Source organism: Haloferax sp. Q22, assembly GCF_001482285.1.
Classification (GTDB): Archaea; Halobacteriota; Halobacteria; order Halobacteriales; family Haloferacaceae; genus Haloferax.
Map to the genome: position 1 here is coordinate 1 of NZ_LOEP01000027.1, position 218,390 is coordinate 218,390.

Genomic DNA, 218,390 nt, shown 5'->3' on the forward strand with positions numbered 1-218,390 from the left:
CGAAGGATCATCTTGCAGGGTCGCTGAGCTCATTCCACCTCAGCATTCACCCTGCTCTTTGGTGTGCTAATCGTTCTATGACACCCTCAGTGCCAATAACAGCAATCACCCCGACCTATCTGGTCAGGTTCTCGTAGCCGTCTTCCGTGACGATGATGGTGTCTTCGGCCTGTCCGACCATCGCGCCCTCTTCTTCTTTCAGGACGGGGTAGCCGCGGAGGATGCCCTGCTGTTCGAGCCGACGGATGGCCATCTCGGAGCGGCCGCCCTCGAACCAGCGGGCCGCGAAGGGGAGCAGTTTGTACTTCTCGCGCACCTCGTCGAGCAGTTTGCGCGACATGCGGTCGCGGACCGAGCGGTCGTTGACGAGGCTGTAAATCTCGTTTTTCGAGCCCTCGGTGACCTTGCCGGAGCCGTCGGTTGCGAACGGTTCGATGGCGATTACGTCGCCGACTTCGAGTTCGACGCCGCGGTCCGCGCCGCGGTTCGGGATCGTCGGGTCGGTGTGGGCGTCCCACTGCTCGACGCCGTGGCCCGAGAGGTTGAGGACGGGCGTGTAGCCGTAGCCGCGAATCACGTCCTCGATTTCCGCGCCGATTTTCCCGGTGTGCGCGCCCGCTTCGACCATGTCGAGGGCGGCGTCGAGCGCCTCCTCCGCGGACTCGACGAGTTCGTCGTTGCCCGAGAGGTCGACGGTCACGGCGGAGTCGGCGATGTAGCCGTCGACGTGGACGCCGACGTCGAGACAGACCATGTCCTCGCCGAACACGGTGTCGTCGTCGCGGCCGGGGCTGGCGTGCGACGCCTCCTCGTTGACGCTGATGTTGACCGGGAAGGCACAGCCGTCGGCGAGTTCGCGGATGCGTTCTTCGGCGTGTTCGGCGACTTCGAGGTGGGTGACGCCCGGTTCGACCATCTCGGCCGACTCGTCTAACACCGTGCGGAGGACCTCCCCTGCCTCTCGATACTTCTCGACCGTCTCGTCGTCGAGGGGTCCGATGCTCATGGCCGCGACTTCGCGGCCGCGCCGGAAAGCGATTGCGGGATGGCTGGCGACCGACGGCGAGTCGCCGTTCCCTGCTCGCGCGGTGTGGGTGATAACCACTACCGTGTCTATATAGCACAACATTCCGAAACTAGCAACCCTTTCTTAGGCCGGGATGCTCTGCAACAGGAGAGAACGTTTCCAATGAGTGTCCCATCCTTCCACCCCGACGTCGCCGAGCAACACCTTCGAGTCGACATCGACGACTGGGACGACGTGTACGTCGTCGGCGACGTACACGGGTGTCTGCCGGCGCTCGAACGCCTCGTCGACCGGCTCGACCCCTCCGAGGACGACCTCGTCGTCTTCGTCGGCGACCTCGTGCGGAAGGGCCCCGACAGCAAGGGCGTCGTGGACTACGTCCGCGAGCGCGACAACTTCCTGACCGTCCGCGGCAACAACGAGGAGAAGCTCATCCGCGGCACGAAGGAGATAGACGCGCTGACCGACGACGACCTCGAATGGATATCGAACCTCCCGGTCGCCATTACGTGGGACGGGGCCATCGTCGTCCACGGCGGCGTCCACCCCGAAAAGCCGCTCGACGAACACGATATCGACGACCTCGAGAACACCCGGGCGATGAACCCCGGCGACAGCTACGACGGCCCGTTCTGGTTCGAGTACTACGAGGGCCCCGAGCGCGTCTTCTTCGGTCACACGGTCATGGCTCACCCCGCCGTGTTCAAGCACGCGATGGGCCTTGACACGGGCGCAGTTTACGGCGGCGCGCTCACGGCCTACGACCTCCACGCCGACGAACTCGTCGCCGTCGAGGCCGAGGTCACCCACGAGTCGCGGAAGGACTCGAAGATTCTCGAACCCCGCCAGCCCGCGTTGGTCTGAGCCCCGCCGAGGCGAAGGTGGGAGCGACGGCGGAGGCGGCGAACTAAAGGTCGCCGCCGAACCATTTCCTCTCAGCACATGTCCGACGACGAGGCTCGCGGCGGCGACTCGCAGGCCCGACACGCCAGTCAGCGGACTGCGCCGGTCCGCGCCCGCGAGCGCGGTGACGACGAGTCCCTCCCGGCCGACGCCGACCTTTCCGACCCCGCGCTGTACCTCAACCGCGAACTCAGCGAACTCGCCTTCCACGAGCGCGTCCTCAACGAGGCGATAGGCGACCGCAACCCGCTTTTCGAGCGCGTCAAGTTCCTCTCGATTCTCACCTCGAACCTCGACGAGTTCTTCATGAAGCGCGTCGGCGGGCTGAAACAGCAGATGGCCGCGGGCGTGAGCGAACTCTCGCCCGACGGTCGGACCCCGAACCAGCAGTGGTCGCTCGTCCTCGACCGCGCCCGCGACCTACTCGGCCGGCAGTCCGACTGCTTCCACGACCTCGTCCGGCCCGCGCTCGCCGACGCGGGCATCGAAATCGTCGGCTACGACGACCTCGCGGCCGACGAGCGGGCGGCTCTGCGCGACTACTTCGAGGCGTCGGTCCTGCCGACGCTCACGCCCCTGACGTTCGAGCCGGCCCATCCGTTCCCGTTCATTTCGAACCTCTCGCTGTCGCTCGCGGTCCGAACGACCGAGGGCGACGACGAGCCGACGAAGTTCTCGCGGGTCAAAGTCCCCGGCAACCGCCCGCGACTCGTCAACGTGGCCGAGCGCGTCGGCGGCGCGGGCGGGAAAGAGGAGTCCGCTGACTCGTCCGTGTCCGCCGCCGCCCCCGTCAGGTTCGTTCCGCTCGTGGCCGTCATCGAGCGCAACATCGACCTCCTGTTCCCGAACGTTGAGGTCATCGACACCTCCGCGTTCAGGGTGACGCGGAACGCCGAGGTCCGCCGCAACGAGGAGGTCGCCGAGGGCCTCATCGCCACGATAGAGGACGTGCTCCGCCAGCGCCGGTTCGCCACGGTCGTTCGGCTGGAGGTCCAGTCGGACACGCCCGAGGCGGTCCGCGACCTCCTCGCGGAACAACTCGGCGTGGACGACCCCGAGGTGTTCGAGCGCGACATGCCCCTCGACTACGGGAGCCTCACGTCGCTTTTCGACCTCGACCGCCCGGAACTCGAAGTCGCGCCGTGGACGCCCCAACCCCACCCGCGGTTCGCCGGCCGCTCGGCCGACGACCCCGAGTCGGTGTTCGCCGAAATCGCCCGCAAGGACGTACTCGTCCACCACCCGTACCACTCGTTTACGGGCACCGTCGGAACGTTCCTCGCGGCCGCCGCGGCCGACCCCGACGTGCTCGCCATCAAGGCCTCCATCTACCGGACTGCGCCGGACTCCGAGGTCATCGAGACGCTCATCGAGGCCGCGAAGAACGGCAAGCAGGTCGCGGTGATGGTCGAACTCAAAGCGCGGTTCGACGAGGAGAACAACCTCCGGTGGGTTCGCCGCCTCGAAGAGGAGGGCATCCACGTCGCCTACGGCACCATCGGGCTGAAGACTCACTCGAAGACGGCGCTCGTCGTCCGCGAGGAGGACGACGAGGTGCGGCTGTACTCCCACGTCGCCACCGGCAACTACCACTCCCAGACGGCGAAGCTCTACACCGACCTCGGACTGTTCACGGCCGACCCCGACATCGGCCAGGACCTCGTGCGCCTGTTCAACTTCTTCACCGGCCACTCGCGACAGAAGGCGTACCGGAAACTGCTGGTCGCGCCGACGAACCTCCGGGAGAAGATGACCCGACTCGTTCGTCGGGAGGCCGACCACGCCCGCGCCGGCCGCGACGCCCGCATCGTCGCCAAGATGAACGCCCTCGAAGACCCCGCGATGGTCCGCGAACTCTACGAGGCGTCGATGGCCGGCGTCGATATCGACCTCGTGGTCCGCGGCATCTGCCGGCTCAGGCCCGGAATCGAAGGGCTCTCGGAGAACGTCTCGGTGTCGAGCGTCGTCGGTCGGTTCCTCGAACACTCGCGTATCTTCTACTTCGAAAACGCGGGCGACCCGGACTACTACGTCGGCTCCGCCGACTGGATGACCCGCAACCTCGACCGCCGGGTCGAGGCCGTCGCGCCCGTCGACGACCCCGAACACCGCGCGGAACTCGACGCCGTCCTCGACGCGCTCCTGTCGGACAACCGCCGGCGCTGGGTGATGGACGCCGACGGTCGGTACCAGCAACTCCGCCCGGCAGACGACGCACAGGAAGTCGAGGCGCATACTGTCCTGATGAACCGGGCGCTGGCGGAGACCCACCGGTCGAAGAACGGCGACCGCGAGTCGTAGCGTGCCCGACACGACTGGCCCGCACATTTAGTTGGACAGAAGACATATTCTGCCCCACGTCGCAGACGAGCCTATGAACTCTCCTCACCACCGAAGACGTATCCTCCAGCGTACCGGCATCGTTCTCGTCTTCGGAATCGGTCTCGCAGGATGTCTCGCCGACACACCGACTGGTGATGGCTCACCCACCACGACTCACCCCGAGACGACCGATGACCAGACGGCAACACCGGAATCTGAAACTGCAGTTCCACTCACCGAAGTTTCAGACGAGGACGCCAAAGCCCGAGCGCTCGCCGCCGAAGAAGCCTATCTCGAAACCCGTTTGCAGAACGCCACCTGTCTCCTGAGTTGGGGAACGACGCCGACGACGGCGAGCAAAGAAGCGATGGTCGTCGAACGCTCTGCCGACGGCGTCGTCGACGTGACACATCCGTACTGGTACGGCAAAGAAGGCGAAGAAGCGGACTCGTCCTCGGAGGCGTTCTATCTCGTGACTGAGACGGACGTCGAACGCACCAGCGGTGACGACGTCTCTCCCTGTTGACCCGAACAGCGTACCGCCGAAAAATAGCCGTCGTCAGGCGCTCGGTTGCACCCGCGCGAGCACGTCGCCGCGGTCGAAGTCGCCGCCCTCGGCGACGAGTATCTCCGTGACCGCCCCCGTCGCCGGCGCGGCCACGTCGATGCTCACCTTCTCGACCTGTATCTCGCAGAGCGTCTCGCCCTCGTCGACCGCCGACCCCTCGCGGACGAACCAGTTGGCGAGGTAGCCCTCGGCCACGTCGTCGGCGTCGTCGGGCCACGAATCGGTCGAGTTCACGTCGACCGCGTCACTCATCGGCCGCCTCCGTTTGGTTCCGATGCTCCCTTCATTCGTGGAGTTCGCGGACGGCCGCCGCGATGTCGTCGGTGCCGGGATTGACCTCGTCTTCGAGCGAGCGGGCGTAGGGAATCGGCACGTCGGGGATGGCGAGGCGCTTGACGGCCGAGAGGTCGTCCAGTGCGCCCTCGGCGGCCCGCGCGATGATTTCGCCCGTCACGCCGAACGACTGGTAGTCCTCGTCTACGACGAGGAGTTTCCCGGTCTTGCGGACCGAGTCGAGCACCGTCTCAGTGTCGAGGGGGACGAGCGTTCGGAGGTCGATGACCTCGGCGTCGATGCCGTCGTCGTCGAGCTGTTCCGCGGCCTCCATCGCCCGGTGGACGTGCAGGCCGAGAGTGACGACGGTCACGTCGTCGCCGGGGCGCTTTACGTCGGCCTCGCCGAACGGAATCGTGTAGTCGTCCTTGGGAACCCCGGTCTTCGGGCCCGAGGGCGAGGGCATCCAGCCGAGGCCCATGAGGCGCTTGTGGAACATGTAGACGACCGGGTCGTCGTCGCGGATGGCGCTGTGCATCAGGCCCTTGGCGTCGTAGGCCGTCGAGGGGACGACGACTTTCATCCCCGGCAGGTGGGCGAAGGTTCCGTAGAGCGTCTGGGAGTGCTGGCCGGCGTCGTTGTAAGTCCCGCCGACGGCCGTGGTCAGCACCATCGGGACCGAAAAGGACCCGCCGCTCATGTAGGTGTTCTTCGCCATGTTGTTGTAGATCTGGTCCATGGCGACGCCGAAGAAGTCGACGAACATCAGTTCGGCAATCGGGCGCATGCCGGCCTGTGCGGCCCCGACGGCCGCGCCGAGGTAGGCCGTCTCGCTGATGGGTACGTCCATCACGCGGTCGCGGCCGAACTCGTCCAAGAGGCCGGTCGTACTGGAGAAGATGCCGCCGTAGTCGGCCACGTCCTCGCCCATGTAGAACACCTCCTCGTTCTCGCGCATCTCCCACGCGATGGCCTCGACCATCGCCCTGCTCATGGTCAGTTCGCGGTCCGTCTCTGTCGCTTCCGTGTAGTCTCGTGATTCGGTCGCCATCAGTTGTCACCTCCCGTCTCGTCGGCGTCACCCGACGCGTCCGCCGCGCTCCCGCCGTCCGTTGCCGCCTGCGCCGGCGGGTTCGTAAACACGTTCTCGTACGCCTCCTCCGGGTCTGGTTCGGGCTGTTCTTTCGCCCACGAAATCGCCTCTTCGACCCGCTCGTGGGCGCGCTCTCGAATCTCGTCGAGTTCGTCGTCGGTCACGCCGTGCGAGCGGAGGTCCTCGGCGAGTCGCTCGATGGAGTCACGCTGTTTCGCGCGGTCGATGTCGGCCTCCGGGCGATAGGCCTCGGCGTCACCCATGAAATGACCCATCCGGCGGTGGACCTGTACCTCGATGAGCGTCGGCCCGTTGCCGTCGCGGGCGCGCATCACGGCCTCGCCGGCGGCCTCGTAGACCGCCGTGGCGTCATCGGAGTCGATGCGGACGCCCGGAAGGTCGAAGCCGGCGGCGCGCTGTGCGCCGTTCTGCACGTCGGTCACGCGGTCTTTCGGCATGCTGATGGCCCAATCGTTGTCCTCGACGACGAAGACGACCGGGAGGTCGTGGACCGCCGCGAGGTTCAGCGATTCGAGGAAGCCGCCCTGGTCGATAGCGCCCTCGCCGAGGAAGGCGACGGCGACCGAGTCGGTGTTCCGCTTTTTCGCCGCCATCGCCGCGCCGACCGCCGGCGGACAGCCCTGCGCGATGATGCCCGAACACGCGAAGTTCACGTCGGGGTCGAACAGGTGCATGTGGCCGCCCTTCCCGCGGCACAGCCCCGTCTTCCGACCGAAAATCTCGGCCGTCATGCGCTTGAGGTCGACGCCCTTCGCGATGGCGATGTGGTGCGGTCGGTGCGGCGCGGTCACCGTGTCGTCGTCTCGGAGATGCATGCAGACGCCCGCTCCGGACGCCTCGTGGCCGGCCGCGAGGTGGAGTTCGCCGGGAATCGGCCCTGCCGAGATGTCGAACGCCGGCTGCTTGCCGACGAGATACTCGTCCACCAGTCGCTCCTCGTAGTGCCGAGCAGTCACCATCTGCTCGTACATCGTCTGTAGGTCGGTAACACTCACCATGGTTGGCGTTCGGGTGTACTCCCGATTGTATATCAACATTAATTGTGTAAGTCATGACCATCAGAACGAGCGGACTACGAATTCAGGAGGGTCGACGGGTCGAGACAGGCCTAAGCCGCAGTCCGCCGTATCGTCTCGTATGAACGACACGACGCCGAACCTCGTCTCGATACCCGTCGGTGACGCGGTGCTGGAGGGCGACCTCCGCATTCCGCCCGAGGCGTCGGGACTCGTGGTGTTCGCCCACGGCAGCGGCAGCAGTCGGGAAAGCCCGCGAAACAACTTCGTCGCCGAGGTCATCCGCGACCGCGGGGTCGGGACGCTCCTTTTCGACCTGCTCACGGAGGCGGAGGACGAGCAGTACGAAACGAGGTTCGACATCCCGCTTTTGACCGACCGATTGCTCGGCGCGACCGAGTGGCTCCGCGGCCGCGACGACACCGCCGACCTCGACTACGGCTATTTCGGGTCGAGCACTGGCGCGGCGGCGGCGCTCCTCGCGGCCGCCGACCTCGGCGACGACACCGGTGCGGTCGTCTCTCGCGGCGGGCGCGTCGACCTCGCGGAGTCCCGACTCGGCGACGTGACGGCACCGACGCTGTTCGTCGTCGGCGGTGCCGACGAACCAGTTCTGGGGCTGAACCGCGACGCGTTCGCGGAACTCGACTGCGAGAAGTCGCTGGAAGTCGTCAAGGGCGCGGGCCACCTGTTCGAGGGGCCGGGCGAGCTGGACGAGGTGGCCGACCTCGCCGCCGACTGGTTCGAAGCAAACCTCGGCTGAGCGCATCGCTCGCGGAGTCGAGTACGGGGCGACCGGGGCGGCTGGGGGGTCGGGACGGTCAGCGCGAGAACTTGAGGTCTTTCGCGGGGTCTTCGACGACGACCCACCAGCGGACGTCCTCCTTGGGGTGGCGGCGCTCGACGTGTTCGTCGAGCCGGTCGCCGGAGTCGAAATCGCGGCCGCAGAGGTTGCAACGGTGGTGTCTGTTGGCCATGGCTACGGATACACCATAGATGATAATCAACATAGATGGCTAACCACCTCCGACGCGGCCGAGTTGTTGCAGACGGCCTGAACCGGTACGTTTAGGACGGTTTATTCGAAAACCACCGCATCAATGACAGAACCCGAGTCGACGGAGCTCGACGAATCCGTTCGCGAGGCCGTTGAACGGTCACGAAGCGGTGCGCCGGCGGTCGGTTCGGTGGTTCGCGACCGGTTTTCGTCCGACGAGGTGTTCCAGCGCATCGTCGCGGCCGCGGACGAGGAGATAACCTCCGGCGCGCGGGAACTGTTCTTCAGCGCCCTCGCCGCGGGCTTCGCGATTACGATCACGTTCCTCCTCTACGTCTCGATGAAAGCGTCCACCGGCGGCGACCCGGTGTTAAGTGCGATGCTCTATCCGCTCGGGTTCATCTACATCATTATCGGGGGCTATCAGCTCTACACCGAGAACACGCTCCCGCCGGTCGCGTTGACGCTGGAGCGATTGGCCAGTATCCCCGCGCTCTTGCGTAACTGGGTCGTCGTCCTCGCGGGGAACCTCTTCGGCGGGACGCTCGGTGCGGCCGCCCTCGCCTTCGGCGGCGTCCTCTCGCCGGAAGCCGCGAACGCGGCGCTCGAACTCGCTCAGAAGGGCGTCGAGACGCCATGGTGGAGTCTCTTCTTCAAGGCCGCGTTCGCCGGCCTCATCGTCGCCGGCGTCGTCTGGGTCACCTTCGCCGCCCGCGACACTATCTCTCGTCTCGCCGTCGTCTATCTCGCGTTCCTCGCGGTTCCGCTGGGTGGCCTCTTCCACGTCGTCGTCTCCTACACCGAGATGGTCTACCTCGTGATGAACGGCCAGCTGGCGTTCCTCGTCGGACTGACCCAGTTCGTCGTCCCCGTGCTGTTGGGCAACACCTTCGGCGGCGTCGTCCTCGTCACCGTCGTCAACTACTTCCAGACGACGGAAAACCGGTTAGAATCCGCTCGTTTCGAGGGCGCGAAACGGCAGCTCTCGATTCGTGAGTGGGTACTGGGTGGACTCGCCGGTCGGTCGTACGTTCCGCTTATCGAGACCGAAGAGGGAACCGACGACCACCCGGACTCCTACCGGGTCGTCGTCCCCATCGCGAACCCGCGGACCGAGTCGCACGTCGTCGAACTCGCCTGCACGCTCGCGAAGTCGAAAGAAGACGCCATCGTCGATATCGTCCACGTGGTGCAAGTCCCCTCGCGCGTCTCACAACGCTACGGCGCCGCACAGAACCAACGGATTATCTCACACTCCAACGAGCAGCTCGAAGACGCCCGCGAACGCGCCGCCGGCTATGACATCGAAGCCCGGACGTCGACCGTCGTCTCACACCGCTCGTTCGAGGAGATTTTCACCGTCGCCCGCCGCAAAGACGCGGACCTCGTCATCATGGGCTGGAGCAACGACCGAATCTGGGCGGGAGGACGCGCAGAGCGGACGATGAGCGAGTTGACGAGCCGCCTGCCCTGTGATTTCCTCGTCCTCAACGACCGGAACTACGACACCAGTCGACTCCTCTTGCCGACGGTCGATAGCCCCCACTCGGCGCTCAGCGCCGAGGTCGCGAAGTCCCTCCAGTCGGCCGTCGGGTCGGAGGTGACGCTCCTCCACGTCGTCGACGGTCCGGACGACCGCGAACGGGGCGAGGCGTTCCTCTCCGACTGGGCGACCGAACACGACCTACAGGACGCGGCGCGAATCGTCGACGACTCCGGCGACATCGAACGAGCCATCGCCGAACGGGCCGACAGCCACTCGATGGTGCTGATGGGCGCGACCGAACAGGGCCTTCTCACTCGACTCCTGACCGACTCGCTGCACCTCGACGTGGTCAACGACACCGACCACGCGGTTCTCTTGGTGGAACGCGCCACCGACCGAAGCCTCAGACAGCGTCTGTTCGGACGCTGAGGCGGTCGGCTCCTCTTCTCGCGGTCGCTTCCGCCTCGCTCTCAGTCGCGACGACGTTCGAACTGGTCGCCACCGACCGCGCCGTTTTTGTAACCGTAGGGAAGACGAATACACATGAGCTCAGACGCCGACCAGGCGATAACGGTCTACTCGGACTACGTGTGTCCCTTCTGTTACCTCGGGAGGCAGTCCCTGTCGCAGTATCAAGAGACGAGAGACGAGGAACTCGACATCGACTGGCATCCGTTCGACCTGCGGAGTCAGAAGCGCCGCCCCGATGGAAGCATCGACTTCTCGGTCGACGACGGAAAAGACGAAGACTACTACGAGCAAGCGAAGCAGGGAGTCCGACGGTTACAAGAGCGGTACGGCGTCGAGATGAATCTGGACCTCGGGACCGACGTGGACTCGCTCCCGGCGCAAATCGTCTCGTACTACCTGAAGGGACACGCCGACTACGAGACGTGGCTCGCGTTCGACGAGGCGGTTTTCGAGGCGCTCTGGCAGGACGGTAGAGACATCGGCGACGAGGCGGTGCTCGTCGAACTCGCCGAAGCGGTGGGCGTCGACGGCGAGGAAGTCACGTCCGCGCTCGACGACGAGACGCTTCGGACCGAAGTGCGCGAACGATTCAGTGAGGCTCAGCAACACGGCGTCACGGGTGTTCCGACCTTCGCATACGAGGGGTACGCCGCCCGAGGAGCGGTTCCGCCGGAGCAACTAGAGCGACTCGTCGAGGGAACGTAGACACCGGACGACCGAGAAACGAGACCGACGGCGCTCGAAGAGTCGTCACGCCCGCCGGCGAGTCGGTTCACCCGGCGGTGTTCGTTTCGAGCATCCGACGAAGCGCGACTTCCATCTCCTCGAACTCCGAGAGTTCGAGTTCGTCGGTCGTGACGATGACGCCGCGGTCGCCGCTGACGACGCGGCCGACGAAACCGTCCGAGAAGACGCGGAGCGTGAACTCGTACTCGCCGAAGTCGGGACCCGTGTCGCCCCCGCCAACGTTGTAGGTCTCTTGCGGGCCGAACCCGATGCGCTCGCTCTCGACGAGTTCGAATTTGGCGGCGCGCGCCGCGATCTCGTCGCCGTCGTAGAGGTCCCGTCGGACGTACAGCACGTCGAAGTCGTCGCGGGTGAAGTAGACGACGCTCCGCAGGGAGTCTCCGAGCGTCGCTCGGCAGGTAGAGACGAGAGCGTCGGCGACGCTCCCAGTGATTGTCGGCGTTGATTCAGTCACGGAAATAGATAGCACGCCGCAGTATTTGGCCGTCTCGCCTCTCCGACCACTCGGTCTCCGCACCGCTCGGTCCGGCGCGGTTCAGGCCAGTCGGAACCGCGTATCGGTGAGTTCCTCCGAAACGTCCCAGAGCCGTGCGGCGGTTTCGGGGTCTCTAGCGCGGTCGCTCGGCTCCGCGATGCCGGGGTTGCCGCGCATGCCGAACACCCCCTGCGGGCCGACGTACTCCCCGCTTTCGACGGCCGGCGACGTGGCGGCGTACAGAAGCGGGAGCGCGCCCATCTCGGCCGACTGGGCGAATATCACGTTCCCGAGCTTGCTCATCCAGTACCGGAGCGTTGACCCGGATGCCTCGGGGCCGCGGAACTGGAGGTTGGTGGCGGCGTAGCCGGGATGTGCGCCCACGCTCAGCACGTCGTCGATACCCGCGACGGTCAGCCGGCGGTCGAGCTCGAACGCGAAAAGCAGGTTCGAGAGCTTGCTCTGGGCGTAGGCGTCCCACTCATCGTAGTCGCGTTCGCCCTGCAGGTCGTCGAACTCCATCCGACCGCGCTCGTGGAGGCCGCTCGACATCGTGACGAGCCGCGTCTCGCCGGGCGTGTCGCGGAGCGTCGGGAACAGGTGGGCGCTCAGGGCGAAGTGGCCGAGGTGGTTCACGCCGAACTGCGTCTCGAAGCCCTGTGCGGTCTCCCGCCGGGGGATGGCCATCACACCGGCGTTGTTGCAGAGGACGTGCAGCGACCCGTGTTCGGCGGCGAACTCGTCAGCGAACCGGCGGACTGAGTCGAGGTCGGCGAGGTCGAGTTCCGAGAGGGTCAGCGAGGCCGCCGGCACCGAGTCGCGGATGTCGGCCATCGCGTCCTCGCCGCGGTCGAGGCTCCGGCAGGCCATGACGACGTGCGCGCCCTTCTCGGCGAACATGCGCGTCGCTTCGAAGCCGAGGCCGCTGTTCGCGCCGGTGACGACGACGGTCTTCCCCGAGAGGTCGGGGGCGTCGGCCGCGGTCCAATCGCTCATGGGGACCTCCAAGGACCGAACCGAGTAAACCGTGGCGGCGACGGTCAGCGCGACTGAAGACGGCTGAGCGACCGCCGCGACGACCTCACTTCGACGCGGTGCTGGTCTGCATCCCGTCGGAGTTGTACGCCGAGCCGAAGCCCTCGTCGTCGAGGAGGATGATGCCCGCGGACGACCCGGTGAGTTCGCCGAACTCCTCGATAGCGAGGTCGGCCGCGGTCTGGGCGTCGCAGCCGCGTTCGAGATGTCCGACGGCGCGACGCGCGAGTGTCACGCGTGCGATGTCTTCACCTGCTCCCGTGGTCGACGCGCCGCCCGCGGGAGAGGCGTAGAAGCCCGAGCCGATCTGCGGCACGTCGCCGACGCGGCCGGCGAGGGCGAACCAGCGGCCGCCGGTCGAGGTCGCGGAGGCGAACGTCTCGCCGTCGGTGGCGACCGCCCCGACCGTGTCGTGGCCGGGAAGGCGAGTATCGCGAGCCGAGCGGCCACTGCCTGCCGAGGTTCCCTCGTTCGTCGGCAGATTGCCGTCACTCGCTTCGGCCGTCGGGTCGCTCGTACTCCCACCGAACCGGTCGGCGAGCCACGCGAGGTGTTCGCTGGGTGAGCCATCGGGAGCGTCCGCGTTCTCCCAGCGCTCGCGGGTCTCGTCGGTGAAGAGGTCGACGCCGGTCTCGACGCCCGCGTCGGCGGCGAACTCGACCGCCGGTTTCCCCGTCAGGAGGACGTGCGGGGTGTCTTCGAGGACCGCCCGCGCGACGGAGACGGCGTGTTCGACGCCTTCCATGCCGGAGGCCGCGCCGGCGCGGCGGTCGCTGAGCATGACGCCCGCGTCAGTGCGGACGACGCCGTCGGACTGGACCGCGCCGCCGACGCCCGCGTTGAATCGGTGGTCCGATTCGAGGACGCGGACCGCAGTCTCGACCGCCGAAAGCGGGTCGGCTTCGCTCGCGCCCGCGTCGGCCGCGTCATCCAAGACGGCCTGTCTGGGCTCCGGTTCGCCGGGGATACCGCCAGCACCGCCGTGGAGGATAATTCGCATACGAGGGTGTCTTCGGAGCGTGGTCCTAAACGTATCGACCGATGAATGGAGCGATACTTGCACTTCGCCGTCGATAACGGCAGGACTTTTACACCGCACTGGAAAACCCAAATTGTTCATGAGCTACGACCAGATTGAGGTTCCGGACGACGGCGAGAAGATCACGGTCGACGAGGAGACGGGTAAGCTCTCCGTCCCCGACAATCCGATTATTCCGATCATCCACGGCGACGGAATCGGAACGGACGTCGGCCCCGCCGCGCAGAAGGTCCTCGACGCCGCCGCCGAGGCGACCGGCCGCTCTGTCTCTTGGATGCGCGTCTACGCCGGTTCGTCCGCCCGCGACAAGTACGACGAAAACCTCCCGGAGGACACGGTAAGCGCTATCCGCAACCACCGCGTCGCAATCAAGGGCCCGCTCACGACGCCCGTCGGCGCCGGCTTCCGCTCGCTCAACGTCGCGCTCCGTAAGAAGCTCGACCTGTACGCGAACGTCCGCCCGACCTACCACCTCGACGGCGTCCCGTCGCCCGTGAAGAACCCCTCGGCGATGGACATGGTCACGTTCCGCGAGAACACCGAAGACGTGTACGCCGGCATCGAGTGGGAAGCCGGCACCGACGAGGTCCAGCAGGTCAAGGAGTTCGTCGAAGAGGAGATGGGCGCGACGGGCGTCATCCACGACGGCCCCGTCGGCATCGGCATCAAGCCCATCACCGAGTTCGGGACGAAGCGCCTCGTCCGCGAGGCCATCGAGTACGCCCTCGAAAACGACCGCGACTCCGTCACCCTCGTCCACAAGGGTAACATCATGAAGTTCACCGAGGGCGCGTTCCGCGACTGGGGCTACGAACTCGCAGAAGAGGAGTTCGGCGACGTCACCATCACGGAAGACGAGCTCTGGGAGGAGTACGACGGCGAGAAGCCCGAGGACAAGGTCGTCGTCAAGGACCGCATCGCGGACAACATGCTCCAGCAGCTTCTCACCCGCACCGCCGACTACGACGTCATCGCCACGATGAACCTCAACGGCGACTACATGTCCGACGCCGCCGGCGCGCAGATCGGTGGCCTCGGCATCGCCCCCGGCGCGAACTTCGGCGAAGGTCTCTGTCTCGCAGAGCCCGTCCACGGCTCCGCGCCCAAGTACGCCGGCGAGGACAAGGTCAACCCGACCGCGATGATTCTCTCCGGCCGCCTCATGTTCGAGTACATGGGCTGGAAGGACGCCGGTAAGCTCATCCGCGACGCCGTCGAGAAGACCATCTCGGACGGCGACGTGACCTACGACCTCGAACGCCAGATCGAGGGCGGCAACAAGCTCGCCACGAGCGAGTACGCCGACAAGGTCGTCGAGAACATCAACGAACTGGCCTAAGCCAGTTCGTTGAGCAGCCAGAAATCTTCGATTTCTGGATACATTCACGAATTGGCGTAAGCGAACACACCACTTCTCTCTCGCGGCACCGACGCCGCACTCTTTCGCGCCGACTACAGTCGATTCGGGTCTCGCCAGCGCTGAATCCGGTTCCACAGGGGACGAACGACGCCGAAGACGACCGCGCCAGCGGTGTCGGCGACGATATCGACGCCCGTGTCTTCCAAGTAGACCGAACGCGGCCACTCGACCCAGAAGCTAGTGAAGAGCCGCTCGTACACCTCGAACCACGTGCCGATGGCGGCGACGGCCATCGGGAGGACGACGAGGAGCGCGACCCGCGAGTGGAGCAGGCGGGGGTTGAGGACGTAGAGGACCGCCGCGACGCCGAACCCCGAGGCGGCGTGGACGAGGATGTCCCACCACCAGATGCGGGTGTAGAGAAACAGCGCCATGCTCGTGAAGTGCGTCGCGGTGACGACGCCCCCGAACACCGCGACGGCGGCCATCTCTCGGGGTCGCTCTTCCCACCCGGCAAGTACCATCTCGTCCCAGGTGCGCCTCAGCATGCGCGGGGAGATGTGCGGGTCGCGCCGAGTACGGTGAGGAGGGTCGGTGCCGGGGCTGCTGCGAGCGGAAGCATAGACGAGAGATAGGACATCATCGATATGTACGTTATCCCGACGGAGCAACACGTTTGGGGTTAAATTAACCCCGCCGACGGGGGCATCACGTTCGGGGTCAGCGGTTCGACGGGGAGTCGTTGTCCGCCTTCTCGCCGCCGTCGGAGCGGAGGTGACCGGAGGAGGGCGGCGAGTCACTGCGGGGGCTGTCCGCCCGCGCCCGCGACCTGAGGACGCCCTCGACGAGGGCGAAAAAGCCGAGGCCGCCGACCACGTCGACCACGAGGTCTATCGCGGTGTCCTCGGCGTAGTAGGCCATCGACCAGCCCCACCAGAAGTCCTTGAACAGGTACTCGTACACCTCGAACCCCGCGCCGATGGCGAGGATGATGCCACCGACGACGACTGGAGCGCGAGCGCCCCGGAAGGTCCGCGGGAACACGAGGAACAACACGCCTGCGACGCCGAAGCCCGAAAGCGAGTGAGTGAGCACGTCCCACCACCAGATTCTCGTGTAGATGTCGTACGCGAGCCCACCGAAGTGGAGCGCGCTGACGACCGCCGCCCAGACGCCGACGAACACCCACAGCCACGGCTCGCGTGCGAGCTTCGAGTGACTCATGGTCGCCCGCCGCTCGGCGGGGTATCCGGGGTGTTCGACGCGCCGGGCGCTATCCATGGAGGAAGTACGCGGGGGAAGGGCATAGTTAGGGACTACCGTCTACCGAATGGTGACACTGGACTGATAAATGCTTTCTCCTCATATGTTTTGACTGAACTATCCGGAGAACGCATTCGAGAGGCACTCAACCCCGTCAGAATCATCGGAACGGTGTCTCTAACGGGGGCAGTTCGACCGCGACGTCAGTCCAGCCACGGCGGGTTCTCCCGCGGCGGCGAGAACACGTCGATGCCGACGACGGTCTCGTCGCCGCGGTTCTCCGCGCCGTGTGGTTCCCCGCCCGCGAGCGAGTAGGCGTCGCCGGGACCGACGACGACTTCCTCGCCCTCGTCGCCGACGAGGAACGTCAGTTCGCCGGCGACGATGTAGCCGACCTGCTCGTGGGGGTGGTCGTGCACCGGGACGGTCGCGCCGGGTTCGATGCGGAAGTGCTGGACGTTCATCTTATCCCCGCCCGCGAGGAGCGAGAGGGAGACGCCGTCGGCCGCCTCGGCGGACGGCGCGTCGTCGAGTGAAACTCGGTCCATGGTGGCAAGCCACAGGGAACGGAGATAAATCCGCCGGGGAGACGCCGCGAGGGGCGTCATCGCGGGGAGTCCGCGTTCGCTCGCGCTCCCGAACGTTCAAATCCGACGCCGCGGAACATCGGCGCATGTACGCGGTCGTGGGGTGTACGGACTGCGCGAACATGTGGCTGCTTTCGGACCCCGACGGGTCGAAGACGGCGACGTGTCCGCGGTGCGGCAGGCGACACCAGACGAAGAAGCTCCGGCGCTTCTTCGAGTCCGACGACAGGGACGCGGCGCGGCAGGCGCGCTCGGCGCTGTTGGCGAAGAAACACGGCGACAGCGAGGCGTTCGCGCAGGTCGAACACGTCTCGGAACTCGACCGGCAAGTCGAGGAGTCGGGCATCGACGACCGCGAGTATCTCGAAGGCTCGGGGCTCGACGCCGACGAGGTGTTCGAGGCGGGCGAGTCCGCCTCGCGCGGTCGGAACTCGTCGACGGGGTCGCCCGACCGCCTGACGGTCGTCCGCGAGGCGATACGCGATGGCGACCGGCCGACCGAGGAGGAAATCGTCGCGGCCGCGGTCGAACGCGGCGTCCCGGAGGACCGCGCCCGCGACCTGCTCGACAAACTCCGGCGGCGCGGCGAGGTGTCGGAGTCGCGGGGCCGGCACCGGTTGGTCTGAGATTCGGGCGGCGAACGGACGCTCGGCGGGCGGGCCGCGAGCGCGGGCACCTCAGAGCGCGCCGAGCAACTTCGCCACCGTCAGCGCGGAGGCGACGACGCCGAGCGCCAACTTCACCAACCTGAGCGCGAGCGCTAACCGCCGCGCGTCGTCGTACTCGTCGGGCGATTCGGGGTCGGTACCGCGTGTGAAGAGTGGCATGGGAGGGGATGGGTTGTGGACACGCCCGCGGGTACTCCCCGACGGACGCGTTTTCATCGTTTCCCCGGAAACGGAATAAACGCGAGCCACGGGTGCAGGGTGAAAGTGAAAGTAGTCGGAGAGGTGCGAATACGCTGGTATAGTCCGGGAACGCGCCGAGAAAAGCAATTCAGCTGTGTCCGGTGCCGGCGAAACTGAAACCGGTCGAGTTACCGGCCGAGTTCGGCGTGCGCGCTGGAGAGGTGCCGCGAGGCGAGCGCCGAAAGGAGCGAGAGTTCGCCCGCGAGCGAGCCGACGGCGATGCACTCGGCGAGGGCGTCGGCGTTGGAGCCGGCGGGGTCGCCGCCGCCGCTGACGCCGAGGATATCGAGACCTTCGGACTGTGTCGGGAGCTTCGTGCCGCCGCCGACGGTGCCGACTTCGAGGGAGGCGATGGAGACCGAGACGTAGAGGTCGCCGTCCTGCACCTCGGCGGTCGTGATGGCGTTCGCGCCCTCGACGACCTGCGCCTCGTCCTGTCCGGTGGCGAGGAACATCGCGGCGACGACGTTGGCGACGTGGGCGTTGAAGCCGAGGCTCGCGGCCTTCGCGGAGCCGACGAGATTCTTACGGGTGTTGAGTTCGGCGACCGCTTCGGGCGTGGTGTGCAGGCGCTCTTCGACGACGTCGCGCGGGATGCGCACGTCGGCGGTGACGCTCCGGCCGCGGCCCTCGACGGCGTTGATTGCGGCGGGCTTCTTGTCGGTACAGAGGTTGCCCGAGAGGGCGACGAGCGAGGCGGTCGTCTCCGCTTCGACGACGCCGCAGGCCGCCTCGGTGGCGATGGTGGCCATGTTCATCCCCATCGCGTCCTTGGTGTCGTAGCGGAACCGCAGGTAGACCGAGTTACCGACGACGTACGGCGTCACGTCGAGGAGTTCGCCGTGGTTCGTCGTCTCCTCGGCGGCCTCCTTCAGCGCCGCGAAGTTGTCGCGGGTCCACGAGACGAGCGCCTCGGCCTCGGCCACGTCGGCGACGCGGAACACCGGCGCGCGGGTCATCCCGGACTTGAGGACGCGAGCGGTCGCGCCGCCGGCGCTGTTGATGACCGAGCAGCCGCGGTTGACCGACGCGAGGAGCGCGCCCTCAGTGGTCGCGAGCGGGAGATACTTCTCACCAGCGACGGAGCCGCCGTCGACGCTGACGGGGCCGGCGACGCCCATCGGCACCTGAATCGCGCCAACCATGTTCTCGATGGCCGACTCGGCGGCCTCGGCGGGGAAGCCGTAGTTTCCGACCGCGTCGAGCGACGCGCCGGACTGCGATTCGACGAGCAACCGGCGCGCCTCGGCGGCGGTGTCGGCGTCGGCGTGTGCTTCGAGTTCGTGAAGGCGGAGTTCGCCCTCCCGAACGCGGTCGGCGAGGGACGCGGCGTCTGTCATGCCCCGACGTTTCCCGCGCCGGCCCTAACGCGTTCCGGTTCTTTCAACGGCCACGGTCTCCCCCCGTCCGAGGCCACCCAGGGACCGTCCGGCCACCCCGCCGCCTCCCGAACCGTTTTGCCCTCCCGCGTCGGGGTCGAACGTATGACCGCGGCAGCGGACCTCGTACTGACGAACGCGGAGGTACACACGCTCGGCTCGCCCGACGAGACGCACGAAGCCGTCGCCGTCCGCGACGGCGAGGTCGTCCGCGTGGGCCGCGCGTTCGACGTGGAACTGCTCGTCGGCGTCGAGACGCGGGTCGTCGACTGCGAGGGGCGGGTCGTCCTCCCCGGCTTCATCGACGCCCACACGCACCTCCCGATGGTCGGCCGGTCGCTCGTCCACGCCGACCTCTCCGCCGCCGACTCCGCGGCGGAGGCGGTCGAACTGCTCCGCGAGCGAGCCGCCGAGGTCGAACGCGGAAACGGGGGTGACGGCGATGGAACCGGCGGCGGGACCGGCGACGACGAGACTGCCGACGGGGCCGACTGGGTGCTCGGCTACGGCTATGACGAGAGCACGTGGGACGAATCAAGATATCTCACCCGCGACGACCTCGATGCCGTCTCCGAGTCGCTTCCCGTGGTCGCCTTCCGCGAGGACCTCCACACCGCCGGTGTCAACTCGGTCGTCCTCGACCGCTACGCCGACGAGATGCCCGACTCGGGCGTGCAGACTGCCGGCGGCGTCGACCTCTCCGAAGGCGACGGTGATGGCGAACCCGCCGCCGAGCCGACCGGCGTCGTGGTCGAGGGCGCGGTCGACGTGCTCCGCGAGGCGACCGAGCCGGGCCGTGAGGAGATGACGGAACTCGTCCGCGCGGCGCAGGCGTACGCGACCGCCCGCGGCGTCACCGGGGTCCACGACATGGTCCGCGGCTCCCGCGCGCCCGAGGTCTACCGCGACCTCGCCGACGCCGACGAACTGGCCCTCCGCGTCCGAATCAACTACTGGTCCGACCACCTCGACGCGCTCCGCGAGGTCGGCTTGCGGACGAACCACGGGGGCGAGAGCCGCGGCGATCTCGTCGCCGTCGGCGCGGTAAAGACGTTCACCGACGGGAGCTTCGGCGGGCGGACCGCGAAACTCACCGAGCCCTACGCCGACGCCGCGGCGGACCCCGACGCGGCCGACGACGAGACGGGCCAGTGGGTCGTCGACCCCGAAGAGCTCCGCGAACTCGTCGCCGACGCGGACGGGTCGGGGTACCAACTCACCGCGCACGCCATCGGCGACGCGGCCATCGACGCGGTGCTCGACGCGTACGAGGAGACTGACGACCCCGGCGCGTCCCGCCACCGGGTCGAACACGTCGAACTCGCCTCCGACGAGGCCATCGAGCGCTTCGCTGAGGCCGGCGTCGTCGCCTCCGTCCAGCCGAATTTCCTGAAGTGGGCCGACGAGGGCGGCCTCTACGACGCCCGCCTCGGCGAGCGACGCCTGCGGACCAACCGCTTCCGCGACCTGCTCGACGCCGGGGTCCCCCTCGCGTTTGGGAGCGACTGCATGCCGCTTGGTCCGCTTCTCGGCGTCGACCTCGCCACCGACCATCCGAACCCCGACCAGTCGCTCACTGTCACCGAAGCGCTTCGGGCGTACACCTCCGGCGCGGCCTACGCCGGGTTCGACGAGGACCGACTGGGAACCGTCGCGGTCGGCACCGCCGCGGACCTCGTCGTCCTCGACGAGTCGCCGTGGGAAACCGACTCGATTCGCGACGTCGCGGTCTCGATGACCGTCGTGGACGGTCGCGTCGTCTTCGAACGCGACTGAACGAGTAATCGCCATCGACGGGGGAGTACATTCGAAGAAAATTATTCTTCAACCGAGTAGACGGCGTTCGCGGGTTCTGAATCCAATCAGACGAAAGTACCACCGACCAATCGGGGCTGTAGAGAATCTTTACGGATGGGTGACGAGTATTGAAGAAAAATATTTTTCAATAATGGCCGATGATTGGACTTCCACCGTGGTGATCAATCGTGGTTGAATTACAGTCGGTCGGGTTCGAGTCGGAGCTCAGTCTGTTCAAATACGACACGCTCGAACAGCTTCCGGAGAGCCACCGCGACCTCGACGAGGCCGCCCGCTCCCGGCGAATCGCCGCCGCCCGCGAGGAGCTCGGCGACCGAGTCATCGTGCTCGGACACAACTACCAGCGACGCGAAATCGTCGAGTACGCCGACTTCATCGGCGACTCCTACGAACTCTCGAAGCGCGCCGCCGAGTCGGACGCCGACTACGTCGTCTTCGCCGGCGTGACGTTCATGGCCGAGAGCGCGGACATCATCACCGACGACGACCAGACGGTGATTCTCCCGTCGATGGAGGCGTCGTGCCCGATGGCGGGGATGGCCGAGGCCGTGCAGGTCGACTCCGCGTGGGAGACGCTCGTCGAGGAGTCCGGCGGCAAGGACATCATCCCCGTGACGTACATGAACTCCTACGCGGACCTGAAGGCCTTTTGCGCCTCCCACGGCGGGCTCATCTGCACCTCCTCGAACGCCGCCGACGCCTTCGAGTGGGCCTTCGAGCGCGGCGACGCCGTGCTGTTCCTGCCCGACAAGCACCTCGGGCGCAACACGGCCGATGACCTCGGCATCGACGAGGTCGTCGAGTGGGACCCGTGGGCCGGCGACGTGGCCGAGTCGATGGGCGCTACCGACGAGGTGGAACCCGATGTCCCGGAACTCGGCGACGCCGAAGTCATCCTCTGGGACGGCTACTGTCAGGTCCACGAGCGCTTCCGCGTCGACCACGTCGAGGAGGCGCAGGCCGACGGCGCGAAGGTCGTCGCCCACCCCGAGTGCCGCCCGAGCGTCGTCGCGGCCGCGGACGAGGTCGGCTCCACGAGCCACATCTGCGACGTCATCGAGAACGCCGACGCCGGCGAGACGTGGGCCATCGGCACCGAGGTCCACCTCGCGCGACACCTCGCGCGCTGGCACCCCGAGGTCGACGTGCGACCCCTCTGCGGCGACGCCTGCATGGACTGCAACGCCATGCGGCAGGTCGACCCCAACTACCTGACGTGGGTGCTCGAAGAGCTCGCTGCGGGCCGCGAACCCAACGTGGTCGAGGTCGCGCCCGAGGAGAAAGAACTCGCCGCGGTCGCGCTCGACCGCATGCTCGAACTATGAAGGCCGACGTGCTCGTCGTCGGCTCCGGCATCGCCGGCTGTGCCGCGGCCCTCGCCGCCGCCCGCGAGGGGGCCGACGTGCTCGTCATCACGAAGGCGACCGAACCCGAGGACGCCGCGTCCGACTGGGCGCAGGGTGGCATCGCCGTCACCCAGTCCGCGCCCGAGGAGTTCGCCGCCGACATCCGCCGGGCGAGCGACGGCACCGCCGACCCCGAGGCCGTCGAGACGCTCGTCTCCGAGTCCCGAGCCGTCGTCGAGGACGTGCTCTTGGACACGCTCGAAGTCGAGTTCGACGCGGTGGGAGACGGTACTGACGCTGACGCCGACGCAGACACCTTCGACCTCGCCCGCGAGGCGGGCCACTCCAGCCGCCGCATCCTCCACGTCGACGCCAGCACCGGCGCGCACGTCCTCCGGCCGTTTCTCCAGCACCTCTCGGCCCGCGACGGCGTGCGAATCGTCGAGGACGCGATGGCTCTCGATCTCCTGACCGAGGAGGGGACCGTCCGCGGCGCGACCGTCCTCGCCGACGGCGAAGTCGAACCCGTGTTCGCCGGGGCGACCGTCCTCGCCACCGGCGGCATCGGCGACTGTTACGCCCGGTCGACCAACCCCACGGGCGCGACCGGCGACGGCGTGGCGATGGCCGCGCTCGCCGGCGCGACCGTCTCGGATATGCAGTACGTCCAGTTCCACCCGACGGCGTACGACCCCCGGACTGACCCACGGGCGGACGACGGCGCGCAACCGTTCCTCGTCAGCGAGGCCGTTCGCGGCGAGGGCGCGGTACTGCGCGACGCCGACGGCCGCCGCTTCATGCCTGACGTGCACGAAGACGCCGAACTCGCCCCCCGAGACGTGGTCGCCCGCGCCGTCTCCCGCGCCCGCGACCGGACCGGCCGCGTCGTCCTCGACGTGTCCGACCTCGACTTCCGCGAGGAGTTCCCCGACCTCGCGGCGCTGTGCGACGACTGCGGCGTCGACCTCGACGCCGGCATCCCGGTCGCGCCGAGCGAGCACTTCCTCTGCGGTGGCGTCGCCGTCGACGACCGCGGTAGGACCTCGCTGTCCCGCCTGTTCGCCGCCGGCGAGTGCGCCCGCACCGGCGTCCACGGCGCGAACCGACTCGCCTCGACCAGCCTGCTCGAAGGCCTCGTCTGGGGCGTCCGGGCCGGCGAGACCGCGGCCGACCGCGGCCGCGGCGAGGCTGAGACCGTCGAGTACGCGCCGCCGCGCGACTCCGACCCGGCGCTCCCCGACGCCTTCGCCGACACGAAGTTCGACCGCCTCGGGCGGACGATGGACGAGTTCGTCGGCATCGAGCGCGCGCCCGACGGCCTCGACACCGCGCGGGCGCGGCTTCGCCGCCTGAAAGGCGAGGTCGACGCCTACGCCCGCACCCGCGTCTCGCGGTCCATCTACGAACTCCGGAACGCCTGCGTCTCGTCGCTCCTCGTCGCCCGCGCGGCCGCCGACGCGCCGTCGGCCGGCTGTCACTCGCTCGTCGACCCGGACGAACGCGAGGGAGGCGAGAGAGACGAGGGAGGCGAGGACAGCGACGACCCCGGACAGGGGGTGACCCCGAGTGCTGACGACTGAGACCGTCGAGCGCTGGCTGGCCGAGGACGTCGGACACCGCGACGTGACGAACGACGTGCCCGGCGACACCACCGGGCGACTCGTTGCGAAGGAGCCGGCGGTCGCCGCCGGTCTCGACGCCGCCGTCGCCGTCTTCGACTACCTCGGCGTCGAGGCCGAGCGAGCGGTCGAGGTCGGCGACGCGGTCGAACCGGGTGACGAGGTTCTGCGGGTCGAAGGCGACGCCCGGAACGTCCTCCGTGGCGAGCGCGTCGCCGCCAACGTCGTCGGCCACGCCTCCGGGGTCGCCACCACGACTCGCGAGGCGGTCGACGCCGCCCGCGAAGTGTCGGACTCGGTTCGGGTCGCCGCGACCCGCAAGACCACACCCGGCCTCCGCGGCGTCGAAAAGCGCGCCGTCGTCGCCGGCGGCGGCGACACCCACCGCCTCACACTCTCTGGGATGGTGATGGTCAAGGACAACCACGTCGCCGAACTCGGGCTGGAGGAGGCGGTCCGCCGCTTCGCCGAGCGAAAGTCGTTCGCGACGAAGCTCGAAGTCGAAGTCGAGACGCCCGAGATGGGCGAGCGCGCCGCGGCCGCCGGGGCCGACATCGTCCTGTTCGATAACCTCCCGCCCGAGGCGGTCCGCGAGGGCGTCTCTCGGCTCCCCGAGGGAGTGCTCTCGGAGGCCAGCGGCGGTATCACGCTGGAGACGCTCCCCGACTACGCCGACACCGGCGTCGACGTGGTCTCGATGGGGTGGCTCACCCACAGCGCGCCGAGTTCCGACTTCTCCTTCCGGACCGGGTGAGCGGCGGGCGTCGGCTCCGACTCGGGCACCGTCGCGGGCGGCCGAATCCACACGTTCTTTGGGCCGTGTCGAGACCGTGGGACGATGACTTCGTGGCCAGCCGCCCGCCTGCGCTCTCCGGTCGCGAAGTACTACGCCTACAAGACGACCGAGTTCGTCTCCTTCACGGCGGCCATCTGGATTCTGTTCGTCCGCTCGCGCGACCTCTCGTTCGCCGAGGTCGGCGCGCTCAACAGCGTCTGGTGGCTCGCGCTCGTCGCGGCTGAGATACCGACCGGCTACCTCGGTGACCGACTGGGTCGCCGGAGCGCGATGGCCCTCGGCACGGCCATCATCGCCGTCTCGACGGCGGCGATGGGGCTGTCCGAGACGTTCCTCCAACTCGCGGTCGTCTACGGCGCGTGGGCCGTCGGCCAGACGTTTCGGTCCGGGAGCGACGACGCGTGGCTCTACGACCTCTTGGCCGAGACTGACGAGACCCACGAGTTCGCCGCCATCCGCGGGCGCGCCACCGGCGTCGGCCTCGCAATCGGCGCGGTGACGACCCTCGCTGGGGGCCTCCTCGCCGACGCGACGAACTACACGGTCCCCTTCTTCGCCACCGCCGCGGTGACGGCGCTGGGCGTTCCGATTCTGCTGTCGGTCCCAGAGACCGGAGCTAACGGCGGTGAATTCACACCGCGGACGGCGCTCCGGGTCATCCGCGAGAAGCTCTCGCGCCCGCCGCTCCGCGGCTTCGTCGCCTACTTCGCGCTCCTGTTCGGCGTCGCCAACATGGTGTACATCTTCGACCAGCCGATTCTCCGCGACGTGGCGCTCGACCTCGGCGTCCCCGCGACGGCGACGAACACCGCCGTCAGCGCCTCCTACGCGCTGTTCTCGCTGGTCGCGGCCGCGGCGACGTTCCGCGCCGGCTGGGTCGAAGCCCGCGTCGGCGTCCGACGGTGGTTCCTCGCCTCACCAGTCGTGCTCGCGGTCGCCTACGCGTCGGTCCCGCTTTTCGGGCCGCTGGCCTTCCCCGCCTTCGCGGTCGCCCGCGGGGTCACGAACGTCTCGTCCGTCCTCGGGAACCAGTACGTCAACGACCGGGTGGACTCGGTCGGTCGCGCGACCGTCCTCTCGGCCGCCGGGATGCTCTACTCGCTCGCGGTCGTCCCGTTCGAACTCGCGGGCGGGGTCGTCGCCGACGCCCTCTCGCCGGCCGGCGCGCTCGCGCTCTTCGGTGGGGTTCTCGTCGTCGGCTCGGGCCTCTTGTGGACGGTCGAACGCCCCGTTTGAGGGCCGTTCGGGGTGTGGACAGCGCTTCGGTGCCCGCCCGCTCCGAAGGGAAAACCCCTTAGTTTCGGTCGTCGCACTCGCGGGCAATGGGCTTCTTCGACGACCTCCGCGACCGCATCGAGGCGACAGACAGCGTCGTCTCGGTCGGCCTCGACGCCGACATCGACCGCATTCCCGAACACCTGCTCGACAAGGACCTCCCGCGCTGGGCGTTCAACCGCCGTATCATCGACGCGACCCACGAGCACGCGGCGGCGTACAAGCCGAACGCGGCGTTCTACGAGGACGAAGATGGCTGGCGCTCTCTGCGCGAGACAATCGCCTACGCTCACGGGAAGGGCGTGCCGGTCCTGTTGGACGCCAAGCGCGCCGACATCGGTAACACGACCCGCAAGTACGCCGACCTGCTCGACGACGCCGACGCCATCACGGTCAACCCCTACATGGGCCGCGACTCCATCCAGCCGTTCCTCTCGCGGGCGGACAAGGGCGTGTTCGTCCTCTGCCGCACCTCGAACCCCGGCGGCTCGGACCTCCAGTCGCTCGAACTCGATTCGGGCGAACCCCTCTACGAGCGCGTCGCCGCACTCTGCGACCTCTGGAACGAACACGGGAACGTCGGCCTCGTCGTCGGCGCGACCGGCCCTGACGAACTGGAACACCTCCGCGAGCAGGTGCCCGATCTGCCGTTTCTCGTCCCCGGCGTGGGAGCGCAGGGCGGCGACGCCGAGGCCGCCGTCGAGTTCGGCCTCGCGGACGGCGTCGGCCTCGTGAACTCCTCGCGCGGCATCATCTTCGCCGGCGAGGACGATGGCGAGGACTTCGACAAGGCCGCCGGACAGGCCGCAAAGCGCCTCAAAAAGCGGCTGAATCAGTACCGCTGAGTCGGCGCAGACGCTCGATTGTTCCGGCCGCTCCGTCCGGCTGTCGCTGCCCGGCGAGACGTTTACCACCGTGCGACCCTAACTGCGCCCGTGGACCGAGACCGACTTGTCATGGGGCTCGCGGCGGTGTTCGCGGGAATTACCATGCTCCTCGTCGTGTTGGCGTTCGCCTACCGACAGCTTCTGTTGCTGTTCGTCGCCGTCCCCTTCGGCGCGACGACGTACTTCATGTACGCCCACGTCAGCGGACGCCTCGAAGAGCGGTTCCGCAGGACGCGCGTCCGCGCCGACGCCGGCCGCGGCGGGTTCGGTTTCCGGTCGGAGCGACGGCGAGGCGACCGCCGGGAGACCGGTGGCTTCGGTGCGGGTCCCCGCGGCGACCCCCAAGAAGGACCGCGAGCCGGACGATTCGGCCCTAACGACGGTCCCGACGGCGGATTCGACGGTGGTCGGCGGAGACGGCGCGCCCGCGACGGAAGCGGGACGCGAGTCCGCCCGCCGCGGCGCGGTATGAGTCGGCAGAAAGCCCTCGAAACGCTCGACCTCGACGACGACGCCTCCGAGGACGAGGTGAAAGCGGCCTACCGGAAGCGAGTCAAGGAGACCCACCCGGACTCGAAGACCGGCGACGAAGAGGCGTTCAAGCGCGTCAACCGCGCCTACGAGCGCCTGACCGAGTAACGCGTGTTCTTTTTCATCCGCATTCGACCGCCACGAGCCCCGACGAGCGCCCCTGCGTCGGTTCCGTCTCGATTGCGGTACGTTCTCATGGCAATCGCTACCGCGGAAAGCGTTTTCACGGTCGGTTTCCTACCCGCTTCCATGAGCGCGGATCGGGCTCTCTTGGACGAGGCCCTCGAGCGCGGTGAGGAAGAAGGCGGAAACGTCGAGTTCAAAGAACGCCTCACCCGCGCCGTTCACCTGTCCGACGGCCGGATGGAGTCGCTCGCGGCGCAACTCAGACACCGAGTGCTCTCCGGCGACGGCGTGGCGACCTACGTGGTCGGCGTCACCGACGACGGCGGCATCGCCGGCATCCCGCCGGACGACTTCTCCGAGACCATGGACGTGCTGTCGCTTCTGGCCGAGGAGGCCGGGGCGCACATCGAAGACGTAGAGACGTGGGGCGTCGGCGATTCGGCCGAACGCGGCCTCGTCGGCGTCGCGACCATCCGCGAGGGGGCGATGCTCGACGTGGACGACGACCACATCGTCGTCGGCACCGCGGGCCACGTCGACCACGGCAAGTCCACCCTCGTCGGCTCGCTCGTGACTGGACAGGCCGACAACGGCAACGGCGGCACGCGGTCGTTCCTCGACGTACAGCCCCACGAGGTCGAACGCGGCCTGTCGGCGGACCTCTCGTACGCCGTCTACGGCTTTTCCGACGACGGCCCGGTCCACATGCGAAACCCCCACCGGAAGTCCGACCGGGCGCAAATCGTCCAAGAGGCCGACCGGCTGGTCTCGTTCGTCGACACCGTCGGCCACGAGCCGTGGCTCCGGACGACGATTCGCGGCCTCGTCGGTCAGCGCCTCGACTACGGCCTGCTCGTCGTCGCCGCCGACGACGGTCCGACGCGGACGACCCGCGAACACCTCGGCATCCTGCTCGCGATGGAGCTACCGACGGTCGTCGCCATCACGAAGGTCGACGCCGTCTCCGAGGAGCGCGCCGCCGAGGTGGAACGCGAGGTCGAACGGCTCCTCCGCGACGTGGGTCGGACGCCCCTGAGCGTCGAGCGCCACGGCGTCGATGCCGCGGTCGACGAGATAAGCGAGTCGGTCGTCCCGCTGTTCCTGACGAGCGCGGTCACGATGGACGGCCTCGGCGACCTCGACCGGCTGTTCGAGGCGCTCCCGAAGCGCAGCGCCGCCGAGGGCGACTTCAAGATGTACATCGACCGGACTTACTCGGTCACGGGCGTCGGCGCGGTCGCCTCAGGCACGGTCAACTCCGGGGCGGTCGAGGCCGGCGACAAACTGCTCTTGGGGCCGATGTCCGACGGCGAGTTCCGCGAGGTCGAGGTCCGCTCCATCGAGATGCACTACCACCGGGTCGACCGGGCCAACGCCGGCCGCATCGTCGGCATCGCCCTCAAGGGCGTCCGCGAGTCCGAAATCGAACGCGGGATGGTGCTTCTCCCGGCCGACTCGGAGCCGACGGCGGTCCGCGAGTTCGAAGCCGACGTGATGGTGCTCAACCACCCGACGCGGATTCAGGAGGGCTACGAGCCGGTCGTCCACCTCGAAACCATCTCCGAGGCGGCCGTCTTCCACCCCGACGGCGGGCGACTCCTGCCCGGCGACACCGGGACGACCCGCGTGGAGTTCAAGTTCCGGCCGTACTTCGTCGAGGAGGGCCAGCGATTCGTCTTCCGCGAGGGCCGGTCGAAGGGCGTCGGGACCGTGACGAAGGTCGACTAAAACAGCACGGGCGGCGACTTCGGTTCGTCTCCGCCGACGGTCAGGCCGAGTCCTCGACCGCGACGTAGCCGTCCGGTTTTCTCGCCGCCGCGCCGAACAGCACCGCCCAGTCGAGCAGCCGGGCGACTCTGTCGCGCCAGCGCGACTCCCACCCGTCAGGGTCGCGGTGTCGCTCCCAGTTCGGGACGGTCGGCTCGAACGCGTCGAACACCGCGTCCGCAGGCGTCGGTTCGTCGCCGAGGACGTCGAGCGCCTCGCGCGCGCCGAAGACGTTCGCCTCGAAGGCGGCCCGCAGTTCGGCTGCGTCGGGGTCGTCGCGGACGCGCTCGAAACCGCGGCTCACCTCGCGGGCGAGCCCGAGCGACTGGCAGAACACGAGCCAGTCGCGGCCCTCGTCGGGCGTCACGTCGAGTCGCTCGGCGACGCGCCCGCAACAGTCGTCTTCGGAGCCGGGAATCAGCGGGACGGCGCGGTGGGCGTCCCACAATCGGTCGAGGGAGTCCGGCGCGGGCGGGACCGGCTTGCGCCTCACAGTCCGAATGAGTCGGCGAGCACGTCCTCGTCGGTCTCGCCGAGGGTGTACGTCGGGCCGTTGACCACGTCGACCGTGACCTGCGCGGGGCCGAACACGTCGGGGTCAACCTCGCCGAAGTCCCAGTCGGCGTCCTCGAACAGCTGCTCGAACGGGACGCCGTAGTCGGGTCCGGCCGTGGAAATCGCGCGGTCGAAGTCGTCGAAGTCCTCGCTGACGGTGACGTGGACGCGCCCGCCGTAGGCGACGGCGTCGTTCGTCCGACCCATGGCGACGCTCTCGTCGTAGCTGACGGGCGCGAGCGGGGCGGAGCCGTTGATAGAGAGGATATTCGTCGGGTCGTAGCCCGCCTCGAAAAGGTTGAACACGGCGAGTTCGGCGGCGCGGGCCGCGCCCGTGACGCTCCCGACGAGCGAGCCGGTCGCGTAGGTCGGCAGGAAGACGGCGCTCGGTTCGAGGCCGGTCGTCTCCGCGACGTGTTCCGCGACTTCGTCGGTCGGGAGGTCGATGCTCTCGACCGAGAGGACCGTCAGGTCGAACTCGTCGTAGTAGCCGAGGTGGTGGAACTCCTCTTCCTCGCCGACCAGCGCGCGTGCGGGGCCGGAACCGAGGCCGTCGAAGTCGTCGAAGGTGAGCTCCCAGCCGGCCTTCTGCGAGCAGAGGAGGGCCAGCGCGGGGCGGTCGGTGGAGAGTTCGACGTGCGGGCGGGGCGTGCCGGCGACCTCGCCCATCCGCGTCTGTACCGTGGCGAGACCCGCGGTCTGAATCTCCGCGAGGAGCATCCCCGCTTCGACACCGCCGTCGGCGTCGACGCCGAAGTCGATGACCGTCGCACCTGAGTCGAGTTCGTAGGCCTCGATGCCGAGTTCCCCGGCGAAGTCGAGCGCCTCGTCGACCAGTTCGATGGCCATCCGATTGATGCTGTCCATGCGAGGCGATTGCGCGCCTTCGGCTAAAGGGTTTGTCAGTCACCCACCGCTACGGGTCGCGTGGACGTGTCTCGTGGCTCGCATGGTGGAAACGCACGCGGATCACCGCGGCCCGCGAATCTACTCGCGGTCGCTTCTGGCTTCTCGCCCGAGGTGGGCTTCGACGGCGTCGACCTTGTCGGCGGCCGTCTGGTCTTTCGTGCGCTTGTCGTCTATCTTCAGGAACGTGCTCACGCGGTCGCCGTCGACCGCCTTGTGGGCCGCGCCGACCGCCGCGAGCAGTTCGTCGATGTCGTCGGCCTCGATGACCGTCCCCATCGGGTTCGTCTCGTAGGACACCTCGAAGTCGTCGAGGGCCGCGACCGCCTTGGCGACCTCACCCGACATGCTGCCTTCGACGACCGGTGCGACGCTCAGCATCGCGATGACTGTCATGGTCGAACCAACGCGCCACGCGGTAGTAAAACGGAGTGGACCGAGACGGTCGATTCGATACCGGAACCGACGAGGCTATCTCCTCGAACAGCCACAGATTCCGATATGTTCCAGAGCGAACTCACTCGGATGGCACTCGTCGCAGGGGCGAACGTCGTCGGTGGGGTGACCCTCGGCTCGGCCATCGGCGGCACGGTCGGTTACGCGGCGGAGTGGACCGCGACAGGAGCCATCTTGGGGCTGGCAGTCGCCGTCTTCGCCGCCCGGAGATAGCCGCCTCCGCATCCCCGACTTGGCAACGCATCGCGCTTTTCTCGTCGGCCGACGTATCAGCATCCATGAATCCGCGTGTCACGAGAGCGCTCACGCTCGGCCGGGCCATCGTCTACGAGGTGCGAACCGAGCGGCTCACCTTCATGGCGGGAAGCATCGCCTACGGGGCGTTCGTCTCGCTGCTACCGCTGTTTCTGCTCGTCCTCGCGGCCGTCTCCGCCACCGGCGACAGCGGTCTCCGCGAGGGCGTCATCGCCGTCATCCAGTCCGTGTTGACCCCCGGTGCGGGCGACGTTATCATCGCCGAACTGGAGTCGTCGACCCAGTTGGCGAGCCTCTCTGTCGTCGGGGTGCTCGTGTTGGTGTGGGGGACGCTCCGCATCTTCCGCGGCCTCGACACCGCCTTCTCGGACATCTACGAGTCGGAGGCGGCCAACACCTTCGCCGACCAACTCTCCGACGGCATCGTCGTGCTCGTCACCGTCGCCGTCGCCGTCGTCGCCGGCGCGCTCATCGAGTCCGCGCTCCCGGCGCTCGACGGTGCGCTCGGGTGGGCCGTCTACCGCGGGCTCCTCGTGGTCGTCCTGTTCGTGACGTTCTACCCGATGTACTACATCTTCCCCGACGAGGACGTGACCTACCTCGAAGTCGTCCCCGGCACCCTCGTCGCCGCCGTCGGGCTGACGACCTTCGAGTCGCTGTTCCGGCTCTACGTCGAGTTCAGCAGTCGCGCCCCCGAGTCGAGCGTCGTCGCCGGCATCCTCGTCCTCCTGACGTGGCTCTACTTCAGCGGGCTCGTCATCCTCCTCGGCGCGGCCGTCAACGCGGTGCTGTCGAACCGCTCGCGCGACGTGAACGTCCGCCCGTTGTTCGGCGGCGTCCCCCTCGACTCGCAGGCCGACGCGGTGACTCGCGGCGAGGTGACCGCGGCCATCGAACGACTCGACCACCTCGTGGCGGCCGCTCCGCACGAGGACCTGACAGTTCGCGTCGGCGACGAGTCCGTCACGCTCCCCCGGCCCGAACGGGTCGTCGCCGACACCGACACCGAAACCAGTCGGTTCCTCCCGGAGGGCCCAGTCAGACTGGAACTCCGATGGTCCTCGTGGCCTGATAGTCAGGAGGAGTGACGGCGGGCGTTATGGGGCTGGCGTGCGTATGGTACACTATGGCAATAAAGACTCCCGCACGACCGACCCAGCCGGCGCGACCGCTCGAACAGGACCGAACGAGGTGGGAGGCCGTCGAGACGACCGCCGAGACGGCCTCGCGTGCGGTTCGACCCCCGACCGTCGTCGAACACCGGCGACTGCCCGAGAAGGACTTCGGCGAGGCGCGCCTCGTCTGGCGCTGCGACGACTGCGGCGAACTCGGCTCGCTGACCGCGTTCCCGTCGGCGTGTCCCGACTGCGGCGCAGGTCGCGAGGCGCTGTTTTACTTCACCGAGGACTGACGCCTCGGTCGAGCGCGGTCCGCCACCGGCCGACCGCGACCGTTTTCCCGCCGGCCGACGACCCCCGGATATGTATCTCTCTCACCCCGTCCGTCGCATGCGCGACGACCCCCTCGCCGACGAGGTCGCGGAACTCCGCGTCGAACCCGCGGACGACGACGCCCGCGCCGCGCTCGAAACCCGCGTCAAGTCGCTCGGCGGCAGCCTCGAACGCGAACTTCGATTCGGTGGCGTCGTGGTCTCGCTCGCGGAATCGGCCGTCTCCGACCTCTGCGAACTCGACGGTATCGAGCGAATCGAGACGGTCGACACGCTCGGTTACTGATTCTTCGCCCACGCGTGCGAGGACGGGACGGCCGTTCCGGCGATTGATGTCAACTATTTAGTGTATCGTCCAGGGATGTAGCGTATGGTCTCCCGCCACTCCCCCGTCGGGCGAACGCTCGGTGTCGCCGCTGCCGTCAGCGTGTCTGTCATCGCCGTCGTGAGGTTCCTCACCAGACCATGAGCGTGCTCGCCGACCTCGGGGGTATTCCCCTGCTCGTCGCGTACCTGTTGCTCCTCGCGGGAACGACCGTACAGTATCGGCGCGGAAAGCTCTCCGCTACGCGGGCGGTTCTCCTCGTCGGGATGTGTCTCACGTGGCTCTCGTACGCTCTCTTACAGGTGACGCAGTCCGGGACCGTGCCGACGGGGACGCCGCTCAACTACGTCCTCGACGCGCTCGCCGTCGTCGTCCTCGTCGTCGGCGTGGCCGCGATGGTCTGGTGGTGGCGGGCGCGGGACGAACCGTGAGTTCTCAAGGACGCGTCGCTGACCGAGTTGCGTTCAGAGAACTGCGTCGGCTGGGAGTTCACCGAACACTGTGAGGTGAACGCAGGAGCACCGGCGAGGCCAGCGGCCGAGTCGGTGAGACGGGATTTGAACTCCACTCGCTCACTCGCGTTCGCTCGCTAGTTCAGAATCCCAGCGTCGCGCACGCAGCCTCACAAGACCGAGAGACACAGAGGTCTCTCGGAGGTTTGTGTTCGGCAGAAGTGCGTCGGCTGGGATTTGAACCCAGGTTGTGACCATGGCAAGGTCACGTGATACCACTACACTACCGACGCATGTGGTGGAAGTGCGCTGGCTGGGATTTGAACCCAGGTTGTGACCATGGCAAGGTCACGTGATACCACTACACTACCAGCGCATTCCGCGTGTATCGTGGCGTGCTGCTGCGTTACTCGATAGTGTCGGGTTGATAAATAAGACTTGCGAAACGGGGGAGAAATCGGGCGACGGCGCGCCACCTGCTACCACGTGAGATTTGGCTTCGGCGACCTGTCGGTGACCGTGTAATTATGTACCACGCGACGTTCGCCAATCCCCCGCAAACTGGGTCGTGGGACGCTCTATCACCCCAGAATGGATTCGCTACTCTTTTAGGTAGGCCCCCGGTACAAACGCCACAGTCTAGACGAGACGAGGATGAACCCGGCATGAAACTCAGCGTACTCGTGCCGTCCTCACTCGTCCGGGAAGCCGAAGATCAACGCGAGGCAACTCGCAAACTCGGCTACGTCGCCCGCGCGGCGGCGGTCTTCCGGGCGAACGAACTCGTCGTCTTCCCCGACGAAGACGGCGAGAACAAGTGGGGCGGCGAGTTCGTCGAAACCGTACTTCGGTACGCCGCGACGCCCCCTTACCTCCGCAAGGAGGTCTGGGGCAAGCGCGACGAACTCCGCTACGCTGGTATCTTGCCGCCCGTTCTCGTGGCGTCTACGACCGCGGACGACTCCGACGAGTCGCCCGCGTTGCGAGAAGGAATCGTGACCGAGGTCGGACCTGACGACCGCGTTCGGGTCAATTGCGGAATGCAACACCCGATCTCCCTGTTCGTCCCTCCCGGGATGAACCTCACAGAGGGAGAGCGCGTCGCTGTCAGGATCTCTTCGCGAGAACCGGTCCGTGCGCGGATCGTCGACGAGCCCCTCCCGGGCTTCGACGTATCCCGCATGGACCTCACGGAAGCACTCGGCAGGCCAGATGCGGGCGTGCGAATCGCCACGTCTCGCTATGGCGAACCGCTGTCGGTCCCCACATTGGGCGACTTGACGGCCCGCATCACCGATGCCGGCGGCATGACCGTCGTCTTCGGGTCGCCGGGCCGTGGGCTTCCGGACATGCTCGGGATGTCTCCCGAGGATGTTGCAGACGTCGAACCTTCCGTTGGTCCGGGGTTCGACCTCTGGCTCAATACGATTCCGCGACAGGGCAGCGAGGTCGTGCGAACAGAAGAAGCGATGTTCGCCTCCCTCGCCTCCCTGACACTCACGGAGTGAATCCATGCCACAACCAAGCAGACCACGAAAAGGCTCGATGGGCTTCAGCCCGCGCAAGCGAGCAGTCAAGGAGGTTCCACGCATCAAGTCGTGGCCGTCCGACGACGGCTCTCCCGCGCTGCAGGGCTTCGCCGGTTACAAGGCCGGTATGACCCACGTGATGATGGTCAACGACGAGGCAGACTCCCCCCGCGAAGGAATGGAGGAGTCCGTCCCGGTGACCGTCGTCGAGACGCCGCCGATGCGCGCCGTCGCCCTTCGCGCCTACGAGCAGACGCCGTACGGTATGAAGCCGCAGACCGAGGTCTGGGCGGGCGAGTTCCACGACGAACTCGACCGCGTCCTCGACCTGCCGGCAGAAGACACGTTCGACTCGGACGCCGACGCGCTTCGCGAGGCCGTCGAGGCCGGCGAAGTCGATGACCTCCGCGTCATCACGCACACGGTGCCCTCCGAGCTCGCGAACGTGCCCAAGAAGAAGCCCGACGTGATGGAGACTCGCGTCGGCGGCGGCTCCATGGTGGAGCGCGCCGACTTCGCCCTCGACCTCGTTGCCGAGGGCGGCGAACACGAGATGTCCGACGTGTTCCGCGCCGGCGAGTACCTCGACGCCGCGGGTGTCACGAAGGGTAAGGGTACGCAGGGCCCCGTCAAGCGATGGGGCGTCCAGAAGCGTAAGGGCAAGCACGCCCGCCAGGGCTGGAGACGCCGTATTGGCAACCTCGGCCCCTGGAACCCGTCCCGTGTCCGCTCTACGGTTCCGCAGCTCGGTCAGACTGGTTACCACCAGCGCACTGAGCTCAACAAGCGCCTCATCGACCTCGGTGAGGGTGACGAGGCCTCCGTCGACGGTGGCTTCGTCAACTACGGCGAGGTCGACGGCTCCTACGCGCTCATCAAGGGCTCGCTGCCGGGCCCCAACAAGCGCCTTCTGCGGTTCCGCCCGGCCATCCGGCCGAACGACCAGCCGCGCCTCGACCCCGAGGTGCGCTACGTCTCTACCGCATCGAACCAGGGTTAAACCATGCAGGCAACTATCCGAGACCTGAACGGCGACGACGCGGGCAGCATCGACCTGCCCGAGGTCTTCGAGACGGCTTACCGTCCGGACCTCATCAAGCGTGCCGTCATCGCCGCGCAGGCAAACCGAAAACAGCCGTACGGTGCCGACCCCTACGCCGGACTTCGAACCCCGGCAGAGTCCATGGGCAGCGGCCGTGGGATGTCCCACGACCCACGCCAGAACGGCGTCGCCCGACGCGTCCCGCACGCCGTCTCCGGCCGTCGCGCTCACCCGCCGAAGGCCGAGAAGGACCAAGGGAAGGAGATCAACACGAAGGAGCGTAAGCTCGCCGTCCGCTCGGCGCTCGCCGCCACGGCGGACCCCGAGCTGGTCGCCGAGCGCGGTCACCGCTTCGACGACGACCTCGAGCTCCCCCTCGTCGTCTCCGACGACTTCGAGGACCTCGTCAAGACGAAGGAGGTCGTCGACCTCCTGCAGTCGCTCGGCGTCTACGACGACATCGAGCGCTCCGAGGAGAACAAGAAGGTCAAGAGCGGCCAGGGCAAGCTCCGCGGTCGCAAGTACACCCGTCCGAAGTCCATCCTCTTCGTGACGGCCGACGAGCCCTCGAAAGCGGCTCGCAACCTCGCCGGCGTCGACGTCGCCACCGCGGCGAACGTCTCCGCCGAAGACCTCGCGCCCGGCACCCACGCCGGTCGCCTCACGCTGTTCACCGAGAGCGCGCTTGAGGAGGTCGCAGAACGATGAGCATCATCGAACACCCGCTGGTCACGGAGAAGGCGATGAACCAGATGGACTTCGACAACAAGCTCCAGTTCATCGTCCACATCGACTCGACGAAGTCCGACGTGAAAGACGAAGTCGAGTCGCGCTACGACGTGGCCGTCGAGAAGGTCAACACGCAGGTCACGATGAAAGGCAAAAAGAAAGCAACAGTTCGTCTCTCTGAAGACGACGACGCGCAGGAAGTCGCGTCGCGTATCGGGGTGTTCTAACCATGGGACGCCGAATTCAGGGCCAGCGTCGTGGTCGCGGTACGTCCACGTTCCGGGCGCCGTCGCACCGCTACAAGGCCGAACTGTCGCACAAGAAGTCCGAGGAGAAAGACACCATCACGGGCACGGTCGTCGGCATCGAGCACGACCCCGCACGCAGCGCGCCCATCGCCCTCGTCGAGTTCGAGGACGAACAGCGCATGATTCTCGCGCCCGAGGGTGTCACCGTCGGCGAAGAGCTTCAGATCGGCGTTTCCGCCGAAATCAAGCCCGGCAACACGCTGCCGCTCGCCGAGATTCCCGAGGGTGTCCCCGTCTGTAACGTCGAGCACCAGCCCGGCGACGGCGGGAAGTTCGCCCGCGCCTCCGGCGTGAGTGCGCAGCTTCTCTCGCACGACCGCAAGGTCGCCATCGTGAAGCTCCCGTCGGGCGAGGTCAAGCGCCTCAACCCCAACTGCCGCGCCACCATCGGCGTCGTCGCCGGTGGCGGCCGCACGGAGAAGCCCTTCGTCAAGGCAGGCAAGAAGTACCACAAGATGAAAGCGCGCGGTATCAAGTGGCCGCGCGTGCGTGGTGTTGCTATGAACGCCGTCGACCACCCGTTCGGTGGCGGCGGCCGGCAGCACCCCGGTCAGCCGAAGTCCGTCTCGCGGAACGCTCCGCCGGGCCGGAAGGTCGGTGACATCGCCTCCAAACGCACCGGTCGCGGTGGCAAGGGAGGTAAGTAACCATGAGTACGCAATACCGCACCGGCCGCGAAGGTGAGTTCACCTACCGCGGCTACACGCTCGACGAGCTGCAGGATATGGAGCTCGACGAGGTCGCGGAACTGCTCCCCGCTCGTCAGCGGCGAACCATCACCCGAGGCCTGTCGGCCGAGCACGAGAAGCTGCTCGCGAAGGCTCAGGACAAGACGGAAGAGGAGACGGCTAACGCACCGATTCGAACGCACCTGCGTGACATGCCGATTCTCCCCGAATTCGTCGGTCTCACCTTCGCCGTCTACACCGGCCAGGAGTTCGAACGCACCCAGATTCAGCCCGAGATGATCGGCCACTACCTGGGCGAGTTCCAGCTGACCCGTAGCTCGGTCGAGCACGGTCAGGCCGGTATCGGCGCGACCCGGTCTTCGAAGTTCGTGCCCCTCAAGTAAACCATGGGAATCAACTACAGCGTCGAGGCCGACCCGGACACCACGGCCAAGGGTATGCTCCGGGACCGGCCCATCAGCATCAAGCACAGCAAGGCCATCTCCCGAGCCATCAAGGGGATGCCCGTCGCCGACGCAGAGGAGTACCTCGAAGCCGTCATCGACGGCGAGCGGTCGGTTCCGTTCAAGCAGCACAACTCCGGTGTCGGTCACCGAAGCGACATCGACGGCTGGGACGCGGGACGGTACCCCGAGAAGGCGTCCAAGGCGTTCCTCGAACTCCTCGAAAACGTTCGCAACAACGCGACCGAACAGGGGTTCGACGGACCGGCCATGGAGATCAAGCACGTCGCCGCCCACAAGGTCGGCGAACGTCAGGGTCGCAAGCCCCGCGCCTTCGGTCGGGCGGACCCGTGGAACACCCCAATCTGTGATGTCGAACTCATCATCGAAGAGGTCGAGGAATAATGGCTGACGAACACCAATTCATCGAGAACGGACTGCAGCGGTCCCAGATCGACGAGTTCTTCGCAGAAGAGCTCGGCCGAGCGGGCTACGGCGGCATGGATGTCGCCAAGACGCCGATGGGCACCCAGATCGTGCTCAAGGCCGAAAAGCCCGGGATGGTCATCGGGAAAGGCGGGAAGAACATCCGTAAGGTCACCCGCGAACTCGAAGAGCGATTCAACCTCGACGACCCACAGATCGACGTGCAGGAAGTCGACGAGCCGGACCTCAACGCCCGGATCGTCGCCGACCGCCTCGCCAACGCGCTCGAGCGCGGTTGGTACTTCCGTAAGGCGGGCCACACGACCATCGACCGCATCATGGACGCCGGCGCCCTCGGTGCCGAAATCGTCCTCTCCGGGAAGGTCACGGGCGCTCGCTCCCGCGTCGAGAAGTTCAACCGCGGCTACATCAAGCACAACGGCGAGCCCGCACAGGAGATCGTCGACGAGGGTCAGGGCGTCGCAGTCATGAAGCTCGGTACCATCGGCGTGACGGTCAAGATCATCCCGCCGGGTGCGAAGCTCCCCGACGACTTCGAAGTCGAGGAAGACGCGAACCCCGAAGCAGTCGAACAGATCGAAGAGACCGAGAGCGTCGAGGACCTCCTCGAAGAGGAGCCGGAAGAAGTTCCGGACGTCTCCGAGGAGGCCGACGACGAGACGGACGCAGTCGACGAAGACGTCGTCGAGGAAGCGGCCGTCGAAGCGGTCGAAGAAGAAGTCGTCGACGAAGCCGACGACGACGAGGACGAAGCGGTCGAGGAAGTCGTCGACGACGACGAAGAACTCGACGAAGACGTCGCCGAAGAGGCGGCCGACCTCGTCGCGGAGATGGAAGACGACGACGAAGAAACGGAGGAAGAATAAATGGCGATCCTCTACACCGAAGAGATTCGCGACATGACGCCCGCAGAGCGCACCGCCGAGCTCGAAGAGCTCGAAACGGAGCTGCTCAACGCGAAGGCCGTGCAGGCCGCGGGTGGCGCGCCGGAGAACCCCGGCCGCGTCTCTGAACTGAAGAAGACCATCGCCCGAATCAAGACGATTCAGGGCGAAGAAGGCGACCTCGACGAAGAATAAAATGCCACTTACACCCGAGACCCTCACGCGACACGAGCTCAACGGCCTCCACGTGGAGGTCGTCGACGCGGCGAACCCCGACCTCGTCGGGATAGCCGGTCGCATCGTCGTCGAGACGATGCACACGCTCATGGTCGACGACGGGTCTCGGGTGCGGCAGGTGCCGAAACGAGGGGCGACCTTCGAATTCGAGATTCCGCGTACAGATGAAGCCGCCGGCGCCGCGAAGGCGTCGGGGACCGCGTCCAAACTTCGGTCGGATACTACTGGCGGATTTGATGCCAGTCAGTCTGATCGGCTCGCCGACTCATCATCGGCGGCTTCCCGTTCCGGGAATTGCGAGGGCGTGGCCTACGTTACGGTGGATGGCGCACAACTGCTCTCACGACCCGCCCTGCGCACCGAAACTACAGGTGACTCGAAATGGCGATAGGACTTGACGTTCCAATGCCTCCGGAACCTGACGATTCCGAGGCTTACGACTACGAAAAATGTCCGTTCTACGGCTCGCTCTCCGTCCGGGGTCAGACCCTGGAGGGGACAGTCGTCTCGACGGACATGGCAAAGACCGTCATCGTCGAGCGGGAGTACGACGTATTCGTTCCGAAGTACGACCGCTACATGAAGCGACGTTCCCGCATCCCGGCACACGTGCCGGGCGTGCTCGACGACGTCGCTGTCGGTGACGAAGTAACGATTGCGGAGACCCGACCTCTCTCGAAGACGAAATCCCACGTCGTCGTCGAGATTATCGGAGGTGACGAGTGATGGAAGCGCTCAAAGCGGACATCACCAAGGGTGTCGCCCGTGGCTCGCTGGTCACGTGCGCCGACAACACCGGCGCTCGTGAACTGAAGATTATCAGCGTCGCGGGTTACTCCGGCACGAAGAACCGCCACCCCAAGGCAGGCATCGGGAACAAGGTGACTGTTTCAGTCACCAAGGGTACCCCCGAGATGCGCCGCCAGGTGCTCGAAGCGGTCATCGTCCGCCAGCGGAAATCCATCCGCCGGCCCGATGGCACGCGTGTGAAGTTCGAGGACAACGCCGCCGTCATCATCGACGAGATGGAAGAGCCTCGCGGGACCGAGATCAAGGGTCCCGTCGCACGCGAAGTCGCCGAGCGCTTCGGGAGTATCGCATCGACGGCTACGATGATTGTATAGTATGACTCGACAACCGCGCAAACAGCGAACCCAGATTCGCGACGCGCCGCTCCACGAGCGGCAAAAGCAGGTCCGCGCACCGCTGTCGGCCGACCTCCGCGAGGAGTACGGCAGCCGCAACGTCCGCGTCAACGCGGGCGACACGGTCGAGGTGCTCCGCGGCGACTTCGCCGGCGAAGAAAGCGAAGTCACCGAGGTCGACCTCACCGACGCCGTCATCTACGTCGACGGCGTCACCGTTGAGAAAGCCGACGGCGAGGAGGTCCCACGCCCCCTTCAGGCCAGTAACGTCCGCGTGACGGAACTGGACCTCGAAGACGACGTGCGCGAGGCCCGACTCAAGGAGGATAACGAATGACTCGACACCAGAAGCGACTGTCCGTACCGAAGTCCTGGCCGGTCGAGCGCAAGACAGGCACGTTCACGGTCAAGGCCGGAGCGGGTCCGCACGGCGAAGAGGGGGTTCCCCTCCTCATCGTCCTGCGCGACGTGCTCGGCTACGTGGACTCGAAGAAGGAGGCCCAGTACGCCCTTAACCACCAGAGCATTCTGGTCAACGGCGACGTGGCCTCCGACGTCCGCCGTCCCATCGGGATGTTCGACATCCTGGCGTTCGTCCAGCGAGAGGAGTACTACCGCGTCTTCCCCGACGAGGGAGGCCGCCTGGCGCTGACCCCCATCGACGCCGACTCGGCATCCAGCCGTCTCGGTAAGATCGTGAACAAGACGCAGGTCGGCGGTGGCGACTTCCAGCTGACGCTCCACGACGGGGCGACCCTCATCGTCGAGGACGCGTCGGAATACAGCGGCAAGGACTCCATCGTCGTCGACAACGAGACGAAGGACGTCGTCGCGCACTTCCCCTACGAGGAAGGCGCGCTCGTCACGGCCGTCAACGGACGGCACTCCGGCGAGATCGGCGAGATCACCGAGATCATCGTCACGCCCGGCAGCGGGAACAACTCCGTTGTCGTCGAGACCGAAGACGGCGAGTTCGAGACGGTCGAACAGTACGTCGTCGTCATCGACGAGAACTTCACGGGTTCGGACGACGAGTCCGAAGCACGTCAGGCTACTGACGGCGGTGATGACGAATGAGCGAGGCTGACTTCCACGCGATGCGCGACCCGCGCATCGAGAAGGTCGTCGTCCACATGGGCGTCGGCGAAGGTGGTCGCGAACTCGCGAAGGCCGAGGACATCCTCGAGGAGATCACCGGTCAGGAGAGCGTTCGCACGATCTCCGGCCGCGCCTCGCAGGACTTCGGCGTCCGCCGCGGCGAACCCGTCGGCGCGAAGGTCACCCTCCGTGGTGACACCGCCGTCGAGTTCCTCGAAACCGCACTCCCCATCGCGGACCTCTCCGTCTCGTCGTTCGACCAGACGGGCAACTTCGGCTTCGGCGTCGAAGAGCACACGGAGTTCCCGAGCCAGGAGTACGACCCGCAGATCGGTATCTACGGGCTGGACGTGACGGTCAACCTCGTCCGCCCCGGCTACCGAGTGAAAAAGCGCGACAAGCGTTCCCGTCAGATTCCGTCGTCCCACCGGATGACCGTCGAGGACGCCGTCGCGTTCATCGAGTCCACGTTCGACGTGGAGGTTGAAGAATGAGCGATAGCGAAACAGAACAGACGGGCGAGCACGCATCCCGCCGCACCGGCCAGGAGAACGAGTGCCGGCGCTGCGGTCGAAAGCAGGGACTTGTCAGCAAGTACGACATCAACCTGTGCCGCCAGTGCTTCCGAGAGATCGCCCGCGAGATGGGATTCAAGAAGTACCGATAAGCAATGGCTGACAACGACCCACTCAGTAGCGCTCTCTCCGGTGTGGACAACGCCGAGAGCGTCGGACACCTGTCCCACGAGATCCAGCCCGCCTCCAACATCATCGGCTCCGTCCTCGAGGTCTTCTACGACCGCGGGTACATCGACGGCTTCGAGTTCGTCGACGACGGCAAGGCCGGTCTGTTCGAGGTCGAACTGAAAGGCGCAATCAACGATTGTGGCGTCGTCAAGCCCCGGTATTCTGCCGGAGCCGACGACTTCGAGAAATGGGAGAAGCGATTCCTCCCCGCCCGTGACTACGGCGCGCTCATCGTCACGACGAGCCACGGCGTCATGAGCCATTACGAGGCCCGCGAGAAGGGCATCGGTGGCCAGATCATCGCCTACGTCTACTAGAACAATGAGCCGAATAGAAATCGAAATCCCGGACGAGGTATCCGCCGAGGTCAAAAACCTCGAGCTCACCATCGAGGGCCCCAACGGAAGCGTCACCAAGCGCCTCTGGTACCCGAACGTCTCGGTCTCCGCCGAAGACGACGCTATCGTCATCGAGAGCGACGTCGAGAACGCGAAGACCAACGCGACCATCGGTACCTTCGAGAGCCACGTGAACAACATGCTTCACGGCGCGACCGAGGGGTGGGAGTACAAGATGGAAGTCCACTACGCTCACTTCCCGATGCAGGTTAGCGTCGAAGGCAGCGACGTGGTCATCAAGAACTTCCTCGGCGAGAAGTCCCCGCGACGAGCGCAGATTCGCGGCGACACGGACGTACAGGTCGACGGCGAAGAACTCACCCTGACGGGCTCCAACAAGGAGGACGTCGGGCAGACCGCCGCCGACATCGAACAACTCACCCGCGTCAAGGACAAGGACACTCGCGTGTTCACCGACGGCGTGTACATCACCCAGAAACCGCAGACTGGTGATGCCTAATGTCGGAAGAAATCACCGAACTCGAAGACATCAGCGGCGTCGGCCCGTCGAAGGCCGACGCACTCCGCGAAGCCGGCTTCGAGAGCGTCGACGACGTACAGGCCGCGAGCCAGTCCGAACTGGCCGAGGTCGACGGCATCGGTAACGCGCTCGCCGCGCGTATCAAAGCCGACGTCGGTGGCCTCGAGGTCTCCGACGAGGCCGAGGCCGAAGTCGAAGACGAGTCTGAAGCCGAGCCTGAGGAAGAGGAAGCCGAAGACGTCGAGACGGAGCTCCAGCCCCGCGGTCACGCGGACAAGAAGCCCCAGCTCGACGACGAAACCGCGGAAGCCCTGGCGCAGAAGCGCCGCGAGGGCAAGCCGCAGTTCAACCGGCAGGACCACCACAAGAAGAAGCGCACGCCCACGTCGTGGCGTCGCCCCCGTGGTGGTCTCTCCAAACAGCGTATCGGTATCAAGGGCAAGGGCCCCAAGGTCGAGGCGGGCTACCGCACGCCGAAGGCCGCCCGCGGCCTTCACCCGTCGGGCTTCGAGGAGGTCCGCGTGTTCAACACGGACGACCTCGAAGGCATCGACGGCGATACGCAGGCAGTTCGCATCGCCTCCTCGGTCGGCTCGCGCAAGCGCGAGCGCATCGAGGAAGCGTGTGAGGACCGCGAGATTCGCGTCCTCAACCCCACCTACGTCGAAGTAGAGGTGGATAACTGATGACGGACCTCAAAGCGCAGAAGCGAATGGCGGCCGACGTCCTCGACGTCGGCAAGGGTCGAGTTTGGTTCGACCCCGAGGAACAGGCCGAAATCGCGGAGGCCATCACGCGCGAAGACATCCGTGAACTCGTCGACGAGGGCACGATTCGCGCCAAGGACGCCAAGGGCAACTCGAAAGGTCGCGCACGCGAGCGCGCCGCCAAGCGTTCCTACGGTCACCGCAAGGGTGCCGGCTCCCGCAAGGGCCGTTCCGGCGCTCGACAGAACAAGAAAGACGCATGGGTCAGCCGAATCCGCGCCCAGCGCCGTCGCCTGAAAGAGCTTCGCGAGGACGGAACGCTCGACCGTTCCCAGTACCGCTCGCTCTACAACAAGGCGTCCGGTGGCGAATTCGATAGCGTGGACCGGCTTGAAGCGTACATTCAGAACAATTACCAGGTGGAGATTCAATAATGGCGACCGGACCACGATACAAGGTTCCGATGCGGCGTCGCCGCGAAGTCCGGACCGATTACCATCAAAGGTTGCGCCTGCTGAAATCGGGCAAGCCCCGCCTCGTTGCTCGCGTGAGCAACAAGCACGTCAGGGCGCAGCTGGTCACTCCGGGCCCGCAGGGCGACGAGACCCACGCTGCAGCGACCTCTGCTGACCTCGACGAGTACGGCTGGGAAGCCCCCACGGGCAACCTCCCGAGCGCGTACCTCACGGGGTATCTGGCAGGTAAGCGGGCGCTGGCCGCCGGCGTCGAGGAAGCGGTCCTCGACATCGGCCTCAACACGGCCACGCCCGGAAACAAGGTCTTCGCGGTGCAGGAGGGTGCTATCGACGCTGGCCTCGAAATCCCCCACAACGACGCAGTGCTCGCTGACTGGGACCGCAACCGCGGTGTCCACATCGCCGAGTACGCAGAGCTGCTCGACGAGCCGCTCTACAGTGGAGACTTCGATGCCACGAACCTCCCCGACCACTTCGACGAAGTGCTCGGGAACCTTCAGGAGGACGAATGAGCAGAAATAACAACGGCTGGGAGCCGCGAACGCGGCTCGGCCGCATGGTGCAGAACGGCGACGTCACGTCGATGGACCAGGCGCTCGAGACGGGACTTCCGCTTAAGGAACCCCAGCTCGTCGACCAGCTCCTTCCCGGACTGGACGACGAGGTGCTCGACATCAACATGGTCCAGCGCATGACCGACTCCGGCCGCCGGGTGAAGTTCCGGTGTGTCGTCGCAGTCGGGAACCGTGACGGCTACCTCGGCTACGCTGAGGCCCGCGACGACCAGGTCGGCGGTGCCATCCAGAAAGCCATCGAGGTGGCGAAACTGAACATCATCAAGGTAGACCGCGGCTCGGGGTCGTGGGAAGACCGCGCAGGCGGCCTCAACTCCCTCTCGCGCAAGGCAGAGGGCAAGGCCGGCTCCGTGACGGTCCGTATCATTCCCGCCCCGCAGGGTCTCGGCCTCGCGGCCGCAGAGACCGTCCGGAACATCCTCGAACTCGCCGGTATCCAGGACGCCTGGACCAAGAGCGACGGGAACACCCGGACCACGGTCAACCTCGCGAAGGCGACCTACAACGCGCTCAAGAACGCGTCGCAGTCCCGTACGCCCCAGCGCGCTCGTGAAGTGCGTCAGGAGGTGCGCGAATAATGCAGGCTATCGTTCAGCTTCGCGGTGAGGTCAACATCGCACAGGACGTCCGCGATACGCTCACGATGCTCAACATCCACCGCGTGAACCACGCGACGTTCGTGCCGGAAACGGACGCCTACCGCGGGATGATCTCGAAGGTCAACGACTTCGTCGCGCACGGCGAGCCGAGCGTCGACGTCGTCGAGACCCTCATCAGCACGCGCGCCGAGCCCGAGCAGGGCGACGGCGACATCACTGACGAGTGGGTCTCCGAGAACACCGACTACGACGACGTGGCCGCGCTCGCGCAGGCCATCGTCGACGAGGAAACGACGCTGCGAGAGCAGGGCGTCTCCCCCGTGCTCCGTCTGCACCCGCCGCGTGGCGGTCACCGCGGACAGAAGCACGTTACCAAGGAAGGCGGTCAGCTCGGTAAGCACAGCACCGAACAGATCGACGAGCTCCTGGAGGACATGCGATGACGTCCAAGAAGCGACGCCAACGCGGTTCCCGCACGCACAGCGGCGGTACGCACAAGAACCGACGCGGTGCCGGTCACCGCGGCGGTCGCGGCCGCGCCGGACGCGACAAACACGAGTTCCACAACTACGAGCCGCTCGGCAAGCACGGCTTCAAGCGACCTGACGTCCTGCAGGACGACGTCGCCGAAGTCAAGATCCAGAAGCTCGACGAGGACGCGGCGCTCCTCGCGGCCGACGGAGTCGCCGAGAAGGACGGCGACACCTACACCATCGACGCCCGCGACGTGGCCGAGGACGGCTGGGAAGCGGACGTCGTGAAGGTGCTCGGTGGCGGGCAGGTTCGTAACGAACTGCACGTCGTCGCCGACGCCTTCACCGCCGGTGCCGTCGAACTCATCGAGGAGGCTGGCGGCAACGCCGAACTCTCCGAACGCGCCGAAGAAGCGGCGGAAGCCGAGGAATCGGCCGACGCCGACGAGGACGACGAGGAATAAATCATGGGATGGAAGGACGCCGCCGAACCAGTGCTGGCGCGGATGCCCGCAGTCGCCCGACCGGAGGGACACGTACCGTTCCGCCGGAAGCTCGGGTGGACTGGTGGCATCCTCGTTCTGTACTTCTTCCTGACGAACGTGACGCTGTTCGGCGTCGACGCCGCGACCGCGAACGACCTGTTCGGTCAGTTCCGGTCGATCTTGGCCGGCCAGCAGGGCTCGGTGCTCCAACTGGGTATCGGTCCAATCGTCACGGCGAGCATCGTCCTACAACTGCTTGGCGGTGCTGACCTGCTCGGGCTCGACACGGACAACAATCCGCGCGACCAGATCCTCTATCAGGGTCTGCAGAAGCTGCTCGTCGGGGTCATGATCGTCCTGACGGGTCTGCCGATGGTGTTTGCCGGCAACTTCCTGCCGGCCGACCAAGCCGTAGCGGCGTCGCTCGGCATCGGTACGCTCGGCGTGAAGGGACTTATCTTCGCGCAGATCGCCGTCGGTGGTGTCCTCATCCTGTTCATGGACGAGATCGTCAGCAAGTGGGGCGTCGGCTCCGGGGTCGGCCTGTTCATTATCGCCGGCGTCAGCCAGCAGCTCGTCGGTGGGCTGTTCAGCTGGGAGGGCCTCGGTGGCGCGTCCGGGTTCTTCCCGACGTGGATCGGCATCGTCACCGGTGCCATCGAACTGCCGGCCTCGCCGACCGACCTGCTGTCGACGGTTTTCCTCGGTCAGGGACAGCTGCTCGCACTCATCACGACGGTGCTCATCTTCGGCATCGTCGTCTACGCCGAGAGCGTTCGCGTCGAGATTCCCCTCTCGCACGCCCGCGTGAAGGGTGCCCGCGGTCGCTTCCCGGTCAAGCTCATCTACGCGAGCGTCCTGCCGATGATCCTCGTCCGCGCCCTGCAGGCGAACATCCAGTTCCTCGGGCGCATCCTCAACAACTCGTGGACCGCCATGCCAGCGTGGCTCGGCCAGTACACGAGTGGACAGGTCACCGGTGGCCTGTTCTACTACCTCGCGCCCATCCAGTCGCGGTCCGACTGGATGTGGTTCCTCGGGCTCACGTCGGCCGACCCGCTCGACATCGCCATCCGCGTGCTCATCGACCTGGTCTTCATGATCGTCGGTGGCGCGGTGTTCGCGATATTCTGGGTCGAGACGACGGGCATGGGTCCGGAATCGACCGCGCAACAGATTCAGAACTCCGGGATGCAGATTCCCGGGTTCCGACGCAACCCGCAGGTCATCGAGAAGGTCATGGAGCGGTACATCCCGCAAGTGACCGTCATCGGTGGCGCGCTCGTCGGCCTGCTCGCCGTCATGGCGAACATGCTCGGCACCATCGGCGCAGTCTCCGGGACGGGGCTGCTCCTTACGGTCTCCATCACGTACAAGCTGTACGAGGAGATCGCGGAGGAACAGCTCATGGAGATGCACCCGATGATGCGCAACATGTTCGGCTCCGAATAGCGAGCACCGACGCGCTCGACTGCCGCCGCACGCTCGCGGCGAACGTCACTTCCACTTCACTTCATTTCTGACCCGCTTGCACCGAGAGCGGCGCGACCGCCTCGGACCGCCCGTACCGCCGGACAATCCGGTCACTTTTGACTGCCGCCGCCGGAACAGCGGGGTATGCACGAGGGGCGACTCGCAGTCGACATCGAGACGGCCAGCCCGAACGGCCCGCCGAGCGACTTCCGGAACACCGACGACTTCGAGTTGGTCGCCGTCGGCCTCGGCTACCGTGGCGACGGCGACGACTCCGAGGTCGAAGTCGAAGTGCTCCTCCGCGATGGCGACTGGTCGCTTGAACACACGGCCGACCTCCTCCGGCGGGTCGTCGAGTGGTGCGAGGCCCGCGACGAGGGCGTCGTCACCTACAACGGCGAGTACTTCGACGAACACCACCTCCGCACGTGGGCCGACCGAGTCGCCGACGCCGGCGTCTGGGCGGACGCGCCGCGCCGAATCGACGCGTTGTTCGCCGACCACGTCGACCTCGGAACCCTCGCCGCCGAGGCGTACCCGGGAGCAGTCCGCCCGAACCGCGACATCCCCGCGCTGTGGAAGGCGTGCAAGGAAGCCGGCGTCGACCAGCCGACCGTCTGGTACGACGACTACGACCTCCCGGCGGGCTACCTCGAACGCCTCGGCATCGAGGACGGCCACGTTAAGGGGGCGCACGTCGGCGAGGCGCTGGGCGAGGCGTACGTCGACGGCGTGGTCGCGGGACTCGACCACACCCGGACGCACGCCGAACTCACCCGGCTCCTCGTCGACTACGCCGCCGGCGACATCGAACCGCTGTTTTCGCTCCACGACACGCTCCGCCGGGCCGACGCGAGCGCGGACTGACGGCGTGTCGGGGAACGACCCGGCCCGAGCCAGACGAGCGGCCCGTGACTCGTCCTGTCTCGCGGCAAACGTTTAGCCGCCGGCAGTCGTATCGCGTGGTATGAACGACCTCGAACCGGCGGCCGCCGTCGAGGAGGCGCTCCGCGGCAACGGCATCAGCGTCGAGTCAGTCTCGCTCGACGAGTCCGTCTCGCTGACCTATCTCACGGCGTTCCCGGACGTCGAACCCGACCACGGCGAAGTCGGCCGCGCCGTCACGGCCTTCCTCGACCTCGCTCGCGACGACGAGTTCAACCCGAGGACCGTCGAGGCGACAGTGCTCCGAAGCGAGGGCGACGTGCAGGCGACGTGGACGCTCGAAGCCGACTGGATTCGCGCGTACAACGACTACTCGCTGGACGACGAGGAACTGTCCCAGCGCGTTCTCGACAGCCTCTACGAGGAGGGAGACGCGTGAGCGCGTGGCGTCACCGCGGCGAGCCGCCCGCCGCGCGCGGTCCGCGTCGGCCCTCGCACTTCGAGTACTCGCGCGTCTCGCTGACGTTCGAGAGCGAGGGGGCGAACTGTGCGGGCTGGCTCTACCGCCCCGACGGCGTCGAGTCGCCGCCGGTGGTCGTCATGGCCGGCGAACTCGCCGCGGAGCGCCGTTTCGGTCTCCGCACCTACGCGGAGCGACTGGCCGAGGCGGGCTACGCCGCGTTCCTCTTCGACTACCGGAACACCGGTGACTCCGACGGGGAGCCCCGGAATCTCGTGGAGCCCGACTCGCAGGTCGCCGACTGGCACGCCGCGCTCGACGGACTCCGCGGGCGCGACGAAATCGACTCGCGCTCGCTCGTCCTCTGGGGGGCTGGACTCTCCGGCGGCTACGCGCTCCGCGCAGCGGCCGAAGACGGTCGGGTCGCCGCGGTCGTCGCCCAGAACCCCATGCTCGACGGAAAGGCGGTCACGCGGGGCCGAGGCGTCAAAGGGACGCTCGCGGCGGTCGCCGCCGGCGTCCGCGACAAACTCCAGTCGCGGCTCCTCGGCCCGTATCGCGTCCCCGTCGTCGGTGACGGCTCGTCGATGGCCGTCTTCGAGGACCCCGGCGTGCGCGCCGCCTACCGCGACCTCGTGCCCCCGGGGAGCGCGTGGCGCGACGAGACGCCCGCTCGGTTGTTCCTCTCGCTGCTCCGCTATCGGGCGATCTCCGACCCGGAGGCCCTCACCTGCCCGACGCTCCTCGTCTCCGGGACGCGCGACGACCTCGCGCCCGCCGACGCGGTGGCTGACCTCGCCGACGAGCTACCGGAGTCGACGCTAGTCGAACTCCCAGTCGGTCACTTCGACCACTACGACCGGGCGTTCGAACAGACGTTCGGCCACCTCCTGTCGTTCCTCAAGTCGGTTCGATGACAGGAGACGAGTCATCCCGTTGAACGCTCGCGCGAACCATTATGTCCTCGCCCGGCCTATACCACACAGAAATGTCCACATCCACACGTTTCGTCTCGTTGTTCCTCGCCGTCGCGCTCGTCGCGGTGGCCGCGTCCGCCCCGGTGTTCGCACAGGAGTCGGAGGCACCGAGCGACGAGGAGATGCAACAGCTCCTCGAAGAGGGCGTCGCGCTGTACAATGACAACGTCGAACAGCTCGACGTCTCGTTCGCCCGAAGCCTCATCGCCGGGAAGACGGTGAACGTCTACATCGAAGACGGCGACGAGACGCACGTGTTCTCGGCGTCGGTGCAAGACGACATGCGCATCGACGACATCTCGACCGGCCCCAACGACGAGGCGTCGACCCGAATCACGACGGACCGGCAGACCCTCGAAACCATCGCCGACTCGTCTGACCCGCTCGCCGAGGTTCAAGACGCCCTCGCCGACGACCGCATCCGCGTCTCCGGCGAGAAGGGCCACCCCGTCGACCAGGTCGTCTGGACCGTCGCCAACACGTTCAAGAGCTTCTTCCTCTGAACCCGGGCCGAACTGAACGCCGTCCGACTCCGTCTTTTCTTCGCGTTATCGCGTCCGTAACCCACTTTGCCGCCTCTCCCGTCTCTCCGTCGATGACGTTTACGCGCACGGTCGAACTCGAGGGCCACATCATCGACTCGGGGATGATGCAACAGGCCATGGGTATCGTGATGGACCTCGGCGGCGACTTCGACGTCGAGCAGTTCGACGTCGGCCGGCAGAAAGACGAGACCTCGTACTGCCGGATGTCGGTGACCGCGGACGACCGCGAGACGCTGCAGGAGATACTGCACGAACTCCACCAGATCGGCGCGAACCTCACGGACCCCGTCGACGCCCGTGTCGAGGCCTCACCGGCCGACCGGGTCGTCCCCGTGGGCTTTTACTCGACGACGAACCACCCGACCGACGTTCGGTATCAAGGCGAGTGGCTCCCGGTCGAGGACATCGAGATGGACTGCGCGATAGTCATCGAGGAGACCGAAAACGGCCCGCGCGCCTACACGAAGGTCCTCAACGGCATCGAGGAGGGCGACCTCGTCGTCACCGACGAGGCGGGGATTCGCGTCAAGCCGCCGGAACGCCCCCGCGACGCCTCCGGCCCCTTCGGGTTCATGCAGGGCGGCGTCTCCTCGGAGCGACCGTCGGAGTCGCTCATCGGCGAGGTGGCCGACGCGCTCCGCGAGACCAAGGCAGACGGCGGGAACGTCCTCGTCGTCGCCGGCCCGGCGCTCATCCACTCGGGCGGCGGCGACGCCCTCGCCGAACTCGTCCGCGAGGGCTACGTGGACATGATTTCCGCCGGGAACGGCTTTGCCACCCACGACATCGAACGCGGGCTGTACGGGACCTCCCTCGGGATGGACATGGAGACGATGGAACACCCCCGAAAGGGCCACAAACACCACATCTACACCATCAGCGAGGTCATCCGCGCCGGCGGCATCGCCGAGGCGGTCGAGGAGGGACTCATCAAAGAGGGCGTGATGTACGAGTGCGTGAAAAACGACGTGCCGTACGTCCTCGCGGGGTCGATTCGAGACGACGGTCCGCTTCCCGACACCATCACCGACACCATCGAGGCGCAGAACGCCATCCGCGAGCAGGCCCACTGCGCCGACATGGTGCTCATGCTCTCGACGCTCCTGCACTCGGTCGCCGTCGGCAACTGCCTGCCCTCGACGGCGAAGACCGTCTGCGTGGACATCAACCCCGCGACCGTCACGCAACTGCTCGACCGCGGCTCCTCGCAGGCCATCGGTATGGTCACGGACATCGGGACGTTCGTGCCGACGCTCGCCGAGAAGGTCCTCGAAGCCGACCGCGAGGACTGACCGGGTCGCTCGGGGGTCACACCGCGCCACCGCCCCGTCTGACGTGTCTATTATGACCCCGGGTGGCCTCTCGTGTGCTGTATGCAACCCACAGCAGCGCGAGTGCTTCTCGCAGCACTCATGGTTCTCCTCGCCGGATGCGGGGGTGGCGTCGGCGGCGACGCCACGACCGCGACCGACGCATCGACGGGTGCGACAGACGCAACCGGGACCGCCGTCGACGGCGAGTCGGCCGGCCAGAGCGGCGACGGCGACGCCGAACGAACGTCCTTCACGTTCAACGGGACGTGGGACCAGCGGTACCGGACTGGGCAGTACTACCGCTACGACATCACGAGTCCGAGCATCGACGGCACCGCCACCTACGAGTGGGAGGTCGTCTCTGCGACCGACGACGAGGTGACGATTCGGACGAAGCTGGTCACGCCCAACACGACGAGCGAGCAGACCGTGAGCGCGCCGCCGGACGAGATTTACGGCGAACTCGCTGGAAGCCCGTCGGGGTCGGTCGCCACCATCGGCTTCGACTCGCCGTACTACAGCGGCGTTGACGGCGAGACGCTCCGCGTCGGCGACGGCTGGGAGGCCTCCGGCGAAAACGGCAACGTGAGCTTCAAAGTCGAGGAGATATCCACCTCCGCCGGCCTGGAGTGTGCGAATTTCGTCGTTCGGACCAACGGGAGCGTCTTCTGGGAGAGCTGCGTCACGCCGGAGAGCCCGCTGCCGGGCTACATGGCGTTCTACGAGGAGGAAGGTGACGACGAGCCCGCGTTCGAGATGGTGCTCGTCGAGTACCGATCCGGAGACTAACGCGGCCGCGGGCGACTTCGGACGCGACGATTAGACTTTTTCCAGCGGGACGACCGCCATCGGGATGTTCGAGTTCAACAGCACGTCCTGTGCCGTACTGCCGAAGACGATTTTCGAGGTCGGATTGCGCTTTCGGACGCCGATGACGATTTCGTCGGCGTCGTGTTCGTCGGCGCACTGAAGGATGTCGTCGGCGGCGTCGTTACCGCGGATGTACTGGTGGGTCTCCACGTCCACGAGGTCGCCGAGACGGGAGACGACGACGTTCAGAGCGTCCTCGCCGTCGCGAACGTCCTCGCTGTCGGTCTCGTCGCCGCCGCGATGGGAGTTGACGACGTGGAGCACGTCACCGGCGTCGATTCGCCGCGAGAGATAGTCGCAGACTTCGGCGCTGGTGTGGACCGAGTTCGTCCCGATAACGTATGTTGCCATGTCACATATCGCTACGCCGTCCTATAAAAATCCACGCCCGACCACGCTCGTCAGGCCTGCTTCATCATCGCCAGCACGTCGTCTCTCGTCATCTTCTTTCCGTGCTCGTCGTGGGCGTGTTCCTGAATCACTTTCACGACCTCGTTTCTGTTCTCGGATGTTACACTGAACCCGCACGAACACGTCGCCTGTTGCATCGCTTTCGACATGGCAGTAGAGATACGCGCCCCGAGGCCAAAGCGTGTGTTCATAGTTACCATGATACTCCCGCTGACGGGCGGGTTCCCACGGCCGCGGTGTCTCTGCGGCCCCGGTGCCTCCGTTGTGTCGCCTGCTCCGCCAATCCGTCGGGGACAAAACATATACCCGACCGTAAATGTCAGTCGGGTATGGAAAGAAACGCCCTCCTCACCTCCGGGGCGGTCGGCGTCGTCGTCGTGGCGCTCGTCGCCGCCGCCGTGGTTCCGGGGGTCGTCGCGGACCCGACCGACGACGGGCCCGTCCGACCCGGACCGGTGGACGTCGCCGGCGTCTCCATCGCGGCCGGACAGGCGACGGGGGAGACGGTCACGCTCGAAATCGAGACACGAATCGACCACCGAGGCAACCCCACGAAGAACGTGAGCGTCCTCGTCCGCGCCGTCGACGCCGAGTCGGGGCTGTTGACGACGACGCGGGAACTCGACGTGGGGACGCTCTCGAAGGACGGTGAGGTGGCGACGACGACCAACCTCACGGTCCCCCGCGAGGGCGGCTACGACATCGAGGTCGTCCTCTACAGCGACGACGAGCGGGTCGACCAAGCGCGAAAGAGCGTCCGCGGCGTCTCGGCCATCAAGCCGCCGTACCTCCGATCGACCACCTCGTTCACCGACAGCGAGGCGCTCCCGCCCGTGTCGTTCGCCATCGCCGACGCCGGCGAGGACCGGACGACGCTCGACCTGACGGCGACGCTGACGAACGCCGGCGACGACCCGGCCGAGGACCTCTCGGTGCTGTTCGTCCTCCGGCAGGCCGAATCGAACATCGTGGCCTCCCGGACGACGGTCGACGCGGGGACCATCGCGGCCGGCCGGACCGAGACGGTGGACGCGTCGGCGAGCGTCCCGAACGACTACAACTACTACATCGACACCGTGTTGCTCCGCGACGGGGTCGTCATCGACACCGCCCGCGGCGCGGCGAACCTGAACCCAACGAGGACGATTAGCGTGAACCAGACCAGAGAGGACGTGGAACTCCGCGTCGAAGACTTCGAGAACGGCGACGGCGACGTACCGCGAGAAACCGACTACGAACCGACCGAGACCTCCTCGCAGGCACCCGGATTCGGCCCGGTAGTGGCGGTCGTGGGACTGCTCGCGGCCGTCTTCGTCGCCCGGAGGTGGTCGAAATGAGCGACGAATCGACGACTGCCGAGAGTGCCGACATCGAGACGACGGTCCCGAGCGACATGACGTCGGAGCCAACCGAGAGTGCCGACGACGCGGGAGATGACGAAGAAATCGAGAACCGCGAGTTCGCGGACCGAATGCGCCGCTACCTCGACTACGCGGTCCTCGCGGGACTGCTGTTGCTCGCGCTCATCGCGGCGCTGCAGTTCTATCTCAACGCCAGCCAGACCATCACGACGTGGGTGAACCCCGAGTACCGCGCGCCGTTCCAAGCGGCGTTCAACCTCGTGTTGCTCCTCGGGGCGGCGCTCGGCGTCTCCATCCAGCTTCGCCGGCTGACGAGCGACTGAGTCGCCGCCGAGTCACCACTCACCACACACAGTTTTCAGGTCGCCGGCCGAGTCGTGGGGTATGAACTTCCTCTTCGTGTCGGCGGACGCTGCGCTCATCACCGACCTCGCGTGGCAGGTCCACAGGGAGGGCCACGACGTTCGGTACTACATCGAAGCCGAGCGCGACAAGGAAATCGGCGACGGCTTCGTTCCGAAGACCGACGACTGGCGCGCGGAGGTCGAGTGGGCCGACGTCATCGTCTTCGACGACATCTGGGTCGGCTCCGATATCGGGACCGGGGCGCTGGCGCAAGGACTCCGCGAGGAGGGGCACGCCGTCGTCGGCGGGACGCCCAACACCGACCGCCTCGAAGAGGACCGCGGCTACGCCATGGACGTGCTCGAAGAACACGGCGTCAACACCATCGAACAGCGCGTCTTCCGGGACTTCGACGAGGGAATCGAGTACGTCCGGCGGAACCGCGCCCCCTACGTCATCAAACCGCTCGGCGAGGTGCAGAACGTCAAGCGACTCCTCTACGTCGGCAACGAGGACGACGGGAGCGACGTGGTCGAGGTGCTCCGCGCGTACAAGCAGGCGTGGGGCCACCGGATGAAGGGCTTTCAGCTCCAGCGGAAGGTCGAAGGCGTCGAAATCGCCGTCTGCGGCTTCTTCAACGGGGAGACGTTCGTCGACCCAGTGAACTTCAACTTCGAGCACAAGAAGCTCTTCCCGGGCAACATCGGCCCTTCGACCGGCGAGATGGGTACCTCGATGTTCTGGGCCGGTCGGAACCGATTGTTCGAGGAGACGCTGGGCCGGCTCGAACCGTGGCTCGCCGAGGAGGGCTACGTCGGGAGCATCGACATCAACTGCATCGTCAACGAACACGGCATCTACCCGCTGGAGTTCACCCCGCGGTTCGGCTACCCGACGATTACGCTCCAAGAGGAGTCCTTCGAGTCGTCGACCGCGCAGTTCTTCTACGACCTCGCCCACGGCAACGACCCCAAGCTATCGGTGCACGGCGGCTACCAAATCGCGGTCCGCATCGTTCTGCCGCCGTTTCCCTTCACCGACGAGAAGACCTACGACGAGAACTCCCGCAACGCGGCGGTCGTCTTCGAGACTGACAGCCGCGAGGGCGTCCACATCGAGGACGCGAAGCTCGTCGATGGGCAGTGGCGCGCGGCCGGCGAAAGCGGCATCCCGCTCGTCGTCACCGGCAAGGGCGAGACGATGCAGGTGGCGAGAAAACAGGCGTACGACCGCGTCGACAACATCGTCATTCCGAACCTGTACTACCGCGACGACATCGGCGAGCGCTGGATAGACGGTGACGGCGACCGACTGCTCGCGTGGGGCTACCTCGGACCGGCCGGCGAGTAGTCGATTCGTCGGGAGTCGATTAGTTGAGCAGCAGCCACGCGGCGAAGACGGCGAGGCCGCCGACGCCGGTGCTCAGCGCGGCGTGAACCCGGAGGCGGTCGAGAATCGCGTGGGCGTGGTCGTCTTCGACCGACAGCAGTTCGTGAATCTCGCTCCCGATTTCACAGCGCGGGAGGAAGTCCATGGCGACGTGGAGGAAGACGCCTGAAGCGAAACCGAAGACGAGTCCGCGGAAGGCGCCGGTCGCCGGGAGCGACACGGCGCTGGAGACGATGGCGGCGATACCGAGGCCCGCCGCGGGGAGGAGCAGCGGAGCGACCGACTCGCCTCGTCCCGAGAGCCGGCGGGCGGCGGCGTAGCCGGCCGGTCCTTTGTGGGAGACGATGGCGAGGCCGAGACCGACGCCCACGTCGATGTTCCCGTAGACGATGCCGATAATCGCGCCCGCGGACACCGCGTGCGCCGAGAGTTCGGCCACGGTGCGGTCGATGGGCAAGTCCATGTGTGCGAAGCGGTGGCCGACGGTGTGGGCGGCGAAGCCGACGAGGATACCGAACGCGATGCCGAAACCGCCGAACTGGGGGTGGTGACCAATCGCCTGTGGGACCAGAAACACCGCGGCACTCGTCACCATCGCGCCGCTAGCGAGGCCGTAGCCCCACACGAGCCCCTCGGCGTGTTCGGCCCGACTCCACGCGCCGAACGGTGCGGCGAAGGCCATCGCGCCGAAAGCGGCCCACGAGACGATAAGGAGGTTCCACGCCTCGGCGCTCGCGGCGTACCCGGAGAGCGCGACGAGTGCCACGACGCTCCCCGCGCCGATGGCCGTCGAACGGTTCATATTGTGAACGAACTGGTTCGGATTAATAAGGGGTGCGGTTCCGGCGGGATGGGGGGAGTCGAAACGACGAGAGACGTCACCGCGTTGCCTGTCTCCACGCCTTGAGGTCCGCGATGTCGCCGTCGAACTCGGCGGGGTCGGCGTCGGTCGCCGCCCAGACGAACAGGTCGGCCACGTCGTCGGGGTCGCGGCCCTGCCCGCCGGTGAGGTCGGTGGCGACGAGGCCGGGGTCGACGACCGTCACGGTCTGGTCGCAGTCGGCGGCGAGCTGCCGGCCGAGTGCCTCGGCGGCCGCCTTGGAGACGGCGTACGCGCCCATCCCCGGCTTCGCCTCACGAGCGATTGAGCCGGAGGGAACGAGGATACGCCCGTCGTCGGCCATGTGCGGGAGCGCCTCTTTGACCGCCGCGAAGACGCCGCGGACGTTGGTCCGGAGGGTGTCGTCGAACGCCGCGTAGGACTCCTCGGGCGCGGGCATCTCGCCGGGCGTGCCGTGGGCGACGGCCGCGTTGGCGATGAGCACGTCGATGCGCCCGCCGGCGCGGGCCGCCGTCTCCATCAGGCGCTCCATGTCGAGTTCGTCGCGCACGTCGGCGCGGACGGCGCTGGCGGTCCCACCGCCGGCCTCGATGTCGTCCACGACCGACTGGAGGGCGTCGCCGTCGCGGGCGCAGACGACGACGGTCGCACCGGCGCGACCGAGGGCGCGCGCGACCGCCGCGCCGATTCCGGAACTCGCGCCTGTGACCACCGCGGTGGTGTCGTTCATGCGGGGCCGTAAGGAGGGACCGAGCCTAAAGCTACCCCCCGACGGCGGTCGATTCGGTCAGTCGATTTATGTCCTCTACGTCCTTACGAACGGACATGAATTCTGTCTCGGCTCTCGACTCTCTCGCCGGCGAGTCAGTCGTCGTCGTCGGCGGTGGCTTCGGCGGCCTCTCCACGGCGTGCTACCTCGCGGACGCCGGTGCCGACGTGACGCTGTTGGAGAAGAACGAACAGCTCGGCGGCCGAGCCAGCACGCTCGAACGCGACGGCTTCCGGTTCGACATGGGGCCGTCGTGGTACCTCATGCCCGACGTGTTCGAGCGCTTCTTCGCCTACTTCGGCAAGCAACCGGAAGACTACTACGGGCTGACCCGGCTCGACCCGCACTACCGCATCTTCTTCAAGGACGGCGACCGGGTTGACATGCTCCCCGACGTCGCGGCCAACAAGGCCACCTTCGAGTCGTACGAACCCGGCGCGGGCGACAGGCTCGACGACTACCTCCGGAAGGCCGAGCGGAACTACCGCATCGGGATGGAGCACTTCGTCTACACCGACCGCCCGGACCTCACCGACTACATCGACCTCGACGTGTTCCGGTACTCGTGGGGGCTCTCGCTCGTCGGTTCGATGCAGGACCACGTCGAGAACTACTTCGACCACCCGAAGCTCCAGCAGATAATGCAGTACACGCTGGTGTTCCTCGGCGGCGCGCCGAACAACACGCCGGCGCTCTACAACCTCATGAGCCACGTGGACTTCAACATGGGCGTCTACTACCCCGACGGCGGCCTTGCGGGCGTCGTCGACGCCATCGTCGACCTCGCCGAGGAGTTGGGCGTCGAGTTCCACACCGACGCTCCCGTGGCCGAAATCGCCGGTCGCCGCGGCGGGTTCGCCGTCCGCACCGAGGACGGCCGCGAGTTCCTCTGCGACCAGGTCGTCTCCGACGCCGACTACGCCCACACCGAACAGGAGCTCCTCCCGGAGAAGAAGCGACAGTACGACGCCGACTACTGGGACTCCCGAACGTACGCCCCCTCGGCATTCCTGCTCTATCTCGGCGTCGAGGGCGACGTGGACGAACTCGCCCACCACACGCTCGTGTTACCCACCGACTGGGACGACCACTTCGAGACGATATTCGAAGACCCGGCGTGGCCCGACGACCCCGCGTACTACCTCTGTGTGCCGTCGAAGACCGATGACTCGGTCGCGCCGGAGGGCCACAGCAACCTGTTCGCGCTCGTCCCCATCGCCGCCGGGTTGGAGGACACGCCGGAACTCCGCGAGCGCTACCGCGACCTCGTCCTCGCCGACATCGCCGACAACACCGGCGTCGACCTCCGCGACAGAATCGTCGTCGAGGAGTCGTTCTGCGTGAACGACTTCAAGGAGCGCTACAACAGCACGCAGGGCACGGCGCTCGGTCTCGCGCACACGCTGTTCCAGACGGCGCTGCTCCGGCCGCCCCACGGCTCCGACGCGGTCGACGGCCTCTACTTCACCGGCTCGTTTACCACGCCGGGCATCGGCGTCCCGATGTGTCTCATCAGCGGTCAACTCACCGCCGAGGAGATGGCCGACGACGCGAGGTGACTGCTGACATGGCCGCACAGACCGAGTCCGGCGAGGGCGGTGACGACGGGGGGCGAGCGGGCGACGCCCGGGCAGACGGCGGTCTTCGGGACCGACTCGTCTACCTCGCGGTCCTCTCGCGCCCCCGATTCTGGCTCTACCTCGCCGGGCCCGTCGTCGTCGGCGTCGCGGCCGCCGCGAGCGCCCCGACCGACCTGTTCGGCCTCGAATCGGTCGCCCTGTTCGCGTACTTCCTCGTCCCCGCGAACGTCTTCCTCTACGGCGTCAACGACGTGTTCGACGCCGATGTGGACGAGGCGAACCCGAAGAAAGACGACCGCGAGGCCCGCTGGCGCGGCGACCCAGTAAATACCGCCGTCGTCGCCGGGAGTGGCCTGTTCGGACTCGGCCTGTTCGCCCTCGTTCCCCGGGTGGCGTGGCCGTGGCTCGCCGCGCACTTCTTCCTCGCCGTCGAGTACAGTGCCCCGCCGTTTCGGTTCAAGACGACGCCGCTTCTCGACTCGGTCTCGAACGGCCTGTACGTTCTGCCGGGCGTTGCCGCCTACGCGGCCGTTTCGGGGTCGAATCCCCCGATGCTCGCCGTCGCGGGCGCGTGGCTCTGGACGATGGGGATGCACACGTTCTCCGCGATTCCGGACATCGAACCCGACCGCGAGGCCGGTATTCGGACGACTGCGACGGCCCTCGGCGAGCGCCGGACCTACTGGTACTGCGCCGCGACGTGGGGCCTCGCCGCCGTCGCATTCGCCGCGGTCGACCTCCGACTCGGCGCGCTCTTGGCGGCCTATCCGGTCGTCGTCCTCGGCATCGCCACCTCCGGCGTCGACGTGGACCGGGCGTACTGGTGGTACCCCGTCATCAACACCGTCGTCGGCATGCTCATCACCCTCGGGGCACTCTGGAGGCTCGTCAATGGGTAAAGGCGAGTCCCCGGAGGTACGTCCGTGAGCGCGAGCGACCTGCGGGCGCGGCTGCCGTCCACCCGCGGTGAGGCAGAGGCGGCGCTCGACCGACTGGTGCGCGACAACCGCTTTACCATCTCGGTGTTCTTCCCGCTGAACGGCGCGGTGCTCCTCGTCGCCAGCGCGATGGGCTGGCTCCCCGACCCGCTCGCGTTCAACGCGTTTCTCATCCTCCTCGGGACGCTCGTGATGCGCTCGCCGCTCATCGTGGGTGTCCTCCCGCTCGTGACCCGGCGGGCCGCCCTCGGCGTCGGCGCGCTCACCGCGTACGCCTACGCCATCGAGTACACCGGCGTCACCACGGGCTGGCCGTACGGCTGGTTCCACTACGGCGTCGACCTCGGGCCGACGGTCGCCGGCGTTCCGGTCGGGCTGCCGGTGTTTTTCATCCCGCTCGTGATGAACGCCTACCTGCTGTGTCTGCTCCTGTTGGGCGACCGCGCCCGCAACGGGGTCGTCCGCCTCGGCGTCGTCATCGCGGCCGTCCTCGCCATGGACGTGGTGCTTGACCCCGGCGCGGTCGCGCTCGGCTTCTGGGAGTACTACCGCCTCGCCGACGACGCAGTGCTGTTCTACGGCGTCCCGCTTTCGAACTACGCCGGCTGGGTCGTCAGCGCGACCGTCGCCGTCGTCGCGCTCGACTGGTCGTTCGACCGCGAGGCGCTCCTCGCGCGACTCGACCGCACGGAGTTCATGCTCGACGACCTCGTGAGCTTCGTCATCCTCTGGGGCGGCATCAACGCGTGGTTCGGCAACTGGATTCCCGTCGCGGTCGCGGCGCTGTTCGGTGTCGGACTGCTCAAGACGGACCGGTTCGACTCGCGGCTCCTGCGGCTCCCGCGGCGGTTGCCGTGGCGCTCCTGAGCGTCGGTGTTCTCCGGCGGCTGTTCTGTTCTCAGTCCGACTCGACACCGCGACGACGGCCTCGATAGGCGGCCCCGAGCCGTTTCCACTTGAGCAGGCCGAAGCCGAGGAGGACGATGCCGAAGCCGAGGAGCGTGGTCGCGGTCACGGGCTCCGTGAACAGGAGCCAACTGTACACCGCCCCGAAGCCGGCGGTGGCGTAAGTGACGAGGTTGAGTTCGACCGAGCCGAGGCGGGGGAGAAGCGAGAAGTACAGCAGGTAGCTGACCGCGCTCGCGAAGACGCCGAGATAGACGAGCCCCGCGAGGCCCGCGAGCGATACGTCGACCTGCGCCAGCGACTCCGTCGGACTCGCGGCGCTGGCGAGGTGGGTCACGGCGGCCCCGACGACCATCGCCCACGCGGTCTGGCCGGCGAACGGCATCTCGGCCTCGATTCGTTGGGTGAGCACGCCGCCGAGCGCGAAGGACGCCGCGGCGAGCACGAGTATCGCCTGCCCCGCGGCGTTCGCGCCGAGGAGGTTCGACGGGTCAGGGTCGGTGATGACGACCAACCCGAGGAAGCCGACGGCGACGCCGAGGAGTTCGACCGGGCCGAACCGCTCGTCCGGGAGAAACAGCTTCGCGAATCCGACGGTCAGTATCGGAATCAGCCCCGCGAGCACCGACGCGACCGCGCTCGGGACGGTCTGCTGGCCGACGTTCTGGAGGACGCTGTAGCCCGCGAGCGACAGGAGTCCGGCCAGGGCGACGACCGTCCAATAGCGGCCCGTTCGGGGTCGCCAGTAGTCGGTTCGCCACGCCGCGTACAGCAACAGGAGCGCCGCCCCGAGGTCGAGCCGGAGCGCGGCGTACAGAATCGGCGGGAACGACCCCAGACCGAACGTCACCGCGGGGTAGGTTCCGCCCCACATCGCGGCCAAGAGGACGAACAGGGCGGCGTTCCGATACCGACCGGCGAGGAACGACTCACCGACCATGGTGGAGCGTCAGCCCGCGAGACGGAGGCCTGGCGGCGTCGATTGCGATAGTTCGGGTCGATTCCGCGGATACGAGTCTCGGCCGGTCGCCGGTCGAACGCGATGCGTCTGCGCGTACGCTCATCACCGAAACCGACGCCTGCGATCTCGGAGAACTTACGGGTTAGTATGCTAACGTCCGTCGCCGCCCCCTGCGTTCGGCCGGTCGGTGTCGAGGCCGGCGAGAGCCGAGACGGCCGCCCCGAGGAGCTTTCGCTCCGCGCGACGGAGCGTCTTCGAGATAGCCACGTCGGAGACGCCGCACCGCTCGCCGAGGGAGGCGAGCGACTCGCTCCGGGGCGTCTCGTAGTAGCCGTGTTCGACCGCGGTTCGAAGCACCCGGGCCTCCGTCTCGGTGAGTCGCTCACAGCCGTCGAGGAGCGTCGCGGCCTCGTGGAAGTGGCGGAAGACGTCGGGCGCGACCGAGTCGTCGAGCGGCGTCTGCTCGACGACGGCGAGTTCGTAGCGACGGTCGAGCGAGTCGAGGGTCGCGGCCGCGGCGTGGGGGTCTGCGAACCCGAGGTGCCACCGCTCCCAGCCGTCTCTGTCGCGGAAAGGTGCGATGACCGCGCCGCCGTTGGCGAGGACCGTTTCGATGGCGACGGTCTCTTCGAGCACCACGTGAGCGGTCGCGTGCGAGCCGCGCTTCCGCTTCAGTTCGAAATAGCTGACGCCGTCGGCGTCTCTGAGCGCGCGAATACCGGCTTCCAACTGCGAGCGCCCCGGCGACGAGGCCTCGACCCAGAGGTCGCACCGGCCCGTCTCGGGCGAGAGATTCCAGTACGGCGTGGTCAGCGTCACGTCGTGCGCGGCGGTCACCCGTCCCAGCGGACAGTTTAACCGGGTGTCGAGGGTGACGCGATGCATGCGGTAGACTCAGTCGGCAACCCAGTAAATGGTTTCGCGGAGAAATCGCCCGTTCTCAGTCCGAGCCCCATCGGTTCAGCGACCGGAGCCACCCGGAGACGCGCCCGCTGCGCCGCGACCGACCGACCGGCGTCGAACCGGGGCCGAACTCCGCGTCGAGTTCGTCGTCCTCGGGGTACGGGACGACGCTGACGGCTTTGAACACGGCCACGGGGTCGCGCCAGACGGCCCAGTACGCCGCGGTCTTCGCGAGGAGCGTCACCTTTCGCCCGAAGCTGAGTTCGGGCGTCGTCGTGAGGGTGTCGTAGCCGAGCTTTCGAATCGACCGATGGTGGTCGGCGTACAGCACCGCCGAGAGGAGCACCGGGAACTGGCAGTCCGCCGGGAGGTACTCGATGCCGGCGACGCCGTCGCGGTACAGCGACTCCGTTCGGCGGAGTTCGTCGCGCATCACGTCGGCGACGCGCTCGTCGAACTCGAGGGCGAGTATCTGTTCGGCGTCGACGCCGTGGCGGTCCAGCGTCGTCTGCGGGAGGTACACCCGGTCGCGCTCGACCACGTCTTCGCCCACGTCGCGCAGGAAGTTCGACATCTGGAACGCCTGTCCCAGCGCCGTCGCGTGCGGGAGCGCCGCCTCGGGGTCGTCGGGACGCATGACGTCGGTCATCATTCGACCGACCGCGGAGGCCGACCCGTCCATGTACGTCTCAAGTTCGTCGTAGGTCTCGTAGCGGTCCTTCTCGATGTCCGACTCCATCGCGTCGATGAAGACGTTCACGTCGGCGGGGTCGATACCGTAGCGCTCTCTGAGTTCGGCGAACGCCGACAGGACGGGGTCGTCGGTCTCGACTTCGCCGAGCGCCTCGGCGCGGAGGCGTTCGAGACGCTCGCGCTGTTGTGCCGGCGGCGCGGTCTCCTCGGCGTCGACGACCTCGTCGGCGACCCGAAAGAACGCGTACAACACGTACGTGGCGTGCCTGACACGCTCAGGGAGGAGCCGCGTGGCGAAGTAAAACGTCTTTCCCGTCCGCTGTTGGATGTCTTTTCCCGCCTCGACCTGTGATTCGTTAAGCATCGTTTCGTGTGCGTGACCGCGTCCGTCATCGGGACCAACTGAGCTGACCGGGGAGGACGGTCATTCGTTAGGTCTCTGCCGACATAACGCTTCGTACCATCGTGAAATCGACCCGGGAACCCGCCGACTTCGTGGTGGTACCAGTGCGGGCGTCTCCTGTCAGGTTTCGTTACCAGAACGTGTCGCTGCAGTCGTAGACGACCCCGTGTTCCGGGCAGACGTACTTGCAGTGGCGGTGGTCCATCGACGTGCCACAGAAGGGACAGGGTCGCCCCTTCGGGGACTCGATGGCACACGCGTTCCGTCCGGTGTCGTCGTCCATACGAGTTTTCGTAGGACGCGACCGACATATCCCTTACTGCCGCCGGGGGTCCTGCCGGTTCGAGTCGGTCCGCCGGCGAGGCCGAGTCTGCTCCGCCTCGGACACCGGCGAACGCTGTCGGTGCGGCGGCATCGACCAACCCGACGCGCCCGGAGACTCCACCCGAATTTGGTACGGAACTGGAACAACGCTCATGTGCGGTCGTCGCCGAGTCGAACTCGTCGCGTCGAACGGCACCCGCGAGAATAATACCGCGCTCGACCAATCAACCAAACGAACAGTCGATGGAGAAGGCGCTCTGGTATCTGCTCACGGCGACCCGCGGCGGCGAGAACCGCGTCCGCATCATTCGCGTCCTCTCGGAGCGCCCGCAGAACGCGAACCGCCTCGCCGACGAACTCGACGTGGGCTACAAGACCATCAGACACCACCTCGACGCCCTCGAATCACACGGGGTCGTCGAGGCCGGCGGCGACAAGTACGGACGGCTGTACTTCCTCACCGACCAGTTCGAACGGTACCGCGACACCTTCGAAGAGATCGCGACACACCTCGATTGACCATGGCAATGGACACCCAAATCATGGCGGCCAGCGCCCTCTCGGGCGCGAACATCGTCTTCCTCGCGGCGCTGACCGCCGTGTGGATTCGCAACTACCGGACGTTCCGCACCTCGCTCGTCCTCGGCCTGCTCGCGTTCGCCGTGGTCATGCTCGTGGAGAACGCCGTCGCGCTCTACTTCTTTTTCACCATGCAGAGCTTCTACTCCGGGGACCCCCACGTCCAGCAGGCTGTGTTGGTCCTCCGCGGCCTCCAACTCGTCGCGCTGGCGTTTCTGACCTACGTGACGGTCCGGTGACGACCGACCTCATCGACAGACTCCCGCCCTTCGCTCATCGTCCCAGCCGAATTTGGTACAGACTCGACCCCGGTTCATCACGGAGTCACCCCGAATCTCGAAAAATCGCCTTTAGCCGGTCTCGCGTCTTCGTCGTCGTGGCACCGACCACACGTGAGACCAATGAGAGACACGACGAAAACGACGACGCGACGAACCGTACTCGGACTGACCGGCGCGGGCGCGCTGGCCGCCCTCGCCGGCTGTCTGGGTAGCGCGAGCCTTCCGGGCCAGTCAGCCGGAAACGGGACTAATGGGAACGGACAGTCCGCGCGGACCTACCGCGTGACGGTGGCGAACCTCACGACCGGCCAGCCGTTCACCCCACCCGCGGTGGTCGCCCACCGCGCTAGCGTGGAACTGTTCGCCGTCGGCGACCCGGCAAGCGACGCCATCAGGGAGGTCGCCGAGAACGGGAACCTCGGCCCGCTCGGCGAGTTGGCCGAGGAGACCGACGACGTTCGCGGCGTCGCGGTCGGCGACACGCCGCTCGTTCCTGACGAACTCCCGGCGAGCGAGATGTTCCCCGCGGCCGCGACGCTCGAACTGGAGACCGACGCCAGCGGCGCGTACCTCTCGTTTGTCAGCATGCTCATCGGCACGAACGACGGCTTCGCCGGCCTCGACACCGTCCCGCTCCCGGAGCGGGTCAACGAGTCGCGGTCGTACTTCGCGGCCAGCTACGACGCCGGAACCGAGGTCAACACCGAGGCGTACGGCGATATGGTCCCCCCTGCACAGGCTCTCTACGGCATCGACTCCGGAATCGAGGGAACCGGCGCGAGCGACCCTGACCTCGCCGAAGACGGCGTCGTCACGCCGCACGCGGGCATCGTCGGCGACGGCGACCTCGACCCCGCCGTCTACGGCTGGGACGACCCCGTCGCGCTGGTTCAGGTCGAGCGACTCGACTGAGTCAACCCCGACCCGAGCGCTCGCCTTCGGTGGTCCCGTCGCTCACGGGTCACGGGCGGCGGAGAACGAAAAACCGAGGCGTGGACGCCGTCGGAAGCGAACGACCGGGAGAGGTCGTCCGATGAAACCACGTAGCGTACCACGCGGGAGTGCGGGGGACTCGACCGCGCGATGCTGTCGCAACTGCGTCTACCCGTTGTCGGAGCGCGTTGAACCGCTCTGGTGGTGATGGTGGTGTGGTGGTGGGGGGCGTCCGGTCGGCGAGAGACCGACGCGAACGGGAGGGTCTCTGACAACGGCGATTACCAGTTCGTTATCACCTGTCAAAGCTGTACCGGTGGTTCGAGAACTGGGCCATCGGGCATCGGTGAGATCGAATTCGGTACTGAGACGGCGTGTCGCGCCCCGTACACTCATTTTGTCCACTTAAACGCCAACCAGTACCGGACCCGAGCGGCGGCGCTTCGCGCGTCGGCTCACGGCGCGTTCACTCGCCACCCCCGTCCCCGAACTTCGCGTACGGCCGGCGGTGAGTGTTCCGAATCAGGTCCTCGTCGGAGACGCGAAGCCCCAGTTCGTCTAACTCCTCGCCGATTCGGCTGAGGTCGTCGCCGTCGACGCCGATGGCCCGGACCATGACGTTCCGCTCGCCGGTCATCACCTCCTGTACCTCGACGACGCCGGGGACCGCAGCGGCGGCCTCAGCTAACTCCTCGCGCTCCGGAATCGGGGCTGTACAGACGATGAGCGTGTACAGTTGGTAGCCCGCGCGCTCGTAGTCAACGTCGGCGTGATAGCCGCGGAGCACCCCGTCGGCTTCGAGCCGCCGGATACGGTTTCGGACGGTGCTGGCCGAGGCGTCGAGTTCGTCGGCGATATCGGTCGACGACGTGCGGCGCGCCTCCGACTGCAACGTGTACAGTATCTTCCTGTCCAGCGCGTCGAGTTCTCGACCCGTCATCGTCCGGCCGTCTGTCGCCTGCGACATTAACTTTCCCGGCACCGTTGTCAGAACCTCAGCTCAAAGTAAATAATACGCAACTCTCGATAATCTGCTACATATACGTCCGGACGGCCGATGCTTTCTAACGGGTCGAACGCGAACGAACCGGACACCGACACAGATGACCCCAACAGAGATCGGTATACGCCTCGTCGCGGGGATACTTCTCATCCTCGCGAACGGTTTCTTCGTGGCTATCGAGTTCGCGCTGACCCGCGCGCGCCAGTTCACCGAGTCCGAGTTCGTCGGCGGCGACTCCCGACTCGAACGGGCCTGGGAGATGACCCAGGAGCCCGAACTGTATCTCACGACCTGCCAAGTCGGAATCACGGCGTCGAGCATCGCCGTCGGTATCGTCGCCGAACCCGCGCTAGCGGCGCTGTTCAAGCCGCTGTTCGAGCCGCTGTTCGCCGGCACGACGCTCGCAACCATCGGATTCAGTGCGCTCATCGCGTACATGATTATCAATCTCCTCCACCTCACCCACGGCGAGCAGACGCCGACGTACCTCGGCGTCGAGCGCTCTCGGATGGTCTGTCGCTACGGCGCGACGCCGCTGCACTGGTTTTACGTCGCCATCTCGCCCATCATCAAGTTCGGCGACTGGGTCGCCAAGTGGACGCTCAAGCTCTTCGGTATCGAGATGACGGGCGCGTGGCTCGAAACCGAGACCGACGTCATCGAGTCCCGCGGCCAACTCCGCGAGCGTCTGGACTCGCTCCTCCAAGAGGGCGAACTCCCCGAAGAGCGCCGCGACGAGGTGCTCAACGCGCTCGACGTGGACGAACTCTCCATCAGCGAAATCATGATTCCGACAGACGACATCGTCTCGCTCTCGACGGCGGCGACGCCCGGCGAGAACTTCGACCGGATTCGGAACACGCCGCACACCCGCTTTCCGCTCGTCGGCGAGTCGCTGACGGACTTCCACGGCGTCGTCTACGCGCCCTCCATTATCGACAACTTCGAGGCGCTCCGCGCCGGCGAGCGCTCGTTCGAAGAAATCGCCACGCCGACGATGACGCTCGCCGCCGACACGAACGTCAGCGACGCGTTCGACCAGTTCCAGGCGGAAGACCAGGAACTCGCGCTCGTCCTGCGGGACGGCGAGGTCGTCGGCCTCCTCACCGCGACCGACGCCCTCGAAGCGGTCATGGGCGAACTCGACGACCCGCTCGACTAGCGTCACCGACTCCTCTTCGGTTTTTTTCGACGTGTGGCCGCGGCTCACAGCGATAGCTCTCGGGAACACAAGCGTCGTCGTGACTCACAGACGACTCTCGGCGTGTGACGAATCGAAGAATGCCCGGGGTGGGCTCCGAACCCACGATCTCCGCATGTCCCAGGTGCGAAGCCGGCATGACTTCGCGAGGGGCGGAGGCTTCCAAGGCGTTCCGCACCGATTGTGAAACCCTATGAGTGCGGCGCTATGTCCAGCTAAGCCACCCGGGCTCAACTTCCCGTTGTGTGCTGGTTGTATTTAAGCTTCTCATCTCCGACGACCGCGGGGCGAGTCACCACGCCACTCGATTCGCGTCGTCACCCGCGGATTTATGTCCCAACACCGGGTGCACACACGCATGAGCCAACCGGAGATCGTCCAGTCCGTCCTCGGAGAGGAAGACGTGGTGACGCGCGTCCACCTCGGGGGCGAGGACGAACTGTTTGTAACTCCGACGCGGACGCTCGTCTATCGGGCCGAAGGCCTCCTCTCTGACGAGTCCGTCGACGAATTCTCGCACGCCGCCGAGCGACTGTCCGTCAAGGAAGGGCGACGAAAAGCGAAGCTCTCGTTTGACTACGGTCTCGACGGGAGCGAGACGTTCTCGATGTCCTCGAAGCGGCTCGACGACGCGCTCCAGCCCATCGTCGAGGGCGTGCTCGCGGCCGCCGGCGTGACCGACGAAGACGGCGAGCGCGTCGTCCAGACGTTCCGTTTCAGCGAACTCACGTTCGTCGTCACCGACGCCCGCGTCGTCCGGCACATCGGCAGCGCGGTCTGGGACGAAGACTACGAGTCGTACCGCTACGCCGACGTGACCGACCTCGAATTCGAGTCGGGGAGCGTCGCCACGACGGTCGTGCTCACCGTCGACGGTCGGCAAGAGCGGTTCAAGATACCCAACGAGGAAGCGCGGCTCGTCCGCGAGAAACTCGCGCGGGCGCTGTGCGACTACCACGGCGTCGGCAGTCTCGAGGAGTTCCGCGTCCAGATGGAAAAAGCGCGGGCGAACGACGAGTCCGCCGACGCCGACCGCGACAACACCGACTTCGGCGCGGGCCCCGACCCGCTGAGCGCGAATCCCGGTGAACTGTCCGACGAACCGGCGAACGCCACCCGTGCCGAGGGCGACGCGTCCGCCGAGCCGAGCCAACAGACTGCTCGCAAGCAGTCAGTCGAAGCCCCGTCCGCGACCGGTGCGGTTGCGGAGGCGAAGCAGGCCGCCGAGGCGGCGTCGACCGAATCGTCGTCGGGCAACGTCGCCGACGCCGCGGACCTCGGGTTCGAGGGCTCTGGATTCGAATCGGCCGCCGACTCCGAGTCGGCCGACGCCGGTGCTGTCGATGCCGACTACGCCGAACTCGCCGACGAAATCGAGTCGCTCCGCGAGGTCGTCGAGGCCCAAAGCGAGCAGATTCGCTACCAGCAGGAGCTGGTCGAACAGCTCATCGAAGAACTCCGCCGCGGGCGGTAAACGCGGCAGTTCGCCCGCCGACGACCGTCCGGACACCTATTCCCGCCCGAGCACTTTCCTGATACACGACGAGCCGAACGGCCCGAGTTCACCGGATTCGAACGTCACGAAGTGGCCGGTGGAGATTGACGCGCCGCAGCGGCGGCAGTCGAAGTCGCCCTCCCGCTGGACGACCTGACTCTCGAACCTGACGAACGTGCCGCCGCGGTTGTGACGGACGCGGCCGCCGTCCCGCTCGATGATACCCCGAAGCTCCGCCGTGTCGAGGATGTCGCGCGTGAGCGTCGGGTCCGTGGTGACCGTCTCGATGCGGTCGACGACCTCGGCGAGGGAGAGTTCATCGGCTTCGAGATGCGCGAGGAGGTCGAGCGCGAGTTCGACGCGCTCGTCGCGTGTGGGCTCGGTCACGGTTCGGGAGCCAATCGAACCGGGTCGGGCTAAAGCCCTCCGAAGCACAAAGCGTTTGGTCGCGGCGCGACGACCGACTCCAGAGCTTCCGTGCCCCGTCCGCGCCTCGCCGCCGGCCTCGCGCTCGCGGCCGTCGTCGCCGGTCTTCTGCTCGCGTCACCAGACACCGTCATCGAGCGCGCGGCGTGGGTCGCCGCCGACCCCGTGCGACTCGTCGTCGTCGTGAGCGCGCTGGCGCTCGTCCGCCCGCTTCTCGCGTGGCCGACGACGCTCCTCGCGCTCGTCGTCGGCTACGGCCTCGGCCCGGTCGGCGTCCCGTTCGCGCTGGCGCTCATCGTCCTCACGAGCGTCCCGCCGTTCCTCTTCGCACGGCGCTACCGCGGGACGACCAGACTGGCCGAGGTCGGCGAGCGAACCGTCGAGCAGACCGGCTCCGTCAGGGGCGTCGCCGCGAGTCGCCTGCTGCCGATTCCCTCCGACGTGGTGTCGGTGGCGGCGGGCGTCGCCAACGTCCGACTCGGCGCGTTCGCGCTCGGAACCGCCGTCGGCGAACTCCCGTGGGCCGTCGCGGGCGTCATCGCCGGCGCGTCGGTCGAGACGCTCACGACCGAGTCGCTCGCCGCGGCCGTCCGTCCGGAGTTCGTCGTGCTCGCGGCGGTCGCGGGCGTGTCGATGCTCGTGCCGACCGCGTACCGCCGCTACCGGGGCGAGTCTGGGGCGTAGGAAAACAGAGACGGAAAAGGAACGCGAGGGCCGGTGCGCGAGCGTCGACGGCTTATTCTAACAGCGACTCGCCGGTCATCGCGGATGGCTGGTCGACGCCGACGAGTTCGAGGATGGTCGGCGCGATGTCGCACAGCGACCCGCCCTCGCGGACGGTCCGGCCGCCCGAAAGCGGATGCTCGGGGTCGACCTCGGCGGCTTCGTCCTCGGCGTCGTTCTCCGCGGCCGCCTCGTCGTCGCGGTCGGCCGCGAGGTAAACGAACGGGACGGGGTTGAACGTGTGCGCCGTGTGCGGGTCGTCTTCGGTACCCATGTCGTCGGCGTTGCCGTGGTCTGCGGTGATACAGACGTGACCACCGTGGGCGCGGACGCTCTCGACGAGCCGCCCGAGCTGTTCGTCGACGGCCTCGACCGCCTCGATGGCGGCCTCGTAGTCGCCGGTGTGGCCGACCATGTCGGGGTTGGCGTAGTTGAGCACCATCACGTTCGGGTCGTCGGACTCGATGATACCGATGGCTGTGTCGGTGAGTTCCACCGCAGACATCTCGGGCTGGAGGTCGTAGGTCGGCACGTCGGGGCTCTCGACGATGTTCCGAATCTCGCCGTCGAACTCGACCTCGCGGCCGCCGTTGAGGAAGTAGGTGACGTGGGGGTACTTCTCGGACTCGGCCATGCGCAGTTGCGTCATGTCCGCCTCAGCGAGTACCTCGCCGAGCGTGTCTTCGGGCTGTTCCGGCGGGTAGGCGACCGAGACGTCGAACGTCTTGTCGTACTGCGTCATCGTCGTCATGAGAATCTCCGGCGGCGTCGTCTCGAACTCCCAGACGGGCTCGATGTCGCAGAGCATCCGAACGAGCTGTCGCGCGCGGTCCGCGCGGAAGTTGAAGAAGACGACCGAGTCGCCGTCTTCGAGGGCGGGCGCGTCGTCGACGACGGTGGGCTCGACGAACTCATCGGTGTCGCCGCGGTCGTACGACTCGGTGACGGCGTCGCCGGCGGTGTCGGCGGTCCACTCCGCCTCGCGCTCGACGATGGCGTCGTAGGCGCGCTTGGTGCGCTCCCAGTTTTGGTCGCGGTCCATCGCGTAGTAGCGCCCGGAGACGGTGGCGACGCCGCCGGTTCCCTGCTCCTCGGCGACGGCTTCGAGGTCCGAGAGATATTCCTCGCCGCCGGTGGGACTGGTGTCGCGGCCGTCGGTAAAGGCGTGGGTGACGGCCTCGACGCCGCGGTCGGCGGCGAGTCCGATGAGCGCGTGGAGATGCTGTTGGTCGGAGTGGACGCCGCCGTCGGAGACGAGGCCCATGAGGTGCACGCGGCCGTCGTGTTCGTCGGCGTGGTCATAGGCGGCCGTGATGGCCTCGTTCTCGAAGAACGAGCCGTCGTCGATGCTGTCGCCGATGCGGGTGTACGCCTGCTTGACGACGCGGCCGGCCCCGATGTTGAGGTGGCCGACCTCGCTGTTGCCCATCTGGCCGTCCGGGAGGCCGACGCGCCGGCCGTCGACGATGAGCGTTCCGAACGCGCCCGCGTCGCGGTAGCGGTCGAAGTTCGGCGTGTCCGCCGCCTTGATAGCGTCGCGGCGGTCGTGGTCACCGAGGCCCCACCCGTCGAGGATGATGAGTGCTGCGTCCATGCGTCGCCGTTCGGCGCGCCGGGCTAACTGTCCTTTGCTCCCGACATGGGTTGACAACGTGTCGCGTACGGAAATGAGAGAGCGGCGTTTGCGCCCCGACGGTCTTTTCTTTCGGCGCGCCGTCCGACTCGGCGATGGGTCTGCGCGACTTCGACCTCGACGCGGCGGTCGACGACTGGACGGAGTACTACCTCGGAAACGGCCCGAGTCTCGTCGTCTTCCTCGTCCTCAACGCCGCCGCGTTCCTCGTCGGTGTGAGCTTCTACGTCCACTCCGACCCCGCGCTTTCTGACCTGCCGACGTTTCTCTACCCGCTTTTCGGTGACTCGCCGACCGCCCTCGCGCTGATGACGCTGTCGGCCGCGACGCTGCTTCCGAACCTCGGTCGCCGCGTCGCCGACGCCCCGGTCAACCGGCCGCTCGCGTACCTCCACACGCTCGCGTTCGTCTGGCTCGTCAAGTACGGCGTCTGGACGGTCGTCGCGCTCAACCTCCGGCCCGACCTCTACGTCGGCTTCTCCGGGGCCGCGCTCTGGGACTACTGGGGCATCATGCTCACTCACGCGGGCTTTCTCGCGCTCGCCCTCGTCGTCCCGCGCTACGGCGCGACCACGAAGGGCGCACTCGGGTTCGCCCTCACCCTCGCGCTCGTCAACGACGTGTTCGACTACGGTTTCGGCTACTACCCGCCGCTGAAGTACGAGGCGGGGACGCTCCTCGCGGGCATCACGGTTGCCCTCTCGTTCCTCGCAGTGTTCCTCGCGTCGCGGGCGTTCGACCGCCTCTCAGAGACGCCGGAGCCGGCCACCTGAGCGCCCCGGTACCGCCCCGACAGCGCCCCGTGAGTCACAATCGCTAATCGCACGACAGCGCGGAGTATCACATGAGTCAGGCTTTTCCCCGCCCGCAGTCTATGACCTCGTAATGGACTCCGCGGTACTGCTTGACCTACTCGGGAACGAAAACCGCCGGCGCATCCTGCGGTTGCTCTCGCACAAACCGTGCTACGTCACCGAGATCAGCGAGTACCTCGGCGTCAGCCCCAAGGCCGTCATCGACCACCTCCGAAAGCTGGAGGACGCGGGGCTCATCGAGTCCCGCACCGACGACCAGCGGCGCAAGTACTTCCACATCTCGCGGAACCTCAGGTTGGAGGTGAACGTCTCGCCGTACGGGTTCGGCGCGAAGAGCGCCTATCCGCCGAGTCCGAGCCTCGATATGGCCGGGCGCTGCCCGCACGTGACGCTCGAAGTCGAGAACGCCGGCACCGACGACGTCTCCGAGTTGGCGCGCGAACTCGGGAAACTGGAGGAACTCGACAACGAACTCTCCTTGGCCCAGCGATGGGTGCAGGGCCGCATCACCGACGTGCTCGACCGCCTCAACGACCGCCTCGGCGTCGACGCCGACAGCCGGTTCTACGCGGAGATTCTCGCCGCGCTCGCAAACGGGTCGAACACCGTCCGCGGCATCGCGAAGGACCTCAACGCGGACCCCGCGGTCGTCGACAGCGCGCTGCACCACCTCGCCGACGGTGGCCTCGTCGCCCACAATGGCGACCGCTGGCGAATCGACTGACGGCTACAGTTCCTCTGTCAGGCCCGCTCGGAGGTCGCGGCCGAAGTAGTGACCGACGAGCCCCGCGAGCCCGCCGCTCGCCGCGCCGACGCCCGCGATGGCGACGCCGTAGTCCGCGAGCAGTTGGACCGCGAAGGGCGCGAACACGGCGAACAGCGTCGAGAGGACGAACGCGAGACCGGCGGCGATTGCGCCGGCGAGCACGACTTCCGTGTAGCGTCGCTTCGACCCGACGAGGCCGAGAACGAAGCCGGCGGCGGCGATGCCGACGAACCGCCCGATGAAGCCGACGATGGGAATCGCGCCGCCGACGAGCAGTCCGCCGATGGAGAGCAGGAGCGCCGCGAGGAACACGCGCGGGGAGAACAGCCCGCTGAGGCGACCGCCGCCGGACGAGGCGGCACGCTCCGCCTGTGTCGCCTCGTCGCTCTCGCGGTTCACTCCGGAGAGCAGGTCGTCGACGGACTGCTCAGACTCCCGTTGGTCCGACCGTTGCATGTGTAGAGGGTCGCGGGCGAGCCTGATGGCTCTTGTGCCGGTGCGACAGGTTCCCGTCGAAAAGAAGGCGCGACGCGGTCGTTATGAACCTCGACCTAAGATGAGGTACAGGAGGATGCCGAGCAGCGGGGCGAGGAAGACGACGACGGCCCAGAGGAACGCCGGGTGACTGCTGTTTCGCTTCGCGTCGCTGTACGTCCACGCGGCCATCCCGATGGTGATGAGAAACACTAGGACGAACACGCCGGCCGCGCCGCCCGACTGGAGGAGTATCGTGGGGACCATACGCTGGCCGACGGACGGTCGGATAAAATGTCTTGTGTCCGTTATGTCTGCAGAGCTAACATCATCTGCGTCGGGCCCGTGACTTGGGTCTGAATCTGTGATACTCGTGCCCAGCAGTCGCACCGAACGGTGAGCGTAGCGAGCCGTTCGGCGTTTTTGGTCCAGATTTTTGCCGTGAGCGGGTCGCCGGAGGCGACCCCGAACGGTAAAAAGGTGGGTTTGAAGTCTGCCCCCACGGTATCCCGCGATATGAACGCAGGGGACCGCGTTCGCGTCACCCGCGCGGACGTCACGAACGAAGGCGTGCTCATGCCGTCTTCCACTGAGGACCACCTTGTCGTCAAACTCGACGGCGGGTACAACGTCGGCATCGCCCGCGAGGGAGCCGACGTGGACGTGCTCGAAACCGACGTGTACGACATCGAAGACGCACAGTCAGAGGGCGACGGCACCTCCGAAATCGAGTTCGACGACGACCTCCCGACCATCTCGCTCATCTCGACCGGCGGGACCATCGCCTCGACGGTCGACTACCGAACGGGCGCGGTGACCGCGCAGTTCGACGCCGAGGACGTGCTCCGGGCCGTCCCCGATCTCGCGGGCCGAGCGAACTACCGCGGCCGCGTCGTCGCCAACATCCTCTCGGAGAACATGACGACCGACGTGTGGGTCGACCTCGCCGAGGCCATCGCCGAGGAAATCGAGGCCGGTGCCGACGGCGTCGTCGTCATGCACGGCACCGACACGATGCAGTTCTCCGCGTCGGCGATGTCGTTCATGCTCGACACGCCCGTTCCCATCGTCTTCACGGGCAGTCAGCGCTCGGCCGACCGCCCCTCCTCGGACAACGTCATGAACGCCGTCTGCGCCGTCGAGGCCGCCAAGGCCGACGCCGCCGAGGTCATGGTCTGCATGCACGCCTCGGAGTCTGACGACGTCTGCGCGCTCCACGAGGGGACGCGCGTCCGCAAGAACCACACCTCCCGGCGCGACGCCTTCGAGACCGTCGGCGCGAAGCCGCTCGGCGAGGTCGACTACGAGGCCGAGGAGGTCACGTTCCGCCGCGACTACGCCCCCCGCGGCGAGGCCGACCTCGCGCTCCACGCCGACATCGAGTCCGAGGTGGAACTCGTGAAGTTCACGCCCGGGATGGACCCCGCGGCGCTCGACTACCTCGACGGGAAGGCCGGCGTCGTCATCGAGGGGACGGGCCTCGGCCACGTCCACACCGACCACATCCCGCGGTTCGAGGAACTCGTGGAAGACGGAACGGTCGTCGCCATGACCTCGCAGTGTCTCGACGGCCGCGTCTGCGACCGCGTCTACGACACCGGCCGCGATCTGCTCGACGCCGGCGTCGTCGAGGCGGGCGACACGCTCCCCGGCACGGCGAAGGTGAAGCTCATGTGGTCGCTCGCCAACCTCTCGGACCCGACCGACGCGATGGGCCGGAGCCTCGAAGGCGAACTGACCCAGCGCTCCGTCCCGTGGGAGTGAACTGATGGAGATTCGACCCGCGCGACCCGATGACTACGACGCGGTCGCCGCGTTCACCCGCGACACGTGGGCCGACCGCGGCGGGTCGGACTACATCCCCGACATCTACCACGATTGGATTTCCCCCGGCGAGTTAGCGCAGGCGACGCTCCTCGTGGACATGGGCGAGGAGACGCCCTCCGACGACGTGGCCGCCATCGCGCAGGTCGTCATGCTCTCGGAGTACGAGGGCTGGGCGCAGGGAATGCGCGTCGCGCCCGACTACCGCGAGCAGGGTCTTGCGACCCAGCTGTCGCACGCGCTTCTCGACTGGGCACGCGAGCAGGGGGCGCGCCGCGTCCGCAACATGATTCACTCGTGGAACGTCCCGAGCCTCGCCAACGCCCGTACCGTCGGGTTCGACCCCGGCATCGAGTTCCGCTGGGCGACGCCCGAACCGGACGCGACCGCCGAACCGGACGCGGTGGTCAGCGACGACGCCGACGCCGCGTGGTCCTACTGGACCGGGAGCGAGGCGCGAACCGCGTTGTCGGGGCTCGCGCTCGACCCCGTCGAGTCGTGGGCGCTCTCCGAACTCACCCGCCCCCGACTCCACGACGCCGCGGCGGACGGTCGCCTGTTCGTCGTCGGCGACGACCGCACAACAGGCTTCACCTATCGGAACCGGACCTACTCGCGCGAACGCGACGACGAGGGCGAGGTGACGTGGGCCGAGTACGCGGTCGCCGCGTGGGACGACGCGTCGGCCTGCGAGTCGCTTTTGGACGCGGTTCGACGTGACGCCGCCTCGGTCGGCGCGGACCGGACGCGCGTCCTGTTCCCCGAGCGAATCGAGTGGATTTCGGACGCGTCGCTCGCCCGGAGCGACCTCGCGGAGGAGCCGACGTTCGTCATGGAAGCGGACCTCTCCTGACGAGCGCGCCGCGTTCGACCCACGGCCGACCGCCGGTCAGTTCCACTCGACGCCGCGGACCTCGAAGCGCGCGCCGCCGAGCTCCGAGTCGGTCACGTCGAACTGCCAGCCGTGCAGGTCGGCGATTCGCCGCGCCGTCGAGAGATGTGGGGAGTCGTAATCGACGCCGAGCAACTGGTTCGGACTCGCGGTCGTCGCCGCGCGCTCTGCCGGCGACGGACCGGGACCGTCGTCGTCGACGTAGAACCCGTCGGCGGTCGTCCCCACGACGGTACTAACGGGCGGCCCGCGAGAGTCGGTCCGCTCGAAACAGTTCGTGAGCACCGCGACCAGAAACAGTCCGAACAGATGGGTGTCGGCCGAGAGCGTCCCGTCGCCGACGACCCGGAGCGAGGCGTCGTCACCGTCGTCGAGCGACGCGACCGCCCACGCCTCCGCGACGTGCGCACGGAAGTCCACCGGCGCGAGATCGAGCGTACTCGGTTGCTCGGCGGCGTCGATACCCCATTCGACGAGCGACTCGATTCGAGAGAGACTCTCGGAGAGCGCGACGGCGGCGTCGCCGTCGGCCGAGGCGAGTCGCTCGGCCGACTCGGCGGCCGACGCAAGGTGAGTCTTGAGCTCCGACGCGAGCGAGCCGACGAGCGCCGCGAGGTGTTCGTTCTTCTCGTTGACCTGCAGTTCCGCGAGCCGTCTGTCGGTGATGTCGTAGTGGACGACGAGCGCGAAGCCCCCATGTCTCGGCGTGTCTATCGGGACGACGCGGAGCGAGAACCACCGGTACACCGCGGGCGAGTGACACGGGTACTCGGCGGTGAAACAGTCGCGGTCGCCGCGGAGCACCGCGCGGATGCCGTCGGCGACGACGCCGGCGATTTCGTCGGTCTCGCGGGCCGCGTCGCACACGTCGAGGTAGTTGACGCCCGTCGAATCGGGGTCGCCGACGTAGTCGTTCGCGTCGGCGAACGTCCGCCACGCCCGGTTCGTGTAGACGATGTCTCCGTGTCTGTCGAGGAGGGCAATCGTCGCCGGGAACTCCTCGAACCCGCGTTCGATGAGCGAGACGTCGTCCATCACGGAGCGTACGTCGGGAAACCGTTTGACAGTTTCTACCACAGTAGGTCCGAAATACGAGCCGCGTCGCTCGCTGGAAAACGTATCAGAAAAATCAACGTTCGTCCGGCTGCGGCCGGGTGCAATCGGCCGCGGATTCGAGTTCGGTCGCGGTCGCGGTGGTCAGTCCGAGGCGACGGCTCGGGGCTTATGCTCGTTTCCCTCTGTACCCGCCATGGCGAGCACGTCGTCGAAGAACCCGAGCGAGTCGTGGGGACCGGGGTGGGCTTCGGGGTGGTACTGGCGCGTGATGACGCTCAGTTCCTCGCTGGCGAGGCCCTCGGCGGTGTCGTCGTTGACGTTGACCTGCGTCACGTCGAGTTGGTCGCCGGGGTCGGCGACGGTGTAGCCGTGGTTCTGGGTCGTCATGACGACCTTTCCGCTCTGAAGGTCGCGGACGGGCTGGTTGACGCCGCGGTGGCCGAAGGCCATCTTCTCGGTGGTGCCGCCGAGCGCGCTGGCGACGATCTGCTGGCCGAGGCAGATGCCCGCCAGCGGGACCTCGCCGGCGAACTCCTCGACGAGTTCGCGCGTCGCGGTGTAGTTCTCGGGGTCGCCGGGGCCGTTCGAGATGAACAGCACGTCGGGGTCGAGCGCGGTCACGTCCTCGGCGTCCGCATCGTAGGGGAGCACGTGGACCGTCGCACCGCGGTCGACGAGTGAGTCCACGATGGAGCCCTTCGCGCCGCAGTCGACGAGCGCGACGGTGGTGTCGCCGTCGCCCTCGAACGTCGTCAGCTCGGTCGTGGTGACCTGCGCACCGATGTCGACGTGCTCGCTCATGCCCTTACACTGCGCGAGTTCTTCCTTCGCGTCCTCGGGGGTCACGTCCTCGCCGACGGCGATTCCGACCTTCATCGCGCCCTCCTCGCGGATGGACGTGACGAGGTCGCGCGTGTCGAGATGGTCGACCGCTGGGACGCCCTCGTCGGCGAGCCACTCGACGACCTCCTCGGTGAACTCGCGTGCGACGGCCGCCCGAGGGTGGACCCGGTCGGACTCGAATCGCTCGGCTCGGACGCCGTAGTTCCCGATGAGGGGGTACGAGAAGGTGAGCACTTGTTCTTCGTACGAAGGGTCGGTCAGACTCTCTTCGTATCCCGTATATGCGGTTGTGAACACCAGTTCACCGCGTGTGCGCCCCGGAACACGGCCACGCGCTTCGACCACGCGACCGTCTTCCAGCGCCAGATAGGCGTCCGACATTACGAGAAACGAACGGAACACGGGTGCATAAGTGTTACTTTCGAAGTCGAGTTACGAAATTCGTAATCGGTAAGTCGCTGGGGACGGCACGTGAGATATGGACGAGCTTGACCGACGCATCCTCGATATCCTTCGACGGGACGCTCGGACCCCAAACACGGAGATTGCGGCCGAAGTCGGGACCTCCGAGGGGACCGTCAGAAACCGCGTCGAGCGGTTGGTCGAGGAAGGCGTCATCGAGCGCTTTACGATTTCGACCCGCACGGGGAACCTGAAGGCGATGATAGAGGTGACCGTCGCGGTCGACGTGGACACCAACGACGTGTCCGAGTTGATGGCCGACTGGAAGGACGTCGACTTCGTCTGGCAGGTCTCCGGCGAGGAGGACATCGTCCTCGTCGTCGACGCCGCCGACACCCGCGCCGTCAACGACCTCATCACCCGCGCCCGCGAGCACGACGACGTGAAGAGCACGAAGACCCGCCTGATTCTCGACGAGCGCCTCGGCTAATTGCGCGCCGCCGCCGCGTGGTCCGCGGTTCGCATCGAAGCTTAGTTGACCCCCGACTCCGACGGAAGGCACATGAGCAACGCAGCGGCCGACGAGGCTACTGAACTCCACAAGAACGCAGCGCAGGACGTCATCGCCGTCGACTCCGACGACAACGCCGAGGGGACGGTCAACCGACTCGACGCCCACACGGGCGACGGTATCCGCCACCGCGCCTTCACCTGCCTCGTGTTCAACGAGGAGGGACAGATACTCCTCGCCCAGCGCGCGCCCAACAAGCGCCTGTGGGACACCTCCTGGGACGGCACCGTCGCGTCTCACCCCGTCGAGGGACAGACCCAAGAGGAAGCCACCGAAGAGCGCCTCGAAGAGGAACTCGGCATCTCGCCCGATCAGTACTCCGACCTCCGGGTCACGGACAAGTTCGAGTACAAGCGCTACTACGAGAACGCCGGCCTCGAATGGGAGGTCTGTGCCGTCCTGAAGGTCACGCTCGAAGACACCACGCTCGACCCCGACGAAGAGGAAATCGCGGGCATGCTCTGGGTTGACTACGAGCACCTCCACGACCACCCCGAGTGGTACCGTCAACTGCGTCTCTGCCCGTGGTTCGAAATCGCCATGCGCCGTGACTTCGAGTAGGCTCTCGATCGAACGAGACGCGCAGGATTCGGTTCTCTCGCACGCCCGCAAGGGTGCCGCCAGCGACCCGCCCGCGGAGGTCTGCGGCGTCCTCGCCGGTGACAGCGACGCGCGCACCGTCACCGCCGCTCACCCCGTTTCGAACGTCGCCGACGAGCCGCGGGTCGCTTACGAACTCGACCCCGAAGAGACCGTTTCGATTATCGAAGCCGTCGAGTCCGCGGGCGACGACGCGGTCGGCTTCTACCACTCGCACCCCGAGTCCGCCCCCGTCCCGAGCGCGGCCGACCGGGAACAGGCGTCGTGGCCGGGCTACGTCTATCTCATCTGCTCGCCCGACGGCCGGATGACGGCCCACGAGTGGACCGGAAACGAGTTCAGCGAACTCGCTATCGCGGTCGAGTAACTCGTCGGCCTCCCGAACCTTCGCCGGTGCGCCGCGACCGCCGGCACGCTTCGGTGAGAATATCCTTACTCAGTTCACAGACGCAGCCATGGAACCCGACCGCTACGACGACCTCGACGGACAGGTCGCGCTCGTCACCGGCGCGAACCGAGGCATCGGCCGCCAGATAGCCGAGAACCTCCGCGACCGCGGCGCGACGGTGTACGCGGGGTCGCGCAGCGTCACGAACGAGACGCCAGAGGGGACGGAGCGAGTCCTCCTCGACGTGACCCAAGAAGGCGACATCGAGGAGGTCGTCGACGGCATCTTCGCCGACCAGAACCGCCTCGACATCCTCGTCAACAACGCCGGCATCGCCGAGGATGGTGATGACATCGTCGCCGAACCGACCGAGCGAATCGACCGCACCCTCGGCGTCAACCTCCGCGGGCCGATGCTCCTGTGCAAGCACGCGGTTCCCCTCCTCCTCCAGTCCGACGGCGGCCGCGTCGTCAACGTCTCGTCGGGCATGGGCGCGCTCGGCGAGGAGCAGTCCGGCGGGTCGCCCGCGTATCGAATCTCGAAGACCGGCCTCAACGGCCTCACGGTCTACCTCGACGGCCAGTACGGCGACGACGGCCTCATCGCCAACTCGGTGTGTCCCGGCTGGGTCCGCACCGACATGGGTGGCGAGGAGGCCAACCGGCCGGTCGAGAAGGGCGCGGAGACGCCGACGTGGCTCGCGACGTTCAAGCCCGGCGCGCCCGCGGGGAAGTTCTGGCGCGACAAGGAAGTCATCGACTGGTAAGCGACCGACGCCCCGCCGCCGCGGCCCTCACGTCACGCCGCCGCTCTGCTTCTCGAACGCCTCGTATTCGTCTTCGTCCAGAATCTCGCGGTAGTGCTCGACCGCCCGGTACACGTCCTCGAAGCCGACGTACGCCGGCGCGGGCGCCATGCGAACGACGTTGGGTTGGCGGAAGTCCACGACGACGCCGCGCTCCTTGAGCGCGAGGCTGACGCGGTAGGCCTCTGGATGTTCGACCGCGACGTGGCCGCCGCGGGCCGCGGGGTCACGCGGCGTGCCGACCTCGCACTCGGGCAGTCGCTCGTCCACGAGGTCGATGAGGTAGTCCGTGAGCGCCAGCGACTTCTCGCGGAGGGCGGCCACGCCGCCCGCGTCCTCGACGATGTCGAGCGCGCCGTCGAGTGGGGCCGCGGACAGCACCGGGACCGTCCCCGACTGGAACGCGCCGGCCGACTGCGCCGGCTCGTAGGTCATCGCCATGTCGAACTGCGTCTCCTTGTCGTTGCCCCACCAGCCGGCGAGCGCGGGCGTGACGCCGAAGTGGCGCTCGTTGACGTAGAGGCCGGCGATGGAGCCGGGGCCGGCGTTGAGATACTTGTAGTGACACCAGACGGCGAAGTCCGCGCCGACCTCGGAGAGCCGGTGCGGGACCGCGCCGACCGAGTGCGCGAGGTCGAAGCCGGCCAGCGCGCCGGCGTCGTGCGCCGCCTCGGTGATGGTCTCGATGTCGAACAGTTGGCCGCTCCGGTAGAGGACCGAGGGGAGAAACACCATTCCCACGTCGTCGTCGATGGCGTCGAGTACGTCCTCGGTCTTGATGGTCCGCCCGTCGCGGGTCTCGACCACGCGGAGCGCCTCGTCGGGGTCGCGGCCGGCCGCTCGGAGTTGCGCGCGAATCGCGTAGTGGTCCGTCGGGAAGTCGAGGTCGTCGACGACGATGTTCTCGCCGCGGGCGGGGTCGTAGAACGTGCCGACGAGTGCGTGGATGTTGACGGTGGTGGAGTTGGCGACGACGACCTCGTCGGGGTTCGCGCCGACGAGCGGGGCGAGTCGCTCGCCCAGTCGCTCGCCGTAGGTGAACCACTCCGGGTCGGCGTCGGTCCATCCGCGGATGGCGAGGTCGCGCCACTCGTCGATGACGCGTTCGAGCGCCGCTTCGGCGTCGACGGAGAGCGGGCCGAGCGAGTTACCGTCCATGTACAGTTCGCCCTCGGGGACGTAGAACCGGTCGCGGAGGTCCGAAAGCGGGTCCGCCGCGTCCATCTCGCGGGCGGCGTCGACGGTGAAGTCGTCGGCAATGTCGGTAATGTCGGAGTCGTCGAAGTCAGTCATACGTCGACCCGAAGCGCTCGCGCGACAAGTAGGTACGCGGCCGCGCTGGAAAAAGAGGGCTGAGTCCGCTTATTCGGCGTCGGTCGCTGCCGCCTCGGCCTCGCGGGCGAGTCGGTCGTAGGCGGCCCACGAGGGGTCAACGTCGGGGTGCTCGATTCGTTCGCCGTCCACGACGACGCCCTCGCCCGCGACGACGGTGCCGGCGACGCCGACGGGGGTACCGCGGGCGTCGAGCGCGGCGACCACGTCGTCCGTGACCGAGGGGTCCGTGGCGACGACGAGCGACCCGGCGGTGGTCGAGCGCCACGGGTCGATGCCGAGGAAGTCGCAGGTCTCGCGGACGCCGGGGCGAATCGGGATGCTCGACTCGTCGATTTCGAGTTGGACGCCCGCGCTCTCGGCGATTTCGTTGAGTGCGCCGTGGACGCCGCACTCGGTGGCGTCGTGCATGGCGTGGACGCCGCGGCCGCCGGCGGCCGAGACGGTCATCGCGTCGCGGACGGCGTCGGTCTCGTCGAGCCGTGCCTGTGCGGCCGCAAGCACGTCGTCGTCGAGGTCGGCGAACGCGTCCGGAAAGAGCGTCGTCAGAAGGCCGGTCGCCTCGACGCCCGGCCCCTTCGTCACGAGCACGTCGTCGCCGGGTCTCGCGCCGTCCGGACGGACCACGTCGTCGTGGTCGCCGACGGCGAGAGCGGTTGCGCCACCGACCCACGGGTACGAACAGCCGGCGTAGCGGGCGGTGTGGCCCGTGACGATGCTGACGCCGAGGTCGTCGGCCTCGTCGTGCATCGCTTCCCAGAGTTCGGCGAACTGCGCGTCGGTCATCTCGGGTGGGAGCGTAAAGGAGACGGCGAGGTGCGAGGGGTCCAGCCCCGAGACGGCGATGTCCGAGAGGACGATGTCGATGGCGAACCGGCCCGCACGCTCGAAGCCGAGCGCGGGGAGCACGGAGACGGGGTCGGTCGCGATGGCGACGGCGGTGCCGTCGATGTCGAGGAGGCCGAAGTCGACGCCGTGGGTCGGGCCGAGCGCCACGTCGTCGCGGGCCGCGCCCAACCGCGGGTAGATGTACTCGTCGAAGAACTCGCGGTCGACCTTTCCGAGGTCGGTCATACGCGTCCTGCGAGGGCCGCGAGTAAGAACGTACTCATCCGGCGACGACGGGCGTCCCGGTGGGGTCGAGGCCCGGTCGTCGGCGCGGCCGCTCACCGGTCAAAAGGTGGGACGGTCCCCCGTCCCTGCTCATGAAGAGACGCGGAGACGGTTCGAAGGGGCATGGAAAGTCCCACCACCGGACTGCCCGCGTCGCTTCAACCTGAACGCCGGACGTACAAGAACCTCGCTAAGTTCCCTCGATGGACCTATATAGCTCCAGTGAGGTTGCGGAGAATACTGCCGCCACACCGGAATCGACCGACGGCGGTCAGACCGGTCGGTGGCCCGCCTCGTCGGGGGTGTTGTTCGGGGTCCGCCACGCGTCGTCGAGGTGTTCGACGAGCGCGCGGGCGACCGCCACCGGCTCCTCGTGGTGGACCCAGTGGGTCGCCTCGTCGAACGTCTTGAGGTGACCGTCCTCGCAGAACGCGAGGCTCTCGCGCGCCATCTTCGGTCGGAGGAACCGGTCGCGGCTCCCCCAGACGACGAGCGTCGGATGTTCGACCGCCTCGGCGCGGGGCCGCGGGCGCTCGCGGGCGACCGCCCGGTACCAGTCGACCATCGAGCCGTAGGCTCCGGAGACAGACCACGCGGCGCGATAGCAGTCGAGGTCGGTCGCCGAGAACGTGCCGGGGAGCGCGGAGCCGGTCATCGTCCGTTCCAGGACGGCCTAGTCGCCGACAGGGGCGAGGAGTTCGGGGAGTTTCGGCAGCTGGAAGAACAGGACATACCAGCTTCGGAGCTGTTGGGCCGGGTCGCGTCTGAGGTGGCGGGAGAGCACCGCCGGGTGTGGGAGGTTCATCGCGGTGAGCGACCGCACCCGGTCGCGGTGGTGGAGCGCGGTCCACCACGCCACTGCGCCACCCCAGTCGTGACCGACGACGTGGGCCTTCTCGTGGCCGAGCGCGTCCGCGACGCCGACCACGTCACCGGCGAGTTCGTCGATACTGTACCACTCGACACCCGAGGGGCGGTCGCTCAGGTTGTAGCCGCGCTGGTCGAGCGCGACGACCCGGTAGCCCGCTTCGGTCAACGGGCGGAGGTAGTCCGTCCACGCGTACCAACACTCCGGAAAGCCGTGGAGGAGGACAACGAGTTCGCCGTCTTCCGGTCCGGCTTCGACCGCATGGAGCGTGACCTCACCCGCGTCGATGCGGCGGCTCGTCGCCTCGACGGACAGCTCCACGTCGTCGCGCGACAGCCCCGATTGCTTCGCCATACCCCTCGCTACGGCGGCGAAGGACAAATGTGCCGCGGCGGCGCGAGAGGCCGTCGACGGCGAAAAAACGGGTCGGTTCCGCGGCCGGTTCGGCTACCCGAACAGGCGCTCTCTGATGCTCCGAGAGCGACTCCGTTCGGCTAAGAGGACCGAACACTCCACGTCGTCGACGACGTCCATGACGACGGTGCCGCTGACGAGCCGCGAGAGCAGGCCGCGCTCCGTCGCACCGACGACGAGCAGTGACGCGTCGGTCGCGTGCGACTCGATAGCCCTCTCGACGTCGCCGGTCTCGACGGTGAGCGTGGCGTCGCCGAGCCCGCGCTCGTCGGCCCACTCGCGGAGGAAGCGCTCACCCGCGTCCCTGTCGTCGGCGACGTGGAGGAGCTCTATCTCCGCATCGCAGAACTCGCGTAAGACCGAGGCGATGGACGCCGAAAGGTCGGAGTCCGGGCCGCCGGCGGTCGGGACGAGCACGTGCGAGGGGTCGAAGCCGCGGTCCTTCAGCACCAACACGTCGTAGGGGAGCGCGTGCGTTATCTCCTCGTACGCGCTCTCGGCGCGGCCGGGCGACCCGTGGCTGTCGGGGCCCCAGCCCATGACGACGAGGTCGGCGTTGTAGGTCTCCGCCGCGTCGAACACTTCCTCGAACGACCGGTGGGAGAGAACGGTGTGGGTCTCCATGTCCACGCCGAGTTCGTCGGCGTCGACGCGGGCCTGTTCGAGCAGGCGGTCGGCCTCGGCGAAGTCGTACTCCTCGCGGGCCGATTCGAGAGCGGTCTGGTCCGGCACCTTCACGATGTGGACGCCGACGAGCGTCCCGTCGTTGGCCTTGGTGACGGCCCCGGCCAGCGAGATGAGGTCGCGCTCGCTTTCGGGGTTCGAAAGCGGGACCATGACGCGGTAGCCCCCGTCGGGCTGGACCGAGGTGGCGGCCGAGACTGCGGCGTCCGGGAGCTGCTCCGACTGCTGGAGCAGGTACTTTCCGAGGATCCCCTGCTTCGTCGCCTTCGTGCGGGCGTAGGCGGCGTACCACAGCATGGCGAACACCACGAAGCCGGCCGCGAGGAGGACGATAGTGTCGGCGAAGAACGCGATGAGCGCGAACGACGTAATCGCCCCGAGGATGGGAACAAGGGGGTACAGCGGAACCCGGTAGTCCGGCTGGTAATCCTCGGGGTCGGACACGCGCATCACGATGAGCGAGACGTTGAGCAGCCCGTAGATGATGAGGTGGAGAACGCTCCCGGCGTTCGCGAGGGTGTTGACGTCAGCCAGCAGGATAAACAGGAGGATAAACCCGCCGGTGATGGCGATAGAGCGGTACGGCGTGCCGAACCGGGGGTGAATCTCGTTGAGTTCCGAGGAGACGATTCGGTCGCGCCCCATGGCGAAGTTAATCCGCGAGGAAGCGAGAATCGAGGCGTTCGCGGACGAGGCGGTGGCGAGGAGGCCGCCGAACAGCATCGCGCCCGCACCGACCGGACCGATGAGGAGCCGGGCGACGTCGACGACGGCGGTCTCGTTCCCGGCGACGAGGCTGTTGTCCACGGCGGCCAGCACGGTCAGGAGGACGAGCGCGTACACCAGCGTCACGATGACGACGCTGCCGAGGACGGCCCGCGGGAGATTCTTTCCGGGGTCCTTGATCTCCTCCGCGACGGAGGTGATCTGGACGAATCCGAGGTACGAGACGAAGATGAGGCCGGTCACGGGCAGGAGCGGCGACACGCCCTTGTCCGGCGGGACGAACGGCCGGAGTTTCGCGAGGTCCGCGTTCAGGAGTCCGAAGACCGTGAACACGGCGAGGATGGCCAGCAAAATGAGGACGATGGCGTTCTGTAGCTTCCCCGTCTCCTTCGCGCCGACGTAGTTGATGAACACGAAGAGCAGACCGCCCGCGAGGGCGACGAGCTTCACGGCGGAAACCGTGATACCGCCGAGGACGAGGCTCGGAATGGGGAGGAACGTCACCACGTACTGACCGAAGCCGGTCATGTAGAACGCGGAGGCGAACGCGAGTCCCATCCAGTTGCCCCACCCGGCGACACTGCCGAACAGCGGTCCGAGGGCGTGGTTGATGTAGTAGTACGCACCGCCGGATTTCGGCATCGCGGTGCCCAGTTCGCTGGCGGACATGGCGGTCAAGAGCGCGATGACGCCGCCGAGGACGAACGCGGCGGCCGCGAGCGGCCCGGCCTGTTGGACCGCGGCCCCCGGAAGCACGAAGATGCCCGCGCCGATCATCGTCCCGATACCGATGGTCAACGCCGCGAGCGGGCCGAGGTCTTTCGCGAGTTCCTCGTCTGTCATGTTTCACCGTCTTCGTCGGCGCCGTCCGCCGGCAGCACGACCACGGGGCGGTCGCTGTGCCGAATCAACTCCTCGCGGACCGCGCCGGAAAAGAGGTCCCACCACGAGCGGCCGCCGCGCGGGGTGAAGACGATAGCCGTCGCGTCGGCCTCGCGAGCCGCCTCGAGAATGGCGTCGCCGACGTCGGTCGCGAACCGGAGATCGGTCTTGAGTTCGATGCCGGCGTCGTTCGCGGCGCGGCGAGCGATATCGAACAGCTCGTCTGCGACCTCCTCGCGCTGTTCGACGCCGGCTTTGTCCGGCGCGCCGCCCGCCTTCTCGATGACGTGGACGACGGAGGCCCGACCGTCGGCCGCTGCGATGCGCGGGAACGCGGTGGCACAGGTGAGTTCGGCGTCGTCCGCGTTCGCGAGCGGGAGCAGAGGGTGAGAGAACAGCGATTCGACGTGTTCAGTCATGTGTCGAACCTGTGGGTGTGGTGTAAGAGAGGCGATTCCACCCGGCGGAACGGGATTGTGCCGGGGCGAGCGAGCCCAATTCACAACGTGACCGTCGGGAATTCATGCGCGGAGGTTGTGCGGCAATAGATTTAGAAGTTCGCAAACCGGGGCACCGCGTCGAAGCGAATCGAACGCGGAGAGAACGCGTTCTCAGACGGCGGTGACCCACGCCCGGTACGCCTCGTCGCGGCCGTAGACCGCCTGAAAGACCCGGTCAGCGAAGCCGGCGAGGCGGTTCGCGTCCGAGCGGGCGGTGATGCGGACGTTCGTTCCCTCGGCCTCTTCGGGGCTCTCCAACTGATCGATTCGGAACTCGGGGAACTCCGCGAGCAGCCCCTTGAGCCGGTCGAGTTCCTCGTCGGTCACGTCCATGTTGAACGTCTGGTCGGCGAACTGAACCCACGGGCCGGGGCCCTCGCCGTCAACGTCGGCGAGGCGCTCGGCCTCGATGGTGAGAAAGGCGCTGCCGCGGTCGCGGTGCGCCGACACGGCGTCGGCGAAGAGCTTCCGGCGCTCGCGGGCGGTGTCGGCCTCGAATCGAGTCATGTGGGTTGCTACACCCGGGCGGTACAAAAGCGGCCCGCGTCGGCGCGGTGTGCCTCCGACGGCGACGGCCGAGACGGCCGTCAGCGCGTCAGAACAGCGCGAGAACCGCGGCGAGCGCGAGCGCGCTGATGGTGAGTAGCTGCAGTCCGAGGACGGCGAGCGGAGCCGCGCCCGTCTGTCGCATCGCGTCGAGCCGAACGTCGAGACCGAGCCCGACGAACGCGAGCGCGAACAGGGCGTCGCTGGCGGTGCCGACGGTCGCGAGCGTTGCATCCGAGAGCAGGCCGAGGTTAGCGACGGCGGCGACGGCGACGAAGCCGACGAGGAACCGCGGGACCCCGTCAAAGACGGCGCGCAGACCGGTCGCGGCTTCCTCGGCCCGGCCGGCGTAGCGAACCGCGTAGGCGACGGCGACGAAGCCGAGCATGGAGTTGCGCGCGAGTTTGGTCACGGTCGCCCAGCGGCCCGCCACTTCGGAGTGGGCGAAGCCGGCCGCGGTGACGGGACCGGTGCTGAACATGCTCAGACCGGCCCAGATACCGAACTGACGGCCGGACAGCGGAAGCAGGTCACCGGCGATGGGGAACGCGGCGAGCGTGAGCGCGTCGAACAGGAGGACCGCGGCGACGACGTGGGTGAGGGACTCGCCGTCGGCGTCGATGGTGCCGGCGATGGCGGTGGCCGCGGAGACGCCGCAGACGCTCGCGCCGGCCGCGAGAAGCGACCCGGTCTTGTCGTCGAGGCCGAACACCTGTCCGGCGACGGCCTCGACGAGGAGGACGCCCGCGGCGACGGTGACGACGACGAGCGCGACCAGCACGGGGCCGGAGGCGACGAGTTCGTCGATTGCGATGCGAGCGCCGAGCAGGACAATACCCGTCTCGAGGAGGAGCTTCTGCGTGTCGACGCCGGGTCGCGCCCAGTCGGGGACGCCGACCGTGTTGGCGACGACGGCCCCGAAGAGGACGCCGAGCAAGAGCGCGTTGACGCCGGGAACGAAGCCGGCGACGAGCGCCGCCGCCCCCGCGAGGGCGACGAGGAGGGTGACGCCCGGGGCGAGTCGTGCGAGCCGGCCGACGCCGGCGTCCGAGTTCTCCCCGGCGCTCACGGCCCAAGCGCCACGAGGACAGTCACGACGACGAGTCCGAGGGCAGTCGCGCGCCAGCCGCGTTCGAGCGTACACCACAGACCGTACGCGCGCTCGACGGCTGTCGCGCCGAGCGCGTCGCGCATGAGGGACGAATCGCGCATTTACTGGTGCCACGAGAGCCGCGCCGTTGAACGTGTCGCTTCCGTCTGCGAAACCGGCAACAAAAACCTCGAACACCGCGGTGGGACGACCGTGAGAGCTGTAGAACGACGAACAAAGAGCAATATTTTCTTGTTCCTCTGACCATCGATGTCGCAGAACTCAGTACGTATCTTCAACACTATATGCTCTCGCCGGATGGGGTCAGATATGGCAAAGCGCATCCTCTTGCTCGGAGCGCCGGGCGCAGGTAAGGGCACACAGTCGAAGCGACTCGCCGAGACCTACGGCGTCGAACACGTCACCACGGGCGACGCGCTGCGCGCGAACAAGGACATGGAGACCGAGTACGGGACGCCCCGTTCGTTCATGGAGAAGGGCGAACTCGTCCCCGACGCGGTCGTCAACGAAATCGTCGAGGCCGCGCTGAAGGACGCCGACGGCTACGTCCTCGACGGCTACCCGCGGAACCTCTCGCAGGCGGAGTACCTCACCGAAATCACCGACCTCGACGCGGTCATCTACCTGAAGGTCGCCGAATCCGAACTCGTCGAGCGCCTCACCGGCCGCCGCGTCTGCGACGACTGCGGCACGAACTTCCACGTGAAGTTCAACCAGCCCGAGGAGGAGGGCGTCTGCGACGACTGCGGCGGCGAACTCGTCCAGCGCGACGACGACACCGAAGAGACGGTCCGCGAGCGCCTGTCGGTGTTCAAGGAGAACACCGAGCCGGTCATCGAACACTACCGCGACGAGGGCGTCCTCGTCGAGGTCGACGGCGAACAGACCCCGGACGAGGTCTTCGAGGACGTTCAGGCCGTCATCGACGACGCGTAAGCGCGCACTCGGAACGACGTTTTTCACCGACTATACTCGGAGCGCCGGCGCTGTCGCCGGCGCGCTCGCTCTCGTCTCCAGAGTAAAACCTTGATAACAGCCGGTTGCTAAAGGGGCGGTAATGGCACGAATCGAATCTCGGGTGCGCGACCTCGTCGGCTCCGACGCCGACATGCGCGCCGCCGTCGAAACCGTCCTCGACCGGGCGGACGACGGAGAAGTCGAGTGGGCCGACGTTCGCGACGAGCTCACGAGCGGCCAGTGGGGCCGCCTCATCGAGAAAGGTATCCTCGTCGATGGCGACGAGGGGTTCCGGCTCGCCGACGCGGCGGAGACCCGCGCCGGCCTCGAAGACGACACGTCCGACTCCGGCGACTCGTCGTCGTCCTCGTCGGCCGACATCGACACCGGCGACTCCTCGTGGTCGAAGTACGACAAGGGCGCGGCCGTCGTCACCGTCGGCCTGTTCCTCGGCTACTCGGTCGCCGAGGTTCGGAACGTCATCGGCGGCGTGATGGACGTGGCGCTCGGCCCGCTGGCCGACATGCTCCCGTTCTACGCCGTCGTGATGGTCCTCGCGCTCGCGACCGGCCTCTACTCCACGCTCCTGCAGGCGAACCTCATGGACATGGAGAAGATGGGCATGTATCAAGAGCGGATGAAGGACATCCAACAGCGACAGAAAGACGCCAAGGAGCGCGGCGACGACGCGGCGCTCGAGAAGATTCAAGAAGAGCAGATGGAGGCGATGGGCGACCAGATGGGCATGTTCAAAGAGCAGTTCCGCCCGATGGTCTGGATCATGTTCCTCACCATCCCGGTGTTCCTCTGGATGTATTGGGCCATCGGCGTCGGCGGGGGCTCCGACCCGCACATCGTCACCGAGAATATCGTGCTCCCGCTCGTCGGGTCCGTCGAGTGGAAGCAGGGAGTCATCGGTCCCATGCAGGCGTGGATTGTCTGGTACTTCCTCTGCTCGATGGGCTTCACCCAGATCATCCGCAAGAGCCTGAACATCGACATGTCGCCGTCGGCGTCGTAAGCCGACCCGAGCGACTCGAACCGACTCCGTTTCTCTCTCCGTTTCCGCGTCTCACCAGCCTCGGTTCTCTCGCACTCACCCCGTGAGAAGCTTCCGCAGGGGTCGTCGGCAACGATAACACCTTTTAGCCGACCGCACACAGCATGGATATGTTACTGACCGTCTCCGGACCACCGGGCAGCGGGAAAAGCACGACCGCCGCCGCGCTCGCCGAGGCGTTCGACCTCGAACACATAAGCGGCGGGGACATCTTCCGCGAGCTCGCCGCCGAGCGCGACATGACCGCCGTCGAGTTCAACAAACTCGCCGAGGAGGACGACCAGATCGACCGCGACCTCGACCGCCGCCTCCGCGACATCGCCCTCGACCGCGACGACGTGCTCCTCGAATCTCGCCTCGCCGGCTGGCTCGCCGGCGACGCCGCCGACCTCCGTTTTTGGCTCGACGCCCCCGTCGACGTTCGCGCCGAGCGCATCGCCGACCGCGAGGACAAAGCGCCCGACATCGCCCGCGAGGAGACGACGACCCGCGAGGCGAGCGAGGCCAAGCGGTACGACGCGTACTACGACATCAACATCACGGACCTCTCTATCTACGATATCGCGCTCAACACTGCCCGCTGGGGCCCTGACGAGGTGACCGCCATCTGCATCGCTGCGGTCGACTCCTACGACCCCGAGGCCGACGAGGGCAAGTACCCCGTCGACGGCGTCCGTTACGACTTCTGACTATGCTCCGAGACCCGCCCGAACACCGGAGCGTCGACGACCTGCTTTCGTTCGGCGTCGTCAACCTCGACAAGCCGCCGGGGCCGTCGGCCCACCAAGTCACCGGCTGGGTCCGCGACATGGCCGACGTCGACCGTGCCGCCCACTCTGGAACGCTGGACCCGAAGGTGACCGGCTGTCTGCCGACTCTCCTCGGCGACGCGACCCGCATGGCGCAGGTGTTCCTCGAAGGCTCGAAAGAGTACGTCTCCGTGCTCGAACTCCACGGGCCCGCGCCGGCCGACATCGACTCGACCGTCGCCGAGTTCGAATCGAAGCTCTACCAGAAGCCCCCGCGGAAGTCCGCCGTCTCGCGCCGCCTCCGCGTCCGCGAGGTGTACGACCTCGACCTCCTCGAAGTGAAAGACAGACAGGCGCTCCTGCGCATCCGCTGCGAGTCGGGGACGTACATCCGAAAGCTGTGTCACGACCTCGGCCTCGCGCTCGGCACCGGCGGCCACATGGGCCACCTGCGCCGGACCGCGACCGACCCCTTCGACGACGCGGACCTCGTGACGCTCCACGACCTCACAGACGCCCTCGCGTTCGCCGAGGAGGGCGACGAGTCGTGGCTCCGCGACGTGGTCTCACCCGCCGAGCGGGCGCTATCGCACCTCCCGTCCGTGACCATCGCCAACAGCGCGGCCCGCGAGGTCGCCAACGGCGCGCCCGTCTACGCGCCCGGGGTCTTCGACGTTGATACCGACGCCTCCCGCGGCGACCTCGTCGCCTGCTTCACCGACGACGGCTCGGCCGTCTGTCTGGGCGAACTCGTCGGCGACGCCGACGCCGACTCGGGGACGGTCGTCTCGCTGGAAGCCGTGTTGGTCTGAGGCCGCTTCGCGCTACTTTCTCCGACGTTTTTTCTCCGCGTCCGCGAGCGTCTCCGCCTGTTCGTTGACCGACGCGACCTCTCGTTTCGCGTCCGATTTGTCGAGGTCGTAGACGTAGCGCCACGACGCCAGTGGGTAACCGTGCGACTCCTCGGGGCGGTCCGCCGCCGGTTCGGACTCGCCACCGCGGCGAATCGACCACCACCGGGCGCCCGCGACGCCCAACGCGAGGAGGACGAGGAGCATCGCGACGAACGGGAGGAGTCCGATCGGGACGCTCTGGAGGGACGTGAGCATACGTTGTCATTACTTCCGAGGTGGCAAAAGCGTACTCGTGGAGTGGAATCGGTTTCGTGGCACCGTTCGAACCGCACGACGACGGTGCGATACCGTGGCACGGCAGCCCTTCGCGTCGCCGCGACGAAACGAAGGGCTTAACCGCGAGACACGCGTCGCTTTGAATGCACCCCGGGACCGTGGGGTAGTGGTATCCTCTGCCGATGGGGTCGGTAGGACCTGAGTTCGACTCTCAGCGGTCCCATACCACCTTTTTACTTCGTTGACTGTCGCTCGGAGAGCGACAGTCTCCTCGCAAAAATCTGGACCAAAAACGTCCCACGAGGGCTCGCTTCGCTCGCCTCGCGGTGCAGTAGCCAAACGGCGGCTGACAAAAATTTCGTGGTGACTCCGAGCGTGACACGGTGTGACTTTCCGTCACACCCAGCAACAACCACCAAAAAATCGGCCGAGAACCGCTACTCAGGTCGAGACGGCATCGCAGGTCCAGCCGGGGTCGCTCCCCGTCCGCCGGATGAGGTCCGCGCGGCACGCCGGACAGTAGTCGGGGACCGTCGTTTCGCCCCGCGGGACATAGACGCCACCGCCGCATTCCACGCACGCATCGGCGACGACTGTGGTGCAGTCCGCACACAGGTTGAAGTCGTCAACCGTGAGGTCGCGCAGCACTTCGAGCTTTTTGTCCAGGATGTACTCGTCGATAACCGCCTGACAGCTGTGGCACGGCTTCATAGCGATACAGCGTGTCAATTGAGACCATGGAACATATACCTGTCGTCGTCGGTGTCTCTTGTCGGAGAATATCAGTCGGGCCGGAGGCTCACCGATGCCGGATATGCCACGTTTGCACGCGAGCGGCGCTAGCGCGGCCGGTGCGAACGTGTTTCACAGAAATCATAAATAACTCGGTGACGAGTTAGTATTTGCTGCTGTCAGAGGCACATCAGGGCGACAAGCGAAATCACCCGCCCTCTACCCACCATTCATTCTCTCTCGGCTATCGATTCGAGCCGACGGGACGGAGAATCGACTGTCCGAGCGACTACCGGGGCGGACCGGACCTCAACTCCGCGTTCCCGTGTCGGGGAGACGATCTCCGTACATCTCAGCGAGCAGCGCCTCCGTCGCCCGGTGGGCCCCCACGAGAACGACTACACTCGCGACGATAGTCGCGATCGACTGGGGCGTCGAAAGCAGTCCGAGCGAGACGATGAGCGTCGTCGCACAGGCCGGCGGGTGGACCGCGTCGAGTTCGACCATTCCCCAGCCCGTCGCGGCGACCGAGACCGCCCCGCTCGTGACGAGTCGCAGCGTGTCCGTCGACGCGGCCGAGAGCGACGGGGCCAGCGTCACGCCGGGGGCGACGAGCGCGTAGGCCGCGAAGCCGACGACGGCACCGACGGCGTGGCCGCCGACGATGCGAGACGGGCGGGAGTGCCCGCCCCGACGGCGGAACGCGAGGACGAACGCCGTGGGTCCGAGGCTCGGAAAGACGAACGGCTCGCCGGTCGCCCACGCGACGCCGCCGAGTGCGGCGACGAGCAGGCCGGCGGAGAGCCCCGTTTCGAGACCGCGTCGAGACATGTGACACGCTCTGTCGACGCGGCGTGAAAACGGTGTCTAACTCTGACCGAATCGAACCGGTACCGTGGGACTCGTCGACAGATACCGCGTGCTCCGCACGCCCACGTTGAAGTGCGGCCGCGACGACGGACGGGGTATGTCCGGAGCCGCGTTTCTCGAAGGCGACCGCGTCGAACTCAGAACCGTCGAGTCGGAGCACGTCGAGTTCCTCCACGAGACGGTCAACGACCCGCGGGTTCGACGGGGAATCGCCGCCGCCGACCCCGTGACGCGCGCGGCAGAGCGCGAGTGGGCCGAGTCGCGCGGCGACGGCGACGACATCAGTTTCGTCGTCTCGGTCGGCGGCGACCCGGTCGGGACTATCGGCCTCAAGCCGCCGAACGTCGTCACCGGGGCGGCCGAGGTCGGCTATCTCGTCGCGCCCGACCACTGGGGCAACGGCTACGCGACGGACGCGCTGCGGACGCTCTGCGGCTACGCCTTCGGCGAGCGTCGGCTCAACAAACTGTACGCGAACGCCTACGAGACGAACCCGGCGTCGACCCGCGTGCTGGAGAAAGCCGGCTTCGAACGCGAGGGCGTCCACCGAGAACAGGGGTTCGTCGACGGGGAACACGTCGACGTGCTTCGATACGGTCGGCTCGCCGACGAGTGGCGAGACGAAGAGAAAGCCCGTGGCGCCGAAAGCGAGGTCGGAGGCGACGCCGACGGGTGGATATAGCCTAAATCCAGCCCTCTTGGGCGAGGAGTTCGCCGTTGAGGACCGACGCGCCGGCCGCGCCGCGAATCGTGTTGTGCGCGAGGCAGTTGTACTTCACGCCGTGCTCGGTGGCCTGGATGCCGCCGGCGGAGATCTGCATGCCGTCGCCGCGCTCGCGGTCGAGGCGGGGCTGCGGCCGGAAGTTGTCCTCGAAGACGTGGATGAGCTGTTCGGGTGCGCTCGGGAGGTCGACGCCGGGGTACTCGCGCATCGCGGCCGCGACGTCCTCGGGGGAGGCGTCGTCGGCGAGGTCGGCGAAGACGCTCTCGAGGTGGCCGTCGAGCGTCGGGATGCGGTTACACGAGGCGTTGACCTCCGCGCCGTGGAGCGCGACTTCCGCGCCGTCGAACGAGCCCAGAAGCTTGCGGGACTCCGTCTCCATCTTCTCTTCTTCGCCGCCGATGTGCGGGATGGCGTTATCGATGATTTCCATCGAGGTAACGCCGTCGTAGCCCGCGCCGGAGACGGCCTGCAGGGTCGTGACGTCGACGCGTTCGAGGCCGAACTGGTCGAGCGCGGCGAGCGTCGGGACCATCGTGATGGTCGAGCAGTTCGGGTTCTTCACGAGCGCGCCGTCCCAGCCGCGCTCGTCGCGCTGGACCTCGATGAGGTCGAGGTGCTCCGGATTAATCTCCGGAATCGTGAGCGGCACGTCGGGTGCCATGCGGTCGTTCGAGGAGTTCGAGGAGACGACGTAGCCCGCCTCGAGGAACTCGGGTTCGACCTCGGCGGCGACCGACGACGGGAGCGACGAAAACAGGAGGTCGATGTCGTCGGGCACGTCCGCGGGGTCGGTGCTGCCGACTTCCATCGCGGCCACGTCGTCCGGGATGGGGGTGTTGACGCGCCACTTCGCGGCCTCGTCGTATCGCTTGCCCGCGCTCGACTCGCTCGCGGTCAGCGCCGCGAGTTCGAACGTCGGGTGGTCTTCGAGGAGCTGGATGAATCGCTGTCCGACTGCGCCGGTTGCACCGAGGATGCCGACTCGTACTGCCATTACCCGTGTCGTAGTGTGGCACACGCATAAGGCCGTTTGGATTTGAACCAGTATTCGCGGCGTATAGTGCCAGAGAAGTGTAAGCTCGGCCGTTCTATCACGGTCGAACACGTAAATCGTCGTCTGTCGAATCGGCCACCGACGTGCGTTGGTAAAATCGATAGAATAACGTGCGGTTCCCTGAAAGACTACCGCAAATGTTCAGCAAGGTTCTCGTCGCCAACCGAGGCGAGATCGCGGTGCGCGTCATGCGCGCCTGCGAGGAGCTCGGAGTCCGAACCGTCGCCGTCTACAGCGAGGCGGACAAACACGGCGGGCACGTGCGGTACGCCGACGAGGCGTACAACATCGGTCCCGCCCGTGCGGCCGATTCCTACCTCGACCACGAGTCGGTCATCGAGGCCGCGCGGAAGGCCGACGCCGACGCTATCCACCCCGGCTACGGCTTCCTCGCGGAGAACGCCGCGTTCGCCCGGAAGGTCGAGGAGTCCGAGTTCAAGTGGGTCGGCCCGTCGGCCGACGCCATGGAGCGCCTCGGCGAGAAGACGAAGGCCCGCGCGCTCATGCAGGACGCCGACGTACCGGTCGTCCCCGGCACGACCGAACCCGCCGACTCCGCCGAGGACGTGAAGGCCGTCGCCGACGAGTTCGGCTACCCGGTCGCCATCAAGGCCGAGGGCGGCGGCGGCGGCCGCGGCTTGAAGGTCGTCCACTCCGAGGACGAGGTCGACGAGCAGTTCGAGACGGCAAAGCGCGAGGGCGAGGCGTACTTCGACAACGCCTCGGTCTACGTCGAGAAGTACCTCGAAGCGCCGCGCCACATCGAGGTGCAGATTCTCGCCGACGAGCACGGCAACGTCCGCCATCTCGGCGAGCGCGACTGCTCGCTCCAGCGCCGTCACCAGAAGGTCATCGAGGAGGCCCCGTCGCCGGCGCTGTCCGACGACCTCCGCGAGCGCATCGGTGAGGCCGCCCGCCGCGGCGTCCGCGCCGCCGACTACACCAACGCCGGCACCGTGGAGTTCCTCGTCGAGGACGGCGAGTTCTACTTCATGGAGGTCAACACGCGCATCCAGGTCGAACACACCGTCACCGAGGAAGTGACGGGCCTCGACGTGGTGAAGTGGCAACTGCGCGTCGCCGCCGGCGAGGAACTCGACTTCTCGCAGGACGACGTGGAAATCGAGGGCCACTCGATGGAGTTCCGAATCAACGCCGAGGCCCCCGAAAAGGAGTTCGCGCCCGCGACGGGCACGCTCGCGACCTACGACCCGCCGGGCGGCATCGGCGTCCGCATGGACGACGCCGTCCGCCAGGGCGACGAAATCGGCGGCGACTACGACTCGATGATAGCCAAACTCATCGTCACCGCCTCGGACCGCGAGGAGGTCCTCGCCCGGGCCGAGCGCGCGCTCGCCGAGTTCGACATCGAGGGGCTCCGCACGGTCATCCCGTTCCACCGCCTCATGCTCACCGACGAGGCGTTCCGCGAAGGGAGCCACACGACGAAGTACCTCGACGAGGTGCTCGACCGCGACCGCATCCAGGCCGCCGTCGAGCGCTGGTCGCCCGAGGCCGTCGCCGACGATGACGACGACGACGAGGTCACGGAACGCACCTTCACCGTCGAGGTCAACGGCAAGCGCTTCGAGGTCAGCCTCGAAGAGCGCGGCGCGCCCGCCATCCCGGTCGGGAACGCGTCCGCGGGCAAATCTAACTCCGCCGGCCCGCGCAAGCGCCGCGACGACGGCGGAAACGACGACTCCCAGCAGATTATCGAGGGCGACGGCGAGTCCGTCACCGCCGAGATGCAGGGGACTATCCTCTCTGTCGAAGTCGAGGAGGGCGACGAGGTCGAACCCGGCGACACCGTCTGCATCCTCGAAGCCATGAAGATGGAAAACGACGTGGTCGCCGAGCGCGGCGGCACCGTCTCGCAGGTCCTCGTCTCCGAGGGCGACAGCGTCGACATGGGCGACGTGCTGCTCGTCCTCGAATAGTCCTGCGGCCCGAAGCGACGCTCGAACCGCGAACCTCTTTTCCCGTGCGCTGGTACCGACCTCCATGAGCGACACGCGACGCGCCCTCCTGGACGCACTCGCCGAGGGCCCCGTCTCCGGGCCCGACCTCGCCGACCGACTGGGCGTCTCCCGCGCCGCGGTCTGGAAGCACGTCGAGTCACTCCGCGACGAGGGGTTCGGCGTCGAGAGCGCCGGCGACGGCTACGTCGTCACCGACGTACCGGAGTACGGCGGCCCGGCAATCGAGTACGGTCTCGACGCCGACTACGACGTGGAGTTCCACGAGACGCTCGACTCCTCGAACGACCGCGCCCGCGCCCTCGCCGCCGAGGGCGCGAGCGACGTGGTCATCGTCGCCCGCCAGCAGACCGCCAGTCGAGGCAGGAAAAATCGGGAATGGTCCGCGCCCGACGGCGGCGTCTGGATGAGCCTGCTCGTCCGCCCGGACGAACCGCCGGCGTACGTCCCGCTGTACACGCTGGCGATGGCCGTCGCCGTCTGCGACGCGGCGCGCGAGGCCGGGGTGGACGCGAGCATCAAGTGGCCGAACGACGTTATCGTGAGCGAAGCGAACGATAACTCGTCGGGCGCGTCAGCGTCCGACGGTGTCTCCGCGAGCGAAGCGAGTGGCGGTTCGTCTACGAATGCAGACGATGTTTCCGCGAACGAAGTGAGCGGAGGTTCACCGGCTCACGCCGGTGGCAGTTCGAAAAACTCCGACACGCCCGTAGACACCGACACGCCCGCCGACCGCGGCTACCGGAAGCTCTGCGGCATCCTCACCGAGATGGAAGGCGAGGCCGACCGGGTCTCGTGGCTCGTCATCGGCCCCGGAATCAACGTCAACCTCGACCCCGCGGCCCTCCCCGAGGGCGCGACGAGCGTCGCCGCCGAGGCCGGTCCCGTCGAGCGCCGCGTGTTCGTCCAGCGGGTGCTCGAACGATTCGACGAACTGCGCGGCGACCTCGACGCGGTCCTCCCCGCGTGGCGCGAGCGGGCGGACACGCTCGGCAGACGGGTCCGCGTCCACACCGCGAGCGGCGTCATCGAGGGGGACGCAATCGACGTCGAACACCCCGGCACGCTCGTCGTCCGAACCGACGAGGGCGAAAAACGAGTCCACGCCGGCGACTGCGAACACCTGCGCCCGGCCGACGGCGGGCGCTGAGACCGCGATCGAACCCGCACCAGCGTTCGGCTAGTTCACTAGTCCGCTATTCCCCGCCGTCCGCCGTCGCCGTCGAGTCGGCGGCCGCGTCGGCCTCAGCGGGCGGCTCGGGCGCGGCGTCGTCCGGTACCCCGACGGCGAACTCGTCCGCGTCGTCGCCGCCGCCCTCGATGCGGACGGTCAGGACGGGAACTTTCGACGCCCGAACGACCTTTTCCGCGACCGACCCGAGGAGGAGGCGGTCGATACCGCCGCGGCCGTGAGTCCCCATCACGATGAGGTCGCACCCGCCCCGCTCGGCGAACTCGACGATTTCCCGGCTCGGCGTCCCTTCGAGGACGTGCGTCTCGACGGGGACACCCTGTGACTCGGCCGCGCGCTCGACTTGGTCGAGCGCCGACTCGGCGTCGGCCCGCAACATGTCGTCGAGCCCCTCCCACGACGATTCCATCGGGAGCCCCGCGAAGCTCCCCGCGTTCACCACGTACACCCCGTGGAGTTCCGCATCGTGGACGGCCGCTAAGGCCGCCGCATGGACTGCGACGCGCTCGGAACCGGCGGAGCCGTCGATGGGAACGATGATTCGGTCGTACAACACCATGACACTTGATAACATTTTCTCGGGGTCGGTAATAACCCTTTGCTACGGGAGGAGTACTGCGAGAATAGGTCAGCGTCCGTGAGCGTTCTGCGGCCCGTTGGGAGCGAATTCTGGAGGAGAGGGCGTCGCCCGCTCTCAGAGATACACGTCTTTCACGTCCGCCTGCCCGGCGCGGCGGACGACGGCGCGGACCACGTTCTCGACGCCCGCGAGGTTGTCCGTGTCGCCGTCGAGGACCAGAAGCTTGGCGTCGCGGCCCTCCTCGACGAGGCCGTAGTTCAGCCCGGCGATGTCGGCCCCGTTGACGGTCGCCATACGGAGGACCTCGGCGGCGGAAACGTCCGCCAGCTTGGAGGTGAACTCCATCTCGCGGAACATCGAGGGGCTGTTGAGCATCACGTTGTCCGTGCCGAGCGCGACGGTGGTGCGGTCGACCAGTTCGCGAATGGGCGCGACGCCCGCGTCGGTGACGAGGTTCGACCGCGGGCAGATGACGATGGGTATCTCGCTGTCCTCGACGCGTTCGAGGTGGAGCGCCTCGGGGTGGACCATGTGGACGAGGAAGTCCGGTTCGAGGTCCAACGCGGCGTTGATGTCGTGGGCGTCGCGCTCGCCCGCGTGGATGCCGAACAGTTTTCCGGCGGCCTCGGTCGCGTTCCGGAGCGCGCCGAACTCGCCGTCCCGCGCGCCCGACGCGCCGAAGCCATCGGCGATTTCCATCGCGTCCGCCGTCTCGCGTCCGAAGACGACCGCCTCGATGTCGCGCCCGTCGAGCGCCTGCCGGATGACGTCGACGCCCTCGACGCCGCCCTCGCGGAACTCCAGACACGCGGCCGTGCCGCCGGCCTCCATCATCCGGAGCGACCGGTGCATCGCGGCGGCTTTCTCCTCGGTGCTGGCCGCGCGGAGGAGCCGGTGTTTCAGCCCGTCCGGCGGCGCGACGAGGTCGTCGAGCGACAGCCCCTCGCCGGCCTCCTTGGCGATGGAGTCGCCGAGGTGGGTGTGGGCGTTGACGAACGCCGGGAGGATGATATCCGTCGAATCGGTCGCCGTCTCCTCGATTGCGGTTATCGTGCCGTCCTCGACGACGACCCGCCCCTCGACCGGGTCGAAGTCGCGGCCGCGGAGTATCGTACCCTCGAGTTGCATCGCTCTCGAATGCGTCTCGGCGGTGCTTGAACCTCCCGTCTCGGGACAGCGGCTACTCGAACTCGTCGAGCGTCGCGTTGAGGCCGCTTCTGACCTCGGCGACGAGCGCGCCGTCCACGTCGAGGCCGAGCACGTCGGCGGCCGCGCGGCCGACCCGCTCTGTCTCCTCGCGCGGGGCGTAGACGCCGAGTCGCCACTGCTGTTCCTGTGCGGTCCGGAGCGCCTGCACGAGCGGCGACTCGCGCTCCAACTGCCGAATCTCGCCGTTGACCATCACCCGCGACGACGACTCGGTCATCGACGGGCGCGAGGGAACGTCGAGGATGACCGACTCGGGCGACACGTCGGCGGCGTCGGCGATGTCCCGCTCGAACGCCGCGAGCGCGTCGTGTTCGGCGTCGATAATCGAGTCGGGGACGTTCGGCAACTCCGCCCAGACGGCACGCTTGTAGAGGTCGCGGGTGGCCAGCCGCTCGGCGAAGGCGCTCGTCGAGTCGGTGAGTTTGAGCGCGACGAGCAGGTCGGGGTCGTCCATTCGACGGAGTTCCTCGGCGTCGATGTCGGGTTCCTCGAGCAGTCGCTCCGACGCGCGCCGGAGCATCGCCTTCGAGATGCGTGCGACGTGGTGCTGGTAGACTGTCGGGTTCATGAGCGCGCGGGCGAGCAGGAGCGATTCGGCGGTCTGGACGTTCCCCTCCGCGAGGACCAGCTCGCCGTCGACGAACGTCAGTTCCCGAATCAGGCGCTCGTGGTCGATGGTGCCGTAGGGGACGCCGGTGTGGTGGGCGTCGCGGACGAGGTAGTCCATCCGGTCTACGTCCAACTCCCCGGAGACGAGTTGGCCGAACTCGCCGTCCCCCTCGACCAAGGCGGCCACGCGCTCGGGGTCTAACCCTTCGGCCTCCAGCGTCTCGCCGACGGTTCCGCGGGCGACGAGTCCCTCCACGTCGTCGTGGTACTTGCCGGTGTGACGGTGGGTCACGTCCTCGATATTGTGGCTATAGGGACCGTGGCCCACGTCGTGGAGGAGCGCCGCGGCCTCGACGTGAGCGGCGGCGTCGCCTTCGATGCCGAGATGCGAGAGGGCGCGAGAGGCGAGGTGGTAGACGCCGAGGCTGTGTTCGAACCGCGTGTGGTTCGCCGAAGGGTAGACCAGTTGGACGGTTCCCAACTGCTTGATGCGCCGGAGTCGCTGCATCTCCGGCGTATCGAGGAGGGCTTCGGCCGCGCCCTCGACCTCGATGTGGTCGTGGACGCTGTCCTTGATGGTCGTCATTGTGGGTGAATCGGCCGCCATCGGTGAAAAAGGGTCGGACGGTGGTGTGTCTCCGGCGCTCCCCGCGCCTCAGACCGGGGTCGTCACGCGCACCGGAAGCCCGAGCACGTCCACGGCGGCCGCGGCCACCTCGTCGCGGACGGCCTCGGGCGCGTAGACGCCGAGTCGCCACTGCGTCCGCTCGGCCGACCGGAGTGCGCCAACGAGTTCGGAGGCGTCTTCGAGCCGTCGGACGACGCCGTTGACGACGACGCGCGACCGCGACTCCTTGATTCGCGGCCGCGACGGCGCGTCCACGATGACTGACTCGGCTGACACGTCGGCGGCGCCGGCGATGTCCCGCTCGGCCGCCCGCGTCGCCTCGGGGTCGAGTTCGACCACGTCGGTCGGCACGGCGTCGATGGGGGCCCAGACGGCCCGCTTGTAGAGGTCGCGGCGCTCGATTCGGCGGCCGAGGTCGGGCACGCGCTCGCCGAGGGCGACGAGCAGGTCGTGGTCGGCCATCCGGACGAACTCCTCGATTGGCACGCCGTCGTCGACGAGGCGCTCGGAGGCACGTTCGAGCATCGCGCCCGCGATGCGGGAGACGTGGTGGCGGTAGACGGTCGCGTTCATCAGCGCCCGGGCGAGAAGCAGAGATTCGGCGGTCTGGACGTTCCCCTCGGCCAATACGAGTTCGCCGTCCCGATACCGGAGTTCGCGGACGAGGCGGCCGTGGTCGATGGTGCCGTAAGGGACGCCGGTGTGGTGGGCGTCGCGGACGAGGTAGTCCATCCGGTCCACGTCCAACTCGCCCGAAACCAACTGCCCGAGGCCGCCTGCACCGTCGACCATGTCGGCGACGCGGTCGGGGTCGAGCCCGTGATCGGTCAGGACTTCGCCGACCTCGGTCCCGTCGAGTAAGTGGTGAATCTCGTCGTGGTCGCGGCCGGTGCGCCGGCGGATGAGGTCCTCGGTCTGATGGCCGTAGGGTCCGTGGCCGATGTCGTGGAGGAGCGCGGCGGCGCGGACGTGAGCGGCGCGGTCGCCGTCGACGCCGAGATGCGAGAGGGCGCGGGAGGCGAGGTGGTAGACGCCGAGGCTGTGTTCGAACCGCGTGTGGCTCGCGGAGGGGTAGACGAGCCGGACCGTCGAGAGCTGTTTGATGTGTCGAAGCCGCTGGAAGGCGGGCGTATCGACGAGTTCGGCGGCCACGGGGTCGAGCGAGATGTAGTCGTGGACGCTGTCCTTGACGGCGGTCATAGCGGGTGTTGCACGAGAGGAGTCAAATAGCCGAGCATTCGGGTCGTCGTGGGGGCGAGGTGGCCGGCCGCACGACCGCGGGTCCCTCTCTGCCGCCCCGCTTCACCGCTGGGAGAACTGTCCGACGACCTGCTCTGCGGTCGCGTCGGCGACGACGCCGACGAGGTGGGCGCGGTAGGCGGGTCGGCTGACGACCCCGGTTCCGGCGCTCTCGACCGACGCTTCGACCGAGCCGGCGAGGTCAGGACCGTCGGTGGACTCGAAGACGAGTGGGTCACCCGACAGCGCCGCATCGACGTGTCTCTCGTGACCGCCCGCGTCGAACGCCGCGCGCCACGTCACCGACCCGGAGGGGGCGACCGGATTCCAGCGCGAGTCCCACTCGTCAACGACGACGACCACGACCGGGCCCTCGGCGTCCCCCTCGCGGGCGTCGGCCGGTTCGAGGGCCACGCCCCGTTCCGCGAACGACGCGACGAGGGCGGCCGTGAGGTCGTCGCGGACGGCCTCCGGCGCGTCGACCACGAGGACACCCTCGGTAATCGGCGGGAGCGAATCGAGGTTCGACCCGCCCGACGCGGCGGTCGCGGAGGCCGTCGTCTCGTAGCTCGCCGCCTCGAAATCGAGGGCGAGCAGGCCGCCGGAGACGGCCACGACGACGAGCACGAGTGCGACCACGACCGCGGTTCGAGGGGACAAGTCCATGGGGCATATTCGTCTCGCGGCGGCGATAGCCGTTCTGTGACGCGTGTTGTCGGTGGTCCGTCTCGTCGGACTCTGTTGAAAACCTCAGCTGGTGATAGCTTGTCGAGACTGTGCTGAATCCAGAGAGCAAGTCGGTCCGGTTGAATGCTACCTAACAAAGTCCAAGTTCCGCTCTTCTCTGTGGTTTGGCTCTACCGGGCACTCAGGGTGGAAGATTATGGCAGCGAGTTGCGAAGATTTATATGACAACTAATTATCATTTGATTAATGCCCTCTAAGCAATTCTTCACCCCTTCTCGACGGATGGTCCTAATCGGAGTGGTTGTACTCATGATGGTGGGTGGTCCGTTGTGGTCGTCACTATTCCATATCGGCGAACGGAACCATCAATACGAGAGCTACGAGGTCGTCATCGACAACGAGACGGGGCTTGCGTACGTGGACGACTCTTTTCCAGCAATGAATCATCGACTCAGCGAAGACCTTGGGTGTGGTCCGTTTAGCATGAGTCGAATCTGTGCACTAGAACGCGTCACACTAAACTCAACAGTCCCCACGAAGCGATATACGACTAACCCCGACTGGGAACCGCCACATTTTGGTCACGAGCGGTATCACTATGTTCTCATCGACGGCCAAACATACGAAACAAGATATGTCCCAAACCGGTCTGTCACGGAGAACGGAAAATATCCATACCGGCTTGACCTCGGACTCAGACCAGTTCCTCGTGAGGACGTGCTCCGATCTATCTCACTAAATGTGGCCCACGTTTCACCGACCGTTCGTGCAGCGGCAGAATCGGGCACACACTCTACGCACGCTCGTGTCGACGTTCCGAACACGCCGGTTCGACTTGCTGACGGTACCTATCACCGGGTCGTATACGATGGTTACACGCAGTCAACAAGGGCCGAAGGACTGCTTGAACTGATTTTAGAGTTCTTCGCTCCGTTTTTCGGTGTCATACTGCTTCCCCGTGTTGTGTCACATTTCGAAGTGAATTACGTCGACTGATAGATGGGTGATTCTCGAAGAGGCTGTTCTTGAGTTCAGGTGGGGTTGAGCGGGGTGGTTCTGACCAGCAGCGGTGGAACGAGGATAGCGTCGTGCTGACCACATCCTCTCTATTCAGCACGCCGGTTCTGTCGGGTTCTGGGGAGTTCAACGAAGTTCCTGTCGCACGATGGTGGCGGTGGTTCGACCGCCCACAAACCGTTTCACGCGGGGGCGACGAGACGCCGATATGAGTCTCCGGTCAGTCCTCGGAAACGCCGTCGGCTACGCGCTCCTCGGCTTCGCCTGTCTCTCCGTGGCTTTCGCGGGCTACTGGGTCGTGAGGAGCGTCTTGACCGGCGCGACCGCCGGGCGCGTGATGTTCGTCATGTCCGGCCTCGGGGCGGCGCTGATAACCGGCTTCTCGGGCTATTTCGTCAGGAAGGCGGTCGCCGGACAGGTGATGCCCTCGGAGTTCGACGTGTCGGTGGCCTATCGCGGCGGTCCCTGACGAGGGCTTCGTCGGTCTACGCGGCTGTCTCGCCCTCGCGACCCGCGACCGGCCGGCGTCTCCGGTGAAGGAACTTTCAAACGGACACTCGTCCTACGGCGCATCATGGTCACCTTCCTCGCCGGGGGCACGGGCACCCCCAAACTCCTCGACGGGGCCGCCGGGGTGTTCGACCCCGCCGAGACGACCGTCGTCGCCAACACCGGCGACGACGTGGAACTCGGCGGCCACCTCGTCTGTCCCGACGTGGACACCGTCCTCTTCGCCGGCGGCGGCGTCCTCGACACCGACCGCTGGTGGGGAATCGCCGACGACACTACCGCGACCGACGACGAACTCCACCGCCTCGCTGACGCGGCCGGCCTCGAATCCGGTCCGCGCTACCTCCCCGAGTCGGCCCAGACCGCCGGCCGCGACATCGCCCGCTGGCGGCGCTTCTCCGGCGTCGCGGAGTTCATGGAAATCGGCGACCGCGACCGCGCGGTCCACATCACCCGCACCTCGTTGCTCGACGAGGGGAACTCGCTCACCGAAGTCACTCGGACCCTCGCCGACGCCTTCGACCTCGACGTGTCGCTCCTCCCGATGAGCGACGACCCCGTGGCGACCCTGATTCACACCGACGAAGGGACGATGCACTTCCAGGAGTACTGGGTCCACCGCCGCGCCGACCCCGCCGTCCGCGACGTGGAGTTCCGCGGCGCTGACGACGCCGCCATCACCGACGAAGTCGCCGACGCACTCGCAGAACCGGTCGTCGTCGGCCCCTCGAACCCCGTCACGAGCATCGGCCCGATGCTCGCCGTCGACGGCTTCGCGGACGCCCTCGCCGACACGCCGGTTGTCGCCGTCTCGCCGTTCGTGGAGGACACCGTGTTCTCCGGCCCCGCCGCGGACCTCATGGCGGGCGTCGGCTACGACCCCTCGACCGCGGGCGTCGCCGAGGCCTACCCCTTCGCCGACGCGTTCGTCCTCGATACGGCCGACAGCACCGACCTCGACCGGCCGGTCGTCCGAACCGACACCCGAATCGACGGCCCGGAAGACGCCGAGCGCGTCGCCCGCGCCGTTTCCGAGGCGCTCGCGGAGGTGTCGTGATGTTCGCCCCGCGGGTCGCCGTTGCGAGCCTCAGCGGCGAGTCCGACGCCGCGTGGGCGGACGCCGCGGCACCCCACGTCGGCGCGGCGTTCATCGGCGGCGTCGCCCTCGACGACGCCTCGCAGGCGGCGGCCCGCGAGCTCGTCGCCCGCGGGCGCTCGGAGTTCCTCGCCGACGACCCGGTCGCCTTCGTCTCCGACCAACTCGACTCACTCGCCGGATTCGACGGCAAAGACCGCTTCGTCGCCGTCAACGTCCGGGCAACCTCGCCCGACCCGATTCGGGAGGTCGCGGCCGTCTGCGCCGACCGCGGCGCAGGCGTGGAGATAAACGCCCACTGCCGACAGGACGAACTCTGCGCCGTCGGTTGCGGCGAGACGCTCCTGCGCGACACCGACCGACTGGCCGCGTACGTCGCGGCGGCCGCCGAATCCGACGCGCCGGTCGGCGCGAAAGTCCGCGCCGAAATCGACGGCGTGGACCTCCCGAACCTCGCGGTCGCGCTCGCCGACGCGGGAGCCGACTGGCTCCACGTCGACGCGATGGACTCCGAGGCCGCGATTGCCGACGTGGCCGCCGCCGCGCCCGACCTCTTTCTCGTCGCCAACAACGGCGTTCGCGACCGCGAGACGGCGACCGAGTACCTCGACTACGGGGCCGACGCGGTGAGCGTCGGGCGGCCGAGCGACAACCCGACGGTCCTCCGCCGGGTCAGAACCGCCGTTGACGACTGGTTCGCCGGGCGCGAGAGCGACGCCGAGTTGGGCGACGAGAGCGGGGTGTCCGCCTGATGGTCGCGCCCGTCTCCGACCGGGGGTTCGACCCTGCGCGGCACGCCGAACTCGCGCTCCTGCTCGAAGTCGCCGGCACGCCCAAGCCGGGGAACGTCGACCGCCGCCGCGACCTCTCGGACCTGCACTTCGAACACTTCCTGACCGGCGCTGTCGGCTCCGCGGCCGGTCTCGAACTGGCGGCGTCGGGCGCGCCGGTCGGCGAGGCGTTCGAGGAGGCGGTCGCCGGCATGAGCCGACAGGGCGGCGGGAACACGCAGTTCGGCTGTCTCCTGCTTCTCGTCCCGCTCGTCCGGGCGGCGGCCGAAGACGACCGCGACCTCTCGCCCGCCGGCGCGACCGCCGTGGTCGAATCGACCACCGTCGCCGACGCGGTCGGGTTCTACCGCGCGTTCGAACACGTCGAGGTGGCCGTCGGCGACGTGCCCGAGGACGCGCCGGACCTCGACGTTCGGCGCGGCGGCGACGCTGCCGACGCGCTCCGAGAGCGCGGGTTCACGCTGTACGACGTGATGGACCTGAGCGCCGAGCGCGACGCCAACGCCCGCGAGTGGACCGGCGGCTTCACCCGGACCTTCCGCGCGGCTGAGGCCATCCTCGCCGACGACGGCCCCGTCACCGACCGCGTCGCTCGCGCGTTTCTCGACCTCCTCGCGGAGGAACCGGACACGCTCGTCGCGACGAACCACGGCGAGGCCGTCGCCCGCGACGTGATGGACCGCGCGGCCGCGGTCTCCGACCTCGACGAAGCCGAGGAACTGGCCGACGAGTTCGTCGCTGAGGGAATCAACCCCGGCACGACCGCCGACATCGTCTGCGCGGCGACGTTCGTCGCGCTGGAGCGGGGGGTCCCGCTGTGAGCGACGACGAGACGATGGACGCGGGGCGTCGCGCCGGCGACCGCGACGGCTGGCCCGTCGAACTCCGCGGCGTCACCGAGACAGTCGTCGCCACGCTCGGGCCGAACGACCGGTGGAACTTCGCTGCGCTCGGGGTCCACGCGCCGGAGGCTGACGACGCTCCCGCCGACGTGTCTTCCGGTTCGCCACCGCCGTCGACCGCGACGACGTGGGGAAACACCCGAACCCGCCGGAACTTCCATCGACAGGGCGGCGGCGTCATTCAGTTCGTCTCCGACCCGCGGGCGTTCGTCGAGGCCGCGATGACCATCTACGAACGGGACTCGCCGGTCCTCGATTCGGCCGACGCGTGGGCCGAAGTCGAGGCGACGCCGGTCAGTTCCGGCGAGGATGGCGGGACTGAGTGGGAGACGTGGGAACTCCGGCCCGTCGACGCCGCGGTCGAGCGGACCCGGCCGTTCACTATCAATCGCGGCTTCGGCGCGGTCATCGACGCGACGGTGGCCGCCTCGCGCCTCGACGTGCCCTCCTTCGACACCGACGACCTGCTGGATCGACTCGACTACTTCGCCGAGACGGTCGAGAAATGCGGCGGGGAAAGAGAGCGCGAGGCGTTCGCGCGAATCGACGAGTTGACGGGCTGGCGCGAGCGGGCGGCCGCGAGACGGAACGAATCGTTTTAGTGTTCGTCCGGGGAATCTTCCGACATGGCAATCAAGCCCAAGTACGTCAAGCAGCTTGGTAACATCCTGCTGGAGCGATACCCGCAGGCGTTCAACACGGACTTCGAGACGAACAAGGACAGCGTCGAGGAACTGACCACGGTCGAGTCGAAGGGCGTCCGCAACCGCATCGCCGGCTACATCACGCGCAAGAAGGGCGGTCAGGGCGCGTAAGTTCGAGTCAGTCGATTCTCTCTGCGAACACATCTTCTCCAGCCCGCGCGGAGCGGCCGCGCCGGGCCGCGCGCGACGCACGCATGCGACGCCCGCAGTTTCGGTCCCCAGTAAACCATACCCGTACAGACCGCTTTCCACCGCTTCCGACCGGTCCGGAGGAAGCGTTTAGTCCGCGCTCCCGCGATGCTCCGACATGCGCGTCATCGGTCACCGCGGCTGTCCCGCCCTCGCCCCCGAAAACACGCTCGCAGCCTTCGAGGCGGCCGCGACGCGACTCGACTGGGTCGAACTCGACGTCCGACGCTGTGGCTCCGGCGAACTCGTCGTCTTCCACGACGAGACGCTCGACCGCCTGACCGACGCGGCCGGCCGTGTCGCCGAGACGAGCCTCGCGGACCTCCAGGAACTCACAATCGGCGACTCCGACGAGTCGGTTCCGACGCTCGCGGCGGTGTTCGACGCCCTGCCGGACCGCGTCGCGGTCAACGTCGAACTGAAAGAGGCCGGCCTCGCCGCCGACCTCGCGGCCGTCGTCGCCGACGCGGGAAACGAAGTACTCGTCTCGTCGTTCGACGCCGAGGCGCTCCGCGAGGTGCGCGAGACGACCGCGCTCCCGGTCGCCTTCCTCTTCGCGACCGACTGGGCGGCGTCGCTGTCGGTCGCCGCCGACCTCGACTGTGCGGCCGTCCACCCGCACTACGACCTGCTCTCGTCGGCGCGGGTCGAGGAGGCGCACGACCGCGGCTTCGAGGTCAACGCGTGGACGGTTCCCGACCGCGAGGTCGCGCGGCGACTCCGAGAGTACGGCGTCGACGGCGTGGTCGTCGACGACCCAGCACTCGCGGAGTGAACTACCGAGTCCGAGCGCCGCCGCGGAACGCCTGAAACGCCGTCTGGTCCCGTTGTACGCCGAACGCGAGCGAAATGAGCGCGACGACGATGCAGACCCCGACAACGGCGGTCGGAAGAACGCCGTCAGGGAGGTAGCCGTTCGCCATCCCGAGTTCGACGCAGGCCCCGGCGAAGACGGCGGCGAGCGCCGCGGAGACTAAGTCCGGTTCGCCCTCGTCGGCGTAGTGTGCCGCGACAGCGACGGCGGCAAAGCCGGCGAAAACGGCGTTGAAAAACAGCCAGACGAGCGCGGAGTGGACCATGTTGGACCGACTGACGTCGGACGAGAGTGTAACTGTTCTGTCGTGAACCCGCAGGCCCCCGACTCAGAACCGGTCGACGCGGCCCGAGGCGGCCCACGCGTCGGTCGGCGCGCCGGAGGGGACGCGACGGCCACAGCCGGTGACCGATTCGAGGCGGCCGGCGTACCGCCAGCGGTTTTCGTTCCACGTCTCCTCGCCGTCGGCGGCGGCTGCGGCGGCCGCGGCGACCGACTGGTCGTGGAGGTGCGCGCCGACGGCGGCGGCGATGGCCGCGGCCTCCTCGGCGTCGGCGTCGTCCGGAATCGACAGCCCCGACAGCAGCTCCCCGCTCATAGCGGGATGTTGCCGTGTTTCTTGTCGGGTTGCGACTTGCGCTTGGAGTTCAGCATCCGGAGGTCGGAGATGAGTCGTTCGCGGGTCTCGCCGGGTTCGATGACGTCGTCGATGAAGCCGCGGTCCGCGGCGGTGTAGGGGTTGGCGAACTCCTCGCGGTACTCCTCGATGAGCTCGTCGCGGCGGGCGTCGGGGTCGTCCGCGGCGTCGAGTTCGTCGCGGTAGAGGATATTGACCGCGCCCTGCGGGCCCATCACGGCGATTTCGGCGGTCGGCCACGCGTAGTTCACGTCCGCGCCGAGGTGCTTCGAGGCCATCACGTCGTACGCGCCGCCGTAGGCCTTGCGCGTGATGACGGTCATGAGGGGGACCGTCGCCTCGGAGTAGGCATAGAGGAGCTTCGCGCCGTGGCGGATGATGCCGTTGTGCTCTTGGTCCGTGCCGGGCAGGAAGCCGGGCACGTCCACGAACGAGAGGATAGGAATGTTGAACGAGTCGCAAAAGCGGATGAAGCGCGCGCCCTTCTCGGAGGCCTCGATGTCGAGGGTGCCGGCGTTCACGCGGGGCTGGTTGGCGACGATGCCGACCGAACGGCCGTCGAGGCGACCGAAGCCGACGACGATGTTCTTCGCGAAGTCCTCCTGGACGCCGAAGAAGGAGCCCTCGTCGAGAACGCCGTCGAGCACGTCGTGGATGTCGTAGGGCTTTCGCGGCTGGTCGGGCACGACCTCGGCGAGGTCGTCGTCGACGCGCTCGGGGTCGTCCCACGGCTCGACGCGCGGGGGGTCTTCGACGTTGTTCTGCGGGAGGTACGAAAGCAGGTGTCGGATGTCGTCGAGCGCCTGTTCTTCGGTGTCGGTGGCGAAGTGGGCGACCCCGCTCGTCGAGGTGTGGGTCGTCGCGCCGCCGAGTTCGTCGAAAGTGACCTCCTCGCCCGTGACCGTCTTAATGACGTCCGGGCCGGTGATGAACATGTGGCTCGTGTCGCGGACCATGAAGGTGAAGTCCGTCAGCGCGGGGGAGTACACCGCGCCGCCCGCGCAGGGGCCCATGATGGCCGAAATCTGCGGGATGACGCCGGACGCCTCGGTGTTGCGGCGGAAGATTTCGCCGAAGCCGCCGAGCGACTGGACGCCCTCTTGAATCCGCGCGCCGGCGGAGTCGTTGAGACCGACGACGGGTGCACCGACCTCCATCGCCTTGTCCATCACCTTGCAGACCTTCTCGGCGAACACCTCGCCGAGCGAGCCGCCGAAGACGGTGAAGTCGTGGGCGAAGACGAAGACGGTCCGGCCGTCGACCTCGCCGTAGCCGGTGATGACGCCGTCGCCGGGGAGCTTCGTCTCCTCCATCCCGAACTTGTGGTTGCGGTGGGTCCGGAACTGGTCGAACTCGCGGAAGGTGCCGTCGTCGAGGAAGTAGTCGATGCGCTCGCGGGCGGTCATCTTGCCCTTGTCGTGCTGGGAGGCGATTCGGTCCTCACCGCCGCCTTTCAGGGCTTCCTCGCGCTTCTCGCGGAGTTCGTCGATCCGGTCTTCCATCGTCATGCCAGACCACCTTCGCTCATTGGAGCAACGGTCCGCAGTCCTCGGTCAAAGGAGTTCCGCAATCCGGCAACCCTTACTTCGACAGTTGTCGAAGAATAGGTGGAACAATCATCATGGTTGTTGGCGGGGGCGCGGGCCGCGTCTCGCGGTCGAGTCGGCCCAAAACGGAGGACGAAGTCGAGTCAGTGCGTCGAACGCGGCGGGATGGTCGCCGCTCAGACGACTGAGTTGGGCTGCCGAAGACCGAAGAACGCCGCGGCAGACGCGACGACGGCGACGCCGACGGTCGGCCAGAAGCCGATGGTCGTGTCCACGCCGAAGTGCGTGAGGAGCGTGAAGACGAGGAACAGCGGGAGGACGACCCCGACGGCGAAGAGCCACGGCGTACCGAGGGACTTCGAGAACTCACCCGCGCCGGCGGCGAACTCCTCGAGCGCCTCGCGGCCCATGACCCAGCCGACGAACAGGAGGAATGCGGCGAGGCCGGCGGTCAGGAGGACGTTCACGAGCGGGCCGGCGACGAAGCCGAAGATGCCCGGGTTGAACGCGCAGACGGTGCCGGTGACGGCGACGAGCGCGGTCATCCCGACGACGGCGCGCCTGCGTGAGACGCCGTACTCGTCGACGAGGAACGCGACGGGGATTTCGAGCATGCTGATGGAACTCGACAGCGCCGCGAGCGTCACGACGGCGAAGAACGCGGTGGCGATGAGCGTCCCCGCGGGGAGTTGCGAGAACGCCCCAGCGAGGCCGACGAACAGCGCGCCCGGCCCGGTGCCGGTCTCAGTCGGATTGATTCCCTGCGAGAACAGAAGCGGGAAGACGACGAGACCGGTGATGACGCCGACGCTCGTGTTGAGGACGGCGATGGCGCTCCCGTCGAAGGGAAGCGAGCGGTCCTCGTCGAGGTACGAGGAGTAGGTGATCATCGTGCCCGCGCCGAGCGAGAGGGTAAACAGCGCCTGTCCGGCGGCGGGGCCGAGGATGGCGAAGAAGTTCTCGGTGATGACCGAGGGGTCGAACCGGAGGAAGAAGGTGTAGCCGGCGGCCGCGTTCGGCTGGGTCGCGGCCCAGGCGGCGAGACCGGCGAGCAGGATGAGCACGGCGGGCATCATGACCTTCGTGCCGAGTTCGATGCCCTTGCGGACGCCCGCGAAGACGATGAGCGCAGTCAGTCCGAGAAACAGGAGGTGGTAGAGCGCGGCGTCGACGCCGGCGGAAACGCCGCCGAAGTACTGGCCCGGATTCGTGAAGTACGCGGGGTTTCCGCCGACGACCGCGGCCCCGCTTTCGAGGAGATACCGGATAATCCACCCGCCGACGACGCTGTAGAACGAGAGCAGCGAGATGCCGGTGACGACCGAGAACGCGCCGACGACACCCCACGTTTTCGACCCCGAGAGGTCCCGGAGCGCGCCGACCGGCGACTTCTTCGCCCGGCGACCGATGACGAACTCGCCGAGCAGACCGGGGACGCCGACGAGGAGAACGATACCGAGATATACGACGAGGAACGCGCTGCCGCCGTTTTCGGCGGTCTGCCACGGGAACCGCCAGATGTTCCCGAGGCCGACCGCGCTGCCGACGGCCGCGAGGATGAACCCGAGCCGTGTTGCCCATGTTTCTCGTGTCATTGACACCCATTGCCAGTCCACCGGTAAAAGGGCTTTCGGACCGACGATACGTCATCGGAGAAATTTAACGGTTTTGAGTGGTCTACGCGTGAAAATTGCTGTCGAATAGTCGGAGGAAATGCGTCGCTACCGATGATTCCTAACCGCTCGAAAAGCGGGGCCGGTCGCCGCCTCAGAGGGGCGGAACGATAGCCGGGCTCTCGCCGAGGAACAACGTCTGGAGCCCGAGGGCGAGCGTCGCCACGACGGCGACGATGACGAGCGTGCGGACCAACCAGAGCCACGTCAGGCCGACGCCGTCACCGAGTCCGCTGCCCTTCATCAACTCCTCGATGGCGGGCGCGCCGTAGACCCACGCCGCGAAGACGAGGATGCCGAGGACCGAAAGCGGAAGGAGCAGTTTGTAGGCGAGCGTGTCGAACCAGCCGAGCCACGCGGTGTCGATTGCCGACGGGACGCCGAGCAGGAAGATGACGCCGCCGAGACCGACCGCCATCTGCGGGCGGGAGACGTCGTAGTTGTCGATGGACCACGAGACGACGACTTCGAGGAGGCTAATCGCAGACGAGAGCGCCGCGATGAGCACGACCACGAAGAAGACGAGGCCGATTATCTGGCCACCGGGGATGTCGGCGAACGCGCCGGCGACGCTGATGAACACCGCACCCGCGCCGCTCGTGTTGGGGTCGATTCCCTGGGCGAACAGGAGCGGGAGGACGACGAGACCGGCGAGGATGCCGACGAAACTGTTCAGGAAGACGATGGTGATACCGTCGCCGAACAGGCTCTGGTCGCCGTCGATGTAGGAGGCGTAGGTTATCATCGCGCCCATACCGAGCGACAGCGAGAAGAACGCCTGTCCGACTGCGAAGGGGACGATGTCGGCGAAGTTCTCCGTGAGCGCGTTGAAGTCGGGCGAGAGGAAGTACGCGTAACCCTCCGACGCGCCGGGGAGCGTGAAGGCAAAGGCCGCGAGCACGCCGAGGATGACGACGATGCTCGGAACCATCAGTTTCGTCGCCTTCTCGATGCCGTCTTCGATGCCGGCGGCGACGATGCCGACGACGAGCGCCATGAACACGGCGTGGAGCGCGAGCGCGTCCATCCCGGCGGACACCTGTCCGAAGTACTCTGCCGGGGCGGCGAAGTACGCGCCGGTCAGGCTGCCGCCGATGTACCGGAGGACCCAGCCGCCGACGACGCTGTAGTACGACAGAATCCAGAACCCGGTGAACAGGCCGATAGCGCCGACGATGCGCCACTCCTTGTAGCCGAGTTTCTCGAAGGCGTTGATGGTGTTCAGGTTGGTCTTGCGTCCGATGACGAACTCGGCGAGGATGGCCGGGAGGCCGATGCCGAGCGCCGCGATGATGTAGACGATCAGGAAGGAGGCACCGCCGAACTGAGCGGTCTTGAACGGGAACTGCCAGATGTTCCCGAGGCCGACCGCGCTGCCGACGGCCGCGAGGATGAACCCTGCCCTGGTTGCCCACGTTTCACGTTCGGTCATGTCTATCACCCTGTTGCCGATGTGGGTGTGATAAATGACGCGGTATGCCGTCGCATATCGGAGCGAAAATCGACATAATTCTCCAACCAACTGTAGGATGTGGCACGTTCGTCCGAATTCAGACCTCGATTAGCCTCATTTTTCTAACGATTGTCGTGTTCGTGAATCCCTTGCGCACCGCGTAAAAATTCGTGCGCACCACAACGAATGTCATACCTTCTCGTGGCGAATGTTGCCACGAAACAGGGTACTCAGGCCTCGCCGTACACCGGGACGGCCGCGCCGCTCGTCACGGGGGTCGCGTCCGAACAGAGCGCGAGCACGGTCCGGGCGATTTCCTCGGGTTTCACCCACGTGTCGAAGTCGGCGTCGGCCATCATCTCCCGGTTCATCGGGGTGTCGATGACGCTCGGCATGACCGCGTTCGCGCGCACGACGCCGCGGTTCTCCTCGGCGATGGTCTCCGTGAGTAGGCGGACGCCCGCCTTCGACGCCCGGTAGACGCCGTCGCCCTCGCCGCCCTCCAGCGACGAGCGAGCCGAGACGCTCACGACGGACCCCTCGGTCTCTCGGAGGTGCGGAATCGCGTGTTTCGACGCCAAGAACATCGTCTTGAGGTTCACGTCGAACAGGAAGTCGAAGGTGTCCGCCTCCGTCTCGTCGACGGGCGTCCCGCCGCGCCACGTCCCGGCGATGTTGGCGAGGTGGTCGAGGCGGCCGAAATCGGAGGCGACCTCGTCGACGACGCGCACCACGTCGTCCTCGTCGGTGAAGTCTCCCTCGTAGAATCGGACTCCCTCGGCCTCGAAAAAGCCGTCCTCGTCGTCGGGTTCGACCACGTCCGCGGCCGCGACCGATGCGCCAGCCTCGTGAAACGCGCGGGCGATTGCGCCGCCGAGCGCGCCGCTCGCACCAGTCACGAGAGCCACGGTCCCGTCAAAATCGAATGTCACGTCCATGTCCGTGCAATACGTGCGCACTGGACATAATTCGGTCGCGGCTGTGCGACCGTCGGCGACCGGCCGCGTCGTCACCCTTCCGCGTCGGTGACCGCCTTCCCGGATTGCGGCGGGTACGACGAGGTGGTCCGGTCAGGGCGTGATGACCAGTTTGCCGAGGAAGCTGTCTTCCATGACCGCGCGGTGGGCCTCGGCGGCCTCGTCAAGGTCGTAGGTCCGCGCCACGTCGATTTCGAACTCACCCGCGCCCATCTGGCCGGCGAGTTCCCGCAGGGGTGCGGAGAGATCGGGTGTGTTGAACATGCTCATCATCGTGAGCGAGAGGTCCTTGCCGCGGGCCGACGACGACAGGTCGAAGCCAACTTCCGGGTCGTTCTCTCCGATGCCGACGACGCGACCGCCGTGGGCGGCCACGTCGGCGTCGAACTGGAGGTAGTCGTCGAGTCGGTGGTCGAGCGTCAGGTCCACGCCGTCGCCCGTCGCGGCGCCCACGACGGCGTCGGCGAGGTCGTCGCGGGCGTAGTCGAGAACCACGTCCGCGCCGAGTTCGGCCACCCGGTCGTGGTAGTCGGGCGCGGCGGTGGCGATGACGCGGGCCCCGGACGCGGCGGCGAGCTGGACCGCGGCGTGACCGACGCCGCCGGACCCGCCGTGAATCAGCACCGTGTCGCCGAGTTGCATCCCGCCGTGGTCGACGAGGGCGCGCCACGCGGTGACGCCGGCGACGCCCGCGCCGCCGGCCGCGACGAGGTCCACGTCGTCCGAGAGGACCGCGAGCCGGTCGGTCGGCACGGCCGCGAACTCGGCGTAGCCACCGTAGTGGTCCTTGCCGATGCCGGTGCCGACGACGTGGTCGCCTTCGGCGAAGCCGGTGACGTCGGCCCCGACCGCCGCGACCGTCCCGGCCACGTCGACGCCGGGAATCATCGGCATCGCGAAGGGTTGGTACGAGCCCTCGCGGAAGTACGTGTCGACGGGGTTGACGCCCGCGGCCGCGACTTCAACGAGTACCTCATCCGCCGCCGGGTCGGGCGTGTCGATGTCGTCTACTTGGAGCACGTCGCGTCCGCCGTGGTCGTGGAATCTGACAGCGCGCATGCCGAACGATGGGGTCGGACGGGTGATAAATTCGGACGACTCGGAGCGAATCGCGGCGACACCGACGGCGGCTTGCTCGGCGCGTTCAACCTCCAAATACGTACGTGCAGGCGTACGTCTGCGTATCCTGTATACCTATTCGATTTTATCCCGGATAAATTATGAAATCTGAGATTAATTCGGTTATGAGTGATCCTCTCCGGCGATTTTTACCTGTCGGCTCTGAACGGAGATGAATGGGATTTAAGCGCGTGCCTTTCCCTCCCACGCATGGTAATGAAGCTTCACGAATACCAGGCGAAGGATATCTTCGCAGAGGCTGGGATTCCGGTGCCAGAGTCCCGTCTCGCGTCGTCGGTAGAGGAGGTCATGGAGGCGGTCGAGGAGATCGGATACCCCGCCGCCATCAAGGCGCAGGTACACGTCGGTGGGCGTGGCAAGGCCGGTGGCATCAAAATCGCCATGGACGAGGACGAGGCTCGACAGGCCGCAGAGGACATCCTCGGGATGGACCTCAAGGGCTACACGGTCGACCGAGTGCTCGTCGAGGCCGGCGTCGACTTCGAAAACGAGCTGTACGTCGGCATCACGATGGACCGCAGCGAGGGCAAGCCCGTCGCGATGGTCTCGACGGAGGGTGGCGTCAACATCGAGGAAGTCGCAGAGGAGAACCCGGACGCAATCGCCCGCGAGCACATCGACCCTGCGTTCGGCCTGCACCCGTATCAGGCCCGCAAGGTCGTCTTCGAGGCGGGCATCCCCCGTGACGTCGCATTCGACGTCGCCTCGTTCCTCACGACGCTGTACGACCTCTACGAGTCGAACGACGCGTCGGACATCGAAATCAACCCCGTCATGATCACGTCCGACCGCGACATCATCGCCGCGGACGCCGTCATGAACATCGACGACGACGCCCTGTTCCGTCACGACGACCTCGCGGCGATGGAAGAGGACGCCTACGAGAACGACCTCGAAGCCAAGGCCGGCGAGTACGGCTTCGACTACGTCCGCCTGTCGGGTAACGTCGGTATCATCGGCAACGGTGCCGGGCTCGTCATGACGACGCTCGACCTCGTGGACTACTTCGGCGGCGAACCCGCCAACTTCCTCGACATCGGCGGCGGCGCGAAGGCCGAGCGCGTGGCGAACGCGCTGGACATGGTCTTCTCCGACGAGAACGTCGACTCCGTCGTGTTCAACATCTTCGGCGGCATCACCCGCGGCGACGAGGTCGCCAAGGGTATCAACGAGGCGCTGGAGAGCTTCGACGAGATTCCCAAGCCGGTCGTCGTCCGCCTCGCGGGCACGAACGCCGAGGAGGGCATGGAGATTCTGAACACGGACCTCGTACAGGTCGAGGGGACGCTGGAGGACGCCGTCCAGCGTGCCGTCAAGAACGCACAGGAGGTGTCCCAATGAGTATTTTCGTCGACGACGACACGCGGGTAGTTGTACAGGGTATCACGGGTGGCGAAGGCAAGTTCCACACCCGCCAGATGGTTGAGTACGGCACGAACGTCGTCGCCGGGACCTCCCCCGGAAAGGGCGGTCAGGACGTCGACGGCATCCCCGTCTACGACACCGTCGAAGAGGCGGTCGACGAGGAAGACGCCAACGCCTCGGTCGTGTTCGTCCCGCCGGCGTTCGCCGGCGACGCCATCTTCGAGGCGCTCGACACGGACCTCGACCTCGTCGTCGCCATCACCGAGGGCGTCCCGACGCAGGACATGGCCAAGGTCAACAAGCGCCTGTCGGAGACCGACACGCGTCTCATCGGACCCAACTGCCCGGGCATCATCACCCCCGGCGAGTCCAAGCTCGGCATCCTCCCCGGCAACATCTTCGAGGAGGGTAACGTCGGTCTCGTCTCCCGCTCCGGCACCCTCACCTACCAGGTCGTCTCGAACCTGACCGAGCGCGGCATCGGCCAGACCACCGCCATCGGCATCGGCGGCGACCCCATCATCGGCACGTCGTTCGTCGACGCCCTCGAAGCGTTCGAGAACGACCCCGACACGCACGCTGTCGTCATGTGCGGCGAAATCGGCGGCGAGGACGAAGAGCAGGCCGCGAAGTTCATCGCGGAGAACATGGACACGCCCGTCGCCGGCTTCATCGCCGGCCGCACGGCACCGCCGGGTAAGCGCATGGGTCACGCCGGCGCTATCGTCTCCGGTTCGGGAACGGGCACCGCGGAGTCCAAGATTTCCGCCCTCAACGACGCGGGTGTCCCCGTCGGTGACACCCCCAACGAGGTCGCCGACCACATCGAAGACTTCCTCTAAGCCCGCTCGAACGCGGTTTTCAACTCGGTTCGGTTCTTTTTCGCACCCTATCGCAACGTCGCGCCGCACAACCCACAGCGTCCGCCGTCGGCCGCGTTCGGCGCGCCGCACTCCCGGCAAACCGCCGTCCGCCGGCGCGACTTCTCCCGCGCGGACCGCAGGAACGTCGTCGGGTCGAGCGCCGTCCCGGTCGGCCCGCCGCCCTCGTCAACTCTGTCGAGGACGCGCTCGACGAGGCCGTCCTCGCGCATGGCGTCGAGCAGCCTGACGAATCCGACGAACAGGAGCGACGGCGCGACGATACAGAAGCCCGCCACGAGCAGGCGGAACTCGGTTTCCATGTGGCTTGCTAGCGTTCGACAGATGTATCGTTGGCGCTCGCATCGCCCGCAGGCACTCGCGCACGTCGACGGCCCGAACGCCGTCGCCTCCGACTCGATTATCTTGTTTGATACTCAAGTGCGCGGATTTATGCACCACATTCCGGTCGATACAGTAATGGCCGAGAATCTCGTTTTGGAGGCCGAATCACGGCTTCCTGATGCGATTACGGAGAGCTACACGCGGCGGCTCGTCGCCGCGATGCTGCTCGTTTCAGTTGTCGTCGCTGGGGTCGGAGTCGTCCAGTATCAACAGACGGCATCCACGATAGACGAGGACGCCCGCGCCGACCTGCTCACCGAGGCCGAACGCGAGGCCCTGCAGGTGAACACGTGGTTCGACGAGCGGACCCGCCTCGCGACCATCGTCGCCGACGACCCCTCCGCCGGGAGCACCCTCGACGGGCGGTCCTCGGCGACCCTGACGGCCGCCAAAGAGGACATGCCCGCCGACGTGGCCGCGCTCCACTTCGTCGACACCGAGACGACGGCCGTTCTCGGCTCGTCCGAGGAGGGAGCGGTCGGGACGACGCTGTTCGAAGACGGGTCGCTTCCGCTCCCCGCGAGCGCCGACCTCTCGGACGACGGCGTCGAGCGGACCACCGTCTACGTCGAAGACGGCGTCGCCTACATGGGTTTCGTCGCGCCGCTTCCGTCCATCGAGCCCCGTGCAATCGTCCTCGTCGCCGAGGCGTCCTCACTCGGGGCCGCGCTCGACGGCAACCACATCGACGGCGGCTTCACCCAACTCGTCACGAGCGACGGACGCGTCCTCTACGACGGCGGTGGCGGCCAATCCAACGTCGCCTATCCCGCCGCTGAGGCGTCCGAACTCGACGCCGCCTTCGCCGGCGAGACGGGCGTCAGCCGCCTCGCCCCCGTCGAGGGCTTCGTCTCCTCGCCGCACGTCGTCGCGCACGTTCCCGTCTCCGGTGGCGTGCTCCTCCTGCACGCCCCCGCGAGCAGCGTCTTCGCGCTCTCCCGGAGCGTCGGTCTCCAGATTGCGACGTTGCTCGCGCTTTCGATGCTCGGCTTCGTCGCCTTCGCGCTCATCGTTCGCGGGAACACCGCGCTCCCGCTCGTCGACCTTGCGTCGACCGTCTCCGCGCTCCGCGACGGCGACCTCGACGTGGAGGTCGAAACCGACCGGCGAGACGAGTTCGGGCAGGTCGTCCGCGGCGTCGACAACCTTCGCGACGACCTCCGCGACCAGCGCGCCGACGCCCGCGCCTACAGCGAGGCGATGACCCGCGCGGCCGACGGTGACCTCCGTGTGCGCCTCTCGACCGACTCCGAGAGCCGCGACATGGCGACGGTCGCCGTCGCGTACAACGAGATGATGGACGACATCGAACAGACCGTCAGTACGGTCAAGACCTTCGGCGAGGACGTGGCGACGCTCGCCGACCGCGTGGCCGACCGCGCCGACGACGTTTCGGCCGCGAGCGAGGAGGTGTCGGCCTCGGTCCAGCAGATTTCCGAGGGCGCGAGCGAGCAGACGGACAGCCTCGTCGCCGCCGCCGACGAGATAAACGACCTCTCGGCGTCCATCCAGCAGATTGCCTCGTCGGCCGACGAACTCGTCCGACTCACGGAGGAAGCCGAAGCACGCTCGCTCGACGGACAGACCGCCGCCACCGACGCTCTCGACGACATCGACGCCGTGCGCGCCGAGACGGAGGCGACCGTCAGCGAGGTCCACGAGCTCGACGACCGCCTCGCTCGAATCGAGGACATCGTCGAGGTCATCACCGACATCGCGGAACAGACCGACATCCTCGCGCTCAACGCGAACATCGAAGCCGCCCGCGCGGGCGAGGCCGGCGAGGGCTTCGCCGTCGTCTCCAACGAGGTCAAACAGCTCGCACAGGAGACCAAGTCCTCGGCGGGCGACATCGAGTCGCTCGTCGCCGAAATCGAGACCCAGCGCGACGCCGTCATCTCCCGCATCGAACGCATGCGGGCGCAGGTCGAAGAGAGCGCCACCTCGGTCGACGAGGCGCTTTCGTCTTTCGACGGCATCGTCGAGCGCGTCGAGGAGACGACCGCGAGCGTCCACGAGATTTCGGACGCCACGGGCAGTCAGGCCGACTCCTCTCAGGAGGTGCTGTCGATGACCGACGAGATCGCGGGTATCTCCGAGGAGACCGCCGCCGAGGCCGAGAACGTCTCCACGACCGCCGAAGAGCAGAGCGCCGCACTCGTCGACGTCAACGGGGACGTGCGCGAGCTCTCGTCGCACGTGAGCCACCTCGACGACCTTCTCGACGCCTTCGAAGTCGACGACGGGGGTGAGGTCTCGTCGACCGTCGACGACGTGCTCGGCGACGCGGCCGAGGCGAACGCGACCACCGACCCAACTCGGTCCCGCTCCGCGTCCGACTCCAACCCCGAGCGAGAACCCTCGCCCGCGGACGACTGAGATGCGCGTCGACGAAATCATGACCGAGGAGGTGGCGACCGTCGGACTGGGGTCGAGCGTCGCCGACTGCGCGCGAACCATGCTCCGGGAGGGCGCGGGCAGCGTCGTCGTGATGGCCGACGGCGGTCCCGCGGGCATCGTCACCGAGTCGGACGCGCTCCGCGCCGGCGTGGCGAGCGGCAAGCCCCTCGCCGCGGTCCCGGCCCGTGCGGTCATGTCGAACCCCATCAAGTGGGTCCGACCGGACTCCACGACGCGCGTGGCCGCGGAGAAGATGCGCGACCAGCGGGTGAAAAAGCTCGTCGTCGTCGACGGCGCGGAGATGGTCGGCATCGTGACCGCGACGGATATCGCCTTTCACCTCTCGGACGTGGCCCGCGGCGTCGGCCAGATGATAGAACTCAAGGACAAGTGGGAGTCGGACCGCCGGTTCCGCTGACCCCATCGCTGCTCGCCGGTTACCCTACGCCGATTGCTACCGCGGACCAAACTCGGCGAAGCGTTGATAACGTCGTCTCGCTTCTAGTCGCGACGAGTGTACGACCGTCTCGCGTCGATTCGTCCCCGCGTCCGGTCCGGCCTCGAACGAGCGTTCGCGGCGGACCACACCCCCCACGAGGTCGCCGCTAGCTTCGCGTTTGGCGTCTTCTTCGTGGCCATGCCGACCGCAGGGACCGCCCTCGCGCTGTTCGCCCTCATCGCCTACTTCGTCGAGCGGGCGAGCCGACTCGCGCTCGTCGCCACGCTCGTCGTCTTCAACCCGCCCGTCAAGTGGGCGGTCTACGGCGCGAGCTTCTGGCTCGGGTCGCACCTCCTCGGCCCGGTTCCGGGCACATCGGTCGCGGACGTGTCGCTCAGCGCTGGCGTCGATATCCTCCTCCGACAGCTCGTCGGCAACACGATTCTCGCCGTCGTCCTCGCCGTCGTCGGCTACGCGGTGACGCTCCAACTGGCGCGTCTACACCACCGACGACAGCGGTCGGCGACACCGACTCACAGCGCGGACGCCCGGAGCGACGACGCTCGGTCCGACGTGTCGTCGTGACTACCGCTGTGACCGTTCTTCTCTGCCCGCTTCGAACGCCCGGAGCGACTGGATGAGCTTGTAACCCAGATAGACGACCGCGAGCGGGATGAGGAGCAACAGCGCGAGGATGACGAGTTCCGGGCCACCGGGGATTTGCAGGAGGGTCATGGGGTGGGATTCGCGGGCAGAAGCCATAGTGGTTGGTGGTGCGGTGTCGAAATGCACGGGGACGGGTCACTAGACGCGATTCACGCTCGCTCCGCTCGCGTGAACCTCACTCGCAACGCTCTGCGACTCACGGCTTCGCCGTTCGTTTTACTGCGACACTGTGTGTCGCCGTTGCTCGCTGGTTCAAATCTGCCCCGCGACACGATTGCACGCGACTCGCGGCACCGAGCACACGCTACGCGGTGCTCGAGAGGCAATTCGTCGCGGGAAGAGGAGTGGGTTGGGGCAGATTTGAACTGCCGGCCTCCTCCATGTCAAGGAGGTGTCATAACCAGACTAGACCACCAACCCGGTGTGTTGCGAACATCGCCGAACGCCGAAACGCGGGAAGAGGAGTGGGTTGGGGCAGATTTGAACTGCCGGCCTCCTCCATGTCAAGGAGGTGTCATAACCAGACTAGACCACCAACCCGGTTACGGTGCTTCCCGCGCCCGTTCGGACGCATCTCTCCGTTGTCCGGGGTTACAATTTAAGCTTTCGAATCGGACTACGTGCGGCGATTCGGGTCACAGCGCGCTCCCACCGTCCGACGCGGTCGATTCACCCCGAGCGGTGACCGTTCGATGCCGGCGATTTTCGCCAGCCCGACACGCTTAAGCCGATGTACGAATTTGTACATCATAACCCGAAGAAGTACATCGGTGATTACCAATGCAGGATTATATCGAACGTGTGACCGGCGGTGCGGACCTGACTGTCGAGGAGGCGCGCGACGCCGCGCGGGCGGTCTTCGAGGACGCGACCGAGGCGCAAATCGGCGCGCTCCTCGCCGCGCTCCGAGCGAAAGGCGAGACCGAGGCCGAAATCGCGGGCTTCGCGCAGGGAATGCGCGACGCCGCCCTGACCATCGAGCCCGACCGCGGCCCGCTCGTCGACACCTGCGGCACCGGCGGCGACGACTACAACACCATCAACGTCTCGACCACGAGCGCGCTCGTCGCGGCCGGCGCGGGCGCGGCGGTGGCCAAGCACGGCAACTACTCCGTCTCTTCGTCTTCTGGGAGCGCCGACGTGCTGGAGGTCGCCGGCGTGAACGTCGAGGCCGAACCCGAGTCCGTCGAGGCGTGCATCGAGGACAACGGCGTCGGCTTCATGCTCGCGCCCGTGTTCCACCCCGCGATGAAGGCCGTCATCGGCCCGCGGAAGGAACTCGGTATGCGGACCATCTTCAACGTCCTCGGGCCGCTGACGAACCCCGCCGGGGCCGACGCGCAGGTCCTCGGTGTCTACGACTCCGACCTCGTCCCCGTCATCGCCGAGTCGCTGTCGCACATGCCCGTCGAGCGCGCCCTCGTCGTCCACGGCTCCGGCATGGACGAAATCGCGCTCCACGACGCGACCACGGTCGCCGAAATCGACGGCGACGAAATCACCGAGTACACCCTCACGCCTGCCGACCTCGGCCTCGAACAGGCCCCCATCGAGGAAGTCGCCGGCGGTACCCCGCAGGAGAACGCCGACGACCTCGAAGGCATCCTCACCGGCGACGTGACCGGGCCGAAGCGTGACCTCATTCTCGCCAACGCCGGCGCGGCCGTCTACGTCGCCGACCTCGCGGACTCGCTGGCGGAGGGCGTCGAAGTCGCCCGCGACGCTATCGAGTCCGGCGCCGCGAAAGCCAAACTCGACGCGCTCCGGGAGGCGTGAGATGACCCGCGTCAAAGTGTGCGGCGTCACCAACGAAGCCGACCTCGAAGCGGTCGACGCGGCCGGTGCCGACGCGGTCGGTGCCATCTGCGACGTGCCCGTGGACACGCCCCGCGAGATACCTCGCGAGCGCGCCCGCGAGCTGTTCGCCGCCGCGCCGCCGTTCCTCACGACCGTTCTCGTGACGATGCCCGACTCCATCGACCACGCCCGCGACCTTGCCCGCGAGGTCCAACCCGATGTACTCCAACTCCACGGCGATTTCGCGGCCGACGACCTCGACTCGCTCCGCGCGACGGGCGTCGGCGTCGTCCCCGTCGTCGACGCGACCGACCTCGACCGCGCACGCGACCTCGCGCCCGTCGTCGACGCTATCCTCGTCGACACTCCCTCCGCGTCCGGCGCGGGCGGCACCGGCGAGACCCACGACTGGGACGCCTCGCGCGAACTCGTCGCAGCGGTCGACGTGCCCGTGGTACTCGCGGGCGGTCTGACGCCCGACAACGTCGCTGAAGCGGTTCGGACGGTCGACCCCTACGGTGTCGACGTCGCAAGCGGCGTCGAGGCCTCCGGCGGCGTCAAGGACCACGACGCGGTCCACGCCTTCGTCGCTGCGGCGAAGGCGGCCCGTGGGGAGTCCGACGACCACGAGGAGGTCGTCGCGTGACGGCTCCCGACACCGACCGCGATGAGTTCGTCGACCTCGTCGGCGACGCGGACGAGCCGGTCGTGACGCACCTCGTGACCGACCTCGACGTGTCCGTGGACCCGCTGGCCGCGTACACGACCCTCGCCGACCGCAGCGACTACGGTTTCCTCTTGGAGAGCGCCGAAAAGGTCTCCTCCAGCAACCCGCAGGGCGCGTTCTCCGCGCCCGCGACGGTCGCCGACTCGCACGCCCGCTTTTCGTTCGTCGGCTACGACCCCGAAGCGGTCGTGACGGTCGGCCCCGACGGCGTCGACGTGACCGACCTCGGTGGCCCCGCCGCGGAGTTCGTCGGTGCGGGCGACGGCGACGTGCTCGACTCTCTGCGTGGCGCGCTCCCCGACCTCCCGCGCGTCAACTTCCCCGAGACGGACCGCCAGACGCTCACCGGCGGCTTGGTCGGCTTCCTCGCCTACGAGGCCGTCTACGACCTCTGGCTCGACGAGGTCGGCCGCGAGCGCCCCGACACCGACGACCCGGACGCCGAGTTCGTCCTCACGACCCGGACCCTCTCGTTCGACCACCGCGAGGACGCCGTTCGCCTCGTCTGCACCCCTGTCGTCTCGCCCGACGACGACCCCGGCGAGGTGTACGACGGCGTCGTCGCCGAGGCCGAACGCGTCGCCGAAAAGCTCCGGGCGGCGGACGACCCCTCGCCCGGCGGCTTCGAGCGAACCGGCGAGGAAGCCGGCTCCCGCGAGGAGTACGAGGCCGCGGTCAGGAAGACGAAAGAACACGTCCGCGACGGCGACATCTATCAGGGCGTCATCTCGCGCACCCGGAAGCTCCACGGACAGGTCGACCCGGTCGGCCTGTACGCCTCGCTGCGCGAGGTGAACCCATCGCCGTACATGTACCTGCTCCGGCACGGCGACCGGCGCGTCGTCGGTGCGAGCCCCGAGACGCTCGTCTCCGTCAGGGGCGACCGCGTCGTCGTCAATCCCATCGCGGGGACGTGCCAGCGCGGCTCCGGTCCGGTCGAGGACCGTCGCCTCGCCGGCGAACTCCTCGCCGACGGGAAGGAGCGCGCAGAGCACACGATGCTCGTCGACCTCGGCCGCAACGACGTGCGCCGGGTCTCGACGCCCGGCAGCGTCCGCGTCGAGGACTTCATGAGTATCATCAAATACAGCCACGTCCAGCACATCGAATCGACCGTTTCGGGGACGCTCAGCCCCGACTCGGACGCCTTCGACGCCACGCGCGCGACGTTCCCCGCGGGGACACTCACCGGCGCGCCGAAGGTCCGCGCGATGGAGATTATCGACGACCTCGAAGACGAGCCCCGCGGCGTCTACGGCGGCGGCGTCGGCTACTACTCGTGGACCGGCGACGCCGACATGGCAATCGTCATCCGAACCGCGACGGTCGAATCCGACGGCGCGGAAGACACCATCACCGTCCGCGCGGGAGCCGGCATCGTCGCCGACTCGGACCCGACCGCGGAGTACGAGGAGACAGAACAGAAGATGGGCGGGGTGCTCGACGCTGTCCGCCGCATCGAGTACGGGACCGAGGAGGTGTCGCAATGACGGTGATTCGGCTCGTCGTCGTCGACAACTTCGATTCGTTCACGTACAACCTCGTGGAGTACTTCTCCGAGCAGACCGTCGAGGGCGAACCGCTCGACATCGAGGTGCGAAAGAACACCGCGTCGCTCGACGAGATACGCGACCTGAACCCCGACGCCATCGTCATCTCGCCGGGGCCGGGCCACCCGAAGAACGACCGCGACGTGGGCGTGACGAACGACGTGCTCACGGAGCTTTCGACCGAGATTCCGACCCTCGGCGTCTGTCTCGGCCTCGAAGCCGCGGTGTACGCCTACGGCGGGACTATCGGCCACGCGCCGGAGCCGATTCACGGCAAGGCGTTCCCGGTCGACCACGACGCAGAGGGCGTCTTCGCCGGCCTCGAAGACGGCTTCCCGGCCGGCCGTTACCACTCGCTCGTCGCCACCGAGGTTCCCGACTGCTTCGACGTCTCGGCGACGACCGACCACGACGGCGAGGCGCTCGTGATGGGCGTCCGCCACCGCGAGTACCCCATCGAGTGCGTCCAGTTCCACCCGGAGAGCGTGCTCACGGGGTCGGGACACGGCGTCGTCAGAAACTTCCTCGCGTCTGTCGCCGGCTTCGACGTGGCCTGAGCAGGTCGGATTCAGACGCGTCGAGGGACGACTGCTGAATCCAACCCTGCCACCCTGCCGGCTACCTTCACTTTTCAGCCGCGGACAGACGGCTCTGCTGCCGCCTCAGAGGACGTTGATGCCGAAGAACGAAAGCAGCAGCAGCGCCCCGACGATGATGGCGGCGATGGTGACCAGTCGCCACGCGACTTTGAGGAACAGTCGGCCGACGAGGATGACGACGGCGACGGCCACGAGCACCACGAGCATCTGACCGAGCGGCCCGGCGAGCAGGCCACCGAGCTGTAACGGGGTGAGCGCGAGGGGTGTCAGTACCATACCCCGATATGACACCCGTAGAGCGGATAAGCTTGTGGGCGGTCTCGTCTCGCGGTTCCGGTGTGATTTCTCCGCCGAGACGACTGATTTCGGCACCCCTGGGCTGCCGGAGAATTATCACATACAAATTCTGATAGTTATGTGAATGTCGACTGTCTGGTCTCCCTTTATATCCTCTCCGGGGATGCGAGACAGTTCACCATGTGACGGTTTCAGAACCATCGTCTCCCCCCTCACGTTCTACTGGATATCGACGCTACGTCTTGCGATTTCTTGCGGTGAGATTTTACTTCCGCTCCGCTCTAACTACGATTATGTGCTTTCCGTCCGTCCTATGAATCCGTGCACTTCGGACCCGGTCGTCGGCCGCGAACGTATTTGAGTGAATTGTGATACGTTCGGGGTTGAGATGCGTCCGAGTCCGAAGCCTTAACCGACCACATCACCGACACCACTATCGTCACCAATGAGCGGAATTTCCGGACACTATCGACGCGACCTCGCCCGAACGCGGCTCGGGCGGGAGGGACAGTAAGATGAGCGACGCTAACCTCTCGACGGACGAACTCGTGCTTCCGGTCAAGCGGACCGAAGGCGAGACCCTCGAAGCGCGGATGACGGGCAACGCCTACAGTAACATTCTCCCCGCCCGCTACCTCCGCAAGGACGCCGACGGCGACCTCGTCGAGACGCAGGAGGACCTGTTCCCCCGCGTCGCGAAGAACATCGCGCTCGCCGAGGCCGTCTTCGAGGCCGAAAAGCGCGACATCGAAATCACGGTCACACCTGACCTCATCAAGCCGGACCACCCGCGCCGCGACGAACTCGCCGAGGAGGTCTTCGGCAAGGGCGTCACGGCCGACGACGACGAGGCCGAAACGACACTTTCGGTGTACAACGTCAACAAGTTCGCCTACGACACGCTCGTCCCCGAACTCCCGTCGGAAGTACGCGAGACCGTCGTCGAGAAGCGCGAGACGTTCGAAGAGATGATGGGACAGCTCTCCTTTATGCCGAACTCGCCGACGCTGATGAACGCCGGCGACGAGCTTCAGCAGCTCTCGGCCTGTTTCGTCGACTCGCCGGGCGACGACATCACCGACATCCACCAGACGGCCAAGGAGGCCGCCGAGGTGTTCCAGTCCGGCGGCGGCATGGGCTACGCCTTCTGGAAGCTCCGCCCCTACGGCGACGCGGTCGGTTCGACCGGCGGCATCGCCTCCGGCCCCATCACGTTCATGCGGACGTTCGACCAAATGTGCGAGACCATCGCGCAGGGCGGCGCGCGCCGCGGCGCGCAGATGGGCGTCATGCGCGTCAGCCATCCCGACGTCATCCAGTTCCTCCACGCGAAGAACAAGGACGTCTCGCTCGCGCACACGCTCCGCCTGAACGACCCCGACGACTTCACCCACACCAAGTTCGTCGACGCGCTCGACGAAGCGCGCGAACTTATCGACGAGGACGGTCGCGTCCCCAAGCACCTCCGTAACGCCGTCGAAGGCCACCTCTCGAACTTCAACATCTCGGTCGGCATCACCGACGGCTTCATGGAGGCGCTCTACAACGACGAGGAGTTCGTCTTCACGAACCCCCGCACCGAAGAGCCGCACGTCGCCACGCCCCAGACGAAGGAAATCTACGACATGTTCGGTCTCGGCGACTACGTCGAGGTTGGCGAGGTTCTCTCGGTCCCCGCGAAAGAACTCTGGGATCAGATTATCGAGGGCGCGTGGGAGAACGGCGAACCGGGCGTCGTCTACCTCGAACGCGCGAACAAGCAGCACTCCTTCGACGTCGAAAAGCACCCCGACCACCGCATCCTCGCGACCAACCCCTGCGGCGAACAGCCGCTCGAGGAGTACGAGGCGTGTAACCTCGGTCACATTAACCTCTCGACGCTCGTCGCCGAGGATTCGCCCGACTGGCGCGTCTGGTACGACGCCCACGGCGACGAGTACGACTCGCTGGAGGCCGCGACGGACGCCTTCCTCGAAGACGCTGTCGACTGGGAGGAGTTCGACCACCGCATCGAAAACGGCACGCGCTTCCTCGAAAACGTCGTCACGATGTCGGACTTCCCGGTTGAGAAGATCGAGGAGAAGGTCCGCGAACTCCGTAAAATCGGACTCGGCATCATGGGGCTCGCCCAGATGTACATCCAGCTCGGCGTCCGCTACGGCTCCGACGAGGGCAACGAAATCGCCCAACAGCTCATGACCCACATCAACCACGGGTCCAAGCGGGCGTCCCACGAACTCGCCGAAGAACGCGGCCCGTTCGAGGCGTGGGAGGACTCGAAGTACGCGAACCCGACCGAGTACCGCGAGTGGTTCGAACACCACACCGGCGAGTCCGCCGACGACTGGGAAGACGGCTACCCGATCCGCAACCACAACACGACGACCATCGCCCCGACGGGCACCACGTCGATGGTGTCGAACACCACCGGCGGCTGTGAGCCCATCTACAACGTCGCCTACTACAAGAACGTCTCCGACGACGTCCAGGGCGACGAGATGCTCGTCGAGTTCGACGACTACTTCCTCCGCGTGCTGGAGGCCAACGACATCGACGTCGAGGCCGTCAAGCGCGAGGCCCAAGAGCAGATGGCCAACAACGAGTTCGACGGCGTCGCCTCGCTGTCGACCGTCCCGGACGCCATCTCCGAACTGTTCGTCGTAACCTCCGACCTCGCGGGCATCGAGCACGCGGGCGTCCAGTGCGCCCTCCAGAGCGGCGTCGACTCCGCTATCTCGAAGACCTGTAACTTCCCGAACAGCGCGTCGAAGGAGGACATGGACGAGGTCTACCGCTACATCTACGACCACGGCGGCAAGGGCGTCACCGTCTACCGCGACGGCACCCGCTCGAAGCAGGTGCTCACCACGCGCGCGAAGAACACCGAATTCTCCGACGACGAGGAGGCCGCCGAAGCCATCGTCTCGCAGATTCGCGACGTGTTCGGCGACGTAGAGGCGTTCCTCGAATCCGAAGAGGTCTCGGACCTCATCGGCAGCGAACTCGAACTCGCCTTCGCCGACTCCCCGAGCGACGTTGGCAAGAAGCGCCCCCGTCCGGACGTGCTGTACGGCGTCACTCAGCGCATCGATACCGGCTACGGGAAGCTCTACGTCAACATCAACGAGGACGAACACGGCGAGCCGTTCGAGCTGTTCGCCAACATCGGTAACTCCGGCGGCTTCACCGCCTCCTTCACCGAGGCGCTCGCCAAGACCGTCTCCACGTCGCTCCGCTCGGGGGTCGACCCCGAGGAGATTGCGAACGAACTGAAGGGTATCCGGAGCCCGAAGGTCGCCTGGGACAAAGGCGAGCAGATTAACTCCATCCCGGACGCCATCGGCACCGCGATGCGCCGGTACCTCGACGGCGACATCGACAAGGGCTACCCGCAACAGCAGAACCTGACTGAGGTCGAAGCCGAGGCCGCCGCGGCCGAGGACACGAACACCGACGGCGGCGTCGCCGTCGACGACGAGTCCAACGGTAACTCTGACGCCGTCGCGGACCTGCTCGCGGCGGGCGAGAGCCCCGAGTGTCCCGAGTGCGGCGAGATGGACCTCTACTACTCCGAAGGCTGTAAGACCTGCCAGAACTGCGGCTGGTCCGAGTGCTGAACGCGAGACGGTAACTCGCCACCTCGCTTCTCGTCCGTCACTCGCTTTCCGCTCTTTTTGTTTTGCGCTCTCCGTTCCCCAGGTGCCAGTGCTATCCTGTCTCGCTGGCGTGTCCGACACGAAGGCCTCGTTGAGGTCGGCGGGAGAGACACGCCAATAGCGGACTCCATCGCTCGCCCAGTAATCCCCTCTGCTCGCGGATAGCTATCGCTCCCTCGTGATGGACCGCCCGTCGACGACGGGAGAAATGCAGTGAAACGGAGTGTGTCTGTGGAGTCCGCGCTCGTATCGCTCTTGTGACTCCACGCTGTTCGAGACGATGCGTATCGACCGACGAGAGACAGACGCACTCGCTCAACCCTTACTTGACTGCGTAGCACGTCGTGAACGGCGGTCGCGTCGGCCCACGCAGATGGTCACGACTGCTATCGCTCTCAGTTCACTCACGGCGGTCCGGCCATCGCTCGGTGCAATTCGTTCCCCACACGTCGCTGACGGAACGCGAAGGCCGGCCTCCAATGAAACCAAACCACGCACAGCGACTGGGGAAGAACGAGGTCAGCTTCGGTACGTCCGCGCGTCTCGGTTCTGTATTGCCGTCTGGTCGTCAAGCGGAGTCGTCGCGACTAGCTGGTGTTGACTTCAAGGTCAACATATCGGGACGCTACTCGCCGTTTGAGTGCACACGACTGTCGACGCGAGTGCTGCGGCTATCAGGTCAGCGTCGAAAGAAAGGAAAAACGCCGGGAAGAGTCCCGGTGGTTAGCTGTCGTTAGTTGTCGCGGCGGACCGCGAGGAGCGCAGCGGCGACGAGCGCGACGAGGGCGACAACGACACCGAAGCCGGGCGTCTGGGACGACGTGGTGGTCGTCTCAGCCGTCGTGGTGGCGGCGGTGGTCGTCGTAGCTGCCGTCGTGGTCGTCGTCGTGGTCGTCGTGGTGTCAGCCGTCGTGGTGGTCTCCGTAGCCGTCGTGGTGTCGGAGGACACCGACTCAACGACGTTACCGTCGACCTCTTCGTTCGGTGCGACGCCACCGCGGGCCGTCACCGTGAAGGTGTCGCCGACGCTCTGCTCGGAGAAGTCGAAGCTACCCGAGAGCGAGCCGTCTGCCTGGACGTAGACCGTAGCGGTCTTCAGGAAGCGCGGCTGCGTGTCGCCGTCGGACTCAACGCGGAGCGTGAGTTCCGTACCGGGCGCGACGTTCGAGGAACCAGAGATCATCTGGTCCGCAGCGTTCGTCACGTTGATCGGGTCGGCGAGGGTGTGCTCGGCTTCGAGGTGCTCGTAGGAGTCAGTCGCCGCGGAGTCCTCGTCAACGAGTGCGAGGCCACTGACGTCGTCTTCCTCAACCATCTTGAACTCGACGTCGAACGAGTCGTCGTCGTCGATGGAGACCTCGTTGCTCGCGGAGAGCTCACCGGACGAGAGCTGTCCGTCGTCGTTGGTGTCGCGGTACGCTTCGATCTGGTCGGAGTCGAACGCGACGAAGTACGTGTCGTTATCGCCGTCGGCGATGACCGAGGCGTTAGCGACGTTGATGATCTTCGGGTCGCGGTTCGGGTCCGGGTTCGTCTGGTTGATCGTCAGACGGTAGGAGTCGTCGTAGCCGTTACTGGTCGCGAAGAAGTTCGGGGTCTCGTCGTCCTGAGCGCCGACTGCGCCCTCGAGGCCGGAGGCCTCGATCTGGACGATGACCTGGTCACCGAAGGCGATCTGGCTGTCCTCGGTGATGTTGCCGTTCTCGAGCGCTTCAGTGACGTCGTCGAGGTCACCGAGCGTCTCGCCGGACGGGGCGGTCCACGTGCGGACCGCGGAGACGCCGCCTTCCTCGAGGACGAGGGTTGCGACGTTCTGGCCGTCACCGACCGAGCTACCCGGCTCGACGGAGAGGTCGTAGTCGCCCGCGTCGATGAGGTTGCTCGTGGCGAGGCCGACGCCCGTTGCGCCGTCGCTGCCGGTCAGAATCTCGTCGTCGTCGTCTTCAACGTCGAAGACCTGACTGACGGACGTGTCGTTCGAGTTGTAGGAGTTCCACAGAACGACGACTTCGCCGTCGTCGTTACCGTCTTCGACGGTGACGTTCGCGGAGTAACCCTGATCGTCGCTACCAATGGTGACCGTCGCAGTGTCGGTGTTTTCGAGGGTCACCGGGATGGCGACGACGTCACCGCGCTGCTCGGTGATGACGGACTGGGCGAAGCTCGCACGGCCGTCACCGGCCTTTTCGACGGTAATCGTGTCGGATTCGAGCGTGATGCCAGTGTTGAGGTCAGTTGCAACGACCGTGTAGTCGCCAGTGTCGGACTCGGAGACGTTGAAGTCGAAGTCAGCCTCACCCTGACCGTCAAGAGAGACGTTCTGCGTCGCGTACGTGTCCCCGTTGGACTCAACGAGTTCGACGCGGACAGAACGGCTAGAGTCACGTGCCGAGACCGTACCCGAGATGTCATCGTCGGTCGTGACGTTCAGGTCGTCGATGTCAACTGCGAAGTTGAGGCTGCGGACCGTGAGGTTGATCGTCGTGGAGCCACCGACCGTGATGTCGTACGTACCGGTCTCGAGACCGGACGTGTCGAGCACGTAGACCGTACTGTTCGCGCCCGTCGAACGCTGGACGAAGTAGTCGTCGGTCGCGTCTTCCGTCCCTTCGACGACAACGCCGGTGTTCACACCGGACGTGTTCGCGTTGATAGCGAGCTTCTCACCGACGTAGGCGCTCTCCGTGGTGGCGGACTCGCTGAACGTCTGAGCCGCGAAGAAGACATCCTTCTCACCGTCGTTGGTGAGCGTCGAACCGTCCTCAGCGGACGTGATGTCGTCGGAGAGTTCGACGGTGATGTCGTTCGAGCGGATCACGTTGTTGACCGAGATGACGACCGTGCCGTTCGTGGTCTGGCTGACGGAGTAGGCCGAGCTCGCAAGCTCGTCACCGTCGTCAGCGACCGTGAAGTTGTCTGTCGTCAGACTGGCGGAGTCAACATTGTGAGAGAACGGTACCTCGATGACGGCGTTTCCGCCGTCGACGTAGTGAACGGCGCCTCCGCGGTAGCGGAAGTCACCGTCTGCCGCAGCAGCACTACCCGTAAACGCGATGGACCCGGCGAAAACCGAGAAGACCATCAGCGCAGCGAGAAGAACCGCGCGGATTTGCTTATTGCGTGTCATTGTTGGTGGATGTTGCAGTCGGGGACATCGTTTTCGTCGACCCTCGGACGGAACCAAGCCGGGCAGAACCCGGGCCGAGGCGAGGTACTCACAGATGCCTCCGTGGGCAGGGGTACAGTTTGCTCTGTTGACCGTTCGCGGTAAATACTTTGTGTGATTGAACGGTCTCTGAAACGTTACCAATCGTGTCACTCAGGCCTCGAAACCCGATTCTACCCCACAAAGCATATGTACGTCTGTTGAAAATATATCTAGCGCGTGCGCAGGCACCTTGGGTAGGAACGACGTCCCCGGTTCGCCGGGGACGGACTCGTTCTCGATAACTATTCGACGAGCACCGGCTGTCAAACGAAGTCACTCGATATCGGTACTCCGCGCAGATTCGAAGAGGGGCCCGCGACCACAGGTGTACGCACCTCGCACTGCACCAACGCGTACGTGCGAGAGATACAGCTAGTTCTCATCGTACGGTTATCCTCGCCAGCCGACAACCTCACCGAGTAGTCCAAAAAGAACGACCGGGAACGTGTCAGAAATTCTTTGAACCTGTTCGACGACGAAGTGCCATTATCCCCTTAAGCGACATATAAACACTATATTAATGCTCGAACTGTTGGGAGAAACCATCCATTAATCTGGCACGTACATTTAAGTTATCCCGGGGATACGAGTCGATTGGACACACCGCGACGGGTGCCGGGCAGGGATGGCGGTTGCGCAGTGATGAACGCGTGCGCACCGGCGTCTTCGGCGAGCGATACCGTCCCGGGTGTCGGACACAACGCATGCAACTCAAACATCTCTTCACGGAAGACCGTGCAGTCAGTCCCGTCATCGGGGTTATCCTGATGGTGGCGATTACAGTTATCCTCGCGGCCGTTATCGGTACCTTCGTCCTCGGTCTCGGCGACCAAGTCAGCGAGACGGCTCCGCAGGCGAGCTTTAGTTTTGATTATGACGGGTCTAGTGCGCTGACGATCACCCACGAGAGCGGTGAGCAGATTCCGGCGAACCAAGTCACCATAACCGGTGACTTTGACAGCCCCGGTAATTCTTGGACTTCTTACGCAGGCTCTGATCCAATTACTGCTGGTGGTTCAGCAGTTGTAAACAAAAGTGCTGGATTCAGCGATGGTGACACCGTCCGCGTCGTCTGGACTTCCGAGAGTGGTAGTACGTCGTCTACCCTGCAAAAGTGGACCTACAACGGATAGATGAATTTCAAACAACTCCTCGCAGAGGATGACGCGGTGTCACCAGTTATCGGAGTTATCCTCATGGTCGCAATTACAGTCATTCTTGCGGCCGTTATCGGCACGTTCGTCCTCGGCCTCGGCGACCAAGTCGGCGACACCGCCCCGCAGGCGAGTTTCAGCTTCGACTATCAGGACGCCTCCGGGAGCAACCCGGACAACCTGACCGTAACCCACGACAGCGGTACCGCGATAGATAGCGAGAACATCAAACTCACCGCGTCTACGAACTTCGATTTCATCACGTCCGGAACGCCGGACGGGACGATGAATAGCTCGAAGTCCTTCGCAGACATGGGCGTCTCTGGTGACGTGACTGCCGGAACGTCCGTCCAAGTCGGAAACAACACCTTCGACAGCGCAACGTTCCGCATCGTCTGGACCTCTGAGAGTGGTAGTAACTCCGCCACGCTCCAGAAGTGGTCCGGCCCCGACGCCTAAACGCGACACAACCTTCGCGGCAACGTTTTCTTCGGAGCGACCGACCACGCAGCGTTGCGACTGTCGCGACCGTGACGGAGCGCGTCGCTATCACGGCGACGGCGAACGAAACGTGCGCTCACGAGAAAAGACGGTTTTAGTCAGTACGACGGTCGAGTGCCGGAGTCAGACCGGACGGCCGCCCTCGGACGTGCCGACCAGCCACGTCCCGAGCGTGAGCGCGCCGGCACCGACGCCGAGCGCGTAGGACATTACCTGTGCGGCGTTCGGCAGCATTCCCGGCAGCATCGCGAGCGTCCCGACGATCATCAGCGCCATCCCGATGACGGCTTGCTTCGAACTGAGCAGTCCCATGTCGGTCTCTCCGGAAGCGTCCGATATGGAACTTGCGCTTTTGCTTCGCCGATTACTCGTAGTCCTGTTCGCCGGCGGGAACGACTACGTCCAGCCAGTTCTCCTCGGGGGGAAGCGGACACTCGAACGTGTCGGTGAACGCGCAGAACGGGTTGTACGCGAGGTTGAAGTCCACGACGACTTCGTCCAACTCGTCGAGGGGCGCGTCGGGCGTGAGTTCCATGTAGCGACCGCCGTTGTAGGTCTGCTGTCCGGTCGTCTTGTCACGGAAGGGGACGAACAGCGTCGGCGAGTCATCGTGTTCCTGGCGATACGCGCCGAGGGTGAGTTCGCTGTCGCGGAGTTCGAAGTGGAACGTGGCGACGCGGAGATACCGGACCTCGCCGTCGGTCGAGGTGTCCATCGTCACCGGTTCGGGGTCGTCGTGCGTCTCGACCGACGCGGTCACCCGGTAGTCGGGGTCGGGGTCGAAGTAGTCGAGGCCGTCGAAGTCGTCCCGGTCTGCCGGCGGAATCGGCGACTGGGGGTGCGACCCGAAGAAGTCGTCTTTCTCCTCGCGCTTCGTCCGGAGTTCGGAGACGTAGGCGTCGGCGTCGAACGCGTCGGCGGTCATACGCGACGATATCCGCCGGCGACACCTACACCTGACGGTTCGGGGGCGCTGTCACGTGCTACGCGGACAGGTGGCGCTTGGCGGTCGAGATGCGCTTGAACTGCTCGTTCGTGAGCTCGATGTCCGCGGCCACGACGTTCTCGCCGAGCTGGTCGACGGTCCGTGCCCCGATAATCGGCGCGGTGACCTGCGGGTGGTGCATGAGCCACGCGAGGCTGACCTGTGCGGGCGACGCGCCGACCGCCTCGGCGACCTCCTCGATGACCTCGAGCGCGTCGAAGTTCGACGGCGTGAGGTAGGAGTCGGCGAACCGCTGGTCGTTCGCCGCGCGGGAGTCCGCGGGCGGGCGCTCGTCGCGGGCGTACTTGCCCGTGAGAAAGCCGCCGGCCAGTGGCGACCACGGTACGACGCCGATGTCGTAGTCGGCGCACATGTCGAGGTAGTTCCCCTCTATCTCGCGGTTAACGGCGTTGTACCGCGGCTGAGCGACCTTGAACGGTTCGTAGCCGCGCTTGTCGGCGAGTTCGTTCGCCTTGACGACCTTCCAGGCGTTGGGTTCGAGCGTCGAGGTGCCGAGGTAGTTCACCTTCCCGTCGCGGACGAACCCGTCGAGCGTCCGCATGAACTCCTCGACCGGCGTCTCGTCGTCCCATCGGTGGATGTACAGCAGGTCGACGTAGTCGGTGCCGAGTCGGTCGAGGATGCGGTCCATCTGGCGGCGGAGGTGTTTCCGATTGAGCCCGCGGCCGTTGGCGTCTTCCCGCGTAGGCCAGAAAACCTTGGACGCGACGACGAAATCCTCGCGGTCGCGCGCTTCGAGCCACTCGCCGATGTACGTCTCGCTCGCGCCGTCGCCGTACATGTCGGCGGTGTCGATGAAGTTCCCGCCGGCGGCAGCGTAAGCGTCGAGCAACTCGTGGGCGCGGTCGCGGCCGACCTCGACCTCGCCGTCGTCGGCCTGTCGACCGAACCGCCACGTCCCGAACGCGAGTTCGGAGACCGTCGTTCCGGTCCGTCCTAGTGGAACCATCGCGAGCGACATACCGAGTCCGAAGACCGGACCGGGGTAAAGCCACTCGATTCCCGATGGTCGAAGATGAGAAACGTGAGGCTGTGACAGGTCGGCGCATCGAGCGTCTGGGAAACGAGCGAGAATCGTGATGGAGACGCGCTGCGGGCGCTCGCGGAGTCGAGAAGTGGAGGGCGTGGAAGTGGAGGGAGAACGCCGGTTTGGTTCGACGCGCCCGACTAGAACTGGCGTGTCGGTGCGACTGGGTGACTACGACCGGGCGTAGTTGTGCCCGAGCACGAGCGCGAGCGCGTTGAGCGCGAGAAGCCCTCCGAAGACGGTGAACTCGCCCGCTTCGAGGCCGCCGAAGAGCAGGGGCACGTACAGGAACGGGAGGGCGACCGCGGCCCAGAAGCCGACGAACCGAAGCGGTGCGGCGACGAGTTCGAAGCCGAGGCGGAGCGGTTGTTCTTCCGTTACGACGTCGCGGAGTTGAGAGAGGCGTTCGCGGGGGACCGTGGATGGGGAGTTCGACATTGGTTGGGGGGCACCTACGACTACATCATGGAGTGGAGGGGTCATAATTACGTGCGAGAATTCCATTCGTTTCATACTCGTTTACTGGTGACTATTCGATAAACGTGAAATTTCACAGGCCGACGAGCGGCGCCCTAACACTTCATAACCGCCTCTAATTCTTTTATTCGCACAACAGTCAGGTGTTCTTGGATAGTCGCAGAACCCTGAATTTCCACGGGATTCGCCCGAGCGGACTCGGACCTCGGTGCGTTCGGTGATCCGCCACCCGATCCATCAGGTGGGCGACGCTTCGACCGGCCTCGTCCCGCAGGGAGCAGGGATTTAGCTCGCGAGCGCGACTGTCGATGCGATGCCAGAGCTCAATCGCGTCGCAAAGCGCATGTACAACATCCACCCGAACGCCATGCATCTCACCGTCGGCGAGGAGATAGACGGCACGTTCACGCTGGAGAGCGCGGAGTTCTTCCAGACGGAGTTTCAGGCCGAGGGCCGGCGCGACGGCGACGACGCAGTCTACCGGTTTGCGACGACTGAGGACAACGATGCTGTCGTCGTCGGCCGACAGCACCCCGGTGAAAACGGGTGGAGGATGGTCGGCGAAGTGGACTCAGTCGAGCGAGCGGACGCGTAGCCGCGCCTTTTCAGTCGATCGCGCGGACGCCGTCGCCGAATCGATAGCGGAGTTCGCGCCGAATCGCTCCGCGCTTCAGGAGGAGGAACCCGAGGAAGATGAGCGCGAACCCGCCGACCGTCGACGGGGTCGGAACTTCACTCAGGAACACCCACCCCGAAAGCGCCGCGAAGACGGGCGCGACGTACGAGACGAGGTTGATTTCGATGGGGCCGAGGCGGTCGAGCAGGTCGAAATAGATGAGGAAGCCGAGCGCGCTCGCCGCGAGCGAGAGATACCCGAGCGCGGCGACGGACTGGACGTTGAGGTCGACCGCGCCGAACTGCTCGCCGAGCGCGACGGACGCGACGTGCATCAGTCCCGCCCCGAAGAGCATCGACCACGCCTCCATCGTCTCGATGGGCATCTCCGAGTCGACCCGGCGGGTCAGCACCGACCCGAGGGCGAAGGCGGCGGCCGCACCGAAGATGAGAAGCTTCGCGACCGTGCCGCCGGCGAGGAGGTTGCTCGGGTCAAGCCCCGAGAGCACCGCGACGCCGACGAGGCCGAGGAGGAGACCGACGACGCCGAGCGCGGTGAGTCGCTCGCTCGGGAGCAAGAGCCGCGCGAATCCAGTGGTGAGCACCGGGCTGAGACTCACGATGACCGCGGCGGCAGCGCTCGTCACTCCCGTGTCGTTCTCGCCGATGAACAAGAGCGCGTGGTAGGCGGCGATGAGGAAGACCGCCCCGATGGCGATTTCCGTCCACTCGGCCTTGCCACGCGGGATCGGCGAGTCGGTGGCGTACAGCGCGTAGGCGAGCATCACGACGCCAGCCACGTCGTACCGGAGGGCAGCGAAAAGCACCGGTGGAAAGAACTCGAGTCCGGCTTTGATAGCCATGAACGCGGACCCCCAGACGGCGGCGAGGACGACGAACAGCCCGAGGTTTCGGTACCGTGTCACAGCGATGGTGCGCCCGGTGGGAGCCTTAACGTTTCGTTACGGGGCGGTTTCGCCGGTGCTGTGGGACGAGAACCGCCCAGCGCAGCACACCGGTCGGTTACTCGTCGAGTCTCAGTCGTCGGCCTCAGCGGTCGCGCCGGCGTTCGTCTCGATGACCGTCACCTCGTCGGAGCCCTCGTAGAGGTGACACGCCGCGGGATGCGACGCGTCGCCGACCGCGGGGCGGTGCGTCTCACAGGGGCTCTCGAAGCGTTCCCGAAGCGTCTCGCTGGCGCGGTCGGTCTCGCCTTCGGCGAGATGGCCGAGCGCCGTATCGATGACGCCTGCGACCTCGCCGCGGAGTTCGGCGTCGACGTGGCGGTCGCGGGCCTCCTTGATGAACGCTTCCGTGTCCGTCCGGTCGGGGTCGGCGGCGTCCCAGATGTGGTCGGGGTTCACGTCGCCGACCGCCAGCGCGTCCCGGAGGTCCATCACGGCGCGGTAGGTCGCCTGTTCGATGTCGAGGTCGTCCGGAGGGATGACCTGCGGGCATCGCGTCCGGAAGCGACAACCCGACGGCGGGTTTCGCGGCGACGGCACGTCGCCCGACAGCGCCTCGACTCGCCGGCCGTGTTCGGCCGTGGACGGTCGGGGAACGCTCTCCAACAGCGCCTTCGTGTAGGGGTGTTTCGGCGACTCGAACAGCTCGTCGGTCGGACCGAGTTCGACCACGTTCCCGAGGTACATCACGGCGACGCGGTCGCAGATGTGGCGGACGACCGAGAGGTCGTGGGCGATAAACAGGTACGTCAGCCCGAACTCCGCTTGGAGGTCGTCGAGCAGGTTCAACACCTGCGCCTGCACGGACACGTCCAGCGCCGACACCGGCTCGTCGAGAACGATGAAGTCCGGTTCGAGCGCGAGCGCGCGAGCGATGCCGACGCGCTGGCGCTGGCCGCCGGAGAACTCGTGCGGATAGCGGTCGAGATGGTTCGCAGAGAGGCCGACCCGCTCTAACAGGTCGGCGACCTTGTCGCGCCGCCACTCGCGTTTCGACTCGCCGTCGGTGGTTTCGGGAATCCCGTGAATCTTCAGCGGTTCGGCGACGATGTCGCCGACGGTCATCCGCGGGTCGAGGCTCGAAAACGGGTCTTGGAAGACGATTTGGGCGTCTCTGCGGAACGCCTTGAGCTCGTCGTCGTCCATCTCGAAGACGTTCGTCCCGTCGAAGGTGACCGCGCCGCCGGTCGCCTCGCGCAGTCGGAGCAAGGTTTCTCCGGTCGTGGACTTCCCACAACCGGACTCGCCGACGAGTCCGAGCGTCTCGCCGCGTTCGACCGCGAAGGAGATGCCGTCGACGGCCTTGACGCTCGTCGGGTCGCGCCCGAGGAGGCTGTCGACGAACGAGTCCTGCTCGAAGTAGTACTTCTGGAGGTCCCGAACCGCGAGGAGGGGTTCAGTCATCGGCGCTGACCTCCCGGTCTTTGGCGTCGGCCGCCTCGGCCGATTCGACGGCGTCGGCGGGGTCGTACTCCTGTTCGGCGAGGACGCACCGGACGCTGTGTCGGCCGTCCAGTTCGTACTCGGGGATGCGGGTCAGACAGTCGGTCATGGCTTTGGGACACCGGTCGGCGAAGTAACACGCGTCGGGCATCTCCGAGTCGAGCAGGCTCGGGACGTTGCCCGAGATGGGTTCGAGGCGACCCGAGGGGTCGTCCACGTCCGGAATCGACCCCAACAGCCCCTGCGTGTACGGGTGGACGGGATTCTCGAAGATGTCGGCGAGCGGGCCGCGCTCGACGACTTCGCCGGCGTACATGACGCCGACGCGGTCGCACATCCGGGCGATGACGCCCAGGTCGTGAGTTATCATCAGGATGCTCATCCCCTCCTGTTCCTGTAGGTCGCGCAGGAGGTTGAGAATCTGGGCTTGGATGGTCACGTCGAGCGCCGTCGTCGGTTCGTCGGCGATGAGGATGTCGGGTTCGCCGGCGAGCGCTTGGGCGATCATCGCGCGCTGGAGCATCCCCCCGGAGAACTGGTGGGGGTACTCGTCGGCGCGGTCCTCCGGGTCGGGGATGCCGACCTGGTCGAGCAGTTCGACCGCGCGGTCCATGCTCTCGTCGTCGACGTAGCTCTTCGAGGGGAGAAGCGAGTCCACGAGGAGCGAGCCGAGACCGTAGCCCTGGGTGCGCGAGCGCGTGCTTCGCGGGTTCGACCGGGCGCGCCGCTGGACCTCGACCGCCTCAGCTATCTGCTCGCCAACGGTTATCGAGGGATTGAAACTGCTCATCGGGTCCTGAAACACCATGCTGAACGACGGGCCGCGAAGCGACCTGCGGACGCCCTTCGGGAGCCGGCGGATATCCACGAGGTCGCCGTCGACGGCCTCGGGCTTCGACCCGCGGAACTCCTCGGCGAGGTCGGCGTTGCGGTACCATATCTCGCCTTGCGTCACGCGGCCGGGCGACTCGATGAGGTCGATGACCGACAGCGCGGTCACGGACTTGCCGGAGCCGGACTCGCCGACGATGCCGAATATCTCGCCGTCTTCGACGTCGAACGAGACGCTTTCGACCGCGTTGCCCTGCCCCTCCTCGGTGAAAAATCGGGTGGAGAGGTCGCGGACGCTGAGAATCGTATCCGCCATCTCAGACGCCTCCCTCTCCTTCGATGCCGGGGTCGAGCGCGTCTCTGAGCCAGTCGCCGACGAGGTTCAGCCCGATGACCGTCACCACGATGGCGAGGCCGGGCATCGTCGAAATCCACCACGCGGTGGACTGGTACTGCCGGCCGAGAGCGATGTCGAAGCCCCACGACACGTCGGCCCCGGAGAAGCCGAGGAACGACAGCGCCGATTCGAGCAGGATGATGGCAGCCACCTGAATCGTCGCCAACACGAGGATGGGCGTGATGGCGTTGGGGAGGACGTGTCTGAGCATCGTCCGCCCGTCGCTCGCGCCGAGGGCCTTCGCGGCCTTCACGTACTCCTCTTCGCGGATGGAGAGCGCCTCGCCGCGGGCGACGCGAGCGAACCACACCCAGTTGACGAGCGCGACGACGACGATGACCGTCCCCGGGAGGACGACCGTTTCGGGCATGCCCGTCGGTAACCCGACCGCCGAGCGGAACGCCGGGGCGATTCCGGTTGTGACGAACGGGTCGGGGATGGGCGCTTGTGCCTGTCCCCAGACGCCGACGAGGGCGATTGCGAGGACGAGCGACGGGAACGCGAGCATGATGTCCGCGCTCCGCATCAGCACGTCGTCCACGCGCCCGCGGTAGAACCCCGCTGACAGCCCGACGAGGACGCCGATGAGTGCCGCGAGCGACGTGCCGAACAGCCCGACCAGGATAGACGTCCTCGCACCGTAGATAATTCGCGAGAGGATGTCCCGACCGTTACCGTCGGTGCCGAGCGGGTGGGCTGCCGTTGCGTTCGTGTAGACGGTCTGCGTCTCGGTGACGACTTGCCCGTTTTCGATGACGACGCTCCCGTCTTCCATCTTCGTCACTTCTTTCGTCTCTTTGGTGCTGAAGCCGAGCGGCGGCTGTCGGGAGTTGTCGAGGTTCTGTTGAGACGGGCTATACGGGGAGATAAACGGGGCGAAGACGGCCATCGCCACCATGAGGACGACGACGACGATGCCGAGCCTCGCGAGGAGACTCCGTCTGAGTTCCCGACGAAGGTTTCTGCGTGTGCGTTCCGATATCATAGAGCGTTAATCGTAGGCCACCTGCGGGTTGACGTAGGCGTACAGGGCGTCAACGAGGATGTTCACGAGGACGAACCCGACCGCGACGATGATGAGCGAGCCCTGTAAGACCGGCCAGTCGCGGGCGTTGATGCTGTTGATGATGAGCGTCCCGAGCCCGGGCCACGCGAAGACGGCCTCCGTGATGACGGCCCCGCCGATGAGGGTGCCGAGCTGGAGGCCGATAACGGTGATGACCGGGATGAGCGTGTTCCGAAGCGCGTGCTTGTAACGGACCAGCGTCTCCGGGAGTCCCTTCGCCCGCGACGCGCGGACGTAGGTCCGTCCGAGTTGGTCGAGCATCCCGCTGCGGGTGAGCCGCGTGATGAGCGCGGTGAAGTACGTCCCGAGCGTGATTGCTGGGAGCGTGATGTGCCACAGCCACGTCACGAAGCCGTCTACCGCCGCGCCCACGTCGCCGCCGGCGAGAAGCATCGCGATGCCGTCGAGGCCGATAGGACGCTGGCTCGTCGGGAACAGGTTCAGCTGGACCGCGAGCACGAGGATGAGCATCACGCCCAGCCAGAAGTTCGGCGTGCTGATGCCGACCAGCGAGAACACGGTCGCGCCGTAGTCCGCGGGCTCGTGACGCCGCGTGGCCGACAGGACGCCGAGCGGGATCGCGATGACGACCGCGACGATTGTCGCCGCGATGGCGAGTTCCAGCGTCGCCGGGAGTTTCGCGACGACGCGCGCCGCGACCGGCGTTCGGGTCACGAGCGACAGGCCGAGGTCGCCGAACGGGATGCCCGAGATGAACTGCCAGTACTGCACGTACAGGGGCTCGTTCAGCCCGAGTTCGGCGATGACCTGCGCTCTGACCTCGGGGTCGACGTCGGGCGGTAACAGCACGTTCGCCGGGTCCCCCGGCGAGATGAACCGGAGGCCGAAGACGACCGTGATGACCCCCCAGATGACGAGTAGCCCCTGGAGCGAACGCTTGATGAGGAACCTCGACAGCGACATCGACTACTGCTGGCTCATCGCGTACGCGTCGATGCGCTCGTCGGAGCGGGCCTCCCAGGCGATGGCGTCGTTGACGCCGTAGACGCTGTACTGCTGGTTCAGGAAGATCCACGGGCACTGCTCGTGGGCCATCGCGTTCGCCTCCTGGAGGGTCGCCTCGCGCTCCTCGCCGGACTGGTTTCCGGCCTGTTCGAGCAGGGCGTCGAACTCCTCGTTTTGCCACGTGGTGAGCGTCCCGTCGGAGGCGAGAAGCGCCTCCATGACGAGGCCGCCGTCGAACGTCGCCTCACCCCAGCCGATGAGGAACCACGGCGGGCGAGCCTCGATGCTCCCCGCGAGCAGTTCGTCGACGAGCGACCCGAAGTCGCGCTGGCGGACCGTCGCCGTGACGTTCGGAAGTTCGTCGATGTAGCCCGCGACCGCCTGCGCGATTTCGAGGTCCTTCAGGTAGCGCCCGACCGGCGTGTGAAGCTCGATTTCCGCGCCGGCGTAGCCGGAGTCTTCGACCAACTGTTCGGCTTGGTCCGGGTCGTACGGGTACGGGTCGAGGTCGGCGTTGTGGCCGACGAACTCGGGGAGCGTCGGCTGGCTCGTCTGCGCGCCGAAGCCGCCGAGGACGTTCTGGACGATGCTCTCGAGGTCGATGGCGTAGTTCATCGCCTGCCGGAACTCCATCGAGTCGAACGGCTCCAGGTCGTAGCGCATCGCGTTGTAGATGATGCGGGTCGACGGGGCCGCGGCGACGCGGGCGTTGTCAGAGTTGGTGACGCGCTGGACCTCCTGCGGTGGGACGTTGACGATGAGATCGGTCTCGCCCTGCAGGAGTTGGTTGACGCGCGTGCTGGCCTCGGACGCCGCGCGGAAGGTGAGGGTGTCGACCGCCGCGGTGTCCTGCCAGTAGTCCTCGTACGCCGTGAGGACGACCTCCTCGTCTTCGGTGTACGAGTCGAGTTGGAACGGCCCCGTGCCGTTCATGTTCTGGCCGATGTACGCCTTGTCGTTGTCCTCGACCCACGACTGCTGCATCACGTCGAGGTAGGTCGCGAACTCGGAGAACACGATGGGGTTGAGCGAGGAGTTGTTGACCTTGACGGCGTTCTCGCCCTCGATGACCTCCGCGCCGGCGACGCCGGCGAGTTGGTCGCTCTGCGGGCTGGCGAAGCCGACCTCCTCGTCGACGACGCGGTTGATGCTGTACGCGACGTCCTCGGGGGTGAGTTCGTCGCCGTTGTGGAACGTGACGCCCTCTCGGAGTTCGAAGCGGACCGCGTTCTCTCCGTCGATACGCTCGTAGTTCGTCGCGAGCGCGGTCTGAATCGACCCCGCCGCGTCGCGGGTCAGAACGCCCTCGTAGGCGTGGAGGACGACGATGTCCGTCGTCGTCTCGCGGTGGTCGTGGGGGTCGAGACCGGAGGGCATCTGCCCCTGCGTGATGGTCACGTCGAACGACCCGCTGTCCTCGGTCGTCGTCGTTTCGGTGGTCTCGGTCCCCTCGCCGCCGGTCGTCGTCGGTTCGGTGGTCTCAGTCTCCTCGCCGCCGCCACCGGAACAGCCCGCGAGCGCCGCCGACGCCGCCGCGCCGCCTGCCAACTTCATGTACGACCGCCGACTCATGTGTGAATTGGTATCAGCCATCGAAGGTAGATTGCGTCGGTCGTTCTTATATCCATTGCCTGTGATTCGGCCCCCGCATAGCGTTCTGCCCATATATTGTGCACAGTTATGCTCCCGAGACATTACCCCCCCGAACACGGGGTACGCTTATTAGGGACCATCGCGGAACGATTCGTATGGCCGTGACCGGCCGTCCCACACTTCGGGACTTGTTCGACGAGTCGCCGACGCCCCACATCGCACACCCGCCGCGCACGCACCAACGGCACTTCTACGTCGCGACGGACGGGTCGTACCGCCCGAACGGCGGCGGACTCGGTGCGGTGATAGAGACCCGCGACGGCGAGCGAGTCGCCCGTATCGCGCTCCCAGACGTACCGCCGGACAACAACGTCTCGGAGTATCGCGCACTTCACCTCGGACTGGACGTGCTCGCCAATCGCGCGCCGCCGGGCGCTCGCGTCGGCGTCCTCGTCGACCACGACGACCTCGCCGCGAACGTCAACAACGCGGTCCTCGCCGGCGACCACCCCGACTGGAAGTCGCCGAAGCGAATCGTCGTCCCCGCGGGGAGCGAACACCACTGGCGAGGGATTCAAGCCCGCATCGCCGGGTTCGGTGAGCTTCGCGCCGCGCGAATCGACAGCCGCGAGAACCCCGCGCACCCGCTGGCGAACGCGCCGCGCGAGTACGAGCACGTCAACCGGCGAGCCGACCGCTGCGTGCTCCCCGAGCCGCCGGAGTTCGAGGCGGACTCCGGCACCGACGTGAGCTATCTCCCGCCCTCGCGGTTCGAGGGTCGGGCGAGCGACTGAGCGCGAGGCGTCGTCGAGACCCGTTCGCCCCCGCCTTCGTCGGGTGGGCCACCGAGCGTGAGCCGTCTCATCGGACCGTCGCCCCGCCGGCGGCCGGTCACTACTTCGTCAAAAAGTTGACAACCCGGAGCGGCGATGCCGGACGTATGGACCCCACGGAGACCGTCGACGCGTTCGACCCGCGGCGACGCGGGCTCTCGCCGCTCGGCGCAGCCGCGAGACGCCACGCACGCCGACTCGTCGCTATCGGCCTCTCGACGGCCGGTTTCGTCTTCGCCACCGCCCGTGACCCCGGACTCCTCTCGCCGGCCGCCGGGGTCTCACCGACCGCCGGTGTTTCGACGGCTGTCGTTACCGTCGGCGACCCGACCTTCCTCGTCCGTCTCGAACTGGGTGTGCTCGCCGGCCTCCTCGCCGCCGGCGCCTCGCTCGTGTTTCTCGCCGACCGCGACCCCGCAGTCGATATCCGCGCCGCGTGGGGCTGGTTCGCGCTCGCCGCCGTGGGGTTCCTCGTCGGAGCCGCCGTCGCCCGTCAGGTCGCGCCCGCGCTCTTCGATCTCTTGGTCGAATGGGGCCGCATCACGGCCGACTCCCGCCAGTCGGCGCTCGAACTCGAACTGTTCTTCCCGGTCGCGGTCGGCGACGGCGCGGCCGTCGCCCCGCTCCTGCTCGGGTTGCGCCGCGCCGGCGCGCTCTCTCGTCGACTCACCGGTGGAACGAGAGGGCTGTCGCTCCTCTGTCTCGTCGCCTTCGCCGCGTGCTTCTCACCGCCGGACTCGACGACGTTCGCGCTCTACTCGGTCCCGCCAGCGGTCGGGCTGGGCGTCGCCGTCGCGTGGGTCGAGTTCGGGTGAGCGTCTCGCCGAAAAAGCAGAACCGGAAGAACCGGAGTTGTCAGTTACTCTTCCTGCGCGTCTACGACCGCCGTCGCCGCCAGATCGAACGACCACCTTTTTTCGGTTCGGGTTCGCTCCGCTCACCCTCTCCGGAAAAAGCTGGACCAAAAAATCCCTCGCTTCGCTCGGGTCTGTTACTCTTCCTGCGCGTCCACGACCGCCGTCGCCGCCAGATCGAACGACCACCTTTTTTCGGTTCGGGTTCGCTCCGCTCACCCTCTCCGGAAAAAGCTGGACCAAAAAATCCCTCGCTTCGCTCGGGTCTGTTACTCTTCCTGCGCGTCTACGACCGCCGTCGCCGCCAGATTGACGATGTCTTTGACTTCGTCGCCGCGCTGGAGGACGTGGACGGGTTTGTCCATGCCGACGAGCATCGGGCCGATGGCCTCCGCGCCGCCGAGGCGCTGGAGGAGTTTGTAACCGATGTTCCCCGCTTCGAGGTTCGGGAACACGAGCAGGTTCGCGGGGGCGTCGAGTTCCGCGAAGTCGTAGGTGCCTTCGAGGATGTCCTCGACGAGGGCGGTGTCGGCCTGCATCTCGCCGTCCACCGGGAAATCCACGTCGGAGTCGTCCTGCAGGAGCGCCGCGGCGTCGCGGGGCTTGCGCGTCCCCTCGTTCGTGACGCTCCCGAAGTTAGAGTACGAGAGGAGCGCCGCGCGGGGTTCGACGTTGAACTGGCGGGCCAGTTCGGCGGTGTGCTTCGTGATCTCCGCGAGAATCTTCTCGTCGGGGTCGAGGTTGACCGTCGTGTCGGCGCAGAAGACCACGCGGTTCTTGAACGTCATCATGTAGACGCCGGCCGCGTAGTTCGCGTCCTCGGCGGTGCCGATAATCTGCAGCGGCGGGCGGAGCGCCGACGGGTAGTGGTGGGTCAGCCCCGTCAGCATCGCGTCCGCGTCGCCGACTTCGACCATGACGCTGGCGAAGTAGTTCGAGTCGCGGCGGACGAGTTCCTCCGCCTCGGACTTCGTGATTCCCTTACGCTGTCGAAGCTCGTAGAGGCGCTCGGCGTAGTGGTCCCACTCGCCGTCGCGGGGGTTGGCGATGGTCGGGTCGAAGTCGAGACCCAGCTCCTCCGCCTTGCGCAGAATCGTCGTCGTCTTCCCGACGAGGATGGGTTCGGCGATGCCCTCCTCCTGCATCTGGTAGGCGGCGCGAATCATCTTCTCGTTGGAGCCCTCGGCGAGGGCGACCCGCTTGGGGTTCGACTTCGCCTTGTTGAGGACGACGCGCATCATCTCGCGGGACTTCCCGAGGCGCGCTTCGAGGCGCTCGCGGTACGCGTTCATGTCGAGGCGCTCGCGAGCCGCGCCGGAGGTCATCGCCGCCTGCGCGACCGCGGGGGCGACCTCGAACAGCACGCGGGGGTCCAGCGGCTTGGGGATGACGTAGTCGGCACCGAACTGCAGCGGGTGGTCGCCGTAGGCCTTGACGACCGCGTCGGGCACGTCCTGCCGGGCGAGTTCGGCGAGCGCCTCGGCGGCCGCGCGCTTCATCGCCTCGTTAATCTCGGTCGCGCGCACGTCAAGTGCGCCGCGGAAGATGAAGGGGAACCCGAGGACGTTGTTGACTTGGTTCGGATAGTCGGAGCGCCCGGTCGCCATGATGACGGTGTCCTCGCGGGCCTCTTTCGCGTCCTCGTAGGTGATTTCGGGGTCCGGATTCGCCATCGCGAAGATGACCGGATTGTCGGCCATCGACCGCACCATCTCCTGGCTGACGATGCCGCCGACGGAGAGCCCCGCGAACACGTCCGCGCCCTCCATGGCGTCCGAAAGCGAGCCCTCCTCGACCGGCTGTGCGAACTCGGCTTTGTACTTGTTGACGTCGCCTTCCTCGACGCGCGACTCGGTGATGATGCCCGAGGAGTCGCACATCGTGATGTTCTCCTTTTTGGCGCCGAGGGAGACGTAGAACCGCGCCGTCGCGAGCGCGGACGCGCCCGCACCGGAGAAGACGATATCGAGGTCGTCGAGGTCTTTGTCCACGATGTCGGCGGCGTTGAGGAGCGCCGCGCCGGAGATGATGGCCGTGCCGTGCTGGTCGTCGTGGAACACGGGGATGTCCATCTGCTCCCGGAGCTGTCGTTCGATTTCGAAACACTCCGGGGCCTTGATGTCCTCCAAGTTGATGCCGCCGAACGTCGGCTCCATCGCCTTCGTCGCCGCCACGAAGTCATCCACGTCGGCGATGTCGAGTTCGACGTCGAACACGTCGATGTCGGCGAAGCGCTTGAACAGCACGCCCTTGCCTTCCATCACCGGTTTCGACGCCTGCGCCCCGATGTCCCCCAGCCCGAGGACGGCGGAGCCGTTCGAGACGACGCCGACGAGGTTGCCCTTCGCCGTGTACTCGTAGGCGGCGTCTTCGTCCTCCGCGATGTCGAGACACGGTGCGGCCACGCCCGGCGAGTACGCCAGGCTCAGGTCGCGTTGGGTGTTCGTCGGCTTTGTCGTCGCAATCTCGATTTTTCCGGGTGGGTCTTGTCTGTGATATTCCCGTGAGTCGTCGTCCAGTCCCATGACCCACACGTCCTCACGCAGGGGGCAAAAAGCTATTCAACAACGTCGAATTTTTACTTCGACAATAGTCGAATCCTCACCGGACGGCGGCGAGGTCACGGCGACGAATCGACGCCACTCCGGTCGAAAAATTACTCCGTTTCGATGTGAAGAATTTCCGGCCGTTCGAGTTCGACCGTCTCGTCGGCGTCGGTCACGGTCCGGGTCGGCCAGCGGCCCGTCATGGTCAGTGGCTCGACGCTCTCGTCAGTGACGAGCGCGGTTCCCTCGCTCTTTGCGCCCTGAATGGTCGGGTTGTAGGCGTAGCCCATCGGCGCGTGGACCTCGTCGTCGGCGTCGGGCGTGGCGAACCACTCGCGGCCGGCGAACCCGGCCGCACCGCCCTGGTGGTGGTTCAGCCACTCCTCGGACTCGCCGACCGAGTCGTAGGCGTCGCGAATGGCGTCGAACACGTCGCCCGCAGTGCCGCCCTCCACGGCGGCCTTTCGGGTCGCCGCCAGCGCCTCCGTCTCGACCTGCATCGCCCCCTCGTGGCGGGTTTCGAGCCACTCGGGCGCGTCGAACGCGACGGTTCGCGTACAACTCGCGTAGAGGCCGCCGCGCTGGGCCGTCACGGAGACGAGCGCGTAGTCGCCGAGTTCCTCTTGTTTGGGCGTGTAGTGGCGGTACTTCTGGGCTCGCCGCCCGCTGCCGACGAGCACCACCGGCGCTTCGATACCCATCGCGCTGAGCGTGACTTTCAGGCCGGAGGCGACCTCGTGTTCCGTGTCGCCCGGTTCGAGTTCGCGGCAGACCCGCTCGACGGCGCTCGCCGCGTCGCGGCCGAGTTCGCGGTAGGCTTCGATGTCGGCGTCGGAAAGCGGCTGGCGGACGGCCGCGGTGTCCACGCCCTCGAAGCCGGGCACGTCGAAGTCGGCGGCGGCGGGGGTCGGCGAGACCGCTTCGACGCCGGACGCCAGCGAGCCCTCGTACCACTGGAAGCGGTGGACGCGAACGTCCTCGTGGGGCACTTCCTCGTGGAGCAGGCGGGTCGCTTCGATGTTGTCCGTCACGACGTGGAACTCGTCGCCGTCGTAGCCGGCGGCGGCGACGCCCAAAGGCGAGTCGCGGTCGACGACGCTGTCGCCGCCGAGGAGCCACGCGAAGGAGTTCGGTCGGGCGAACCAGACCGCTTCGAGGCCGTTGTCGTCGAGGTAGCCATCGAGTCGGTCCGCTCGGGATTCGAGTCGCTCGTCCATGTTCGCGCGTCCAACCGAACCGACTTGAATGGGACGGCTCGGACGAGCGGGACGAAGCCCGTCGGGGCGTCCGGGGTCGTCCGGGACCGACCGGTTCCGACTGGTGCCAGCCACGGACAACGCTCCGGGCTGACGCCTTCGAGGACCATACCGACGAGATATAAGTTCACGCGGTTCTGACCCACGCGTATGACACCTCGGCTTCGCCGCCTCCTCGCGGGGGCCGCCGCGATGACCGGCGTCCTGATGGTCCTCGGCGTGTACACCGCCGCTTCGGGGGCCGGCCTCACCTGCGCCGGGCGCTGGCCGTTCTGCGACGGCTTCCTCGGCCTGTTCCCGGCCAACTGGGGCAGCTTCATCGAGTGGTTCCACCGCCTCGTGGCCATGCTCACCGGCTTCCTCATCCTCGGGACGACCGTGCAGGCGTGGCGCGAGGGCGTCGCGAAAGGCGTCCGCTACGCGCTCGTCGTCGCCACGGTCATCCTCCCGTTCCAAATTGTCCTCGGAGCGCTCACCGTCACCGAGTACGAGTGGGTCATCCTCACCGCCCACTACGTGGTCGCGACCTCCATCTTCACCGCCGTCGTCGCCGCCGCGGCGTGGGGACTCGTCGACCGCGGCATCACCCGCATCGCCGACGCGGTCGGACTGGCGCTCGTCGGCGCACCCGTCATGCTCGTCCTCGCGCCCCACGCGTTCGTCTCCTTCGGTCCGACGACGCAGGCCGTCTACTACGTCGTCGGCCTCGCCACCTACGCCGCGCTCGTCGCGGTCACCCTCTGGGCGAACGCCGCCCACGGCCCGCGGGCGGACGCCTACGGCCGGCTCAGATTTGTCACCGCGCCCGCGAGCGTCGTGGTCGTCGCGCTCCTCATCGCCGGCCGGCAGGTGTACGGACCGGCGCTCGAACTCGCCCACCTCGGCGGGACGGTCCTCGCGCTCGTCCTCGTCGGCGGCGCGGCGATCCTCGTCCGCGGCGGGCTTCCGGTCCCGCAAGCCGGCGCGACGAACGACGCCGACTGACGAGCGGGCCGCACCTGATTCGTCGGAGCTCGCCCGCGTGTCGGAGATGCCTTCAATACTCGTACTAACCGCGGCAATATTTACAACAGTATTGCCAGAAGTTGTACTACAATTCGAGACTAGCAAATGGTCTGACCCCGTTCACGGTTAGAGATATATCTCACCCATCTACACAATTCCCGAATATTTTTCGTCAATCTCCGAACGAATTGACGAACGGACCGAAGAAGTGTTATACGGGGCTGTGCTACCTGAGGGCTGTTATGGAACGTCGCACCTTTCTGAAGGGCTCCGCCGGAGCCGCGGCCGCGTTCACGCTGGCCGGCTGCCTCGGCGGCGGCGGCAGCGGTAGCGAGACGATCACCATCGGTTCGGACATCCCGTACCGGCCGTTCGAGTACGAGACGACCGAGGGCGAACTCGTCGGCTTCGACGTCGACATCGCGCAGGCCGTCTTCACCGACGAACTCGGCTACGAACACGAGTTCCAGAAGACGAGCTTCGACAGTATCATCCCCTCGCTCAACAACGGGAACTTCCGCGTCATCATGTCCGCGATGACCATCACCGAGGACCGCGCCGAGCAGATCGACTTCTCGGACCCGTACTTCACCGCGTACCAGACGGTCATCGTCCTCAACCAGAGCGACATCTCCTCGAAGGAGGACCTCAAGGGCGTCACCGTGGGCGTCCAGAAGGGGACGACCGGAGAGAGCGCCGCGACCAGCCTCAAAGAGGAGTTCGGCGGCGACCTGACGATTCAGAGCTACGACCAGGTGACCGGCGCGTTCGACGCGCTCCGGAACAACCAGGTCAGCGCGGTCGTCAACGACAACACCGTCAACGCCGCGTTCGTCGAGCAGAGCGACAACGTCCGGTTCCTCGAAGGGCCCGGAGCCGCCGAAGAACAGGGCAAGGAGAACGCCCCGCCGTACCTCACCCTCACCGTCGAGGAGTACGGTATCGGCTTCCGGCAGGACGATGACGAACTCCGCGAAGAGGTCAACGGCGCGCTGCAGACCATCCGCGACAACGGCACGTACGACGAGATTTACTCGGAGTACTTCTCCGGGTAACTCGACCAGGACGCGTTTTTTATCCCATCACTGTGAGAAACACTACCAATGGCTGAATCCTACTCCGAGGGACGCACCGGAGACGGTGAGTACCAAGAGCAGTTTTTGAACGATACGACCCTCAGACGGCTGGGTGCGGCCGTCGCGGGACTATTCACGCTCGGAGTCGGCGGCTTCATCGCGGCGATTATCTTCACGCAGGTCGATTTCGAACTCCTCGTCGAGATTATCCACCCGCAGTTCGTCAACGCGTTCCTGCGAGTGCTCGGTATCGTCCTCGTAGGGAGTCTGTTGTCCGTCACCGCGGGCGTCTTCGTCGGCCTCGGTCGGGTGTCGAACACGAAGTTCACGAACACCGTCGCGACCGCCTACGTCGAGTTCTTCCGCGGCACGCCGCTTCTGTTCCAGTTGCTCGTTATCTACGTCGGGATTCCGGCGTTCTGGCCGCCGGGGCAGTTCCCCATCTCCAACTGGGCGATTCCGACCGCGATTATCGGACTGACGCTCAACCACGCCGCCTACGTCGGCGAGGCCGTCCGCGGCGGCATCGACGCCGTCCCGGAGGGCCAGATGGAGGCCGCCCGCTCGCTCGGGATGTCCTACGTGCAGGGCATGCGCGAGGTCGTCCTCCCGCAGGCGTGGCGCAACGCGCTCGCCGCCATCGGCAACGACCAGGTCATCCTCGTGAAGGACACGTCGCTCCTGACGGTCATCGCCATCCCGGAACTCATCAGCGCGTTCCGCAACGTCAACTCGACCACGTTCGACCCGTGGACGCCCATCATCCTCGTCGCAATCGCCTATCTCATGATTACGATTCCGCTCGGCAAAATCGTCAACCACCTCGAAGCCCGCGCCGATTGGGGAGGTGACCGCCGATGAGTCTCCTCGAGTTCGACGAGGTTGACAAGTACTTCGGCGAGACGCACGTCCTGAAAGACGTCGACCTCGACGTCGAAGAGGGCGAAGTCTGCGTCATCATCGGGCCGTCCGGGTCCGGGAAATCGACGCTGCTTCGCTGTGCGAACCGCCTCGAAGAGATTCAAGACGGCGAGATTCGACTCGAAGGCCAGTCCATCTCCGCGGCCGACGCGGACATCAACCGCCTGCGCCAGCGCATCGGCATGGTGTTCCAGAGCTTCAACCTCTTTCCGCACAAGACGGCCCGAGAGAACGTGACGCTCGCGCCGACGAAGGTCAAGGGCCTCAAGAAAGGAGACGCCGAGCGCCGCGCCGACGAACTGCTCGACCGCGTCGGCCTCGGTGCGCAGTCGAACTCCTATCCGAACCAGCTCTCGGGCGGCCAGCAACAGCGGGTCGCCATCGCCCGCGCGCTCGCGATGGACCCCCACGTGATGCTGTTCGACGAGGTCACGAGCGCCCTCGACCCCGAACTCGTCGGGGAGGTGCTCGACGTGATGCACGACCTCGCCGAGGAAGGGATGACGATGCTCGTCGTCACTCACGAGATGGGCTTCGCCCGCGAGGTCGGCGACCGCATCGTCCTCATGGCCGACGGCAAAGTCGTCGAGGACTCGCCGCCCGAGGTCTTCTTCGAGAACCCGAAAACCGACCGCGGCAAGCAGTTCCTCTCGAAACTGCTCTGAGGCGGGGTAGCCGGGCACACACCCGGATTCTTCCAACAAGCTTATCTCCCGAAACGCCGCTTGCTGCGGCATGAACTACGCTCCCCGCGAATTCAGTCACGAACCGCCCGATTGCGAACACACCAAGGCCGTTCTCTTCTGTCAGACCTGCGGTCGCGCCGCCGGTATCGACGAGTGGCCCGAACAGACGCACGACGGCCGGACGGTCCGACTCGACTGCCCGGACTGCGGCGAGGTCGTCTGGCGCGGGCTGGACGACGAGCCGTCCGAAGAGCGTCGAGCGCCGACGCCGACGCCCTGAGCCGGCACCGAGCGTCCGAACCGACGACAGCCCTGTTTTACGGAACCATCACTTCGACGCCGACGGTGTCGTAGTCGGTCATCGCGGCCAGCCGTTCCGGAACCTCGTCGAGCGAGACGGTCTTCGTCACGAGCGACCCGGGGTCGACCGCGTCCGACGCGAGCAGCGAGAGCAGGTCGTCCGCGCTCGTCGGCGGCATTCCGCGCGCGCCGAGGAACGACACCTCGTGTCTCGTCATCCAGTCGGTCGGCAGCGAGACGTTCCCCTTTTCGGCCTCGGTCGTCAGGCCGACCTGCACGTGCGAGCCACGCGGCCGAACTGAGCGGACCGAGTTCCGGCAGGTCTCGGCGACGCCGAGCGCGTCGAGCGAGACGTGCGCCCCGCCGTCGGTCAGCCCCCGGATGGCTTCGACCGGGTCCTCCGCGGAGCCGTTGACGACGGCGTCCGCACCGAGGTCGGCGGCCGCGTCCAGCGCGGAGTCGCGCACGTCGACGGCGACGACGCGCGCGCCGAGGACGTTCGCCACCTGAATCGCCGACAGGCCGACGCCGCCGCAGCCGTGGACGGCGACCCACTGGCCGGCGCGGAGTCCGGCGCGGGCGTCGAGGGCGTTGTAGGCCGTCATGAACCGGCAGCCGAGCGCGGCCACGTCGGTCGGTGAGACGCCCTCGGGGAGCCGAATCGCGTTGTAGTCCGCGGAGGGGAGATGCACCAAGTCCGCGAACGCGCCCTGCGCGGACAGTTCGAAGCCGAGCGCGTGCGGGTGATCGCCCGTGCAGACGTTTCCGTGGCCGGTCCGGCAGTAGCCGCAGGAACCGCACGCGAGGTTGAACGGCAAGGCGACGCGGTCGCCCTCGCGAAGCGTCCGGACGCGGTCGCCGACCTCGACGACGCGGCCCGCGGGCTCGTGGCCGAGAATCTGCCCGGACGGGACCGCGTCGTCGGCCCACTCGCCGTGGCCCATCCACGAGTGCCAGTCGCTCCGGCAGATGCCGCAGGCCTCGACTTCGACGACGACGCCGTCGGGGTCACACGTCGGGTCGGGGACTTCGGTCACGTCGAGCGGTTCACCGTGTTCACGAAGGACTGCGGCTCTCATACGCACGGTTCGGCGGGCGGCCCCAAAAAGCTCTGCGTGGTGTCAATCTCGGGTGGGAGAAAACCAGTGGAAACCGCGGAAACGCGGCGGGCGGTCCCGCTCAGAAGAAGTCGTCGAGCCCGGACTGCCCGTCGTCGGTCGAGGCGTCGGCGTCGGCGCTCTCGGCCGACTCGTCGGCGTCGGCGTCGCGGTCGAGCACGTCGTCCGAACCGCCGTCTGCTCCGTCGCCGTCGGTGGCCGCGGCGTCACCCTCGACGGACACGTCTTCCATGCCGGCGAACGCGCCACCGGCGTGTTCTTCGACCAGTTCCTCGCGGAGTTCACCGGCATCCTCGACGATGGACTGGACCTTGTTCGTCGTCTCGCCGCTCCCGGTGACAAAGGAGACGTGCGACTCGTCGAACTCGTAGTAGGCGGCCATGGCGACGGTCAGTTCGCGGGGCTTGCAGTGATGGGTGATCGCCGAGAGGTACGGCAGAACCTCGCGGCGGGCGGTCGCCATGCTGAAGCCGCCCTGCTCCGCGATTTTCTGGACGACGGTGTCGCGGGTCTTGTCGCGGGTCGAACGGTAGGGCGCGCCGCCGTAGCGGGTCCACCCGCCGCGGGTCCGGTCACGGGAGGCCGCGACGCCGGCGGCGAGGTTGTCGGTCGCGTAGCGCCAGTAGGAGTAGTTTTGCGTGGCGCGCACGCGGCCGAGCCAGCGGTCGGCGTTGGCGAGGAAGTCGTAGGCGCGGGCGAGCTCGTCGGGTTCGTAGACGAGCGAGACCTTGTCCTCGACCCACTTCGTGAGGTCGTCGGGCGTCTCATCCACGTCGTAGGCGGTGTAGAGCGCCTCCTGTGCGGATTTTTCTTTGAGGACGGCGTCGAGGAACTCGAACAGGCCGACCGAGCGGTCGCGGTCGCCCATGACCACGTCCTCCTCGGTGATTTTCTCGCGGCCCTCGGCGATGGCCTGCAGGTCGTTGACGGCCGACCGCAGGTCGCCGCTGTTCATCTCGGCGATGCGGTCGAGGGCGTCGGACTCGAACTCCAGTCCCTCCTTGCGACAGATGTCGCGGAGGACGGGGACGATAGAGCGAGCGGACACGTCGCGGAACTCGATTTCCTGACAGGCGTTTCGGAGCCCGCGGCTCATGTCGTAGAACTCGTTGGCGATGAGGACGATGGGCTGGCTCGACGATTTGACGAGTCGGGTGACGGCGCTGGCCCCGCCGCGGTCGTAGTTGCCGTGGATGTTGTCGGCCTCGTCGAGGATGACCAACTGCCGGGTGGACGTGCCCGCGGAGGAACCGACGAGCGTCGCGTTCTTCGCGGCGCGGCCGGCGAAGCGTTCGATGACGTCGCCGGTCCGTTGGTCCGACGCGTTCAGCTCGACCGTCTCCCAGCCCATGTCGGCGGCGAGCGCGTGGGCCGCGGAGGTCTTTCCGATGCCCGGGCTCCCGTGGACGACGACCGCCTCCCGGTGGTCGTCCCACGTCTTGGCCCACTCCGCGAGGGCGTCGCGGGCCTTGTTGTTGCCGCGGACCTCGGAGAGCGTCGATGGGCGGTACTTCTCCGTCCAGTCTACCATTACCGGAAGGAGGACCGAGGTGCGTTTAGTGGTTGCGGAGCGCCGCGCGCCGGCCGGACGCTCCACCGGAAGCGCTCGGAGTTTCGGGGCGACTCACCGACGCAGACTCCGACTCACCACGCCGCCCGCCGCGCCCGGTTCCGTGCGTCGACGAGCGACCACCCGAGCGCCGCGAGCGTGGCGAGACAGACGACGAACAGCCCCACGACGACGCCGACCCGTCCGACGCCGGCGTAGTAGCCGGCGCTGTCGATGACCCCGGCGAAAAGCAGGCCGAAGGCGAGGAGGCTGAGCGGCCGCGCCCACACCTGCCGCCGAACGAGTCCCACGCCCGTCGCCAGTAGCGACACGCCGGTCAGTCCCCCCAACACGAGCGACGCGAACAGCGCGAACGGGTCGCTCCGCGGCTCCATGACCGGCCCGCGCTCGACGGTCAACACCCAGATGGCGAGCGTCACGGCTCCCATGACGAGCGCGTAACTGCCGACCGCCCGCTCCCAGTCCATTGTGTATCTCCCCGTTCCCGTCCCCCCTAGACGCGCTCCCGCCACAAATACGCATCTCCACGTTCACACGGGGGAGACCGTGTGTACGACCGGAACGTGTCTGAATCCGACCGGTCTGCGAACCGCGAGGGAACGGGGATGTTCCATGTTGCCTAATGTCAATACTCAGAAAACTTATTAGCGCTCTCCGAGTGGACTCCGTTCCATGTTCCCCGACGAAATCGTGACCCCACGGCTCAGGCTTCGTGCCCTGTCGCGGGAGGTCGTCGACCCGTTGGACGCATACGAACACTTCGCCGCCTCGCGCTCGGACACCATCGAGGAAGAGACCGAGTTCGTCACGTGGGGACCCCACGAGACGCCCAAGGAGACGCTGGACTTCATCGAACAGGCCGAAGAAGGCCACGAGTCCGCTGAAAACGCCATCTACGCCGTCTTCCCCCGAGACGGTGAGGACGGGGCGGGCGAGTTCGCCGGCACCGCCGGCTTCAACCCCGAGTGGGACAAGCGCCGGGCGGTCTTCGGCATGTGGCTCCGAAAGGAGTTCTGGGGCCGCGGCTACTCGGGCGAGCGCGCGGCAGCGTTCTTCGCCGCGGTCTTCGACGTGCTCGACCTCGACGTCGCGCTCGCGTACGCCATGCCCGAAAACGAGGCGTCGTGTCGAGCAATCGAGAAGTACACCGACCGCTTCGGCGGGCAGGAAGACGGCCTGTTTCCCAACGAGGCCGTCGACGCCGACGGGACGCCGCGCGACGTTCGCGGTTGGTCCGTGACCCGCGAACAGTGGGAAGCCACCACCAGCGGCGACTACGACGCCGAGTTCCGTTGGGAGGGTCGCGAGTGAGCGACCTCTTTCCCGCGGTCGTCGAGACGCCGCGGCTCCGACTGGTTTCCCGCCGCCCGAAGCACGTCGGCGTCCACGAGGCCTACGACCTCTGTTCGGCCCCCGAGATGGACGACGTGACCCGGTACATGCCGTGGTCGCGCCACGAGACGCCGAAAGTGACGAAGGAGTTCCTCGACCGCGGGGAGTCGAGTTGGACCGACGCCGAGAGCGCCGACTACGCGATTATCCCGCGCGAGGGCGAAGACGGCGCGGGTGAGATTGCCGGGTTCGGCGGCCTCCACACCGAGTGGGACCGCCGCGTCGGAGAACTCGGCCTGTGGCTCCGACCGCGCTACTGGGGCCGCGGCTACTCGAGCGAGCGTGCTTCGGCGTTGGCGGCGCTCGCATTCGACGTGTTCGACCTCGAAGTCGTCGCCGTCTCGCACGTCGCGGCGAACGAGAAGTCCCAGCGTGCTATCGAGAAGTACATGGCGGCGCTCGGCGGCGGCCTCGACGGCCGCGAGCGAAACAGCATCGTCATCGACGACGAGCCGGCTGACGAACGCCGCTACAGCGTCTCCCGCGAGGACTGGCTGGCGACGACCGGCGGCGACTACGACGCCGAGTTCCGCTGGGACCTCGACCCCGACGACGTTCGCTGAGCCGTCACTTATTCTCCGCCGGAAACCGCACCGGGGACCGCGCCGGCGACGACGCGGCCGCCTTTCAGGACCGCCGTCGGGTCGTTCAGCACCGTCAGGTCCGAAAGCGGATCGTCGTCGAAGACGAGCAGGTCGGCGTACGCGCCGGGTTCGACGACGCCACAGTCGTCCAGCCCCACCGCGTCGGCGGCCGTCTCGGTCATCGCCCGGATGGCGTCCAGCGGCTCCATGGCGTGTTGCGCCATGAACTGCACCTCGGAGGCGTTGCCGCCGTGGACGTTGAACGGCGTGCCCGCGTCGGTGCCGCCGGCGATGCGGACGCCGGCCTCGACGGCCAGTTTGAACGACTCGATGTGCCGGTCGTAGACGGTCTCTGTCTTCGCCACGTCCTCTCTCGTCGCCGCCTCGGTGTTTCGGACGATGTGGTACGGCGCGGACAGCGTCGGCACGAGCGTCGCGTCGCGCTCCAAGAACAGGTCGATGGCCTCGTCGTCGAGGAACGTCCCGTGTTCGACCGTGTCGACGCCCGCTCGGATAGCGGCTTTCACGCCCTCGCCGCCGTGGGCGTGGGTCGCGGTGTGGACGCCCCGCCGGTGCGCCTCGTCGACGAGCGCGTGGAGTTCTTCTTCGGTGAACGCCACCGCGCCGGGGTCGCTGCCGGGCGTCGTCACCCCGCCGGTCGTCATGAACTTGATGAAGTCGGCACCCAGTTTCACCTGCTCTCTGACCGCCTTTCGCGCCTCGGTCGGCCCGTCTATCTCGCGGCCCATGTGGTGGCCGTGGCCGCCGGTGATGGTTATCGACCGGCAGTTGGCGACCGTGCGCGGACCGGGCACGTCCCCGGCGTCGATGGCGCGTTTCAGCGCCACGTCGATGTCGCGCGCGCCCATCACCCGAGCGCCCGTGACGCCCGCTTCGAGCGTCTGCCGAGCGTTTCGCGCCTCGACCAGCGTGAGTTCGGCGTCGGACATGCCGACCACGTCTTCGACGCTCCGCTCGCCCGACAAGGAGAAATGGATGTGCGCGTCCACCAGTCCGGGCGTGACCGTCTTGCCGACGAGGTCGACGCTCCGCTCGCCCCCACGGGGGTCGAGGTCGCCGACGGCCTCGATTCGCCCCGTCTCGGCGTCGATTCGAACGTCCGCCTCGTCGATGACACGGTCGCCGCGAATCACCCGTGGGCCCCGAAGTAACATGCCCGTCGCTATCACACGGCGAGACTTGAACGTGACCCTCCGGCGGTGGACAGACGACGGGCGGCTCGTCGGGCAAATGGTGGACGATTGTCGGGCGGTTTCCGGGGGGTCGCCGGGACGACTGTACCCACCTCGTATCGACATCATGTACCGCGAGAGACCCTCTCACGGCGGCCACGAGACATTTACGTGAGAACAACAATCGCTTCCGACACGATGTCAACGACACCTGAATCGACCCGCGGTTCCACACCATCGACGCTTCGGTCAGTCGGCAGCGGCGGCGTCGCCGGCCTCGGGGCGGCCCTCTTCGGCTACCTCGTGACCTACCTCCTCACCTCCTCGACCATCGAGAACTCGACGGCCAGCCAGGTGCTCGAAGCCCTTGGCTCGGACATCTCGACGTGGAAGGTCGTCGGCTGGGTGTTCATGAGCGCCCACGGCGTGACCACGACGTTCCCCGGGTTGTTCGGGACGACCTCCGCCGCGAACCTCATCGAGAGCGTCGAGGCGTTCTCGCCGGTGCTCTACGTCGTGCCCGTGGTCGCGCTCCTCGCGGCGGGTGCGCTCGCAGCCGTCGTCAGCGGCGCGTCCTCGACGCGGGCGGGCGCGCTGGCCGGCGCGGGAACCACCGTCGGCTACCTCGTCTTCGCGCTCGCGGGTATCGCGCTGTTCACCGTCTCTCTCGGCGAGTCGGCCATCAGCCCCGACCCGGTCACGTCCGCGCTTCTCGCGGGCGTCGCGTACCCCGCCGTTCTCGGTACCGTCGGTGGCCTCGGGGCCGCGGCGCTCCGGTAGTCGCCGCCGTTCGGTCGCTCGGTTCTCCGTTTTCCGGTACCTCGCTTTCGTCGACTCAGAGGTCGCGAGCGACGAGTTCGCCCCAGTGGTCGAAGCCGTAGCGGTCGTAGAACGCCCGCGCCCGGTCGTTCGCCTCGTCCACGTCGAGGACGATTCGGTCCAACGGGAGGTCCTGCGAGCGCGCGTGGTCCAACACGGCCGCCATGAGTTCGTCGGCGACGCCCGTCCCGCGGTAGTCGGCGTCGAGGAATAACTCGTTGAGGACGGCGGCGTCCCAAATGAACGTCATCTCCTCGGGGAGCGCGAAGGCGTAGCCGACGAGACGAGCGTCGCCGTCGTCGTCACCGTCACCGCCGTCGCTATCGATGCCGCCATCACCGTGCCCGTCTCCCGACACCGCCTCGGCGACGACGACGCACCCGGGGTCGTCGGTCGCACAGCGCTCGACCCATGAGAGGTATCGCTCGCGGTAGTCGTCGGTGAGTTTCGCCTCGTACTTCGACAGTTTGTCGTCGCCGCCGGTCCCCTCGCCGATGCCGAGTTCGAACCCGCGTTTCAGCTCCCAGAACGCGGCCGCGTCGCCCGGTTCGTAGGGTCGCACCTCGACGCCGTCGGGTGTCTCGCTCATGGACGCGGATGCGTCGCCATCCGTTATGAACGCTCGGAGTCGCGAGCCGCGGCCGCTCCCCCGTCCCGTTCCGACGACTCACTCCGCCCGCCCGCGCAGGCGCTCCGAGAGGAGTCGTCCGCCGACCACGCCCGCTCCGAGGACGATGAGCATCAGTTCCGTCCCCGACGAGGCGAGCGGGGCGATTCGCTCTACGTTTTCTGGCTCCGCGCCCGGCGACGGGTCGACGACGGTGCTGTAGTGGAGCGTCTCGGTCGTCGGTGGCGGCGACGCGGGCTGTAACTCCACGAACGTCTGGACGAACCCGCGCGTACTCGACAACTCGGCGCGCCCGCTAATCGAGTAGAACGCGTCGTGCAGCGGGTAGAAGGCGTTGACGCCGTTGGTGAACAGGTCGGGGAAGATGCCCCCACAGAGGAGCGCGGCGATGCCGACCCACGCGACGACGACGCCACGGGTGCCCCAGCGACCGCGAATCGCGGAGCGCTCGGGGTCACGAATCCGCGTGTCGTAGACCACGACGGCGGCGAGGACGAGCGGGAGCAAAAGCGTGTGAAAGAGCGCGCGGTGGCTGCCGGGAAGGAGCGTGCTGGTGAACGAGTCGAGGTCGGGGACCGCGGCGGCGACGAGCGCGACGCCGACCGAGCGGGCGTCGAACCAGCGACCGAGGAGGGCGGCACCGACAAGTCCGCCGACCGCGACGTGAACGAGGGTCGATGGCATACCGCGTAGTGGTCGGCCGACGACCTTCAGGGTTCCCACGGGGTTCGTCAGGCGACGACTACCACTTTCGACACCCTTTTGCGGCACACTCACGCACGTTGTCCCATGACTCACCCCTCGGTCGGACCGAGGTGTTCGCGATGACCGCGGCACCGCGCGACGACCTCGCCCGCCGCATCGCGGGCGAGATTACTCTCTCGGACGACCCCGGCGCGACCCTCCGGAAGTGGCGGACCGACTTCGACATCTCGCAGACGGCGCTCGCCGAGCAGTTGGACGTGTCGTCGTCGGTCGTCTCCGACTACGAGAGCGGTCGCCGCGAGAGCCCCGGCATCGGGGTCATCCGCCGGATGGTCGAGGCGCTCCTCGACATCGACGAGGCCCGCGGCGGCAGTCGCATCCGGCAGTACGCCCGCGTCCTCTCGGCCGGCTTCGAGAGCGACATCGTCCAGGACCTCCGGGAGTACCCCACGTCGATTCCGCTGGATTCCTTCTACGACGCCATTGGCGCGACGCCCATCGTCGACGGCGACCAAGACCGCATCAGCGGCCACACCGTCATCAACAGCATCCAGGCCATCACGCGGCTCTCCTCGGAGGAGTTCTACCGGCTCTACGGCCAGTCCACGAGTCGGGCGCTCGTCTTCACCGGTGTCACCCGCGGCGAATCGCCGCTGGTCGCCATGCGCGTCGTCACGCCGACGCCGAACGCCGTCGTCCTCCACGGCCTCTCGGAGGACGAACTCTGGGAGCACGCGCCCGCGCTCGCCACTATCGACGGCTTCGCCCTCGCCGTGACCGACCGCGACTTGGACGAGATGCTCGAAGACCTACGGAAGCTTCCCTGAACCCGGCGTCAAAACCCGATTTCGCGTTCTCTCCGATTCGATTCCGTTCGGTCCCGTTCGCTTCGCTTCGAATTTCCAGAGTGTCCGTCCAAGGGCGAAAAAAGCCGAAGGGCGGCCGCGACGATGTCCGTGTATGGATATCCGCGACCTCCAATCGCACCTCGAAACGTCGTTCGAGTACCCCGTTACGACCGAGCGCGTGCTCGACCGCGCCGGCGACATCGAAGTGACCGCACCGAACGTCGACGACGCAGAGACCGTCGAAACCATCCTCGCCCCGCTCGGAACCGAGACGTACGAGTCGGCCGCCGACCTGTACAACACGATACTCGGAAGCGTGAGCGACGACTACATCGGCAGAAAATTCTACGACGACCGGGGCGCTGACCCGGCGGACTCGTGGTCGATACTGCCCGAACAGGCCCGTTCGTTCTAACGCGCTTCGTCTCCGCACTCGCTTCGCTCGTGCGGACGGTTCCCGCTACTCCACGTATTCGTACTTCCGAAGCGCCGTTCGGCGCTTCGTCTCCGCACTCGCTTCGCTCGTGCGGACGGTTCCCGCTACTCCACGTATTCGTAGCGGCGCTCGTTCATCCGGCCCCAACCCGTGAAGACGAACTCGGCTTCGGGTTGGGTGAACTCCTCGACCTCGATCTCCTTTTCGTGGTTGTGCACGTCGTGGATGAGCTCGTAGTCGTCGAAGGAAATCTCGGTGCGGGCCGCGAGCTGGTCGTCCACGTCCACGGCTTCGATTTCGTCGAGCCACGTCTCTTGGACCGTCTCAGCGTGAATCTCCGCCTGCGCGCCGGAACCGTACGACCCGACGAGCAGTTGCTTTCCGGTCATGTCCTTCCCCTCGTCCGCGGCGGCGATGAGCGCCGACAGCCGGGCGATGTGGACCGAGCCGGTGTACCAGTTGCCGACGCGGCTGGAGATGTCGAGCGTCGGCTCGATGACGCGGCCGTACCAGTCGCGGTACTGCTCGGTCGTCTTCAGCTCGTCCATGTAGCCGCGGATGGCCTCCTCGTAGTCGTCCCACGTCTCGAAGTCCGCCTCGCGGGGCTGGCGACCGATTTCGCTTTCGAGGTCGTCTTCGATGTCGGTGTCGCGGGTCATGTGCCGGAAGCCGAGAAGCGCCGCCTTCCGGACCATGCCGGGGAACGGCGTGTGGAACGGGATGTACTCGAAGAGGTCCGGGTGGGTGCGACCCGCGACGCTCTCGTAGTCCTCGAGCGCCTCGCGCATGCGGGCGAGATACACCTGCATGGAGCGCTTGCCGTCCACGGAGGGGAACTGCTGATTCGGCTTGAGGAAGTCCGTCTCGTCCATGCTGCCGTAGCCCTGCTCGGTCGAGAGTTCGACGAGGTCCGGGTCCTCGTCGATGAGCATCGCGACCGCGCCCGCGCCCTGCGTCGCCTCGCCGGGATCGCCGCGTTCGTAGAGGGCGGTGTCCGTAGCGATGACGAGCGCCGCGCGACCGCGGTTGCGTCCCGCCTTAATCCAGTTGTAGGCGTCGTCGAGGCTCTGAGTGCCGGCGATGCAAGCGAACTTGCGCTCGCCCTTGTTGGCGTGGCGGAAATCGCCGTCGTACACCTGTTCGAGACAGCCGGCGATGTACGTCGACACCGGCTTGGAGTTGTCGAACGCCGACTCGGTCGCCACGTCGATACGGCCGATGTCCGCGGGCGTGAGACCTTTTCGGTCCATCAGCTGTTTGGCGGCGTTCGCACCCATCGTGACGATGTCCTCGTACACGTCCGGGAACGACGACGTGTGGAGACCGAGACCCTTCGTGTACTTCTCCGGGTCTTCGCCCTTCACCGGCGCGAAGGTGTTGGGGAGGTCTAACACGAGTTTGCCCGTCCAAATCTCCATGGCGTCGATGCCGACGGAAGTCATGGTCGATGCTACAGAACCGAGGGATAAGGTTTTGTCGATGGTGAGTTACGTCGGTTGTCGAAGAAATCGGATGAGAGCAGTCAGGCGTTCTTGTCGCCCGCGATATCCGAGAGAACGTATCGGTCGACCACGATACCGTCGGCGTCGACGACGCGGACCTCGATATCGTAGGTGTCTCCGGTCCCGTAGGTCTCGGTGTATTCGAGGTTGTTCTCACTCGTCGCGGTACTTCGGATGACGCCGCTGGCCTGCGGTTGCTGGCGGTTGCGGAAGTACACCTCGACTTCGGCGAACTCGCCCGTACCGACGACTTCGTAGTCGACCCGGTAGCGAACCCGATTCCGGTTCGTCTGCGAGTTGTCCGACACCGACACCGAATCGAACGAGGGACTTCCCGCGCGGGAGAGGCCGTCGTTTCCGGACGGGTCGGTCCAGTCCGCGTCGTCGGTCACGATGCGCTCGTCGACGACGACGCCGTCGGCGTCGAGCAACTGAAGCCGGATGCGGTAGGTCATTCCGAACGTCCCGCCGTTGTCCTCGGCGGCGAAGTCGTCGATGGTGTTCCGCGGGTCCGCGCTCTCGTAGATTCCCTCGGCGTACGAGTCGTCCACGTTTGAAACCCACAGCCTGACGCGGCCGAACTCCGCCCGGTCGGTGACGTTGTACGAGGCCTCGTAGTCGGCCTGCGTCATGCTCAGGTCGTCGATGATTGTTCCCTCGAACGACGGGCTGGACACCCGCGTCAGGTCGTCGTTGCCGGCGGGGTCGACGCCATCGGCCACGTCCGAGATGACCCGGCGGTCGACGAGCACGCCGTCCTCGTCGAAGACGCGGATGACCACTTCGTAGTCGTCGCCTTCGGTCCCGTCGTACGCCGAGTAGCCCGCGATGGTCCCGCGGGGTGCGGTCCCGCTGAGTTCCGCGGTCGCAGACGGCGCGTCGAGGTTGTCGAACTCGACGCGAATCTCCGAGAGGTTCGACGCGTTCGTGACGTTGTAGTTCAGTTCGTACGCCGCGCCCTCCTGCGTCAGGTCGATGAGCGCGGCACCGCGAATCTTCGGGTCGTTCGTCTCGGGGAGTCCCGTGTTCGCGTCGGGGTTGTCGCCGTCGGCAACGTCGGAGATGGTCCGCGAGTCGAGGACGTTGCCGCCCGCGTCCAGCGCCGCCACCGTGATTCGGTAGCGGTCGCCGACGCCAGCGCCGATGTCGTAGGTCGCGAAGCCGCGGGCGTTCGTCTCGGTGACCGTCTGGGTCGCCCACGACGAATCGAGGTTCTCAAACGTCACGCGGACGCGGTCGAAGTCCGACCCCGCGGCCACGTCGTAGTCCACGCGGTAGCCGGCACCGCCGGAGTTGGTCGTCCGGTCTTCCACGTGCACCCCGTTGATGGCGGTCGATTCCGGGGTCGTCGTCGTGGTCGTCGTGGTCGTGGTTGCAGTCGTCGCGGTTGTCGTCGCCGTGGACGTGGTGGTCGCTGGCGGACTCGTCGTCGTGGGCCGCGGCGTCGGCGCGGGACCCGGCGTCTCCGTGACCGCGCCGAGCGTCCGCTCCGCGCGGTGGATGACGGTGTTGCTCGGTTCGTGGACGACCAACACGAGATACGGATCGCTCCCGTCGAATCCGACGGGGGCGGTCGGTCGCCAGCTATCGCCCGGACCGAACTGCGACTCGCTCGTCGTCGCTCGGCGGTTGATGTCGCCGTCGGTCCCGAGCGAGTACCGGGTCGTCGTGTCCTCGCTTCGCGTGACGACGGCTACGTCGCCGGCGCGGAGGGTGTCGCCGGCGCGGTGCGCGAGCGTCAGGTTCGACCCGTCGACGGTCACGTCGAGTTCCACTAGCGGAGCGTCGTCTCGGTAGTCGTCGACAGCGGCGAGCGCGGCGACGCCGCCGACCGTGACGACCACGACGACGAGGCCTAACAGGAGAATCATCCCGACCGTCTCGCTCTGCGCGCGCGAAGCGACCTGCACGACTGAACGCAGGCGGGTGCGATATAAAAACGTACGCGGCAACAGACCTTTATCAGTCCGACCAGTTGACCACCCCAATGGAACTCCTCGACAGCGAACGGGGGCAGGCGGTTCAGGTCGGCGCGATCCTCCTGTTCGGCTTCCTCGTCATCGGCCTGTCGCTCTACCAGGCGACGGTCGTTCCCCAGCAGACGAAGGCGACGGAGTTCGGGGCCTATCTGGACGCCTCGGACGACCTCGTGTCGCTCCACAACGACGTGCTCGCGACCGCGACGAGGGGAGTTCAGTCTGGGGTCACGGTCCAGACCGGCGTCCAGTACCGCCCGCGCGTCGTCTTCATCAACCCCGGCCCGCCGACGGGGAGTCTCACGCTCACGGACTCGCGGGACATCACTATCGCCGGTGCCGACGCCGTCGACGGCGAACCCGAGGCAGTCCGGACGCTCTGGGACGGCGGAGCCCGGACCTACGAGAGCAAGGTCCTGCGCTACTCGCCGGACTACAACGAGTTCGACGGCACGCCGATCACGGTCTCCGGCGCGGCGGTCCAGCGCGAGGCCGGCGCGAACGTGGTCCCGCTCGGCGGCCAGACACTCGTCTCGGGGAACCGAATCACCGCCGTCTCCATCGACGGACGAATCGGCCAGACGGCGGCCCGAACCCCGCTGACCGTCGCGCCCATCTCGTCGGCCACGCGGACGGTGACCGTGACGAACGAGTCCGACGAAGATATCACCTTGACCCTCCCAGTCGGGTCGAACGCGACGGCGTGGAGTCGGTCGCCGACCGCCGACCGGATGCTGGAGAACGCCCGTGTGAAAGCCGTCTCCGACCTCGGCGACGGTGCGGACCCGACCAACAGCCTCGTCCGCGTCACCCTGAACGGCTCGTACACCTACGAACTCCGGCTCGCCAAGGTCGAACTGTCGTCCTCGTCGGCCGCCTCGACGGTCGCCAGCCCCGACGGGCAGTATCTCGTCCCGGTCACGACGGGAGCGGCCGCCGCGCCTGACAAGTCGACCGAAGTCGTCGTCGAAGCGCGCGACCGCTACAACAACCCCATCGAAGGCGAACTCATCGACTTCACCGTTACCGAAGGCGACGCGTCACCGACCAGCAGGACCGTCACGACGACCGACGATGGCCGCGCCGGGTTCGCGTTCACGCCCGCCGCCGACGCGGACGGACCGATAACCGTCCGCGCGTCGGGCGACCTCGACGGCGACGGGACGGTCGAGGCAATCGAGCAGACGACCTACACCGTTCCGCTGGTCAACGGGAGCGGCAGTGGCGGCGGAACGGGCGCGGGAGACGACGGGTCGACGGGAGAAATTAACCCGCCGCAGGAGGACCAAGACGTCATCCTAACGGGGGCGACCGCCACGAACGGAAACGACGCCGCTCGCATCTCCCTCAACAACACCGGAACGGAGCGCGTCGTGACGAGTTTCCGCGTCTCGTTTTACTACCCCGACCAGGGCGGTAACGGCGCCGAGACCGCGTCGTTCAACGGTTCGCCAGCTCAGAACGTGGGGGCTGATCAGTACACGCTTGGCCCGGACCGAGTCACGCTCCCGTCGGACGCGACGACGGACATCACCATCGACTTCGGGGCGAACAAGAACCTCGACACACGTGGCGACTTCTTCATCCTCACCGTTCAGTTCGACGACGGCGAGTTCGCGACGTACTTCGTCGCGGTCCCGTAGCCGGGGCTCGCGGTCGGAACGACGGGTGGTTCGGTGCCGGGCGACTCCGGCGCTCTCGGCGGTCGAAAAGCGAGACAAAAACAGCGTGAGAGAGGCCGAGTTCAGTCTTCTTCTTCGACGACTTCGGGCTCCGAAAGGCCGCTCTGGAGGCTGTCGAGGCCGTTGACCCACTCGGTGACGAGTCCGAATTCGAGTTCGTCGAGGACTTCGATGTCGAGGTCGTCGCCGTCGATGACGCGGGTGCCGACCTGGACGATGTAGCCGAGCGCGCTGTCGAGATCGTCTGCGGCCTCGGCGTCCGCGGCGGCGCGGATGTAGGCGTCCATGTCGTCTTCGAGTTCGGCGGGGCCGGCGACGATGAACTCCTCGGCGGCGAAGAAGGCGCACGAAAGGCTCGTCTGGACGCTCCCGATGAGGATTTCGGCCTCCTCGTTCTCCGACTCGAACACGGGTTCGGCCATGACGATGTCGTGGACGGTCGAAAGCTCGTCGAGCGCCTCTTCTTCGCCCAGCGTGTCGTCGTCGTAGGCGGTCAGAATCTTGGCGATGGCGATAGCCGCGTCGTTCTGGATGTTCATCAGGAGACGGCCGGTCTCCTCGCTTTCGAGGTCCAGGTCCTCTTCTTCGACGCGCGTCAACCAGTTCTGCCAGCGTTCCGGCGAGTAGTATCGTTCCTCGGCCTCGGTCATACCTACAACCTCCCGTGCCGGACTCAAATGCCTTTCTTATCCTGCTTGTGACCGTGCGAGGACTCGACGTGGGAGAAGACGGCGCGATTCGACTCGTGTGCCGGTCTCGGCGGTTCGCTCGTCTCCCTGCCTGTCGGTCCCTATCGGTCGAGCGTCGCTTCGGTGTCGACGCCGTAGACCAGCGCGGGCGTCTCGACGTGGGCGTTCCTGACGGCGTCCTCGCGCCCCTCGTCGAGGAGCCAATCGACGCGCCGGGGGACGGTCTTCGGCCCCATCACCGCGCCGGGGCGGTCAGGGTCGTCGATGAAGTCGGTCTCCATGAGGAACGGGTCGCCCCGCTCTGCGGCGTCTTCGAGGCGGTCCTTGTCGCTCATGACGCTCGGCGTGCCGCCGGTCAGGTGGCCCTGCGCGTAGTGCTTGACCACGCGTTCGCCGGGCACGCCGCGCTCGTCGGCCCACTCGGCCACGTCCGAGAGGTCGGTCGTCGACTCCGTGTGGAGTTGGAGCGCGCAGTCGCAGCCCGCGGCAAGGTCGAGACCGTGTCTGAGGACGGCGTTCGAGGCCTCCCAGACGGCGTCCGTGACCTCGTAGTGCGGGCGGCCGGACTTGAGCGCGAGCGCGTCGCCCTCGCGGACGAACTCGGCGGCGGTATCGAGGCCGGCGCACATCAGGTCGCGGGCGGCCTCGGGGGCGTAGCCGCGGTCGTCGACGAGTTTCGAGACGAGACCGGGGTGGACGCCGAGAACCGGCCACGCGCGACCGGGAAGTAACTCTGTGGCCTCGCGGACGACTTCGACCGTCGTCTCGAAGACCGGGCGGAAATCCTCGCCCGTCTCGACCTCGTGGCCGAGGAGCCACGAGGGCTTGTTGACGACGAGGAGGTGCGTGCCGCCGCTCCGGGCGAAATCCTTCACCGCCTCCAGTCCGCGCCCGTGGTCCGGGTCGAGGTGGAGGTGGTTGTCCACGACCGGCGTGTCGAACTCCTGCATGGGCGAGTGGTCGGTCGGGGGAGGAAAAAGCGAACCGTTCGCGGTCGGGTCGAGTTGGTCGAGTGCGGCCGGGTCGTCGCCCGACTCAGTCGCCGCCCTCTGCGAGTTCGTCGAGCGTCATCGCGTGGGTCGCCGCGTTCTGGAGCGCGTCCGAGCGCCCGTAGCTCCCCGGCGCGATGGCGACCGTCCGCAGGCCGTAGGCGTTGGCCGTCTCCAGGGCGGGCTTGAAGTCGGTGTCCCGCGAGGCGACCGCGATGACGTCGGCGCGGTCCTCGACGGCGTACCGGGTGAGGTCGACCGCGAGCTTCACGTCGACGTCGCCGCTCGTGACGATAACCTCGAAGCCGCGCGCCTCGGCCGCCTGAATCAGCCCCGGCGTGGCGTGTTCGTCGAGGTAGAGCCGCGCCGCGCTCAGCTGTCCGCCGAGGGAGCGAGCCGCCGCCCGGATGTCGTCTAAGTCCACGTCGAACTCGTCGCGGAGGACGTTCGGCCCGTCCACGAAGAGCGCCACTCGGCCCGACGGGAGCCCGTCGGGACCGACCAACCGCCGCAGGAGGTCCATACACCACCTCACCCGGTTTCGGGTTTATAAATTTCGAGGGAGGATCGACCGAAGCAGGAACGACGATCTGGGAATCTGTAGAGGATTTATTTTGGTTTACGATTTTGTTCCGAATCACCTTTGAAGAACAGGCTGAAATTGAAATTTCAGTCAAGCTAACAAATATTGCCACGGTCTCCCGAGACATGTGTGCCCATGGCAGGCACACCGAACTTCGACAGACGAACCTTCCTGAAGCTCGCCGCGGCCGCCGGGTTGACCGGTGCGGCAGGCGTGACCACCGCGACGCCCGGTCGGTCCCCCGGCCCGAAGAAAGAAGAGATTCTCGTCGGCGTCTCGAAGACGGCCGACAGCCCGCGCAAGGCCGTCGAGAAGCACGTCCCCGGCAACGCGACGGTCGTCCACGAGAACAAGACCCTCAGTTACGTGGCGGTCAAGTTCCCGTCGGTCGCCGCCGACCGCGCCCGCGAGAACTTCATCTCGGCGGTCACGAAGCGCGACGAGGTGAAGTACGCGGAGAAGAACGTCACCCATCAGGCGCTCTATACGACGAACGACCCGCAGTACGGCAGTCAGTACGCGCCCCAGCAGGTGAACGCCGACACCGCGTGGGACACCACGCTCGGCAGTTCCGACGTGACCGTCGCCGTGGTCGACCAGGGGGTCAAATACGACCACCCCGACCTCTCGGCGCAGTTCGGCTCCGACAAGGGGCAGGACTTCGTCGACGCCGACGACGACCCGTATCCGGACGTGCTCGCCGACGAGTACCACGGCACCCACGTCGCCGGCATCGCCGCCGGCTCCACCGACAACAACGAGGGCATCGGCGGCATCAGCGACTCGTCGCTCCTCTCGGTGCGCGCGCTCTCCGAGTCCGGCAGCGGCTCGACGAGCGATATCGCCGATGCCATCGAGTGGGCCGCGGACCAAGGCGCGGACGTCATCAACCTCTCGCTCGGCGGGGGTGGTTACACGTCCACGATGAAGAACGCCGTGTCGTACGCGACCCAGCAGGGGAGCCTCGTCGTCGCCGCCGCCGGCAACGACGGGAGCGGGAGCGTCTCGTATCCCGCCGCCTACAGCGAGTGCGTCGCCGTCTCCGCGCTCGACCCCGACGAGACGCTGGCGTCGTACTCCAACTACGGCACCGACATCGACCTCGCCGCGCCGGGGACGAACGTCCTCTCGTGTTGGACGACCGACACCGAGTACAAGGAAATCTCCGGCACGTCGATGGCGACGCCGGTCGTCTCGGGCGTCGCCGGGCTCACGCTCGCCGTCTACGACCTCTCGCCGGCCGACCTGCGAAGCCAACTTAAGAACACCGCGGTCGACGTCGGCCTCTCCGAGAACGAACAGGGCGCGGGCCGCGTGGACGCCGCGAACGCCGTCACGACCGAGCCGGGAAGCGGCGGCGGTGGCGGTGGTGGCGGTGGTGGCGGCGACTCGACAACCTCGACCATCGACGACTCGCTGTCGTCGTCGGCCGACTCCGACTGCTGGAGCTACGCGTGGGAGTACGACTCTCCGTCGCAGGTCGTCGTCGACCTCAGCGGGCCGTCGAGCGCCGACTTCGACCTCTACGTCAACGAGGGCTCGGGGACGTGCCCCACGACCGGGTCGTACGACTACCGGTCGTGGACCACGGACAGCGAAGAGCAGATAGTCGTCGACAACCCCGACACGTCGGCCGACCTCTCGGTGCTGGTCGACAGCTACTCCGGCAGCGGCAGCTACACCGTGACGGTCACGGAAAAGGAGTAACAGGGACCTCAACCGCCCGCGAGACCCCCTCGCGAGCGAACCGATAGCCGACTTCATGAGCAGGTGACCGTCGCGCCCGCGCGCTCCCACACGCGTCGTGCGGCGTCACATCCCAATTCTGCGGGACCTCGCGATGCGCTGATGCGACCGGAACGCGTAGTCTCACCTATGGGTGGGGACGAACCGACAGTCACGGTTGGAATTCTGGGGTTCCACGACAGCAGGGAGACGAAAGCCATCAGCAACGCGGTCACGGCGCTCGGCCACGAGGCCGTCTGGTTGCACGAGGAGGCGGTCGGCATCGACGTGTCGCCGTCGGGCGTCGCGCTCGACCCCGACGTCGACGTGGTGGTTAACCGGCTCCTGCTGTCGAAATCGACGACTCCGCTCGAAGACCTCTCTATCGCTAGTTGCTACGCCGCGGTTCGTCCCGTGCTCAACGACCCGCGGTGCGTCCTCTTCGCCGTCCACAAGCACGCGACGGCGAGTAGGCTGGCCGCCGCGGGCGTCCCGGTACCGCACACGTACATGGCCACCGCGGACGCCAAACTGAACGCCGCGCGGGACGGGTTCGGGACGCCGGTCGTCTACAAGACGGCCGTCGGGACCAACGGCGGGGGGACGTGGCTGGTCGACCACGACCGGGCCGTCTCGGCGACCGTCGACGGCCGACGAGCGTTCATTCAGGAGTACATCGACGCGGGCGACCACCGCCGCGACCTCAGGGTGTACGTCGTCGACGACGAGGTCGTCGGCGCAATGTACCGCTACGCCCCGGCCGGCGACTGGCGGACGAACGTCGCCCTCGGCGGCGACGTGGAGGACGCCACGGAGGACCTCCCGCCGGAGGCTACGAGAACGGCGCTCCGGGCGACGAGGACGCTCGGCCTCGACTACGCCGGCGTCGACCTCATCGAGAGCGACGACGGCTGGGTCGTCCTCGAAGTCAATCCGACGGCGGGGTTCCGCGGGCTCTTCCGCGCCACCGGACGGTCGCCCGCGGCGGCCATCGCCCGCCTCGCAATCGAGCGGGCCGGCGGGCGCGCCGACCCGGCGCTCGTCGAACGACTCGGGCGCACGCTCGACGGGACGCCCCCGGCTGACGCTCCGTCGCACGTTCGCGACGAGCGGGTTCCCGTCGTCGGCCACGCGGAGCGCGTGACCGTCACCGGCATCAGCGGGTCGAAGGAAGTGCTCGCGCGCATCGACACCGCGGCTTCGACGACGCGAATCGCCCCCCAGTTGGCGGCCGACCTCGGTACCGAGCCGCCGGCGGCGGTGGTCGACGACGACGCGCCCCCGCGGGTGGATATCGTGGTCGAACTCGCGGGGGAACGCCGGACCGTGACCGCGGTGCTCGACGAGGACGTGGATTCGGAGACGCCGCTCCGAATCGGTCGAGACCTGCTCCGCGACTACTACGTCGACGTGCGCCGAGGTGTCCGCGGCGACGCGGGCCACTAATCAAGCCGGATATATCAAGCTATTCGGTTAATTGGCTCCACCGCCTAGGACGACTGCGCCCCGTCCCCGATTCGAGACGCCGTACTTACGCGACACGATTCGTTTCGACGACCCACCTGCGCTCGATAGCGTGGCCGTGTCGCGTCACGTCCCACGCCGGACACAACCCAAGCGCCGGCGCACGGCCGCTGAATCGACCACCGGACGCGGGCCATTCTCCGAAAACCGACCGACAGCGAGCGGACAGCTTCGTGTGAGAAGCAATCACGAGATTGTTTATGATGATTTACTAAACGCAACGCTAGGTTTTATGTTCCTCATTAACATATAATCGTACATGTCTCAGGCAGCGTCCAGAAATAGCCCAGATACGTTTACAATCGTAAACGAGGTAAACGACCACGGTGCGGCGACGCTCCGCGGCGACAACGGCTCGACGTTCCACGTCACCTCCTACGAGAACAGCAGCTTCCGCGACTACCTCGCGAACCACCACGCCGGCGACCGCGTGCGGATGGACATCGAGCGGGCCGGCGTTCGCGCGAACGTCTGGCAGGTGTCGGCGCTCTACCCCGGCGCGAACGAGTGACGCCGCAGGCCGCGGGCGCTCACACGCGGTTTGTGACCGATCGGTCGACCGACCTCCGTGCAGACGGCCCAACCGCTGTCGCGGCGGTGGGAAGAAAAACGGTGGTCGAAATCGGGCGCTACTCGTAGACTTCGAGGACTTTGCCGGCCGCGATGGTCTGTCCCATGTCGCGGATGGCGAAGCTCCCGAGTTCGGCGATTTCTGACGACGGTTCGATGCTGAGCGGCTTCTGCGGCCGGAGCGTGACGACGGCGGCGTCGCCGGCCTTGATGAAGTCCGGTTCCTCCTCTGCGACCTCGCCCGACGCGGGGTCGAGTTTCTGGTCGAGCGACTCGAACGTGCAGGCGACCTGCGCGGTGTGCGCGTGGATGACCGGCGTGTAGCCAGCGGTGATGACCGAGGGGTGCTGCATCACGACGATTTGCGCCTTGAACGTCTTGGCGACCGACGGCGGGTCGTCAGCCGGGCCGCAGACGTCGCCGCGGCGGATGTCGTCCTTGCCGACGCCGCGGACGTTGAAGCCGACGTTGTCGCCGGGGCCCGCCTCCGGAACCTCCTCGTGGTGCATCTCGATCGTCTTCACCTCGCCGCCCGCGTCAGAGGGCATGAACCGGACGTTGTCGCCGGTCTTGAGAACCCCCGTCTCGACGCGGCCGACCGGGACCGTCCCGATGCCGGAGATGGTGTACACGTCCTGAATCGGGACGCGAAGCGGGGCGTCGGTCGGCGGCGACGGCTCGGGGAGGTTGTTCAACGACTCCAAGACGGTCGGCCCGTCGAACCACGGCATGTTCTCCGAGGGCTCGGCGATGTTGTCGCCCTCGAACGCCGAGATGGGGATGAAGCCCGCGTCATCGGAGTTGAACCGTACCTGGTTCAGGAGCTGTTGGACCTCCTCTTTGACCTGTTTGTAGGAGTCTTCGCTGTAGTCGACGACGTCCATCTTGTTGACCGCGATGATGAGTTCCTCGATACCGAGCGTTCGGGCGAGGAAGACGTGCTCGCGGGTCTGCGGCGCGACCCCGTCGTCGGCGGCGACGACGAGAATCGCGTGGTCGGCCTGCGACGCGCCCGTGATCATGTTCTTCACGAAGTCGCGGTGGCCGGGCGTGTCGACGATGGTGAAGTAGTACTTGTCCGTGTCGAAGCGCTGGTGGGCGATGTCGATGGTGACGCCGCGCTCGCGCTCCTCGGCGAGGTTGTCCATGACGTAGGCGAACTCGAAGCCCGACTTCCCCTTGGACGCCGCCTCCTCGCGGTGCTGTTCGATGATGTGTTCCGGGACGCTACCTGTCTCGAACAGAAGCCGGCCGACGAGCGTGGACTTCCCGTGGTCGACGTGTCCGATGATGGCTAGGTTTTGGTGTGGTTTGTCTGCCATGGGTATCAGGGCGGTGTCGCCCAGTTTGGTAGAATATGACACCCAAAGGTAAATCCGTTTTCCCGGCGTGAAGCGCGTCTTGCGCCGGTTCGGACGGGTCGCGGAAACGGGTTATCAGGAAACGCGAAAACTCAGGAAATCAGTCATATCGCGGCGCAGTCGGGCGAACGGAGCGGAGAGACGGCCCCAGAAAAACCGCTCAGAACCCACGCATCGCGGCGGCCATGTCGGCGAAGGTGGCCGTGCGGCGAACGGACTGCTCGTGAGCTTTGGGCGTGTCGGTGTTATCTTTTACAACAATCATAGTAACTAATTGTATCGGATGGGTAATAAATCTACCCCCGGAGACGACGAGTGCCGGGCGTCGAGCGGGGCGCCGTCCGAACAATATCAAAGGATAAAGTGCTCTCCTCCCCCACGTAGTGGTATGGCTGGCGAGGATATCGACGACGTGGACAAGGCGATTCTGTACGCGCTCCAAGAGGACGCGCGAAACATGTCGTCCGGCGACATCGCGAAGCGAACTGGGACCTCGGACAGCACCGTCCGCAAGCGCATCCAGCGACTCGAATCCGATGGCGTGGTCAAGGGCTACAGCGCGAGTGTCGACTACGGGAAGTCGGGCTACCCGCTCCGCATGCTACTCTACTGCACGGCCTCGATTCCCAAGCGCGGCGAACTCGTCCCCGAGATTCTGGAGATGGACGGCGTCGTGGCCGTCCAAGAACTGGTCACCGGCGAACAGAACCTCCTCGTGACCGCCGTCGGCGAGACGGACAGCGACATCACGTCCATCGCGCAGGAACTCCTCGATATGGGCCTCACGGTCGCCGACGAGGTGCTCGTCCGCACGCACGAGACGACACCATTCGGGAAGTTCGACGCCGAGAGACACGCCGAAAACGATTCCTGAGCGGGCGCGCGCACGATATCCTCACGACGAACGGAGCGTTCACGAATCGGTCACCGAGTCCGGCGAGCGACCGCGGTCGCAGGTCCCCGTGGCGGGTCGGCGTCGCGTGACCAATCGCCGGTCGTCGATTACCGACTGGGCGGATAGTGCGGTACACGGCGTGAAAAGCGGGTTTTGCAGAGATTCAGTCCGTCCAGCGCCGAATGTCACATAGTCACATGCCCAGAAAACCATAATGTTCTTTAATGGCTAATTTGCGAACGATTTGTGAATGTAGGTAGATTTAATAGCCAATCTGTTCTCGAATGGGCGTAAGGACGACCAGTATCGGTCGCCGAACGCGTTTCGGTTCCCGGTCTGGTCAACGACGAATCGAACGATGTCAGGACACAGCTCGAAACCGACGGTCGGAGCACTCCCGGACGCGACGGCGGACTCGCCGCTCGCGCCCGTCGCACTAACGAAGCTCGTGTGGGCGCTGTTCGCCGCGAGCGTCGCCGTGCTCTTCGCCCGAGTTCGACTCGGCGGCGCGTGGGAGATTCCCGGTGTCGTCGCCGTCGACGGCCTGACCGTGCTGCTGTGGGTGGTCGTGACGTTCTTCAGCGGCATCGTCCACAGCTACTCGCGCCGCTACATGGCCGGCAGTCGCCACGAGACGAGCTTCTTCGCCACCGTGTTCGGCTTCACGGTCGCCGTGATGGGCCTCGTCGCGGCCGACCACGTCGCGCTGTTCTGGCTACTCTGGCTGGCGATGGGACTGGCAATGGCGAAACTCATCGGCATCATCGACGGCTGGAATCAAGCGCAGGCCGCCGCGAGCGTCGCCCGCAGGTATTTCCTCGCCAGTAGCGCGTTCCTCGGCGTCGCGCTCGCGGCCCTCTGGTGGGCGACCGGCGCGACGACGGTCTCCGGTATCGCCGCGGCCGCCGACGGACTCGGCGGGCCGGTGTGGCTTCTCGCCTGCGTCGCGCTCGTTCTCGCGGCGATGATTCAGTCCGCGCTCGTCCCGTTCCACGGCTGGCTCCTCTCCTCGATGACCGCGCCGACGCCCGCCTCGGCGCTGATGCACGCGGGCTTCGTGAACGCCGGCGGCATCCTGCTGCTCCGGTTCGCCCCGGTCGTGACTCTCGACGCCACGCTCATGCTCGGTATCGTGGCCGTCGGCGCGACGAGCGCCCTCCTCGGAAAACTGCTCAAGAACGTCCAGACGGACGTCAAGAGCGAACTCGGCTGTTCGACCATCGGCCAGATGGGCTTCATGATTATGCAGGCCGGCCTCGGCTTTTTCGGAGCCGCCATCACCCACCTCATCCTGCACGGCTTCTACAAGGCGTACCACTTCCTCAGCGCGGGCGCAGCAGTCGAACAGACCGCCCCGACTGAGCATGACGCCCACGAAACCGGCGTCGCGGGCGCGGTCGTCGTCGTGGCGACCGGATTGGCCGGCGGTGCGCTGTTCGCGGCGCTCACCGGAAAGGGGACGCACCTCGACAGCGGACTCCTGCTCGTGACGTTCGTCGTGCTCACCACGCTGCACGCGGCCCGCAACGTCGTCGCGCACGCCTCGCTTCCGACGACGGCTCGCTACGGCGCGGTCCCGCTCGTCTTCCTGCCGGCCATCACCGTCTACGCGCTCGCCTACGAGGCGATTTCGAGCGTCCTGTCGGGACTGCCGGTCGTCGAAGCGCCGGCCGAACTGAGCGCGCTCCACGCGCTCGTCGCCGGCATCTTCCTCGTCGTCTACGCCGCGATAGAACTCGGCGTCCACGAGCGCAGCCACCGCCTCTACGTCGCGCTGTTGAACGCGAGCCAACCCGCCTCCAGCACCGTGCTGACCGCCACGGAGGACTACAATGAGTACTGAACACACCATCGAAGACAGCATCGACAAAGCGGCCACGACCGTCGGTTCGGTCTGGCCGATTCACTCGTTCGTGACGGCCAACCCGCTTTCGGGATTCGAAGACATGCCGTTCCACGAAGCCGTCACCCAGGCCGCTGACCTCGTCGGCGGCCGCGGCTACCCGACCCCCGAGACGTTCGAAGCGGCCCTCGACGACGGGCAAATCGACCCCGATGTGCTCGCCTCGGAACTGGCCGAGCGCGGCTACGACGACGACCCCGAAACGCTGCTGAAGCGCATGGACGCCGGCGTCGAGTCGGAGCCCTCGGACGCCGAGACTGACGCCGACGCCGGCACCGCGCGGGTCGACCGCGTGCTGACGAAGTGGCTGTCGGCGTTCCTCGATGAGGGACAGGCCCACTGGCCGATGCCGAACCGCGAAGACGGGTTCTACAGCGCCTTCCGCTCGATGGCCGCGTACGACGGCCAGATTCCCGACGACGGAATCGTCGCCGACCTGCCCGAGTCGCCGGTCGAAACCGTCGAGTCCGTGGTCGCGTCGTACCCCGAAAGCCAGTGGGTGCCGATATTCGAAGAGCAACTCGCCGCGCTCCCCGGCTGGACCGGCTTCATCAAGCAACGCGCCGCCGACGGCGGCGAGTGGCAGTCCACGCACCCGATTACGCTCGAAGGCTACCTCGCGGCACGTCTCGCGCTCCTCGACGCGTTCGGCGTCGATGTCGAGCCGTCGACCGGTCCCGAGAACCCCGAGACCGACACGGCCGACGAACTCGCCGACGCGTTCCTGAGCGCGTGGGAGGCGAGTTACCGCGGCGAGGTCGTCGACCGCGTCGCCGCCGAGAGCGAGGCCCTCGAAAACAGCGCGCCCGGCGGTCGTCCGGACGCGCAACTGGTCTTCTGTATCGACACGCGCTCGGAGGTTATCCGCCGGCACATCGAGGACACGGGCGACTACGAGACCCACGGCTACGCCGGCTTCTTCGGCATCCCGATGGAGTACCAGGGCTACGACGACGAGGAGTCGGTCGACGCCTGCCCCCCGATTGTCGAACCGCAGCACCACGTCACCGAGGTCCCGACCGACGAGGAGACGAAGACGAGCCACGACCGCTGGTCGCGCTTCCGCGAGGCCGCGGGCGAGGCCATCGAGGCGCTGAAGACCAACCCCGCCACCGCCTTCGGCTTCGTCGAGAGCGCGGGGAGCGGGTACGGGGTCGCCCTCGCGGCCCGCACGCTCGTCCCCGGGCGCGTCTCCGACCTGCTCGGAACCGCCGACGACGCGGCCCCCGACAACCACGAGTTCTGCGACCCAATCGTCCACCACCAGCACTCCTACGTCGGCGACCTCCCAGTGGGGCTGACCGACGACGAGAAAGTCGAGTACGCCGCGAACGCCTTCGGACTGATGGGCTGGGAGGAGTTCGGTCGCCTCGTCGTGTTCACCGGCCACGCCAGCGAGACGGCCAACAACCCGTTCGATTCGAGTCTGGACTGCGGTGCCTGCGCCGGCAACCCCGGCGGCCCGAACGCCCGCGTCCTCGCGGCCATCTGCAACGACGAGACCGTCAAGGCCGAACTCCGCGACCGCGGGTTCGACATCCCCGAGGACACGGTGTTCGTCGCCGGTGAGCACAACACGACGACCGACGAAATCGACCTGTTCGACGGCGACGTGCCCCAGAGCCACGCCGACGACCTCGACCGCCTGCGCGCGGACCTTGCGGTCGCCCGGGAGAACGCGACCGCCGAGCGGACGGGTGCCGACGGCTCCGCGGCCGTCAGCGAGGCGGAGCGCCGCGCCGCCGACTGGGCCGAGACGCGCCCCGAGTGGGGACTGGCCGGCAACGCCGGCTTCGTCATCGGCCCTCGCGAACTGACGAGCGACCTCGACCTCGATGGCCGCGCGTTCCTCCACTCGTATAACCACTCGACGGACCCCGACGGCGACGCGCTCGAAGCGATTCTGACGGGTCCGATGGTCGTCACCCAGTGGATAAACGCGCAGTACTACTTCTCGACGGTCGACAACGCCGTCTACGGGAGCGGGTCGAAGGTGACCCAGAACCCCGTCGGTAACGTCGGCGTCTATCAGGGCAACGGCGGCGACCTGATGACCGGACTCCCGCTCCAGTCGCTGATGGCCGCCGACGACAGGCCGTACCACCAGCCGCTCCGCCTCTCGACGGTCATCCACGCGCCGGTCGACCGCGTCACCGACGTGCTGGCCGACCACGCGGAGCTGACCGAACTGCTCGACAACGACTGGCTCTCGCTGACGGTCGTCGACCCGACGCAGGACCACCGCGCCTTCCACTACGAGGAGGAACTGACGTGGACGCCGGCGTTCGAGCAGATAGCGGCCGAAGCCGAATCGCGCCCGGAAGCACCGACCGCGACCGCCGTCGCGGACGACTAATCGTCGGCCCCCGGTAGCTCGCGTCTCGGGTCGGCAGTATTCGTATTCGACAGCAGTTCTCCAGCGTCCGGCTCTCGAAACTCACGAGTCGCGGCCGCGGTCGCCGTCGTCGGACAGCGTTCGCTCGGGTTGCTAGTGTGCCAAATCGTCAACCGTGGCGCGTCTCGCGGGCCGGTATTCACATCGCCAATCTGCAGCCCGATGCTCTCGCTGTCGTACTCGTCGATGTCGATAGCGCGCCACTCCGTTCGCTCGTCGAGGCGGGCTCTCACGACGTATTCACCGGCCTCGGTTCCCCACGCACACGGGATAACCGCACCCCCGGGTCCGATATCGTCTCCAGCCGTCGCGCTGTGGTCCGCCCAGTAGATTGGTTCACCGTTCCGTTCTATCAGAACGTGGACCGTGTGCGGGCGATACCCGTGGTTGACGACGGATATCTGGCCGAGCGTCGGAGCTGTGTCCGGGCTATCGGACGACAGACAACCGCCGACGAGTGCCGTTCCGAGTAGAGAGACGAAGTGGCGACGACGCATGCCGATTACCCACCGTTTCCGCACAAGTAGCTTTGGCCGTTGTGGACACGTGGTTCGGGGGAGACGGTGCGGTCTGCCTCGTCGTCGCGACTGTGAGAGGCGCAGTCGCACGTCACCCACATTCTGTATCGCAGTATTTGATTTATCTCCGCAGTCACCGCCTCAGTCGATATCGCGCCCGGACGGCAGATTTCGCCATCTGGTTGCGGGTTCGTGGTGTTTTCTTCCACAGCAGAGGGCCAATTCATGCAAGATAGTGAACACACCGAGCGAACAGATACCAAAGCATTACTTATCGCAGTTCGCAGGGGCCTGTATGGGCCTTCGCAAGCCGCCGTTGTACGACGTCCACGCGGACGCCGGGGCGACGTTCACCGAGTTCGGCGGATGGGACATGCCTGTGGAGTACGACTCCATCAAGGCCGAACACGCGGCCGTCCGAGAATCGGTCGGCATCTTCGACGTTTCGCACATGAGCGAACTCGAGGTGTCCGGCCCGGACGCGACCGCGCTGATGCAGCGCCTGACGACGAACGACGTGACGGCCCTCGAACCGGGTGACTCGCAGTACTCGGCCATCGTGAACGACGAGGGCGTCATCATCGACGACACCGTCGTCTACCGACTCCCCGACCGCGACGAGCGGGTCTATCTCTTCATCCCGAACGCCGGCCACGACGAGGAGATGTACGACCGCTGGACCTCGTTCCGCGACGACTGGGACCTCGACGCGACCGTCGAGGACGTGACCGAGGACTGGGCGATGTTCGCGGTACAGGGCCCCGACGCCCTCGATTCTGTCACCGACGCCGCGCCCGACGCGGCCCTCGGCGACCTCTCGAAGTTCCAAGCGACGTTCGCCGACGTGGTGGGCGTCGAGTGCTGGGTGGCCCGGACGGGCTACACCGGCGAGGACGGCTTCGAGGTCCTCTGTCCGTGGGACGACGCCGAGACCGTCTGGTCGGCGCTCGACGCGACTCCCTGCGGGCTCGGCTCCCGCGACACGCTCCGACTGGAGATGGGCTACCTGCTCTCGGGACAGGACTTCGACCCCGAGACGGAGCCCCGGACCCCCTACGAGGCCGGCATCGGCTTCGTCGTCAAACTCGACACCGAGTTCGTGGGCCGCGACGCCCTCGAACGACAGCACGAGGCCGGCGTCGACGAGACCTTCGTCGGCTTCGCACTCCTCGACCGCGGCGTTCCCCGACACGGCTACGACATCGCCACCCCGGACGGCGAGGTCATCGGCGTCGTGACGAGCGGGACGATGAGCCCGACGCTGTCGGAGCCCATCGGTCTCGGCTACGTCCCCGTCGAGTACGCCGACGACGAGACCGAAATCTCGATTCTCGTCCGCGGCCGCGAGAAGCGCGCAGTAATCGTGACACCTCCCTTCATCAACTGACAATGTTCGAAATCCCTGACGACCGGAAGTACCTGGAATCGCACGAATGGACCACCACCGAGGGCGACGCCGTCCGTATCGGCATCTCCGACTTCGCACAGGACGAACTGGGCGACGTCGTCTTCGTCGAACTCCCCGCCGAGGGCGACGAACTCGCCGCCGGCGAGGAGTTCGGCGTGGTCGAGAGCATCAAGGCCGTCTCGGACCTCTACGCCCCCATCTCGGGCACGGTCACGGCCGTCAACGAGGAGCTGTTCGACGCCCCGGAACTCCTCAACGACGACCCCTACGGCGACGGCTGGATGCTCGAACTCGAACCGGCCGACGAAAGCGAGTTCGACGACCTCCTCTCCCCCGAGGAGTACCGCGAGCAGACGGAGTGAGATGACGGCTGGAAACGGACGGCGGGCCGGAAGCCCGTACGCCCCACACACCGACGCCGACGAGGAAGCGATGCTGGACGCCGTCGGCGCCGACAGCGCCGAGGAGCTCTTCGACATCCCCGATGAGGTCCGTTTCGACGGCGAGTTCGGCGTCTCCGGTACCGACGAACAGGAGCTCAGGAACGTCATGGCCGACCTGTTTTCGCGCAACGAGGAGCTGACGGAGTTCCTCGGCCGCGGCCACCACGCCCACTACGTGCCGGCGTTGGTCGACGACCTCTCGCGACGCTCGGAGTTCCTCACCTCGTACACGCAGTACCAGCCCGAAATCGCACAGGGCTTCCTGCAGGTGCTGTTCGAGTACCAGTCGATGCTGGTCGAACTGACCGGGCTCCCGGTTGCCAACTGCTCGATGTACGACGCCGCGACGGCGCTCGCCGAGGCCGCGCTCCTCGCGAACCGCCTCCGCCGCGGCGCGAGCGGCCACCGCGTGCTCGTCCCCGAGCACCTCCACGAGGGTCGCCTTGGCGTCCTCGAGAACTACCTCGACGGCGCAGAGATGGAGATAGGCGAGTACCCGATGGACGACGGCGCGGTCGATGTCGAGGTCCTCGCGGACCTCGTCGACGACGAGACCGTGATGGTCTACGCCGAGACCCCGACGGTCCGCGGCGTCATCGAGGAGCGACTCGCCGATATCGGCGACCTCGCACACGACAACGACGCGCTGTTCTGTCTCGGAAGCGACCTCGTGGCGCTCGCGCTCCTCGAAGAGCCCGCGAGCGTCGGTGCCGACGTGGTCGTCGGCGAAGCCGGCGCGCTCGGCCTCGGCACGGCCTACGGCATGGGCCTCGGCATCTTCGCCACCCGCGAGGAGTACCTCCGGCAGGTCCCCGGCCGCCTCGTCGGCGTCTCCGAGGACAGCGCGGACATGCGGGCGTTCACGCTGACGCTCCAGACCCGCGAACAGCACATCCGCAAGGAGCGCGCGACCTCGAACATCTGTACGAATCAGGCGTGGGTCGCGCTCCGCACCGCCATGCACATGGCGTGGCTCGGCCCCGACCGCCTCGTCGGCCTCGCCGAGCGGGCGGTCACCGACGCGCGCGACCTCGCCGCCCGGCTGGACGAGCTTTCGGGCGTCAAAGCGCCGCTCTACGACCGCCACCACTTCCGCGAGTTCGTCGTCCGGACGGACCAGCCCGCACCCGCCATCACGAACGACCTCGCGGGCCGCGGCTTCGCGGTCCACGCCCTCGACGACCACCACCTGCAGGTCTGTATCACCGACGCGAACGCCGACGCCGCGGACGGACTGGTCGCGGCCTTCGAGGAGGTCATCTGATGAACTTCGACCAAGCCCGATTCAGCCGCGACGACGAGTACGAACCGCTCCTGTCCGAAAAGGACAGCACCACCGTCGAGGTCGATTCCGAGGGTGTCCTCCCCGATGACCTGACCCGCGACGAACTGACGCTCCCGGCGCTGTCGGAGCCCCAACTGGCGCGCCACTACACGCGCCTGTCGCAGATGAACTACAGCGTCGAACTCGGACCGTACCCGCTGGGGTCGTGTACGATGAAGTACAACCCCTCGTTCACGGAGGACGTGGCGGCGGACCCCAACGCCGGGGTTCACCCCGACCGCTCCGACCGGACGATTCAAGGGACGCTCGGCCTCCTGCACGGCCTGCAGGAGTACCTCGCGGACATCGGCGGCATGGACGCCGTGACGCTCCAACCCCCGGCGGGTGCCGCGGGCGAGTTCACGGGTATCCTCGTCGCCAAGGCGTACCATGAGTCGCGCGGCGACGACCGCTCGGAGATTATCATCCCCTCGTCGGCCCACGGGACGAACTTCGCGTCGGCTGCGATGGCCGGCTACGACGTGGTCGAACTCCCATCCGACGACGACGGCCGCGTAGACATGGAGGCGCTCGACGCCGCCATCTCCGAGGAAACGGCCGCGCTCATGCTCACGAACCCCAACACGCTGGGGCTGTTCGAGCGCGACATCGTCGACATCGCCGAGATGGTCCACGACGCGGGCGGCCTGCTGTACTACGACGGCGCGAACCTCAACGCGCTGCTCGGTCGCGCCCGCCCCGGCGACATGGGCTTCGACATCATGCACTACAACGTCCACAAGACGTTCGCCACGCCCCACGGCGGCGGCGGCCCCGGTGCCGGCCCGGTCGGCGTGGTCGAGGAACTCGCGGAGTTCCTCCCGAGTCCGATGGTCCGCGAGACGGCCGCGGGCTACGAGCAGTACGAACCCGAGTCGTCTATCGGCAAGGTCCACGGCTTCGCCGGCAACTGGCTCGTCCTCGTGAAGGCGTACGCCTACATCGCCCGCCTCGGCGACGCGGGCCTCGCGGACGCCAGCGCCAAGGCCGTCCTCAACGCCAACTACCTCGCCTCGCAGATCGACCTCGAAGTGCCCTACGGGCCGTTCCACCACGAGTTCGCGGCGACCTCGGGCGACCGCGACGCCGCCGACGTGGCGAAGCGCATGCTCGACTACGGCGTCCACCCGCCGACGACGAAGTGGCCCGAACTCGTCTCGCAGGCGATGCTCACGGAGCCGACGGAAGTCGAGGATAAAGCGTCGCTCGACGACCTCGCACACGCCTTCAACGCGGCGTACGCCGACTCCGACGAGGCGCTCGAAACCGCGCCCACGAAGACCAGCGCCCGCCGCATCGACCAGGTGTCCGCCGCGCGGAACCCGCGGCTCTCGTGGCAGGCGCTCGGCGACGACGAATAACGAGAAAACCCCTTTTCGCGGTTACGCTTCGGCCTTCACGTACGTCTCGATGTCGTCCGTGATGTGGATGTAGCCGTAGTCGCACTCCGTGCAGTGCCACTTCGTCTTCTTTCCGAGGTGAATCTCCATGCTGGCGGCGAGGTAGAACGTGTCGTTGCCGCAGGCCGGGCATTCGCGCTGGATTTCGAGGTCGCTCATGGGGTCGAATCCGTGGTAGTCGTTGTTGAAGATATTGGTTCGCGGACGCTGTGCCGGGGGCGATAAACTGAATAGCGCGATATGAAATCTGCTTCCGCCGTCAAAACTCGTCAGTCCGCGAGCGTCGGCCGCGTTCCTTGTCGTCCCACGTCGTCCCTCGCCGTTTGCCACGCCAGCCCCGAGTCGAGCGTCGAAACCGCGGCCGGTCTCCTCCGACGCGAATGTCAAACTGTTATCTTCTTGGCGACCACAGTCACCGACCGTGTCCTCCAAAATCACAGAGCGACCCCGCGTACTGCTGTTTTCCCTCCTCGCCGTCGTCTTAGGCGGCCTGACCGTCCGGGCCGCCGCTCGTGGCCACACCGACGTGCAGGTGTTGCTCCTCGCCTCGCTGACGGGGTACGCGGTGACGGGGCTGTTGTTCCACCGGGTTCCGAACGTCGAGCGTCTTGCCGCGGTCCCGCTCGGCGTCGTCGGCGTCGCCGCCTACGCGGTCGGCACGCCGACGGACCTCCCGGTACTGTTGGTTCTTCTCGGTGTTGGGGGAGCGGTCGACCTCCTGTGGGACCCGACCGGGAACGTCCAAGGGAGCCAGTCGGACTGAGCGCGGGCGAGGAGACAGGTTGAATATCGTGACACCCGGTGGACATGATGTGCCGCTAGCAATCGAGACCGAGTCGCTCCGGAAGGAGTACGGCGACACCGTCGCAGTCACAGGGCTCTCTCTCCGAGTGGAGTCGGGGAGCGTCTACGGATTCCTCGGTCCGAACGGTGCGGGGAAGACGACGACGATGCGCATGCTCACGACGCTGACGGCGCCGACGAGCGGCAGCGCGCGCGTCGCCGGGGCGTCCATCGAAGACAGGGCGTCGGTGACGAGTCGAATCGGATTTCTGCCGGACGTTCCGCCGCTGTACGACGAACTCACCGCGCGCGAGCAGTTGCGGTACGCCGGCGGCATCCGTGACCTGCCCGCCGAGACGATTCGCGAACGGGTTTCGGCACTTCTCGACCGGTTCGACCTGTCCGACGACGCCGACCGCCGCCTCGGAGAGTACTCCCGCGGGATGCGAAAGCGCGTCGGGCTCATTCAGATACTCTTGCACGACCCCGAGGTTGTGTTTCTCGACGAGCCGACGTCCGGACTGGACCCGCGGTCGGCGCGGACGATGCGCCGCGTCATCGAAGACCTGGCCGACGACGAGACCACCGTGTTCCTCTCATCGCACCTGCTCACCGTCGTCGAGGCGCTCGCGGACCGCGTCGGCGTCATTCAGGACGGGCGGCTCGTCACCGAGGGGCCGCTAGACGCGGTGAAACGCAAAGCGCAGCGGGACGGGGAGTCGGAAGGGCTCGAAGCCGCCTTCCTAGAGATGACCGAGGGCCGGAGCGAGTGACCGATGGAGACGATGGCTCGACAGGTCGGACACGTCGTTCGTGTCCGCGCCCTCCGCGGGGTCAGACGAGCGCGCGACCGCCCGATGGTGTCTGTGCTCTCTCTCGCCGCCGTCTCGTTCGCACTCCTCGCGGTCGTCGGTCGACTCCCGATCTCCGGCTACGAGGCGGTCTGGAGCGACCCGGGTGCCTACGCCGCCGGCGTCGCCGTTGCGGATGGGAAAGGGGTTGACGCGCTCGGCACCGCGCGCGGGCTGTCGGGACTGTTGGCAGTCGCGACCTGTTACGGTGTGCTCGTGAGAACGGCCCAACGAGAGGACGACGAACGGACGGACCACCGGCGCCTCGCGCTCTCCCCGACGGCGTTTTTCACCGCGGAGCTCCTCGACCAGCTCGCGTTCGCCGGCCGGCTCGTCGGTGTCGTGGGCGTCGCTGGTGGCGTCGCGTTCGCCGTCGGGGCGGCATCACCGACGACGGCCGTGACTACGTTCGTCGCCGTCGCGGCGCTGGTCGCGACGGCCGTCGCGGTGACGTTCCCGGTCGCGCTGGGAGTCCGAGCGGTGTTCCGTCACTATCCGCGAGTACGACGGCACCGGCTCCTCTTCGGCGCGCTCTTGGTCTCGGTTATGGGCTTCGCGTTCGTTCGAACCCGGTCGTCCTTCGCGCTCCTGAGCGGGCTCCCAGTCGGTTGGTACGCCGACCTCGCGCTTGTCGGCGCGGACGTCGGTGCCTCGGACGGCCGTGCCGTGGCCGCCCTCCTCGGGACGCCGGTCGCGTGGTGGCTCGGAATCACGACGGCCCGCCGGATAACTGACTACCAGCGGGCGGACGCTGGAACGGGAGGGGGAACGCGGGGCGACCCGGCAATCGTAACCCGGTTGCGGGTCGCCGGCGGCCGCCTCGTCGCCCGCGTCGCCTCGCGGCCGACGGCCGCCGTCGCCCGCGTCGTGTGGCTCCGCCTGTGGCGCGAACCGCGCGCACTACTGTTCAGCGGAATCGTCGTCGGAGCCACCGCGGGGGTGGGACTCGTGATCGTCGAGACGCTCCCGACCGCACTTCCGGCGGTCGTCGCGACGTACGTCGTGGTCGCGACGGGCGCGGGAGTGACGCTCGACCCGCTCGGCACCGAAGGCGCTGCGCTCCCGCTCACGCTCACGGCACCCCACGGGCGCGAACGAGTCGTGACGGGCTACGCGCTTTCGGCGGCCATTCCGGGGACCGCGCTGTCCGCGGTGGCCGGGCTCGGAACCGCGCTCTCGATTGGCGCTGCCCCGGCGGCCTGTGTCGGTGCGGCGCTCGTCGGTTCGATACTGGGTGCGACAGCGCCCGTCGTGTCGCTCGCGGCTGGGCTTCGGCTTTCGCCGACTGACGCGGCGACCGGTTCGCGAGGCGTCGGGATCCCCCCGCTCGGCGCGCTTTCGGCGTTCTCCGTGGTCGTCGCGCTCATCGGGATGCCGGCTATCGGCGCGACCGCCGCCATCGAGACCGGTTCGATGTCTCTCTCGACGGCCATGACGGTCGCCGTCGCCGCGACGGCACTCCTCGGACTCGGCGTGGGCTGGTACGCGTTCCGGGACGCGGTCGGGCGACTCGACCGGTACGAACCATGAGCGACCTCGAAACCGCCGAGCTGACGGACAAGGCGAAAAGCGCGAGCGACGTTACAGGTCGGAAGACTCGATACTCCCCAGTTCGGGCGTCGCATCGTCGCCGGCGCGCGCCTGTATCTTGCCGATGGCGACGGCGACGACGTAGATACCGACCGCGAAGAGGACGATGACGCCGCCCGCGGTCGCCTCGCCGTAGTAGGACGCGCCGATGCCGAGGAGCACGGCGAGTTCGGCGAGGACGACGGAGACGAGAAGCGACTCCGAGAAGCTTCGGGAGACCTGCGCCGCGCCGGCGACGGGGACGACGAGCATGGCGGCGACGAGGATGACGCCCATAATCTGCATCGCGCCGACGACGACGAGCGCGGTCAGCATGACCATCACGCGGTTGTACCACGTGACCGAGATGCCCGAGACGGCGGCGGCCGTCTCGTCGAACGTCACGTAGAGCAGTTGGTTGCGCGTGAGCGCGACGGTGCCGACAATGACGGCGAACAGCACGAGCAGGATGGCGGCGTTCTCCGCCGAGACGGTCGAGAGATTGCCGAAGAGGTACTGGTTGATGCCGACCGCGAGGCCGCCCGCGTTGAGGCTGATGAGGACGGTCCCCAGCGCGAACCCGGTCGAGAGCACGATTGCCATCGACACGTCGTTGTAGGCGTCGGTCGCCTCAGAGATGAGTTCGATGAGGAGCGCCGCGATGACGGCGACGACGACGGCGGTCAGGTACGGCGAGACGCCGAGGCTGAACACGCCGTTGAGAAAGAGGCCGACGGCGACCCCGGCGAAGGCGGTGTGGGCGAGCGCGTCGCCGATGAGCGCGAGTTGACGGTGGACGAGGAACGTCCCGATGAGGGGGGCCATCACGCCGATACAGAGACCGACGAGGATAGCGCGGTGCATGAACCGGTAGTCGAGGAAGCCGAGGCCGGTCGCGTCGCCCACAACGAACAGCAGATCGGACCATAGCGCGAGGAACCAGTAGAACGGCGCGAGGACGGCGTCTAACGGGCCCGCCTGCAACACGGCGAACAGTTCGACGGGCATCACGCGCGACCACCGCCCGAACCGCCCGTGAAGGAGGCCGCTGTGCCAAAGGCCCGCGCGAGCGCGTCGCTCTCGGCGAACTCGTCGGTCGGGCCGTCGAAGTAGACCTCACGGTTGAGACAGACGACGCGCCGGGCGTGGTTGGTGACCGCGCCGAGGTCGTGTTCGATGAGGAGAATCGTGATACCCTCCTCGTTGAGCGCTTCGAGCAGGTCGTAGAAGGCGTCGACCGACTCGGCGTCGACGCCGACGGTCGGTTCGTCCAAGACGAGCAGGTCGGCCTCGCCGGCGAGCGCGCGGGCGATGAAGGCGCGCTGGCGCTGGCCGCCAGAGAGCTTCGTCACCCGGCGGTTGGCGAAGTCGGTCATGCCGACCGTGGCGAGCGCCTCGTCGACGATGCGGTGGTCCTCGGCGGAGAGCCGACCGAAGCCGACGTGGGGGAACCGACCCATCTTCACCACTTCGCGGACCGTGATGGGCATCTCCTTGGAGGCGCTCGCGTGCTGGGCGACGTAGCCGATGCGCGCGCCGTCGTCGAAAGCGTGCGAGGGCTCGCCGAACAGCCGCGCGGACCCCTCGTCGAGCCGGAGCAGGCCGAGGATGAGCTTCATCAACGTGGACTTGCCCGACCCGTTCGGTCCGACGATGGCGACGTACTCGCCGGGGTCGATGCGGAGCGAGATGTCCTCCACGACGGGCGTCGCGGTGTAGCCGAACTCGATGTCGGTGAGTTCAACGAGCGGGCCGGACGAGCCGCGGCCGTCGTCGGCGACACCGGTGTCGGCGGACTCAGCGGACTCCGCGGACTCTCCGTTCCGGAGGGCGCTCATTCGAAGTTCCTCCACTCGTCCGCCCAGCCGTCGTGGCCGACCTCCTCGGGCGACTTGTTGCCGAGGACGACTTCGAACGTGGGCATGTTGATGTTGTAGGCGATTTCCTCGTAGCCCCAGTCGTTTTCCACCCAGTCCTCACGGACGCCCGCGTACGGGGTGACGGGGAAGTACGCCTCGACGGGCGTCTCGGCGATGAGCTGTTTCGCGGGGCGGCGCGTCTCGAAGACGCCCGCGCCGATGTACTTGATGTCGTTGTCCTCGATGACGCGCTTCGCCTCGGTGATGTCCGAGGGCTTCACGTCGCCGCTGGCGGCGAGGTTGACGACGAGCGGGCGCATCTCGACGCCGTAGCGGACGCCGATGTACTGGAAGGCGTTGTGGGCCGCCAACTGGACGACCTTGCGCGACGCCCGGTCGAAGATGTCCTGGTAGTCGCGGTCGATGCGGTCGAGCACGTCGGCTTTGTACGCGTCGGCGTTGTCGCGGAACGTCTCCTCGTGCTCGGGGGCGAGTTCGATCAACCCCTCCGTGATGTTGTCCACGGCGGTCTTGGCGCGTTGGGGGTCGAGCCAGAAGTGGGGGTCTTTCCCGCGGCCCTCGCCGACGCCCTCCTCGTCGCGGTCGAGACTCGCGGCGAGTTCCACGAGTTCGACGCCCTCGCGGACGTTGATGAGTTGGGTGTCCACGTCGTCGTCCTTCAGCGTCTGGATGGCGCGGTCGGCCCACGGCTGGAAGTCCTTCCCGACGTGGACGAACGCGTCGGCCTCGATGATGTCGCGCGTGACGCTCGCGTCCGGCTCCCAGCCGTGACCGTGAAGCCCGGTCGGGATGAGGTTCTTCAGCGTCACCGGGGTGTCGGCCGCGACCTTGCGCGCGAAGTCGTAGAAACTGAAGAACGACGCGACGACGACGTACTCGTCTTCCGACTCGGACCCGCCGGAGGCGTCGTTCGAACCGGTGTTCGAGCCATCACTTTCGCTTCCTGCTCCGCCGCCACCGCCGAGACAGCCGGCGAGGCCGGCCGTCAAGAGACCTGAACCGGCCGCAACGACCGACCGCCGAGAGAGTTTGGGGTCGGACGAATCTTCGTTAGTGTTCATCACTATGTGAAGTAGATGCAGGCCACCATATAGATTTGTTGCTCTAAGGTTGAATTTTGACGCATCTAAAACTGGCGAGTGATGAGCCGCAGTAGGTCTCAGGGCGTCGACGACGGGGCGACCGTACCGCGGGAACCGGACCCACCGGCGTGCAAATCTCTTTGGGTCGGCGCGCCCAACGGCGGGACATGGGAATCGAACTCTACGCGCTCGACGGCTGTCCGTACTGCGAGAAGGTCCACGACGCGCTCTCTGAGGCGGGCGTCGACTACGAGACGCAGTGGGTCGACGCGCTCCACTCGGACCGAAACGAGGTCAAGCGCGTGAGCGGCCAGCGCGGTGTTCCCGTTCTCGTTGACGGCGACCGCGGCGTGACAATGTCCGAGAGCGAGAACATTCTCCGGTACGTCGACCAGACGCTGGCATGAAGATATACACCGGCCGCGGCGACGAGGGAATGACCGACCTGCGAGACATGACCCGCGTGTCGAAGACGAGCCACCGCATCGAGGCCTACGGGACGGTCGACGAGGTGAACGCCCTCGTCGGAACGGTCCGCCCGACCGGCCACGACGACGTGGACGACGTGCTGGAAGCCGTCCAGAACCACCTCCACATCGTGCAGGCCGACCTCGCGAACCCCGACCCCGACGAGGACGACCCGCAGATAGCCGCCGACCACGTCGACGAACTCGAAGCGTGGATAGACGAGGCCGACGAAGAACTCGACCCGCTCACGTCGTTTATCCTCCCCGGCGGGAGCGAAACTGGGGCGAAACTCCACCACGCCCGCGCGGTGTCGCGGCGGGCCGAGCGCCGCGTCGTCTCGCTCGCGGCCGAAGAACCGGTCAACGAGGAAGTCGTCGCGTACCTCAACCGCCTTTCCGACGCGCTGTTCGTCTTCGCGCGACTGGTCAACAAGCGCGACGGCGTCCCCGAGGAGTCGCCGACGTACTGAGTCCGAGCGCCCGCTGCACCCGCCGGTGTCGGCGCGGTCGCTCGCGAGGATAATGGGACCAGGACGGACGAATCGTGCCCACGGTATCGCCGTCCCGGAAGGGGCCAGACGCTAACTGGGACCGACCACGAAGCGTGGCCTGCGTTCCCAGTTTTAGGTAGGCCTAAGAATCACTAAAGTGTATCGCTCTTTCTCAAAGGTATGACTCTCGGTACCGCGTGACATAACCGTTTTCTCGTCGCCGGGACTATCCGGAGGTATGAACCGACACTTCACCGACGCGCGGTACTACTTCCGACGGGGATTCGAGCACCTGTACGCCGGGCTCGACGAGGAGACGGCACCCCTCCGTCGCCGCCTCATGGCGGCGCTCGGGCGAGAGATAGAAGACGAAGCGGAGCCCGAGCCGCAGACGCGGCGGGAGCGCGTCGAGTACGGCGCGCGCCGGGCGGCGACGCGGAGTCGCCGGGCCGCCGGGCGGGTTCGCAGTCGCGTGCGGCGACCCGAGTAGACTCGTTTGTGCCCCCGAATCGGGGCACAACGTAAGTCTTAATTGGCGGCGCGGGAAATCGAAATCGTAGCCGGGTTGGTGGTCTAGCCAGGTTATGACGGCTCCTTCACACGGAGCAGGCCGGCGGTTCGAATCCGCCCCAACCCATTTTCTGATTCCTCGCAACGACGAGCGACAGCGAGGAGTCCGTGGAATCGAAAATTGTCACGGCGGATTCGAAGCAGGGAGCGAACGGAGTGAGCGACCGAGGTTCGAATCCGTCCCAACCCACTTCTCTTCGACACCACCGACGAGCGACAGCAAGGCGTCCACGGCACTAAACCGGCCACTAGCAGTCAAACATCAAAAACAGAAACCCGCCCACCGAGCACCTACGCGATGTCGTCGAGCGAGACGGCGCTCCCGCGGTCGACCGTAATCCACGACGTCGTCAACTCCTCTGACTTCGGAGAGAAGACCGTCAGTTCGGTCGGGTTCTCCGGGTCGTCATAGATGCATTCGAGGTCGAACACCGGCGCGTCGGCCAGCTCGTCGGAACTGTGGGGTGCGGCCGTACTCATCAGATGGATACGTCCGTCTTGCAACTCGCACACAGCGCGTCGGCGACCGCCTCCTTCGGGACGGACGTCCCGCATCGAGGGCACCGCGAACGGGTGCGCGAGTACTCCGTGTACGGTGCGATCCGCGAATTCTCGTTGGATTCGCTCATACACGTCCAAATACGACACGAGTACAAGAAGTTTTGGATATTATGAATGTGATACCCCAGATTAGAACCCGAATGTAACGACAATCGGGACAGTAGTTTGTACTCCTCAACGTCGTGGGGGAATCGGTACCGGGGTTGGAAGTCGACCACGGCGACTCTCAGTACCCTGCGAGACAGCCAGCGATTCGACACCGTCCCGCTTTCGAAACGCTCAGCCGACCGCGTCACTCAAACTGTCAAGAACTTCGAATAAACGAGAAACTACCCCGTTAGCTTCGGCGACGAACTCGCTTTTCTGACAGTTAAAGCGTAGCGTCTCGCGTGAAACATCGTGTTTCGTGAACTGTTGCGGAAAAACTGGTCAACAAGCCCCCAGTATCGAAATCAGAGACAGACTAACCGTCTATACCATCAGGTAAGTTGACAGCCTCCACGCGAAACTATTAAAACTATCTCGTCAGCTTTTGCCCACGGCATTGGTAGACTGTCACCGCAGACACATGAATACACGAACACGTATCGCCGGCGTTCTCGTCGTCGTCGCCCTCGTCGCGGCGGCGGCGACGGGGACTGGACTGGCGGCGTCCGACGGCGTGCAGTCGGTCGCCCAGCCGAACACGCCGGCGGTCGACACACGGCAGGCACAGGTACAGCAACAGACACAGACGCAGATGCAGGCGCAGTACTGCACGTATCCGAGCAACGGAACCTACGAGTCGTTCGGGGTGAGCAACCTCTCCGCGCCGGCCGGCGTCGAAGCCGGTGAGACGGTAACAGTGTCGGCGGACATCACGAACCCGAACGATGTGCCGATGATTCAGTGCGTCGAGTTCCGACTCGAAGGCGACGTGGTCGTCCGCACCGGGTGGGCGCTGAACCCGAACGAGACCGAGACCATCGCGTTCGAGGTCAACACGACGGGCCTCGAAGACGGCACGTACATCCACGGCGTCGAGACGCGCGACTTCGGCGAGCTGACGACGCTCACCGTGGGCGAACAGCCCGAACCCGAGGAGCCGACCGCGACGCTCCAGTTCGACGACCAGGAGTCCGACGGCAGCAACGTGACCGTCGCGAGCGCGAACCTCTCTGAGGGTGGCTACATCGCTATCCTCGACGAGAACGGGTCGGTCATCGGCGCGACCGACTACCTCGAACCCGGCGAACAGGAGAACGTCACCGTGCCGCTCCTCGAATCGCTCAACGAGAGCGCCACCCTGACCGCGCAGGCGCACCTCGACACCAACGACAACCAGACGCTCGACTTCCTCACATCCAACGGGACCGAGGACGGCCCGTACACGGTCAACGGCACACCCGTCACCGACGACGCTGAAGTGACCGTCGGTGAGGAGCCGACGCCGGAAGAACCGATTGCGTCGCTCCAATTCGACGACCAGGAGTCTGATGGAAGTAGCGTGACCGTCGCGAACGCGAACCTCTCTGAGGGTGGCTACATCGCCGTAATCGACGAGAACGGGTCGGTCATCGGCGCGACCGACTACCTCGAACCCGGCGAGCAGGAGAACGTCTCCGTGCCGCTCCTCGAACCGCTCAACGAGAGTGCGACGCTGACTGCACAGGCGCACCTCGACACCAACGATAACCGGACGCTCGACTTCCTCACGTCTAACGGGACCGAGGACGGTCCGTACACGATGGACGGCACGCCAGTCACCGACGACGCGGTCGTGACTGTCGGTGAGGAGCCGACCACTGACGAACCAACCACTGACGAACCAACCACCGACGAACCAACCACTGACGAACCAACCACTGGCGAACCAACCACTGACGAACCAACCACTGACGAACCAACCACTGACGAACCAACCACTGACGAACCAACCACCGACGAACCAACCACCGACGAACCGATGAACGAGACGGAGACGCCGCCACCGACGGAGACTCCGCCGCCGACCGAGACGCCCATCCACAACGGAACGGAGAACTGAGACGACGACTGCCGACCGACCCGGTCCCACCGCCGAGTCGGCTCGAGCTATTTTTGACGGGACGCGCCGGTCCGACCGACCCGGCCGCAGTCAGCGACCGAGCGCCGCGAGCAGGCCGTCGGGAACGGTGAGAACCCCGAGCCAGACCAACAGCACCACGAGCCCGGTGTAACCGACCGAGATGGCGAAGTCCTTGGCGAACCGCCGGGCTGTGTACGGATGGGCTTCGGCCGACACCGCGTCGACAGCGCCCTTGTGGAGCAGTACGAACCCGATGACGTTCGTCAGCCAGTAGCCCGCGACGACGCCCGGAAGGAACCAGCTTCTGGAGATAAGGCTCACCGCGACGCCGAACGCGTAGGCCAGTGGGAGGTTGACCACGAGGTCGTTCCACCACGAAAGCGGAGACAGAACGAAGCCGATAGCAGCCAGAATCCCGCCTTTCACGCGCCGGCGTTCCATCCGACTAGATGAACGGCCAGCGACAATAGTATTGTGAGTATATGGCACGCAGCGTCTGCGAACGGACCGGAGCCGGGAGGGTCAGTTGGCCGCGCTTGGGTCGTCGCCGACGAGCGCGTCGACAAGCGTCGTGAGGTCGGGGGCGGTGAGGTCGGGTTCCGGCCCGAACGGTTCCCACGGCGAGTCCTTGCGGTCGACCCAGACGCCCTGCATCCCGGCGTGTTGTGCCCCCATCACGTCGAACCAGCCGGCGGTCGCGTGGGCGATCTCGTCGATGGGCGTCCCCGTCCGGGCGGCCGCGTGGCGGTAAATCTCCGCGTCGGGCTTGAACACCCCGACCTCGTCGGCGCTGACGACGCCGTCGAGGAGGTCCCGGATGTCCGCGTGGTCGACCATCGAATCGAGCATCTCCGGGTTCCCGTTGGAGACGACGTAGCAGTCGTAGCCGGCGTCGCGGAGGCGACCGACCGCATCGCGCACGTCGTCGAACACGTCGAGCTCGTGGTAGACCGAGAGAATCTCGTCGCGCTCGGTCGCCGAGACCGACGCGCCGTGGGCCTCCAGCGCGTACTGGAGCGCCGCGCGGTTGATCTCGTAGAAGGGCTCGTACTCGTCGATGTGGTTGCCGACGAACGTGTATTCGAGCGACCGTGACCGCCAGAGCTTCGAGACGGGTTCGGGGTCGTCGACGCGCTCGGCGAGCGCCTTCTCGGCGGCGTCGACGTCCACGAGGGTGCTGTACGAGTCGAACGTGACCGTCGAGACGCGGTCCGGGTCGAACGACATGCGCGACCCTACGGGGACGTGGGTGTTAACGATACGCCGGTCGTGCGAACCCGGCGAGAAAAAGACCGAAGTGTGGAATGGGTCGGCGCTCCTGACGAGCGCGGCGGGAGGGAAGCGGCCTCCTCAGTCGTCCTCCCAGAGGGTCACGAGGATGACCACGTCCTGCATGTCGAACGCGCCGCTGTTCGTGTTCGTCGTCCCGAGTTCGAACAGGAAGATGGCTTGGTTGCTGTCGAGCGCCATCGTCTGCCCGTCGTCGCTGATGTAGGGGGCGACGAACTCGGCGGCGTCGTCCTGTCCGTTGTAGCCTTTTATCTCCGGCACCGGGTCGCCGTCGCGGAGAACCGCGACCTGCCGGTGGTCGACCGACGAGTCGGCCGTGACGTAGCCGTCGGCCGCGGCGATGATGGAGAGCGCGTTACCGGCATCGCCCGCCACGTTGAACGAGTGCGACGCGCCGTCGTTCACGTTGTCCCAGTCGAACGGGCTGTGCGACACGCCGTCGACGACGAACGTCACGGAGACGGGCACGTCGTACCGCCCGTTCTTGATGGCGCTGCCGAGCAGTTCGAACTCGCCCGTGAAGTCGTTGGACGGAACGACCTCGCCGTCGTCGATGCTGAAGTCATCTTCGGGCTCCGGCGTTGGCGTCGGAGTTGGCGTCGGCGTTGGCGTTGGCGTCGGAGTTGGCGTCGGCGTTGGCGTTGGCGTCGGAGTTGGCGTCGGCGTCGGCGTAGCCATGTTTCTGACCTCGTAGGTCTCGCCCATCCCGCGGACTTCCAGCGGGAAGGTGACGGTCGCACCGGGGCCGGACGCCCCGTCGAGGGTGACGGTGACGGTGTCGTGTTTGATTTCGGTCACACCGTCGGGCGCGGTGTACGTGAAGCTCGCGCGGCCCGACTCGTCGGTGACGGCGGTCGCCCCGTTGGTGGGGGCGACGGTGCCGCCGAGCGAGGTCGGCGATGCGACGGTCAGCGTTGCGCCCGCCGCGGGCGCGCCGTACCGGTCGAACGCGCGGACGACGAGCGTCTCGCGGCCGCCGGAGGGGACCGCGGCGTCCTCGCCTTCGACCGCGATGGCGTAGGCGGCGGGGTCGGGTTCGACAGCCTCGCCGACGCCGAGGCGAGCGACGCGGAAGTCGTAGCGGACGCCCGCGTCGAGTTCGATAGTGACGACCGCGTGGTCGCCGCTGGAGGTGTAGGAGACGACCCGCGCGTGGGGTTCCTCGGCCATGAGGTCGACCCACGCGTCCTCGGAGAGGTAGGTCGGCACCGAAATTCGAACCGGGTCGGTGGCGTTGTAGACGGGCAGCGACTCGGTGCGGACGGAGACGGGCGCAAGTGCCACGGTGTCGCCGGCGGTCGTGTGGCCGTCGAGGTCGCCTTCGAAGAAGACGAGCGTGACGGTCGTGCCGCGGACGAGCGACTGGCGGTGGACGACGGGGGTGCCGTCGGTGTCGAGGTACGAGACGCCGCTTTCGAGCACCATCCGGGCCTCGTCGCGCTCGGCGTAGTCGGGTTCGTAGACGATGGCCCCGGTCGCGTAGGTGTGCGCCGAGCCGTTCCAGAAGACCCGCTCGGGGCCGACCGCGGAGACGCCCGTGACGGTCACGGCGTCCGCGCCGTCGACCCGGAACGTCCCGACGCTATCGGGCGGTGAGACCACGAGGTAGCGCTCGGGGTACGATACGTCGGAATCGACCGCGACGCGACTGCCGGCGTCGACGCCGGAGGCGCGGAAGACCTGCGAGTCGAGCGACGCGAGGTCGGTCGAGACGCTGGCGCTGTGGTCGGCCTCGTCGCCGGCGGTCCAGACGGGCGTGCCCGCGAGTTGGACCATGGCGATGACCGACACGACGAGACCGAACGCGAAGACGAGCCCGAGGATTTCGGACACGCCGCGAGAGTCGAGAGAGAGGCGAGACACGGCTCAGGCCTCCACGTCGGGGGCGTTCAGTTCGGGCGAGTCCTTGTCCTCGATGGCGGAGTTGGGCAGGTAGATGCGGGTCGCCGCGGTGATGACCACGTCGTCCTCCGCGGAGATGGCGGCCTCGCGGCCGCTGACCATGCCGTTGTTGGAGGTTATCTCCACATCCGTCTTCGCCGAGGCGATGTTCGCGCCGACGACGAAGATGTTGCCCTCGGCGTCGACGAGGATGTCGCCGTCGCCGAGCATGACCACGCCGTTGAGGTTGGCTCCGCCGCGTGCGGAGACGATTTCGAGGTCGGCGTTGTCCTTGACACCCGAGAGGCCGGCCCCGGAGAGGTCGACGCCGTGCGCGCCGTCGATGCGGACGTCGCCCTTGCCGCTGATGTCGGCGCTCCGGGCGCTGACGAAGCCGTTCGTCGAGGTGACAGCGAGGAGGTTGCGGTCCTGCGTGAGCGTCACCCCGGCGTTGTCGATGTCGATGTCGCCGCCGGCTTCGATGGTGAGGTCGGCGTTGCTTCCCTGCGTGACCGACGCGCCGGAGAGGTCGATTTCGTCGCCCGCGGTCACGTCGATGTTCTTCCCCGAGACCGAGGTGACGCTCACGCCGACCGCGGCCAAGGAGCCGCTTCCGGCGTCGATGTCGATTCGGCTGTTCGAGCCGGTCGCGACGATGTCGACGTGGAGCGAGACGCCCTCGCCCGCGAGGGTGATGTCCTCGTTGGAGACGATGGTGCGGACACTCGGCGGGACGACGAGCCGGTCGGAGCCGGCGTCGTAGACGATATCGCCGCCCGTGCCGGTGTTGTTGACGCGGTAGTCCGCGCCGTCGAACTCGCCGTTGCCGTCCACGTCAGCGTAGACGAAGCCGGGGTCGCCGATGGCGGCCACGAGCCCGCGGAGCGGGTCGGTGACGCCGCCCTCGCGGAGTTGCACGTCGAAGGTCACGCGGTCGACGTTCGCGCCCGCGGAGTCCTCGACGACCACGTCGAACTCGTCGGAGACGACGCCGTCGACGCTGCTCGTCGCGGTGTAGACGAAGGTCGCGCGGCCGTCGCCGTCGGTGACAGTCGAGATGGTGCCGGTGTCGCGCGCGACGATGCGCCCGCTCTCGGCGGTCAGGCCGGGGCTGGCCTTGACGACCGCGTTGGGGACGGGGTTGTTCTGTGCGTCGCGGACCTCGACGACGGCCCGGTGGGTCGCTCCGGGCGGGACGACGGCGTTGTCGCCCTCCACGTCGATGATGTAGGCGGGCTCTTGGAGCGCGCCGGGGGTGTCGATGCCGACCCGCGAGAGCCGCAGGTCGTACGTCTTGCCGGGCGCGAGTTCGACCGTCAGGGTGTTGTAGTCGGCTCCGGTCGCGTACGAGATAGAGCGGACGTTGGGTTCGTCGGCCAGCAGGTCGCGCCACGCGTCCTCGGAGAGCCGAGTGGGGACCGAGATGGTGATGGGCGTGCCCGCGTCGGTGACCGTGATGTAGTCGGTGCCGGCGCTCAGGGGGACGACGCTGAAGGTCGTCGCCTCGCCCGTCGCGGTGTCGATGTCGCCTTCGAGGAAGACGAGAGACACCTTGGTTCCGTCGACGAGCGACTGGGTCGCGCCGACCTCGCTGCCGCCGTAGGCGGTGTACTGCGCGGTTCCCTCGTGGACGAGCGAGGGCTCGCTCTGGAGGTACCGGTAGTCGGGGCGGTAGACGAACTGCTGGGTGTCGAACGCGTGTTCGGAGCCGTCCCAGTAGGTGCCGGTCTCGCCGGTCGCGACCGCGCCGGAGATGCGGGCCGTCGCGGGGTCGGTCGTCCGGAGGCTGCCGGAGCCGGCCGCGGGCGAGACGAACAGCGCGCGGGTCGGGTAGTCGACGCCGGCGTCGAGGGTCGCGCGGGTCTGCCGGCCGTCGACGGCCTTCGCGACGCTCTCGTCGAACGCGGCGAAGTCGGTCTCTGCGGCCGTGAGGTGTTCGAATTCGGTCTGTTGGTTCCACGCGGGGACCGCCGAAACCTGCACCATCGCGACGAGCGAGACGACGAGCGCGAACGCGAGCATCGTGCCGAGGATGGCCGAGGCTCCGCGGCGGTCACCGCGGAGGTACGAGCCGCGGCGGGCCTCGCCCGCGACGAACCCGCGCAGTACGTGCCTGAGGGGCGATTGCGTGTGTTTGTTGGGAGTGTTGTGAGTCATTGCCTTACACCAGTGCGAAGGCGACGAGCGCCAGCGCGGACAGTCCGAGGGCGTACTTCAGCCCGCTGAGGGCGCTGTTGTCGGCCAGTTTTCCGGCGAGGAGTCCGCTTCCGACCGCCTGAATCAACGCGGAGTGGAAGAACACCACGTGGAAGTTCGCCAGCGGCACCGACGAGATGCCCATGGGGAGCGACTGTCCGTCCATCGATGCGGACGTCGACGGCGCGGACATCTCGGCGAGGGGGCCGAGGTAGCTCGCGCCGAGCATCAGGATGACGAACAGGTACACGAAGTACCCGATGACGACGATGGCGATGTAGGAGCCCATCGCGCGACGGCGGGACTTTTCCAGTTTGTACCGGTTGCGGGTGTCTTCCGCGGCGACGCTGAGGACGCGCGAGAGGTCGCCGCTGGTGCGGCCACCGCTGGCGATGAGCCGGATGACCCGCGAGAGCTGCGGAACGTTGAGCCGGGTGGCGAACGCCATGAGCGCCGCGTGGGCGTCGTGGTTCCAGCGGATGTCGTTGCGGAGCGCGCGGAGTTCGTCCGCGAGCGCGCCGGTCGACCACCGCGAGACGAGCGCGAGCGCCTCGACCAGCGAGATACCCATCTGGTTGGCGCTCGACAGCAGGTTCAGCGTGTCGGGGAAGCGCCGTTCGAGCGTGCGCTCGCGGCGGGTCCGAAGCTCGTGGAAGACCGTCAGGGGGACCGCGACGATGGCGAACGGGAGGACGACGAACCAGACCGTCGTGTTGTACGGGTTCGCGAGCATGGCGTCGAGCGTCGGCGTCGCGAGGCCGAGCACGAGGACGCCGACGACCGACAGGACCGCGAGGGGCACCGTGACGACCGCCGAGAAGTACGGCTGGCGGCGCATGATGTCGAGCGGGTCACCGATGAGCGTCCGAAGCTCGTACACCGCGTTTTCGCGGCGGTAGTCGTCGAGTCGTTCGTCGACGAAGCCGCCGTCGGAGGCGACGCGGTCGCCGCCCCAGCGGGCCTCGCGGGCGCGCTGGACCTCGCGGCGCATCGCGCCGAGGAAGTTGGCCACGACCGTCCGAATCTCTTCGAGGACGGTTACGTCGTGTTTCGTCCGCACCGTGTCCTGCGTGTACGGCGAGGAGAGCACGTCCACGAGGAGCAGGAACAACGCCATCCCCAGCGGGAAGATGAGGTAGTTCAGGGCGTACAGCTGGACGAGCGTGTCGCCGCCGAGGAAGCTGATGACCATCAGGGTGACGATGAGCAGCAGCGGCGCGGCGACGAACGCGGCGACGAACACCTCAGAGAGCATCGACAGCGTCTCGATGAAGTCCTCCTGTTCGTCGCGGGCCTCTTCGAGGTACGTCGCGGACTCGCGGTCGAGGAAGGCGGCCACGTCGCCGCCGGAGTCGAGGACCGAAAGGAGGTCGTCGAGGAACTGCTCGAAGTTGATCGAGGGCGTCAGGTTCCGGGAGTTGCGGAGCGCCGTGAACAGGTCGTTGCCGAACAGGTCCATGTCGCGGGCGATCATCTCGAACTCGCGGGACACCTCGCCGTAGTCGGGCGCGTCGGCGACGGAGCGGATGACTTCGAGGAAGCTCATCCCGCCGTGGCTGAGCGCGTACATGTAGACGATGGCGTGCGGGAGCAGGATGTCGATGCTCCGGCCGCGCATCTCGGCACGGCTCTTGGGGAGGTAGTACCGTGCGTAGTAGGTCCCAGCGGCCGCCAGTCCACCGACGAGGACGACGAGGCCCGCGCCGAGGATGGGCACCTTGTAGGGGAGCAGCGGGACGACGTACTGCGCCGCGATGCCGAAGCTCACGGGGCTCGACGCGTCCGCCAACACGCCCATGCGGGCGAGGACGAACGTGAGCGCGAGCCCGACGAGCGAGCCGAACACCGCGGTGACGAACGCCAGTTTGAGCGACTGCGTGAGGTACAGGTCGTAGGTCGTGCCCACGCGGGTCTGGTTCAGCCAGCGCTGGAGGTCACGGTGGCCCGCCGGGTTGCGCTTGAAGTACGTGCGGACGTACCCGTAGCGCTGGCGGAGCCGCTTGACCTCCTCGGGCGACTCGTCGAAGTGCTCGCGCGGGAAGTACTGCTCGACCTCGTAGTCGGGCAGGGGAACCGAAGTCGACGAATCACCGGGCATTGTCGGCCTCCCGGTCGTCGTCGTCGCTCACGGCTTCGTCCGCGTCCGAGGCGTCATCGGCCGGCGCGGGGCCAGCCTCCGCGATATCGTCGAACTCGGTGGCGTCGTCGCTGTCGCCGACTTCCGAGCCGTCGGCGGCGTCAGCGTCGTCGTCTGCCGCGTCGGCGTCCGCGTCGTCGTCCAACTCGATGTCGAACAGGTCGGCGAGGAGTTGCTCGGTCTCGGGCGAGACCTCGATTTCTTCGTCGTCGAGGTCGTCCGCCGCGTCGTCCTCGTCGGTCTCGTCTTCGACGGAGACCAGCGAGGTCTCGGCGTAGACGTGCGCGAGGAGGCCTTCGCGGTCGCGCTCGAAGCGGCGAATCATCGCCGACACGGTCAGGTAGTCGTCGACGCCCGAGGCGGCGATGTACCGGAGCACGTCGGCGCGAATGTCGAGTTCGTACTGCAGGTCGGCTTTCGTCCAGCCGCGCTCGGCGGCGATTTCGTCGAGGACGACCGAGTCGCCGACGCGCTCGTGGGCGTCGTTCTCGGGGTTGCGCTTGAACACGTCGCGGAGTTCGACCTCGCCGTCGTCGTCGACGCCGGCGATTTCGGTGACGGCGATGTTCCGGCGGGTCCGGTCGCCGTCGAGGTGGATCTGTTTTTGCACCGAGATGATGTCGAGGTCCGAGAGCATCTGGGCCGGCACCCCGAGGGGCTCGTTGCGCATGCGGTGGACCACGCCCTCCGAGGAGTCGGCGTGGAACGTCGTGTACGCGGTGTGGCCCGTGGCGATGGAGTGGAAGAAGGTCAGGGCGACGCGTTCTTCCGTGCGAATCTCACCGACCAGCAGGTACTCGGGGCGCTGTCTGAGCGCGGCCTGCAGGAGCGCGTACATCGACACCTCGCCGCGGCCGTCGGCCGTGAACGTGTCGCGGGTGACGGACTGAATCCAGTTGTCGTGCGGGAGGGTGATTTCGCGCGTGTCCTCGATGGAGACGACCTTCGCGTGGCCGGGAACGAAGAAGGACACCGCGTTCATCGAGGTGGTCTTCCCGGAGCCCGTGCCGCCCGCGAAGATGAGCGACCGGTTGTTCTCGATTGCGAGCCAGAAGTACGCCATCTGCTCGACGCTGAAGGTGTTCCAGCGCACGAGGTCGACCGGCGACAGCGGCACGTCCGAGAACTTCCGGATGGTGAAGTTCGACCCGCGGGTGGCCACGTCGGAGCCGAGGGTCAACTGGATGCGGGAGCCGTCCGGAAGGCTCGCGTCGACGAGCGGATCGGAGACGGTTACCTGCTTGCCCGCGCGCTGCGCGAGGCGGATGGTGAACGACGAGAGGTCGCCGTCGTCGAAGACGACGTTCGTCGGCACGTCCCGGTAGACGCTGTGGAAGACGTAGACTGGCACGTCGTCACCGTCGCAGGAGATGTCTTCGATACTGGGGTCCCGCATCACGGGGTCGATGCGGCCGAAGTGGATGAAGTCGCGGAGCAGGAAGTAAAACAGCTTCCAGAGCGACCCGTCTTCGACCGTCGCCGCGTGTTCGGTGATTATCTCGCGGGCCTCGTCGTCGAACACGTCCTCGCGGTCGCCGTCGGCGTCGAGGTCGCGGTACAGCAGGCTGTTGCGCAGAATCTTCGTCAGGTCGTCGCGCACGAAGTCCTCGAAGTCGTCGAGGCGCGGTTCGCTCACGTGGTACTGGTGTTCGCGCTTCTCGTGGTCGTACAGGATGGAGACGAACGCGAAGGGCTTGTTCACCCAGTAGTGTTCGACGGCCTCGACGCCCTCGAGGAACGAGAAGTCGAAGAAGTTGTCTTCGATGAACGCCTCGGAAGGCGTCGGCGCGAACGCCGTCTCGTCGTCGATTTCGGCGAAGAACGCCTTCACCTCGCGGAGGACGGCCTCCCGGAGCGTTTCCGGGCGGTCTTCGTCCGCCGCTTCGTCGACAGCGAGGTCTTCGACGGGGCCGTATTCGATGCGGTCCGACGCGGGGACCGGTAGTTCACTCGCGCGGGCGGCCATCGCCTTCGGACCGGTCGTGGGGACCAGTTCGGCGGTGCCGGCACCGTCTGCTCGGAACGATTCTTCGCCATCGCGGCGGTCAGTCTGGGAATTCTTGTCAGGAGACGCCATTCTCTGGAAATACTGAACGGTAGGAACGGCTGTAAGTATGGAGCGACTAGATGTGCAAATTCGGCCGGTTAGGCCCGAACTACCGCCGAATTCAGGGACTTATCTGGTCAGCCCTCGGTTGGGGTGCGGACCGAGTTACGCCGCGGATTTCCCCGACCAGGGCTGACAACCGAATGATAGTACGGCGTCCCGCGCGCCACAGTCACGGCCGACGTGTCGGTGAAAAACAGTGACATTCGCCGAGAGAAGAGTGTTAACAATAGTCACAGACCGTCTGTCGGCGGAATTCGCCCCTTCAGACCCGGCGTGGCCTTGCGATTTCGGTCCTTCCTAGCGGGTGGAAACGGGACGAACCTTCAAGAGAAGCGGCGTTGTATGTAAGGATGTATTATGGATATTGCTGATATCGCCACTCCTGATTTCATCGAGGTCGACGTTGACGAGCGATTAGGCAAGGTCCGCTCAATCTTCGAGCGGGAAAACCCTAAGGGCATCATCGTCCAGGACGACGGCGAGTACGCGGGCGTCATCGGTGAGAAGCAGCTCATCAACTCGCACGTCGAAGACAACACCAAAGCGGCCGCGCTGACGAAGGCCGTCCCCAAGATAGACCGTCACGAGAACGTGCGGGAGGTCGCGCGCATGCTCGTCGAGGGCGACACGAAGGTCGCGCCGGTCTACGAGGGCGAAAAACAGTACGGCATCATCACGCAGGACGCTATCCTCGAGGCCGTCCTCGACCACCTCGACGCACTGACCGTCGAGCAGATTTACACCGACGACGTGGTCACCATCGGCGAGCGCGACCACCTCGGGCAGGCCATCAACCGCCTCCGCGAACACGGCGTCTCGCGGCTGCCGGTCCTCGACCCGGACGGCCGCCTCACGGGCATCCTGACCACCTACGACCTCGTCGAGTTCATGGTGCGCGACGAGGGTCGGCAGGGGAAACAGGACCGCCGCGGCGACACCGACCGGATGCTCGACCTCCCGGTCTACGACCTCATGACCAGCCCGGCGCGCACGGCGACGCCCGAAGAGAGCGTCCGCGACGCGGTCGCGCGCATGCTGGAACACAACATCGCCGGGCTCGTCGTCACGCCCGCCGACGACGACGGTGAGGTCCTCGGCGTGGTGACCAAGACCGACGTGCTCCGCGCGCTCACCTACACCGAAGAAGAGCAGATGGACGTGCAGGTCACGAACATCGGCCTCCTCGAAACGCTGAGCCGCGCCGACATCAACTCGGCCATCACCGAGGTCGCGGACAAGTACCAGCGGATGAGCGTGCTTCACGCTCACGTCCGCTTCCACGAGCACAAGGAGAAGCTCCGCGGCACGCCGCTCATCCAGTGCCAGATTCGGCTCCGCACGAGCCACGGCCAACTGGCCGGCAGCGGCGAGGGCTACGGCGCTGAACACGCGTTCCACGTCGCGCTCGACAAGCTCGAACGCAACGTGCTCGAAGTCAAGGGCTTCGAGGCCGACGAGCGCTACCGCGGCCAGCTGCTCCGGAAGCTGAACGAACTGTAACGCCGCCGACTCACCGGAACTCACCGGGACGCCCGAAATCGAAACGCGAACGGAACACAGGAGCGGGATTCGGCCGGGACGTCCGCCCGGCCGCGTCGACCTTTTTCTATACGTCAGTCGCGGAGAGCCCGCGGTCCGTTATCTTGAACGTCGCCGTCTCCCCGGCGGGTTTCGCGCGGTGCTTTTCGAGCGTCGCCCGGCGGTTGCCGCCGCGGAAGCGGTCGAGGCGGACGACGGTGCCGGTCCAGTGTTCGAGGGTATGGCCGCCGAGCGCCCGCGTCCGGTCGGTGTCGGGGTCGGAGTACACCTGGTTCGTCAGGACGACCGCGAGGTCGTGTTTGCGCGCGAGCGACAGCAGGTGCGTGACCTGCCGGGCGACTCGGCGCAGCGCCTCGCCGCCGTCGCCCTCAGCGGTTCGTTCGAGCCGGTAGAAGCCGGTCGCGGAGTCGAGGACGATGAGGTCGGCGTTGGGGGCGAACTCCTCGGCGTCGCGGACGGCCTGTTCTTGGTCCTCGAAGTCGTACGCCTCGCTTATCATCAGTCGCGAGGTCACAGACTCCACGTCCTCGGGGGCGACCGCCTCCGCGAGTTGCTGGAAGCGGTCGACCGACAGCCCCTCGGTGTCGATGTAGACGACAGTGCCGCCCGCGGCGGCGACCCGGACCGCCGCCGAGAGCGCGACGTTGGTCTTGCCGGCCGCGGAGGGGCCGTACACCTGCGTGACGGTGCCGCGTTCGAACCCGCCGTCGAGGAGGTCGTCGAGCGCCGTGCACCCGGTGGAGACTGACTCTGTCACGTCAGGTGGTGGGTGCCACCGGCCGAAAAAGACCCCGGTCGCCCGCGGCGGCCCGGGCCGCCGCTTCGGCGACAGTCCGCGACCGTCGAAGGCGACTCGCGCACGACGGTTTATTCGTCGCCGTCGCCAAGGGAGGGACGTGATAGTCGTCGCCACCGCGGACTTCGACCTCTACCACGAGGCCGTGTCCGAACTCCGGAGCCGAGGAGTCGCCTTTACCACCGTCGAGCCGGGCGACCCGCTTCCCGAGCGGACGCGGGTCCTCCTCACCGGTCCCGACGACGACCTCGACGGTACGGGTTCAGACGGAAACGTGACTCGCGTGACCGCGACGGGCGACGACGTGCGCCGCGCCGTCGACGAGGCGCTCGCGAGCCTCCGCGGTGGTAGCGGACGGACCGTCGTCGGCGTCGACCCCGGGACCAGACCCGGCGTCGCCGTCCTCTCGGGCGAGACGGTCGTCGCCGCGTTCCACGTCCCGCTTTCGGACGCCGTCGAAGTCATCCGCCGCGAGACGGAAGACGCGGTCGACCCCGTGGTCCGCATCGGCGACGGCGCGCGCCTGCAGGGCGCGAAGCTCATCAACGACCTCGACGACGTCGCGGTCGAACTCGTCGACGAGACCGGGACGACGCCGTACCTCGGAAGCGGCGCGCGCGGCATGGGCGACGTGCTCGCCGCGGTGAACATCGCCCGCCGGGACGGCGAGCGTATCGAGTCCCGCGAGATCGAGCCGACCGAGGGCGAACTCACGCGCATCAAGGCGCGCTCGCGCGAGGCGTCCGATGACAACCGAACCATCGACGACGGGCTCGCCCGCCGCGTCGCCGGCGGGGAACTGAGCATCGACGAAGCGCTGGACGAACACCGCTCGCGCGAGGAGTGAGCGTCCACGGCGGCGGTTTCGACGCCGTTAACGGCCGCCTAACGGTGCTCTACGCGACCGGTGGAGGGTGCCTGTGCTTCGAGTTGTCGGGGCGAAAAGAACGCAATTAACGGGACTCTCGGTTTATGAGACGCACCGTGGCCGGTTCATAGCTACGTTTCCCCGACGCGTATCGCATGTCACATGAGCACATCACGCACCCCTGAACTCGGGCGACGGACGTATCTGAAGGCACTCGGCGTCGGCGCGCTCTCGGTCGGCGCGTTCACCGCGCCCGCGGCGGCGCACCGCGGGGCGCTCCAACGCGAAATCGCATCGGTTCGGGCGGCCACGTCGAAGTACGCGGACGTTCGGAAGGCCATCGAAGACGGCTACGTCCTCGGCAGTCCGTTCGTGCCGGGCATGGGCTACCACTACGTGAACCACGAGTACGTCATCGAGAACTACGATGACGAGGTCGATATCACGAAGCCCACCGCGCTCGTCTACGGGAAAAACGAAGGCAACGGTAAGGAAGAACTCGTCCTCGGCGCGGTCGAGTATCTGTTCGACGAGGGACCGGACTACACCGGCCCGTTCCCGGACCTGTTCCACGGCGACAGCGACGACGGAATGTGGGGCTTCGCGGCGGGGCACTGGGGCCTCCACGCGTGGATACACGTGAACAACCCCGCGGGGACGTTCGCGCCGTTCAACTCGCGGCCGCAGTTCAACGAGAGGTGACCGGCGAATAGCCGATTCGGATTTTTCCCTCGATAATCGCCCAGTCGAGAAGTCGGCCGACTCAATTTATCCCCTCCGGCGACGCGTCTCTCGGATGGATCCGTGAATCACGGTCGTGACGCTCGGCGTTTCGGACCTCGACGAGTCGATTCGGTTCTACCGCGACGGCCTCGGTTTACCGCTCCGCGACCGCGACCCGGACAGCGACATCGCGTTTTTCACGCTCGAGGGGGCGTGGCTCGCGCTCTACCCGCGCGAGTCGCTCGCCGAGGACGCGACCGTCCCCGCGGACGGAAGCGGTTTCGCGGGCGTCACGATTGCGCACAACGTCGCCGAACAGTCAGAAGTGGACGCGTTCTCGACGCGGCGCGCACGGCGGGCGGAGAGATAGTCAAACCCGCACAGGACGCGTTCTGGGGCGGCTATTCGGGCTACTTTTCGGATCCGGACGGGCATCTCTGGGAGGTCGCGTACCCGCCGTTGACGGAGTAATCGAGTCGCGTCGGCGGAGACGGCGCGACTCACTCGCCGTCGTCCGACGCCACCGTATCGACGGCGCGGCGCATGACCTCACGGACCGGAAGCCCCGTCTCTTTCGCCACCGCCAGCGCGTCGTCGTACTCGGCGCTTCGGTCGTAGACGACGCCGTCGGCGTCGCTTCCGATCTTGACGCTCACCTCGTAGTCGTCGCCGTCGATAGCGAGCGTCGCCGTCTCGAACTCGCGGCGGGCGGTCCAGCGGTGGCCCGCGCCGTGTTCGCGGATTCCGAGCGTGCCCGTTTCGACCGCGAGGCGGTAGGCGACGCGCTCGGCGTCTTCGGGCTTGACGACGACTTTGACGAGGTGGCCGGGGCGGGACTTCTTCATCGTCGTCGGGATGATGGTCACGTCGCGCGCGCCGGCGTCCTTCAGGGTCTCCTGTAACCCGCCGAGGACTTCGGGCGTCGCGTCGTCGAGGTTCGTCTCGAGGACGGAAATCTCGTCGCGGACGAGCCGCGAGCCGCCGTCGCCGACGACCGCGCGGAGGACGTTCGGCCGGTCCGGGAAGTCCCAGCCGCCGGCTCCGTAGCCGGACGACTCGACCGACATCGATGGGAGCGTCTCGACGCCCTCGGCGAGGTGCGCGAGGATGGCCGCGCCCGTGGGGGTAAGCAGTTCGGCCTCGACGGGGCCCCCGCGGACCGACCAGTCGGCCGCCGCGGTGATGTTGAGGACGGCGGGCGCGGGCACCGGGTAGGACCCGTGGCTCATCTCGGCCTCGCCGCCGCCGACGGCGACCGGGCCGGTGACGACGCGGTCCACGCCGAGGTCGTCGAGGAGGAGACAGACCCCGACCACGTCGGCGATGGCGTCGTCTGCGCCGACCTCGTGGAAGTGGGTCTCGTCGAGGTCCGTGCCGTGGACCTCGGCCTCGGCCTCGCCGAGCACGCGGAAGATGGCCGTCGCGTCCTCGACGACGCCCGCGGGCAGACCCATCGACTCGACGAGTTCGACGACCTCGGGGAAGGTCCGGTGCGGGCCGTGACCTTCGGCGTGGGTGTGGTGGTCGTGGGAGTGTGAATGGTCGTGGTGGTCGTGGGAGTGTGAATGGTCGTGCGAGTGTCCGTGTCCATCACCGCCGCCGTGCGAATGACCGTGCCCGTCGTCGTGGTCGTGCCCGGCCTCGTCGTGAGCGCGGTCGTGGTGGTGATACTGGTGTTGGTGGCTGTGTTCGGCGTCGTCGCCGTCGCCACCGTCGTCGGAGTCTCCCCCGTCGTCGCCGTCGGCGCGCAGGCGTCGGTGGTCGTCGCCGTGGCCCTCTCCGCGGGGGTCGCCGCCGTCGGTCTCCGCGAGGAGCACGTCCACCTTGGTCGCGAGGATGCCGTTTTTGTCGACCTCGTGGACGCGGTAGGTCACGTCGAGGGCGTCTTCGACGGGCGAGAGGGCGGAGGGGTCGGCACCGGCGGCGACGAGCGCGCCGAGGAGCATGTCGCCGCTGGCACCCATCCGGCCGTCGAACGCGAGGAGTCGCATGCGTGAACCGTGGTGTTCGAGCGTAAAAACGCCAGCCATCGACGCGCCGACGCCTGTCCAGTCGGTAGGGATTAGTAGCCGCCCGCCCTACGCTGTGCTAGGCTGTAACCACGAGAGGACGGTGCCTCGGACCGACCGGGGAAGGACTTATCCGATGGCCTCTCACAGGTATCAGCATCCCCGCGAGGTAATCATGAACGAAGTCCAACTCGAAGTGGCGAAAGCGTACCCGAACGACTCGGGGCGCGGTATCGCCCGTCTTGATCCGGACACCTTGCTCCATCTCAAGCTCTCGCCGGGAGACATCATCGAGATCGAGGGAGGAAAAACGACCGCCGCGAAGGTGTGGCGGGCAGACCGGCAGGACTGGAACACGGATACGGTCCGTATCGACGGGTTCACGCGGCAGAATGCCGACGTGGGCATCGGAGAACGGGTCACTATCCGCAAGGCAGAGGCCACGAAGGCCGACAAACTCGTGCTGGCGCCGCCCGAAGAGGCGAGTGTCCAGTTCGGGTCTGACGCGGCCGGCATGGTCAAACGGCAGATTCTCAAGCGGCCTGTGGTCGAACGCGACATCGTCCCGGTGATGTCGAGTACGAACCACCCGTTCATGCGGTCGCCCGGACAGGCGATTCCGCTCATCGCCGTCGAGACGAAGCCGGAGGGCGTCGTCCTCGTCACCGAGGACACCGACGTCGAACTCCGCGAGGAGCCCATCTCCGGCTTCGAGAAGGCCGGCGGCGGTATCACCTACGAGGACATCGGCGGCCTGACCAACGAG

General features: G+C 66.9%; 230 protein-coding genes, 7 tRNA genes and 2 pseudogenes (1 of these 239 running past the window's edge). 137 read left to right on the forward strand and 102 right to left on the reverse strand.

Translation table 11 applies throughout. From position 1 onward, the window contains the following. Window positions 1–115 precede the first annotated feature (115 nt). A complete protein-coding gene (map, locus tag AM590_RS10860; RefSeq protein WP_058827731.1) occupies window positions 116–1,006 on the reverse strand; it encodes a type II methionyl aminopeptidase in 891 nt (296 codons plus the stop codon). 183 nt (window positions 1,007–1,189) lie between these two features. On the opposite strand from map, the gene AM590_RS10865 reads away from it, so the two are divergent. From AM590_RS10865 to AM590_RS10875, 3 genes are all read left to right on the forward strand, one after another. Next, window positions 1,190–1,891 (forward strand): metallophosphoesterase family protein, encoded by a 702-nt coding sequence (locus AM590_RS10865; protein WP_058827500.1) that lies wholly within the window; start codon window positions 1,190–1,192, stop codon window positions 1,889–1,891. 78 nt (window positions 1,892–1,969) lie between these two features. Continuing rightward, window positions 1,970–4,231, forward strand: a complete 2,262-nt coding sequence (gene ppk1, locus AM590_RS10870) for a polyphosphate kinase 1 (protein WP_058827501.1) — start codon at window positions 1,970–1,972, stop codon at window positions 4,229–4,231. A gap of 73 nt (window positions 4,232–4,304) precedes the next feature. Further along, on the forward strand, window positions 4,305–4,778 hold the full coding sequence (locus tag AM590_RS10875) for a hypothetical protein (protein ID WP_058827502.1): 474 nt from the start codon (window positions 4,305–4,307) through the stop codon (window positions 4,776–4,778). Window positions 4,779–4,811: 33 nt separating this feature from the next. Here AM590_RS10875 and AM590_RS10880 read toward each other — a convergent pair whose 3' ends face one another. Genes AM590_RS10880 through AM590_RS10890 form a run of 3 tightly spaced genes read right to left on the reverse strand, consistent with a single transcriptional unit; the run spans window position 4,812 to window position 7,178 of the window. Further along, window positions 4,812–5,072 carry a lipoyl domain-containing protein gene (locus AM590_RS10880; RefSeq protein WP_058827503.1) on the reverse strand — a complete coding sequence of 87 codons (261 nt, stop codon included), beginning with the start codon at window positions 5,070–5,072 and terminating at the stop codon, window positions 4,812–4,814. A gap of 31 nt (window positions 5,073–5,103) precedes the next feature. Then, window positions 5,104–6,144: an alpha-ketoacid dehydrogenase subunit beta gene (locus AM590_RS10885; protein WP_004974849.1), complete on the reverse strand. Its 1,041-nt coding sequence runs from the start codon at window positions 6,142–6,144 to the stop codon at window positions 5,104–5,106. Continuing rightward, on the reverse strand, window positions 6,144–7,178 hold the full coding sequence (locus tag AM590_RS10890) for a thiamine pyrophosphate-dependent dehydrogenase E1 component subunit alpha (protein WP_058827732.1): 1,035 nt from the start codon (window positions 7,176–7,178) through the stop codon (window positions 6,144–6,146). The genes AM590_RS10885 and AM590_RS10890 overlap by 1 nt, the downstream gene beginning before the upstream one ends. 166 nt (window positions 7,179–7,344) lie before the next feature. Here AM590_RS10890 and AM590_RS10895 point away from each other — a divergent pair, with 166 nt between their 5' ends. After that, window positions 7,345–7,986: a dienelactone hydrolase family protein gene (locus AM590_RS10895; protein ID WP_058827504.1), complete on the forward strand. Its 642-nt coding sequence runs from the start codon at window positions 7,345–7,347 to the stop codon at window positions 7,984–7,986. Between the two features lie 58 nt (window positions 7,987–8,044). Here the strand turns inward: AM590_RS10895 and AM590_RS20850 are convergent, their stop codons facing one another. Then, window positions 8,045–8,200 carry a hypothetical protein gene (locus tag AM590_RS20850; RefSeq protein ID WP_172795790.1) on the reverse strand — a complete coding sequence of 52 codons (156 nt, stop codon included), beginning with the start codon at window positions 8,198–8,200 and terminating at the stop codon, window positions 8,045–8,047. A 123-nt stretch (window positions 8,201–8,323) separates the two neighbouring features. Here AM590_RS20850 and AM590_RS10900 point away from each other — a divergent pair, with 123 nt between their 5' ends. Beyond that, window positions 8,324–10,135 (forward strand): formate/nitrite transporter family protein, encoded by a 1,812-nt coding sequence (locus tag AM590_RS10900; protein ID WP_058827505.1) that lies wholly within the window; start codon window positions 8,324–8,326, stop codon window positions 10,133–10,135. Between the two features lie 114 nt (window positions 10,136–10,249). After that, window positions 10,250–10,882, forward strand: a complete 633-nt coding sequence (locus tag AM590_RS10905) for a DsbA family protein (RefSeq protein ID WP_058827506.1) — start codon at window positions 10,250–10,252, stop codon at window positions 10,880–10,882. 67 nt (window positions 10,883–10,949) lie between these two features. Here AM590_RS10905 and AM590_RS10910 read toward each other — a convergent pair whose 3' ends face one another. From AM590_RS10910 to AM590_RS10920, 3 genes are all read right to left on the reverse strand, one after another. Next, a complete protein-coding gene (locus AM590_RS10910; RefSeq protein WP_058827507.1) occupies window positions 10,950–11,378 on the reverse strand; it encodes a hypothetical protein in 429 nt (142 codons plus the stop codon). 81 nt (window positions 11,379–11,459) lie between these two features. Next, a complete protein-coding gene (locus AM590_RS10915) occupies window positions 11,460–12,395 on the reverse strand; it encodes an oxidoreductase (protein WP_058827508.1) in 936 nt (311 codons plus the stop codon). Window positions 12,396–12,480: 85 nt separating this feature from the next. After that, a complete protein-coding gene (locus tag AM590_RS10920) occupies window positions 12,481–13,434 on the reverse strand; it encodes an isoaspartyl peptidase/L-asparaginase (protein ID WP_058827509.1) in 954 nt (317 codons plus the stop codon). A gap of 118 nt (window positions 13,435–13,552) precedes the next feature. Between AM590_RS10920 and icd the strand changes: the two genes are divergently transcribed. Then, window positions 13,553–14,812 (forward strand): isocitrate dehydrogenase (NADP(+)), encoded by a 1,260-nt coding sequence (gene icd, locus AM590_RS10925; protein WP_058827510.1) that lies wholly within the window; start codon window positions 13,553–13,555, stop codon window positions 14,810–14,812. A gap of 113 nt (window positions 14,813–14,925) precedes the next feature. On the opposite strand, the gene AM590_RS10930 is transcribed toward icd, so the two are convergent. The 3 genes from AM590_RS10930 to AM590_RS10940 all read right to left on the reverse strand — a co-directional run bounded on the left by AM590_RS10930 (window position 14,926) and on the right by AM590_RS10940 (window position 16,644). Further along, a complete protein-coding gene (locus tag AM590_RS10930) occupies window positions 14,926–15,381 on the reverse strand; it encodes a hypothetical protein (RefSeq protein WP_058827511.1) in 456 nt (151 codons plus the stop codon). A 172-nt stretch (window positions 15,382–15,553) separates the two neighbouring features. After that, window positions 15,554–16,057 (reverse strand): hypothetical protein, encoded by a 504-nt coding sequence (locus AM590_RS10935; RefSeq protein WP_082677717.1) that lies wholly within the window; start codon window positions 16,055–16,057, stop codon window positions 15,554–15,556. Window positions 16,058–16,299: 242 nt separating this feature from the next. Next, the gene (locus AM590_RS10940; protein ID WP_058827513.1) at window positions 16,300–16,644 is read right to left on the reverse strand and encodes a cupin domain-containing protein; all 345 of its coding nucleotides are present in this window, start codon (window positions 16,642–16,644) and stop codon (window positions 16,300–16,302) included. A 125-nt stretch (window positions 16,645–16,769) separates the two neighbouring features. Here AM590_RS10940 and AM590_RS10945 point away from each other — a divergent pair, with 125 nt between their 5' ends. Then, entirely contained in the window at window positions 16,770–17,309 is a 540-nt protein-coding gene (locus tag AM590_RS10945; RefSeq protein ID WP_058827514.1) for a DUF5817 domain-containing protein, read from the forward strand. A gap of 51 nt (window positions 17,310–17,360) precedes the next feature. Here the strand turns inward: AM590_RS10945 and AM590_RS20505 are convergent, their stop codons facing one another. Together AM590_RS20505 and hmgA are read right to left on the reverse strand one after the other, a co-directional pair. Beyond that, window positions 17,361–17,510, reverse strand: coding sequence for a hypothetical protein (locus AM590_RS20505; RefSeq protein WP_157575458.1), 150 nt, complete (start codon window positions 17,508–17,510; stop codon window positions 17,361–17,363). A gap of 209 nt (window positions 17,511–17,719) precedes the next feature. Further along, window positions 17,720–18,931, reverse strand: a complete 1,212-nt coding sequence (hmgA, locus tag AM590_RS10950; protein ID WP_058827515.1) for a hydroxymethylglutaryl-CoA reductase (NADPH) — start codon at window positions 18,929–18,931, stop codon at window positions 17,720–17,722. A gap of 144 nt (window positions 18,932–19,075) precedes the next feature. Here hmgA and AM590_RS10955 point away from each other — a divergent pair, with 144 nt between their 5' ends. The 8 genes from AM590_RS10955 to AM590_RS10990 all read left to right on the forward strand — a co-directional run bounded on the left by AM590_RS10955 (window position 19,076) and on the right by AM590_RS10990 (window position 29,096). Continuing rightward, entirely contained in the window at window positions 19,076–20,746 is a 1,671-nt protein-coding gene (locus AM590_RS10955) for an amidohydrolase (RefSeq protein WP_058827516.1), read from the forward strand. Between the two features lie 209 nt (window positions 20,747–20,955). Then, complete coding sequence (nadA, locus tag AM590_RS10960; protein WP_058827517.1) at window positions 20,956–22,113, forward strand: quinolinate synthase NadA; 1,158 nt, start codon at window positions 20,956–20,958, stop codon at window positions 22,111–22,113. Beyond that, on the forward strand, window positions 22,110–23,714 hold the full coding sequence (locus AM590_RS10965; protein ID WP_058827518.1) for an L-aspartate oxidase: 1,605 nt from the start codon (window positions 22,110–22,112) through the stop codon (window positions 23,712–23,714). The genes nadA and AM590_RS10965 overlap by 4 nt, the downstream gene beginning before the upstream one ends. Beyond that, the gene (gene nadC, locus AM590_RS10970) at window positions 23,701–24,507 is read left to right on the forward strand and encodes a carboxylating nicotinate-nucleotide diphosphorylase (RefSeq protein ID WP_058827519.1); all 807 of its coding nucleotides are present in this window, start codon (window positions 23,701–23,703) and stop codon (window positions 24,505–24,507) included. Before AM590_RS10965 ends, nadC begins: the two co-directional genes overlap by 14 nt. A gap of 84 nt (window positions 24,508–24,591) precedes the next feature. After that, on the forward strand, window positions 24,592–25,785 hold the full coding sequence (locus AM590_RS10975) for an MFS transporter (protein ID WP_058827520.1): 1,194 nt from the start codon (window positions 24,592–24,594) through the stop codon (window positions 25,783–25,785). Between the two features lie 86 nt (window positions 25,786–25,871). Continuing rightward, the gene (gene pyrF / locus AM590_RS10980) at window positions 25,872–26,669 is read left to right on the forward strand and encodes an orotidine-5'-phosphate decarboxylase (protein WP_058827521.1); all 798 of its coding nucleotides are present in this window, start codon (window positions 25,872–25,874) and stop codon (window positions 26,667–26,669) included. A gap of 90 nt (window positions 26,670–26,759) precedes the next feature. Next, entirely contained in the window at window positions 26,760–27,350 is a 591-nt protein-coding gene (locus tag AM590_RS10985) for a J domain-containing protein (RefSeq protein ID WP_058827522.1), read from the forward strand. A 141-nt stretch (window positions 27,351–27,491) separates the two neighbouring features. Continuing rightward, entirely contained in the window at window positions 27,492–29,096 is a 1,605-nt protein-coding gene (locus tag AM590_RS10990) for a GTPBP1 family GTP-binding protein (RefSeq protein ID WP_058827523.1), read from the forward strand. A gap of 40 nt (window positions 29,097–29,136) precedes the next feature. Here AM590_RS10990 and AM590_RS10995 read toward each other — a convergent pair whose 3' ends face one another. The 3 genes from AM590_RS10995 to AM590_RS11005 all read right to left on the reverse strand — a co-directional run bounded on the left by AM590_RS10995 (window position 29,137) and on the right by AM590_RS11005 (window position 30,992). Further along, complete coding sequence (locus AM590_RS10995) at window positions 29,137–29,628, reverse strand: hypothetical protein (RefSeq protein ID WP_058827524.1); 492 nt, start codon at window positions 29,626–29,628, stop codon at window positions 29,137–29,139. Beyond that, entirely contained in the window at window positions 29,625–30,557 is a 933-nt protein-coding gene (gene mch, locus AM590_RS11000) for a methenyltetrahydromethanopterin cyclohydrolase (protein WP_058827525.1), read from the reverse strand. The genes AM590_RS10995 and mch overlap by 4 nt, the downstream gene beginning before the upstream one ends. A 120-nt stretch (window positions 30,558–30,677) precedes the next feature. Next, complete coding sequence (locus tag AM590_RS11005) at window positions 30,678–30,992, reverse strand: MTH1187 family thiamine-binding protein (RefSeq protein WP_004062408.1); 315 nt, start codon at window positions 30,990–30,992, stop codon at window positions 30,678–30,680. A 105-nt stretch (window positions 30,993–31,097) separates the two neighbouring features. On the opposite strand from AM590_RS11005, the gene AM590_RS20855 reads away from it, so the two are divergent. The 5 genes from AM590_RS20855 (at window position 31,098) to AM590_RS11025 (ending at window position 33,513) form a co-directional block, all read left to right on the forward strand. Beyond that, on the forward strand, window positions 31,098–31,265 hold the full coding sequence (locus AM590_RS20855; protein WP_172795791.1) for a hypothetical protein: 168 nt from the start codon (window positions 31,098–31,100) through the stop codon (window positions 31,263–31,265). A gap of 65 nt (window positions 31,266–31,330) precedes the next feature. Then, the gene (locus AM590_RS11010) at window positions 31,331–32,395 is read left to right on the forward strand and encodes a YihY/virulence factor BrkB family protein (RefSeq protein ID WP_058827526.1); all 1,065 of its coding nucleotides are present in this window, start codon (window positions 31,331–31,333) and stop codon (window positions 32,393–32,395) included. Between the two features lie 38 nt (window positions 32,396–32,433). Then, entirely contained in the window at window positions 32,434–32,718 is a 285-nt protein-coding gene (locus AM590_RS11015) for a hypothetical protein (protein ID WP_058827527.1), read from the forward strand. Window positions 32,719–32,788: 70 nt separating this feature from the next. Beyond that, on the forward strand, window positions 32,789–33,043 hold the full coding sequence (locus AM590_RS11020) for a hypothetical protein (RefSeq protein ID WP_058827528.1): 255 nt from the start codon (window positions 32,789–32,791) through the stop codon (window positions 33,041–33,043). Window positions 33,044–33,222: 179 nt separating this feature from the next. After that, window positions 33,223–33,513 (forward strand): hypothetical protein, encoded by a 291-nt coding sequence (locus AM590_RS11025; protein ID WP_058827529.1) that lies wholly within the window; start codon window positions 33,223–33,225, stop codon window positions 33,511–33,513. A gap of 243 nt (window positions 33,514–33,756) precedes the next feature. On the opposite strand, the gene AM590_RS11030 is transcribed toward AM590_RS11025, so the two are convergent. Together AM590_RS11030 and AM590_RS11035 are read right to left on the reverse strand one after the other, a co-directional pair. Then, window positions 33,757–33,827: transfer RNA gene (locus AM590_RS11030), tRNA-Gly, on the reverse strand. 12 nt (window positions 33,828–33,839) lie between these two features. Continuing rightward, a tRNA-Gly gene (locus tag AM590_RS11035) sits at window positions 33,840–33,910 on the reverse strand. A gap of 289 nt (window positions 33,911–34,199) precedes the next feature. Between AM590_RS11035 and AM590_RS11040 the strand changes: the two genes are divergently transcribed. The 31 genes from AM590_RS11040 to AM590_RS11190 all read left to right on the forward strand — a co-directional run bounded on the left by AM590_RS11040 (window position 34,200) and on the right by AM590_RS11190 (window position 53,467). Then, window positions 34,200–35,042: a putative RNA uridine N3 methyltransferase gene (locus AM590_RS11040; RefSeq protein ID WP_058827530.1), complete on the forward strand. Its 843-nt coding sequence runs from the start codon at window positions 34,200–34,202 to the stop codon at window positions 35,040–35,042. A 4-nt stretch (window positions 35,043–35,046) separates the two neighbouring features. Continuing rightward, on the forward strand, window positions 35,047–36,063 hold the full coding sequence (locus AM590_RS11045) for a 50S ribosomal protein L3 (RefSeq protein ID WP_058827531.1): 1,017 nt from the start codon (window positions 35,047–35,049) through the stop codon (window positions 36,061–36,063). Between the two features lie 3 nt (window positions 36,064–36,066). Continuing rightward, on the forward strand, window positions 36,067–36,813 hold the full coding sequence (gene rpl4p, locus AM590_RS11050) for a 50S ribosomal protein L4 (RefSeq protein WP_058827532.1): 747 nt from the start codon (window positions 36,067–36,069) through the stop codon (window positions 36,811–36,813). Beyond that, window positions 36,810–37,061 carry a 50S ribosomal protein L23 gene (locus AM590_RS11055; RefSeq protein WP_058827533.1) on the forward strand — a complete coding sequence of 84 codons (252 nt, stop codon included), beginning with the start codon at window positions 36,810–36,812 and terminating at the stop codon, window positions 37,059–37,061. The genes rpl4p and AM590_RS11055 overlap by 4 nt, the downstream gene beginning before the upstream one ends. A gap of 2 nt (window positions 37,062–37,063) precedes the next feature. After that, on the forward strand, window positions 37,064–37,789 hold the full coding sequence (locus AM590_RS11060) for a 50S ribosomal protein L2 (RefSeq protein WP_004974912.1): 726 nt from the start codon (window positions 37,064–37,066) through the stop codon (window positions 37,787–37,789). A gap of 2 nt (window positions 37,790–37,791) precedes the next feature. Further along, window positions 37,792–38,214 carry a 30S ribosomal protein S19 gene (locus AM590_RS11065; RefSeq protein ID WP_042663557.1) on the forward strand — a complete coding sequence of 141 codons (423 nt, stop codon included), beginning with the start codon at window positions 37,792–37,794 and terminating at the stop codon, window positions 38,212–38,214. A gap of 3 nt (window positions 38,215–38,217) precedes the next feature. Then, window positions 38,218–38,679, forward strand: a complete 462-nt coding sequence (locus tag AM590_RS11070) for a 50S ribosomal protein L22 (RefSeq protein ID WP_004042608.1) — start codon at window positions 38,218–38,220, stop codon at window positions 38,677–38,679. After that, window positions 38,679–39,587 (forward strand): 30S ribosomal protein S3, encoded by a 909-nt coding sequence (locus AM590_RS11075; RefSeq protein ID WP_058827534.1) that lies wholly within the window; start codon window positions 38,679–38,681, stop codon window positions 39,585–39,587. The genes AM590_RS11070 and AM590_RS11075 overlap by 1 nt, the downstream gene beginning before the upstream one ends. Next, a complete protein-coding gene (gene rpmC / locus AM590_RS11080) occupies window positions 39,588–39,800 on the forward strand; it encodes a 50S ribosomal protein L29 (RefSeq protein ID WP_004062417.1) in 213 nt (70 codons plus the stop codon). Between the two features lies 1 nt (window position 39,801). After that, entirely contained in the window at window positions 39,802–40,233 is a 432-nt protein-coding gene (locus AM590_RS11085) for a ribonuclease P protein component 1 (protein WP_058827535.1), read from the forward strand. Continuing rightward, window positions 40,224–40,568 (forward strand): 30S ribosomal protein S17, encoded by a 345-nt coding sequence (locus AM590_RS11090; RefSeq protein WP_042663561.1) that lies wholly within the window; start codon window positions 40,224–40,226, stop codon window positions 40,566–40,568. The genes AM590_RS11085 and AM590_RS11090 overlap by 10 nt, the downstream gene beginning before the upstream one ends. Continuing rightward, window positions 40,568–40,966 (forward strand): 50S ribosomal protein L14, encoded by a 399-nt coding sequence (locus tag AM590_RS11095; protein WP_004974917.1) that lies wholly within the window; start codon window positions 40,568–40,570, stop codon window positions 40,964–40,966. The genes AM590_RS11090 and AM590_RS11095 overlap by 1 nt, the downstream gene beginning before the upstream one ends. A gap of 1 nt (window position 40,967) precedes the next feature. Next, window positions 40,968–41,324 carry a 50S ribosomal protein L24 gene (rplX, locus tag AM590_RS11100; protein ID WP_058566955.1) on the forward strand — a complete coding sequence of 119 codons (357 nt, stop codon included), beginning with the start codon at window positions 40,968–40,970 and terminating at the stop codon, window positions 41,322–41,324. Next, window positions 41,321–42,064, forward strand: a complete 744-nt coding sequence (locus AM590_RS11105) for a 30S ribosomal protein S4e (RefSeq protein ID WP_008095292.1) — start codon at window positions 41,321–41,323, stop codon at window positions 42,062–42,064. The genes rplX and AM590_RS11105 overlap by 4 nt, the downstream gene beginning before the upstream one ends. Then, the gene (locus tag AM590_RS11110) at window positions 42,061–42,579 is read left to right on the forward strand and encodes a 50S ribosomal protein L5 (RefSeq protein ID WP_004974920.1); all 519 of its coding nucleotides are present in this window, start codon (window positions 42,061–42,063) and stop codon (window positions 42,577–42,579) included. The genes AM590_RS11105 and AM590_RS11110 overlap by 4 nt, the downstream gene beginning before the upstream one ends. Further along, a complete protein-coding gene (locus tag AM590_RS11115; RefSeq protein WP_004042587.1) occupies window positions 42,576–42,752 on the forward strand; it encodes a 30S ribosomal protein S14 in 177 nt (58 codons plus the stop codon). The genes AM590_RS11110 and AM590_RS11115 overlap by 4 nt, the downstream gene beginning before the upstream one ends. Window positions 42,753–42,755: 3 nt before the next feature. Then, window positions 42,756–43,148, forward strand: coding sequence for a 30S ribosomal protein S8 (locus AM590_RS11120; RefSeq protein ID WP_004042581.1), 393 nt, complete (start codon window positions 42,756–42,758; stop codon window positions 43,146–43,148). Between the two features lie 4 nt (window positions 43,149–43,152). Beyond that, window positions 43,153–43,689 carry a 50S ribosomal protein L6 gene (locus AM590_RS11125; RefSeq protein ID WP_004974940.1) on the forward strand — a complete coding sequence of 179 codons (537 nt, stop codon included), beginning with the start codon at window positions 43,153–43,155 and terminating at the stop codon, window positions 43,687–43,689. Further along, complete coding sequence (locus tag AM590_RS11130) at window positions 43,689–44,396, forward strand: 50S ribosomal protein L32e (protein WP_058827536.1); 708 nt, start codon at window positions 43,689–43,691, stop codon at window positions 44,394–44,396. Before AM590_RS11125 ends, AM590_RS11130 begins: the two co-directional genes overlap by 1 nt. Beyond that, complete coding sequence (locus AM590_RS11135; RefSeq protein WP_008095301.1) at window positions 44,396–44,851, forward strand: 50S ribosomal protein L19e; 456 nt, start codon at window positions 44,396–44,398, stop codon at window positions 44,849–44,851. The genes AM590_RS11130 and AM590_RS11135 overlap by 1 nt, the downstream gene beginning before the upstream one ends. Beyond that, the gene (locus AM590_RS11140; RefSeq protein WP_058827537.1) at window positions 44,851–45,405 is read left to right on the forward strand and encodes a 50S ribosomal protein L18; all 555 of its coding nucleotides are present in this window, start codon (window positions 44,851–44,853) and stop codon (window positions 45,403–45,405) included. The genes AM590_RS11135 and AM590_RS11140 overlap by 1 nt, the downstream gene beginning before the upstream one ends. Then, a complete protein-coding gene (locus tag AM590_RS11145) occupies window positions 45,402–46,046 on the forward strand; it encodes a 30S ribosomal protein S5 (protein WP_049905066.1) in 645 nt (214 codons plus the stop codon). The genes AM590_RS11140 and AM590_RS11145 overlap by 4 nt, the downstream gene beginning before the upstream one ends. Continuing rightward, window positions 46,046–46,510: a 50S ribosomal protein L30 gene (locus tag AM590_RS11150; protein WP_042663568.1), complete on the forward strand. Its 465-nt coding sequence runs from the start codon at window positions 46,046–46,048 to the stop codon at window positions 46,508–46,510. The genes AM590_RS11145 and AM590_RS11150 overlap by 1 nt, the downstream gene beginning before the upstream one ends. Further along, window positions 46,507–47,004 carry an uL15m family ribosomal protein gene (locus AM590_RS11155; RefSeq protein WP_004974953.1) on the forward strand — a complete coding sequence of 166 codons (498 nt, stop codon included), beginning with the start codon at window positions 46,507–46,509 and terminating at the stop codon, window positions 47,002–47,004. Before AM590_RS11150 ends, AM590_RS11155 begins: the two co-directional genes overlap by 4 nt. Window positions 47,005–47,007: 3 nt before the next feature. Beyond that, window positions 47,008–48,477 (forward strand): preprotein translocase subunit SecY, encoded by a 1,470-nt coding sequence (secY, locus tag AM590_RS11160; protein WP_058827538.1) that lies wholly within the window; start codon window positions 47,008–47,010, stop codon window positions 48,475–48,477. A 165-nt stretch (window positions 48,478–48,642) separates the two neighbouring features. Then, window positions 48,643–49,365 carry a hypothetical protein gene (locus tag AM590_RS11165; protein WP_058827539.1) on the forward strand — a complete coding sequence of 241 codons (723 nt, stop codon included), beginning with the start codon at window positions 48,643–48,645 and terminating at the stop codon, window positions 49,363–49,365. A gap of 100 nt (window positions 49,366–49,465) precedes the next feature. Beyond that, the gene (locus AM590_RS11170; protein ID WP_042663572.1) at window positions 49,466–49,822 is read left to right on the forward strand and encodes a hypothetical protein; all 357 of its coding nucleotides are present in this window, start codon (window positions 49,466–49,468) and stop codon (window positions 49,820–49,822) included. Further along, window positions 49,819–50,760: an alpha/beta hydrolase gene (locus AM590_RS11175; protein ID WP_058827540.1), complete on the forward strand. Its 942-nt coding sequence runs from the start codon at window positions 49,819–49,821 to the stop codon at window positions 50,758–50,760. Before AM590_RS11170 ends, AM590_RS11175 begins: the two co-directional genes overlap by 4 nt. 71 nt (window positions 50,761–50,831) lie before the next feature. Further along, window positions 50,832–51,323 (forward strand): hypothetical protein, encoded by a 492-nt coding sequence (locus AM590_RS11180; protein WP_058827541.1) that lies wholly within the window; start codon window positions 50,832–50,834, stop codon window positions 51,321–51,323. Between the two features lie 92 nt (window positions 51,324–51,415). Next, a complete protein-coding gene (locus tag AM590_RS11185) occupies window positions 51,416–52,657 on the forward strand; it encodes a TIGR00300 family protein (RefSeq protein ID WP_058827542.1) in 1,242 nt (413 codons plus the stop codon). Window positions 52,658–52,777: 120 nt separating this feature from the next. Then, window positions 52,778–53,467 carry a hypothetical protein gene (locus AM590_RS11190; RefSeq protein ID WP_058827543.1) on the forward strand — a complete coding sequence of 230 codons (690 nt, stop codon included), beginning with the start codon at window positions 52,778–52,780 and terminating at the stop codon, window positions 53,465–53,467. 30 nt (window positions 53,468–53,497) lie between these two features. On the opposite strand, the gene AM590_RS11195 is transcribed toward AM590_RS11190, so the two are convergent. After that, window positions 53,498–53,899: a universal stress protein gene (locus AM590_RS11195; protein ID WP_058827544.1), complete on the reverse strand. Its 402-nt coding sequence runs from the start codon at window positions 53,897–53,899 to the stop codon at window positions 53,498–53,500. A gap of 50 nt (window positions 53,900–53,949) precedes the next feature. After that, the gene (locus AM590_RS20860) at window positions 53,950–54,150 is read right to left on the reverse strand and encodes a DUF1059 domain-containing protein (protein WP_172795792.1); all 201 of its coding nucleotides are present in this window, start codon (window positions 54,148–54,150) and stop codon (window positions 53,950–53,952) included. 138 nt (window positions 54,151–54,288) lie between these two features. Between AM590_RS20860 and AM590_RS11200 the strand changes: the two genes are divergently transcribed. The 3 genes from AM590_RS11200 (at window position 54,289) to AM590_RS11210 (ending at window position 57,015) form a co-directional block, all read left to right on the forward strand. Beyond that, entirely contained in the window at window positions 54,289–55,296 is a 1,008-nt protein-coding gene (locus tag AM590_RS11200) for a PGF-CTERM sorting domain-containing protein (RefSeq protein ID WP_058827545.1), read from the forward strand. Continuing rightward, window positions 55,284–55,643 carry a hypothetical protein gene (locus AM590_RS11205; RefSeq protein WP_172795793.1) on the forward strand — a complete coding sequence of 120 codons (360 nt, stop codon included), beginning with the start codon at window positions 55,284–55,286 and terminating at the stop codon, window positions 55,641–55,643. The genes AM590_RS11200 and AM590_RS11205 overlap by 13 nt, the downstream gene beginning before the upstream one ends. A gap of 61 nt (window positions 55,644–55,704) precedes the next feature. Next, a complete protein-coding gene (locus AM590_RS11210) occupies window positions 55,705–57,015 on the forward strand; it encodes a phosphoribosylamine--glycine ligase (protein ID WP_058827547.1) in 1,311 nt (436 codons plus the stop codon). A 19-nt stretch (window positions 57,016–57,034) separates the two neighbouring features. Here the strand turns inward: AM590_RS11210 and AM590_RS11215 are convergent, their stop codons facing one another. Both AM590_RS11215 and AM590_RS11220 read right to left on the reverse strand, forming a co-directional pair. Continuing rightward, window positions 57,035–57,856, reverse strand: a complete 822-nt coding sequence (locus AM590_RS11215; RefSeq protein ID WP_058827548.1) for a hypothetical protein — start codon at window positions 57,854–57,856, stop codon at window positions 57,035–57,037. Window positions 57,857–57,932: 76 nt separating this feature from the next. Next, window positions 57,933–58,625 carry an SDR family NAD(P)-dependent oxidoreductase gene (locus tag AM590_RS11220; RefSeq protein WP_058827549.1) on the reverse strand — a complete coding sequence of 231 codons (693 nt, stop codon included), beginning with the start codon at window positions 58,623–58,625 and terminating at the stop codon, window positions 57,933–57,935. Between the two features lie 95 nt (window positions 58,626–58,720). Between AM590_RS11220 and AM590_RS11225 the strand changes: the two genes are divergently transcribed. Genes AM590_RS11225 through cruF form a run of 3 tightly spaced genes read left to right on the forward strand, consistent with a single transcriptional unit; the run spans window position 58,721 to window position 62,049 of the window. Further along, entirely contained in the window at window positions 58,721–60,223 is a 1,503-nt protein-coding gene (locus AM590_RS11225; protein ID WP_058827550.1) for an NAD(P)/FAD-dependent oxidoreductase, read from the forward strand. After that, window positions 60,220–61,143 (forward strand): prenyltransferase, encoded by a 924-nt coding sequence (locus AM590_RS11230; RefSeq protein ID WP_082677715.1) that lies wholly within the window; start codon window positions 60,220–60,222, stop codon window positions 61,141–61,143. The genes AM590_RS11225 and AM590_RS11230 overlap by 4 nt, the downstream gene beginning before the upstream one ends. 24 nt (window positions 61,144–61,167) lie before the next feature. Beyond that, window positions 61,168–62,049 (forward strand): bisanhydrobacterioruberin hydratase, encoded by an 882-nt coding sequence (gene cruF, locus AM590_RS11235; protein ID WP_058827552.1) that lies wholly within the window; start codon window positions 61,168–61,170, stop codon window positions 62,047–62,049. Window positions 62,050–62,080: 31 nt separating this feature from the next. Here the strand turns inward: cruF and AM590_RS11240 are convergent, their stop codons facing one another. The 4 genes from AM590_RS11240 to AM590_RS20865 form a co-directional block, all read right to left on the reverse strand. Next, a complete protein-coding gene (locus AM590_RS11240) occupies window positions 62,081–63,028 on the reverse strand; it encodes a DMT family transporter (protein WP_058827553.1) in 948 nt (315 codons plus the stop codon). A gap of 171 nt (window positions 63,029–63,199) precedes the next feature. After that, window positions 63,200–63,934, reverse strand: a complete 735-nt coding sequence (locus AM590_RS11245; RefSeq protein WP_058827554.1) for a helix-turn-helix domain-containing protein — start codon at window positions 63,932–63,934, stop codon at window positions 63,200–63,202. A gap of 55 nt (window positions 63,935–63,989) precedes the next feature. Further along, window positions 63,990–65,009 carry a phytoene/squalene synthase family protein gene (locus AM590_RS11250; RefSeq protein ID WP_058827555.1) on the reverse strand — a complete coding sequence of 340 codons (1,020 nt, stop codon included), beginning with the start codon at window positions 65,007–65,009 and terminating at the stop codon, window positions 63,990–63,992. Between the two features lie 169 nt (window positions 65,010–65,178). Beyond that, entirely contained in the window at window positions 65,179–65,331 is a 153-nt protein-coding gene (locus tag AM590_RS20865; protein WP_004974999.1) for an HVO_2523 family zinc finger protein, read from the reverse strand. Window positions 65,332–65,615: 284 nt separating this feature from the next. Here AM590_RS20865 and AM590_RS11255 point away from each other — a divergent pair, with 284 nt between their 5' ends. The 3 genes from AM590_RS11255 to AM590_RS11265 all read left to right on the forward strand — a co-directional run bounded on the left by AM590_RS11255 (window position 65,616) and on the right by AM590_RS11265 (window position 67,144). Next, window positions 65,616–65,891 carry a winged helix-turn-helix domain-containing protein gene (locus tag AM590_RS11255; RefSeq protein ID WP_004969621.1) on the forward strand — a complete coding sequence of 92 codons (276 nt, stop codon included), beginning with the start codon at window positions 65,616–65,618 and terminating at the stop codon, window positions 65,889–65,891. A gap of 2 nt (window positions 65,892–65,893) precedes the next feature. Further along, window positions 65,894–66,190 (forward strand): hypothetical protein, encoded by a 297-nt coding sequence (locus tag AM590_RS11260; RefSeq protein WP_058827556.1) that lies wholly within the window; start codon window positions 65,894–65,896, stop codon window positions 66,188–66,190. A 162-nt stretch (window positions 66,191–66,352) separates the two neighbouring features. Beyond that, on the forward strand, window positions 66,353–67,144 hold the full coding sequence (locus tag AM590_RS11265) for a spondin domain-containing protein (protein WP_058827557.1): 792 nt from the start codon (window positions 66,353–66,355) through the stop codon (window positions 67,142–67,144). A gap of 487 nt (window positions 67,145–67,631) precedes the next feature. Here AM590_RS11265 and AM590_RS11270 read toward each other — a convergent pair whose 3' ends face one another. Continuing rightward, window positions 67,632–68,105 (reverse strand): Lrp/AsnC family transcriptional regulator, encoded by a 474-nt coding sequence (locus AM590_RS11270; protein ID WP_058827733.1) that lies wholly within the window; start codon window positions 68,103–68,105, stop codon window positions 67,632–67,634. 163 nt (window positions 68,106–68,268) lie between these two features. On the opposite strand from AM590_RS11270, the gene AM590_RS11275 reads away from it, so the two are divergent. After that, window positions 68,269–69,330: a CNNM domain-containing protein gene (locus tag AM590_RS11275; RefSeq protein WP_058827558.1), complete on the forward strand. Its 1,062-nt coding sequence runs from the start codon at window positions 68,269–68,271 to the stop codon at window positions 69,328–69,330. 120 nt (window positions 69,331–69,450) lie between these two features. Here AM590_RS11275 and AM590_RS11280 read toward each other — a convergent pair. Then, window positions 69,451–69,599 (reverse strand) — tRNA-Met (locus AM590_RS11280). 128 nt (window positions 69,600–69,727) lie between these two features. Between AM590_RS11280 and AM590_RS11285 the strand changes: the two genes are divergently transcribed. Beyond that, window positions 69,728–70,843: a hypothetical protein gene (locus AM590_RS11285; RefSeq protein WP_058827559.1), complete on the forward strand. Its 1,116-nt coding sequence runs from the start codon at window positions 69,728–69,730 to the stop codon at window positions 70,841–70,843. A gap of 36 nt (window positions 70,844–70,879) precedes the next feature. On the opposite strand, the gene AM590_RS11290 is transcribed toward AM590_RS11285, so the two are convergent. After that, window positions 70,880–71,251, reverse strand: a complete 372-nt coding sequence (locus AM590_RS11290) for a DUF5830 family protein (protein ID WP_008095381.1) — start codon at window positions 71,249–71,251, stop codon at window positions 70,880–70,882. 90 nt (window positions 71,252–71,341) lie between these two features. Here AM590_RS11290 and AM590_RS11295 point away from each other — a divergent pair, with 90 nt between their 5' ends. Next, on the forward strand, window positions 71,342–71,974 hold the full coding sequence (locus AM590_RS11295; RefSeq protein WP_058827560.1) for a TVP38/TMEM64 family protein: 633 nt from the start codon (window positions 71,342–71,344) through the stop codon (window positions 71,972–71,974). A gap of 52 nt (window positions 71,975–72,026) precedes the next feature. Here the strand turns inward: AM590_RS11295 and gpmI are convergent, their stop codons facing one another. Further along, a complete protein-coding gene (gene gpmI, locus AM590_RS11300; RefSeq protein WP_058827561.1) occupies window positions 72,027–73,607 on the reverse strand; it encodes a 2,3-bisphosphoglycerate-independent phosphoglycerate mutase in 1,581 nt (526 codons plus the stop codon). Between the two features lie 134 nt (window positions 73,608–73,741). On the opposite strand from gpmI, the gene AM590_RS11305 reads away from it, so the two are divergent. Both AM590_RS11305 and AM590_RS11310 read left to right on the forward strand, forming a co-directional pair. Continuing rightward, the gene (locus tag AM590_RS11305; RefSeq protein ID WP_058827562.1) at window positions 73,742–74,419 is read left to right on the forward strand and encodes a DUF1405 domain-containing protein; all 678 of its coding nucleotides are present in this window, start codon (window positions 73,742–73,744) and stop codon (window positions 74,417–74,419) included. Between the two features lie 112 nt (window positions 74,420–74,531). Continuing rightward, window positions 74,532–75,185 (forward strand): metalloregulator ArsR/SmtB family transcription factor, encoded by a 654-nt coding sequence (locus tag AM590_RS11310; RefSeq protein WP_004975018.1) that lies wholly within the window; start codon window positions 74,532–74,534, stop codon window positions 75,183–75,185. Window positions 75,186–75,188: 3 nt separating this feature from the next. Here AM590_RS11310 and AM590_RS11315 read toward each other — a convergent pair whose 3' ends face one another. Both AM590_RS11315 and AM590_RS11320 read right to left on the reverse strand, forming a co-directional pair. Then, window positions 75,189–75,683 carry a hypothetical protein gene (locus AM590_RS11315; protein ID WP_058827563.1) on the reverse strand — a complete coding sequence of 165 codons (495 nt, stop codon included), beginning with the start codon at window positions 75,681–75,683 and terminating at the stop codon, window positions 75,189–75,191. Window positions 75,684–75,764: 81 nt separating this feature from the next. After that, window positions 75,765–75,968, reverse strand: a complete 204-nt coding sequence (locus AM590_RS11320) for a PLDc N-terminal domain-containing protein (RefSeq protein WP_058827564.1) — start codon at window positions 75,966–75,968, stop codon at window positions 75,765–75,767. 249 nt (window positions 75,969–76,217) lie between these two features. Here AM590_RS11320 and gatD point away from each other — a divergent pair, with 249 nt between their 5' ends. Next, complete coding sequence (gene gatD / locus AM590_RS11325) at window positions 76,218–77,465, forward strand: Glu-tRNA(Gln) amidotransferase subunit GatD (protein ID WP_058827565.1); 1,248 nt, start codon at window positions 76,218–76,220, stop codon at window positions 77,463–77,465. Between the two features lie 4 nt (window positions 77,466–77,469). Then, window positions 77,470–78,378 (forward strand): GNAT family N-acetyltransferase, encoded by a 909-nt coding sequence (locus AM590_RS11330; RefSeq protein WP_058827566.1) that lies wholly within the window; start codon window positions 77,470–77,472, stop codon window positions 78,376–78,378. Window positions 78,379–78,414: 36 nt separating this feature from the next. Here AM590_RS11330 and AM590_RS11335 read toward each other — a convergent pair whose 3' ends face one another. Together AM590_RS11335 and carA are read right to left on the reverse strand one after the other, a co-directional pair. After that, entirely contained in the window at window positions 78,415–79,452 is a 1,038-nt protein-coding gene (locus AM590_RS11335; protein WP_058827567.1) for a HAMP domain-containing sensor histidine kinase, read from the reverse strand. 162 nt (window positions 79,453–79,614) lie between these two features. Then, window positions 79,615–80,697: a glutamine-hydrolyzing carbamoyl-phosphate synthase small subunit gene (gene carA / locus AM590_RS11340; RefSeq protein ID WP_058827568.1), complete on the reverse strand. Its 1,083-nt coding sequence runs from the start codon at window positions 80,695–80,697 to the stop codon at window positions 79,615–79,617. 97 nt (window positions 80,698–80,794) lie between these two features. On the opposite strand from carA, the gene AM590_RS11345 reads away from it, so the two are divergent. The 4 genes from AM590_RS11345 (at window position 80,795) to AM590_RS11360 (ending at window position 83,043) form a co-directional block, all read left to right on the forward strand. After that, a complete protein-coding gene (locus AM590_RS11345) occupies window positions 80,795–81,208 on the forward strand; it encodes an Lrp/AsnC family transcriptional regulator (protein WP_004042482.1) in 414 nt (137 codons plus the stop codon). A 72-nt stretch (window positions 81,209–81,280) separates the two neighbouring features. Beyond that, entirely contained in the window at window positions 81,281–81,850 is a 570-nt protein-coding gene (locus tag AM590_RS11350; RefSeq protein WP_058566919.1) for an NUDIX domain-containing protein, read from the forward strand. Beyond that, window positions 81,837–82,256 carry a desampylase gene (locus AM590_RS11355; RefSeq protein ID WP_058827569.1) on the forward strand — a complete coding sequence of 140 codons (420 nt, stop codon included), beginning with the start codon at window positions 81,837–81,839 and terminating at the stop codon, window positions 82,254–82,256. Before AM590_RS11350 ends, AM590_RS11355 begins: the two co-directional genes overlap by 14 nt. Window positions 82,257–82,344: 88 nt before the next feature. After that, window positions 82,345–83,043, forward strand: coding sequence for an SDR family NAD(P)-dependent oxidoreductase (locus AM590_RS11360; protein WP_058827570.1), 699 nt, complete (start codon window positions 82,345–82,347; stop codon window positions 83,041–83,043). 27 nt (window positions 83,044–83,070) lie between these two features. On the opposite strand, the gene kynU is transcribed toward AM590_RS11360, so the two are convergent. From kynU to AM590_RS20515, 8 genes and pseudogenes are all read right to left on the reverse strand, one after another. Next, complete coding sequence (gene kynU / locus AM590_RS11365; protein ID WP_157575460.1) at window positions 83,071–84,375, reverse strand: kynureninase; 1,305 nt, start codon at window positions 84,373–84,375, stop codon at window positions 83,071–83,073. Window positions 84,376–84,444: 69 nt separating this feature from the next. Next, a complete protein-coding gene (locus AM590_RS11370; protein ID WP_058827571.1) occupies window positions 84,445–85,488 on the reverse strand; it encodes an AIR synthase family protein in 1,044 nt (347 codons plus the stop codon). Between the two features lie 310 nt (window positions 85,489–85,798). Then, window positions 85,799–86,749 (reverse strand): annotated as a pseudogene (locus tag AM590_RS11375) (alpha/beta fold hydrolase). A 93-nt stretch (window positions 86,750–86,842) separates the two neighbouring features. Beyond that, window positions 86,843–89,062: an amino acid permease gene (locus AM590_RS11380; protein ID WP_058827572.1), complete on the reverse strand. Its 2,220-nt coding sequence runs from the start codon at window positions 89,060–89,062 to the stop codon at window positions 86,843–86,845. Beyond that, window positions 89,059–89,520, reverse strand: a complete 462-nt coding sequence (locus AM590_RS11385) for a universal stress protein (protein ID WP_058827573.1) — start codon at window positions 89,518–89,520, stop codon at window positions 89,059–89,061. The genes AM590_RS11380 and AM590_RS11385 overlap by 4 nt, the downstream gene beginning before the upstream one ends. 192 nt (window positions 89,521–89,712) lie before the next feature. Continuing rightward, the gene (locus AM590_RS11390) at window positions 89,713–90,108 is read right to left on the reverse strand and encodes a hypothetical protein (protein ID WP_058827574.1); all 396 of its coding nucleotides are present in this window, start codon (window positions 90,106–90,108) and stop codon (window positions 89,713–89,715) included. 88 nt (window positions 90,109–90,196) lie between these two features. Then, window positions 90,197–91,216 carry a YeiH family protein gene (locus AM590_RS11395; RefSeq protein ID WP_058827575.1) on the reverse strand — a complete coding sequence of 340 codons (1,020 nt, stop codon included), beginning with the start codon at window positions 91,214–91,216 and terminating at the stop codon, window positions 90,197–90,199. Beyond that, a complete protein-coding gene (locus tag AM590_RS20515) occupies window positions 91,213–91,359 on the reverse strand; it encodes a hypothetical protein (RefSeq protein WP_157575461.1) in 147 nt (48 codons plus the stop codon). The genes AM590_RS11395 and AM590_RS20515 overlap by 4 nt, the downstream gene beginning before the upstream one ends. A 208-nt stretch (window positions 91,360–91,567) precedes the next feature. Here AM590_RS20515 and AM590_RS11400 point away from each other — a divergent pair, with 208 nt between their 5' ends. The 4 genes from AM590_RS11400 (at window position 91,568) to AM590_RS11415 (ending at window position 94,836) form a co-directional block, all read left to right on the forward strand. Then, the gene (locus AM590_RS11400; protein ID WP_058827576.1) at window positions 91,568–92,194 is read left to right on the forward strand and encodes an adenylate kinase; all 627 of its coding nucleotides are present in this window, start codon (window positions 91,568–91,570) and stop codon (window positions 92,192–92,194) included. 121 nt (window positions 92,195–92,315) lie between these two features. Then, window positions 92,316–93,236, forward strand: coding sequence for a DUF106 domain-containing protein (locus tag AM590_RS11405; RefSeq protein WP_058827577.1), 921 nt, complete (start codon window positions 92,316–92,318; stop codon window positions 93,234–93,236). 149 nt (window positions 93,237–93,385) lie between these two features. Continuing rightward, the gene (gene cmk, locus AM590_RS11410; protein WP_058827578.1) at window positions 93,386–93,964 is read left to right on the forward strand and encodes a (d)CMP kinase; all 579 of its coding nucleotides are present in this window, start codon (window positions 93,386–93,388) and stop codon (window positions 93,962–93,964) included. Between the two features lie 2 nt (window positions 93,965–93,966). Beyond that, window positions 93,967–94,836 carry an RNA-guided pseudouridylation complex pseudouridine synthase subunit Cbf5 gene (locus AM590_RS11415; RefSeq protein WP_058827579.1) on the forward strand — a complete coding sequence of 290 codons (870 nt, stop codon included), beginning with the start codon at window positions 93,967–93,969 and terminating at the stop codon, window positions 94,834–94,836. Window positions 94,837–94,848: 12 nt separating this feature from the next. On the opposite strand, the gene AM590_RS11420 is transcribed toward AM590_RS11415, so the two are convergent. Further along, window positions 94,849–95,133 (reverse strand): hypothetical protein, encoded by a 285-nt coding sequence (locus AM590_RS11420; protein WP_058827580.1) that lies wholly within the window; start codon window positions 95,131–95,133, stop codon window positions 94,849–94,851. A gap of 173 nt (window positions 95,134–95,306) precedes the next feature. On the opposite strand from AM590_RS11420, the gene AM590_RS11425 reads away from it, so the two are divergent. Beyond that, window positions 95,307–95,377: transfer RNA gene (locus tag AM590_RS11425), tRNA-Pro, on the forward strand. A 218-nt stretch (window positions 95,378–95,595) separates the two neighbouring features. Here AM590_RS11425 and AM590_RS11430 read toward each other — a convergent pair. Further along, window positions 95,596–95,865: a hypothetical protein gene (locus tag AM590_RS11430; RefSeq protein WP_004042445.1), complete on the reverse strand. Its 270-nt coding sequence runs from the start codon at window positions 95,863–95,865 to the stop codon at window positions 95,596–95,598. 330 nt (window positions 95,866–96,195) lie between these two features. Beyond that, window positions 96,196–96,717 (reverse strand): HPP family protein, encoded by a 522-nt coding sequence (locus AM590_RS11435; RefSeq protein ID WP_058827581.1) that lies wholly within the window; start codon window positions 96,715–96,717, stop codon window positions 96,196–96,198. Window positions 96,718–96,853: 136 nt separating this feature from the next. Between AM590_RS11435 and AM590_RS11440 the strand changes: the two genes are divergently transcribed. Beyond that, window positions 96,854–97,438, forward strand: a complete 585-nt coding sequence (locus AM590_RS11440; RefSeq protein WP_058827735.1) for a GNAT family N-acetyltransferase — start codon at window positions 96,854–96,856, stop codon at window positions 97,436–97,438. A gap of 1 nt (window position 97,439) precedes the next feature. On the opposite strand, the gene asd is transcribed toward AM590_RS11440, so the two are convergent. Next, a complete protein-coding gene (gene asd, locus AM590_RS11445; RefSeq protein ID WP_042662103.1) occupies window positions 97,440–98,474 on the reverse strand; it encodes an aspartate-semialdehyde dehydrogenase in 1,035 nt (344 codons plus the stop codon). 197 nt (window positions 98,475–98,671) lie between these two features. On the opposite strand from asd, the gene pccA reads away from it, so the two are divergent. Both pccA and AM590_RS11455 read left to right on the forward strand, forming a co-directional pair. Then, a complete protein-coding gene (gene pccA / locus AM590_RS11450; protein WP_058827582.1) occupies window positions 98,672–100,474 on the forward strand; it encodes a propionyl-CoA carboxylase biotin carboxylase/biotin-carboxyl carrier subunit in 1,803 nt (600 codons plus the stop codon). 64 nt (window positions 100,475–100,538) lie between these two features. Then, on the forward strand, window positions 100,539–101,663 hold the full coding sequence (locus tag AM590_RS11455) for a biotin--[acetyl-CoA-carboxylase] ligase (protein ID WP_058827583.1): 1,125 nt from the start codon (window positions 100,539–100,541) through the stop codon (window positions 101,661–101,663). A gap of 46 nt (window positions 101,664–101,709) precedes the next feature. On the opposite strand, the gene AM590_RS11460 is transcribed toward AM590_RS11455, so the two are convergent. From AM590_RS11460 to AM590_RS11480, 5 genes are all read right to left on the reverse strand, one after another. Next, entirely contained in the window at window positions 101,710–102,264 is a 555-nt protein-coding gene (locus AM590_RS11460; protein ID WP_058827584.1) for a universal stress protein, read from the reverse strand. A 135-nt stretch (window positions 102,265–102,399) separates the two neighbouring features. Beyond that, complete coding sequence (locus AM590_RS11465) at window positions 102,400–103,413, reverse strand: amidohydrolase family protein (protein WP_058827585.1); 1,014 nt, start codon at window positions 103,411–103,413, stop codon at window positions 102,400–102,402. A gap of 52 nt (window positions 103,414–103,465) precedes the next feature. Beyond that, the gene (locus tag AM590_RS11470; RefSeq protein ID WP_058827586.1) at window positions 103,466–104,689 is read right to left on the reverse strand and encodes an HD domain-containing protein; all 1,224 of its coding nucleotides are present in this window, start codon (window positions 104,687–104,689) and stop codon (window positions 103,466–103,468) included. A 69-nt stretch (window positions 104,690–104,758) separates the two neighbouring features. Beyond that, window positions 104,759–105,931, reverse strand: a complete 1,173-nt coding sequence (locus AM590_RS11475) for an HD domain-containing protein (protein WP_058827587.1) — start codon at window positions 105,929–105,931, stop codon at window positions 104,759–104,761. 102 nt (window positions 105,932–106,033) lie between these two features. Further along, the gene (locus AM590_RS11480) at window positions 106,034–106,636 is read right to left on the reverse strand and encodes a hypothetical protein (RefSeq protein WP_058827588.1); all 603 of its coding nucleotides are present in this window, start codon (window positions 106,634–106,636) and stop codon (window positions 106,034–106,036) included. Window positions 106,637–106,903: 267 nt separating this feature from the next. On the opposite strand from AM590_RS11480, the gene AM590_RS20520 reads away from it, so the two are divergent. The 8 genes from AM590_RS20520 (at window position 106,904) to AM590_RS11515 (ending at window position 112,641) form a co-directional block, all read left to right on the forward strand. Further along, entirely contained in the window at window positions 106,904–107,653 is a 750-nt protein-coding gene (locus tag AM590_RS20520; RefSeq protein WP_157575462.1) for a hypothetical protein, read from the forward strand. A 229-nt stretch (window positions 107,654–107,882) separates the two neighbouring features. After that, a complete protein-coding gene (locus AM590_RS11485) occupies window positions 107,883–108,143 on the forward strand; it encodes a hypothetical protein (RefSeq protein ID WP_058827589.1) in 261 nt (86 codons plus the stop codon). A 105-nt stretch (window positions 108,144–108,248) separates the two neighbouring features. Then, the gene (cofD, locus tag AM590_RS11490) at window positions 108,249–109,241 is read left to right on the forward strand and encodes a 2-phospho-L-lactate transferase (protein WP_058827590.1); all 993 of its coding nucleotides are present in this window, start codon (window positions 108,249–108,251) and stop codon (window positions 109,239–109,241) included. Continuing rightward, window positions 109,241–110,032 (forward strand): tRNA-dihydrouridine synthase, encoded by a 792-nt coding sequence (locus tag AM590_RS11495; RefSeq protein WP_058827591.1) that lies wholly within the window; start codon window positions 109,241–109,243, stop codon window positions 110,030–110,032. The genes cofD and AM590_RS11495 overlap by 1 nt, the downstream gene beginning before the upstream one ends. Then, window positions 110,032–110,892 (forward strand): triphosphoribosyl-dephospho-CoA synthase, encoded by an 861-nt coding sequence (locus tag AM590_RS11500; protein ID WP_058827592.1) that lies wholly within the window; start codon window positions 110,032–110,034, stop codon window positions 110,890–110,892. The genes AM590_RS11495 and AM590_RS11500 overlap by 1 nt, the downstream gene beginning before the upstream one ends. 14 nt (window positions 110,893–110,906) lie before the next feature. Then, on the forward strand, window positions 110,907–111,575 hold the full coding sequence (locus AM590_RS11505) for a DUF447 domain-containing protein (RefSeq protein ID WP_058827736.1): 669 nt from the start codon (window positions 110,907–110,909) through the stop codon (window positions 111,573–111,575). A 24-nt stretch (window positions 111,576–111,599) separates the two neighbouring features. Beyond that, entirely contained in the window at window positions 111,600–111,788 is a 189-nt protein-coding gene (locus AM590_RS11510) for a 30S ribosomal protein S17e (RefSeq protein WP_004042417.1), read from the forward strand. A gap of 196 nt (window positions 111,789–111,984) precedes the next feature. Then, window positions 111,985–112,641 carry a glycerophosphodiester phosphodiesterase family protein gene (locus AM590_RS11515; protein ID WP_058827593.1) on the forward strand — a complete coding sequence of 219 codons (657 nt, stop codon included), beginning with the start codon at window positions 111,985–111,987 and terminating at the stop codon, window positions 112,639–112,641. Between the two features lies 1 nt (window position 112,642). Here AM590_RS11515 and AM590_RS11520 read toward each other — a convergent pair whose 3' ends face one another. The 7 genes from AM590_RS11520 to AM590_RS11550 form a co-directional block, all read right to left on the reverse strand. Next, complete coding sequence (locus AM590_RS11520; RefSeq protein WP_058827594.1) at window positions 112,643–112,945, reverse strand: hypothetical protein; 303 nt, start codon at window positions 112,943–112,945, stop codon at window positions 112,643–112,645. Window positions 112,946–113,008: 63 nt separating this feature from the next. Continuing rightward, window positions 113,009–113,278: a hypothetical protein gene (locus AM590_RS11525; RefSeq protein ID WP_058827595.1), complete on the reverse strand. Its 270-nt coding sequence runs from the start codon at window positions 113,276–113,278 to the stop codon at window positions 113,009–113,011. Further along, window positions 113,275–114,819, reverse strand: a complete 1,545-nt coding sequence (locus AM590_RS11530) for an acyl-CoA carboxylase subunit beta (RefSeq protein ID WP_058827737.1) — start codon at window positions 114,817–114,819, stop codon at window positions 113,275–113,277. The genes AM590_RS11525 and AM590_RS11530 overlap by 4 nt, the downstream gene beginning before the upstream one ends. Before the next feature lie 221 nt (window positions 114,820–115,040). Continuing rightward, window positions 115,041–116,459 carry a sodium-dependent transporter gene (locus tag AM590_RS11535; RefSeq protein WP_058827596.1) on the reverse strand — a complete coding sequence of 473 codons (1,419 nt, stop codon included), beginning with the start codon at window positions 116,457–116,459 and terminating at the stop codon, window positions 115,041–115,043. A gap of 172 nt (window positions 116,460–116,631) precedes the next feature. Beyond that, a complete protein-coding gene (locus AM590_RS11540) occupies window positions 116,632–117,969 on the reverse strand; it encodes a sodium-dependent transporter (protein WP_058827597.1) in 1,338 nt (445 codons plus the stop codon). Between the two features lie 251 nt (window positions 117,970–118,220). Continuing rightward, window positions 118,221–118,928, reverse strand: coding sequence for an SDR family oxidoreductase (locus AM590_RS11545; RefSeq protein WP_058827598.1), 708 nt, complete (start codon window positions 118,926–118,928; stop codon window positions 118,221–118,223). Between the two features lie 132 nt (window positions 118,929–119,060). Continuing rightward, window positions 119,061–120,026 (reverse strand): NADPH:quinone reductase, encoded by a 966-nt coding sequence (locus AM590_RS11550; protein ID WP_058827599.1) that lies wholly within the window; start codon window positions 120,024–120,026, stop codon window positions 119,061–119,063. Between the two features lie 276 nt (window positions 120,027–120,302). Here AM590_RS11550 and sucC point away from each other — a divergent pair, with 276 nt between their 5' ends. After that, complete coding sequence (gene sucC, locus AM590_RS11555) at window positions 120,303–121,448, forward strand: ADP-forming succinate--CoA ligase subunit beta (protein WP_058827738.1); 1,146 nt, start codon at window positions 120,303–120,305, stop codon at window positions 121,446–121,448. Next, window positions 121,445–122,314 carry a succinate--CoA ligase subunit alpha gene (sucD, locus tag AM590_RS11560; RefSeq protein ID WP_007274603.1) on the forward strand — a complete coding sequence of 290 codons (870 nt, stop codon included), beginning with the start codon at window positions 121,445–121,447 and terminating at the stop codon, window positions 122,312–122,314. Before sucC ends, sucD begins: the two co-directional genes overlap by 4 nt. A gap of 47 nt (window positions 122,315–122,361) precedes the next feature. On the opposite strand, the gene AM590_RS11565 is transcribed toward sucD, so the two are convergent. After that, window positions 122,362–122,655, reverse strand: coding sequence for a hypothetical protein (locus AM590_RS11565; RefSeq protein WP_058827600.1), 294 nt, complete (start codon window positions 122,653–122,655; stop codon window positions 122,362–122,364). A 157-nt stretch (window positions 122,656–122,812) separates the two neighbouring features. Here AM590_RS11565 and AM590_RS11570 point away from each other — a divergent pair, with 157 nt between their 5' ends. The 3 genes from AM590_RS11570 (at window position 122,813) to AM590_RS11580 (ending at window position 126,161) form a co-directional block, all read left to right on the forward strand. After that, window positions 122,813–125,116 carry a methyl-accepting chemotaxis protein gene (locus AM590_RS11570; protein WP_058827601.1) on the forward strand — a complete coding sequence of 768 codons (2,304 nt, stop codon included), beginning with the start codon at window positions 122,813–122,815 and terminating at the stop codon, window positions 125,114–125,116. 1 nt (window position 125,117) lies between these two features. Next, on the forward strand, window positions 125,118–125,555 hold the full coding sequence (locus AM590_RS11575; RefSeq protein WP_049967686.1) for a CBS domain-containing protein: 438 nt from the start codon (window positions 125,118–125,120) through the stop codon (window positions 125,553–125,555). Between the two features lie 96 nt (window positions 125,556–125,651). Continuing rightward, window positions 125,652–126,161, forward strand: a complete 510-nt coding sequence (locus AM590_RS11580) for a DUF2062 domain-containing protein (RefSeq protein WP_058827602.1) — start codon at window positions 125,652–125,654, stop codon at window positions 126,159–126,161. On the opposite strand, the gene AM590_RS20870 is transcribed toward AM590_RS11580, so the two are convergent. The 3 genes from AM590_RS20870 to AM590_RS11590 form a co-directional block, all read right to left on the reverse strand. Next, window positions 126,162–126,311: a hypothetical protein gene (locus tag AM590_RS20870; RefSeq protein WP_172795794.1), complete on the reverse strand. Its 150-nt coding sequence runs from the start codon at window positions 126,309–126,311 to the stop codon at window positions 126,162–126,164. 276 nt (window positions 126,312–126,587) lie between these two features. After that, window positions 126,588–126,662: transfer RNA gene (locus AM590_RS11585), tRNA-Val, on the reverse strand. A gap of 45 nt (window positions 126,663–126,707) precedes the next feature. Further along, a tRNA-Val gene (locus tag AM590_RS11590) sits at window positions 126,708–126,782 on the reverse strand. 240 nt (window positions 126,783–127,022) lie between these two features. Here AM590_RS11590 and trpD point away from each other — a divergent pair. Genes trpD through trpG form a run of 4 tightly spaced genes read left to right on the forward strand, consistent with a single transcriptional unit; the run spans window position 127,023 to window position 130,873 of the window. Next, entirely contained in the window at window positions 127,023–128,018 is a 996-nt protein-coding gene (trpD, locus tag AM590_RS11595; RefSeq protein WP_058827603.1) for an anthranilate phosphoribosyltransferase, read from the forward strand. A 1-nt stretch (window position 128,019) separates the two neighbouring features. Further along, window positions 128,020–128,685 (forward strand): phosphoribosylanthranilate isomerase, encoded by a 666-nt coding sequence (gene trpF / locus AM590_RS11600; RefSeq protein ID WP_058827604.1) that lies wholly within the window; start codon window positions 128,020–128,022, stop codon window positions 128,683–128,685. Next, window positions 128,682–130,256 carry an anthranilate synthase component I gene (gene trpE / locus AM590_RS11605; protein ID WP_058827605.1) on the forward strand — a complete coding sequence of 525 codons (1,575 nt, stop codon included), beginning with the start codon at window positions 128,682–128,684 and terminating at the stop codon, window positions 130,254–130,256. The genes trpF and trpE overlap by 4 nt, the downstream gene beginning before the upstream one ends. A 2-nt stretch (window positions 130,257–130,258) precedes the next feature. Next, window positions 130,259–130,873, forward strand: coding sequence for an anthranilate synthase component II (trpG, locus tag AM590_RS11610; protein ID WP_058827739.1), 615 nt, complete (start codon window positions 130,259–130,261; stop codon window positions 130,871–130,873). Between the two features lie 105 nt (window positions 130,874–130,978). Here the strand turns inward: trpG and AM590_RS11615 are convergent, their stop codons facing one another. Next, the gene (locus AM590_RS11615; protein WP_058827606.1) at window positions 130,979–131,191 is read right to left on the reverse strand and encodes a hypothetical protein; all 213 of its coding nucleotides are present in this window, start codon (window positions 131,189–131,191) and stop codon (window positions 130,979–130,981) included. Window positions 131,192–131,727: 536 nt separating this feature from the next. Between AM590_RS11615 and AM590_RS11620 the strand changes: the two genes are divergently transcribed. Further along, window positions 131,728–134,829, forward strand: a complete 3,102-nt coding sequence (locus AM590_RS11620) for an adenosylcobalamin-dependent ribonucleoside-diphosphate reductase (protein WP_058827607.1) — start codon at window positions 131,728–131,730, stop codon at window positions 134,827–134,829. A 772-nt stretch (window positions 134,830–135,601) separates the two neighbouring features. On the opposite strand, the gene AM590_RS11625 is transcribed toward AM590_RS11620, so the two are convergent. After that, a complete protein-coding gene (locus AM590_RS11625; protein WP_058827608.1) occupies window positions 135,602–137,995 on the reverse strand; it encodes a BGTF surface domain-containing protein in 2,394 nt (797 codons plus the stop codon). A gap of 785 nt (window positions 137,996–138,780) precedes the next feature. Between AM590_RS11625 and AM590_RS11630 the strand changes: the two genes are divergently transcribed. Both AM590_RS11630 and AM590_RS11635 read left to right on the forward strand, forming a co-directional pair. Further along, window positions 138,781–139,209 (forward strand): type IV pilin, encoded by a 429-nt coding sequence (locus AM590_RS11630; RefSeq protein ID WP_058827609.1) that lies wholly within the window; start codon window positions 138,781–138,783, stop codon window positions 139,207–139,209. Beyond that, window positions 139,210–139,689, forward strand: a complete 480-nt coding sequence (locus AM590_RS11635) for a type IV pilin (protein ID WP_058827610.1) — start codon at window positions 139,210–139,212, stop codon at window positions 139,687–139,689. It begins immediately after the preceding gene. Window positions 139,690–139,854: 165 nt separating this feature from the next. Here the strand turns inward: AM590_RS11635 and AM590_RS11640 are convergent, their stop codons facing one another. The 4 genes from AM590_RS11640 to AM590_RS11655 all read right to left on the reverse strand — a co-directional run bounded on the left by AM590_RS11640 (window position 139,855) and on the right by AM590_RS11655 (window position 142,202). Continuing rightward, window positions 139,855–140,043 (reverse strand): hypothetical protein, encoded by a 189-nt coding sequence (locus tag AM590_RS11640; RefSeq protein ID WP_058827611.1) that lies wholly within the window; start codon window positions 140,041–140,043, stop codon window positions 139,855–139,857. A gap of 52 nt (window positions 140,044–140,095) precedes the next feature. Then, on the reverse strand, window positions 140,096–140,656 hold the full coding sequence (locus AM590_RS11645; RefSeq protein ID WP_058827612.1) for a DUF1684 domain-containing protein: 561 nt from the start codon (window positions 140,654–140,656) through the stop codon (window positions 140,096–140,098). A gap of 58 nt (window positions 140,657–140,714) precedes the next feature. Then, the gene (locus tag AM590_RS11650) at window positions 140,715–141,698 is read right to left on the reverse strand and encodes an aldo/keto reductase (RefSeq protein ID WP_058827613.1); all 984 of its coding nucleotides are present in this window, start codon (window positions 141,696–141,698) and stop codon (window positions 140,715–140,717) included. A gap of 237 nt (window positions 141,699–141,935) precedes the next feature. Then, window positions 141,936–142,202 carry a hypothetical protein gene (locus AM590_RS11655; RefSeq protein WP_058827614.1) on the reverse strand — a complete coding sequence of 89 codons (267 nt, stop codon included), beginning with the start codon at window positions 142,200–142,202 and terminating at the stop codon, window positions 141,936–141,938. A gap of 352 nt (window positions 142,203–142,554) precedes the next feature. Here AM590_RS11655 and AM590_RS11660 point away from each other — a divergent pair, with 352 nt between their 5' ends. After that, window positions 142,555–142,836 carry a hypothetical protein gene (locus AM590_RS11660; protein ID WP_058827615.1) on the forward strand — a complete coding sequence of 94 codons (282 nt, stop codon included), beginning with the start codon at window positions 142,555–142,557 and terminating at the stop codon, window positions 142,834–142,836. Window positions 142,837–142,846: 10 nt separating this feature from the next. On the opposite strand, the gene AM590_RS11665 is transcribed toward AM590_RS11660, so the two are convergent. The 6 genes from AM590_RS11665 to AM590_RS11690 form a co-directional block, all read right to left on the reverse strand. Beyond that, window positions 142,847–143,782 (reverse strand): DMT family transporter, encoded by a 936-nt coding sequence (locus AM590_RS11665; protein ID WP_058827616.1) that lies wholly within the window; start codon window positions 143,780–143,782, stop codon window positions 142,847–142,849. 111 nt (window positions 143,783–143,893) lie between these two features. Continuing rightward, a complete protein-coding gene (locus AM590_RS11670; RefSeq protein ID WP_058827617.1) occupies window positions 143,894–145,225 on the reverse strand; it encodes an ABC transporter ATP-binding protein in 1,332 nt (443 codons plus the stop codon). Beyond that, window positions 145,218–146,411 (reverse strand): ABC transporter ATP-binding protein, encoded by a 1,194-nt coding sequence (locus tag AM590_RS11675; protein ID WP_058827618.1) that lies wholly within the window; start codon window positions 146,409–146,411, stop codon window positions 145,218–145,220. Before AM590_RS11675 ends, AM590_RS11670 begins: the two co-directional genes overlap by 8 nt. Before the next feature lies 1 nt (window position 146,412). Next, complete coding sequence (locus AM590_RS11680; RefSeq protein ID WP_058827619.1) at window positions 146,413–147,477, reverse strand: ABC transporter permease; 1,065 nt, start codon at window positions 147,475–147,477, stop codon at window positions 146,413–146,415. A gap of 6 nt (window positions 147,478–147,483) precedes the next feature. Next, window positions 147,484–148,482: an ABC transporter permease gene (locus AM590_RS11685; protein ID WP_058827620.1), complete on the reverse strand. Its 999-nt coding sequence runs from the start codon at window positions 148,480–148,482 to the stop codon at window positions 147,484–147,486. Between the two features lie 3 nt (window positions 148,483–148,485). After that, window positions 148,486–150,117 (reverse strand): ABC transporter substrate-binding protein, encoded by a 1,632-nt coding sequence (locus tag AM590_RS11690; RefSeq protein ID WP_058827621.1) that lies wholly within the window; start codon window positions 150,115–150,117, stop codon window positions 148,486–148,488. A 155-nt stretch (window positions 150,118–150,272) separates the two neighbouring features. On the opposite strand from AM590_RS11690, the gene AM590_RS11695 reads away from it, so the two are divergent. Then, window positions 150,273–150,911 carry a hypothetical protein gene (locus AM590_RS11695; RefSeq protein WP_058827622.1) on the forward strand — a complete coding sequence of 213 codons (639 nt, stop codon included), beginning with the start codon at window positions 150,273–150,275 and terminating at the stop codon, window positions 150,909–150,911. 146 nt (window positions 150,912–151,057) lie between these two features. After that, window positions 151,058–151,765, forward strand: a complete 708-nt coding sequence (locus AM590_RS11700) for a twin-arginine translocase subunit TatC (protein WP_058827623.1) — start codon at window positions 151,058–151,060, stop codon at window positions 151,763–151,765. A 308-nt stretch (window positions 151,766–152,073) separates the two neighbouring features. On the opposite strand, the gene AM590_RS11705 is transcribed toward AM590_RS11700, so the two are convergent. Both AM590_RS11705 and AM590_RS11710 read right to left on the reverse strand, forming a co-directional pair. Then, complete coding sequence (locus AM590_RS11705; protein WP_058827624.1) at window positions 152,074–154,329, reverse strand: NADP-dependent malic enzyme; 2,256 nt, start codon at window positions 154,327–154,329, stop codon at window positions 152,074–152,076. Between the two features lie 131 nt (window positions 154,330–154,460). Further along, window positions 154,461–155,567, reverse strand: coding sequence for a Xaa-Pro peptidase family protein (locus AM590_RS11710; RefSeq protein WP_058827625.1), 1,107 nt, complete (start codon window positions 155,565–155,567; stop codon window positions 154,461–154,463). A gap of 231 nt (window positions 155,568–155,798) precedes the next feature. On the opposite strand from AM590_RS11710, the gene AM590_RS11715 reads away from it, so the two are divergent. The 5 genes from AM590_RS11715 to AM590_RS11735 all read left to right on the forward strand — a co-directional run bounded on the left by AM590_RS11715 (window position 155,799) and on the right by AM590_RS11735 (window position 159,574). Then, window positions 155,799–156,590: a COX15/CtaA family protein gene (locus tag AM590_RS11715; RefSeq protein WP_172795798.1), complete on the forward strand. Its 792-nt coding sequence runs from the start codon at window positions 155,799–155,801 to the stop codon at window positions 156,588–156,590. Window positions 156,591–156,853: 263 nt separating this feature from the next. Next, a complete protein-coding gene (locus tag AM590_RS11720) occupies window positions 156,854–157,666 on the forward strand; it encodes a basic amino acid ABC transporter substrate-binding protein (protein WP_058827627.1) in 813 nt (270 codons plus the stop codon). Window positions 157,667–157,714: 48 nt separating this feature from the next. Continuing rightward, on the forward strand, window positions 157,715–158,548 hold the full coding sequence (locus tag AM590_RS11725) for an amino acid ABC transporter permease (RefSeq protein WP_058827628.1): 834 nt from the start codon (window positions 157,715–157,717) through the stop codon (window positions 158,546–158,548). After that, window positions 158,545–159,273 carry an amino acid ABC transporter ATP-binding protein gene (locus AM590_RS11730; RefSeq protein WP_058827629.1) on the forward strand — a complete coding sequence of 243 codons (729 nt, stop codon included), beginning with the start codon at window positions 158,545–158,547 and terminating at the stop codon, window positions 159,271–159,273. The genes AM590_RS11725 and AM590_RS11730 overlap by 4 nt, the downstream gene beginning before the upstream one ends. Window positions 159,274–159,343: 70 nt before the next feature. Next, complete coding sequence (locus tag AM590_RS11735) at window positions 159,344–159,574, forward strand: hypothetical protein (protein WP_058827630.1); 231 nt, start codon at window positions 159,344–159,346, stop codon at window positions 159,572–159,574. Window positions 159,575–159,611: 37 nt separating this feature from the next. Here AM590_RS11735 and AM590_RS11740 read toward each other — a convergent pair whose 3' ends face one another. The 3 genes from AM590_RS11740 to AM590_RS11750 form a co-directional block, all read right to left on the reverse strand. Further along, window positions 159,612–160,673, reverse strand: coding sequence for a zinc-binding dehydrogenase (locus AM590_RS11740; protein ID WP_058827631.1), 1,062 nt, complete (start codon window positions 160,671–160,673; stop codon window positions 159,612–159,614). 100 nt (window positions 160,674–160,773) lie between these two features. Beyond that, on the reverse strand, window positions 160,774–162,243 hold the full coding sequence (locus AM590_RS11745) for a replication factor C large subunit (protein ID WP_058827632.1): 1,470 nt from the start codon (window positions 162,241–162,243) through the stop codon (window positions 160,774–160,776). A gap of 113 nt (window positions 162,244–162,356) precedes the next feature. Beyond that, window positions 162,357–162,749, reverse strand: a complete 393-nt coding sequence (locus tag AM590_RS11750) for a hypothetical protein (protein ID WP_058827633.1) — start codon at window positions 162,747–162,749, stop codon at window positions 162,357–162,359. Between the two features lie 205 nt (window positions 162,750–162,954). On the opposite strand from AM590_RS11750, the gene AM590_RS11755 reads away from it, so the two are divergent. Next, a complete protein-coding gene (locus AM590_RS11755) occupies window positions 162,955–163,593 on the forward strand; it encodes a GNAT family N-acetyltransferase (RefSeq protein ID WP_058827634.1) in 639 nt (212 codons plus the stop codon). Next, window positions 163,590–164,237 carry a GNAT family N-acetyltransferase gene (locus AM590_RS11760; protein WP_058827635.1) on the forward strand — a complete coding sequence of 216 codons (648 nt, stop codon included), beginning with the start codon at window positions 163,590–163,592 and terminating at the stop codon, window positions 164,235–164,237. The genes AM590_RS11755 and AM590_RS11760 overlap by 4 nt, the downstream gene beginning before the upstream one ends. 8 nt (window positions 164,238–164,245) lie before the next feature. Here the strand turns inward: AM590_RS11760 and AM590_RS11765 are convergent, their stop codons facing one another. Next, window positions 164,246–165,433 (reverse strand): amidohydrolase family protein, encoded by a 1,188-nt coding sequence (locus AM590_RS11765; protein ID WP_058827636.1) that lies wholly within the window; start codon window positions 165,431–165,433, stop codon window positions 164,246–164,248. Window positions 165,434–165,649: 216 nt separating this feature from the next. On the opposite strand from AM590_RS11765, the gene AM590_RS11770 reads away from it, so the two are divergent. Then, window positions 165,650–166,231 carry a hypothetical protein gene (locus AM590_RS11770; RefSeq protein ID WP_058827637.1) on the forward strand — a complete coding sequence of 194 codons (582 nt, stop codon included), beginning with the start codon at window positions 165,650–165,652 and terminating at the stop codon, window positions 166,229–166,231. Window positions 166,232–166,286: 55 nt separating this feature from the next. Here AM590_RS11770 and AM590_RS11775 read toward each other — a convergent pair whose 3' ends face one another. Next, a complete protein-coding gene (locus AM590_RS11775; protein WP_058827638.1) occupies window positions 166,287–166,859 on the reverse strand; it encodes a GNAT family N-acetyltransferase in 573 nt (190 codons plus the stop codon). A 78-nt stretch (window positions 166,860–166,937) separates the two neighbouring features. After that, window positions 166,938–167,582, reverse strand: coding sequence for a metal-dependent hydrolase (locus AM590_RS11780; protein ID WP_058827639.1), 645 nt, complete (start codon window positions 167,580–167,582; stop codon window positions 166,938–166,940). 140 nt (window positions 167,583–167,722) lie between these two features. Between AM590_RS11780 and AM590_RS11785 the strand changes: the two genes are divergently transcribed. Both AM590_RS11785 and AM590_RS11790 read left to right on the forward strand, forming a co-directional pair. Beyond that, window positions 167,723–168,430: a helix-turn-helix domain-containing protein gene (locus AM590_RS11785; protein WP_004975230.1), complete on the forward strand. Its 708-nt coding sequence runs from the start codon at window positions 167,723–167,725 to the stop codon at window positions 168,428–168,430. Window positions 168,431–168,563: 133 nt separating this feature from the next. Beyond that, entirely contained in the window at window positions 168,564–168,866 is a 303-nt protein-coding gene (locus tag AM590_RS11790) for a hypothetical protein (protein ID WP_058827640.1), read from the forward strand. 125 nt (window positions 168,867–168,991) lie between these two features. On the opposite strand, the gene hmgB is transcribed toward AM590_RS11790, so the two are convergent. Then, window positions 168,992–170,329: a hydroxymethylglutaryl-CoA synthase gene (gene hmgB / locus AM590_RS11795; RefSeq protein ID WP_058827641.1), complete on the reverse strand. Its 1,338-nt coding sequence runs from the start codon at window positions 170,327–170,329 to the stop codon at window positions 168,992–168,994. A gap of 80 nt (window positions 170,330–170,409) precedes the next feature. Then, window positions 170,410–172,299 carry a type IV pilin gene (locus AM590_RS11800; RefSeq protein ID WP_058827642.1) on the reverse strand — a complete coding sequence of 630 codons (1,890 nt, stop codon included), beginning with the start codon at window positions 172,297–172,299 and terminating at the stop codon, window positions 170,410–170,412. Between the two features lie 77 nt (window positions 172,300–172,376). On the opposite strand from AM590_RS11800, the gene AM590_RS11805 reads away from it, so the two are divergent. Beyond that, the gene (locus AM590_RS11805) at window positions 172,377–174,008 is read left to right on the forward strand and encodes an Ig-like domain-containing protein (protein ID WP_058827643.1); all 1,632 of its coding nucleotides are present in this window, start codon (window positions 172,377–172,379) and stop codon (window positions 174,006–174,008) included. Between the two features lie 101 nt (window positions 174,009–174,109). Here the strand turns inward: AM590_RS11805 and AM590_RS11810 are convergent, their stop codons facing one another. The 3 genes from AM590_RS11810 to AM590_RS11820 form a co-directional block, all read right to left on the reverse strand. Then, window positions 174,110–174,697, reverse strand: a complete 588-nt coding sequence (locus tag AM590_RS11810; RefSeq protein ID WP_058827644.1) for a DUF2150 family protein — start codon at window positions 174,695–174,697, stop codon at window positions 174,110–174,112. 140 nt (window positions 174,698–174,837) lie between these two features. Beyond that, a complete protein-coding gene (locus tag AM590_RS11815) occupies window positions 174,838–175,686 on the reverse strand; it encodes a TatD family hydrolase (protein ID WP_058827645.1) in 849 nt (282 codons plus the stop codon). A gap of 85 nt (window positions 175,687–175,771) precedes the next feature. Further along, window positions 175,772–176,248: an NYN domain-containing protein gene (locus tag AM590_RS11820; protein WP_058827646.1), complete on the reverse strand. Its 477-nt coding sequence runs from the start codon at window positions 176,246–176,248 to the stop codon at window positions 175,772–175,774. A gap of 195 nt (window positions 176,249–176,443) precedes the next feature. Here AM590_RS11820 and AM590_RS11825 point away from each other — a divergent pair, with 195 nt between their 5' ends. The 3 genes from AM590_RS11825 (at window position 176,444) to AM590_RS11835 (ending at window position 180,068) form a co-directional block, all read left to right on the forward strand. Further along, complete coding sequence (locus AM590_RS11825) at window positions 176,444–178,015, forward strand: S8 family serine peptidase (RefSeq protein ID WP_058827647.1); 1,572 nt, start codon at window positions 176,444–176,446, stop codon at window positions 178,013–178,015. A gap of 168 nt (window positions 178,016–178,183) precedes the next feature. Then, window positions 178,184–179,479 carry a RimK family alpha-L-glutamate ligase gene (locus tag AM590_RS11830; RefSeq protein ID WP_058827648.1) on the forward strand — a complete coding sequence of 432 codons (1,296 nt, stop codon included), beginning with the start codon at window positions 178,184–178,186 and terminating at the stop codon, window positions 179,477–179,479. A gap of 337 nt (window positions 179,480–179,816) precedes the next feature. Beyond that, complete coding sequence (locus tag AM590_RS11835) at window positions 179,817–180,068, forward strand: hypothetical protein (RefSeq protein WP_058827649.1); 252 nt, start codon at window positions 179,817–179,819, stop codon at window positions 180,066–180,068. 118 nt (window positions 180,069–180,186) lie between these two features. On the opposite strand, the gene tuf is transcribed toward AM590_RS11835, so the two are convergent. Then, window positions 180,187–181,449: a translation elongation factor EF-1 subunit alpha gene (tuf, locus tag AM590_RS11840; protein ID WP_058827650.1), complete on the reverse strand. Its 1,263-nt coding sequence runs from the start codon at window positions 181,447–181,449 to the stop codon at window positions 180,187–180,189. A 427-nt stretch (window positions 181,450–181,876) separates the two neighbouring features. Between tuf and AM590_RS11845 the strand changes: the two genes are divergently transcribed. The 7 genes from AM590_RS11845 to gcvPB all read left to right on the forward strand — a co-directional run bounded on the left by AM590_RS11845 (window position 181,877) and on the right by gcvPB (window position 191,735). Beyond that, the gene (locus tag AM590_RS11845; protein ID WP_008095561.1) at window positions 181,877–182,362 is read left to right on the forward strand and encodes an Lrp/AsnC family transcriptional regulator; all 486 of its coding nucleotides are present in this window, start codon (window positions 181,877–181,879) and stop codon (window positions 182,360–182,362) included. 379 nt (window positions 182,363–182,741) lie between these two features. Continuing rightward, window positions 182,742–184,226, forward strand: a complete 1,485-nt coding sequence (locus AM590_RS11850) for a proton-conducting transporter membrane subunit (protein WP_058827651.1) — start codon at window positions 182,742–182,744, stop codon at window positions 184,224–184,226. After that, on the forward strand, window positions 184,216–186,642 hold the full coding sequence (locus tag AM590_RS11855; RefSeq protein ID WP_058827652.1) for a DUF2309 domain-containing protein: 2,427 nt from the start codon (window positions 184,216–184,218) through the stop codon (window positions 186,640–186,642). The genes AM590_RS11850 and AM590_RS11855 overlap by 11 nt, the downstream gene beginning before the upstream one ends. 852 nt (window positions 186,643–187,494) lie before the next feature. Further along, window positions 187,495–188,586, forward strand: coding sequence for a glycine cleavage system aminomethyltransferase GcvT (gcvT, locus tag AM590_RS11865; protein WP_058827654.1), 1,092 nt, complete (start codon window positions 187,495–187,497; stop codon window positions 188,584–188,586). Window positions 188,587–188,588: 2 nt separating this feature from the next. Further along, complete coding sequence (gene gcvH, locus AM590_RS11870) at window positions 188,589–188,969, forward strand: glycine cleavage system protein GcvH (RefSeq protein ID WP_058827655.1); 381 nt, start codon at window positions 188,589–188,591, stop codon at window positions 188,967–188,969. A 1-nt stretch (window position 188,970) separates the two neighbouring features. Then, the gene (gene gcvPA / locus AM590_RS11875) at window positions 188,971–190,314 is read left to right on the forward strand and encodes an aminomethyl-transferring glycine dehydrogenase subunit GcvPA (protein WP_058827656.1); all 1,344 of its coding nucleotides are present in this window, start codon (window positions 188,971–188,973) and stop codon (window positions 190,312–190,314) included. Continuing rightward, complete coding sequence (gcvPB, locus tag AM590_RS11880; RefSeq protein WP_058827657.1) at window positions 190,314–191,735, forward strand: aminomethyl-transferring glycine dehydrogenase subunit GcvPB; 1,422 nt, start codon at window positions 190,314–190,316, stop codon at window positions 191,733–191,735. The genes gcvPA and gcvPB overlap by 1 nt, the downstream gene beginning before the upstream one ends. 21 nt (window positions 191,736–191,756) lie before the next feature. Here the strand turns inward: gcvPB and AM590_RS20875 are convergent, their stop codons facing one another. Continuing rightward, on the reverse strand, window positions 191,757–191,933 hold the full coding sequence (locus tag AM590_RS20875) for a hypothetical protein (RefSeq protein WP_172795795.1): 177 nt from the start codon (window positions 191,931–191,933) through the stop codon (window positions 191,757–191,759). A gap of 262 nt (window positions 191,934–192,195) precedes the next feature. On the opposite strand from AM590_RS20875, the gene AM590_RS11885 reads away from it, so the two are divergent. The 3 genes from AM590_RS11885 to AM590_RS11895 are packed head-to-tail and all read left to right on the forward strand — an operon-like array spanning window position 192,196 to window position 194,938. Continuing rightward, window positions 192,196–192,537 carry a hypothetical protein gene (locus tag AM590_RS11885; protein WP_058827658.1) on the forward strand — a complete coding sequence of 114 codons (342 nt, stop codon included), beginning with the start codon at window positions 192,196–192,198 and terminating at the stop codon, window positions 192,535–192,537. A gap of 49 nt (window positions 192,538–192,586) precedes the next feature. Further along, complete coding sequence (locus tag AM590_RS11890) at window positions 192,587–193,330, forward strand: ABC transporter ATP-binding protein (RefSeq protein WP_216635677.1); 744 nt, start codon at window positions 192,587–192,589, stop codon at window positions 193,328–193,330. 12 nt (window positions 193,331–193,342) lie between these two features. Beyond that, window positions 193,343–194,938 (forward strand): hypothetical protein, encoded by a 1,596-nt coding sequence (locus AM590_RS11895; protein WP_253805931.1) that lies wholly within the window; start codon window positions 193,343–193,345, stop codon window positions 194,936–194,938. Between the two features lie 51 nt (window positions 194,939–194,989). Here AM590_RS11895 and AM590_RS11900 read toward each other — a convergent pair whose 3' ends face one another. From AM590_RS11900 to AM590_RS11910, 3 genes are read right to left on the reverse strand one after another with little or no spacing between them, the layout of a single operon-like run. Next, complete coding sequence (locus AM590_RS11900) at window positions 194,990–195,985, reverse strand: metal ABC transporter permease (RefSeq protein WP_058827661.1); 996 nt, start codon at window positions 195,983–195,985, stop codon at window positions 194,990–194,992. Beyond that, window positions 195,985–196,815, reverse strand: coding sequence for a metal ABC transporter ATP-binding protein (locus AM590_RS11905; RefSeq protein ID WP_058827662.1), 831 nt, complete (start codon window positions 196,813–196,815; stop codon window positions 195,985–195,987). The genes AM590_RS11900 and AM590_RS11905 overlap by 1 nt, the downstream gene beginning before the upstream one ends. Next, window positions 196,812–197,918 carry a metal ABC transporter substrate-binding protein gene (locus AM590_RS11910; RefSeq protein WP_058827663.1) on the reverse strand — a complete coding sequence of 369 codons (1,107 nt, stop codon included), beginning with the start codon at window positions 197,916–197,918 and terminating at the stop codon, window positions 196,812–196,814. Before AM590_RS11910 ends, AM590_RS11905 begins: the two co-directional genes overlap by 4 nt. Window positions 197,919–198,106: 188 nt before the next feature. On the opposite strand from AM590_RS11910, the gene AM590_RS11915 reads away from it, so the two are divergent. The 4 genes from AM590_RS11915 (at window position 198,107) to AM590_RS11930 (ending at window position 199,534) form a co-directional block, all read left to right on the forward strand. After that, window positions 198,107–198,346: a glutathione S-transferase N-terminal domain-containing protein gene (locus tag AM590_RS11915; RefSeq protein WP_004969721.1), complete on the forward strand. Its 240-nt coding sequence runs from the start codon at window positions 198,107–198,109 to the stop codon at window positions 198,344–198,346. Continuing rightward, window positions 198,343–198,876 (forward strand): cob(I)yrinic acid a,c-diamide adenosyltransferase, encoded by a 534-nt coding sequence (locus AM590_RS11920; RefSeq protein ID WP_004969720.1) that lies wholly within the window; start codon window positions 198,343–198,345, stop codon window positions 198,874–198,876. The genes AM590_RS11915 and AM590_RS11920 overlap by 4 nt, the downstream gene beginning before the upstream one ends. 259 nt (window positions 198,877–199,135) lie before the next feature. After that, a complete protein-coding gene (locus AM590_RS11925; RefSeq protein WP_058827664.1) occupies window positions 199,136–199,387 on the forward strand; it encodes a hypothetical protein in 252 nt (83 codons plus the stop codon). Window positions 199,388–199,459: 72 nt separating this feature from the next. After that, a tRNA-Val gene (locus AM590_RS11930) sits at window positions 199,460–199,534 on the forward strand. A gap of 224 nt (window positions 199,535–199,758) precedes the next feature. Here AM590_RS11930 and AM590_RS11935 read toward each other — a convergent pair. After that, a complete protein-coding gene (locus AM590_RS11935) occupies window positions 199,759–199,947 on the reverse strand; it encodes a hypothetical protein (RefSeq protein ID WP_013035537.1) in 189 nt (62 codons plus the stop codon). Next, window positions 199,947–200,096, reverse strand: coding sequence for a hypothetical protein (locus AM590_RS20880; protein WP_172795796.1), 150 nt, complete (start codon window positions 200,094–200,096; stop codon window positions 199,947–199,949). The genes AM590_RS11935 and AM590_RS20880 overlap by 1 nt, the downstream gene beginning before the upstream one ends. A 500-nt stretch (window positions 200,097–200,596) precedes the next feature. Here AM590_RS20880 and AM590_RS11945 point away from each other — a divergent pair, with 500 nt between their 5' ends. Continuing rightward, complete coding sequence (locus tag AM590_RS11945) at window positions 200,597–202,054, forward strand: hypothetical protein (RefSeq protein WP_058827666.1); 1,458 nt, start codon at window positions 200,597–200,599, stop codon at window positions 202,052–202,054. A gap of 90 nt (window positions 202,055–202,144) precedes the next feature. Here the strand turns inward: AM590_RS11945 and AM590_RS11950 are convergent, their stop codons facing one another. The 6 genes from AM590_RS11950 to AM590_RS11975 form a co-directional block, all read right to left on the reverse strand. Then, window positions 202,145–202,516 carry a hypothetical protein gene (locus AM590_RS11950; RefSeq protein WP_058827667.1) on the reverse strand — a complete coding sequence of 124 codons (372 nt, stop codon included), beginning with the start codon at window positions 202,514–202,516 and terminating at the stop codon, window positions 202,145–202,147. Between the two features lie 81 nt (window positions 202,517–202,597). Beyond that, window positions 202,598–203,302, reverse strand: coding sequence for a haloacid dehalogenase type II (locus tag AM590_RS11955; RefSeq protein WP_058827668.1), 705 nt, complete (start codon window positions 203,300–203,302; stop codon window positions 202,598–202,600). A 123-nt stretch (window positions 203,303–203,425) separates the two neighbouring features. Further along, complete coding sequence (locus tag AM590_RS11960) at window positions 203,426–205,228, reverse strand: hypothetical protein (protein ID WP_058827669.1); 1,803 nt, start codon at window positions 205,226–205,228, stop codon at window positions 203,426–203,428. Window positions 205,229–205,231: 3 nt separating this feature from the next. After that, window positions 205,232–207,403 (reverse strand): hypothetical protein, encoded by a 2,172-nt coding sequence (locus AM590_RS11965; RefSeq protein WP_058827670.1) that lies wholly within the window; start codon window positions 207,401–207,403, stop codon window positions 205,232–205,234. Window positions 207,404–207,407: 4 nt separating this feature from the next. Further along, on the reverse strand, window positions 207,408–209,540 hold the full coding sequence (locus AM590_RS11970) for a type II secretion system F family protein (protein ID WP_058827671.1): 2,133 nt from the start codon (window positions 209,538–209,540) through the stop codon (window positions 207,408–207,410). Next, complete coding sequence (locus tag AM590_RS11975) at window positions 209,530–211,656, reverse strand: type II/IV secretion system ATPase subunit (RefSeq protein ID WP_058827672.1); 2,127 nt, start codon at window positions 211,654–211,656, stop codon at window positions 209,530–209,532. The genes AM590_RS11970 and AM590_RS11975 overlap by 11 nt, the downstream gene beginning before the upstream one ends. A gap of 390 nt (window positions 211,657–212,046) precedes the next feature. On the opposite strand from AM590_RS11975, the gene AM590_RS11980 reads away from it, so the two are divergent. Continuing rightward, window positions 212,047–213,189, forward strand: coding sequence for a CBS domain-containing protein (locus AM590_RS11980; protein ID WP_058827673.1), 1,143 nt, complete (start codon window positions 212,047–212,049; stop codon window positions 213,187–213,189). 106 nt (window positions 213,190–213,295) lie between these two features. On the opposite strand, the gene radB is transcribed toward AM590_RS11980, so the two are convergent. Beyond that, a complete protein-coding gene (gene radB, locus AM590_RS11985; protein ID WP_004975343.1) occupies window positions 213,296–213,985 on the reverse strand; it encodes a DNA repair and recombination protein RadB in 690 nt (229 codons plus the stop codon). Between the two features lie 139 nt (window positions 213,986–214,124). On the opposite strand from radB, the gene AM590_RS11990 reads away from it, so the two are divergent. From AM590_RS11990 to AM590_RS12000, 3 genes and pseudogenes are all read left to right on the forward strand, one after another. Next, complete coding sequence (locus tag AM590_RS11990) at window positions 214,125–214,871, forward strand: hypothetical protein (protein ID WP_058827674.1); 747 nt, start codon at window positions 214,125–214,127, stop codon at window positions 214,869–214,871. 183 nt (window positions 214,872–215,054) lie between these two features. After that, on the forward strand, window positions 215,055–215,594 hold the full coding sequence (locus AM590_RS11995; protein ID WP_058827675.1) for a hypothetical protein: 540 nt from the start codon (window positions 215,055–215,057) through the stop codon (window positions 215,592–215,594). 148 nt (window positions 215,595–215,742) lie between these two features. Further along, window positions 215,743–216,086 (forward strand): annotated as a pseudogene (locus AM590_RS12000) (VOC family protein). A gap of 29 nt (window positions 216,087–216,115) precedes the next feature. On the opposite strand, the gene larC reads toward AM590_RS12000, so the two are convergent. Next, window positions 216,116–217,606: a nickel pincer cofactor biosynthesis protein LarC gene (larC, locus tag AM590_RS12005; RefSeq protein ID WP_058827676.1), complete on the reverse strand. Its 1,491-nt coding sequence runs from the start codon at window positions 217,604–217,606 to the stop codon at window positions 216,116–216,118. A gap of 193 nt (window positions 217,607–217,799) precedes the next feature. On the opposite strand from larC, the gene AM590_RS12010 reads away from it, so the two are divergent. Further along, a protein-coding gene (locus tag AM590_RS12010) for a CDC48 family AAA ATPase (protein ID WP_058827677.1) crosses the window boundary here: on the forward strand, window positions 217,800–218,390 show its 5' end (the start). It continues 1,641 nt past the right edge of the window; only the first 591 of its 2,232 coding nucleotides appear in the window; its start codon is at window positions 217,800–217,802; its stop codon lies beyond the right edge, outside the window.

Excerpts from the sequence above, each read along its gene's own strand:
- trpF (WP_058827604.1), top strand. The coding sequence starts at position 128,020 with ATGACCCGCGTCAAAGTGTGCGGCGTCACCAACGAAGCCGACCTCGAA.
- AM590_RS11740 (WP_058827631.1), bottom strand. The coding sequence starts at position 160,673 with ATGAGAGCCGCAGTCCTTCGTGAACACGGTGAACCGCTCGACGTGACC.
- secY (WP_058827538.1), top strand. The coding sequence starts at position 47,008 with ATGGGATGGAAGGACGCCGCCGAACCAGTGCTGGCGCGGATGCCCGCA.
- AM590_RS11730 (WP_058827629.1), top strand. The coding sequence starts at position 158,545 with ATGAGTCTCCTCGAGTTCGACGAGGTTGACAAGTACTTCGGCGAGACG.
- AM590_RS11505 (WP_058827736.1), top strand. The coding sequence starts at position 110,907 with ATGGACGCGGGGCGTCGCGCCGGCGACCGCGACGGCTGGCCCGTCGAA.
- AM590_RS11215 (WP_058827548.1), bottom strand. The coding sequence starts at position 57,856 with ATGAACCGTTCGACGGCCATCGGCGCGGGGAGCGTCGTGGCACTCGTC.
- AM590_RS11125 (WP_004974940.1), top strand. The coding sequence starts at position 43,153 with ATGAGCCGAATAGAAATCGAAATCCCGGACGAGGTATCCGCCGAGGTC.
- AM590_RS10975 (WP_058827520.1), top strand. The coding sequence starts at position 24,592 with ATGACTTCGTGGCCAGCCGCCCGCCTGCGCTCTCCGGTCGCGAAGTAC.
- AM590_RS11540 (WP_058827597.1), bottom strand. The coding sequence starts at position 117,969 with ATGACCGAACGTGAAACGTGGGCAACCAGGGCAGGGTTCATCCTCGCG.
- AM590_RS11895 (WP_253805931.1), top strand. The coding sequence starts at position 193,343 with ATGGCTCGACAGGTCGGACACGTCGTTCGTGTCCGCGCCCTCCGCGGG.
- trpD (WP_058827603.1), top strand. The coding sequence starts at position 127,023 with ATGCAGGATTATATCGAACGTGTGACCGGCGGTGCGGACCTGACTGTC.
- AM590_RS11495 (WP_058827591.1), top strand. The coding sequence starts at position 109,241 with ATGTTCGCCCCGCGGGTCGCCGTTGCGAGCCTCAGCGGCGAGTCCGAC.
- AM590_RS11335 (WP_058827567.1), bottom strand. The coding sequence starts at position 79,452 with ATGGACGACGTCTCGCTCATCGAACGCGGGTTCGAGGAGTTCCCGGCG.
- AM590_RS11790 (WP_058827640.1), top strand. The coding sequence starts at position 168,564 with ATGGATATCCGCGACCTCCAATCGCACCTCGAAACGTCGTTCGAGTAC.
- carA (WP_058827568.1), bottom strand. The coding sequence starts at position 80,697 with ATGTCGGACGCCTATCTGGCGCTGGAAGACGGTCGCGTGGTCGAAGCG.
- AM590_RS11200 (WP_058827545.1), top strand. The coding sequence starts at position 54,289 with ATGGAAAGAAACGCCCTCCTCACCTCCGGGGCGGTCGGCGTCGTCGTC.
- AM590_RS11315 (WP_058827563.1), bottom strand. The coding sequence starts at position 75,683 with ATGCAACGGTCGGACCAACGGGAGTCTGAGCAGTCCGTCGACGACCTG.
- AM590_RS11405 (WP_058827577.1), top strand. The coding sequence starts at position 92,316 with ATGGCACGAATCGAATCTCGGGTGCGCGACCTCGTCGGCTCCGACGCC.
- AM590_RS11210 (WP_058827547.1), top strand. The coding sequence starts at position 55,705 with ATGAACTTCCTCTTCGTGTCGGCGGACGCTGCGCTCATCACCGACCTC.
- AM590_RS11535 (WP_058827596.1), bottom strand. The coding sequence starts at position 116,459 with ATGACACGAGAAACATGGGCAACACGGCTCGGGTTCATCCTCGCGGCC.
- sucD (WP_007274603.1), top strand. The coding sequence starts at position 121,445 with ATGAGTATTTTCGTCGACGACGACACGCGGGTAGTTGTACAGGGTATC.
- asd (WP_042662103.1), bottom strand. The coding sequence starts at position 98,474 with ATGGCAGTACGAGTCGGCATCCTCGGTGCAACCGGCGCAGTCGGACAG.
- AM590_RS10865 (WP_058827500.1), top strand. The coding sequence starts at position 1,190 with ATGAGTGTCCCATCCTTCCACCCCGACGTCGCCGAGCAACACCTTCGA.
- AM590_RS11485 (WP_058827589.1), top strand. The coding sequence starts at position 107,883 with ATGAGTCTCCGGTCAGTCCTCGGAAACGCCGTCGGCTACGCGCTCCTC.
- AM590_RS11260 (WP_058827556.1), top strand. The coding sequence starts at position 65,894 with ATGGCAATGGACACCCAAATCATGGCGGCCAGCGCCCTCTCGGGCGCG.
- AM590_RS11765 (WP_058827636.1), bottom strand. The coding sequence starts at position 165,433 with ATGTTACTTCGGGGCCCACGGGTGATTCGCGGCGACCGTGTCATCGAC.
- AM590_RS11025 (WP_058827529.1), top strand. The coding sequence starts at position 33,223 with ATGAGCGTGCTCGCCGACCTCGGGGGTATTCCCCTGCTCGTCGCGTAC.
- AM590_RS11775 (WP_058827638.1), bottom strand. The coding sequence starts at position 166,859 with ATGAGCGAGACACCCGACGGCGTCGAGGTGCGACCCTACGAACCGGGC.
- AM590_RS11430 (WP_004042445.1), bottom strand. The coding sequence starts at position 95,865 with ATGAAGCCGTGCCACAGCTGTCAGGCGGTTATCGACGAGTACATCCTG.
- AM590_RS11380 (WP_058827572.1), bottom strand. The coding sequence starts at position 89,062 with ATGACAGACGAGGAACTCGCGAAAGACCTCGGCCCGCTCGCGGCGTTG.
- gpmI (WP_058827561.1), bottom strand. The coding sequence starts at position 73,607 with ATGGACGCAGCACTCATCATCCTCGACGGGTGGGGCCTCGGTGACCAC.
- AM590_RS11480 (WP_058827588.1), bottom strand. The coding sequence starts at position 106,636 with ATGGACTTGTCCCCTCGAACCGCGGTCGTGGTCGCACTCGTGCTCGTC.
- AM590_RS11735 (WP_058827630.1), top strand. The coding sequence starts at position 159,344 with ATGAACTACGCTCCCCGCGAATTCAGTCACGAACCGCCCGATTGCGAA.
- tuf (WP_058827650.1), bottom strand. The coding sequence starts at position 181,449 with ATGGCAGACAAACCACACCAAAACCTAGCCATCATCGGACACGTCGAC.
- AM590_RS11630 (WP_058827609.1), top strand. The coding sequence starts at position 138,781 with ATGCAACTCAAACATCTCTTCACGGAAGACCGTGCAGTCAGTCCCGTC.
- AM590_RS11980 (WP_058827673.1), top strand. The coding sequence starts at position 212,047 with ATGGATATTGCTGATATCGCCACTCCTGATTTCATCGAGGTCGACGTT.
- AM590_RS11350 (WP_058566919.1), top strand. The coding sequence starts at position 81,281 with ATGAGCAACGCAGCGGCCGACGAGGCTACTGAACTCCACAAGAACGCA.
- AM590_RS11440 (WP_058827735.1), top strand. The coding sequence starts at position 96,854 with ATGTCCGGAGCCGCGTTTCTCGAAGGCGACCGCGTCGAACTCAGAACC.
- AM590_RS11165 (WP_058827539.1), top strand. The coding sequence starts at position 48,643 with ATGCACGAGGGGCGACTCGCAGTCGACATCGAGACGGCCAGCCCGAAC.
- AM590_RS11010 (WP_058827526.1), top strand. The coding sequence starts at position 31,331 with ATGAATCCGCGTGTCACGAGAGCGCTCACGCTCGGCCGGGCCATCGTC.
- AM590_RS11130 (WP_058827536.1), top strand. The coding sequence starts at position 43,689 with ATGTCGGAAGAAATCACCGAACTCGAAGACATCAGCGGCGTCGGCCCG.
- AM590_RS11975 (WP_058827672.1), bottom strand. The coding sequence starts at position 211,656 with ATGGCGTCTCCTGACAAGAATTCCCAGACTGACCGCCGCGATGGCGAA.
- AM590_RS11435 (WP_058827581.1), bottom strand. The coding sequence starts at position 96,717 with ATGTCTCGACGCGGTCTCGAAACGGGGCTCTCCGCCGGCCTGCTCGTC.
- AM590_RS10920 (WP_058827509.1), bottom strand. The coding sequence starts at position 13,434 with ATGCGAATTATCCTCCACGGCGGTGCTGGCGGTATCCCCGGCGAACCG.
- AM590_RS11465 (WP_058827585.1), bottom strand. The coding sequence starts at position 103,413 with ATGCAACTCGAGGGTACGATACTCCGCGGCCGCGACTTCGACCCGGTC.
- AM590_RS11660 (WP_058827615.1), top strand. The coding sequence starts at position 142,555 with ATGCCAGAGCTCAATCGCGTCGCAAAGCGCATGTACAACATCCACCCG.
- AM590_RS11805 (WP_058827643.1), top strand. The coding sequence starts at position 172,377 with ATGGAACTCCTCGACAGCGAACGGGGGCAGGCGGTTCAGGTCGGCGCG.
- AM590_RS11820 (WP_058827646.1), bottom strand. The coding sequence starts at position 176,248 with ATGGACCTCCTGCGGCGGTTGGTCGGTCCCGACGGGCTCCCGTCGGGC.
- map (WP_058827731.1), bottom strand. The coding sequence starts at position 1,006 with ATGAGCATCGGACCCCTCGACGACGAGACGGTCGAGAAGTATCGAGAG.
- AM590_RS11285 (WP_058827559.1), top strand. The coding sequence starts at position 69,728 with ATGAGCCAACCGGAGATCGTCCAGTCCGTCCTCGGAGAGGAAGACGTG.
- AM590_RS11115 (WP_004042587.1), top strand. The coding sequence starts at position 42,576 with ATGAGCGATAGCGAAACAGAACAGACGGGCGAGCACGCATCCCGCCGC.
- kynU (WP_157575460.1), bottom strand. The coding sequence starts at position 84,375 with ATGACTGACTTCGACGACTCCGACATTACCGACATTGCCGACGACTTC.
- AM590_RS11120 (WP_004042581.1), top strand. The coding sequence starts at position 42,756 with ATGGCTGACAACGACCCACTCAGTAGCGCTCTCTCCGGTGTGGACAAC.
- AM590_RS11695 (WP_058827622.1), top strand. The coding sequence starts at position 150,273 with ATGGCCGTGACCGGCCGTCCCACACTTCGGGACTTGTTCGACGAGTCG.
- AM590_RS11250 (WP_058827555.1), bottom strand. The coding sequence starts at position 65,009 with ATGCTTAACGAATCACAGGTCGAGGCGGGAAAAGACATCCAACAGCGG.
- AM590_RS20860 (WP_172795792.1), bottom strand. The coding sequence starts at position 54,150 with ATGAACACACGCTTTGGCCTCGGGGCGCGTATCTCTACTGCCATGTCG.
- AM590_RS11710 (WP_058827625.1), bottom strand. The coding sequence starts at position 155,567 with ATGGACGAGCGACTCGAATCCCGAGCGGACCGACTCGATGGCTACCTC.
- AM590_RS10915 (WP_058827508.1), bottom strand. The coding sequence starts at position 12,395 with ATGAGCGATTGGACCGCGGCCGACGCCCCCGACCTCTCGGGGAAGACC.
- ppk1 (WP_058827501.1), top strand. The coding sequence starts at position 1,970 with ATGTCCGACGACGAGGCTCGCGGCGGCGACTCGCAGGCCCGACACGCC.
- AM590_RS11455 (WP_058827583.1), top strand. The coding sequence starts at position 100,539 with ATGAGCGACACGCGACGCGCCCTCCTGGACGCACTCGCCGAGGGCCCC.
- AM590_RS11830 (WP_058827648.1), top strand. The coding sequence starts at position 178,184 with ATGGGTGGGGACGAACCGACAGTCACGGTTGGAATTCTGGGGTTCCAC.
- AM590_RS11950 (WP_058827667.1), bottom strand. The coding sequence starts at position 202,516 with ATGGAACGCCGGCGCGTGAAAGGCGGGATTCTGGCTGCTATCGGCTTC.
- AM590_RS11105 (WP_008095292.1), top strand. The coding sequence starts at position 41,321 with ATGACTCGACACCAGAAGCGACTGTCCGTACCGAAGTCCTGGCCGGTC.
- AM590_RS11910 (WP_058827663.1), bottom strand. The coding sequence starts at position 197,918 with ATGAACACTAACGAAGATTCGTCCGACCCCAAACTCTCTCGGCGGTCG.
- AM590_RS11520 (WP_058827594.1), bottom strand. The coding sequence starts at position 112,945 with ATGGTCCACTCCGCGCTCGTCTGGCTGTTTTTCAACGCCGTTTTCGCC.
- AM590_RS11700 (WP_058827623.1), top strand. The coding sequence starts at position 151,058 with ATGGACCCCACGGAGACCGTCGACGCGTTCGACCCGCGGCGACGCGGG.
- AM590_RS11955 (WP_058827668.1), bottom strand. The coding sequence starts at position 203,302 with ATGTCGTTCGACCCGGACCGCGTCTCGACGGTCACGTTCGACTCGTAC.
- AM590_RS11845 (WP_008095561.1), top strand. The coding sequence starts at position 181,877 with ATGGCTGGCGAGGATATCGACGACGTGGACAAGGCGATTCTGTACGCG.
- AM590_RS11225 (WP_058827550.1), top strand. The coding sequence starts at position 58,721 with ATGAATTCTGTCTCGGCTCTCGACTCTCTCGCCGGCGAGTCAGTCGTC.
- AM590_RS11640 (WP_058827611.1), bottom strand. The coding sequence starts at position 140,043 with ATGGGACTGCTCAGTTCGAAGCAAGCCGTCATCGGGATGGCGCTGATG.
- gcvPB (WP_058827657.1), top strand. The coding sequence starts at position 190,314 with ATGAACTTCGACCAAGCCCGATTCAGCCGCGACGACGAGTACGAACCG.
- AM590_RS11070 (WP_004042608.1), top strand. The coding sequence starts at position 38,218 with ATGGGAATCAACTACAGCGTCGAGGCCGACCCGGACACCACGGCCAAG.
- AM590_RS11920 (WP_004969720.1), top strand. The coding sequence starts at position 198,343 with ATGAAGATATACACCGGCCGCGGCGACGAGGGAATGACCGACCTGCGA.
- AM590_RS11345 (WP_004042482.1), top strand. The coding sequence starts at position 80,795 with ATGGACGAGCTTGACCGACGCATCCTCGATATCCTTCGACGGGACGCT.
- AM590_RS11400 (WP_058827576.1), top strand. The coding sequence starts at position 91,568 with ATGGCAAAGCGCATCCTCTTGCTCGGAGCGCCGGGCGCAGGTAAGGGC.
- AM590_RS10935 (WP_082677717.1), bottom strand. The coding sequence starts at position 16,057 with ATGAGTCACTCGAAGCTCGCACGCGAGCCGTGGCTGTGGGTGTTCGTC.
- AM590_RS11645 (WP_058827612.1), bottom strand. The coding sequence starts at position 140,656 with ATGACCGCCGACGCGTTCGACGCCGACGCCTACGTCTCCGAACTCCGG.
- AM590_RS11320 (WP_058827564.1), bottom strand. The coding sequence starts at position 75,968 with ATGGTCCCCACGATACTCCTCCAGTCGGGCGGCGCGGCCGGCGTGTTC.
- AM590_RS11815 (WP_058827645.1), bottom strand. The coding sequence starts at position 175,686 with ATGCAGGAGTTCGACACGCCGGTCGTGGACAACCACCTCCACCTCGAC.
- AM590_RS11170 (WP_042663572.1), top strand. The coding sequence starts at position 49,466 with ATGAACGACCTCGAACCGGCGGCCGCCGTCGAGGAGGCGCTCCGCGGC.
- AM590_RS11945 (WP_058827666.1), top strand. The coding sequence starts at position 200,597 with ATGAATACACGAACACGTATCGCCGGCGTTCTCGTCGTCGTCGCCCTC.
- AM590_RS11650 (WP_058827613.1), bottom strand. The coding sequence starts at position 141,698 with ATGTCGCTCGCGATGGTTCCACTAGGACGGACCGGAACGACGGTCTCC.
- AM590_RS11965 (WP_058827670.1), bottom strand. The coding sequence starts at position 207,403 with ATGACTCACAACACTCCCAACAAACACACGCAATCGCCCCTCAGGCAC.
- AM590_RS11110 (WP_004974920.1), top strand. The coding sequence starts at position 42,061 with ATGAGCGAGGCTGACTTCCACGCGATGCGCGACCCGCGCATCGAGAAG.
- cmk (WP_058827578.1), top strand. The coding sequence starts at position 93,386 with ATGTTACTGACCGTCTCCGGACCACCGGGCAGCGGGAAAAGCACGACC.
- AM590_RS11055 (WP_058827533.1), top strand. The coding sequence starts at position 36,810 with ATGAGCATCATCGAACACCCGCTGGTCACGGAGAAGGCGATGAACCAG.
- AM590_RS11460 (WP_058827584.1), bottom strand. The coding sequence starts at position 102,264 with ATGGTGTTGTACGACCGAATCATCGTTCCCATCGACGGCTCCGCCGGT.
- AM590_RS11925 (WP_058827664.1), top strand. The coding sequence starts at position 199,136 with ATGAACCGACACTTCACCGACGCGCGGTACTACTTCCGACGGGGATTC.
- AM590_RS10885 (WP_004974849.1), bottom strand. The coding sequence starts at position 6,144 with ATGGCGACCGAATCACGAGACTACACGGAAGCGACAGAGACGGACCGC.
- AM590_RS10990 (WP_058827523.1), top strand. The coding sequence starts at position 27,492 with ATGAGCGCGGATCGGGCTCTCTTGGACGAGGCCCTCGAGCGCGGTGAG.
- AM590_RS11905 (WP_058827662.1), bottom strand. The coding sequence starts at position 196,815 with ATGAGCGCCCTCCGGAACGGAGAGTCCGCGGAGTCCGCTGAGTCCGCC.
- AM590_RS11510 (WP_004042417.1), top strand. The coding sequence starts at position 111,600 with ATGGCAATCAAGCCCAAGTACGTCAAGCAGCTTGGTAACATCCTGCTG.
- AM590_RS11415 (WP_058827579.1), top strand. The coding sequence starts at position 93,967 with ATGCTCCGAGACCCGCCCGAACACCGGAGCGTCGACGACCTGCTTTCG.
- AM590_RS11675 (WP_058827618.1), bottom strand. The coding sequence starts at position 146,411 with ATGGCGGATACGATTCTCAGCGTCCGCGACCTCTCCACCCGATTTTTC.
- AM590_RS11530 (WP_058827737.1), bottom strand. The coding sequence starts at position 114,819 with ATGGAAGACCGGATCGACGAACTCCGCGAGAAGCGCGAGGAAGCCCTG.
- hmgA (WP_058827515.1), bottom strand. The coding sequence starts at position 18,931 with ATGACAGACGCCGCGTCCCTCGCCGACCGCGTTCGGGAGGGCGAACTC.
- AM590_RS11810 (WP_058827644.1), bottom strand. The coding sequence starts at position 174,697 with ATGACCGAGGCCGAGGAACGATACTACTCGCCGGAACGCTGGCAGAAC.
- AM590_RS11670 (WP_058827617.1), bottom strand. The coding sequence starts at position 145,225 with ATGACTGAACCCCTCCTCGCGGTTCGGGACCTCCAGAAGTACTACTTC.
- AM590_RS11855 (WP_058827652.1), top strand. The coding sequence starts at position 184,216 with ATGAGTACTGAACACACCATCGAAGACAGCATCGACAAAGCGGCCACG.
- AM590_RS20880 (WP_172795796.1), bottom strand. The coding sequence starts at position 200,096 with ATGAGCGAATCCAACGAGAATTCGCGGATCGCACCGTACACGGAGTAC.
- AM590_RS11915 (WP_004969721.1), top strand. The coding sequence starts at position 198,107 with ATGGGAATCGAACTCTACGCGCTCGACGGCTGTCCGTACTGCGAGAAG.
- AM590_RS11825 (WP_058827647.1), top strand. The coding sequence starts at position 176,444 with ATGGCAGGCACACCGAACTTCGACAGACGAACCTTCCTGAAGCTCGCC.
- AM590_RS11685 (WP_058827620.1), bottom strand. The coding sequence starts at position 148,482 with ATGTCGCTGTCGAGGTTCCTCATCAAGCGTTCGCTCCAGGGGCTACTC.
- AM590_RS20870 (WP_172795794.1), bottom strand. The coding sequence starts at position 126,311 with ATGACCCTCCTGCAAATCCCCGGTGGCCCGGAACTCGTCATCCTCGCG.
- gcvH (WP_058827655.1), top strand. The coding sequence starts at position 188,589 with ATGTTCGAAATCCCTGACGACCGGAAGTACCTGGAATCGCACGAATGG.
- AM590_RS11145 (WP_049905066.1), top strand. The coding sequence starts at position 45,402 with ATGAGCAGAAATAACAACGGCTGGGAGCCGCGAACGCGGCTCGGCCGC.
- AM590_RS11690 (WP_058827621.1), bottom strand. The coding sequence starts at position 150,117 with ATGGCTGATACCAATTCACACATGAGTCGGCGGTCGTACATGAAGTTG.
- pccA (WP_058827582.1), top strand. The coding sequence starts at position 98,672 with ATGTTCAGCAAGGTTCTCGTCGCCAACCGAGGCGAGATCGCGGTGCGC.
- AM590_RS11500 (WP_058827592.1), top strand. The coding sequence starts at position 110,032 with ATGGTCGCGCCCGTCTCCGACCGGGGGTTCGACCCTGCGCGGCACGCC.
- AM590_RS10930 (WP_058827511.1), bottom strand. The coding sequence starts at position 15,381 with ATGCTGAGGCGCACCTGGGACGAGATGGTACTTGCCGGGTGGGAAGAG.
- AM590_RS10965 (WP_058827518.1), top strand. The coding sequence starts at position 22,110 with ATGAAGGCCGACGTGCTCGTCGTCGGCTCCGGCATCGCCGGCTGTGCC.
- AM590_RS11615 (WP_058827606.1), bottom strand. The coding sequence starts at position 131,191 with ATGGTACTGACACCCCTCGCGCTCACCCCGTTACAGCTCGGTGGCCTG.
- AM590_RS11780 (WP_058827639.1), bottom strand. The coding sequence starts at position 167,582 with ATGCCATCGACCCTCGTTCACGTCGCGGTCGGCGGACTTGTCGGTGCC.
- rplX (WP_058566955.1), top strand. The coding sequence starts at position 40,968 with ATGACTCGACAACCGCGCAAACAGCGAACCCAGATTCGCGACGCGCCG.
- AM590_RS11475 (WP_058827587.1), bottom strand. The coding sequence starts at position 105,931 with ATGACCGCCGTCAAGGACAGCGTCCACGACTACATCTCGCTCGACCCC.
- AM590_RS11635 (WP_058827610.1), top strand. The coding sequence starts at position 139,210 with ATGAATTTCAAACAACTCCTCGCAGAGGATGACGCGGTGTCACCAGTT.
- AM590_RS11220 (WP_058827549.1), bottom strand. The coding sequence starts at position 58,625 with ATGAACGACACCACCGCGGTGGTCACAGGCGCGAGTTCCGGAATCGGC.
- AM590_RS11625 (WP_058827608.1), bottom strand. The coding sequence starts at position 137,995 with ATGACACGCAATAAGCAAATCCGCGCGGTTCTTCTCGCTGCGCTGATG.
- AM590_RS11385 (WP_058827573.1), bottom strand. The coding sequence starts at position 89,520 with ATGACTGAACACGTCGAATCGCTGTTCTCTCACCCTCTGCTCCCGCTC.
- AM590_RS11390 (WP_058827574.1), bottom strand. The coding sequence starts at position 90,108 with ATGACTCGATTCGAGGCCGACACCGCCCGCGAGCGCCGGAAGCTCTTC.
- gcvPA (WP_058827656.1), top strand. The coding sequence starts at position 188,971 with ATGACGGCTGGAAACGGACGGCGGGCCGGAAGCCCGTACGCCCCACAC.
- icd (WP_058827510.1), top strand. The coding sequence starts at position 13,553 with ATGAGCTACGACCAGATTGAGGTTCCGGACGACGGCGAGAAGATCACG.
- AM590_RS11040 (WP_058827530.1), top strand. The coding sequence starts at position 34,200 with ATGAAACTCAGCGTACTCGTGCCGTCCTCACTCGTCCGGGAAGCCGAA.
- AM590_RS11005 (WP_004062408.1), bottom strand. The coding sequence starts at position 30,992 with ATGACAGTCATCGCGATGCTGAGCGTCGCACCGGTCGTCGAAGGCAGC.
- AM590_RS10955 (WP_058827516.1), top strand. The coding sequence starts at position 19,076 with ATGACCGCGGCAGCGGACCTCGTACTGACGAACGCGGAGGTACACACG.
- AM590_RS11705 (WP_058827624.1), bottom strand. The coding sequence starts at position 154,329 with ATGGGACTGGACGACGACTCACGGGAATATCACAGACAAGACCCACCC.
- AM590_RS10895 (WP_058827504.1), top strand. The coding sequence starts at position 7,345 with ATGAACGACACGACGCCGAACCTCGTCTCGATACCCGTCGGTGACGCG.
- AM590_RS11255 (WP_004969621.1), top strand. The coding sequence starts at position 65,616 with ATGGAGAAGGCGCTCTGGTATCTGCTCACGGCGACCCGCGGCGGCGAG.
- gcvT (WP_058827654.1), top strand. The coding sequence starts at position 187,495 with ATGGGCCTTCGCAAGCCGCCGTTGTACGACGTCCACGCGGACGCCGGG.
- AM590_RS11655 (WP_058827614.1), bottom strand. The coding sequence starts at position 142,202 with ATGTCGAACTCCCCATCCACGGTCCCCCGCGAACGCCTCTCTCAACTC.
- AM590_RS11680 (WP_058827619.1), bottom strand. The coding sequence starts at position 147,477 with ATGATATCGGAACGCACACGCAGAAACCTTCGTCGGGAACTCAGACGG.
- AM590_RS11015 (WP_058827527.1), top strand. The coding sequence starts at position 32,434 with ATGGCAATAAAGACTCCCGCACGACCGACCCAGCCGGCGCGACCGCTC.
- AM590_RS11085 (WP_058827535.1), top strand. The coding sequence starts at position 39,802 with ATGCCACTTACACCCGAGACCCTCACGCGACACGAGCTCAACGGCCTC.
- AM590_RS20515 (WP_157575461.1), bottom strand. The coding sequence starts at position 91,359 with ATGCGCGATTCGTCCCTCATGCGCGACGCGCTCGGCGCGACAGCCGTC.
- AM590_RS11310 (WP_004975018.1), top strand. The coding sequence starts at position 74,532 with ATGGACTCCGCGGTACTGCTTGACCTACTCGGGAACGAAAACCGCCGG.
- AM590_RS20875 (WP_172795795.1), bottom strand. The coding sequence starts at position 191,933 with ATGAGCGACCTCGAAATCCAGCGCGAATGCCCGGCCTGCGGCAACGAC.
- mch (WP_058827525.1), bottom strand. The coding sequence starts at position 30,557 with ATGGACAGCATCAATCGGATGGCCATCGAACTGGTCGACGAGGCGCTC.
- AM590_RS11620 (WP_058827607.1), top strand. The coding sequence starts at position 131,728 with ATGAGCGACGCTAACCTCTCGACGGACGAACTCGTGCTTCCGGTCAAG.
- gatD (WP_058827565.1), top strand. The coding sequence starts at position 76,218 with ATGAACGCAGGGGACCGCGTTCGCGTCACCCGCGCGGACGTCACGAAC.
- AM590_RS11575 (WP_049967686.1), top strand. The coding sequence starts at position 125,118 with ATGCGCGTCGACGAAATCATGACCGAGGAGGTGGCGACCGTCGGACTG.
- AM590_RS11725 (WP_058827628.1), top strand. The coding sequence starts at position 157,715 with ATGGCTGAATCCTACTCCGAGGGACGCACCGGAGACGGTGAGTACCAA.
- AM590_RS11720 (WP_058827627.1), top strand. The coding sequence starts at position 156,854 with ATGGAACGTCGCACCTTTCTGAAGGGCTCCGCCGGAGCCGCGGCCGCG.
- AM590_RS11370 (WP_058827571.1), bottom strand. The coding sequence starts at position 85,488 with ATGACCGACCTCGGAAAGGTCGACCGCGAGTTCTTCGACGAGTACATC.
- AM590_RS11785 (WP_004975230.1), top strand. The coding sequence starts at position 167,723 with ATGACCGCGGCACCGCGCGACGACCTCGCCCGCCGCATCGCGGGCGAG.
- AM590_RS20855 (WP_172795791.1), top strand. The coding sequence starts at position 31,098 with ATGTTCCAGAGCGAACTCACTCGGATGGCACTCGTCGCAGGGGCGAAC.
- AM590_RS11185 (WP_058827542.1), top strand. The coding sequence starts at position 51,416 with ATGACGTTTACGCGCACGGTCGAACTCGAGGGCCACATCATCGACTCG.
- AM590_RS11745 (WP_058827632.1), bottom strand. The coding sequence starts at position 162,243 with ATGGTAGACTGGACGGAGAAGTACCGCCCATCGACGCTCTCCGAGGTC.
- AM590_RS11065 (WP_042663557.1), top strand. The coding sequence starts at position 37,792 with ATGAGTACGCAATACCGCACCGGCCGCGAAGGTGAGTTCACCTACCGC.
- AM590_RS11305 (WP_058827562.1), top strand. The coding sequence starts at position 73,742 with ATGGGTCTGCGCGACTTCGACCTCGACGCGGCGGTCGACGACTGGACG.
- AM590_RS11470 (WP_058827586.1), bottom strand. The coding sequence starts at position 104,689 with ATGACGACCATCAAGGACAGCGTCCACGACCACATCGAGGTCGAGGGC.
- AM590_RS20520 (WP_157575462.1), top strand. The coding sequence starts at position 106,904 with ATGCCCTCTAAGCAATTCTTCACCCCTTCTCGACGGATGGTCCTAATC.
- AM590_RS11545 (WP_058827598.1), bottom strand. The coding sequence starts at position 118,928 with ATGGACGTGACATTCGATTTTGACGGGACCGTGGCTCTCGTGACTGGT.
- AM590_RS11075 (WP_058827534.1), top strand. The coding sequence starts at position 38,679 with ATGGCTGACGAACACCAATTCATCGAGAACGGACTGCAGCGGTCCCAG.
- AM590_RS11850 (WP_058827651.1), top strand. The coding sequence starts at position 182,742 with ATGTCAGGACACAGCTCGAAACCGACGGTCGGAGCACTCCCGGACGCG.
- AM590_RS11570 (WP_058827601.1), top strand. The coding sequence starts at position 122,813 with ATGGCCGAGAATCTCGTTTTGGAGGCCGAATCACGGCTTCCTGATGCG.
- rpl4p (WP_058827532.1), top strand. The coding sequence starts at position 36,067 with ATGCAGGCAACTATCCGAGACCTGAACGGCGACGACGCGGGCAGCATC.
- AM590_RS11565 (WP_058827600.1), bottom strand. The coding sequence starts at position 122,655 with ATGGAAACCGAGTTCCGCCTGCTCGTGGCGGGCTTCTGTATCGTCGCG.
- AM590_RS11935 (WP_013035537.1), bottom strand. The coding sequence starts at position 199,947 with ATGAGTACGGCCGCACCCCACAGTTCCGACGAGCTGGCCGACGCGCCG.
- AM590_RS11245 (WP_058827554.1), bottom strand. The coding sequence starts at position 63,934 with ATGCATCGCGTCACCCTCGACACCCGGTTAAACTGTCCGCTGGGACGG.
- AM590_RS11750 (WP_058827633.1), bottom strand. The coding sequence starts at position 162,749 with ATGGACTGGGAGCGGGCGGTCGGCAGTTACGCGCTCGTCATGGGAGCC.
- AM590_RS11090 (WP_042663561.1), top strand. The coding sequence starts at position 40,224 with ATGGCGATAGGACTTGACGTTCCAATGCCTCCGGAACCTGACGATTCC.
- AM590_RS10890 (WP_058827732.1), bottom strand. The coding sequence starts at position 7,178 with ATGTACGAGCAGATGGTGACTGCTCGGCACTACGAGGAGCGACTGGTG.
- rpmC (WP_004062417.1), top strand. The coding sequence starts at position 39,588 with ATGGCGATCCTCTACACCGAAGAGATTCGCGACATGACGCCCGCAGAG.
- AM590_RS10905 (WP_058827506.1), top strand. The coding sequence starts at position 10,250 with ATGAGCTCAGACGCCGACCAGGCGATAACGGTCTACTCGGACTACGTG.
- AM590_RS11150 (WP_042663568.1), top strand. The coding sequence starts at position 46,046 with ATGCAGGCTATCGTTCAGCTTCGCGGTGAGGTCAACATCGCACAGGAC.
- AM590_RS11190 (WP_058827543.1), top strand. The coding sequence starts at position 52,778 with ATGGTTCTCCTCGCCGGATGCGGGGGTGGCGTCGGCGGCGACGCCACG.
- AM590_RS11715 (WP_172795798.1), top strand. The coding sequence starts at position 155,799 with ATGACCGGCGTCCTGATGGTCCTCGGCGTGTACACCGCCGCTTCGGGG.
- AM590_RS11045 (WP_058827531.1), top strand. The coding sequence starts at position 35,047 with ATGCCACAACCAAGCAGACCACGAAAAGGCTCGATGGGCTTCAGCCCG.
- AM590_RS11195 (WP_058827544.1), bottom strand. The coding sequence starts at position 53,899 with ATGGCAACATACGTTATCGGGACGAACTCGGTCCACACCAGCGCCGAA.
- AM590_RS11360 (WP_058827570.1), top strand. The coding sequence starts at position 82,345 with ATGGAACCCGACCGCTACGACGACCTCGACGGACAGGTCGCGCTCGTC.
- AM590_RS11240 (WP_058827553.1), bottom strand. The coding sequence starts at position 63,028 with ATGGTCGGTGAGTCGTTCCTCGCCGGTCGGTATCGGAACGCCGCCCTG.
- AM590_RS11330 (WP_058827566.1), top strand. The coding sequence starts at position 77,470 with ATGGAGATTCGACCCGCGCGACCCGATGACTACGACGCGGTCGCCGCG.
- AM590_RS10900 (WP_058827505.1), top strand. The coding sequence starts at position 8,324 with ATGACAGAACCCGAGTCGACGGAGCTCGACGAATCCGTTCGCGAGGCC.
- AM590_RS20505 (WP_157575458.1), bottom strand. The coding sequence starts at position 17,510 with ATGCCACTCTTCACACGCGGTACCGACCCCGAATCGCCCGACGAGTAC.
- AM590_RS11095 (WP_004974917.1), top strand. The coding sequence starts at position 40,568 with ATGGAAGCGCTCAAAGCGGACATCACCAAGGGTGTCGCCCGTGGCTCG.
- AM590_RS11970 (WP_058827671.1), bottom strand. The coding sequence starts at position 209,540 with ATGCCCGGTGATTCGTCGACTTCGGTTCCCCTGCCCGACTACGAGGTC.
- AM590_RS11755 (WP_058827634.1), top strand. The coding sequence starts at position 162,955 with ATGTTCCCCGACGAAATCGTGACCCCACGGCTCAGGCTTCGTGCCCTG.
- AM590_RS11140 (WP_058827537.1), top strand. The coding sequence starts at position 44,851 with ATGGCGACCGGACCACGATACAAGGTTCCGATGCGGCGTCGCCGCGAA.
- pyrF (WP_058827521.1), top strand. The coding sequence starts at position 25,872 with ATGGGCTTCTTCGACGACCTCCGCGACCGCATCGAGGCGACAGACAGC.
- AM590_RS11525 (WP_058827595.1), bottom strand. The coding sequence starts at position 113,278 with ATGAGCGGGGAGCTGCTGTCGGGGCTGTCGATTCCGGACGACGCCGAC.
- AM590_RS11275 (WP_058827558.1), top strand. The coding sequence starts at position 68,269 with ATGACCCCAACAGAGATCGGTATACGCCTCGTCGCGGGGATACTTCTC.
- cofD (WP_058827590.1), top strand. The coding sequence starts at position 108,249 with ATGGTCACCTTCCTCGCCGGGGGCACGGGCACCCCCAAACTCCTCGAC.
- AM590_RS11270 (WP_058827733.1), bottom strand. The coding sequence starts at position 68,105 with ATGACGGGTCGAGAACTCGACGCGCTGGACAGGAAGATACTGTACACG.
- hmgB (WP_058827641.1), bottom strand. The coding sequence starts at position 170,329 with ATGACTTCCGTCGGCATCGACGCCATGGAGATTTGGACGGGCAAACTC.
- AM590_RS11135 (WP_008095301.1), top strand. The coding sequence starts at position 44,396 with ATGACGGACCTCAAAGCGCAGAAGCGAATGGCGGCCGACGTCCTCGAC.
- AM590_RS11155 (WP_004974953.1), top strand. The coding sequence starts at position 46,507 with ATGACGTCCAAGAAGCGACGCCAACGCGGTTCCCGCACGCACAGCGGC.
- AM590_RS11020 (WP_058827528.1), top strand. The coding sequence starts at position 32,789 with ATGTATCTCTCTCACCCCGTCCGTCGCATGCGCGACGACCCCCTCGCC.
- AM590_RS20850 (WP_172795790.1), bottom strand. The coding sequence starts at position 8,200 with ATGGCCAACAGACACCACCGTTGCAACCTCTGCGGCCGCGATTTCGAC.
- sucC (WP_058827738.1), top strand. The coding sequence starts at position 120,303 with ATGAAGCTTCACGAATACCAGGCGAAGGATATCTTCGCAGAGGCTGGG.
- AM590_RS10880 (WP_058827503.1), bottom strand. The coding sequence starts at position 5,072 with ATGAGTGACGCGGTCGACGTGAACTCGACCGATTCGTGGCCCGACGAC.
- AM590_RS11515 (WP_058827593.1), top strand. The coding sequence starts at position 111,985 with ATGCGCGTCATCGGTCACCGCGGCTGTCCCGCCCTCGCCCCCGAAAAC.
- larC (WP_058827676.1), bottom strand. The coding sequence starts at position 217,606 with ATGCGACTCCTCGCGTTCGACGGCCGGATGGGTGCCAGCGGCGACATG.
- AM590_RS11265 (WP_058827557.1), top strand. The coding sequence starts at position 66,353 with ATGAGAGACACGACGAAAACGACGACGCGACGAACCGTACTCGGACTG.
- AM590_RS10875 (WP_058827502.1), top strand. The coding sequence starts at position 4,305 with ATGAACTCTCCTCACCACCGAAGACGTATCCTCCAGCGTACCGGCATC.
- AM590_RS11770 (WP_058827637.1), top strand. The coding sequence starts at position 165,650 with ATGTCAACGACACCTGAATCGACCCGCGGTTCCACACCATCGACGCTT.
- AM590_RS11995 (WP_058827675.1), top strand. The coding sequence starts at position 215,055 with ATGAGCACATCACGCACCCCTGAACTCGGGCGACGGACGTATCTGAAG.
- AM590_RS10945 (WP_058827514.1), top strand. The coding sequence starts at position 16,770 with ATGTACGCGGTCGTGGGGTGTACGGACTGCGCGAACATGTGGCTGCTT.
- AM590_RS11835 (WP_058827649.1), top strand. The coding sequence starts at position 179,817 with ATGTCTCAGGCAGCGTCCAGAAATAGCCCAGATACGTTTACAATCGTA.
- AM590_RS10940 (WP_058827513.1), bottom strand. The coding sequence starts at position 16,644 with ATGGACCGAGTTTCACTCGACGACGCGCCGTCCGCCGAGGCGGCCGAC.
- AM590_RS11550 (WP_058827599.1), bottom strand. The coding sequence starts at position 120,026 with ATGCGCGCTGTCAGATTCCACGACCACGGCGGACGCGACGTGCTCCAA.
- AM590_RS11420 (WP_058827580.1), bottom strand. The coding sequence starts at position 95,133 with ATGCTCACGTCCCTCCAGAGCGTCCCGATCGGACTCCTCCCGTTCGTC.
- AM590_RS11180 (WP_058827541.1), top strand. The coding sequence starts at position 50,832 with ATGTCCACATCCACACGTTTCGTCTCGTTGTTCCTCGCCGTCGCGCTC.
- AM590_RS20865 (WP_004974999.1), bottom strand. The coding sequence starts at position 65,331 with ATGGACGACGACACCGGACGGAACGCGTGTGCCATCGAGTCCCCGAAG.
- AM590_RS11060 (WP_004974912.1), top strand. The coding sequence starts at position 37,064 with ATGGGACGCCGAATTCAGGGCCAGCGTCGTGGTCGCGGTACGTCCACG.
- AM590_RS11900 (WP_058827661.1), bottom strand. The coding sequence starts at position 195,985 with ATGCCCGTCGAACTGTTCGCCGTGTTGCAGGCGGGCCCGTTAGACGCC.